Annotated in this window: 210 protein-coding genes (1 of these 210 only partly in view); 117 read left to right on the plus strand and 93 right to left on the minus strand. The window is 41.0% G+C overall.

From position 1 onward, the window contains the following. The first annotated feature begins 95 nt into the window (after window positions 1-95). The 5 genes from NU887_RS04900 (at window position 96) to NU887_RS04920 (ending at window position 6,689) form a co-directional block, all read left to right on the plus strand. Window positions 96-1,346 (plus strand): aspartyl protease family protein, encoded by a 1,251-nt coding sequence (locus NU887_RS04900; protein ID WP_258422242.1) that lies wholly within the window; start codon window positions 96-98, stop codon window positions 1,344-1,346. Between the two features lie 130 nt (window positions 1,347-1,476). After that, a complete protein-coding gene (locus NU887_RS04905; RefSeq protein ID WP_258422243.1) occupies window positions 1,477-4,776 on the plus strand; it encodes a PAS domain S-box protein in 3,300 nt (1,099 codons plus the stop codon). 74 nt (window positions 4,777-4,850) lie between these two features. After that, on the plus strand, window positions 4,851-5,441 hold the full coding sequence (locus NU887_RS04910; protein ID WP_258422244.1) for a LemA family protein: 591 nt from the start codon (window positions 4,851-4,853) through the stop codon (window positions 5,439-5,441). Window positions 5,442-5,446: 5 nt separating this feature from the next. Beyond that, window positions 5,447-5,881, plus strand: a complete 435-nt coding sequence (locus NU887_RS04915) for a TPM domain-containing protein (protein WP_258422245.1) — start codon at window positions 5,447-5,449, stop codon at window positions 5,879-5,881. Window positions 5,882-5,888: 7 nt separating this feature from the next. Further along, window positions 5,889-6,689: a TPM domain-containing protein gene (locus NU887_RS04920; protein ID WP_258422246.1), complete on the plus strand. Its 801-nt coding sequence runs from the start codon at window positions 5,889-5,891 to the stop codon at window positions 6,687-6,689. Between the two features lie 181 nt (window positions 6,690-6,870). Here the strand turns inward: NU887_RS04920 and NU887_RS04925 are convergent, their stop codons facing one another. Next, window positions 6,871-7,368 (minus strand): ComF family protein, encoded by a 498-nt coding sequence (locus NU887_RS04925; protein WP_338080969.1) that lies wholly within the window; start codon window positions 7,366-7,368, stop codon window positions 6,871-6,873. A gap of 280 nt (window positions 7,369-7,648) precedes the next feature. Between NU887_RS04925 and NU887_RS04930 the strand changes: the two genes are divergently transcribed. The 28 genes from NU887_RS04930 to NU887_RS05065 all read left to right on the plus strand — a co-directional run bounded on the left by NU887_RS04930 (window position 7,649) and on the right by NU887_RS05065 (window position 36,203). Beyond that, window positions 7,649-8,005: a carboxymuconolactone decarboxylase family protein gene (locus NU887_RS04930; RefSeq protein WP_258422248.1), complete on the plus strand. Its 357-nt coding sequence runs from the start codon at window positions 7,649-7,651 to the stop codon at window positions 8,003-8,005. After that, entirely contained in the window at window positions 7,998-8,360 is a 363-nt protein-coding gene (locus tag NU887_RS04935; RefSeq protein ID WP_258422249.1) for a hypothetical protein, read from the plus strand. Before NU887_RS04930 ends, NU887_RS04935 begins: the two co-directional genes overlap by 8 nt. 33 nt (window positions 8,361-8,393) lie before the next feature. Continuing rightward, entirely contained in the window at window positions 8,394-9,152 is a 759-nt protein-coding gene (locus tag NU887_RS04940; protein WP_258422488.1) for an exodeoxyribonuclease III, read from the plus strand. 37 nt (window positions 9,153-9,189) lie between these two features. Beyond that, window positions 9,190-9,588 (plus strand): ATP-binding protein, encoded by a 399-nt coding sequence (locus NU887_RS04945; protein ID WP_258422250.1) that lies wholly within the window; start codon window positions 9,190-9,192, stop codon window positions 9,586-9,588. 1 nt (window position 9,589) lies between these two features. Beyond that, window positions 9,590-10,012 carry an rRNA maturation RNase YbeY gene (ybeY, locus tag NU887_RS04950; RefSeq protein ID WP_258422251.1) on the plus strand — a complete coding sequence of 141 codons (423 nt, stop codon included), beginning with the start codon at window positions 9,590-9,592 and terminating at the stop codon, window positions 10,010-10,012. A 75-nt stretch (window positions 10,013-10,087) separates the two neighbouring features. Then, on the plus strand, window positions 10,088-11,953 hold the full coding sequence (gene mnmG, locus NU887_RS04955; protein ID WP_258422252.1) for a tRNA uridine-5-carboxymethylaminomethyl(34) synthesis enzyme MnmG: 1,866 nt from the start codon (window positions 10,088-10,090) through the stop codon (window positions 11,951-11,953). After that, complete coding sequence (locus tag NU887_RS04960; RefSeq protein ID WP_258422253.1) at window positions 11,953-12,852, plus strand: class I SAM-dependent methyltransferase; 900 nt, start codon at window positions 11,953-11,955, stop codon at window positions 12,850-12,852. The genes mnmG and NU887_RS04960 overlap by 1 nt, the downstream gene beginning before the upstream one ends. After that, on the plus strand, window positions 12,849-14,534 hold the full coding sequence (locus NU887_RS04965) for an Ig-like domain-containing domain (RefSeq protein WP_258422254.1): 1,686 nt from the start codon (window positions 12,849-12,851) through the stop codon (window positions 14,532-14,534). The genes NU887_RS04960 and NU887_RS04965 overlap by 4 nt, the downstream gene beginning before the upstream one ends. Window positions 14,535-15,005: 471 nt before the next feature. Further along, a complete protein-coding gene (locus NU887_RS04970; RefSeq protein WP_258422255.1) occupies window positions 15,006-16,763 on the plus strand; it encodes an AMP-dependent synthetase/ligase in 1,758 nt (585 codons plus the stop codon). 211 nt (window positions 16,764-16,974) lie between these two features. Beyond that, the gene (locus NU887_RS04975) at window positions 16,975-17,451 is read left to right on the plus strand and encodes a MarR family winged helix-turn-helix transcriptional regulator (RefSeq protein ID WP_258422256.1); all 477 of its coding nucleotides are present in this window, start codon (window positions 16,975-16,977) and stop codon (window positions 17,449-17,451) included. Between the two features lie 14 nt (window positions 17,452-17,465). Then, window positions 17,466-19,871: a 3-hydroxyacyl-CoA dehydrogenase/enoyl-CoA hydratase family protein gene (locus tag NU887_RS04980; protein WP_258422257.1), complete on the plus strand. Its 2,406-nt coding sequence runs from the start codon at window positions 17,466-17,468 to the stop codon at window positions 19,869-19,871. A gap of 57 nt (window positions 19,872-19,928) precedes the next feature. Continuing rightward, a complete protein-coding gene (locus tag NU887_RS04985) occupies window positions 19,929-20,291 on the plus strand; it encodes a four helix bundle protein (protein ID WP_258422258.1) in 363 nt (120 codons plus the stop codon). A gap of 57 nt (window positions 20,292-20,348) precedes the next feature. Next, window positions 20,349-21,524 (plus strand): thiolase family protein, encoded by a 1,176-nt coding sequence (locus NU887_RS04990; RefSeq protein WP_258422259.1) that lies wholly within the window; start codon window positions 20,349-20,351, stop codon window positions 21,522-21,524. A gap of 78 nt (window positions 21,525-21,602) precedes the next feature. Beyond that, window positions 21,603-21,956 (plus strand): four helix bundle protein, encoded by a 354-nt coding sequence (locus tag NU887_RS04995; protein ID WP_258422260.1) that lies wholly within the window; start codon window positions 21,603-21,605, stop codon window positions 21,954-21,956. Window positions 21,957-22,023: 67 nt separating this feature from the next. Continuing rightward, window positions 22,024-23,823: an acyl-CoA dehydrogenase family protein gene (locus NU887_RS05000; protein ID WP_258422261.1), complete on the plus strand. Its 1,800-nt coding sequence runs from the start codon at window positions 22,024-22,026 to the stop codon at window positions 23,821-23,823. A 292-nt stretch (window positions 23,824-24,115) separates the two neighbouring features. Then, window positions 24,116-24,997: a bestrophin family protein gene (locus tag NU887_RS05005; RefSeq protein ID WP_258422262.1), complete on the plus strand. Its 882-nt coding sequence runs from the start codon at window positions 24,116-24,118 to the stop codon at window positions 24,995-24,997. 363 nt (window positions 24,998-25,360) lie between these two features. Then, on the plus strand, window positions 25,361-26,047 hold the full coding sequence (locus tag NU887_RS05010) for a M48 family metalloprotease (protein ID WP_258422263.1): 687 nt from the start codon (window positions 25,361-25,363) through the stop codon (window positions 26,045-26,047). A gap of 345 nt (window positions 26,048-26,392) precedes the next feature. Beyond that, complete coding sequence (locus NU887_RS05015; RefSeq protein WP_258422264.1) at window positions 26,393-27,184, plus strand: helix-turn-helix domain-containing protein; 792 nt, start codon at window positions 26,393-26,395, stop codon at window positions 27,182-27,184. A 127-nt stretch (window positions 27,185-27,311) separates the two neighbouring features. Next, window positions 27,312-28,190, plus strand: a complete 879-nt coding sequence (locus NU887_RS05020; RefSeq protein WP_258422265.1) for an SDR family oxidoreductase — start codon at window positions 27,312-27,314, stop codon at window positions 28,188-28,190. A gap of 23 nt (window positions 28,191-28,213) precedes the next feature. Then, on the plus strand, window positions 28,214-29,125 hold the full coding sequence (locus NU887_RS05025; protein ID WP_258422266.1) for an SDR family NAD(P)-dependent oxidoreductase: 912 nt from the start codon (window positions 28,214-28,216) through the stop codon (window positions 29,123-29,125). A gap of 10 nt (window positions 29,126-29,135) precedes the next feature. Further along, on the plus strand, window positions 29,136-29,945 hold the full coding sequence (locus tag NU887_RS05030) for an SDR family oxidoreductase (RefSeq protein WP_258422267.1): 810 nt from the start codon (window positions 29,136-29,138) through the stop codon (window positions 29,943-29,945). Between the two features lie 300 nt (window positions 29,946-30,245). Next, window positions 30,246-31,148, plus strand: a complete 903-nt coding sequence (locus NU887_RS05035) for an NAD-dependent epimerase/dehydratase family protein (RefSeq protein ID WP_258422268.1) — start codon at window positions 30,246-30,248, stop codon at window positions 31,146-31,148. A gap of 187 nt (window positions 31,149-31,335) precedes the next feature. Further along, a complete protein-coding gene (locus tag NU887_RS05040; protein WP_258422269.1) occupies window positions 31,336-32,802 on the plus strand; it encodes a hypothetical protein in 1,467 nt (488 codons plus the stop codon). 127 nt (window positions 32,803-32,929) lie between these two features. After that, entirely contained in the window at window positions 32,930-33,337 is a 408-nt protein-coding gene (locus NU887_RS05045) for a VOC family protein (RefSeq protein WP_258422270.1), read from the plus strand. Beyond that, on the plus strand, window positions 33,334-33,726 hold the full coding sequence (gloA2, locus tag NU887_RS05050) for an SMU1112c/YaeR family gloxylase I-like metalloprotein (protein WP_258422271.1): 393 nt from the start codon (window positions 33,334-33,336) through the stop codon (window positions 33,724-33,726). Before NU887_RS05045 ends, gloA2 begins: the two co-directional genes overlap by 4 nt. 121 nt (window positions 33,727-33,847) lie before the next feature. Next, complete coding sequence (locus NU887_RS05055) at window positions 33,848-34,270, plus strand: hypothetical protein (protein ID WP_258422272.1); 423 nt, start codon at window positions 33,848-33,850, stop codon at window positions 34,268-34,270. A gap of 122 nt (window positions 34,271-34,392) precedes the next feature. Further along, the gene (locus NU887_RS05060; protein ID WP_258422273.1) at window positions 34,393-35,220 is read left to right on the plus strand and encodes a DUF4349 domain-containing protein; all 828 of its coding nucleotides are present in this window, start codon (window positions 34,393-34,395) and stop codon (window positions 35,218-35,220) included. Next, a complete protein-coding gene (locus NU887_RS05065; RefSeq protein ID WP_258422274.1) occupies window positions 35,217-36,203 on the plus strand; it encodes an AAA family ATPase in 987 nt (328 codons plus the stop codon). Before NU887_RS05060 ends, NU887_RS05065 begins: the two co-directional genes overlap by 4 nt. 18 nt (window positions 36,204-36,221) lie before the next feature. On the opposite strand, the gene NU887_RS05070 is transcribed toward NU887_RS05065, so the two are convergent. Continuing rightward, window positions 36,222-37,523, minus strand: coding sequence for an aminotransferase class V-fold PLP-dependent enzyme (locus NU887_RS05070; RefSeq protein ID WP_258422275.1), 1,302 nt, complete (start codon window positions 37,521-37,523; stop codon window positions 36,222-36,224). Between the two features lie 318 nt (window positions 37,524-37,841). On the opposite strand from NU887_RS05070, the gene NU887_RS05075 reads away from it, so the two are divergent. After that, window positions 37,842-38,630: a hypothetical protein gene (locus NU887_RS05075; RefSeq protein WP_258422276.1), complete on the plus strand. Its 789-nt coding sequence runs from the start codon at window positions 37,842-37,844 to the stop codon at window positions 38,628-38,630. A 49-nt stretch (window positions 38,631-38,679) separates the two neighbouring features. Here the strand turns inward: NU887_RS05075 and alr are convergent, their stop codons facing one another. From alr to NU887_RS05105, 6 genes are all read right to left on the minus strand, one after another. Further along, the gene (alr, locus tag NU887_RS05080) at window positions 38,680-39,834 is read right to left on the minus strand and encodes an alanine racemase (RefSeq protein WP_258422277.1); all 1,155 of its coding nucleotides are present in this window, start codon (window positions 39,832-39,834) and stop codon (window positions 38,680-38,682) included. 122 nt (window positions 39,835-39,956) lie between these two features. After that, window positions 39,957-40,697 carry a tetratricopeptide repeat protein gene (locus tag NU887_RS05085; RefSeq protein ID WP_258422278.1) on the minus strand — a complete coding sequence of 247 codons (741 nt, stop codon included), beginning with the start codon at window positions 40,695-40,697 and terminating at the stop codon, window positions 39,957-39,959. A 4-nt stretch (window positions 40,698-40,701) separates the two neighbouring features. Then, a complete protein-coding gene (locus NU887_RS05090) occupies window positions 40,702-41,262 on the minus strand; it encodes an RNA polymerase sigma factor (protein WP_258422279.1) in 561 nt (186 codons plus the stop codon). A 183-nt stretch (window positions 41,263-41,445) separates the two neighbouring features. Continuing rightward, window positions 41,446-42,657, minus strand: coding sequence for a serine hydrolase domain-containing protein (locus NU887_RS05095; protein ID WP_258422280.1), 1,212 nt, complete (start codon window positions 42,655-42,657; stop codon window positions 41,446-41,448). 77 nt (window positions 42,658-42,734) lie between these two features. Then, window positions 42,735-45,962, minus strand: coding sequence for a CHAT domain-containing protein (locus tag NU887_RS05100; RefSeq protein WP_258422281.1), 3,228 nt, complete (start codon window positions 45,960-45,962; stop codon window positions 42,735-42,737). A gap of 140 nt (window positions 45,963-46,102) precedes the next feature. Then, window positions 46,103-48,610, minus strand: coding sequence for a hypothetical protein (locus tag NU887_RS05105; protein ID WP_258422282.1), 2,508 nt, complete (start codon window positions 48,608-48,610; stop codon window positions 46,103-46,105). Window positions 48,611-48,778: 168 nt separating this feature from the next. Here NU887_RS05105 and NU887_RS05110 point away from each other — a divergent pair, with 168 nt between their 5' ends. The 4 genes from NU887_RS05110 to NU887_RS05125 all read left to right on the plus strand — a co-directional run bounded on the left by NU887_RS05110 (window position 48,779) and on the right by NU887_RS05125 (window position 54,355). Then, window positions 48,779-50,830 (plus strand): alpha-L-fucosidase, encoded by a 2,052-nt coding sequence (locus tag NU887_RS05110; protein ID WP_258422283.1) that lies wholly within the window; start codon window positions 48,779-48,781, stop codon window positions 50,828-50,830. Window positions 50,831-51,535: 705 nt separating this feature from the next. Beyond that, entirely contained in the window at window positions 51,536-51,907 is a 372-nt protein-coding gene (locus tag NU887_RS05115; protein ID WP_258422284.1) for a GxxExxY protein, read from the plus strand. 173 nt (window positions 51,908-52,080) lie between these two features. Continuing rightward, a complete protein-coding gene (locus NU887_RS05120) occupies window positions 52,081-52,656 on the plus strand; it encodes a gluconate 2-dehydrogenase subunit 3 family protein (RefSeq protein ID WP_258422285.1) in 576 nt (191 codons plus the stop codon). Further along, window positions 52,649-54,355, plus strand: coding sequence for a GMC oxidoreductase (locus tag NU887_RS05125; protein WP_258422286.1), 1,707 nt, complete (start codon window positions 52,649-52,651; stop codon window positions 54,353-54,355). Before NU887_RS05120 ends, NU887_RS05125 begins: the two co-directional genes overlap by 8 nt. Window positions 54,356-54,439: 84 nt before the next feature. Here the strand turns inward: NU887_RS05125 and NU887_RS05130 are convergent, their stop codons facing one another. From NU887_RS05130 to NU887_RS05140, 3 genes are all read right to left on the minus strand, one after another. Next, on the minus strand, window positions 54,440-55,558 hold the full coding sequence (locus tag NU887_RS05130) for a fatty acid desaturase family protein (protein ID WP_258422287.1): 1,119 nt from the start codon (window positions 55,556-55,558) through the stop codon (window positions 54,440-54,442). A 199-nt stretch (window positions 55,559-55,757) separates the two neighbouring features. Beyond that, window positions 55,758-56,222: a nucleoside triphosphate pyrophosphohydrolase family protein gene (locus tag NU887_RS05135; protein WP_258422288.1), complete on the minus strand. Its 465-nt coding sequence runs from the start codon at window positions 56,220-56,222 to the stop codon at window positions 55,758-55,760. Window positions 56,223-56,310: 88 nt separating this feature from the next. Beyond that, entirely contained in the window at window positions 56,311-57,093 is a 783-nt protein-coding gene (locus NU887_RS05140) for a superoxide dismutase (RefSeq protein ID WP_258422289.1), read from the minus strand. 191 nt (window positions 57,094-57,284) lie between these two features. Here NU887_RS05140 and dapF point away from each other — a divergent pair, with 191 nt between their 5' ends. From dapF to NU887_RS05170, 6 genes are all read left to right on the plus strand, one after another. After that, window positions 57,285-58,058, plus strand: coding sequence for a diaminopimelate epimerase (gene dapF / locus NU887_RS05145; protein WP_258422290.1), 774 nt, complete (start codon window positions 57,285-57,287; stop codon window positions 58,056-58,058). A 147-nt stretch (window positions 58,059-58,205) separates the two neighbouring features. Beyond that, window positions 58,206-61,586 (plus strand): preprotein translocase subunit SecA, encoded by a 3,381-nt coding sequence (gene secA, locus NU887_RS05150; protein ID WP_258422291.1) that lies wholly within the window; start codon window positions 58,206-58,208, stop codon window positions 61,584-61,586. A gap of 10 nt (window positions 61,587-61,596) precedes the next feature. Next, window positions 61,597-62,145, plus strand: a complete 549-nt coding sequence (locus NU887_RS05155) for a hypothetical protein (RefSeq protein WP_258422292.1) — start codon at window positions 61,597-61,599, stop codon at window positions 62,143-62,145. After that, window positions 62,126-63,316, plus strand: coding sequence for a M20 metallopeptidase family protein (locus NU887_RS05160; RefSeq protein WP_258422293.1), 1,191 nt, complete (start codon window positions 62,126-62,128; stop codon window positions 63,314-63,316). The genes NU887_RS05155 and NU887_RS05160 overlap by 20 nt, the downstream gene beginning before the upstream one ends. Before the next feature lie 114 nt (window positions 63,317-63,430). After that, a complete protein-coding gene (locus NU887_RS05165; RefSeq protein ID WP_258422294.1) occupies window positions 63,431-64,207 on the plus strand; it encodes a S1/P1 nuclease in 777 nt (258 codons plus the stop codon). A gap of 280 nt (window positions 64,208-64,487) precedes the next feature. After that, complete coding sequence (locus NU887_RS05170) at window positions 64,488-64,913, plus strand: DUF4348 domain-containing protein (RefSeq protein WP_258422295.1); 426 nt, start codon at window positions 64,488-64,490, stop codon at window positions 64,911-64,913. A 50-nt stretch (window positions 64,914-64,963) separates the two neighbouring features. Here NU887_RS05170 and NU887_RS05175 read toward each other — a convergent pair whose 3' ends face one another. After that, on the minus strand, window positions 64,964-66,772 hold the full coding sequence (locus tag NU887_RS05175; RefSeq protein WP_258422296.1) for a serine hydrolase: 1,809 nt from the start codon (window positions 66,770-66,772) through the stop codon (window positions 64,964-64,966). Between the two features lie 164 nt (window positions 66,773-66,936). Between NU887_RS05175 and recG the strand changes: the two genes are divergently transcribed. Beyond that, window positions 66,937-69,030 carry an ATP-dependent DNA helicase RecG gene (recG, locus tag NU887_RS05180; RefSeq protein WP_258422297.1) on the plus strand — a complete coding sequence of 698 codons (2,094 nt, stop codon included), beginning with the start codon at window positions 66,937-66,939 and terminating at the stop codon, window positions 69,028-69,030. A gap of 4 nt (window positions 69,031-69,034) precedes the next feature. On the opposite strand, the gene NU887_RS05185 is transcribed toward recG, so the two are convergent. Together NU887_RS05185 and NU887_RS05190 are read right to left on the minus strand one after the other, a co-directional pair. Then, window positions 69,035-70,222 carry a hypothetical protein gene (locus NU887_RS05185; protein ID WP_258422298.1) on the minus strand — a complete coding sequence of 396 codons (1,188 nt, stop codon included), beginning with the start codon at window positions 70,220-70,222 and terminating at the stop codon, window positions 69,035-69,037. A gap of 239 nt (window positions 70,223-70,461) precedes the next feature. After that, window positions 70,462-71,565 (minus strand): Gfo/Idh/MocA family protein, encoded by a 1,104-nt coding sequence (locus NU887_RS05190; RefSeq protein WP_258422299.1) that lies wholly within the window; start codon window positions 71,563-71,565, stop codon window positions 70,462-70,464. Window positions 71,566-71,702: 137 nt separating this feature from the next. Between NU887_RS05190 and NU887_RS05195 the strand changes: the two genes are divergently transcribed. Then, complete coding sequence (locus tag NU887_RS05195) at window positions 71,703-72,152, plus strand: GlcG/HbpS family heme-binding protein (RefSeq protein ID WP_338080972.1); 450 nt, start codon at window positions 71,703-71,705, stop codon at window positions 72,150-72,152. Between the two features lie 136 nt (window positions 72,153-72,288). Here NU887_RS05195 and NU887_RS05200 read toward each other — a convergent pair whose 3' ends face one another. Continuing rightward, complete coding sequence (locus tag NU887_RS05200) at window positions 72,289-73,923, minus strand: carboxylesterase/lipase family protein (protein ID WP_258422301.1); 1,635 nt, start codon at window positions 73,921-73,923, stop codon at window positions 72,289-72,291. Between the two features lie 102 nt (window positions 73,924-74,025). Here NU887_RS05200 and NU887_RS05205 point away from each other — a divergent pair, with 102 nt between their 5' ends. From NU887_RS05205 to NU887_RS05230, 6 genes are all read left to right on the plus strand, one after another. Next, window positions 74,026-74,730 (plus strand): NUDIX hydrolase, encoded by a 705-nt coding sequence (locus NU887_RS05205; RefSeq protein WP_258422302.1) that lies wholly within the window; start codon window positions 74,026-74,028, stop codon window positions 74,728-74,730. Window positions 74,731-74,816: 86 nt separating this feature from the next. Continuing rightward, entirely contained in the window at window positions 74,817-77,963 is a 3,147-nt protein-coding gene (locus NU887_RS05210; protein ID WP_258422303.1) for a VPS10 domain-containing protein, read from the plus strand. A 117-nt stretch (window positions 77,964-78,080) separates the two neighbouring features. Beyond that, on the plus strand, window positions 78,081-78,665 hold the full coding sequence (locus NU887_RS05215) for a YceI family protein (protein ID WP_258422304.1): 585 nt from the start codon (window positions 78,081-78,083) through the stop codon (window positions 78,663-78,665). Between the two features lie 138 nt (window positions 78,666-78,803). Then, window positions 78,804-80,528, plus strand: a complete 1,725-nt coding sequence (recJ, locus tag NU887_RS05220) for a single-stranded-DNA-specific exonuclease RecJ (RefSeq protein WP_258422305.1) — start codon at window positions 78,804-78,806, stop codon at window positions 80,526-80,528. A gap of 2 nt (window positions 80,529-80,530) precedes the next feature. Beyond that, window positions 80,531-81,268 (plus strand): LPS export ABC transporter ATP-binding protein, encoded by a 738-nt coding sequence (gene lptB, locus NU887_RS05225; protein WP_258422489.1) that lies wholly within the window; start codon window positions 80,531-80,533, stop codon window positions 81,266-81,268. Beyond that, entirely contained in the window at window positions 81,268-82,785 is a 1,518-nt protein-coding gene (locus NU887_RS05230; protein ID WP_258422306.1) for a GH3 auxin-responsive promoter family protein, read from the plus strand. The genes lptB and NU887_RS05230 overlap by 1 nt, the downstream gene beginning before the upstream one ends. 6 nt (window positions 82,786-82,791) lie before the next feature. On the opposite strand, the gene mtgA is transcribed toward NU887_RS05230, so the two are convergent. From mtgA to NU887_RS05250, 4 genes are all read right to left on the minus strand, one after another. Then, complete coding sequence (mtgA, locus tag NU887_RS05235; RefSeq protein ID WP_258422307.1) at window positions 82,792-83,487, minus strand: monofunctional biosynthetic peptidoglycan transglycosylase; 696 nt, start codon at window positions 83,485-83,487, stop codon at window positions 82,792-82,794. A gap of 5 nt (window positions 83,488-83,492) precedes the next feature. Continuing rightward, entirely contained in the window at window positions 83,493-84,311 is an 819-nt protein-coding gene (locus NU887_RS05240) for a class I SAM-dependent methyltransferase (RefSeq protein WP_258422308.1), read from the minus strand. Window positions 84,312-84,374: 63 nt separating this feature from the next. Continuing rightward, a complete protein-coding gene (locus NU887_RS05245) occupies window positions 84,375-86,309 on the minus strand; it encodes a DUF3857 domain-containing protein (RefSeq protein ID WP_258422309.1) in 1,935 nt (644 codons plus the stop codon). 1 nt (window position 86,310) lies between these two features. Then, window positions 86,311-88,149: a transglutaminase-like domain-containing protein gene (locus NU887_RS05250; RefSeq protein WP_258422310.1), complete on the minus strand. Its 1,839-nt coding sequence runs from the start codon at window positions 88,147-88,149 to the stop codon at window positions 86,311-86,313. 192 nt (window positions 88,150-88,341) lie between these two features. On the opposite strand from NU887_RS05250, the gene NU887_RS05255 reads away from it, so the two are divergent. Beyond that, on the plus strand, window positions 88,342-88,809 hold the full coding sequence (locus NU887_RS05255; RefSeq protein WP_258422311.1) for a MaoC family dehydratase: 468 nt from the start codon (window positions 88,342-88,344) through the stop codon (window positions 88,807-88,809). Window positions 88,810-88,828: 19 nt separating this feature from the next. Here the strand turns inward: NU887_RS05255 and NU887_RS05260 are convergent, their stop codons facing one another. Genes NU887_RS05260 through NU887_RS05270 form a run of 3 tightly spaced genes read right to left on the minus strand, consistent with a single transcriptional unit; the run spans window position 88,829 to window position 91,354 of the window. After that, a complete protein-coding gene (locus NU887_RS05260) occupies window positions 88,829-89,554 on the minus strand; it encodes a tRNA threonylcarbamoyladenosine dehydratase (RefSeq protein ID WP_258422312.1) in 726 nt (241 codons plus the stop codon). Then, window positions 89,551-90,225 carry a TatD family hydrolase gene (locus tag NU887_RS05265; protein WP_258422313.1) on the minus strand — a complete coding sequence of 225 codons (675 nt, stop codon included), beginning with the start codon at window positions 90,223-90,225 and terminating at the stop codon, window positions 89,551-89,553. Before NU887_RS05265 ends, NU887_RS05260 begins: the two co-directional genes overlap by 4 nt. Continuing rightward, complete coding sequence (locus NU887_RS05270) at window positions 90,218-91,354, minus strand: amidohydrolase (protein ID WP_258422314.1); 1,137 nt, start codon at window positions 91,352-91,354, stop codon at window positions 90,218-90,220. The genes NU887_RS05265 and NU887_RS05270 overlap by 8 nt, the downstream gene beginning before the upstream one ends. 171 nt (window positions 91,355-91,525) lie before the next feature. On the opposite strand from NU887_RS05270, the gene NU887_RS05275 reads away from it, so the two are divergent. Beyond that, window positions 91,526-91,702, plus strand: coding sequence for a hypothetical protein (locus NU887_RS05275; RefSeq protein WP_198669865.1), 177 nt, complete (start codon window positions 91,526-91,528; stop codon window positions 91,700-91,702). Window positions 91,703-91,885: 183 nt separating this feature from the next. On the opposite strand, the gene NU887_RS05280 is transcribed toward NU887_RS05275, so the two are convergent. The 5 genes from NU887_RS05280 to NU887_RS05300 all read right to left on the minus strand — a co-directional run bounded on the left by NU887_RS05280 (window position 91,886) and on the right by NU887_RS05300 (window position 95,153). Beyond that, on the minus strand, window positions 91,886-92,950 hold the full coding sequence (locus NU887_RS05280; RefSeq protein WP_258422315.1) for a hypothetical protein: 1,065 nt from the start codon (window positions 92,948-92,950) through the stop codon (window positions 91,886-91,888). Window positions 92,951-93,002: 52 nt separating this feature from the next. Then, complete coding sequence (locus tag NU887_RS05285; protein ID WP_258422316.1) at window positions 93,003-93,920, minus strand: helix-turn-helix domain-containing protein; 918 nt, start codon at window positions 93,918-93,920, stop codon at window positions 93,003-93,005. Further along, window positions 93,921-94,409 (minus strand): hypothetical protein, encoded by a 489-nt coding sequence (locus NU887_RS05290; protein ID WP_258422317.1) that lies wholly within the window; start codon window positions 94,407-94,409, stop codon window positions 93,921-93,923. It abuts the gene before it with no gap. Window positions 94,410-94,464: 55 nt separating this feature from the next. After that, the gene (locus tag NU887_RS05295; protein WP_258422318.1) at window positions 94,465-94,611 is read right to left on the minus strand and encodes a hypothetical protein; all 147 of its coding nucleotides are present in this window, start codon (window positions 94,609-94,611) and stop codon (window positions 94,465-94,467) included. A 239-nt stretch (window positions 94,612-94,850) separates the two neighbouring features. Then, window positions 94,851-95,153 carry a hypothetical protein gene (locus tag NU887_RS05300; RefSeq protein ID WP_258422319.1) on the minus strand — a complete coding sequence of 101 codons (303 nt, stop codon included), beginning with the start codon at window positions 95,151-95,153 and terminating at the stop codon, window positions 94,851-94,853. Window positions 95,154-95,197: 44 nt separating this feature from the next. Here NU887_RS05300 and NU887_RS05305 point away from each other — a divergent pair, with 44 nt between their 5' ends. The 5 genes from NU887_RS05305 to NU887_RS05325 all read left to right on the plus strand — a co-directional run bounded on the left by NU887_RS05305 (window position 95,198) and on the right by NU887_RS05325 (window position 102,664). Further along, a complete protein-coding gene (locus tag NU887_RS05305; RefSeq protein ID WP_258422320.1) occupies window positions 95,198-95,860 on the plus strand; it encodes a pseudouridine synthase in 663 nt (220 codons plus the stop codon). 257 nt (window positions 95,861-96,117) lie between these two features. Then, window positions 96,118-97,089, plus strand: a complete 972-nt coding sequence (locus tag NU887_RS05310) for an AAA family ATPase (RefSeq protein ID WP_258422321.1) — start codon at window positions 96,118-96,120, stop codon at window positions 97,087-97,089. Between the two features lie 186 nt (window positions 97,090-97,275). Continuing rightward, window positions 97,276-98,811 (plus strand): hypothetical protein, encoded by a 1,536-nt coding sequence (locus NU887_RS05315; protein WP_258422322.1) that lies wholly within the window; start codon window positions 97,276-97,278, stop codon window positions 98,809-98,811. 109 nt (window positions 98,812-98,920) lie between these two features. Then, window positions 98,921-101,800 (plus strand): TonB-dependent receptor, encoded by a 2,880-nt coding sequence (locus tag NU887_RS05320; RefSeq protein ID WP_258422323.1) that lies wholly within the window; start codon window positions 98,921-98,923, stop codon window positions 101,798-101,800. Window positions 101,801-101,908: 108 nt separating this feature from the next. Further along, on the plus strand, window positions 101,909-102,664 hold the full coding sequence (locus NU887_RS05325; protein ID WP_258422324.1) for a hypothetical protein: 756 nt from the start codon (window positions 101,909-101,911) through the stop codon (window positions 102,662-102,664). A gap of 139 nt (window positions 102,665-102,803) precedes the next feature. Here NU887_RS05325 and NU887_RS05330 read toward each other — a convergent pair whose 3' ends face one another. The 11 genes from NU887_RS05330 to NU887_RS05380 all read right to left on the minus strand — a co-directional run bounded on the left by NU887_RS05330 (window position 102,804) and on the right by NU887_RS05380 (window position 111,304). After that, complete coding sequence (locus NU887_RS05330) at window positions 102,804-105,047, minus strand: TonB-dependent receptor (RefSeq protein ID WP_258422325.1); 2,244 nt, start codon at window positions 105,045-105,047, stop codon at window positions 102,804-102,806. A 194-nt stretch (window positions 105,048-105,241) separates the two neighbouring features. Beyond that, a complete protein-coding gene (gene bla / locus NU887_RS05335; protein WP_258422326.1) occupies window positions 105,242-106,033 on the minus strand; it encodes a subclass B1 metallo-beta-lactamase in 792 nt (263 codons plus the stop codon). Between the two features lie 68 nt (window positions 106,034-106,101). Further along, complete coding sequence (locus NU887_RS05340) at window positions 106,102-106,290, minus strand: hypothetical protein (protein WP_258422327.1); 189 nt, start codon at window positions 106,288-106,290, stop codon at window positions 106,102-106,104. Between the two features lie 126 nt (window positions 106,291-106,416). Beyond that, entirely contained in the window at window positions 106,417-106,896 is a 480-nt protein-coding gene (locus NU887_RS05345; protein WP_258422328.1) for a GNAT family N-acetyltransferase, read from the minus strand. A gap of 131 nt (window positions 106,897-107,027) precedes the next feature. Then, window positions 107,028-107,426 carry a type II toxin-antitoxin system VapC family toxin gene (locus tag NU887_RS05350; protein WP_258422329.1) on the minus strand — a complete coding sequence of 133 codons (399 nt, stop codon included), beginning with the start codon at window positions 107,424-107,426 and terminating at the stop codon, window positions 107,028-107,030. After that, window positions 107,423-107,665, minus strand: coding sequence for a hypothetical protein (locus NU887_RS05355; protein WP_258422330.1), 243 nt, complete (start codon window positions 107,663-107,665; stop codon window positions 107,423-107,425). Before NU887_RS05355 ends, NU887_RS05350 begins: the two co-directional genes overlap by 4 nt. A 56-nt stretch (window positions 107,666-107,721) precedes the next feature. After that, entirely contained in the window at window positions 107,722-108,066 is a 345-nt protein-coding gene (locus NU887_RS05360; RefSeq protein ID WP_258422331.1) for a hypothetical protein, read from the minus strand. Between the two features lie 257 nt (window positions 108,067-108,323). Beyond that, window positions 108,324-109,001 (minus strand): hypothetical protein, encoded by a 678-nt coding sequence (locus NU887_RS05365; protein WP_258422332.1) that lies wholly within the window; start codon window positions 108,999-109,001, stop codon window positions 108,324-108,326. A 113-nt stretch (window positions 109,002-109,114) separates the two neighbouring features. Then, window positions 109,115-109,306, minus strand: coding sequence for a hypothetical protein (locus tag NU887_RS05370; RefSeq protein ID WP_258422333.1), 192 nt, complete (start codon window positions 109,304-109,306; stop codon window positions 109,115-109,117). Continuing rightward, window positions 109,291-109,803, minus strand: coding sequence for a hypothetical protein (locus NU887_RS05375; protein WP_258422334.1), 513 nt, complete (start codon window positions 109,801-109,803; stop codon window positions 109,291-109,293). Before NU887_RS05375 ends, NU887_RS05370 begins: the two co-directional genes overlap by 16 nt. Window positions 109,804-110,005: 202 nt before the next feature. Further along, window positions 110,006-111,304: a UDP-N-acetylmuramoyl-tripeptide--D-alanyl-D-alanine ligase gene (locus NU887_RS05380; protein ID WP_258422335.1), complete on the minus strand. Its 1,299-nt coding sequence runs from the start codon at window positions 111,302-111,304 to the stop codon at window positions 110,006-110,008. Between the two features lie 275 nt (window positions 111,305-111,579). On the opposite strand from NU887_RS05380, the gene NU887_RS05385 reads away from it, so the two are divergent. Next, window positions 111,580-113,688 (plus strand): T9SS type A sorting domain-containing protein, encoded by a 2,109-nt coding sequence (locus tag NU887_RS05385; protein ID WP_258422336.1) that lies wholly within the window; start codon window positions 111,580-111,582, stop codon window positions 113,686-113,688. A 3-nt stretch (window positions 113,689-113,691) separates the two neighbouring features. Here NU887_RS05385 and NU887_RS05390 read toward each other — a convergent pair whose 3' ends face one another. The 10 genes from NU887_RS05390 to NU887_RS05435 form a co-directional block, all read right to left on the minus strand. Then, a complete protein-coding gene (locus NU887_RS05390) occupies window positions 113,692-114,315 on the minus strand; it encodes a response regulator (RefSeq protein WP_258422337.1) in 624 nt (207 codons plus the stop codon). A gap of 2 nt (window positions 114,316-114,317) precedes the next feature. Continuing rightward, entirely contained in the window at window positions 114,318-116,216 is a 1,899-nt protein-coding gene (locus NU887_RS05395) for a tetratricopeptide repeat-containing sensor histidine kinase (RefSeq protein ID WP_258422338.1), read from the minus strand. 166 nt (window positions 116,217-116,382) lie between these two features. Beyond that, the gene (gene panB / locus NU887_RS05400; RefSeq protein ID WP_258422339.1) at window positions 116,383-117,204 is read right to left on the minus strand and encodes a 3-methyl-2-oxobutanoate hydroxymethyltransferase; all 822 of its coding nucleotides are present in this window, start codon (window positions 117,202-117,204) and stop codon (window positions 116,383-116,385) included. Between the two features lie 7 nt (window positions 117,205-117,211). Further along, entirely contained in the window at window positions 117,212-117,715 is a 504-nt protein-coding gene (locus NU887_RS05405) for a phosphoribosyltransferase family protein (protein WP_258422340.1), read from the minus strand. A 78-nt stretch (window positions 117,716-117,793) separates the two neighbouring features. After that, window positions 117,794-118,717: a ribosome small subunit-dependent GTPase A gene (gene rsgA / locus NU887_RS05410; RefSeq protein ID WP_258422341.1), complete on the minus strand. Its 924-nt coding sequence runs from the start codon at window positions 118,715-118,717 to the stop codon at window positions 117,794-117,796. A gap of 13 nt (window positions 118,718-118,730) precedes the next feature. After that, entirely contained in the window at window positions 118,731-119,729 is a 999-nt protein-coding gene (locus NU887_RS05415) for a stealth family protein (RefSeq protein WP_258422342.1), read from the minus strand. A gap of 9 nt (window positions 119,730-119,738) precedes the next feature. Continuing rightward, window positions 119,739-120,599 carry a glycosyltransferase family 2 protein gene (locus NU887_RS05420; RefSeq protein WP_258422343.1) on the minus strand — a complete coding sequence of 287 codons (861 nt, stop codon included), beginning with the start codon at window positions 120,597-120,599 and terminating at the stop codon, window positions 119,739-119,741. A 361-nt stretch (window positions 120,600-120,960) separates the two neighbouring features. Continuing rightward, window positions 120,961-122,316, minus strand: a complete 1,356-nt coding sequence (gene creD, locus NU887_RS05425; protein WP_258422344.1) for a cell envelope integrity protein CreD — start codon at window positions 122,314-122,316, stop codon at window positions 120,961-120,963. Between the two features lie 49 nt (window positions 122,317-122,365). After that, complete coding sequence (locus NU887_RS05430; protein WP_258422345.1) at window positions 122,366-122,656, minus strand: winged helix-turn-helix domain-containing protein; 291 nt, start codon at window positions 122,654-122,656, stop codon at window positions 122,366-122,368. Continuing rightward, window positions 122,653-123,270: a hypothetical protein gene (locus NU887_RS05435; RefSeq protein ID WP_258422346.1), complete on the minus strand. Its 618-nt coding sequence runs from the start codon at window positions 123,268-123,270 to the stop codon at window positions 122,653-122,655. Before NU887_RS05435 ends, NU887_RS05430 begins: the two co-directional genes overlap by 4 nt. 444 nt (window positions 123,271-123,714) lie before the next feature. Here NU887_RS05435 and NU887_RS05440 point away from each other — a divergent pair, with 444 nt between their 5' ends. Both NU887_RS05440 and NU887_RS05445 read left to right on the plus strand, forming a co-directional pair. Next, a complete protein-coding gene (locus NU887_RS05440) occupies window positions 123,715-124,200 on the plus strand; it encodes a low molecular weight protein-tyrosine-phosphatase (RefSeq protein WP_258422347.1) in 486 nt (161 codons plus the stop codon). Beyond that, window positions 124,193-125,068, plus strand: coding sequence for a fructosamine kinase family protein (locus tag NU887_RS05445; protein ID WP_258422348.1), 876 nt, complete (start codon window positions 124,193-124,195; stop codon window positions 125,066-125,068). Before NU887_RS05440 ends, NU887_RS05445 begins: the two co-directional genes overlap by 8 nt. Here NU887_RS05445 and NU887_RS05450 read toward each other — a convergent pair. Beyond that, window positions 125,057-126,331, minus strand: a complete 1,275-nt coding sequence (locus tag NU887_RS05450) for an aspartate kinase (RefSeq protein ID WP_258422349.1) — start codon at window positions 126,329-126,331, stop codon at window positions 125,057-125,059. The two genes, NU887_RS05445 and NU887_RS05450, sit on opposite strands and share 12 nt — an antisense overlap. Before the next feature lie 57 nt (window positions 126,332-126,388). Here NU887_RS05450 and fbp point away from each other — a divergent pair, with 57 nt between their 5' ends. After that, on the plus strand, window positions 126,389-127,429 hold the full coding sequence (fbp, locus tag NU887_RS05455) for a class 1 fructose-bisphosphatase (protein ID WP_258422350.1): 1,041 nt from the start codon (window positions 126,389-126,391) through the stop codon (window positions 127,427-127,429). A gap of 6 nt (window positions 127,430-127,435) precedes the next feature. Here fbp and NU887_RS05460 read toward each other — a convergent pair whose 3' ends face one another. The 3 genes from NU887_RS05460 to yihA form a co-directional block, all read right to left on the minus strand. Further along, the gene (locus NU887_RS05460; RefSeq protein WP_258422351.1) at window positions 127,436-127,741 is read right to left on the minus strand and encodes a hypothetical protein; all 306 of its coding nucleotides are present in this window, start codon (window positions 127,739-127,741) and stop codon (window positions 127,436-127,438) included. A gap of 88 nt (window positions 127,742-127,829) precedes the next feature. Continuing rightward, on the minus strand, window positions 127,830-128,273 hold the full coding sequence (locus NU887_RS05465; RefSeq protein WP_258422352.1) for a DUF5606 family protein: 444 nt from the start codon (window positions 128,271-128,273) through the stop codon (window positions 127,830-127,832). A 196-nt stretch (window positions 128,274-128,469) separates the two neighbouring features. Then, window positions 128,470-129,078 (minus strand): ribosome biogenesis GTP-binding protein YihA/YsxC, encoded by a 609-nt coding sequence (yihA, locus tag NU887_RS05470; RefSeq protein WP_258422353.1) that lies wholly within the window; start codon window positions 129,076-129,078, stop codon window positions 128,470-128,472. A 512-nt stretch (window positions 129,079-129,590) separates the two neighbouring features. On the opposite strand from yihA, the gene ubiE reads away from it, so the two are divergent. From ubiE to NU887_RS05515, 9 genes are all read left to right on the plus strand, one after another. Continuing rightward, window positions 129,591-130,313, plus strand: coding sequence for a bifunctional demethylmenaquinone methyltransferase/2-methoxy-6-polyprenyl-1,4-benzoquinol methylase UbiE (ubiE, locus tag NU887_RS05475; RefSeq protein WP_258422354.1), 723 nt, complete (start codon window positions 129,591-129,593; stop codon window positions 130,311-130,313). Continuing rightward, window positions 130,262-131,047, plus strand: coding sequence for a type IX secretion/gliding motility protein PorT/SprT (gene porT / locus NU887_RS05480; RefSeq protein ID WP_258422355.1), 786 nt, complete (start codon window positions 130,262-130,264; stop codon window positions 131,045-131,047). Before ubiE ends, porT begins: the two co-directional genes overlap by 52 nt. Before the next feature lie 236 nt (window positions 131,048-131,283). Continuing rightward, window positions 131,284-132,042 (plus strand): SDR family NAD(P)-dependent oxidoreductase, encoded by a 759-nt coding sequence (locus NU887_RS05485; protein WP_258422356.1) that lies wholly within the window; start codon window positions 131,284-131,286, stop codon window positions 132,040-132,042. A gap of 93 nt (window positions 132,043-132,135) precedes the next feature. Further along, on the plus strand, window positions 132,136-132,807 hold the full coding sequence (locus NU887_RS05490) for a M15 family metallopeptidase (protein ID WP_420839725.1): 672 nt from the start codon (window positions 132,136-132,138) through the stop codon (window positions 132,805-132,807). Window positions 132,808-132,935: 128 nt separating this feature from the next. Next, window positions 132,936-133,691: a ThuA domain-containing protein gene (locus NU887_RS05495; protein ID WP_258422358.1), complete on the plus strand. Its 756-nt coding sequence runs from the start codon at window positions 132,936-132,938 to the stop codon at window positions 133,689-133,691. A 213-nt stretch (window positions 133,692-133,904) separates the two neighbouring features. Then, entirely contained in the window at window positions 133,905-134,396 is a 492-nt protein-coding gene (locus NU887_RS05500) for an RNA polymerase sigma factor (protein WP_258422359.1), read from the plus strand. Beyond that, the gene (locus NU887_RS05505; RefSeq protein ID WP_258422360.1) at window positions 134,380-134,706 is read left to right on the plus strand and encodes a hypothetical protein; all 327 of its coding nucleotides are present in this window, start codon (window positions 134,380-134,382) and stop codon (window positions 134,704-134,706) included. The genes NU887_RS05500 and NU887_RS05505 overlap by 17 nt, the downstream gene beginning before the upstream one ends. A gap of 10 nt (window positions 134,707-134,716) precedes the next feature. Further along, entirely contained in the window at window positions 134,717-135,391 is a 675-nt protein-coding gene (locus NU887_RS05510) for a Spy/CpxP family protein refolding chaperone (RefSeq protein ID WP_258422361.1), read from the plus strand. Window positions 135,392-135,465: 74 nt separating this feature from the next. Continuing rightward, window positions 135,466-136,620 carry a DUF4221 family protein gene (locus NU887_RS05515; RefSeq protein ID WP_258422362.1) on the plus strand — a complete coding sequence of 385 codons (1,155 nt, stop codon included), beginning with the start codon at window positions 135,466-135,468 and terminating at the stop codon, window positions 136,618-136,620. 168 nt (window positions 136,621-136,788) lie between these two features. Here the strand turns inward: NU887_RS05515 and NU887_RS05520 are convergent, their stop codons facing one another. Beyond that, a complete protein-coding gene (locus NU887_RS05520) occupies window positions 136,789-138,477 on the minus strand; it encodes a DUF885 domain-containing protein (protein ID WP_258422363.1) in 1,689 nt (562 codons plus the stop codon). Beyond that, window positions 138,474-139,355 (minus strand): AraC family transcriptional regulator, encoded by an 882-nt coding sequence (locus tag NU887_RS05525; protein ID WP_258422364.1) that lies wholly within the window; start codon window positions 139,353-139,355, stop codon window positions 138,474-138,476. The genes NU887_RS05520 and NU887_RS05525 overlap by 4 nt, the downstream gene beginning before the upstream one ends. Window positions 139,356-139,662: 307 nt before the next feature. On the opposite strand from NU887_RS05525, the gene NU887_RS05530 reads away from it, so the two are divergent. The 4 genes from NU887_RS05530 (at window position 139,663) to NU887_RS05545 (ending at window position 144,797) form a co-directional block, all read left to right on the plus strand. Continuing rightward, complete coding sequence (locus NU887_RS05530) at window positions 139,663-140,553, plus strand: dihydrodipicolinate synthase family protein (protein WP_113923364.1); 891 nt, start codon at window positions 139,663-139,665, stop codon at window positions 140,551-140,553. 143 nt (window positions 140,554-140,696) lie between these two features. Beyond that, window positions 140,697-142,190, plus strand: coding sequence for an aldehyde dehydrogenase (NADP(+)) (locus NU887_RS05535; protein ID WP_258422490.1), 1,494 nt, complete (start codon window positions 140,697-140,699; stop codon window positions 142,188-142,190). Between the two features lie 152 nt (window positions 142,191-142,342). After that, complete coding sequence (locus NU887_RS05540) at window positions 142,343-143,347, plus strand: 4-hydroxyproline epimerase (protein WP_258422365.1); 1,005 nt, start codon at window positions 142,343-142,345, stop codon at window positions 143,345-143,347. 205 nt (window positions 143,348-143,552) lie between these two features. Next, window positions 143,553-144,797 (plus strand): NAD(P)/FAD-dependent oxidoreductase, encoded by a 1,245-nt coding sequence (locus NU887_RS05545; RefSeq protein WP_258422366.1) that lies wholly within the window; start codon window positions 143,553-143,555, stop codon window positions 144,795-144,797. Between the two features lie 1,088 nt (window positions 144,798-145,885). On the opposite strand, the gene NU887_RS05550 is transcribed toward NU887_RS05545, so the two are convergent. Next, window positions 145,886-146,623 (minus strand): CBS domain-containing protein, encoded by a 738-nt coding sequence (locus NU887_RS05550; protein WP_258422367.1) that lies wholly within the window; start codon window positions 146,621-146,623, stop codon window positions 145,886-145,888. Between the two features lie 81 nt (window positions 146,624-146,704). Between NU887_RS05550 and NU887_RS05555 the strand changes: the two genes are divergently transcribed. The 4 genes from NU887_RS05555 (at window position 146,705) to NU887_RS05565 (ending at window position 148,564) form a co-directional block, all read left to right on the plus strand. Beyond that, on the plus strand, window positions 146,705-147,253 hold the full coding sequence (locus NU887_RS05555; protein ID WP_241125980.1) for a hypothetical protein: 549 nt from the start codon (window positions 146,705-146,707) through the stop codon (window positions 147,251-147,253). A gap of 233 nt (window positions 147,254-147,486) precedes the next feature. Further along, complete coding sequence (locus tag NU887_RS05560; RefSeq protein ID WP_258422368.1) at window positions 147,487-147,669, plus strand: hypothetical protein; 183 nt, start codon at window positions 147,487-147,489, stop codon at window positions 147,667-147,669. Next, on the plus strand, window positions 147,657-147,971 hold the full coding sequence (locus NU887_RS21240) for a type II toxin-antitoxin system RelE/ParE family toxin (RefSeq protein WP_420839721.1): 315 nt from the start codon (window positions 147,657-147,659) through the stop codon (window positions 147,969-147,971). Before NU887_RS05560 ends, NU887_RS21240 begins: the two co-directional genes overlap by 13 nt. An 11-nt stretch (window positions 147,972-147,982) precedes the next feature. Beyond that, window positions 147,983-148,564: a DUF4256 domain-containing protein gene (locus NU887_RS05565; RefSeq protein WP_258422369.1), complete on the plus strand. Its 582-nt coding sequence runs from the start codon at window positions 147,983-147,985 to the stop codon at window positions 148,562-148,564. 243 nt (window positions 148,565-148,807) lie between these two features. Here the strand turns inward: NU887_RS05565 and NU887_RS05570 are convergent, their stop codons facing one another. Together NU887_RS05570 and NU887_RS05575 are read right to left on the minus strand one after the other, a co-directional pair. Then, complete coding sequence (locus tag NU887_RS05570) at window positions 148,808-150,547, minus strand: M14 family metallopeptidase (protein WP_258422370.1); 1,740 nt, start codon at window positions 150,545-150,547, stop codon at window positions 148,808-148,810. A 12-nt stretch (window positions 150,548-150,559) separates the two neighbouring features. After that, entirely contained in the window at window positions 150,560-152,176 is a 1,617-nt protein-coding gene (locus NU887_RS05575; RefSeq protein WP_258422371.1) for a M14 family metallopeptidase, read from the minus strand. A gap of 241 nt (window positions 152,177-152,417) precedes the next feature. On the opposite strand from NU887_RS05575, the gene NU887_RS05580 reads away from it, so the two are divergent. Together NU887_RS05580 and NU887_RS05585 are read left to right on the plus strand one after the other, a co-directional pair. Further along, entirely contained in the window at window positions 152,418-153,248 is an 831-nt protein-coding gene (locus NU887_RS05580; RefSeq protein WP_258422372.1) for a universal stress protein, read from the plus strand. A 9-nt stretch (window positions 153,249-153,257) separates the two neighbouring features. Continuing rightward, window positions 153,258-154,484, plus strand: a complete 1,227-nt coding sequence (locus tag NU887_RS05585) for a cation:proton antiporter (protein ID WP_258422373.1) — start codon at window positions 153,258-153,260, stop codon at window positions 154,482-154,484. Window positions 154,485-154,769: 285 nt separating this feature from the next. Here the strand turns inward: NU887_RS05585 and NU887_RS05590 are convergent, their stop codons facing one another. From NU887_RS05590 to prfA, 5 genes are all read right to left on the minus strand, one after another. Next, window positions 154,770-156,035, minus strand: a complete 1,266-nt coding sequence (locus tag NU887_RS05590; RefSeq protein ID WP_258422374.1) for a carboxypeptidase-like regulatory domain-containing protein — start codon at window positions 156,033-156,035, stop codon at window positions 154,770-154,772. Window positions 156,036-156,043: 8 nt separating this feature from the next. Continuing rightward, window positions 156,044-158,374 carry a TonB-dependent receptor gene (locus NU887_RS05595; RefSeq protein WP_258422375.1) on the minus strand — a complete coding sequence of 777 codons (2,331 nt, stop codon included), beginning with the start codon at window positions 158,372-158,374 and terminating at the stop codon, window positions 156,044-156,046. Window positions 158,375-158,616: 242 nt separating this feature from the next. Continuing rightward, window positions 158,617-159,756 carry an outer membrane protein assembly factor gene (locus NU887_RS05600; protein ID WP_258422376.1) on the minus strand — a complete coding sequence of 380 codons (1,140 nt, stop codon included), beginning with the start codon at window positions 159,754-159,756 and terminating at the stop codon, window positions 158,617-158,619. A gap of 33 nt (window positions 159,757-159,789) precedes the next feature. Further along, on the minus strand, window positions 159,790-160,332 hold the full coding sequence (locus NU887_RS05605) for a GNAT family N-acetyltransferase (protein WP_258422377.1): 543 nt from the start codon (window positions 160,330-160,332) through the stop codon (window positions 159,790-159,792). A gap of 246 nt (window positions 160,333-160,578) precedes the next feature. Beyond that, window positions 160,579-161,655 carry a peptide chain release factor 1 gene (gene prfA / locus NU887_RS05610; RefSeq protein WP_258422378.1) on the minus strand — a complete coding sequence of 359 codons (1,077 nt, stop codon included), beginning with the start codon at window positions 161,653-161,655 and terminating at the stop codon, window positions 160,579-160,581. Between the two features lie 118 nt (window positions 161,656-161,773). On the opposite strand from prfA, the gene NU887_RS05615 reads away from it, so the two are divergent. The 4 genes from NU887_RS05615 to guaB all read left to right on the plus strand — a co-directional run bounded on the left by NU887_RS05615 (window position 161,774) and on the right by guaB (window position 166,246). Further along, window positions 161,774-162,961 (plus strand): RsmB/NOP family class I SAM-dependent RNA methyltransferase, encoded by a 1,188-nt coding sequence (locus NU887_RS05615; RefSeq protein ID WP_258422379.1) that lies wholly within the window; start codon window positions 161,774-161,776, stop codon window positions 162,959-162,961. Window positions 162,962-163,138: 177 nt separating this feature from the next. Further along, a complete protein-coding gene (locus NU887_RS05620) occupies window positions 163,139-163,579 on the plus strand; it encodes an ABA4-like family protein (protein ID WP_258422380.1) in 441 nt (146 codons plus the stop codon). Then, on the plus strand, window positions 163,576-164,337 hold the full coding sequence (locus tag NU887_RS05625) for a hypothetical protein (RefSeq protein ID WP_258422381.1): 762 nt from the start codon (window positions 163,576-163,578) through the stop codon (window positions 164,335-164,337). Before NU887_RS05620 ends, NU887_RS05625 begins: the two co-directional genes overlap by 4 nt. 430 nt (window positions 164,338-164,767) lie before the next feature. Further along, a complete protein-coding gene (guaB, locus tag NU887_RS05630) occupies window positions 164,768-166,246 on the plus strand; it encodes an IMP dehydrogenase (protein ID WP_258422382.1) in 1,479 nt (492 codons plus the stop codon). Between the two features lie 193 nt (window positions 166,247-166,439). On the opposite strand, the gene NU887_RS05635 is transcribed toward guaB, so the two are convergent. Both NU887_RS05635 and NU887_RS05640 read right to left on the minus strand, forming a co-directional pair. Beyond that, a complete protein-coding gene (locus tag NU887_RS05635) occupies window positions 166,440-166,757 on the minus strand; it encodes a phosphoribosylpyrophosphate synthetase (RefSeq protein WP_258422383.1) in 318 nt (105 codons plus the stop codon). Window positions 166,758-166,967: 210 nt separating this feature from the next. Next, window positions 166,968-167,861, minus strand: a complete 894-nt coding sequence (locus tag NU887_RS05640) for a polysaccharide deacetylase family protein (RefSeq protein ID WP_258422384.1) — start codon at window positions 167,859-167,861, stop codon at window positions 166,968-166,970. Window positions 167,862-168,150: 289 nt separating this feature from the next. On the opposite strand from NU887_RS05640, the gene NU887_RS05645 reads away from it, so the two are divergent. Beyond that, window positions 168,151-169,497 (plus strand): transglutaminase-like domain-containing protein, encoded by a 1,347-nt coding sequence (locus tag NU887_RS05645; protein WP_258422385.1) that lies wholly within the window; start codon window positions 168,151-168,153, stop codon window positions 169,495-169,497. A gap of 167 nt (window positions 169,498-169,664) precedes the next feature. Here NU887_RS05645 and NU887_RS05650 read toward each other — a convergent pair whose 3' ends face one another. The 10 genes from NU887_RS05650 to rfbC all read right to left on the minus strand — a co-directional run bounded on the left by NU887_RS05650 (window position 169,665) and on the right by rfbC (window position 178,834). Beyond that, window positions 169,665-169,895 (minus strand): hypothetical protein, encoded by a 231-nt coding sequence (locus NU887_RS05650; protein ID WP_258422386.1) that lies wholly within the window; start codon window positions 169,893-169,895, stop codon window positions 169,665-169,667. A gap of 205 nt (window positions 169,896-170,100) precedes the next feature. Continuing rightward, window positions 170,101-170,910, minus strand: a complete 810-nt coding sequence (locus NU887_RS05655) for a mechanosensitive ion channel family protein (RefSeq protein ID WP_258422387.1) — start codon at window positions 170,908-170,910, stop codon at window positions 170,101-170,103. 283 nt (window positions 170,911-171,193) lie between these two features. After that, window positions 171,194-172,450, minus strand: a complete 1,257-nt coding sequence (locus NU887_RS05660) for a pyridoxal-dependent decarboxylase (RefSeq protein ID WP_258422388.1) — start codon at window positions 172,448-172,450, stop codon at window positions 171,194-171,196. 28 nt (window positions 172,451-172,478) lie between these two features. Beyond that, window positions 172,479-173,219 (minus strand): shikimate dehydrogenase family protein, encoded by a 741-nt coding sequence (locus NU887_RS05665; RefSeq protein WP_258422389.1) that lies wholly within the window; start codon window positions 173,217-173,219, stop codon window positions 172,479-172,481. Beyond that, window positions 173,216-174,151, minus strand: a complete 936-nt coding sequence (locus NU887_RS05670; protein WP_258422390.1) for a polyprenyl-phosphate transporter — start codon at window positions 174,149-174,151, stop codon at window positions 173,216-173,218. Before NU887_RS05670 ends, NU887_RS05665 begins: the two co-directional genes overlap by 4 nt. Before the next feature lie 51 nt (window positions 174,152-174,202). Next, the gene (locus tag NU887_RS05675) at window positions 174,203-174,973 is read right to left on the minus strand and encodes a phosphosulfolactate synthase (RefSeq protein WP_258422391.1); all 771 of its coding nucleotides are present in this window, start codon (window positions 174,971-174,973) and stop codon (window positions 174,203-174,205) included. A gap of 20 nt (window positions 174,974-174,993) precedes the next feature. Beyond that, the gene (locus tag NU887_RS05680) at window positions 174,994-176,421 is read right to left on the minus strand and encodes a tetratricopeptide repeat protein (RefSeq protein WP_258422392.1); all 1,428 of its coding nucleotides are present in this window, start codon (window positions 176,419-176,421) and stop codon (window positions 174,994-174,996) included. A 147-nt stretch (window positions 176,422-176,568) separates the two neighbouring features. Then, entirely contained in the window at window positions 176,569-177,534 is a 966-nt protein-coding gene (locus tag NU887_RS05685) for an NAD-dependent epimerase/dehydratase family protein (RefSeq protein WP_258422393.1), read from the minus strand. Then, on the minus strand, window positions 177,531-178,283 hold the full coding sequence (locus tag NU887_RS05690) for a tyrosine-protein phosphatase (protein ID WP_258422394.1): 753 nt from the start codon (window positions 178,281-178,283) through the stop codon (window positions 177,531-177,533). The genes NU887_RS05685 and NU887_RS05690 overlap by 4 nt, the downstream gene beginning before the upstream one ends. Next, window positions 178,283-178,834 carry a dTDP-4-dehydrorhamnose 3,5-epimerase gene (gene rfbC, locus NU887_RS05695; RefSeq protein WP_258422395.1) on the minus strand — a complete coding sequence of 184 codons (552 nt, stop codon included), beginning with the start codon at window positions 178,832-178,834 and terminating at the stop codon, window positions 178,283-178,285. The genes NU887_RS05690 and rfbC overlap by 1 nt, the downstream gene beginning before the upstream one ends. Before the next feature lie 230 nt (window positions 178,835-179,064). Here rfbC and hflX point away from each other — a divergent pair, with 230 nt between their 5' ends. After that, window positions 179,065-180,327 carry a GTPase HflX gene (gene hflX / locus NU887_RS05700; RefSeq protein ID WP_258422396.1) on the plus strand — a complete coding sequence of 421 codons (1,263 nt, stop codon included), beginning with the start codon at window positions 179,065-179,067 and terminating at the stop codon, window positions 180,325-180,327. 131 nt (window positions 180,328-180,458) lie between these two features. Here hflX and NU887_RS05705 read toward each other — a convergent pair whose 3' ends face one another. The 4 genes from NU887_RS05705 to mazG form a co-directional block, all read right to left on the minus strand. Continuing rightward, the gene (locus NU887_RS05705; RefSeq protein WP_258422397.1) at window positions 180,459-181,841 is read right to left on the minus strand and encodes a methyltransferase RsmF C-terminal domain-like protein; all 1,383 of its coding nucleotides are present in this window, start codon (window positions 181,839-181,841) and stop codon (window positions 180,459-180,461) included. A 47-nt stretch (window positions 181,842-181,888) separates the two neighbouring features. Next, window positions 181,889-182,680 carry a CHAD domain-containing protein gene (locus NU887_RS05710; protein ID WP_258422398.1) on the minus strand — a complete coding sequence of 264 codons (792 nt, stop codon included), beginning with the start codon at window positions 182,678-182,680 and terminating at the stop codon, window positions 181,889-181,891. 63 nt (window positions 182,681-182,743) lie between these two features. Next, window positions 182,744-183,655, minus strand: a complete 912-nt coding sequence (locus NU887_RS05715; RefSeq protein WP_258422399.1) for a hypothetical protein — start codon at window positions 183,653-183,655, stop codon at window positions 182,744-182,746. Between the two features lie 273 nt (window positions 183,656-183,928). Beyond that, window positions 183,929-184,729, minus strand: a complete 801-nt coding sequence (gene mazG, locus NU887_RS05720; RefSeq protein WP_258422400.1) for a nucleoside triphosphate pyrophosphohydrolase — start codon at window positions 184,727-184,729, stop codon at window positions 183,929-183,931. 70 nt (window positions 184,730-184,799) lie between these two features. Here mazG and NU887_RS05725 point away from each other — a divergent pair, with 70 nt between their 5' ends. The 5 genes from NU887_RS05725 (at window position 184,800) to NU887_RS05745 (ending at window position 190,270) form a co-directional block, all read left to right on the plus strand. Then, window positions 184,800-185,030, plus strand: a complete 231-nt coding sequence (locus NU887_RS05725; protein WP_258422401.1) for a hypothetical protein — start codon at window positions 184,800-184,802, stop codon at window positions 185,028-185,030. Window positions 185,031-185,089: 59 nt separating this feature from the next. Next, window positions 185,090-186,481, plus strand: a complete 1,392-nt coding sequence (glmM, locus tag NU887_RS05730) for a phosphoglucosamine mutase (protein WP_258422402.1) — start codon at window positions 185,090-185,092, stop codon at window positions 186,479-186,481. A gap of 72 nt (window positions 186,482-186,553) precedes the next feature. Then, window positions 186,554-187,696 carry a cysteine desulfurase family protein gene (locus NU887_RS05735; protein WP_258422403.1) on the plus strand — a complete coding sequence of 381 codons (1,143 nt, stop codon included), beginning with the start codon at window positions 186,554-186,556 and terminating at the stop codon, window positions 187,694-187,696. Between the two features lie 164 nt (window positions 187,697-187,860). Continuing rightward, a complete protein-coding gene (locus NU887_RS05740) occupies window positions 187,861-188,994 on the plus strand; it encodes a DUF4221 family protein (protein WP_258422404.1) in 1,134 nt (377 codons plus the stop codon). Between the two features lie 76 nt (window positions 188,995-189,070). Beyond that, entirely contained in the window at window positions 189,071-190,270 is a 1,200-nt protein-coding gene (locus tag NU887_RS05745) for a redoxin domain-containing protein (protein WP_258422405.1), read from the plus strand. Between the two features lie 16 nt (window positions 190,271-190,286). On the opposite strand, the gene NU887_RS05750 is transcribed toward NU887_RS05745, so the two are convergent. Continuing rightward, window positions 190,287-192,077 (minus strand): ABC transporter ATP-binding protein, encoded by a 1,791-nt coding sequence (locus tag NU887_RS05750; RefSeq protein ID WP_258422406.1) that lies wholly within the window; start codon window positions 192,075-192,077, stop codon window positions 190,287-190,289. Window positions 192,078-192,253: 176 nt separating this feature from the next. Here NU887_RS05750 and NU887_RS05755 point away from each other — a divergent pair, with 176 nt between their 5' ends. The 4 genes from NU887_RS05755 to NU887_RS05770 all read left to right on the plus strand — a co-directional run bounded on the left by NU887_RS05755 (window position 192,254) and on the right by NU887_RS05770 (window position 195,662). After that, window positions 192,254-193,111 (plus strand): phytanoyl-CoA dioxygenase family protein, encoded by an 858-nt coding sequence (locus NU887_RS05755; RefSeq protein WP_258422407.1) that lies wholly within the window; start codon window positions 192,254-192,256, stop codon window positions 193,109-193,111. A gap of 16 nt (window positions 193,112-193,127) precedes the next feature. Beyond that, window positions 193,128-193,940 (plus strand): sugar phosphate isomerase/epimerase family protein, encoded by an 813-nt coding sequence (locus tag NU887_RS05760; protein WP_258422408.1) that lies wholly within the window; start codon window positions 193,128-193,130, stop codon window positions 193,938-193,940. Continuing rightward, a complete protein-coding gene (locus NU887_RS05765; RefSeq protein ID WP_258422409.1) occupies window positions 193,904-194,650 on the plus strand; it encodes an alpha/beta hydrolase in 747 nt (248 codons plus the stop codon). The genes NU887_RS05760 and NU887_RS05765 overlap by 37 nt, the downstream gene beginning before the upstream one ends. Before the next feature lie 154 nt (window positions 194,651-194,804). Next, entirely contained in the window at window positions 194,805-195,662 is an 858-nt protein-coding gene (locus NU887_RS05770) for a sugar phosphate isomerase/epimerase family protein (protein WP_258422410.1), read from the plus strand. A gap of 183 nt (window positions 195,663-195,845) precedes the next feature. Here NU887_RS05770 and NU887_RS05775 read toward each other — a convergent pair whose 3' ends face one another. The 6 genes from NU887_RS05775 to pdhA form a co-directional block, all read right to left on the minus strand. After that, window positions 195,846-196,163, minus strand: coding sequence for a DUF6787 family protein (locus NU887_RS05775; protein ID WP_258422411.1), 318 nt, complete (start codon window positions 196,161-196,163; stop codon window positions 195,846-195,848). Between the two features lie 76 nt (window positions 196,164-196,239). Then, window positions 196,240-197,973 carry a M14 family metallopeptidase gene (locus NU887_RS05780; RefSeq protein WP_258422412.1) on the minus strand — a complete coding sequence of 578 codons (1,734 nt, stop codon included), beginning with the start codon at window positions 197,971-197,973 and terminating at the stop codon, window positions 196,240-196,242. A 196-nt stretch (window positions 197,974-198,169) separates the two neighbouring features. Further along, window positions 198,170-199,489 (minus strand): aspartate kinase, encoded by a 1,320-nt coding sequence (locus NU887_RS05785; protein WP_258422413.1) that lies wholly within the window; start codon window positions 199,487-199,489, stop codon window positions 198,170-198,172. A gap of 40 nt (window positions 199,490-199,529) precedes the next feature. Further along, on the minus strand, window positions 199,530-200,006 hold the full coding sequence (ribH, locus tag NU887_RS05790; RefSeq protein WP_258422414.1) for a 6,7-dimethyl-8-ribityllumazine synthase: 477 nt from the start codon (window positions 200,004-200,006) through the stop codon (window positions 199,530-199,532). Window positions 200,007-200,089: 83 nt separating this feature from the next. Then, complete coding sequence (locus NU887_RS05795) at window positions 200,090-200,803, minus strand: tetratricopeptide repeat protein (RefSeq protein ID WP_258422415.1); 714 nt, start codon at window positions 200,801-200,803, stop codon at window positions 200,090-200,092. 118 nt (window positions 200,804-200,921) lie between these two features. Next, window positions 200,922-201,941 (minus strand): pyruvate dehydrogenase (acetyl-transferring) E1 component subunit alpha, encoded by a 1,020-nt coding sequence (gene pdhA / locus NU887_RS05800; protein ID WP_258422416.1) that lies wholly within the window; start codon window positions 201,939-201,941, stop codon window positions 200,922-200,924. Between the two features lie 104 nt (window positions 201,942-202,045). On the opposite strand from pdhA, the gene recF reads away from it, so the two are divergent. After that, window positions 202,046-203,155: a DNA replication/repair protein RecF gene (gene recF / locus NU887_RS05805; RefSeq protein ID WP_258422417.1), complete on the plus strand. Its 1,110-nt coding sequence runs from the start codon at window positions 202,046-202,048 to the stop codon at window positions 203,153-203,155. A 146-nt stretch (window positions 203,156-203,301) separates the two neighbouring features. Here the strand turns inward: recF and NU887_RS05810 are convergent, their stop codons facing one another. Further along, window positions 203,302-203,706: a DoxX family protein gene (locus NU887_RS05810; protein WP_258422418.1), complete on the minus strand. Its 405-nt coding sequence runs from the start codon at window positions 203,704-203,706 to the stop codon at window positions 203,302-203,304. A gap of 118 nt (window positions 203,707-203,824) precedes the next feature. Here NU887_RS05810 and NU887_RS05815 point away from each other — a divergent pair, with 118 nt between their 5' ends. From NU887_RS05815 to NU887_RS05825, 3 genes are all read left to right on the plus strand, one after another. Continuing rightward, complete coding sequence (locus tag NU887_RS05815; protein ID WP_258422419.1) at window positions 203,825-204,964, plus strand: TlpA family protein disulfide reductase; 1,140 nt, start codon at window positions 203,825-203,827, stop codon at window positions 204,962-204,964. A gap of 238 nt (window positions 204,965-205,202) precedes the next feature. Further along, a complete protein-coding gene (locus NU887_RS05820; protein ID WP_258422420.1) occupies window positions 205,203-205,403 on the plus strand; it encodes a hypothetical protein in 201 nt (66 codons plus the stop codon). Between the two features lie 58 nt (window positions 205,404-205,461). Continuing rightward, window positions 205,462-206,631, plus strand: a complete 1,170-nt coding sequence (locus NU887_RS05825; protein WP_258422421.1) for a 6-bladed beta-propeller — start codon at window positions 205,462-205,464, stop codon at window positions 206,629-206,631. A gap of 61 nt (window positions 206,632-206,692) precedes the next feature. Here NU887_RS05825 and NU887_RS05830 read toward each other — a convergent pair whose 3' ends face one another. Next, window positions 206,693-207,598 carry a nucleotidyltransferase family protein gene (locus NU887_RS05830; protein WP_258422422.1) on the minus strand — a complete coding sequence of 302 codons (906 nt, stop codon included), beginning with the start codon at window positions 207,596-207,598 and terminating at the stop codon, window positions 206,693-206,695. Between the two features lie 317 nt (window positions 207,599-207,915). On the opposite strand from NU887_RS05830, the gene NU887_RS05835 reads away from it, so the two are divergent. Beyond that, window positions 207,916-208,254: a P-II family nitrogen regulator gene (locus NU887_RS05835; RefSeq protein WP_258422423.1), complete on the plus strand. Its 339-nt coding sequence runs from the start codon at window positions 207,916-207,918 to the stop codon at window positions 208,252-208,254. A 52-nt stretch (window positions 208,255-208,306) separates the two neighbouring features. Next, entirely contained in the window at window positions 208,307-209,539 is a 1,233-nt protein-coding gene (locus NU887_RS05840; protein ID WP_258422424.1) for an ammonium transporter, read from the plus strand. A gap of 161 nt (window positions 209,540-209,700) precedes the next feature. Here the strand turns inward: NU887_RS05840 and nadC are convergent, their stop codons facing one another. Together nadC and NU887_RS05850 are read right to left on the minus strand one after the other, a co-directional pair. Beyond that, on the minus strand, window positions 209,701-210,561 hold the full coding sequence (gene nadC / locus NU887_RS05845) for a carboxylating nicotinate-nucleotide diphosphorylase (protein WP_258422425.1): 861 nt from the start codon (window positions 210,559-210,561) through the stop codon (window positions 209,701-209,703). A gap of 32 nt (window positions 210,562-210,593) precedes the next feature. Then, entirely contained in the window at window positions 210,594-211,004 is a 411-nt protein-coding gene (locus NU887_RS05850; RefSeq protein ID WP_258422426.1) for a DUF4783 domain-containing protein, read from the minus strand. Window positions 211,005-211,226: 222 nt separating this feature from the next. On the opposite strand from NU887_RS05850, the gene gpmI reads away from it, so the two are divergent. Both gpmI and NU887_RS05860 read left to right on the plus strand, forming a co-directional pair. Beyond that, entirely contained in the window at window positions 211,227-212,753 is a 1,527-nt protein-coding gene (gene gpmI, locus NU887_RS05855; protein WP_258422427.1) for a 2,3-bisphosphoglycerate-independent phosphoglycerate mutase, read from the plus strand. Window positions 212,754-212,842: 89 nt separating this feature from the next. After that, a complete protein-coding gene (locus tag NU887_RS05860) occupies window positions 212,843-213,397 on the plus strand; it encodes a hypothetical protein (RefSeq protein ID WP_258422428.1) in 555 nt (184 codons plus the stop codon). A 46-nt stretch (window positions 213,398-213,443) separates the two neighbouring features. On the opposite strand, the gene NU887_RS05865 is transcribed toward NU887_RS05860, so the two are convergent. From NU887_RS05865 to NU887_RS05875, 3 genes are all read right to left on the minus strand, one after another. After that, entirely contained in the window at window positions 213,444-214,826 is a 1,383-nt protein-coding gene (locus tag NU887_RS05865; RefSeq protein WP_420839726.1) for a sodium:proton antiporter, read from the minus strand. A gap of 328 nt (window positions 214,827-215,154) precedes the next feature. Beyond that, on the minus strand, window positions 215,155-216,381 hold the full coding sequence (locus NU887_RS05870; protein WP_258422430.1) for a Glu/Leu/Phe/Val dehydrogenase dimerization domain-containing protein: 1,227 nt from the start codon (window positions 216,379-216,381) through the stop codon (window positions 215,155-215,157). 66 nt (window positions 216,382-216,447) lie between these two features. Further along, complete coding sequence (locus NU887_RS05875; protein WP_258422431.1) at window positions 216,448-217,527, minus strand: anhydro-N-acetylmuramic acid kinase; 1,080 nt, start codon at window positions 217,525-217,527, stop codon at window positions 216,448-216,450. A 113-nt stretch (window positions 217,528-217,640) separates the two neighbouring features. Between NU887_RS05875 and NU887_RS05880 the strand changes: the two genes are divergently transcribed. The 12 genes from NU887_RS05880 (at window position 217,641) to NU887_RS05935 (ending at window position 230,596) form a co-directional block, all read left to right on the plus strand. Next, window positions 217,641-218,366 carry a type III pantothenate kinase gene (locus NU887_RS05880; RefSeq protein WP_258422432.1) on the plus strand — a complete coding sequence of 242 codons (726 nt, stop codon included), beginning with the start codon at window positions 217,641-217,643 and terminating at the stop codon, window positions 218,364-218,366. Next, the gene (bamG, locus tag NU887_RS05885; protein WP_258422433.1) at window positions 218,350-219,633 is read left to right on the plus strand and encodes a BamG family beta-barrel-assembly machinery protein; all 1,284 of its coding nucleotides are present in this window, start codon (window positions 218,350-218,352) and stop codon (window positions 219,631-219,633) included. Before NU887_RS05880 ends, bamG begins: the two co-directional genes overlap by 17 nt. Window positions 219,634-219,644: 11 nt before the next feature. Continuing rightward, window positions 219,645-220,946 (plus strand): tetratricopeptide repeat protein, encoded by a 1,302-nt coding sequence (locus tag NU887_RS05890; protein WP_258422434.1) that lies wholly within the window; start codon window positions 219,645-219,647, stop codon window positions 220,944-220,946. A gap of 91 nt (window positions 220,947-221,037) precedes the next feature. Continuing rightward, window positions 221,038-221,586, plus strand: a complete 549-nt coding sequence (lptC, locus tag NU887_RS05895) for an LPS export ABC transporter periplasmic protein LptC (RefSeq protein WP_258422435.1) — start codon at window positions 221,038-221,040, stop codon at window positions 221,584-221,586. Window positions 221,587-221,588: 2 nt separating this feature from the next. Further along, complete coding sequence (locus NU887_RS05900; protein WP_258422436.1) at window positions 221,589-221,810, plus strand: hypothetical protein; 222 nt, start codon at window positions 221,589-221,591, stop codon at window positions 221,808-221,810. After that, window positions 221,807-223,108: a hemolysin family protein gene (locus NU887_RS05905; RefSeq protein WP_258422437.1), complete on the plus strand. Its 1,302-nt coding sequence runs from the start codon at window positions 221,807-221,809 to the stop codon at window positions 223,106-223,108. Before NU887_RS05900 ends, NU887_RS05905 begins: the two co-directional genes overlap by 4 nt. A 73-nt stretch (window positions 223,109-223,181) precedes the next feature. Then, window positions 223,182-225,293, plus strand: coding sequence for a peptidylprolyl isomerase (locus NU887_RS05910; protein WP_258422438.1), 2,112 nt, complete (start codon window positions 223,182-223,184; stop codon window positions 225,291-225,293). Between the two features lie 106 nt (window positions 225,294-225,399). Next, complete coding sequence (locus tag NU887_RS05915) at window positions 225,400-225,666, plus strand: DUF493 domain-containing protein (protein WP_258422439.1); 267 nt, start codon at window positions 225,400-225,402, stop codon at window positions 225,664-225,666. A gap of 12 nt (window positions 225,667-225,678) precedes the next feature. Beyond that, window positions 225,679-225,906: a 4a-hydroxytetrahydrobiopterin dehydratase gene (locus NU887_RS05920; protein ID WP_258422440.1), complete on the plus strand. Its 228-nt coding sequence runs from the start codon at window positions 225,679-225,681 to the stop codon at window positions 225,904-225,906. A gap of 2 nt (window positions 225,907-225,908) precedes the next feature. Beyond that, window positions 225,909-226,622, plus strand: coding sequence for a 16S rRNA (cytidine(1402)-2'-O)-methyltransferase (rsmI, locus tag NU887_RS05925; RefSeq protein ID WP_258422441.1), 714 nt, complete (start codon window positions 225,909-225,911; stop codon window positions 226,620-226,622). 116 nt (window positions 226,623-226,738) lie between these two features. Next, window positions 226,739-227,536: an inositol monophosphatase family protein gene (locus tag NU887_RS05930; protein ID WP_258422442.1), complete on the plus strand. Its 798-nt coding sequence runs from the start codon at window positions 226,739-226,741 to the stop codon at window positions 227,534-227,536. Window positions 227,537-227,611: 75 nt separating this feature from the next. After that, complete coding sequence (locus NU887_RS05935) at window positions 227,612-230,596, plus strand: AsmA-like C-terminal region-containing protein (protein WP_258422443.1); 2,985 nt, start codon at window positions 227,612-227,614, stop codon at window positions 230,594-230,596. A gap of 29 nt (window positions 230,597-230,625) precedes the next feature. Here the strand turns inward: NU887_RS05935 and NU887_RS05940 are convergent, their stop codons facing one another. Continuing rightward, window positions 230,626-230,686, minus strand: partial view of an AEC family transporter gene (locus tag NU887_RS05940; RefSeq protein ID WP_258422444.1) — the end only. 845 nt of this gene lie beyond the right edge of the window; 61 of the gene's 906 nt are visible here — the last part of the coding sequence; its start codon lies off the right edge, out of view; it ends in the stop codon at window positions 230,626-230,628.

Below are 230,686 nucleotides of genomic sequence, written 5' to 3' on the forward strand. Positions count from 1 at the left end.
GCCACCAAAAATTTAGAAATAAACAAAAGACGAATGAAATGTATTTATGCTTATATTAAACGACATATAGACCCGAAAAAACGATCAAATTTACTGTGCGCCGGTTATTTCTTCTTATTCTGATTTTTTCCTGCAACATTTTTGCAAATGTTGCTCAGGTACCTGGATTCTATATGAGGGAAAAAAGCAAAAAAGTAGAACTGCCGATAATAGTATCCAATAATCTGGTGGTGATTCCACTCTCTATCAACAATGGTCCTCCCGTGAATTTTCTTTTGGATACAGGGGTCAAAACCAATATTCTGTTCAGCAAAACTTTTGGAAATTATATCGGGCTGAATTACACAAGAAAATTAGATTTGGTAGGAGCAGATGGACAGACCATCCTGACTGCCTCTGTATCTCCAAATAATTATATAGACATGGGTCCATTGGAAGGAATCTACCAAACCTTGTTGGTCTTGGATGAGGATTTCATGGAACTTGAGCAAGTCATCGGGATTCCGGTATTTGGGGTTATCGGCTACGAATTTTTCAAATACAACCCTGTCAAGATTGACTATGACAAACAAAAAATCACTTTCTATGCTGGTGAAATGATGAAAAGAAAGCCATTTGGCTATAAGAAAGTTGACATCAAGCTAGATAACAGTAAACCCTATATTAAGGGTGAAGTAAAACAGGTGGCAGGTTCAGAAATAGAAACCAAACTTTTGATCGATATCGGAGCCAATCACGGTCTGCTGTTAAACAGGGAAACAAGTGACAAGATTTTCCTGCCAAAAAACCATATAGCGAGTGATTTGGGGAGGTCTCTTGGTGGGGATCTGTTCGGATACGTGGGCCGGACGTTTCTATTGAATATCAACGGGATCAAATTCAAAGATGTGATCACTTCTTTTCCTGAAGAGACAGAATTCAGCTATGTAATCCGAGAGAGCGGAAGGCAGGGAAGCATTGGCTCTGAGATTTTGGGAAGGTTGACCGTGATAATGGATTACAACAGGGAGAAAATGTACATCAAAAGGGGAGACACATTTGCTGTACCCTTTGAGTTTGATATGAGCGGGATTACTCCTAGGCTTATGCCTTCGGACGAAAAAGTGATTTTTGTAACCCAGATTAGGGAGGGATCTCCGGCATATGAAGCGGGAATCCGGATGAGGGATGAGTTCCAGGACATCAATAACATACCGATTGATTTTTGGGAGCTTCCGGATTTGATCAAATTGTTTCGCTCCGAAGAAGGCAGAGAGATCAAAATCACGATGAAGCGATATTTGGGTGATGACTCATCGGATTTTGAGATCAAAGAGTTTAAATTCAAGCTTAGAAGACAGATTTAATATTTGTTATCGATATTTCAAATTTTTCATTTTTAAAGTTGTTAGCCGAAGAATCGTATATTTGGATGAATGTTTTTAAAGTTGGGATGTCAAAATAGGAGACAAACTCAATGAATTCTTTGATTATTTTATGTCAGAAGGCGCTAAAGTTTCTTTTCAAAATATTCTGCTTACTTTAAAAAAGTATGACAACGGCAGGTTTGAGCTGCTTTATATATCCTCTGAAATTAGGAATATTCTGACTGAAGGCGAAAAGTTTTACCAAGAGGATTATTTTGAAAAATCCTTTCCTACATTACCTAAACCTTTTTTTGAATACCTGTTTCAGATCTTGGGAAACGGTGACAAAATCACCTGTCCATTGACTTGGAAGGAAAAGTATTTCAGGTTTGTCCAAGTGGAAGGTTATGTGATTTCTCAAGAAGACAATTCCTATCTTGTAAACGTCCTTATTTCCCAATTGCCATTTGACTCAAATGTCAAATTCTCCTGGTTAATGGACAAATCAGAAGATCGTATTTTTACAGGAATCCAATCAGGTCATGATCTCGACCGTGTCTCAGCATGGAAGGCCTCCTTCTTTTCAAAATTTGATTTCATTCCGGAAGCGGATTTCAATGGCTTCCTGGAAAATAAAAACACCAAAATCCTCCCCATTTTTCCCGGCCATATATTCCTAACCAAAAAAATATTGACTGAAAATCATTTGCTTTTGCAGCTTGTTTACGGTCCTAGTCCTTTGGTAGACAAAAATGCATCAAGCACGGAGGCTTTACAAATCGGTCCAAAGCAGGCTCCTGTTTATTATGAGTATGACTTTAAAAACGACCTGATCAATTTTTCAGGAAACTTGGACGGTATTTTGGGCTATTCAGCAGAATTTTTTGAAAACTTTACCTCCAAAGATTGGATCAATCTTGTCCATCCCCTTGACCGTCATTACTTTAATATGGGTTTTGACCATGGCTCGAAAATGATATACAGGGTCAGTCATGCAGATGGCAGCTATGTCTATGTGCAAGATGAGGTAAATAAACTATTGGATGACCCCAATAATTCGGGGATTTCTTTAGGGATAATTACTGATATCACCGCACTCAAAGAGATTGAAAAGGACATTTTGGAGCATAAAACCATCCTTGACCAACTTACAGGAGTCGTTCCGGGGATGGTATACATGCTCAAGGCTTTTCCTGATGGTTCGAGAAAATTCATTTTTGTCAGTGAAGGAAGCAAAAACCTGTGGGAACTTGACCCATCCATGATTATGGAAGATGAGGCAAGTATCCGTCGACTTGTTCATCCTGAGGACATCGATCATGTAATTGAGGCAGATAAAACAGCCTTTCAAAAGGACCTCAAGTTTGAAAGTACTTTTAGGATTTTTACCCCTTCGGGAAAAGCCAAATGGGTATTTGGTGCATCCAACAGACTAAAGCAATTTCCTAGAGAATCTATTTGGGCAGGATTTTTTATTGACATTACCTATACCAAACAAAAAGAAACAGAGTCCTTTTTACTTCTCAATAGGTATAAAGTCCTGTTTGATGAAAACCCTCTTCCCATATTCCAATATAACAGTCAAGGTATCATCCTTGATGTAAACAAACAGTTTATGGACAAGGTCAATGTGTCTGATTCCACCGAAATGATCGGAAAAAACATGTTTGAACTGACCAAAGGGCATCCTATTGAAAAAGCATATAGAGACAGCATTGAAAAAGGAAGAGGCTTTTATGAAGGGCCCTACACGAGCCACTTCAACAAAAAGATGTTTCATGTGCGGGTTAATGCCAAGTCGGTAGAAGATGGAAAGGTATTTCAGGCTATTTTGGAGGACATCAGCGAACAACAATATGTTTCGAACATTTTATCAGAACTAACAGAGCGAACATCACGGTACTCGGGTCAGGAGTTTTTTGACGTGTTGACTTCCTTCCTGTCAGAGAAGTTGTTTATGAGCACTTGCTTTATCGCAGAAGTGGATGAAAAAAATCAATTTGCTTACTCTCTATCATATTTCAAAAACGGACAAAAAGAAAAGAATTTCAAATATTCCCTAAAAGACGCACCGTGTTATGATTGTTTAAATTCCAATAGTCCATTTATCATCCCTTCCGGTGCAGCTTCCAAATATCCAAAGGACAAAGGATTAGTTAAAATGGGAATTTCCACATACATGGGTGTTCCGATTATTGATATCGAAAAAAACCGTCTCGGTATTTTGGTTTTGATGGATCAAAAAGACCATCCTTATAGTTTTGGTCTATCGGGATTACTCTCCGTATTGTCGGATAGGGTGGGAGCAGAACTGAACCGCCTCCATTTTGAAAAAAAGTTGATTTCCTCAGAGTTGCTTTTTAGGAGTATTGCAGAAAACTTTCCAAATGGGACGATTGAGATTTTGGACAAAGATTTCAATTATGTATTTACTGATGGAAAAGGATACCAATCCTTGCAGATTGATCAAAAAAAACTGATTGGAACTCCCCATCTTTCTATATATGATGATGCGACTTCTGAAAAAGTAAAAGAGTTTTTGGAAAAAGTCCTTGCGGGTGAAGCCGTAATTTTTGAAGTCATGGTCAATAACCAATACTATCTCAAAAACGGCGTTCCACTAACCAACAGTTCTAATAAAGTGGACAGGATACTTTTAGTAACGCAAAATATTACAGAATCCAAAATAGCAGAATCAGAACGAGAAAGGCTTATAAAAGATCTAAAATCCCAAAATGAAGAGCTTCAGAGATTCGCCTATATCATTTCCCATAATCTCCGCGCGCCTATTGTTAATATTACCTCACTTCTAGACCTGTACAACAGCCACAATCCTGCTGACCTAGAAAATGTGGAAATCATAGAAAATCTGAAAATATCCACCCAAATTTTGAACGGTACACTAGAAGACCTGATAGAAGTAGTATCTATCAAAAAGAACAAACTACCGAAAATTGAACGGGTAAGTTTCAGAAAACTTCTAAAAAACATAGAAAGGAGTCTGTCCAAGCAGTTTAAGGAATCGGGAGCTGTTATTGTAAGTGATTATAGCACAGCACCTTATATCAATTATATTTATTCACACTTAGAAAATTTTATCATCAACCTGACTACGAATTCCATTAAATACAAACATCAGGACAGGAACCCTGTCATTCAGATTAAATCCTATCTCGCGGAAGGTTACACGGTGATTGAATTCAGAGACAATGGAATTGGAATTGACCTTGATAGGTATAAGGATCGTCTATTTGGACTCTACCAAAGATTTCATTCCCATGTGGATGGCAAAGGATTGGGTTTATACCTGATCCGTGAACAAATCCGGGCACATGATGGCAACCTTAGGGTTGAAAGTACTGTTGGTGTAGGAACTACCTTTTACATCTATCTCAGAAATATGAAAGCCAATTATCCGGAAGAAAAATAATTGCGTATAAAAATCAAACACAAAGGATATTCCCTTCAATATTTTAATTTTGAGCATCTAAAACAAATCAAAAAATGAAAAAAGCACTCATTCCTATTTTGATCATTGCCGTAGTGGGCATATTTATGTACACCAAAGCAGTGGGAGTTTACAATATGTTTGTCCAAAATGAGGAAACAATCAATGGCCAATGGGCGGAGGTCCAAACACAATACCAAAGAAGGGCGGATCTTATTCCCAATCTTGTCAATACCGTTAAGGGATATGCTGATTTTGAACAGGAAACCTTGACCGGTGTCATTGAAGCCCGTGCAAAAGCCACTTCGATCAATATTGATGCAAATGACCTCAGTCCTGATAAAATAGCCCAATTTCAGCAGGCACAAGATCAGTTAAGCGGGGCTTTGAGCAGACTTTTGGTAACGGTCGAAAAATATCCAGATCTAAAAGCCAATCAGAATTTTCTTGACTTACAAGCCCAGCTTGAAGGGACAGAAAACAGGATTGCAGTTGCGAGAAGGAACTTCAATCAATCTGTGCAGGCCTATAATTCGGATCTGAGAAAATTCCCTAACAACCTATTTGCAGGTTGGTATGGATTTGAAACCAAGGGATATTTTGAAGCAGCTGCAGGTGCAGAAAATGCACCGACAGTTCAATTTTAAGGATTATGGCAGAAAATCTATTTTCTCAAGAAGACAAAAACAGGATTGTTTCAGCCATTGCAGCAGCTGAAATAGCTACTTCAGGAGAAATACAGGTACATATCGAAAATCACTGCGCCTCGGACGTTTTGGACCGGGCCGCAGAGGTTTTTGAAACCCTCAAAATGCATAAAACAAAAGAAAGAAACGCTGTACTTTTCTATTTGGCTGTAGCAGACCACAAATTTGCCATCTTAGGAGATTCGGGTATCAATAAGGTCGTTCCGGAAAATTTCTGGGAAAAAATCAAAGAGGAGATGGCAAAATCTTTTAAACAACACGCTTTTACAGAAGGCCTGTCAAATGCGATTGAAGCATGCGGTCAGCAGCTCAAAACACATTTCCCTTATGATCAAAAAGGTGATGTCAACGAATTACCTGATGAAATCTCCTTTGGATAAAAAAATCATGAATTATAGATATTTCCTTTCAATAATCATTTTCCTATTGTTTGTCGGTGGTCTGTCAGCTCAGGGGGATTTTCCTGAAGTTCCAAATCCGCCGAAGCTCGTCAATGATTTCACAAATACCCTTTCTTCAAGTGAGGTTAGAAGTTTGGAAACCAAGCTTGTGGCCTACAATGACAGTACCTCTACCCAGGTGACTATTGTCATGATTCGCTCTGTAGGCCAATATGATATCAGCGACTATGCGTTTCAATTGGGTGAAAAGTGGGGAATAGGCCAATCAAAGCTTGACAATGGCGTGTTGATTTTGGCAGCGATGGATGACAGGAAAGTATTCATTGCTACAGGATATGGGATGGAGGGTGTATTGCCTGATGTGTTGGCAAAAAGGATTGTCGACCAATTAATTGTTCCAAATTTTAAAATGCAGGCCTATTATGATGGTCTGGATAAGGCAACTGAAATGATTTTCAAGTTGGCTTCAGGGGAATATGAAGCTGAAAAAGTTACTTCAACAGGAGAACATGGCGGAGCCATAATATTCTTTTTGATCTTCATCTTTATTTTTGTTATCCTTCCAATGATCAAAAACAGGAAAGACAATGACAACCACATGGGAGGCAAAGGTGGGGGAATTGACTTGTTTACCACAATTATGCTCGCCAACATGCTCAAAGGAAGTGGGAAAGGCAAGTTTGGAGACTTTTCATCCGGCCGTGGTGGATTTGGTGGCGGAGGCGGCGGCTTCGGTGGTTTTGGAGGTGGTTCATTTGGTGGCGGCGGTGCAGGAGGAAGCTGGTAAATTTGAGTTTTCGAATCTTTGAAGGCATTTTCCATTGGTACTTGGTCAAAATCTCACCTTGATTTGAGTCTTTAAATATTTCATGCTTTCTTATTTTGTTATAAGCCTTTGTTCAAAAAACTGCGTTGATTCAATCAGGAGGCACTTAATTTCTGTTGTGAAAAATTTAATTAATCGCAATCTATTGATTCTTTCCTGCTGCGATGACGGCTAAGTCTACCAATTGACAACCTTTTTCTAAAAGGACATTGGCGCAAGTGATCAATGTTGCTCCTGTGGTCATAACGTCATCCACGAGCAGTAGCCTTTTTCCATTTACATCTTTCATCAAATCAACATCAAAGACCTCGGCCACATTTTCTATCCGTTGCAATCTTGATTTTTTGGTTTGCGTTTCCGTGAACTGTTTCCTGATCAGAGACAAGACAACTGGAACATCCAAAGCCTCTGAGAGTCCTATTGCAAATTGCTCACTTTGGTTATAGCCCCTTATTTTCTGTTTTATTGGATGTAAAGGAACTGGCGTTATTTGATCCCAATTATTTGAAAAACCATTTTGGTAAAGAATATTCCCATATAATCTTCCTAATTCGACTCCGATTTCTGGCTTGTTTTTGTATTTGAGTTGGTGGAGAAGAATTTGGCTTCCTCCTTTTTTGGAAAACCTCAAAAAAGACATTGCTAAATTGGGTTTTGTAAGCCCCATTATTTTGGTGACCAATTCATTGTTTTGAGGTCTAAGGTGGTAATTGGTGACTGGAAGCTCCGCTATGCATATTTTGCACAACTGATCTTCAAAGTCAAAAAGACTTCTTTTACATAAACAGCAGGTTTTTGGAAAAACCAAAGCCAAAAAATCTTCAAAAATCTTAGAATACATTTTCAAAATGAGGAGATCGAACTGAATGACTGTAAATACCTGTTATATTTGCAATTGACTAAAACCATCTTAAAATTTAATGAATTTATTAGAAGAATTCAATGCCTATAGGAGCGAAATGAATGAAAAAATCATGGCTTCAGACAATAAGGTCATCAAACGTTTTTTCAACCTTGATACCAATACCTATGCGGAAGGGGCATTGGATGTGAAAACGAAGGAAATGATCGGATTGGCATGTTCTATGGTCCTGAGATGTGATGATTGTATCAAATACCATTTGGGCAAATCATTTGAGGCAGGTCTGAATAAAGAGCAGGTCTTTGAGGTTTTTTCAATCGCAACCATTATTGGTGGGTCAATTGTAATACCCCATTTGAGAAGAGCAGTTGAATATTGGGAATTATTGGAAAAAGAAGGAAAAGCAGATGTTTAAGAAAGACCTTGATCTGGAAAAAAGATGGAGTAAACTGCTGAAGGGCATGGAAGAGCTTATCGGGAAAAAGCCCAATGACTTAAATGGGGTTTTATTTTTGATAGGAGTACAGGAACTTGGACAGGGAAACAAAAATTTTTCGAAAGAACAAAAGCAGGACTTGATGCATATTGGGATTTGCAGGGTGTTGAGCCAAGTTGGGTTTTATGAATTGGATTATATAGACCAAGATGGTTGGCCCCATTGGAAACTTGTAAACAAACTTCCTCATTTTGACGTGTTAGAGCAGGAGAAATTGTTGAAAATACAGGTTTTGGAATATTTCGAAACAGAATTTCAAATAGAAATCAAATAATAAACGAATTCAAAATTGAGTGATCATAGTAACATAAAAGTCGTATCCTATAATGTAAACGGAATCCGTGCGGCACTTACCAAGGGCTTTGCTGACTGGTTAAAAGCAACAGATCCAGATATTATTGGGTTACAGGAAATCAAAGCTGAAGAGAACCAAATTGACCGGTCTATCTTTGAAGATATGGGATACCACATTTATTGGTATCCAGCTGCAAAGAAGGGATATAGTGGTGTTGCCATTTTGAGTAAAATAAAACCTAACCAAGTTGAATATGGAATGAGTTTCCCTCTTTATGATGATGAGGGAAGAATTATAAGGGCAGATTTTGATGGCTTTTCATTCATTTCTGCGTATTTTCCCTCAGGGACAACTGGTGATATAAGGCAAGATTTCAAATATCGCTTCTTAGATGACATCTTCGGGTATACCCAAGACTTGGTTAAAGGATACCCTAATTTAATTCTCAGTGGCGATTACAATATATGTCACAAAGCAATCGATATCCACAATCCAGTGTCAAACAAGAATTCATCAGGTTTTCTTCCTGAGGAAAGGGCTTGGATGGACAAGTTTACAGAATCAGGTTTTGTAGATACATTCCGGTTGTATAATCAAGATCCACATCATTACACTTGGTGGAGTTATAGGGCAGGCTCAAGGTCTAAAAATCTCGGTTGGAGAATTGATTACCACATGGCCACATCACATATGAAAGAAAAAGTGAAGCGTTCTATTATCCTACCAGAGGCACATCATTCGGACCACTGCCCAATAATGATAGAATTATAAAAATATTATATTTAACGTTTATATCAACATTATTTTCATGAATTCCATTAAAATTTCTATTCCATCTCTAATTGAGAATATAAAGATCGTTGAAAGCTTTATAGATAATGCTAGGGAGAAATATCCTATTAATGAAGATATCTATGGGAATATCATGATTTCTGTTACAGAATGTGTGACTAATGCCATCATTCATGGAAACCAAATGGATGGAAATAAAAAAGTAAACCTTGAATTGCATCTTGATGAAAATCAAGTTGAATTTGTGATATTGGATGAGGGAAAGGGTTTTGATTTCGAGCATTTGGTAGATCCGACAGCACCTGAAAATTTAGAGAAAACAGGAGGGCGTGGAATATTCATTATGAAGCATTTGGCAGATGGAATTAAATTTGAGGAGAACGGTAGAAAAACCATACTAACTTTCTACATGTGATATGGCAATTCTTTTTTTTGAAGAAGACATAAAATTTTCCCTTCCGGAAAAGAACAAAAAGAAAAAATGGTTAAAAGAAATAGCCAATCTCGAAGGATTTAAAATTGGAGAACTTAATTACATTTTTTGTTCCGATGAATACCTTTATCAAATCAATGTTGACTTCTTGAACCATAAAACCTACACAGACATTATTACCTTTGACAATTCAGAAAAAGAAAATCTAATAGAAGGAGACATTTTTGTCAGTGTAGACCGAATTAAAGATAATGCCATTAAAGAAAGTGTGTCCTTTGAAAAAGAACTCTCAAGGGTTATGAGCCATGGGATTTTGCATTTAATGGGATATAAGGACAAAAGAGAAGAAGATATAATCAGTATGAGAAATATGGAAAATAAAGCCATTTCTTTACTGGACAAATGAAACGTTCCACGTGAAACACTATTCAGATCCAATTGATAAAAAAGTTCCACGTGGAACAAACCAAAAAAGAAAATTATGTTTCCAATATATGATGTGATCGTTGTAGGAGCAGGGCATGCAGGCTGTGAAGCTGCGCATGCAGCAGCAAAGATGGGTTCCAAAGTCCTTCTTTGTACAATGAATATGAATACCATTGCACAAATGTCATGTAACCCGGCAATGGGTGGCGTAGCAAAAGGTCAAATTGTGAGGGAGATTGACGCCTTAGGAGGAATGTCAGGGATAATTTCTGACAAATCCATGATCCAATTCAGGATGTTGAATAGGTCCAAAGGTCCTGCTATGTGGTCTCCAAGATCGCAAAATGATAGAATGTTATTTGCAGAAGAATGGAGATTGGCTCTTGAACAAACACCCAATGTTGATTTTTGGCAAGAAATGATAAGTGGGTTATTAATTAAAGACAATAAAGCTGTTGGAGTAAGGACAGGAATTGGGATAGAAATCCAATCCAAATCAGTGGTTCTTACCAATGGAACATTTTTAAATGGCATAATTCATATCGGAGAAAAACAATTTGGGGGAGGAAGAACAGGAGAAGCAGCGGCAAAAGGAATAACCGAACAACTCGTCCAATTGGGTTTTGAAGCGGGAAGAATGAAAACTGGAACACCTCCAAGGGTTGATGGACGTTCATTGGATTACAGCAAAATGGAAGTACAGTACGGGGATGAAAACCCTGAGAAGTTTTCCTTCTCTGACGCTACATCAACTTTAAAAAATCAAAGAACATGTTGGATTACCTATACCAACAAAGAGGTACACAATACACTAGAAACAGGTTTTGACAGATCCCCTATGTTCAATGGCAGAATCCAAGGTCTTGGACCAAGGTATTGCCCATCTATAGAGGATAAAATCAACAGATTTGCCGAAAGAGAAAGACATCAGATATTTGTAGAACCTGAAGGATGGAACACTGTTGAAATGTACATCAACGGTTTCTCCACTTCATTGCCTGAGGATGTACAATACCAAGCTTTAAGGAAAATACCAGGTTTTGAAAATGCTAAAATGTTTAGACCAGGTTATGCCATAGAATATGATTTCTTTCCCCCAACACAATTAAAACTAAGCTTAGAGACACATTTAATAGAAAACCTATTCTTTGCCGGACAAATCAACGGAACGACAGGCTATGAAGAAGCCGCCTCCCAAGGATTGATGGCGGGAATAAATGCTTCTAGGAAAGTACATGAAAGGGATCCATTTGTTTTAAAAAGATCCGACGCATATATAGGTGTATTGATAGATGATCTGATCAATAAAGGGACTGAGGAACCATACAGGATGTTTACATCTAGAGCCGAATTCAGATTATTGCTACGTCAGGACAATGCAGACTTGAGATTAACCCAAATGGGTCATAAAATTGGTTTGGCAGATGATACGAGACTAGAAAAAATGCAGGACAAAAAATCTGATACAGCTAAACTGATCAATGATTTAAAACAAAAAAAATTGTCTCCTGATATAATTAATGAAGGCTTAGAAGGATTTGAAACAGCGACCATTAAAGAAAAGGTCACGGTTGAAAAGCTTTTGAAAAGGCCTCAAATTGGATTAACAGAAATTATGGACTTAGACCAGGACATAAAAAATTATCTTTCCAAATATAAAAAAGAGGTTCTAGAACAGGCAGAAATTCAAATCAAATATGACAGCTATATAGAAAAAGAACAGCAAATGGTAGAAAAATTGAATAATATGGAAGACTATAGAATCCCGATACAATTTGATTATCTAACAATAACTGCACTTTCGGCTGAAGGAAAACAGAAATTAAATAAAATAAAACCCGAAACACTCGGTCAAGCATCAAGAATTAGTGGTGTGACCCCTGCAGACCTTTCTATTCTCACCGTTTATTTAGGAAGATAATGTCACAGGAAAGATTAAACAAATGCCCACTATGTAAAAGTGGGCTTTTTCTTAATCATTTGGAAGTTAAAGATTTTTCAATAAGCAAGGAAAATTTCTTGTTGTGTAAATGTTCATCTTGCCAATTGATATTTACAAACCCCCGACCGGATAAAGAAAGCATAACACCATATTATCAATCGGAAGACTACGTTTCTCACCAAAACAAAACCACAAATTTCACAAACCTACTTTATAAATGGGTAAGGAATATCACTATCAGAAAGAAGGTAAAATTGCTAAATAAATATACTGAAGGAAATAAAACACTCCTTGATTACGGATGCGGAACAGGATATTTCTTAGCAGAAGCAAAAAAATCAGGATGGAAAACTCAAGGAATAGAACCGAATAAAACAGCGAGAAAAATATCCAAAAGCAAAAAACTTAAAATTAAGGGCAAACTTGAGGAGATCGAAAAAGATACTAAATTCAATGCAATCAGTCTTTATCACGTTCTTGAACACATACATAACCTGAGAAAAACAGGGAAAAAAATTGTGGACTTATTGGAGGAAAACGGTACAATCTTTATTGCAGTTCCAAATAACAATTCCAATGATGCCAAACAGTATGGCACTTTCTGGGCAGCATTGGATGTACCAAGACACCTGTATCATTTCAATCAAGATACAATTAAGGTTTTTGCAGAAAAAATGGGGCTCAAAATTGTAGCTATTGAGCCAATGAAATTTGATAGCTATTATGTTTCAATCTTATCTGAAAACTACCTAAACCCTAACAAAGGAACAATAAGCAAATTGATAAACGCTTTTATAAATGGTTATAAATCAAATACTTGGGCCAAAAAAAACAATTATAATTACTCAAGCTTATTGTTTATTTTAAAGAAAAAATGAAACATTCAAATTACCTATTAGGCATAATATTACTTTTTACTGTCGTTTCATGTGCGAAACAAGGAACGCCAATGGGAGGACCCAAAGATGAAGATCCACCAAAACTTTTATCCATAAATCCATCAAATGAAAGCACAAATGTCAAACCCTCAATTATAGAACTTGAATTTGACGAATATGTAAAAGCGGAAACACCAAACAAACAAATTATCATAACTCCAAGAATCAATAAAGATGAAATGGAGGTAACGACAAATAAGAATAGAGTAATTATTAACCTAAACCAAGAACTTGAAGACAGTACAACTTATGTATTTAACTTCCAAAAATCCATAAAAGACATCACCGAAAACAACATTCCGGACAACCTCAAACTTGTTTTTTCGACGGGACCCAACATCGACAGCCTTAGTTTTTCAGGAAACGTTTCATACATTCTCCCCCAAAAACAGAAGAATATTACCGATGTTTTGGTAGGGCTATATGCCGAAAATGACACAACCAATGTTCTTACCGCCACACCCTATTATATTGGACAAACCGATTCAATAGGAAATTTCAATCTCAGCAATATAAAAGCAGGGAATTATAGAGCATATGCTTGGCATGACCAAAACAACTCTTTAAAAGCAGAAGAAAAACAAGAGGAATACGGATTTATATCTGATACAATCAGCATTTCAGAAAACGTAACAGATGCGAAACTCTACCTTTCAAAGGCGGACTTATCTGCATTCAAAATTAACAGAGCAAGTGCATCAGGGCAGAATTTCGACATCTATCTCAGCAAATACCCAACAGACATCATCATTGATCATCAGGATATAAACAAAAGCTTGTTTTACAGGCAAAATGAAAAAACAATTAGATTATACCATACAAGTATAATCAATGACAGCACAGCTGTAAAATTGATGTTAAGAGACTCTGTTGGATTCAAACTTGATACAATCGTTTATGCAAAATTTGAGGAAAGTGACAGAAAAAATGAAAAGTTGGAAACCACTGTAAAAGCCAAAAGAAACTTTTTGAAAGAAATTGAAGCAGAAATTAAATTCAACAAACCAATAAACAATGTAAATTATGATTCACTATATATAAAATACGACAGTGCTTCTTACATTCCGATAAAACCTGAAATGCTTTCATTTAAAGACAGCTTGGACAGAACATTGATTTCCATCGCAGTAAATGTCCCAGACTCCTTAAAACAAGAAGAATACACCTTATATGCGATGGACTCAACATTCCAAGATATAGAAGGGGAATTCAATACAACAAAAATTGAAAACCTATTCAGAAAACTTGACCCAGAAACTTTGGCTGAAGAAATAAAGATTACAGTAAACACCGAAAACTTACCAATCATAGTCCAGATTATTGACAAAAAAGATGAAGTAGTAGCAGAACAATACTTAACTGAAACAAACGTAGCAATATTCAAAAATTTAGAAGCAGCTACATATTATATCAGAGCAATCTTGGATTTAAATAAAAACAGACGATGGGATACTTCCAATATGAATGAAAATCGACAAGCAGAACCAATATATTACCTAGAAAATAAAGAAAGCGATAATCCAAAAGACACAATAATTAGAGGGGGATGGTCACTTGATGTCACGATAGACCCTCAAAAAATACCTGGAATACCAAAAATTAAAGAAAATATTATGAAATAATTGTAGATAACCTAAACAAAACATGTGCATAAGTTCCCACAACTTGGGTATAAAAGGAGACTTATCAATAACAACCAAAATTTGAACCATCAAAAAATTGGACAAAGGGAATAACCCATCATTCATCCACAGTCATTCACAATTACAGACACAGCAAAGAACACACATTTATATATTTTCATTTTCCCACAACAATAAATCCTTTTTTTCAATACGATTGAAATTCAACAAATTAAAGTAAAAACGACTGTGGATTAAAAGTGGAGAAAGTGATGAAAACTAAACACAAATATGTGGATTACTTCAACCAGATTTTTTATCCACAAATCCACACCTTAATAACAACAGTAGTTTTATTTAAATAAATAATATATTAAATATATAAAGGTGTGGAAAATTCTTGAATTCCCGTTTTTTGGTTTACTGCAAGCTTTTATCTAATTTCAAGAACCTTATTAACCCAAGATAATCATGCAAATCCACAGACTCTTCGACCTGATCAATTTCCAAATTGCAACATATGACAAGCCAGTTGCCTTAGCCCAAAAAATCAATGGTTCTTGGAAAACGTATTCAAGCAGGGATTTAAAAAAAATAATTGATAATATCAGTTTGGCATTTTTAAAAAATGGCATCAAAAAAAATGAAAAAGTTGCCATTATATCAAACAACAGACCTGAATGGAATTTTATTGACCTTGCATTGCAACAGATCGGTGCGATTTCAGTACCCATGTATCCAACCATTTCAGCCGAAGATTACAATTACATTTTCCATCACGCTGAAGTAAAAAAAATATTTGTGGGTGATGAAGAAATCTTCCAAAAAGCCAAGGAAGGATCTGCTGACATGGAAGCGCAGATAATTTCGTTTGACAAAATACAGGGTTGTGACTATTGGGAGGATTTTATGGCAATGGGTGAGGATGGAGACCTTGCAGAGCTTGAAGACATCAAAGACAAAATAAAATATGAAGACATTTTTACAATCATCTATACTTCAGGAACTACCGGTAGACCAAAGGGTGTGATGCTTAGCCACTCCAATGTCATCAGTAATCTTTATGCTATTGAAGATAGGATGATTATCCCTAGAGGAGAAGCCAAAGCGCTAAGCTTTCTTCCGTTATGTCACATCTATGAACGAACGGGATCATTTTGCTTTATGTTTATGGGAGTATCCATTTACTATGCAGAAAGCATGGAAGCAATTGGAGAAAACCTCAAAGAAGTACAGCCGCATATTTTCAATACTGTTCCAAGGCTTTTGGAAAAAGTCTATGACAAGATTGTTTCCAAAGGATATGAACTTACAGGTGTAAAAAAATCTCTTTTCTTTTGGGCGTTAAATCTTGGTTTGAAATATGAACCAAACAAAAACCAAGGCTCTTTTTATAATTTTCAGTTGAAACTTGCCAATAAAATAATTTTCAGCAAATGGCGTGAGGCATTGGGAGGCAATGTGATGCAGATCAATTCCGGTGCTTCTGCATTGCAGCCAAGATTGGCAAGGGTGTTTTGGAGTGCAGGTATTCCTGTCAACGAAGGTTATGGACTTACTGAAACTTCCCCTGTTGTTTCTGCCTCTATCTGTAACCATCAGGATATCCGGATTGGCATGGTAGGGAAAATCGTCAAAGACGTCGAAGTCAAAATAGCCGCTGATGGAGAAATTTTGGTCAAAGGTCCCAATATCATGCAAGGATATTACAAGCAGCCTGAATTGACTGCTGAAGTATTAGAGCAAGATGGATGGTTTCATACGGGAGATATAGGTGAACTTCATGAAGGTAATTACCTCAAGATTACTGATAGGAAAAAGGAAATGTTTAAAACATCCGGAGGTAAATACATCGCCCCTCAGCCAATGGAAAACAAGTTCAAGGAATCATCTTTGATTGAACAGGTTTTGGTAGTAGGGGAAAATAAAAATTACCCGGCGGCTTTGATTGTTCCAAGTATTTTGGGTCTTCAGGATTGGTGCAGACACAAGGATATTCCTTATACCACTGATGTTGAAATGCTTCAAAAACCCGAAATTCTTGATAAATTTCAAAAGGAAGTAGATCATCTCAATAAATACTTTGGCAAATGGGAGCAAATCAAAAAGTTCAAAGTTCTGACACAACAATGGACTATCGAATCAGGTGAACTTACTCCAACCATGAAGTTAAAAAGGAAAGTAATCCACCAAAAATTTGCTAAAGAAATCGATTCCTTATACGCTTAACAATTATTTCAATTAAGAATCTTCTTTTGGGATAATCTCCAATTATCTATTCTAACCAATATTTAAAACTATATTCTGTAAATATTCAGAATATAGTTTTTTTTATTTACCCAAACCCTAAACTTAATTTCTTATGCATGCATAACTTTTTTTCAATTTAGTATGCATGCATACAATATTTTTATTACATTAGGCGTACTAAAATACACCTATGAAGCGCGAAGAGACAGTTGACTATCATATCAAGAGTGCCTGGCATGCGATTTCCAGGATGTACAATCAAAAAGCAGCACAGGAAGATTTTACCACAGCTATTGGATTTGTATTGATCAATATCAACTCAAAAGAAGGTACCCCGGCTACAAAAATTGCCCCGCTGATGGGCTTGGAAGCAAGAAGCCTTACCCGCATGCTGAAGAGCATGGAAGAGAAAGGGCTGATTTACAAGAAACCTGATCCCATTGACAAGAGATCGGTGAGGATTTTTCTGACTCCGGAAGGAAAGAGGAAAAAGGAAATCTCTGTGCAGACGATCATGGAATTCAATGAGCAGGTAAGAGAAGTGGTCAGTAGCGAAGAATTGGAGACCTTTTTTACTGTTTTCCAAAAGATCAATCATGTCATAGATAATTTACAAACAGAAACTATAAACCCCAATGAATACAACAGTCAGTTGTATGAAATTTAAAACCAACACATTTTATGAAAAGAACCATTAAGAAAGTAGCCATTTTAGGTTCAGGAGTGATGGGGTCAAGGATTGCCTGCCATTTTGCCAATATCGGCGTGCAGGTTTTGCTTCTTGATATTGTCCCCAACGAGCCTAATGAGGATGAAAAGAAAAAGGGCCTGACCGTCAGTGATAAATCCGTCAGGAACCGGATTGTGAATACTGCGCTTGACAATACCTTAAAGGCAAAGCCTGCGTCATTGTATGATGCTTCTTCGATCGCGAGGATTACCACAGGAAATTTTGATGATGATTTGTCAAAAATCAAAGACTACGATTGGGTAATGGAAGTAGTCGTCGAAAGGTTGGACATCAAGCAATCACTTTTTGAAAAAGTAGAAAAATACCGCAGACCAGGAACTTTGATCACTTCCAATACTTCGGGCATACCGATTCACATGATGAGTGAAGGAAGATCAGAAGACTTCCAAGCCAACTTTGCAGGAACCCACTTTTTCAATCCGCCAAGATACCTCAGGTTATTGGAAATCATCCCCGGACCAAAAACAAATCCCGGAGTCATCGACTTCCTCATGGATTTTGGGGATAGGTTTTTAGGCAAAGAAACTGTTTTATGTAAAGATACTCCTGCATTCATCGCCAACAGGATTGGGGTGTATGCCATCATTTCAGGGATGCATGCCATTGAGAAAATGGGGCTGAGTGTCTCAGAGGTAGACAAACTTACCGGACCTATTATCGGTCGCGCAAAGTCGGCTACTTTCAGGACCATGGATGTTGTCGGTCTCGATACAACAGTCAATGTCTCCAACAACCTTTACAAGACCTTGACCCACGATGAATCAAGAGATAAATTTCTTCTTCCAAACATTGTCAAAGTATTGTATGACAACAAATGGTTAGGGGACAAAACAGGTCAGGGATATTTCAAAATGATCCGCCATAAAGACGGGACCAAAGAACTGAAAGAACTTGATCTGAAGACTTTTGAATACAAAGACACTGAAAAACCAAAATTTAAAGCCCTTGAGGCATCCAAAGAAATTGAGGACCTAAAAAAGAGAATCAAATTCCTTGTGAACTTCGATGACCGTGCGGGTGAATTTTACAGAGCATCTTTTTATGACCTCTTCAAATATTGCTCCCACCGGATCCCCGAAATCTCCGATGAATTATACAGAATTGACCAAGCCGTTTCAGCAGGTTTTGGTTGGGAATTAGGTCCCTTTGAAACATGGGACATCCTTGGCGTCAAAGATACGGTGGAGAAGATGGAAGCTGCAGGAGAAAAAGCCGCTGCTTGGGTACATGAAATGCTTGCTGCAGGACATGCATCTTTCTATAAAGTGGAAGGCGGACAGCGTAGATACTACGACATTCCTTCTAAATCCTATTTGCCAATACCCGGCGTGGAAGATTTTATCATCCTTGACACACTCAAGGCAGCCAACAAAAAACTTTGGGGCAATGCCGGAACTACCGTTTATGATTTGGGGGATGATGTCATCGGTTTGGAATTTCATACAAAGATGAACTCTATCGGTCAGGAAGTAATCGAAGGCATCAATACTGCGATCAACATGGCCGAAAAATCATATAAAGGCCTTGTCATCGGAAATGAAGGAGGAAACTTCTCCGCAGGAGCTAACCTTGCCATGTTGTTCATGTTTGCCGGAGATCAGGAGTTTGACGAAATCAACTTGATGATTGCCGGATTTCAAAACACCATGATGCGTGCACGGTATTCTTCCGTTCCGGTTGTGGTAGCACCCCATAATATGGCCCTTGGAGGAGGTTGTGAACTTTCGCTTCATGCAGATGCCGTACAGGCCCATGCAGAATTGTATATGGGTTTGGTGGAATTTGGCGTGGGATTGATTCCTGCCGGCGGTGGTACCAAAGAGATGACGCTTCGTTTTTCGAATGAATCCAAAGCAGGTGATGTGGAGCTCAACAGGCTTCAGGAATATTTCATGAACATCGCCACAGCCAAGGTATCCACTTCGGCTGCTGAGGCAAGAGGATTGGGATACCTGCAGGTGAAGGATGCGATCACCATCAACCGTAAGCGTCAGCTCGCTGACGCCAAGGCTAAAGTTTTGGCTTTGTACGATGCGGGATACATCCAACCTGTGCAGCAGACCAATATCAAAGTCTTGGGAAAAACCTCCCTGGCACTTTTCGAAGCAGGTATCACCGGTATGGTCTACGGCAATTACATTTCCCAACATGATGCCAAAATCGCAAGGAAATTGGGTTGGGTCATGTCAGGAGGCGATCTGTCATCCGCGACCGAAGTCAGCGAACAGTACTTACTAGATCTTGAGCGCGAAGCATTCTTGAGCTTGACAGGGGAGAAAAAGACACTTGAAAGGATACATAGTATTCTATTTAAGGGAAAACCGCTGAGAAACTAAAATGAGTATCAAGTATCAAGATTATAGTATCAAGTACTAACCCTAAAATATTCAACCATGCATAATTTCAAAGATTTAAAAGTTTGGCAAAAATCAGTTGATCTAGCAGTAAAAATATACAAATCTACTGCTCTGTTTCCCAATGAAGAGAAGTTTGGAATGACTTCCCAAATGAGAAGAGCAGGTGTTTCTATTCCTTCCAATATTGCTGAAGGTTCTGCTAAAACATCAAAAAACTCTTTTGCCAATTCATTGGAAATTAGTCTTGGTGAGAGTTTTGAATTAGAAACCCAAATTGAAATTAGTAGGAGGGTTGGCTTAATGTCTGAAAACCTTTCTTCTGAAATAAATGAAGACATCGTTGAAATTCAAAAAATGATTATGGGACTTAAAACCTCACTTGATCGCCAAGGTACTTGATACTAGTGTCTTGATACTTGATACTGTTAAATAACACCAAACTCAAAAAAACACACCATGGAAGCATATATAGTAAACGGATACAGATCAGCGGTAGGAAAGGCCAAAAAAGGAGGCTTCAGATTCTACCGGCCTGACGATTTGGCCTCAGATGTCATTAAGCATCTTGTGGCCAACACGCCCGGATTGGAAAACAAAATGGTCGATGACCTGATTGTGGGCAATGCCATCCCGGAAGCCGAACAGGGCATGCAGATGGGAAGGATGATTTCCCTTTTGGCACTCGGTATCGACAACCCGGGTTTTATCATCAACAGATACTGCGGTTCGGGATTGGAAGCGATAGCGCTTGCAGTAGGAAAAATCAAAGCTGGAATGGCTGACTGCATCATTGCAGGTGGCACAGAGTCCATGTCCATGCTCCCGATGATGGGATATAAGACTGTCCTCAACTGGAAAATCGCCTCCCAGACTCCGGAATATTACCTGAGTATGGGTTTGACAGCTGAAGAACTCGCCAAGGACTATGAAATCACCCGAGAGCAGGCAGATGAATTTTCTGCAAATTCACATACCAAAGCTTTGGCAGCCATCGCCGCCGGCAAATTCAAAGAGCAGATTGTCCCGGTAGAAGTAGAAGAAACTTACCTAGACGAAAAGGGAAAAAGGAAAACCAGAAAATACATCGTTGATACGGACGAAGGGCCAAGGGCAGGAACGACTCCTGAAGTCCTTGCGAACCTCAAGCCGGCCTTCAAAATGAATGGACAGGTCACAGCAGGAAATTCCTCCCAAACCTCTGACGGGGCAGCGTTCGTGGTCGTCATGTCAGAGCGGATGGTCAAAGAACTCAATCTTGAGCCTATCGCAAGGATGATGTCTTATTCCGTAGCTGGCGTAGATCCTAGAATCATGGGCATCGGTCCAAAAGAAGCCGTACCTAAAGCGTTGAAGCAAGCCGGATTGACATTGGATAAAATTGACCTCATCGAATTGAATGAGGCTTTTGCTGCCCAGGGTTTGGCAGTGATCAAATCCCTCGATATGGACATCAGCAAAGTCAATGTCAATGGAGGTGCAGTTGCACTTGGCCACCCACTCGGCTGTACCGGAGCAAAGCTTTCCGTACAACTCTTCCATGAACTCCGCAGACAAAACAAAAAATACGGACTTGTCACTGCCTGCGTCGGCGGAGGTCAGGGTGTGGCTGGGGTGTTTGAGTTATTGCGGTAATGTTTGAAGTCAAGTGTAAGAGAGACAAAAGACATAAGACTCAAGACACAAGATTTTAAAAACTTAAATCTTAACGATATGCATAATTATAAAGAATTGAATGTCTGGAAAAGATCAATCAAGCTAGCTGTCAAAGTCTATAAATTATCTCAAAAATTTCCTTCTGATGAAAGGTTTGGATTGACATCACAGATCAGAAGATGCGCTGTATCAGTTCCATCCAATATTGCTGAAGGAGCAGGAAGAAGAACAAACGGTGAGTTTGTCAATTTTCTCGGAATATCCCATGGTTCTATTTGCGAATTGGAAACCCAACTCTACATAGGTTTCGAATTGGAATATATTGGCGCAGACCAATTAGAAGAAATCTCTTTAGAAGTGACAGAAATTCAAAAAATGCTTTATTCACTCATCATAAAATTTGAAAAATAAATAACCAAACATAAGCGGTAGTCTAGTTTATCTTATGTCTAGCGTCTTGTGTCTTATGTCTACAATTATGAGCACAATAAGAAAAACCTCAATCAACGGCGGCGAATTCCTTGTCAAGGAAACCGAAGCGAAGGACATCTTCATTTTTGAAGAATTTACTGAAGAACAAAAAATGATGGCTCAGGCCTGTCAGGATTTTATCGATACCGAAATCCATCCACGCAGTGAGGAAATCGACAGCATGAAACATCCTGAACTCGTTCCCTCCATATTCAAAAAAGCCGGAGATCTCGGTCTCCTGGGAATCGCCGTTCCTGAGGAATTCGGCGGCATGGGGATGAGTTTCAACTCTTCTATGCTCATCGCTGACATCATCGGCGGAGCGGGATCTTTTTCCACCACTTACGGCGCACATACAGGCATCGGTACACTTCCGATTTTGTATTATGGTACTGAGGATCAAAAATCCAAATACCTACCCAAGTTGGCTACTGGTGAATGGGCAGCTTGCTATTGTCTCACAGAGCCGGATGCCGGTTCGGATGCCAACAGCGGCAAGACCAAGGCTACTCTGACCGAAGATGGCAAACACTACCTCATCAACGGACAAAAAATGTGGATCTCCAATGCGGGATTTGCGGACCTGTTCATCGTCTTTGCCAAAATCGAAAACGATAAAAACCTTACCGCATTTATTGTGGAAAAAGGATTTGGTGGCATTACCATGAATGAAGAAGAGAAGAAGATGGGTATCAAAGGTTCTTCCACCCGTCAGGTATTCTTCAACGACTGCAAAGTTCCTGTGGAAAACATGCTTTCCGACAGACAAAACGGTTTCAAAATCGCGGTGAACATCCTCAATATCGGAAGGATCAAACTCGGTGCAGGCGTTTTGGGTGGCTGTAGATCGGTGGCTTCGATGTCGGTGAAATATGCCGGAGAGCGCAAGCAGTTTGGAGTTTCCATCAATTCCTTTGGTGCAATCAAGCAAAAATTGGCAGAAATGGCTGTCAGAACTTATGCCTGCGAATCACTTTGCTACCGTGCCGGTCAGGACATTGAAGACAGGATGGAATCCCTCACTGCAGAAGGTATGCCTGATGCCCAAGCCAAATTGAAAGCCTTGGAGGAATTTGCCATTGAAGCGGCAATAGCGAAAGTTCATGGGTCGGAAGTACTCGACTATGTTGTCGATCAGGGTGTGCAGGTCTATGGTGGCATGGGATATTCAGCGGATGCACCGATGGAGCGTGCTTATAGGGATGCCCGTATCTCCAGGATTTACGAAGGAACCAATGAAATCAACCGCATGCTGATGGTGGGCATGTTGCTCAAGCGGGCAATGAAGGGTGAAATCAACTTGTTCGAACCTGCTATGGCTGTTTCGGCGGAATTGACTTCTGTGCCGAGCTTCGAGACAGTGGATACTTCAGAGCTTTTTGCAGCAGAAAAAGAAACCATCAAGAAACTCAAAAAAGTATTTCTGATGGTGGGCGGAAAAGCAGCCATGGCCTTGGCAGACAAAATCGAGTCCGAGCAGGAAGTAATGATGAACCTTGCTGACCTGATGATTGAAATCTATGCTGCTGAGTCTGTCATCCTGAGAACAGAAAAACTCGTGGGCCTGAGAGGTGAAGAGGCCTGTCAGCCGCAGATTGCGATGACGCAGGTGTACCTTTTTGAGGCTGTGGAAAAAATCCAGACAGCAGCCAAAGAAGCCATTGCCGCATTTACCAAAGGTGACGAGCAGAAAGTGATGTTGATGGGATTGAAGCGATATACCAAAGCCGATCTCGTCAATACCAAAGAGTTGAGAAGGCAGGTGGCGGATTATATGATTGAGAAAGGGAAGTATCCTTTTTCTTAAAATTTAGAGGCCCACAAAGGCACCAAGTCACCGAGATAAAATCTCACGCAAAGACGCAATGACGCAAAAAAAGCCTCCAGAAATGGGGGCTTTTTTGTTGCTATTCTGCTTCTCCAGAAGCAAGAGAACTGCTATTTATTTCTCGCAAAGCCGCTAAATCGCAAAGGGGAAAAAAAGAGACTCTACTCCCAGTTCCCAACTTCCTCACCTCTCACCTCAGCCTTCATCCCTCATCCTTCATCCTTTCCACCCTTTTCCATTATATTCGCAGGATTCCTTTTTTCTCCGAAACATGTTTTACTACAACTCCAAAGACTGGCTCCTAGCCATTTTCAGAATTCCAAAGGCAGATACCCTCCGCCCCTTAATACCAACATTGATTTTTATAGCGCTATACTCTTGGGGGATCGTGTATTTAGAGGTCAATTACTTGAAGTTGTCTGAAAACAGCGATGCTCGAAACATCACCATCATGCATACACTATTGGGTTTTGCGATCTCGATGTTACTGGTTTTCAGGACCAATACGGCTTACGACAGGTGGTGGGAAGGAAGGAAGCACTGGGGAAGCCTTGTGAACAACAGCCGGAATCTCGCCATCAAACTCCAGGTTTTTTTGCCGGTAGAAGACCACGGCTCCAGGACATTTTTTAAGCAGGTGATTCCGCTGTATGCTTTGGCTCTTCGAAGGCACCTACAAAAAGACAGTACCATGCTCCAACTTGATGAAAATCCCCATCCCGAGCTGCCTGACTTTGGTCACAAAGTACATGTACCCAATAAAGTCGCTGAAAGCATGATTTTCAAAGTCCACAACTTATACAAAAATAAAGTCATCAGCGGTGACCAACTCATCGTCCTCAATGGAGAGATCAGTTCCTTTACCGACATCTGCGGTGCCTGTGAGCGGATCAAGAATACACCGATTCCATTTAGCTACAGCGCTTTTATCAAGAAATTTATTTTTATCTATGTGGCGACGCTGCCTTTTGGCTTGGCGCTGTCGATGGGATACTTTACCATTCCGGTGACGACTTTTATATTCTATGTATTGGCGAGTTTGGAACTGATCGCCGAGGAAATCGAAGATCCCTTTGGTACCGACAGCAACGACCTGCCGATGGCCAAGATCGCCGAAAACATCAAAGGGAATGTTGGGGAGATTTTGGGGTAGATTGTAAAGAAAAGAGGTGAGAACAAAGAAATCCTTTCCCATCCAATTTTGGATAGTGGAACAGATCTTCGTTATGTTCAGTAGATTGTTGGACAACAAAACGGCTGGAAATGTGAAATCCATACTCATGTCAGGTGCAACTGTATTAAAAAAATCAAATCGCCATTTGTGATCTATAAATAAAAGTAAGAAAGGTATACATACTCCGCTGAAATGGAAGGGTATGTATACCCTTGGTATATATAAGTAAGTTAAAGGGCATTTTAAAAGACGACCATGTTCAACTTTTTTAAATCAAATAAGAAATACGAGCCACTCGACAAAGAGCTGAGAAAGTACTTCGAGAACAATTTTCTTTGGCTGATGCAGGAGTTTCCTGAACCAAAAATAGAAGAGCGTAGAATCCTGACGCCAACAATATCAGACTTTCCAATAAAATGGAATAAAAGCAGAGACAATGCATTTGAAGCCCTTAAAATTATTTGTAGCAATATGGAGCTTGACCCAAATGACATTAAGGTTGACTTCTATGACAATGGACTAAAAGACATTAACATGGGGACATCTGTGATATTTATTGAATCAGACCCCGAAAATCCAGAAGCCGCAGGATTATATCATCATGAAAAAATTGATGGCAAGTACAGTATTTCACTTGACGACGCATTATTAGAAAGCCCCGACAGGTTAATTGCAACAATTGCTCATGAACTTTCTCATGTAAAATTGCTTGGTGAAAAAAAGCTTGAGCAAAACGATGAAATGCTCACTGACTTTACAACAGTCTTTTTCGGACTTGGTATTTTCAATGCGAATTGTTCTTTTCAGTTTTATAATCAAACAGACCGTTGGAGTTACAGTAATTTAGGATATTTAAAAATTGACGAATGGGCGTATGCGTTGGCTTTGTTCGCATTTATTAGACATGAAGATGAACCTCATTGGAAACAGTTTCTAAGCAAGACTGTTAAAAGTGACTTTGAAAAGTGCCTAAAATATATGATTGACAATGAAGAAGATATCTTCAAATTTGACGATGAAAACCAATGAAAAAAAACGCCATATAACAGCACCTACCCAAAAGTGGCGGTTCAGTGGTTAAATCATGCTTTGTGCTTCTATCAAAGTTTGTGCTTGGTTGACAGTGAAGTGCTTCGAAATCGCCACCTTATGGTAGCTGCAAACCGTTAGCTAAATTAAAACCAAAACATGTTAAGCATTCAGCGATTTGTGTTAAGGAATTTCATAAAGCCATGGTAGTTTTGGAAAAAATATAGGATGAGAGAGCATATTATTCATTCAAAATCAATAACTGAAATCAGGGCTGTATTTGGCTTGGATAAGCCAACACACCCGTTGATTACCATTCTTGACACCCAAAAACTAGCTTATGGAATGGAAACGGTTGGCAAAAGATTTACTTCCGATTTGTACTGCATTGCTCTAAAGGATTCGAGTTGCGGGATTGATTACGGGCGAAATTCTTATGATTTTGATGATGGTGTTTTGATTTTTACCGCACCGAAGCAGGTCATTACTGTTAAAAGACCGCAAGCACTAAACGAAGTACAAGGTTGGATGCTTTACTTTCATCCTGACCTTATCAGAAACACTGCCCTTGGCTCAAAAATTGACGCTTACAACTTCTTTAACTACGAAGTTCACGAAGCATTGCACCTTTCTGAAAATGAACAAAATACGCTCAATCAAATTGTTCTGCTGATTCAAGATGAAATCAAAGAGCGAATTGACAATCACAGTCAGCAAGTATTAGTTTCGAATATTGAATTGTTACTTAATTACAGCAAGCGATTTTACGAAAGACAATTCAATACCCGTGCAGCAAGCCATATTGATATTGTCTCTAAAGTTGAGTTGTTGTTGAAAGATTACTTTTCCGAAAATCAACTTATTGAAAAAGGACAACCTACTATCCAATATTTGGCAGACCATTGCCATTTATCGGCCAGTTATTTGAGTGACCTTTTGACAAAAGAAACAGGACGTTCTGCAAAAGACCACATTAACGATTTCCTTATAGACAAGGCCAAACATTTGCTACTCGGTTCTACCGATTCTATAAGTGGAATAGCCTTTACTTTAGGCTTCAATTACCCCCATTATTTCGGGAGACTATTCAAACAAAAAACAGGCAAAACGCCACAAGAATACCGTCAATTAAACTAGCATAAAGGGAGCAAAACAGCTTCCTATTTTTTTCCGCGATTTGTGTTTAACCTTCCCCTATTCGTGTTAAGCCAACATTCTTATCTGTAGGATATTTGTTTCATCCAATCTAAAAAAATTGAAAAAGATGAAACATAAAATTTTAATTACCGGGGCTAGTGGCGCTTTCGGAAGTCTGACCTGTATTCTATTGGCAGAAAACGGACATCAGGTGGTGGGAACAATGCGATCGATGCAGGGAAAAAATGAAGCCATCGCCAATGAGCTTAAAGCAAAAGGTGTAGGGGTGGTTGAAATGGATCTGAGCAATGAAGAAAGTGTAAATGCAGGGGTAAAGTCAGCAATTGAACTGATGGAGGGCTTGGATACAGTTTTCAATAATGCAGGCATAGGTGCAAACGGAATTCTAGAGTGCTTCACAGCCGGAGACATCCAAAAATTGTTTGACGTAAATGTGTTTGGCGTTCAAAGGCTAATGAGAGCTGTTTTGCCACATTTGAGACAACAAGGAAAAGGAACAATTATTCATACATCAAGTTGTATCGGTAGAGTAACCACTCCTTTTTTGGCTTCCTATTCTGCCTCAAAATATGCTTTAGAGTCTTTGGCAGAAGGTTATCGAGCAGAACTTTCAGGATTTGGGATTGAATCTTGCATTGTAGAGCCGGGCGGATTTCCTACGGGTTTTATGAGTGGAATGATCAGCCCAAGCGATACCGATAGAATGAAGCAGTATGGCGAAATGGCAAGTCTTCCCGAAACCGCTATTAATGGATATGTAGCTTATGTAGAATCCATTCCCGAACAAAGACCTGAACGGGTAGCAGAGGCCGTATTGCAATTGTTAAATACGCCTTTTGGCGAAAAGCCTTTCAGAACCGTTGTTGATTTTTCAGGCTTAAAACAATCCATTGAAAACTATAACAAAGTGCTGAGCGAAACCACAAAAGCCATTTATAAAGCCAACGGTGTAGAGGATTTATTAATCTTAAACAAGGAAGTTTAACCTCACTCCATAAATAAAAAGTCATGAAAAATCTTAAGAATTACGTATTTATCCTATGCCTGATTCTTGTATCAGGCTTGCATCAAAATGTTGCGCAGGCACAAGATGATTCCAGCGCTGAGCGTAAAAAAGGCCCTCAAGTAATCATCATCACAGGCACTGCCTCGGGTTTTGGCAAAGCCACTGCAGAGAAATTAGTGGCCAAGGGTCATATCGTTTACGGAGGCGACATCAATGTTGAAGGCAATGCTTATCTCAATAAAATTGGAGGCCATTCTCTTGAAATGGACGTGACCAATGATTCCCAGGTTCGTGCCGGAATTGAACGCATCATTTCAGAACAAGGCCGCATCGATGTATTGATCAACAATGCGGGTTATGGTGAATATGCTACTATCGAGAACATAAAAATTGATGACCTCAAGCATCAGTTTGACGTCAACGTGTTTGGTTATGCCCGTTTGCAACAAGCTGTTCTTCCCTATATGCGTAAGCAACGGTCAGGACGTATCATCATTGTTTCTTCAGTAATCGGTAAATTCTCACTACCCATGCTCGGTTGGTACGCATCGACCAAACATGCCGTTGAAGGTATGGCAGATGCACTGCGACAAGAAGTGGCACCGTTAGGCATTGAAGTAGTAAAAATACAGCCGGGAGCTGCTAATACAGGGTTTGGCGCAACAGCCTTTGCCCGACTTGAGCAGTCCTACATTCCGGATGATTACCGTGCAATAATAGATGCCAGCGTTAAATCTTTAGAGAACAATTTCGCATCTGCACCATATGCCGAGGATACCGCAGAAACGATCGTTGATGCTACTGAATTAGTGAGACCAAAAATCGCTTATATCACGGCAAATGCACATGAAATTGTACGTTTGAGGAAAGAAATGACAGAAGAGGATTTTTACAAGATGTTTTTAAATAGGTAATTTTAAATAAATGAAAAAAACCATATTGATCACAGGGGCAAGCAGTGGAATTGGAAAAGCAACTGCCCGGCATTTTCAAAAACAAGGATGGAATGTAATTGCCACCATGCGTTCACCTGAAAGGGAAACAGAACTAAACAATTTGGAAAACGTCCACTTTGAGCGATTGGATGTACTCGATTTAGTATCCATTGAAACAGCAATCAGCAATGGAATTTCAAAATTCGGAAAAATAGATGCTCTTCTCAACAATGCAGGTTATGGAGCTTACGGACCTTTGGAAACATTCCCACGAGAAAACATTGTTCGGCAATTTAATACGAATGTGATTGGCTTAATGGATGTTACGAAAGCGATTATTCCACATTTCAGAAAAAACCGGAGTGGTGTAATTGTGAATATTTCATCAATCGGTGGTCAAATGACATTTGCCTTGGGCTCGCTCTATCACGGGACCAAGTTTGCGGTTGAAGGTATTTCAGAGTCATTGCACTATGAAATGGCCGCCATTGGAGTAAAAGTTAAGATTATAGAACCTGGATTCATTGCGACTGATTTTGGCGGACGGTCTTTCGACTTTCAAGCGGGAAGTGTTGAAGACTATCAACCCATCATAAAGGCCTTAATGAAACAATGGCAGGATCCCAATAACACTGTTTCCCCACCAAGTTTGGTTGCAGAAGTAATTTACAATTCAGTAACTGATGGAACAAATCAGTTGAGATACAGGGCAGGACAAGATGCTGATTTCTTACTTGACAACCGAAAGAAAATGACAGATGCGGAGTTTTTTGGAATGATGAACAGTCAATTGGAATAATAAAAACGGTAGCCAACAGGATGGATAAGTCATAGCGCTTTAGGTGCAAACTTGAACCGCTTTTGCATTTTAATAAGTATCTTACTTTCCTAAAAGTTAGAGGAGATAAATTAGCTGCTGCTCATACAGCAGACGGTAAGTTTTTCTTTTACCTTAACCGAAATTTAAAAAGTGAAATTGGCAACCTTATTTCAAGTATGGACTGTGCATGAATTGGGTGAAGGCAAAGACCTGAATCAGCCCTAGTCTATAAAATCACTGAAGTAAAAACAATCATTGACCATCAAACCTAAAAAACCCATGAAAAAAAAGCGAATATTCTTTACAGGTGGATCTGGAAAGGCAGGAAAGCATGTCATCCCTTACTTGCTTGACCAAGGACATCGGGTCATGAATGTGGACTTGACTCCTTTGAAATATCCCGGGGTGGATAACCTGACGGCGGATATCACTGACTCTGGACAGATGTTTAATGCCATGAGTTCCTATGCCGCATTGGATGAGTTGGAACCGGGGAATGGCATCCCAAAGTTTGATGCTGTCGTGCATTTTGCTGCGGTGCCCAGGATTTTGATCAAGCCTGACAATGAGACTTTCAGGGTCAATACCATTGGGACTTACAATGTGATCGAAGCGGCTGTCAAGTTGGGTATCAAGAAAATCATCATTGCTTCCTCGGAGACGACCTATGGAATCTGTTTTTCAGATGGGCCGACCGATCCCAAATCACTGCCCTTAGAGGAAGACTATGATGTCGATCCCATGGACAGCTATGGCTTGTCGAAGGTAGTGAATGAACATACGGCACGCAGTTTTCAGCGTAGGTCGGGGTTTGACATATATGCCCTTCGCATCGGAAATGTCATTGAGCCCCACGAATACGCAGAACTTTTTCCTCACTATTTCAAAAACCCCGAAGTTCGACGCAGAAATGCCTTCTGCTATATTGATGCGCGTGATTTGGGACAGATTGTGGACCTGTGTCTGCAAAAAGATGACTTGGGATTTCAGGTTTTCAATGCCGGCAATGACCACAACGGAGCGATTATCCCAAGCAAAGAATTGGCTGAAAAGTTCTTTCCCGGTGTGCCCCTCACCCGTGAATTGGGCGAACATGAAGCCTTGTTTTCAAATCGCAAAATCCGTGAAGTCCTTGGATTCCTAGAGGAACACAACTGGCGGAAGTATGTGAAAGGGGAATAGGGTATTAACTAGCATTTTTTAGTAGTCCATTCAGAATCAGCTCTTTCATTTTCAGGAAATGATTAACTTTAAAGGAGAGGATCTTACCCAATCTCGGGTAGCTTCCTTCTTCCGGTAGGAGGATTTTTATTTATGCCGGAGAAAGAGATTTTAGTGATTTCAAATTTCCATTTCAGGTATCGGTCATATGAAAAGAAGAAAATTCCTTAAAACTTCCATTACTGCAGCCGCATCACTTTCGGCATTTAGCACACGGGCATGGGGTAAGCAGACAAACCAAAATAGTGGCTTTTTTATCGGCACTCCCGTTTTACCCGAGTATCTGTTTGACAAGGGAATAGCAAATAGCCTCGATGCCATGCAGGAAATGGCCGGGATTAATACCGTCATGACATTTAGCCATGACCACGTATTTAATCAGTATCAAAAAAATTTCCGACCAAAAACCGATGAAAACGGTAAAGAATACACCAACATATGGGGGAAATCTGATCCGGCTTTGTATCCAAACCCAGAAATGGGCAAGCAAGATCCGACAGCCAAATATGCAGGCCGTGATGTTTTGGATGAATTATGGGCTGAGGCTGAGCCGAGGAAAATGAAAGTGTATGCCCGCATTCTTGAACCTTATGTCATTACAGGAGCCATACCGGGTTTTGAGGAATTTGCGGAAGTGGATGTCCATGGCGAAAAAGGGAAAAATGTGTGTTTCAACCATCCAGGTTATATCCGCTATTGGGAAGCCGTAATTGAGGATCTGGTAAAAGCCCATCCTTACCTTCATGGATTTAAGTTTGGGCAGGAAAGGGCCGGTCCTTTCCTGGCTGCATTGGGAAAAAATACAGCGGGAACCTGCTTTTGTGAGCATTGCCTCAAATTGGCTGCTGAAAGAAACATTGGTATAGAAGGCGCAAGGAAGGGACTCATTGAACTCCAAAATTATGGCAACAGCATTAATGCAGGAAAAAAGCCAATTGACGGTAATTTTACTGCTTTTATGCGCCTCCTATTTCAATATCCAGATATGCTTAAATGGGAGCAATTTTGGATGGATTCCCGGGAAAACCAGCGCAAGCGTATATACACACAGATCAAAAATATCAATCCCAACATTCAGGTAGGTTGGCATATTGATCATGGCATGACTTGGGACTTGATGATGCGCGCCTCTTGGGATTATGGAAAAATGGGACCCTATTCTGATTGGTTGAGCGTGGCTGTTTACTTTGATAGCATGGGGCGCCGATCTCTTGGACATTACCAGCGCAATTATGAGAAAATTCTGTTTGGTGATGCGGATCAGCGGTATTCCTATCCCATGTACCTGAGCATGTTGGGCTATGACCCGGAGTTGGAACCAACACTTCATCAGCATCTGGAAAAGGATACTGCATTCAGTTCCGATTATGTTTTCCAAGAATGCAGCAGGGCTGTCAAAAGGGTAAATGGTGAGGCTTTGGTTTATGCCCGACCAGGATTTGATATGCCTGGATATGATTGTAATGTCTCTCCAAGCCAGGTATATGAAGTAGTGACCAAGGCATTGGAAGCTGGAGTGAATGGACTTTGGTGTGGCCGTGAATGGGATGAACTCAAGCCTGAAAATGCTGTAGCCTTTGGAAATGCAATAAGGGATTGGGAAAAGAAAAAGTAAGAAACAATTAGGATTTTATATTCCTATTTGACCTCGTTCAAAAGGGTTTATATTGGAATAATAATAATCAAAATGATTCTTGACAAATCTGTATCCGGTTTTAGATTGATTTTTCCGATCATTAAAAATGAAACAAATATTTATTAACCTTCCAGTTCAAAACCTAGAAGAATCACAGGTTTTTTACACGCAATTGGGATTTTCTATCGACCCTCTTTTCTCTGACAACCAACAAAAATGTATGGTTTGGAGCGAACAGATCTATGTGATGCTACAGACGATGGAGGTATTCAGATTGTACAACAGAAAAACAATATCTGACCCTAAAACCTATATTAATGCTTCTTTTACACTGCCCGTAGAAGGCCTCGACCAAGTCAACGAAATTTTGAACAAAGGATTGGAAGCAGGAGGAAAAGAACCAATCCCAATGATTGATGAAGGATATATGCAGATCAGAAGAATTGAAGATTTGGATGGGCATACCTGGGATATTATTTATCTTGATCGGGTTAAATTTAGCCAAAACAGATGAACTACTTGCTCAAAAATGTCCACCATATTGCCATCATCTGTTCGGATTATGCCAAATCAAAGCAATTCTACACCGAAATTTTAGGCTTGGAAATCATCCGGGAAGTTTACCGACAGAAGCGTGGTTCCTATAAGTTGGATTTGGCCTTGAATGGGCAGTATATCATCGAACTTTTTTCTTTTCCCGATCCGCCAAAAAGACTTTCGAGGCCCGAAGCGACCGGCTTGAGGCATTTGGCTTTTTCTGTGGATAACCTTGAGGCTGTATTGGCAGTGATGGAAAAACACAAAGTATCCTATGAACCGATCCGAACAGATGAGTTTACAGGAAAAAGATTCACTTTTATTTCTGATCCGGATGGATTGCCGATTGAGTTTTATGAGAGGTAACAAAAGTCAAAAAATGGGTGAATCCCAGCTTTCCTGTTTGATACATTTCCAAAATATTTAGGTAATTTTCAGCCACCTTAATAGCTACCCAATGATCCCCTCTAATCCCAAAGCCAAGGAAATGGCTTCCAAAAGAAAAAAAATCATCCTGTTTTTTGGATTGATAATCATTTTGACCGGTGCATTTGCAATTAAAAAACTCTTCTTTACTGACTCTATTTTTGACAGGCAGCTGTATTCACTTTCTCAGGAAATCAACCAGTCTACCCCCATCATGATAGATGAAAACATCCGCCTTGAACGTACCTCTGTCAAAAGGGGTGAGATTTTTGTCTACCATTATACTTTGGTAAACATGGAAAAGGGGAAATTTGAGGAAAATGAGTTGAAGGAATTTTTCAGGGAACAGATATTGGATAACATCAAAAACAATCCGGATCTCAAGTATTTTAAAGAAAACCAGGCTTCTATGGTATATGATTACAAGGATAAAAACATGGAGTCACTTTTTGAATTGAGATTTACCCCCAAAGACTATAACTGACAAGAAGCCCTTTCTTTCCTTTTCCCTTTCAATCCAAAACAAGTTTTCCTTCACGGTAGATCAAACACGATTTTTTTAAGTTCTTTTTACTTAAATTTTGGTTGAATTTTAACCTGTATTCTATGAAGCTGTTTTTTGCTTTGGCGTTTATTGTTGCCGCCTGTTCCAATAGTCCATCTGAAAATGTAGATTTTGTCTCTTCAGATTTTGAAGTAGTCCAAGAGATACCTATCAGCAGACAAGAAGCACCTCCTTCAGATTCAAAACTTCTTTCCCCCGAAATCAGCCAGAAACTTGTCCGCTCAGGAGGGATCAATTTCCAATCAGAAGATTTGGAAAAAGACTTTCAGCAGATCAAAGGTATGCTTGGTAGATACGAGGCCTATTTGGAGAATGAAACCCAAAACAACGACCAATTCAGAAAAAGCTATAACCTCAGTATCCGTGTTCCTTCCGACAGGTACGACAGCCTGCTGAATGCGATTTCGGGAATAGCCTTCAGGGTCGAAAACAAATACTCCAATGTAGATGATGTGACCGAGCGCTACTATGACCTGCAAAGCCGGATCCAAAATAAACTTGAACTTGAAAAGAGGTATAGAGAAATATTATACAAGGCAAATGAAGTCAAAGACATCTTGGAAATCGAGCGGAACCTCAACGAAGTCAGAACAGACATTGAGATGATGGAAGGGCAGTTCAACTACCTCAGCAAGCAGATTAAATTCAGTTTGATTCAGGTGCAGTTTTATGAAGAACTGCCCTATGAATTGAACTCAGATAAGAAGAAGGGTTTTTGGGTACGCATTATCAATGCTTTGGATAATGGCTGGCAGGTATTTTTGACTGTTTTTGTAGGATTGGTGACCTTATGGCCTTTTTACATTGCTGGTGCTATGGTTTTTATCTTAGTCATGTATCTCAGAAGAAAAAACAAATCACACTCATGAGACCGGGTCTTTTTGGTTTATACCTCAGTTTGGTTTTTTTGTTCGCTTCTTGTGCGAGTGTTCAGGATTCGAATATCAACCTACGTCTTGACAAGAGCAATTGCTTTCAGGAATTTTTCTATGATTATCAAGAGGACCAGATCCCTGCACCCCTGCATAGCCTGTCATTGCCCGAAAGCCTTCAAAAAAACTTTTCCAAGAATAGCCTCAACGTCGCAAATGCGATGGGGATTTTGGAATTGTTGGAAAGGTACATCATCAGCTTGGAAGCTTTTTACGCCAATCCAACATTAGAAAACAGGATTAGCCACTTGGAATTGTATCAGAAACTTTCCCAAAGAATCGGATTTGCGGAGCTTGAAATTTCCTCGGAGTCGGCCGAACTTGGATGTGAAGAGGAGCGCATTGACCAAATCGCCAATTACCTCAAAGCAAAAGAAGGAGATACAGATACCAAATTGACGGTCTCCTCCATTATCATCGGCGCAGCCGGGGCGATCCTGACTACTGTATATCTTGATCAGGGAAATACCGGTGAATACATTGCCCTTGCCACAGGTATTGCCGGAGCGACTTTGGGTGTGATGATTTTGGTCAACAAGAAAAAGGTCACTTTTAACCATGAACGCAACCACCTTCAGGAAATTTGGGAGGGACCGACAGCCTCTAAGTATTTTCCTGCTTCGGTTTGGTACTATCTCAATTATATATACCCGGAAAAGGAAGTACAAATTTCAAAAAGAGAAGAAATCATCGAAAAATGGATGGGTTTGGGAATTTTTGATAGCCTTAATCCCAAAGAGAAAAAGGAATTGGTCGGAAAGTTTTTTGGATCCGGAGGTATTTACCTCAGCGATGAACTTGTGGAAAGGGCAAGTATGTACGATCAGCTTGGTTCACAGATCAACCTTATGATGCAGGACCTGAAGAGCCTTTCGCGAGAACTGGAGGTCCTGCAGGCGGGCAAGATTTCAAAACCATAAGTTATTGAAATCGGATTTCTATCCCTTTGAAATTTTTGACAGGCATTCCACCAATTTATCCAAATCCGAAATCTTGGTATACACATGGGGTGAGATTCTGACCACATTCAGTTTACCCAATGCAATGGGTGAAGTTTGGATTTTGCCCAATTTGATCAGTTGAGAGTAGATTTCAGATGGGCTTAGCCCATCTATTGAGATGCAGGCCAAGGCACAGCTGTACTCCTTTTTTAAAGAAGTATGAAGCTTAAGTTTTGGGATTTCTAATGCTTTGGTAGCCCAATAATCTTTCAGGTACCTGACTCTTTCCTCTTTTCTTTTCGTGCCAATGGCATTGTGAAAGTTAATGGCTTCCCCGATTCCCTGCTCGATGGGAAAGCTTCTTGTCCCGAGATTTTCAAATTTTCGTATATCTCCTGATTTTGGATCCCCTGCACAGATCAAAGGCCAAACCTTGGAGATCTTTTCTTTTTTGACCCAAAGCATACCGCTGCCAATCGGTGCGGAAAGGTACTTGTGGAGGCTGGTACCAAAGTAGTCACCTTCCAAATCAGGAATATTGAATTCCAATAAGCCATAAGAATGTGCTCCGTCTACTATGACTTCTATGCCTTTTTGATGGGCCATTCTTGCGATCTTTTGGACGGGCATGATCTGACCGGTCCAATTGACCACGTGGGTTACATGGATGATTTTGGTTTTTGGGCTGATGGCATTTTGGTAGGCCCTTACGATCTGTTCATCATCTTCTATAGGAAATTCGAAATCAAGCTGTTTGTACACTATGCCCTCCCTCATTTCCCGCTGTTTCCAAGCCTGCATCATGTTAGGATAATCTTGATGGCTCCCGATCACTTCATCTCCTCTTTGGAGATCCAAGCCATAGATGACCGTCACCAAGGCTTCTGTGGCATTGCGGTTGATCGCTATTTCTTCCGGTGAGCAGCCACCTAACTTGGCGAGGCTTTCACGGAGATTTTCTCTCCCTTGGTCCAAAATCTGCCACATGAAGTATGAAGGACCCAGATTGGTCATCTGATTAAACCGCTCCACAGCTTGTTGTACTACTATCGGACTTGGGGATACGCCCCCGTTATTGAGCATGACGATGGGGGCAGTGCTTGCTGAATACCCCTGCTGAATTACTGCCCAATAATCCTCATTGGATGCCATTTCCACGGCATCGCGGCCATGGTAAGTTTTCTCCAAGTTATCCCACTCTGCTGCATGAAGCTCGTTAAAAATACTGTTTGCCGAAAAAGCCCCGAGCATGGCAGTAGTCTTTTTGAGAAATGAGCGACGGTTATTGGATTGATTCATTATTTGATTTAAAGATTAAGCCTACTGGGACAGGGGTATAATTTATTTCATTTTAAATCGTAATTCAAGGCGTTTCATTTGGAATTAAATCTGATCTTTTGGGAATAAAAACTTTGTCTTTGGACAGCCAACTCCTAGACTTATAAAGCGGAGTATGGAATCCGAAATACCTGAATATGAACTAGATAAGATATTTAAATCAAAATCCGAAAAAAAGTCAGAGCACAGATTTTCGTTTTTAAAAACTACGCAAAAAATTAAGTAAATTCAATCTGCAAAATGATAAATGGTGCTTTTTGATCAATATTCTATCATGAAATGAAAAGAATCCACCTGTTTGAATTTGAGGACATGCCTTGGTTTCCGGATTGGATCAGGGTATTGATGACGCGGTATATCATGACCTTTCATAAAATCCTTGGGACAGCAGGTCTATTGGAAAAACTGGTGGAAAAAGGTTTGCAAAAATCGGAAGCTCTTTTGATTTTGGATCTCTGTTCAGGAAGTGGTGGTCCGATGCTGGATGTGGCAGAAAACCTCAGGACTTCTGGAAGATTTCCTGATCTCAAGTTGATGCTGAGTGACTTGTATCCCAACCATGAAGCTGCAAAATCCATCAATCAAAAAAATGATGCGTCGGTAGCTTATCTTACTGACCCACTAGACGCTACACAGGTTCGCAAGGGTTTGGTTGGCCTGAGGACTATGGTCAGCAGCATGCATCACATGAAACCGGAGCTGGCCAGAAAAATATTGAAAAATGCCAAAGAGGCCAATCAGCCTATCCTGATTTTTGAAATTTCTGACAACTCCGTTCCCATTTTTCTTTGGTGGCTGGCAATGCCTTTTGCTTTTATCATGACCTTTATTTTTACTCCTTTGGTGCGTCCCATGTCCTGGCAACAATTGGTTTTTACTTACCTGATTCCGATACTTCCCCTATTCATCGCTTGGGACGGGGCTGTTTCCAATGCCCGAACCTACACTTTAGAAGATATGGAAGATTTGATTCAAGGATTATCGGACAAAAGCTACAGCTGGGAAATGGGCGAATTGAAAGGAAAAGGAGGCAACAAATTGTATCTTTTGGGAAGTCCTCTGCATTGAACCCCACCGCCCAAGGATTCAAAGTCTTTTGATTTTTCGTTCCTGAGGCTTAGTCCACAATCCTTCTTGGGATATCCAATGGCAATCTTGTAAGCAATTCATAATTCACCTGTTGGCTTGACTCTCCAAATGAAGCGACGGTGATTTCATGGTCGCCCTGAACACCGATGATGACGACCTCATCCCCTTTTTGAACTTGTTCCAAGTCTGTGATGTCCACAGCAATACTGTTCATGGTCACTGTTCCGGTAACAGGCACAATCTTACCCGAAATCAGGACTTTGCCCTGATTACTCAGCCATCTGCTGTATCCATGTCCGTACCCGATCGGGACCAACGCGATCTCCATATTTCGAGGAGCCATATAGCTGGAACCATATCCGATGAATTCCCCCATCTTGACAGACTTTGTATTCATGATGCTGCTTTTCCAGCTGATGAGTCTCCTGAGCGGGTTTTTATTGTTTTCTGCCAATGATTGAAACCTGTACATATAAGTTTCTTGTGTTGGCCAAAAACCATAAGAAGCTATTCCAATCCTGACAAGGTCCATTTTTGTTTCAGGATACAACAAAGTAGCCGCTGAACAGGCGGTATGGTATTTTTCAAAAAAGATATTTTGTGCATCAAACCACTGTTTGAATTTTTTGTACTGTTTGATCTGTTTTCGGACCCTGACATAGTTACTGATACTTTCCGCCCCGGCATAATGTGTGCACAATCCTTTGAGTGAAAGTTGTTCGGCATTTTCTTTCAGAATCTCCAACAATGCTTCTTTTTCTTCCCATTCAAATCCCGTCCTGTGAAATCCCGTTTCTACCTCAACATGGATTTTGGCTTTGATTTGTATCTTTTTGGCGACATTTATTGCCTCCTTCAATCTGTCAAATTCAAAGACATAAAAGCTGATTCCTTTCCTGATAATTTCTTCCAAATCCTCATTTTCCAACATCCCCATGACCATCACCTCACTGTTTGATTTGCTTGCTTCATGTACCCGCAAGGCTTCATCTGCGCTAAAAGTGCTGAAGTGCTTGATTTCGTTTTCTTCTGCCAAAGCTACAATATTTTCAATACCGTGACCGTAGGCATTTCCTTTGACGACTACGGATATTTCGGTTTTTGGACCTATATCTGATTTCAAAAAATCCATGTTTTTCCCGTAAGCCTGTCTGCTGATTTCTATGTAAGAAGTATGTCGCATGGGGGCAAATTATAAAATTTGAAGGGATTGATGCCTAAAAATTCCAAATTGCTATCTTCTTTGAAAAAATTTTACTGGAAAAACATTGCCGAAATTGCTTTGTGAAGAAGTCACAAAATGGCTTATTTCAGTTTTTCAATAATTTCAGCAGCTTCTTCCCTTCCTGAATTTTGGAGGTATTTTAATGCTTCGGCATTATTTCCTGATTTTAGATAGGCGAGCCCAAGATACCAAGATGCCTCTTTTAGGAAAATTCCGCTTTCGGTTTCAAGAGTTTTTTGAAGGAATGGTAGGGCAAGTTTATCATCACCTACAGCGAGGAGCGCAGAGCCAAGGAAGTAATTGAGGGTATCGTTATGTGGTTTTTGTGCCAATAGTTTTTCCCACCTTGTGATGGCTGCCTGATAATCCCCGGTTTTGTAATCCACCATACCGCGGTCAAATTCATAATTAGAATTGGTACCCATCGCTGTCACCATACCGGGATCTGGTTGGTAATAGGCCGTGAATAATTTTTCATTCTCAGTAGTATTGCCCAAAAAGACCCAAAGCGTAATCGCCAATAGAAAAAGCAGGGAAGCAGCTACAGCAAGTGGCTTCCAGGTAAATGGTTTTTTGGAATTGATCGGGACTACCGGAGTGGAAGATTTCAATTCGGCATGGAACACTTCCATGCTGTCCTTCAGAGAAGCCAATTCTACCTCCTGTAACAGGACCTTGATGTCTTCGTATCTGGTCTTGAGGTTTTGGTCAATCTTCAGTTCTGATTCAAAGGAAAGCTTTTCTTCTTCGGTCATCAGACCCAGGATGTAGCTTTCAATTCTTTCAAATTCCTGTTGCGAGTATAAATTGTTAGAGTCCAATTTTCTAATTATTTAGGGTATTCATTTTTTCTTTGAGGCGCTGAATGCACCTGTATTTGTTATTTCGGGCAGTTGCCTCCGTCCACTGGAAAGCCTTGGCGATGGTCTCCATGGTTTGCTTTTGGAAGTAAAACCTTTTCAGGATTTCCCGGCAGTTTTCTCCCAATTTTTTGAATTCGGCTTCCATGTGGTTTTGCAAGGATTCCGAATTTCCTTCCTCCTCTTCAGACCTGTCATGTTTGGTATCGAGGTTGGTGGTTTTTTGATATTTGGATGACCTTAGGTAATCCAACCATTTGTTTTTTGCGATTTGATACAAATATCCTGTGACTGCAGTACCGTTTTCGGGTATGAATTTATCTGACCTGACATTGTTCCAAACTGTTATGAAAGCTTCCTGAAATATATCCTTGGCCTGATCTTCATCACCGTTATTGGCTGCCACATATTTTTCAATTTTTGGGTATTGGGATTGGTAAAGCCATTTGAGCACTTTTGGCTCATTTGACTTGATTCCAAGGATCAATTCATCTTGGGTAAAAGGATTAAAAGTAGGTTCCTGCATGATTCAAAACATTACAGAAATATACTATTTAACGGCTTTTTTACAAACTGAATTTCTTAATAGTCTTATATACTTACATCGAAACAAACCTTAAATGTCATCAATTATTCAAAAAAAAATCGGCCAAGAGAACTTGGCCGATTAAGGGTTGGTCGTCCCAGTGATAAAAAAATTAATTTCATCTTAAAACTGATCAATGTCCAAGTAAACATTGAGGTCCTTGGTAATCAGGTCCACCAAAAGTGCCTGATGGGCCTGTGCAAATGGGTTATAAACAGAGTTGTTGGTATAATCAGCGTTTCCATTGAATATCAATGCCACAGCCATGCCGTTGTTTTCTGTCATATAAGAAGACCGGGTACCTGGAAGTGCGCCATAAAATAGATACCTGGTATTCCATTTTAGGATTCCGTTGCCGAAGTTGGGATTCAATGGTGCCGGTCCTGAACCTTCAATGAATTTTTGAAAAGTGGAGGCATCCAAAATATCCGGACGACTTGGATTCCCATCAATGGCCAAGACAAATTTCAATAGGTCAGAGGCGTTGATTACCAATCCTCCATCTCCATCCCTTCTTTCTATGTTGAGGTTATATTCATATCCTTTTGTTCCTCCCTGCCCGTAATATTTGGTCTCATCGGGATGAAGGTTTGTCATGGCCGATTTTCCATATACTGCTGATTTGATCCCTAACGGGGTGAGAAAATCATCCAACATAAATTGGTAAAATGACTTCCCCGAAACCTTTTCGACGATTCTAGCGGCGATGAAGTAGTTGGTATTGATGTACCAATATTGGGAACCAGGATTGTATTTTAAAACCGCATTGTCCATCATCCAATTGAAAAAAGCGGTATTGTTCATCGCAGGATTCGAATCGATGGCATCCCGGTCATTGGGTAAAACCCAGCCTCCTGTTGTCATTTGAAGGAGGTTTTTGACAGTCACGCTTTTTACCCGGTCATTATAGGCTTTTTTTCCATAGGTGGTACCCAAAATTCCGTCAGCTCCAAATACTTTGTCCTCAAGGCTTAGTTTTCCAGCCTGCACCAGCCGCATGATAGCCACTCCGGTAAAAGTCTTGGACACACTCGCCACCCGCATGCGGTGGTTGGTAGTCATGTCCACATTGCCTTCCACATCGGCTTTTCCATACCCTTTTTTGTAGACTAGTTTTCCGTTTTTAGAAATGGCAAGAGATGCCCCGGGGATTTTGTAGGAGGCTAGAAAAGCTTCTATCTTCCCATCAATCACGGGAATGTCTACTTGGGTTACAGGCTTGGCTGGAGTGGGGTCAGCGTCTTCTTTTGGACTGCATGACCAAAAGTAAATCGATAAAATGCCAAAAAAGACGATGGAGCGAAACAAGGTTTTGGTTAAGGATTGAGATTTCATGGTGAAAAGGTTTTGGTGAGCAATGGATTTTTAATGACATCGGGATTACTCCAAAATGTCATCAATAAATCCCGAATTTATTTTCCTTTTGCAAACCGATACCTTCTCCATCCGATTAGCAGGATGGCTAATACTGCCATCACCATCAGATAAACCCACCATTTGACCGACTTGTCAAAAACCATGGGACTCGGATCTCCCATCAAAATCAACCCTGCCCAAAAATCAGGAGACAATTCTCTTCCTTTGGAAATAGAGAGGTAATTTAGCTTGGCTTTTTGGAGTGCTTCAGCTTTGTCCAATCCTTCTGATAGGTTTTTGTAAAATTCCTCCACGATGATGCTGCTTGCCTTTTCGTCTATCTGCCAAAGCCCAATCAGCAAACTTTCGCTCCCTGCGTAATTGAATGCATGTGCAAGAGAAAGCATGCCTTCTCCAGGATCTAGGGTATTTTTTCCGGTTTCGCAGGCTGTGAGTACTGCCAACTTGGCTTTGAGGTCGATGTTATATATATCAAATGCATATAAGGAGTTATCCTCTAGCGAAATTTCTCCGGCTGTTTCTTTTGAGAATATGAGTCGGGAATATGCCGGACTGAGGTTGTTGGATTCTGCGTGTGTTCCGATGTGGATGATCCTGTTCAATCCGGCCGACTCCCGGAATTTGGATACTGTGGATTCATCCTCTACAAATAGAGAACCACCAAATATTCCCTTGATCCTTTTGACAAGTTCCTGGGTAAAAGGTTGTGGAATCAATGTCAGATAAGCTTTGTCGAGATAAAGGGAATCTGAAACATTGGAAACATACTCAGATTTCATCCTGTCAAAAAACCCAGGTGCAAAAGCAACAAAGTTTGAGTTATAAGTCTGGGTTTGCGCGGGCTTTTCAAGCAATAAAGAACTGTAATGGTAACTGATGGTGTATTTTGAAATGAGGCTTTTTTCTGCCAAATCAGCATAAGATTGAATTTTTTGAGGTGTCAATATTTCAAAACTTAAATTGAATAATTGACCATCAGGTATGATGATGACCTTATCGTGCGAAAGTTGATTTTCAATCGGTCTCCAAAGATAACGGTATAGTTCCTCCAGTTTGGTGATGGTAGCTACCTGGTCGTTCCAATGTTGCTGCAGAGATTGGATGTGATTTTGGATTGGGTTGTAATCAAGGGGAATCAGTATTTTTTTATGCTGATCTATGATGATGGCAGACAGGCTTTGACCGACAAAAATATACCTGACCACGGAGGTGTTTTCCGGTATGTTTTTTTGGATGTTGTCCAAAGAGCTTGAAATATTGGCGTATCTAAACTGGAAATATGTGGGAAAATCAGTCTTGAGGTAATCCAGAAAACTTTGCCATTCTTGACTGGCCATCAAGAAAGGCTGGATATCAGAGGATTCCTGATTGAGGGATTGGATGAGGTTGGCTTTGATAGCTGCTTCTTTCTCCTGAACTGATTGGGGCAGATCCGCAAATTTCACGTTGTCCACTTTCTGCAACCGTGCCCTTACCTTGTTGTAAATCGAGGATTCATGTCGGCTGAGAAAATCATTCAGGTATTTTTCATCTCCGGTGAGATTGTGGAGTTCGAGGTCAATCTTTTTGGAGAAATCGAACAGCTCACGATTTTCTGAAAGGAGTATATTCAGGTCTTCATCAGAGGTGAGCGCTGTTTTTCTTTTTTCGAGGATGAGGATGGCTTCGTCTATACTTTCCTTTAATACTATTAAAAACTCCACATCTTTTGTTGGCTGGAGTTCATAGGAAGATTTTGCCCTGATGAGCATTGCTCTCGGTTTATTGACCTCGGTATTTACCGAATCCAGCCAAGTCATTTCAGCATCATACTGCCCGTCCATGATCTGAAGAGCCTCTCCACTCAGGCGAAGGGACTGGGTATATTCTTTCAGGATATAATGGATATCTGCCAGGTTTAGCATTTGGTGGAAGGCTAGCAGGCTGTTTATCCCCTGGTTTTGGATGACATAATCCAAACCTTTTTTGCCTGTGTTTTTTGCTTGAGCGGATAATCCTGATTCTGCATAAAAAGTGGATGCGCTTGTCAAAAAATCCAGGTAGATGTTATCAAATTGACCTTCCAAAAATTGTTGGTAAATCGAATCCGCCAATTGATAATAATGAAGGGCAGACTGGCTTTCGGCTTGCTCCTCCTTGATTTTTGCCAAAGTATGAAAAGCATCAGCTTGCCAAAACAGGTAGTCACTGCCAAGTTTTTCGATCAGCGCAAGTCCATCGAGCAGGAAATTTTCAGCAAGTTCATTTTCATGGATGGCATGATACATCTGTCCGAGCAAGATCTGGGACTTGAATACCTCAGGACTCTCCGGCCCAAAATTTAATTTTTTTTGTTCGTAAGCATATTCCAGCAAATCCTTTGCCCTGGAATAATTGCCAACTCCTTTATGCATGCCCGCGAGGTTGTCAATGGCCTGGTATTGAAATTCTTTGCCTTTTGCGATTTCCTGTACATCATCCATGGCTTTGATATAAGAACTAAGATGTTTGATGGTTTGTTCCATAGACTTGATTCCGGCGGAGGTTTTCCCGAAAACAGATTGCACTGCCGCAAGGTTATTAAGCACCATAGCCGGTCTGTAATACTTGTTTCTCGGAATATCGGACATGGACTCAAATTGTTTCAAGGCCTCCAAATAATAATACTCCGCGGAATCCATCCTGGAACCATACCAATGCATATTTCCGAGACCGTTATAACTCAGGTAAAGGGATTCTGGATCTAATTCGGATTCTTTTCTGTATAGGGCAATGGCCTGGTGCAAATGTTCCTGGGCTTTGGGGCGGTCTCCCAGGTAAAGGGAAAGCGTCCCCATGTTGTTTTGGATTTTGCCAAGCTCTTTGATTGAATACTCCGGATCTTTTTGTCCCCATTCAAATGCTGATTGGTTGGCTTGGTAAGCAAGATTCAATTCCCCGATATATTCATAGAAGCCTGCGGCTTCTCTGTATAGCTGTGTGTTGAGTTTAAGGGCCTGTTTTTTTAAAATGAAATCAGTGATAAACTCCTTTACTTTTGCAATAGCCCTACTTTTGCCCGATTTTTCATTTTCAATCCTCCCAACATAAAAAAGATATAAAGGAAGGGAATCAAGTAATCCCTCTGATTTAATGGCTATTAACTGTGCATTCAAAGCAGAATCGGCGGGGATCAATTTGTCTTCTTCCAATGCGGTGTCTATCCATTCCAATCCTTTTTTGCCGACCTGTGCATGTCCATGTGGTATGCTTGGGAGAAAGCAGACAAAAAAAAGCAGGGTCATTATTTGCTTCATCTCAGAAAATTAAATGGCCTAAATTTTGGCCAAACCTTGAAGGATACCGGAGAAAATTCGGGTTCCTAAAGATTTGGCCAAGTTTGTATCAGTGTAATTTATGGAAAATATTGTGATTTTGTCAGACCCTAATCTTCAATCTCAATCACAATATTTGCCCTGCCACCGTATTCCGCATAGGCTGCCTCATACCGTGGAATGGATGAGCCACAGGAAGAATTCATAGGCCCAGAGCCCCATGACCTTCCGATAGTAAAATAATAGTTTCCGCCAACAATCTGATTTTCGCCAGCTCCGGGGAAGCCGTAGGTGACGGGAGGCGTTTGACCTGGACGCCAGGAGCTGGTTCTGTTTTCCCAGCTTGATGCTTTTTTGAAACCATAAAATGTGACGGTGTATTTTTTGGCTTTTGGGTGTACAGGAACAACTGCCATCATGTTTGTTCCGACGTTACAACTCTTATCTGTGCTGATGTCCCAAGATCTTGTCTCCAATGCAATATCCATAATTATCTTATTGGGATCGTTATCGATTTTGATGGTCCCTTTTACCGTTTCTCTCAATGACCACTGGGTATCATCTTTTGCTTTGAAATAGACCCTGGCTGTAATCGATTCTTTGGCATCTCTCACATCATCGTCAAGCACTTCATAATTCAAAGCATTACCCATGGTAGTGGCACTTCTTAGTCTTCCGTTAAATTTCCCATAAGCACCGGCAGTTTCCCATTCCACTTTGTAATCTAGGGCCACATTTGGAACGATGTCATTTACCCCATCTGTCCGCTCCAGATATAATCTGACGTTTTGCCCACCTTGAAGTGTGATATTGTCCGGCTTCATGACGAGCTTAAGCTTCTTGACATTGATATTGGCTTCGGCATCACCGATCCTTGTCAGCGTTGTTCCTTTTTTGGTAAATACCTCTACTTTGATAAGGTCGGGATTGTTGTCATCAGAAAGGTCTGCCGCTTTAGTGTCACTTCTGTAAGTCATGGTTGGAGTACTTGTTTCTACCTCAGTACTTTTTTTGCTTTGGTGCCATAGGTAAATAAATTTACCTGGTGTTGACCATTTATAGACAAAAGATTCTCCATCTGCCAAGGTTGTCTTGGTTTCTACCTTTACTGAATAATATTTGGAAGTAGTGATAGTTTCCTCCCTAGGTGTCATCACCAGGTCGTCAGCCTTTACTTTTGCAGTAAATTCCGCATTGTAATCCGACATGGCTATATGGTTCATCAATCTGTTGTAGTCCACGACCTTGATGATGATGTCGGCGTATTTCATCGCATTGAGGAGGCTTTTTGCTTTTTTTCCAATGTCTTCAGCTGATTCTGTCACCCATTCCGCCTTGTTTGCTCTGATCATTTCAAGACCTCCAAGCGCCACAGCTTTTACCATATCATCAAAAGCAGCATTGGCGAATTCATTTGTGCCTAACAGCATTGCTTCCTGAAGCGCCTTTCCATAATTCCCGTCTTCAAGTAATTTTTCGATAATCGGGGTAGACTTTACAAAATTGTCTATGGCAGTGATCAAGGTTGTAAAATTGGATTGAGGGATCGAAAGGACATCCTTCATACCTATCACATCGAAAATTAAAGGAAGGAAAAAATCCATTGCAAAGGTTTCTAAAACCAGTCTGTTGAGTTTGTCCCTTTCTGCACTGGTCAGACTCAAACCTCCGAGATTGCCCGTTCCGGGTCCAATAATCCTGATTTTATATGTGGCTTCGGATTCAGAATCTTGGATGGGGAGGTTTACAGGGCCGTTTTCTGTCATTGCAAAATCCGCTCCTTTTCCTGCAGCCCAATCTCTGAGGGTTCCCGTAAAAGAGGTGATTGCACCTGTTGAGCTTACTGGCAAATCCTTAATTGATGCTTCTGTTCCTCCTATTCGGTCTTTGATGAGGGTTTCAAGGCCATCTTTATCTTTATATGCTGTTTTATAAGCAAAAGCATGTGCCCTTCTTCTGTATTGATTTCTGATCTGGATATTTTGGTGATCCAATTCATAAACCTGAATACCGCTTTTAAATCCATTGGGATCAACTTGGATTTGTTTTGCACGAATGTCGATGGTATCTGCAGGTTCAAAAGTGCTTACATATTGGTCAAGTGCTGTAGAAAATCCTCCTGACTGTAGAAATTCAGGATTGGTTGCCATTTCTGATGAAAGGGCGTCGGTAAATTCTGCCATCCCATTCATGGATTGAAAGCCATCCAGATACTTCTTTTTGATTTCATTTGGCTGGAGGGAAATTCCCAATCCAAAATATACCAAGACTGAAGCTGTCGTTTCGATGGATATTTCTTTCTTGGTATCAGAAATGAAACCTGACATCAGTGTATTGCCTTCTTCATCTACCAAAAAAGCCAGCTTGGTTGTTCCTGAAGCAAACCGGATTTTGGATTTCCCAGAATTGTCAACGGAAGATTCCGAAAATCCTGACAGGATTTTTGTCTTGGAAAGGTCAATGGATGTACCTTCGGGCAATACAACATTTACATCTGTGTTTGGAAACTCTGTTACTATTGGTCCCGGGCCCGGCATCGGATCAATGGTGTCTTCCTGGCATGAGGATACGGCAAATAAAAGCAGGATTGAAAAGAGGATTGATTTGATATTTTTCATAAAAAGAGAGGTTTGATACTTCCTCATCGTTTTTGAACTTCATTGTCATCACATTTCCCCAAAATATTTTTTAAAAAGTGCTAAGTACAAAATCGGATTCTGGTTTTCAACATTTTTGTATTTCAGTTCATGGGTATTTTTGTTAATATTCCTGTTCAATTGGATATGATGAAAAAATACCTCCTCCCACTTTTGATTTTTTTGGCCTGTGAAGGCAAAGAAGTTAGCCCTCCGGCTCCCGTGGAGCCAATTCCCTCCCCGAGACAACTTACTTGGCATGAGTTGGAATATTATGCTTTTGTGCATTTCAACATGAATACTTTTTCGGATATGGAATGGGGAATGGGAGATGAACTTCCTTCTGAATTCAACCCGACCGCTTTGGATCCAAGGCAATGGGCAAAAGTCGCCAAAGAAGCAGGGATGAAAGGGATCATCATTACAGCAAAGCACCATGATGGTTTTTGTCTTTGGCCTTCCGCCTACACGGAGCACTCGGTAAAAAATTCCCCCTGGAAGGATGGCAAGGGTGATCTCATCCGTGAACTGTCGGAGGCCTGTAAGGAATACGGGCTGAAATTCGGGATTTATTATTCCCCTTGGGACCGCAACCATGCCGATTATGGCAAACCGGAATACATCACCTACATGCGAAATCAGTTGACCGAATTGCTGACCAATTATGGGGATATTTTTGAAGTTTGGTTTGACGGGGCAAATGGCGGTGACGGCTATTATGGTGGGGCCAATGAAGTTCGGACAGTGGATAAGCTGACATATTACGATTGGGAAAACACGTATAACCTTGTCCGTGAATTACAGCCCGGAGCAGTGATGTTCAGCGATGGTGGACCCGACGTACGTTGGGTTGGCAATGAACATGGGTTTGCATACGAGACTACATGGGGAAATCTGATGCGGGATTCTGTTTACGCCGGGATGCCTGACTATCCGGAGAGATTTGCTTCAGGCCAAGAAAATGGGACGCATTGGGTTCCGGCTGAGTCAGATGTCTCAATTAGGCCGGGTTGGTATTACCACGAATATGAAGACCATAAAGTCCGGACTTTGCCACAGTTGTTGGAGATTTATTACAAGAGCATCGGTCAAAACAGTTCTTTGCTCATCAACTTTCCTGTGGATAGACGGGGTTTGATCCACGAAAAAGACGTGGAGCAGATTATGAAACTGGCGGATAAAATCAGGGAAGATTTTGCTGTCGACCTTGCAAAAACCGGCAAAGTATCAGCAACCAATGAGCGGGGAAAAGGATTTGAAGCAATTAACATCACTGATGAGGACAAGGAAAGCTATTGGGCTACGGAAGATGGGGTAATTGAGAGCAGTATTGTTTTGACCTTGTCTGAACCGACTTTGATCAACAGGTTTGTGGCACAGGAATATATTCCTTTGGGACAGCGCATCAAGTCTTTTACTTTGGAAGTGGAAACAGAAAAAGGTTGGGAGCAAATCTATCAGGGAACCACGGTGGGGATCAAGAGGATTTTGAGGTTTGATGACATCCTGGCGAAGCAAGTTCGGTTTACAATCACCGATGCAAAAGCCAGTCCGACAATTTCCAATATCGGCATATTCTATGCGCCAAAACTCGTCACGGAACCGGAGTTGATCAGGTCCAAAACCGGAGAAGTTACACTCCAAGTTCCTGAAAAAGGAGTGGGAATTTACTATACCATGGATGGTTCAGAACCCAATGAAAACAGTAACAAATATGAAAATCCGATAGCCGTTTCTGAACCAACCACCCTTAAAGCTATGGCCTTTGACAGTCAAAGTGGAAAGAAAAGTGAGGTTTTGGTCCGTCACCTTGATATCCCCAAAGCCAAGTGGAAAGTGATCAACCAAGACGAAAAGGCTACAAAAGTGATTGACGAAGATTCACAGACCTTTTGGGCAAGTGAGCAAAACGAAGTAGTCATTGACTTGGGAGAATCCATTACCATCAATGGTTTTACCTATTGGCCTCCACAGAATAGGTTTATGAGTGGGGTCATTTCGAAATATGTTTTTGAGGGAAGTATGGATGGAAAATCTTGGAAGACTTTGATCTCAGGGGAGTTTTCAAATATCAAGAACAATCCCATCGAGCAGGTGGTCAGCTTTGCGTCGTACTCAGTCCGCTTTATCAAACTCAAATCCCTTTCCACAACAGATAACCAGCCTGCTTCTTTTGCCGAAGTCGGTGTGTTAACGAAGTGAAAGAATTATTTTCAACCACAGATTTTCACAGATGAGCACAGATAAAAAATAACCTCATTAATTTTTTCTTTATCCTGTAGAGGATTGTAAGCGGAAAGTGACTGAATCGATGAAGTGTAGATTATGTAAGGCATCTGTGTTCATCTGTGTCCATCTGTGGTAAAAACTTATGCTTCACCACAGATGAGCACAGATAAAAAATAACCTCATTAATTTTTTCTTTATCCTTTAGAGGATTGTAAGCGGAAAGTGACTGAATCGATGAATTGTAGATTATGTAAGGCATCTGTGTTCATCTGTGTCCATCTGTGGTAAAAACTTATGCTTCACCACAGATGAGCACAGATAAAAAATAACCTCATTATTTTTTTCTTTATCCTTTAGAGGATTGTAAGCGGAAAGTGACTGCATCGATGAATTGTAGATTATGTAAGGCATCTGTGTTCATCTGTGTCCATCTGTGGTAAAAACTTATGCTTCACCACAGATTTCACAGATGAACACAGATTAAAAAAATCAACCGTAACATTCATTTTCCTTTCTTGACTTGTATGATATAACTTTTTGGATTGCAGAAGGATAAATTTGGTCAAGCATCTGTGTCCATCTGTGGTTTAATTTTTTTCCTAAACGACATTAGTCGACTAATTTCATAATCAATTTGATTTTGTTTGATATTTTTAATCTCACAAAAATTTTGGTAAAATGGACGATATCAATTTAATCACGAAGGAGATAATCGGAAAATCCTTCAAAGTTTCAAACACCTTGGGAAATGGTTTCTTGGAAAAAGTTTATCAAAATGCCCTATCCTATGAATTGACAAAAAGTGGGTTGAATGTCAAGCAACAATATCCCTTGGAGGTCTTTTATGAGGATAAGGTAGTGGGAGAATATTTTGCAGATTTATTAGTTGAAAATAAAATTATTTTGGAATTAAAAGCTACCAAAGCATTGGAGGACATCCACCTGGCCCAAATACTAAATTATCTCAAAGCCTGTAACATGGATTTCGGTTTATTGATAAATTTTGGTACTCCAAGAGTTGAAATTAAAAGAGTACTTAATAATTTTTAAACTCATATTTTTAAAGTTTATCTATCAAACAGGCTAAGTTTTTCCACCAAATATCATTCACTAAATTATGCTCCCAACTAGCCCACATTTCCTTTATACAAATAGGCTATGAAATTTCCCTAAATCGTTTTACCTTTTTACCTTGATAATAATTCAACCCTAATGACCTTACCATGAAAAGAAGAGACGCCCTCCGGAGCCTTGCCTTGATTACCGGTGGTTTGGTGTTGGTGCCATCCTGTGATTTCTCCAAGGAAGACATCCTCACTGCTTACCAAAACCTCCAAATTACCCCTTCGCTTCAACAGTTGTTGAAAGATATTGCCGGAACTATCATTCCTGTCGGAAACATCAAAAGTGCTGCCGACATAGAAGTGCAGGACTTTATCCTTGTCATGGTCAACGATTGCATTGATGCAGATGGTCAGAAATCCTTTATGCAGGGACTGCAGGGATTTGAAGATTTCAGCAAAAAAAGCGGGGGATCTGCATTTGCAAAATTAGATCAGTCAGGCAAGGAAGCTGTGGTGAAAGCTGCTTTGGCAATAGAATTGCCCGAAAATACCAAACCTGAAGATCCTCAGAAAGCTACCAAAGAGTTTATCGGAATGGCCAAGCGCTTCACCGTACAGGGATTCATGATGTCTGAATATATCCAAACCCAAGTGAAACCCTATTCCCTGATTCCCGGGGATTATCAGGGAGCAGTATTAATCTCAGACCTCAAACCCGAAAGAATCAATGGCTAATCTCAATATAGACGCAGTAAAAGAAAGAACTTTCCAAGCCATTGTCATTGGCTCTGGCTTATCAGGGAGTTGGGCGGCAAAGGAGCTTACCGAACATGGTGTAAAAACTTTGGTCATCGAAAGAGGCCGCGATGTGAAGCATATCAAGGATTATCCGACCACTAGCATGCTTCCCTACGAGTTTGAACACCGTGGACAACTCACCCAAGAAATCCAAAAAGAAAACCCGATCGTCAGCCGCTGTTATGCTTTCAGGGAAGATGCGGCCCACTTTTTTGTCAAAGACAAGGAGCATCCGTATGTGCAGGAAAAACCCTTTGACTGGATCCGTGGATATCAGGTCGGAGGCAAGTCTTTGCTTTGGGCAAGACAGGTACAAAGATGGTCGGACTTTGATTTTGAAGGTCCTGCAAGAGATGGATTCGCTGTGGATTGGCCGATCAGGTACAAGGACATCGCCCCTTGGTACAGCCATGTTGAAAAATTTGCGGGTGTTTCAGGCAACAAAGACGGATTGGCAAGTTTACCTGATGGTGAATTTTTGCCGGGATTTCCGTTGAACGTTGTAGAGGAATATTTTCAAGGCAAGCTCAAGGAGCATTATGGAGATGAGCGCCACATGATTTTGGCACGCTGTGCCCACATCACCGGTAATTTTGATTATTACGCCCAACAAGGAAGGGCCAAATGCCAAAGTCGAAATCTTTGTCAGAGGGGATGTCCTTTTGGCGGTTATTTCTCGGCCAATTCATCCACTATCCCTTGGGCTGAAAAGACCGGAAACATGACTTTGCGGACTGATGCGGTAGTACATTCCATCATTTATGATGAAGAAAAAGGCAAGGCAACTGGTGTCATGGTCATTGATGCCCATACCAAAGAAATGGAGGAATATTTTGCCGATGTCATTTTTGTCAATGCAGCGGCATTGAATACCAACCTGATCCTGTTGAATTCTACATCGACCCGTTTTCCAAACGGACTTGGCAACGACAGTGGTCTGTTGGGTAAATATGTCGCTTTCCATAATTATCGCGCAGGAATCTCCGCCCAATATGAAGGTCACTTGGAATATACAACCCAAGGCGGAAGACCAACTTCAGGGTATTTTCCACGATTCAGAAATTTGAAAAAGCAGGAAACTGATTTCCTCCGAGGATATGCAGCAGGATTCGGGGCCAACAGGGGATCTTATGCTGACCAAAATGCTATCGGCATGGAACTGAAAGAAAACTTGCTCAATCCGGATCAATATGGCCCTTGGAATGTCGGGTCACATATGATGGGGGAAACCATTCCCAAGGAAAGCAATTATGTTGCTTTGGACGCCAATGCAAAAGATCCATTTGGCATGCCTCAGTTGAAAATCAACGTCGATTATGATGACAACGATGAGAAAATGATCAAGGATTATTTGGAGCAGATGACAGAGATGTTTGAAAAAGCAGGCTTCACCAATATCAAAACCCGTGACGACAAGCGTGCCCCAGGATTGGATATCCACGAGATGGGCGGCGTAAGGATGGGAAAAGATCCAAAGACTTCTTTGCTCAATGGCAACCATCAACTCCATGCCGTTCCCAATGTCTATGTGACCGACGGCGCTTCGATGACCTCCACGTCTACACAAAATCCATCATTGACTTACATGGCATTTGCGGCGCGGGCGGCGCATCATGCAATGAAGAACTTTGGTTGACCAGCCTTTATTCAGTAAAACAAAAATCCCGGTCAGGAATACCTGACCGGGATTTTTTTATGGGATTAAATTAGAACTTTAATTTTAAGCCATTACCTCAATTTCTTCCGAAACAACTTCTTTTTCCGAAGCCCTTCCTGCTGCTTTCAAGAAATCATAGTGAGATTTGAGCGCAGAGCCAAAGGTGGCATTTTCATTATATGGTAAGCCAAATTCCTCTGCGGTTTCTTTGACGATTTCTGATATTTCCACATAATGGATATGGCAGATTTTTGGGAAAAGGTGGTGTTCCACCTGCAGGTTCAACCCACCGCAAAGAAAATTGACTACTGAATTTTTTCTCGCAAAATTGGCAGTTGTCCTCATTTGGTGGGCTGCCCAGGTCTCCTCGATGTTTTCATCGCCTTGGGGATTTGGCATTTCGGTGTCTTCCACCAAGTGCGCCAATTGGAATACCAAGCCCAATACAAGTCCTTCAGCAAAATTCATGACCAAGAACCCGATCATAAACTGCCACCAAGTGATGTCCATCACTACCAGAGGAATTATGATAAATAAGGTGTAATAGACTATTTTGTAAAAGAACAGGTTGAAATATTCGATTTTAGGATGCTTGTTGACGTGTGAGCCAATATTCTTCTGAAAGAACTTCACATAGTCCTTTCTGAAAAACCAAGACAAAGAAGCCAAAGAGTACAAAGCAAAGGCATAAATGTGCTGGTATTTGTGGATCGGTTTGAGAGGTTCTTCAGGAGAAACCCTGACCAAACCTGGTGCGACATCCAAGTCCCCGTCATGACCGATGATGTTGGTATAGGTATGGTGGACTTTGTTATGGGTAATGTTCCAGACATACACATTGGCACCGATGATATTGAATATGAAGCCAAGGGATTTATTGACAAAGGCATTTTTGGAATAGGATCCGTGAAGGGCATCATGGCAGACGTTAAATCCGATAAAAGCCATGTTCATACCGAGCGCAATCGCCAAAAACAGCGAAACAACTATGGGGAACACCTCAAACAAGATCAAGAAGTATAACCCAATAAATGAGGTAAGATAAACAATGGTTTTGAGAACCATTGCCGTATTGGCGTATTTGGAAATGTTGTTTGCTTTGAAATATTCATCTACGCGTTTTTTGATTGTAACAAAAAACAGGGAGTTTCCTGAATCAAGAAACTTTAAGGATGTATTCATACTTATTTAGTAATTCAATTGTGATTTTTTTCTTGAGCAATTCAACTGGCTGGGGGTGACGAAAATTAGATTCAACAGCAGAATGCAGAATAAATAAAATTTTAATCTGTTCCAAGTACGCCAAACTTGGCCGTATTTCCGAATATTTAACAGATTGTTTTAGGAAATTAAGGAGAATTAACTTTTTATGACCAAAAACCTAGCCAATAATTCCTTTTAAGTCAGCTGGGGAATAATTTATCGATTTCAAGGTTTTTCGGTCTTCCTTCCTGTATACTAGGAAAAGTTCCCCTTCTTTTTCATAATGACAATCCACGCCCTGGTTTTGGTAGAGGCTTACGGTTTGCTCAGCCTCGGCTATTGTTTTGCATGCTTTGCTCATGTTGGAGCGTTGCACTTCGTCAAACAAGGCTTTGAATTTTTCCGCCAATCCAAATTCCAAAATTGCTCCGGACAACACATATTGGATGTCACAAAGCGCATCTGCTATTTCTACGATATCCTGATTTTTGATGCCTTCTTCAAGTTCTTTCAATTCTTCGGCAATAAGAGAAACCCGCAACTTACAGCGCTTGGCATCGGGAATTTGTGGCTCAGGCAAAATCGGGTGTTTGAATGTCTGATGGAAAGCTGCGACAGAAGTGAGGCTTTTGGGATCTTGCATGGTGATTTTCTTGTTTGTTTTGAATGCCGCAAAATAAAAAAACGGAGCTGTAAAACCCCGTTTCTTTCTTAAAATATGGAATGAATTCTTAAGCTCCTTTCACGATCGTGTTGTAACGATCACCGACAGCTTTCCAGTCAATCACATTCCAAAATGCCGTCAAATAGTCAGGCCTTCTATTTTGGTAATTGAGGTAATAAGCATGCTCCCACACATCCACTCCTACCAATGGAATTCCCTGAAACTCCGAGATGTCCATCAGTGGATTGTCTTGGTTTGGGGTACTTCCAATCTGAAGCAGGTTGTTTTTGTCCAAGACAAGCCATGCCCAACCTGAACCGAACCTGCCTTTTCCTGCATCTTCAAATTTGGTTTTGAAATCTGCAAAACTTCCGAAAGCACCGTTGATGGCTTCAGACAAATCTCCTCCCGGCTCACCGCCTCCTGTCGGAGACATGATTTTCCAAAACAATTCGTGGTTATAATGGCCACCGCCATTGTTTCTCATTTTTGTTGAATATTTGGAAATATTCATCATCACTTCTTCAAGGGGCTTACTGACATCCACATTTTCCTCGGAAGCAGCTTCACCCAGATTTTTGGCATAGGCAGCGGCATGTTTGGAATAGTGGATTTCCATGGTCATGGCATCGATATGGGGCTCAAGAGCAGTGTATTCATAGGCCAATGGCGTTTGCTCAAAGCCGGTGCTGAGGAGAATTTTTCCCTCTTCGGTTTCTTCTCCTTCACCGCCGCATGCGGTCAAAAATGCTGAACCGACTAGCGAACTGCCTATTCCCAAGGCGATAGTGGCTTTGGAACTGTGGCTTATGAAGGTTCTTCTTGAAACGTTGTAAGTCGTCTTTTTCATAGAGAGTTATTTCCTTTTTATGGATTTTCGAAATTGAATCGACCAACAAGTTAACCAATTCAACCACATAATGAAACCTAAAAGCAGACAATAAGTCTGATTTTGTGACAAGATGGTTATGTTTGTAAAACCAAAATATGTTGGTTTGGTTTTTGAATCCAATCAATTTCTTTCAATGAAAGCCAATGGCTATGGAAATTTCATTTTATAAATATCAGGGAACGGGTAACGATTTTGTGATGATCGATGACCGGGCAGATATTTTTCCTGACAAGGATCTTTCCTTGATCCAAAGGCTCTGTGACCGCAAATTCGGAATTGGTGCTGATGGATTGATTCTGATCAGAGACGATGAGGAGCATGATTTTGAGATGGTGTATTTCAATGCTGATGGGTCGCAGAGTATGTGTGGAAACGGCGCAAGGTGTGCAGTTGCATTTGCAAAGTATTTGGGAATCCTTGAACGAAATACCAATTTTCTCGCCATCGATGGGGAACACCAGGCGGTAGTCGCCGGGGATTGGATTGAATTGGAAATGCGTCCCGTCCTTAGCCTTGCCAATTCCGGTCAGGATTATTTTGTCAACACAGGCTCTCCCCACCATGTGAGGTTTGTGGAGAATGTTTCCGACTATCCTGTCTTTGAAGTAGGAAAAGAAATACGCTATAGCAATGCATATGCACCAAAGGGGACCAATGTGAATTTTGTCACTCCTTTGGGAAAAGATGAAATCCATGTCCGAACTTATGAGAGGGGCGTAGAAAATGAAACGCTTTCATGTGGGACAGGAGTGACGGCATGTGCTTTGGTGTATGGCTATCAGCATGAGCTACATGAAGTAAATATCAAAACACCGGGAGGAAAACTCAAAGTCAGATTTACTGAAAATGCAGATGGAAGCTTTCAGGATATTTGGCTAATTGGCCCTGCTGAACAGGTGTTTGCAGGAAAGATTGAAATTTAAGCCATGTGAAGTACCGGGTAATTTGAGATTGGCAGATACATATTTGCAAAAGTCTATCTCCCATTCTCCGCGCTCATATCTTCCTGTTGATTACTATTATTAAGAAAAACGAAGTAATTTTACCCCCCATTAGATACAAAATACCATATGTTAGATTTTATAGCCAAAGGACTGGCAAAAGTTTTCGGTACCAAGTCAGATAGAGATGTCAAGGAATTGAGTCCTAAAGTTCCCCTCATCAATGAAGCTTTCAAGAAATTACAAGGCCTCAGCGATGAAGGTTTAAGGGCAAAGACAGGTGAAATCAAAGCCATCATCAATGCTGATTTGAAACCCTTTGATGATAAAATAGCTGCTTTCAGGGAAAAAATCCTATCCTTGGCCCCGGATAAGGTCCATGAAAAAGATGCCCTGTTTACCGAAATAGAGAAGACTGAAAAATCAAGAGACGAAGCATTGGAAGTCGTTTTGGAAAAGGTCTTGGTAGATGCTTTTGCAGTAGTCAAAGAGACAGCAAGAAGATTCAAAGAAAACGGAAAGTTGGTCGTGAAGGCTACATTGAGAGATCAGGAACTTGCAGCCAAAAAATCCAACATTGAAATCCAAGGAGATAATGCCATTTGGCACAACAAATGGATGGCCGCAGGAACTGAAGTCGTTTGGGACATGGTCCATTATGACGTACAGCTTATCGGCGGGATGGTGCTTCACAAAGGTAAAATAGCAGAAATGGCTACAGGTGAAGGAAAGACTTTGGTGTCAACACTTCCTGCTTACCTCAATGCACTTTCAGGCAGGGGCGTTCACATTGTTACTGTCAATGATTATTTGGCCAAAAGGGACTCCGAATGGAATGCCCCGCTTTTTGAATTTCATGGACTTACAGTAGATTGTATAGATAAGTATCAGCCTAACTCAGAAGCCAGAAAGAAAGCTTATGCCTGTGACATTGTCTATGGGACAAACAACGAGTTCGGCTTTGATTACCTGAGAGACAACATGGCACGGGAAGCCGGTGATCTTGTTCAGGGCAAACACCATTATGCCATGATTGACGAAGTGGATTCGGTTTTGATCGATGATGCAAGGACTCCTTTGATCATCTCAGGACCTGTTCCCCGCGGAGACGAGCATGAGTTTATGGAAATGAAGCCAAGGGTCGCCACGCTTGTAGACGAGCAACGCAAACTTGTGCAGGGATTCCTCAATCAGGCCAAAAAATTGATCCAAGAAGGAAATGAAAAAGAGGCAGGCTTACCGCTTTTCAGAGCGTATAGAGGTATGCCAAAATACAAGCCTTTGATCAAGTTCCTGTCTGAGCCGGGTATCAGGGTAATCCTTCAAAAAACCGAGAATTATTACCTCCAAGACAACAAGAGAATGATGCCGGAGGCCGATCAACCTCTGTTGTTTACCATCGAAGAAAAGACCAATGGCATCGAGCTTACTGATAACGGCATCGAGGTCATTACCCAAAAGAATGAAAATCCAACCTTCTTTATCCTTCCTGATATCGGTATGGAAATCGCCGAAATGGAGAAAAATCCTGACATCGACGACAAAGAAAAACTCATCAGGAAAGAAGAGTTGATCAAAGATTACGGCGTAAAAGCACAAAGAATCCATACTGTCAATCAATTGCTCAAGGCATATTGTATGTTTGAAAAAGACACCGAATATATCTTGGTAGATGGCAAAGTGAAAATCGTCGATGAGCAGACAGGCCGTGTGATGGAAGGCAGGAGATATTCCGACGGACTCCATCAGGCGATCGAAGCCAAAGAAAATGTGAAAGTCGAAGACGCCACACAGACGTATGCGACCATTACACTCCAAAATTACTTCAGAATGTACCACAAGCTTGCAGGTATGACGGGTACTGCGGAGACTGAAGCAGGTGAATTCTGGACGATTTATAAACTCGATGTGGTGGTGATCCCTACCAACAGAAACATTATCAGGGAAGACCGGGAAGATAAAGTATACAAAACTGTCAGGGAGAAATTCAATGCAGTGGCGGACGAAATTGTGGAACTGACCAAAGCAGGAAGACCAGTATTGGTGGGTACGACTTCAGTGGAGATTTCGGAAGTCTTGAGTAGGATGCTTACTATCCGCAAAATCCAGCACCAGGTATTGAATGCCAAGCAACATGCCAGAGAAGCAGACATTGTCGCAGAAGCAGGAAAACCCGGAACCGTGACCATCGCTACCAACATGGCCGGTCGTGGTACAGATATCAAATTGACTCCGGAATCAAGGAAAGCCGGTGGACTTGCTATCGTCGGTACAGAGAGACACGAGTCGAGACGTGTTGACCGCCAGCTTCGTGGACGTTCAGGACGTCAGGGGGATGTGGGTTCTTCCCAGTTCTTTGTCTCATTGGAAGATAACCTGATGAGGATGTTCGGTTCGGACAGGATCGCAAAACTCATGGACCGCATGGGCTTGGAAGAAGGTGAAGTCATCCAGCATTCGATGATTACCAAATCCATCGAAAGAGCACAGAGGAAGGTGGAGGAAAATAACTTTGGCGTAAGAAAGAGACTTTTGGAATATGACGATGTCATGAATTCCCAAAGAGAGGTAGTCTACAAGAGAAGAAGAAATGCTCTCAAAGGAGAGCGTCTGGAATTGGATATTCTCAATGTGATGTATGATGTCTGCTTTGATATCATACAGATGGGCAAGTCCACCGAAGATGCGGATAATTTGAGGATGAACATCTACAGTTCATTGGGCATAGACCATCCATTTAGTGCAGATGACCTGAAATCCAAAGACACAGGAGTTCTTACCCAACAGTTGTTCGATGCAGCATATCAGCATTATGTAGGGAAAAATGAGACTATTGTCAACAAAGCACTCCCCGTTTTGAAAGATGTTTATACCAACCGAGGGGCCACTGTAAAAGAAATCATGGTTCCAATTTCAGATGGATTCAAACAAATTGGGGTTGTTGTCAATCTTGAATCAGCAGTGAAAAACGAAGGAAGGGATTTGATCAGAAATATCGAGAAAAATGTCACTTTGGCAATCATTGACCAAAATTGGAAAGAGCATCTCCGTGACATGGATGATTTGAAGCAATCTGTTCAGAATGCGGTTTATGAACAAAAAGATCCTCTTTTGATTTATAAGTTTGAAGCATTTGAAATGTTCAAGCGCTTTGTAGGCAAACTCAATGAAGATACCATTTCATTCATTGCGAAAGCCGATCTTCCTGCCCAAGACCCAAATCAAGTAAGGGCAGCCCAAGCTCCAAGAAGGGAAGAAGCTCATGTAAAAGCATCCAAAGAGGAAGTTGGCAGCAGCTTAAATCCTGGTGGAGGCAGACAAGCTGCGGCGGCTGTTGCTAATCGAACGGCTCCACCACAGATCGTTGCGCCAAGAAAATCTGAAAAGGTATATGGCAGAAATGACAAGGTGTCTGTACAGTATCCTGATGGCAAAGTACTGAAGGATGTCAAGTTTAAAAGCGTGGAACAGGATGTTGCTGAAGGCAAATGTGTGGTCATAGAACATTAACAAAAGCATCATGAAAAGGTCACTCCTGATTTTGATATTTCCGGTAATTTTGATGAGCTCCTGCGGACTCATAAAAAAGACTGCTTCACCCTCAAGTGAATATGAAAATTACAATGAGGATTTAGATGACTCAAGGGTAATTTATCCTGACCTGGAGGAACAGGTCGTAAAAGCAGAAACTACTACTGAGTATGAAGGCGAAGTTGGAACAGCAGATGCAGACCTGGAAATCGCACTAAATAACCTCAAGGAGGCCAATAAAGCAGAAATGTATTGGAGTGGATATACAGTTTTGGTTTACAGCGGTATTGACAGGGACTTGGCATTCAAAACAAGAAATGACTTGTTCACCTTTTTTCCTGATTTTAAAACAGACATGCAATACCAACAGCCACGGTACCTTGTCAAGGTGGGAAAGTTTGTCAACAGAATCGAAGCCCTTACTTATTACCACCAATTGAAAGAAAATTTTCCTTCTTCGAGAATCATTCAAGACAGGTTTTTGAGAGAAGGATACGTCATTCCTGAACCGGTTACGGATGGTCAACAACAGAATTAAGGAATTAGCGGCAGCTTATAAATCAGAATTTATAGCCAACAGGAGGCATTTGCATGCCAATCCGGAACTTTCTTTTCAGGAATTCCAGACGGCTGCTTTCGTAGAGAAACAGCTTAGAGGTTTTGGTATCAATCAAATTGAACACAAAGCAGGAACCGGAATTCTTGCCATCATAGAAGGAAATAGCCCATCCAAAAAAGTAATTGCGCTAAGAGGAGATATGGATGCTTTGCCGATTGTGGAACAGAATGATGTTTCCTACAAATCTACCATTCCCGGTGTGATGCATGCCTGTGGACATGATGTTCATACGGCGTCACTTCTTGGTGCTGCCAAAATCCTAAATGAAATCAAGGACCAATTTGAGGGAACTGTTAAACTTATTTTTCAGCCCGGTGAAGAACTTATTCCCGGAGGAGCTTCCCTGATGATCAAAGACCAAGCCTTAGAAAATCCAAGACCTTCAGGGATCATCGGACAGCATGTGATGCCATTTATCCCTGTGGGAAAAGTAGGTTTCAGAAAAGGGATGTATATGGCAAGTGCGGATGAATTATATATCACTGTCAAAGGAAAAGGAGGACACGGCGCCATGCCGGAAACTTTGGTCGATCCTGTTTTGATAGCTTCACACATGATTGTTGCTTTGCAACAAGTGGTTAGTAGAAATGCTTCCCCAAAAATCCCATCTGTACTTTCATTTGGTAGAGTGGAGGCTTTGGGTGCAACCAATATTATTCCCAATGAAGTGAAAATACAAGGCACCTTCCGGACACTAAATGAAGAATGGCGTGCCAAAGCCCATGGTCATATGGTGAACATAGCCAAAGGTATTGTAGAAGGTATGGGAGGAGAACTTGATTTTGAGGTACGAAGAGGCTATCCCTTTCTTAAAAATGCCGAGGCACTTACTGCGAGAGCCCAAGAAGCTGCAATCCAATATCTTGGACAAGAAAATGTAGTAGACCTTGATATCTGGATGGCAGCTGAAGATTTCTCTTATTATACTCAGGAGATTGATGGATGCTTCTATCGGTTGGGAACAAGAAACGAATCCAAAGGAATTGTTTCAGGAGTCCATACCCCCACTTTTGACATAGATGAAGATGCTATGGAAATCGGAGCAGGTCTAATGGCTTGGATTGCCATCAATGAGCTAGGATCTTTGTGATTTAATAAGAAGCAGAATTGAAACAAGCTGAAATATATCAATCTTATTTCTATTGTATTTCAACCTTATATCTCAAGTATTTAAATTGTATTTCCACTTAATTTCAAAATAGAAATGAAAAGTACCAAATCAATAATCCTGACTTTGCTGATTTCTCTGACATTGACTACCCAGTCATTCGCTTGGGGGCCAATCGGTCACTATGTGATCGGAAAACTTGCAGAATGGCAGATGAAACCAAAGACTGTAAAAAAGGTGGAGGAGATACTTCAGCATCAGTCTATCTCAGGTGTCGGAGTCTGGATGGACAATATCCGCTCTGACAAAAAATACGATTATACCAACACCTGGCATTGGGTGACAACTGCCGATGGGAATTATGATCCTGCCATTCAGGAAAAAAACGGGGATGCCTACGAAGCATTTTTGAGAATCAAGGAAAACCTTAAAAAAGGCGGACTTTCTCCGGATGAGGAAAGAGACCAATTACGGATGTTGATTCACATCACAGGGGATTTACATCAGCCCTTTCATGTGGGAAAGCCAGGCGACCGAGGAGGAAATGATGTCAAGGTCAGTTTTTTCAACAAAGAGACCAACATACATGCTATTTGGGATTCCGACCTGATCGAAGGAAAAAAAATGAGCTACACAGAAATAGCCACTGAATTGCAGAAGAGGATCAACCCGGTTTTGATCCAAAAATACACCAATACAGTTCCTGCAGACTGGTTAAAAGAAGCCGCCGCAATGAGGCCTGATATGTATGATATTCCTGAAAATGGCCGCATAGGCTATGAATACATCTACAAACATTACCACCATGTAGAGGAAAGACTGACCGCTGCGGGAATCCGTTTGGCACAGGCGTTAGAAGAAATTTATGGATAAAAGCCAATCAACCATTTTCTTGGAACCGACGCTGTGAAGGGTCGGTTTTTTTATTTTAAAAAATAGGATGAATCAATATCCAAGGCATAAAAATAGGGGAGGATTAAAAAACAGAGTAATTTTGAATTCTAAACCTAATTCAAAAGGATATTTGGCATAAGCACTTGACAATCTCAAATTTGTTATAGAATTTGTACAATTAATAGGAAAAACAAGTTTGGTTGGATAAGATTTTCGTTTGAGTCCATTTCACCCTGTCCCTTTTTGAAACTTATTTCAAATGAAAAATCACTATAGGCAAGTCTTGGCTTTCTTGGTATTTTTCAATGTAATTTTTACTTTTTCAGACGGCTTAGCCCAAGGCAAACCCAAAGGCATGGTCAAAATCCAAGGAACTCCCCCTGAAGAATTTCCTGTTTTTTATGAACGTTTTCACTCCGATTCGGCCTTTCAAATGTCAAGAATCATATTTCCCCTTCAAGGATTAAGGGCCGAGGGAATTACTTGGACTGCTGACAATTGGGAACTGATGCGGACAAGGATTTATCAGGTCGACACGACGCAGTTTAAGACCAAAATAAAGAAAAAGAAAAAATATTTTGAGCAGACCCTTTGGATCGAAGGTACCAAATTTTCCTCCAAGAGGAGGTTTGAACTTCGTGGCAACAGGTGGTTTTTGGTATATGCTTTTGAGGGGAGCCTTTAGATTAAAAAAATGATGGTGGGATAATCACCCCACCATCATTCATTTTTGCTTCACTTTCTTTTTGCCTTAAATGTCCCATTGGGCTGGACAAACAATACCTCGGCAATATTGCCTGACTCTCCTTCTACAAATTCCAGTTTGAAACCATCCAGGATTTTTAGGGCAAATTTGTGCTTTTCCAGGGGGAGAAGTTCGTATTCAGGTTGACCCGGGACTAGCAAGTAGAGGGTATTTTCACCCTTGATATAGATTTTGGCAACGATTCCAGGCAGTTCGTAATCGCCCACATATTTTTCCAATTCAGCTTTGTCCATGATGACCCCTTTTGGCGTCCTTTTGAATTCGAGAGGGTCTATCGCAGGCTCAAGCTTGGAAACAAAAGAAGAAATCTCCCCGCTGTCATTAGTCCTGAAGTTGAACTGAAGCCCAAATCCACCGACCGTATCTACCTTGCCTTCCACCACTGGATAAGGAGAAAAAATGTTATAATGGTAATGCTTCAGCCACATGTTGTTTTTTCCGGCCTTGGCAAAAAGAGAATCGTTTTTAAAGTAAATGTCCAAGGTACCATATCCGGGATTTGAGTAATCTCCGGTATATTCTACCAAAAGATGTGAAGGTTTGGTTCCTGTTTTTTGAGAAGAGGTTTTGGTCGCCAATGCTTCTTTCTCGGCTGCTTTGGCTTTGTCAGAGCGTTCCTTGTAGGTTTTATTCCAATCGGTTCTCGTTTCTTTCAGCACCCTGTCACTGATGATATTGCGTGCCAGACTCGGGATGACCGAGCCGTTTTGATTGGCTAGTACTATGATGCCGATGCTGTCTGATGGGAAGAAACTCACATTGGCAGAAAACCCATCGATATTGCCACCATGTTCGACCCGGTAGTGGCCTTTGTAAGAAGACATCATCCAACCATAGCCATAGCTACTCATGTGCAAATCCGGAAACTCTTTGTCAGGGACTCCACCGCTCATGACCATTTGAGAACTCATGGCTTCTTTGACATAAGATTCTGGAAGGATTTGTTTGTCTTTGAACTTGCCACCGTTGATCCATGTCATGACCCAATTTGACATTTCTGTCACGTTACTGTTGATGCTTCCTGCCGGACCCATGGCCGCTATGTCGTAATAATCCATTTTTTTGATGGCAGAATCATTTTTGACTTGGTAGCCAAAAGAGGCTTCTTTTCCGTTTTTGAGCCCATCGATATCTGTGCTCGAGGTTTTCATTTCCAAAGGTTGGAAGAAATGCAAGTCAATATTTTCTTCCCAACTTTTTCCTGTGATGTGCTCGGCGATTACACCTTGGGCTAGAAACATGAAGTTGTTATAATACCATCTTTCTCTGACTTTGGCGAATGGTTCTTGGTAGGCTATCCTTTGCATGAGACTATCCCGGGAATTAGTGGAAAAAAGATACCAGCTGATATCATGTCTCGGAAGACCCGTACGGTGTGTCATGATGTCCCGGATGGTGATAAGTTCATTCATTTCGGCATTTTTGAATCTCAATTCAGGAATGTGCTTGATGGGGCTGTCTTCAAATGTGAGTTTGCCTTCTTCCTTTAAAATGCCAAGAAGACCGGATGTAAATGCCTTGCTGCTTGATCCGATGGCAAAATTTGTATTGGGAGTGACGGGAGTTTTGTTTTCATAATCCCGATAGCCAAAGCCTTTGGAGTAGACGATTTTGTCTTTTTCGACCACAGCGACCGCAAAACCGGCAGCATGCCAATCCTTGAGTAAGGCATTGAGTTCAGCGTCTAGACCTGAAAACCTGTCTGAGGAGGATTTTTTTTGACCAAATGCAACCGTGGCGGAAAAAGTAAGAAGGATAAAAAGGAATATGTTTTTCATAATGTGCTTTGGTTAGGAGGGATTAATTTAAAGAATTTGTCTGAGAAACAGTACATCACACATTTTAACTTAGTCTATTTTGACTTTGTATTTAGGATAAAATAAAATTTATAGCAATTCCACTCCTTCCTCTTTAATTTGGCATTTGAACCAAGTTATGCAAATTGTCCTCCTTTTTTGATACCAAAATAGATTACCTCCGCGGTGTAGGTCCCCAAAAAGCAGTTCTCTTCAATAAAGAGCTGTCCATATTTACCTATGGGGAATTGATCCAACATTACCCCTTTCGCTATGAGGACAGGACGCAGTTTTTTAAGATCAAAGACATCAACGAGGACCTGGAACATGTGCAGGTTGTAGCCAAAATCCGGTCGATTGAGACGATCGGGGAAGGAAACAGAAAAAGACTTGTTGCCCATATTTTTGATGAGACAGGGGAAATGGAACTCACCTGGTTTAAAGGAATCCAATGGGTCACAAAAAAACTCATCATAGGTGTTCCTTTTGTCTTCTTTGGCAAGCCCAATAAATACGGAAGGAAATTCAGCATCGCCCATCCAGAGATGGAACCGGTGACAGCCGTACAGGAAGAAAAGAGTTTTTTCCAACCGGTCTACCCGACTACTGAAAAACTCAGGGCCAAATTCTTAGATTCCAAAGGGATTTCCAAAATCATGGAGGGACTCGTACAAGTCGCATATCCCCAAATCCAAGAAACCATGCCAGAGGATATCCTGCAGCGGTTCAGCCTCATTTCCAAAAAAGAAGCTGTCAAACAAATCCACTTTCCAGACAATCCGGAAATCCTCAAAAGGGCAAGATTCAGGCTGAAGTTTGAAGAGTTTTTCTTTGTGCAGCTCAGGTTGCTGAAGTTGAAACTTACCAGAACCGAAAAGTCAAAAGGTCAGATTTTGAACCAGACTGAGCTGCTGACCAAATTCTACAAAGAGCACCTTCCTTTTCAATTGACAGAGGCGCAAAAGCGTGTCGTCAGGGAAGCCTTTGCTGATATGAAATCCGGAAAGCAGATGAACCGCTTGATCCAAGGAGATGTAGGAAGCGGCAAAACCATGGTGGCTTTTATCTGCATTCTGATTGCCATCAGTTCCGGGGCGCAGGCTTGCCTGATGGCGCCAACAGAAATTTTGGCAAACCAACACCATGAAGGCTTGAAAGAATATGCAGGCCTGATGGGATTGAACATCGCTTTGCTTACCGGATCTACCAAGAAATCCGCCCGTAAAGTAATCCATGAAACATTGCTCTCAGGCGAGCTGCATATCATCATAGGAACACATGCACTGTTGGAGGATGTAGTCCAATTTAAGAATCTTGGCTTGGCGATTGTCGACGAGCAGCATCGGTTTGGAGTCGCCCAGCGGGCTAAACTTTGGGCCAAAAACGAGCAATTTATTCCCCATGTCCTGGTTATGACCGCTACACCGATCCCGCGAACCTTGGCCATGACACTGTATGGTGATCTGGACATTTCGGTGATTGATGAAATGCCTGCCGGAAGAAAACCCATTCAGACTGTGCACCGCTATGACAAGGACAGGTTGAAGGTTTTTGGATTTATGCGGAAGCAGATCCAAATGGGAAGGCAGATTTATGTGGTGTACCCCCTGATCGAAGAGTCGGCTACATTGGATCTCAAAAACCTGATGGATGGTTTTGAAAGCATCAGCCGGGCATTTCCAGAATATCCTGTCAGCATTGTCAACGGAAACATGAAACCTGCCGACAAAGACTTCGAAATGCAGCGCTTTGTCAAAGGAGAAACCAAAATCATGGTGGCCACCACAGTCATCGAAGTCGGGGTCAATGTGCCCAATGCATCCGTCATGGTGGTCGAGAATGCCGAGCGCTTTGGTTTATCTCAGCTGCATCAGTTAAGAGGCCGGGTTGGTCGGGGTGCGGACCAATCCTACTGCATTTTGATGACCAAATATGAATTGTCAAAAGACAGCAGGGTCAGGTTGGAGACGATGGTCAGGACCAACAATGGATTTGAAATTGCAGATGTGGACTTGAAGCTCCGTGGACCGGGAGACTTGATGGGAACACAGCAGAGCGGCTTGGCGGATTTGTTGATCGCTGATTTGAGCAAAGATGCCCCGATTCTGACGATGGCAAGGGATGCGGCCCAATTACTTTTGCAGGATGATCCCGACCTGAGTTTACCCAATCACGCCATGGTACTCCGTCAGATCAAAAACCAAAAGAAGCACGCGATTAATTGGAGCAGGATATCTTGATCCCTTAAAATAGCCTGAATCCAACCATGAGATAATTGTTGTTTATCATTGCTTTCCAATTTGGATAAAAGTAATCCAAGTTTCGGGGAACATCCCTTCTATATTCTATTTGGAATCTATTGGCACTAAATCCGAGTCCAAAATTTAAAAACCTGTGATTTTTTGTGAGTTCAATATTAAAGTTATCCACCTGTATGGATGAATCAAGATTTCTTGTAATTACAAAAGCGGAATTGGCGTAAAGTCTGCCCCATGTTCGGTTTAGGAAATAATACCTTACACCTAATGGGAATTCCATTGCTTTAAAATCCAGATTTTGGGTTTCTGGATTTTTGATCCCGTTTGATGTGGTTTTTTGGTAATTTACTTCAAAAAGCAAAGCCCAGGATTTATGTCTATATGGTAAAACATACTCCAGCTGAACTCCGGCATGAAATCCCAAAGGGTTTTCAAATGGATAAAGTACTTGATTTGGAGATACTTTTTCTACTGAAAAACTTGAAAAAATTGTGCCTGCGCGAGCATATAAGTGAAAAGGTTTTTGATTTTTATTCGGCTCAAATACAAGTTGCTCAGAAGAATTTGCATTATTAAAGGTCTTAAAATAATCCCTAAGGTATTTAGTTTGGTAACGGATTTTTTCTAAATCCGCTTCATTGAAATCACTGATATTCAATTTTGTATTTAGCTCATTTATGTAGAGTTTGTTCTCTGCAATTCCTTGAGGAGTTTGATACCTTTTATAGACCAGTGGTTTGATGTCAGATCCATCCAATGTATAAAAGAACCTGATTAAATTTTTTGCCTCGTATTGAAACAACGTCGCTTTTCCTTCTACCAATACCTTCAGAAATAAGGTTTCTGTTTCAAATTCCGGATTTCGGCTTGCAGACAAAAAGGAATCTAAATTTGATGATTGATCTAATTGAACTGTAGCCCTGACAAACTTGAATGTACTTCCAATGCCAAATTCCGCAACTTGACTGATTTCTTTTTTTTCCGATCCGGAGGCAGGATTTGCTTTAAATGAAAATTCTTTAGGGTTGTTTTTCCAGTCGAGGTTTTGGATCAGTACATCAGATTTTTTTCCTTCGTTGTCAATAAAATATCCTGGCTCATATACTTCTTGAGCGAAGAGATTTGCGATGAAAATTAAATTCAAAGCAATCAGAAAGAATAATTGTTTTTTCATACTTGGGTGAATCCTATTGGTGGGTGAAATAAGCATGGCAAAGATATTTTTTTTGATTGAAAAAAAGTCGTTTTAGTCAAAAAACTAATAATCAAATTTTAAACAAAAAAGTAACATGTTGAAAATGAGTTTTTTATTGAAAATTAATTAAAAAAATTTGGTCTTGGAGTTTCATTTTTTGAATCTCCAAGACCAAAGGATATACGGCTATAAGTATTTATTATTTTACTTTTCAGGGATTATATCATTACCTTTTTCACCGTTTTGGCGGATTCGAGGATGGCATTGACGATGCGGATATCTCTCAATCCTTCTTCGCCCGGAACAGGTATTGGCTTGCCTCCCATGATGGCCAAGGAATCCATGTCCATTTGGTTGGCTTGTTGCCAAGGCACCTGGTAAGGGAAGTTGATCTCTCCTAATGGGCTTTTTCCTTTATTGCCTGAATAGGCCGAAAACGGTGCCATTTCGATCAAGCCTTTTTCGCATTTGATGTTGAGGAAGTTGGTGTTTTCAGCAAAGGAAGTTTTGATATTGCCGATCACACCACCGGGAAATTCCAATTGGGCTTCGACTATCTCACCCAACCCATCCTTGTAGATTTCTGGTCTTTCGGTCCACACCTTGGCCGCATTGATGGCAATAGGTTCCATGCCGCTGCCCAATCGTGCGCCCTGAATGGCATAGACACCCATGTCATAGATCACGCCTCCGCCCATTTCTTTTTTTTGTTTCCAATGGTCAGTCCTTCCTTCTCTATATCCTGCAGCACAGTCCACTTGAAGTACTTTACCGAGTTGACGTTCCTTTACTATTTTTTGGTAGGCAAGTGTGTTTGGTTCGTGTTGACAACGGTAGCCGATCGAAAGGCTCACTTTATTTTTTTTGCAGGCATCGATCATGGTCTGACATTCCTGTACAGTCATGGCCATGGGTTTTTCACACCATACATGTTTGCCGGTAGCCGCCGCCTTGACCACATATTCCATGTGCATCGAAGGTGGAAGGACAATATAGATCACATCGATATCAGGATTATTGGCAATACCCGACATGTTTTCATAATTGTATATGTTCTTTTCCGGGATGTTGTATTTGGCTTTCCAGGTTTCTGCTTTTGCAGGAGTTCCTGTTACAATTCCGGCAAGGTGGCAGTGCTTGGTAATCTGAAGTCCCGGTGCAAGTAAATCAGTACTGTAATATCCCAAGCCAACCAAAGCAACGCCAAGTTTATCTTTCTTTTGAAAATTGCTCGAGGCAATTAAGCTAAATGGAGAAAAAAGACTTGCTCCTGTTACAAGAGTGAGGGTTTTGAGGGTATCCCTCCTGTTGAAGTTTTTCATATTTAATAGGTTTAAGGTTTATTGTTGTCGTCAAAAATCTTAACATCCTGAATTTAGCCATTTTTGGACTATCGTTCAAAAAAATCCTTAAATTAGAAGGGAATCCGATTTTTCACATAATCCAAAACACTATGAAAATGCTCTTATTAACCGTTTTATTCCTCCTTCCTGTTTTTGCTTTTGCCCAAGGAACCCATAAACCAGTACTTACCCTAGAAGAAGCAATGCGGATGGCTGACGCAGCCGAAGCCAAAGCAAAGCAGGAAAACTGGAATGTGGTGATTGCGATTTTGGATGATGGCGGACACCTGATAACGCTGAGACGAATGGATGGGGTTCAGCTGGGGAGCATTGACTTGGCACAGACCAAAGCCAAGACCGCTGTTTTTTACAAAAGAGTATCCAAGGTTTTTGAAGATCAGGTCACACAGGGAAATAACCGTCCTTTATCCATGCCGAATGTTTTTGCTTCAGAGGGAGGAGTTCCCATCATAAAGGATGGGGTAGTAATCGGGGCAATCGGGGTTTCAGGAGTGACCTCTGTTCAAGATGGCATCGTGGCAGCCGCGGGGTTGGGAGTGCTTTGATTTTTTTTAACCAGATTAAATTCCTTCAAAAATCATTCCTTGAAGGTTTTATATAATCATTCAAAAAATCATAGTGGGCGCAAAAAATCCCCTTCTGAAATTATCAGAAGGGGCTATGGTTTAATAGGGAGCGAAGTTATTTGTTGTTCTTAAAGAACCTGTCATGGAACCGGTACCTTGCATCATTGGTGGCCTTGACAGTTTTGGATTCAGTATTGATCACCATCACAGGAGGATTGTCATCTTTAGGCAATGCCTTGGGCCATTCAGGTAGGCCTTCTCCATTGGGATTACCTGTTTTGACAAAGTTGGTGAAGAATTCCAGCATGGTTTCTGAAGTTTTATAATCATCTTCTGTCCAGGCAAATTCTTTGATTCGGTCAAGATTTCCCATGGCATACTCGATTTCGGCGGCATGTGGTGCGCCGAGGTCTTTTGGTCTTGGAGGCGCATTGTTTGCTCTTTTGGAAGTCCCTCCTGCTAGGCCTGTTTCCAAAGTCTGATCCACCAACGGCGGTCTCAGTTTGGCATACAGGTATCGGTAGACAGGTTGATCTGAGTTGCTGCGGTGAAGGTCAAACCACTTCCAAGTGCTGTAAGAAATGAACCTGTCACCTGCCAAATCCATGGCCGAGTAAGCCACCTGCTCTTCTGTCTCATGCGGATACAGTTTCAACACTTCCTCAAAATCATTCGGATAAGCCTGCTTTACTTTGGTGATGAAATTTTCTTTGGTATTAGGTAAACCCTGCATAAATGCTGCGGCAGGATTTTCCTGGGTATTCCAGCCCAAAAGCAAAGGAACCTGGGCCTGCTCTCTTGCATTGAATATTTCCACCAAACTTTTTGGAAGTACATGTCCATCAAGGACAACAGGGAATCCAAACCTGCCTGATTCATTGTACATCTCATAAATATCGCGGGCAGGCATTTTTCTCATTTCGGCAATGCTTTTGACCCCGAATTTCTGCAGGAATTCTACTCCGATTTTTTCAGCTTCTGCCAAAGTGGTCGGGGCCAAAGCCGAAACACCTGATCCACTTTCTCCTATGGCACCCGCAATCAGATTTCGGGACAATGGAGAGGCCATTTGGTAACTCACTGCAATTGAGCCTGCAGATTCACCTGCAATGGTCACTTTCTTTGGGTCTCCGCCAAAAGCGGCAATATTTTCATTGACCCATTTCAGGGCCATTGCTTGGTCCATCAAGGCGTAGTTTCCCGAAGCTTTGTAAGGGGCTTCAGCACTCAGTTCAGGATGGGCAAGGAAGCCAAAGATGTTGAGTCGGTAGTTGACTGTCACGACGACGACGCCTTTTTTGGCCATGCTTTCACCGTCATACCGCGGCTCGGCACCGTCGCCTGCTACGAATCCCCCGCCAAAAAAGTAGACCAAAACCGGCAGGTCTTTGCTCGTCCTGGTTGTCGGAGTCCAGATATTCAGGTAAAGACAATCTTCACTCACGCCGTTAGAGCGGGAATTCATATCGCCCCAAATGAGTTTTTGCATAGGTCGGGGTCCAAATTCTTTGGTGACCTTCACTCCGCTCCAGTTATCCAATGGTTGTGGCGCTTTCCATCTCAATTCTCCTACCGGAGGTTTGGCAAATGGAACTCCAAAGTAGGTTTGGATTCCGGTCTTGGTGTTGTAATCTCCTTCAATGATCCCGTTTTTGATAGTGGCCTGTACCGGAAAAGCGTCTTTTCCCTGAGCAAACATGGCAGATGAAGTCATAAGAAGGAAAACTAAAGTGAATAGGCTATGTTTCATTTTGGGTTGGGATTTGGTTCTATTGTAACATATTGAGACAATAATAATTGTTTGTTAACATTTTTCCTATTTACTTGATGCTTGATTCATTCGCCCCAAAGCATGACAGTCCTTGAAACGCAGGGTTTTTTACCCCATATCGCATTTGATTCGGTTATTTTTGGTTTCTCAAAAGGAAAGTTGAAAATCCTGCTCATGGAATACCATGATACAGGCTGGCTGGCTTTGCCCGGAGGTTTTGTCAGGAAAGAGGAGGACTTGGATGAGGCGGCAAAACGCGGACTGAAAGAAAGAACGGGTCTGGACAATATCTACCTGGAGCAGTTTTATACTTTTGGAAACATGGCAAGGTTCAAACCTGAGGTGATGCAGACAATCTTGGAAGCGAACGGTTTTTTTTTAGATCCGGACCATTGGATGCTGGACAGGTTTATTTCAGTCTCTTATTTTGCCTTGATAAATTTTGAAAAGGTGATCCTCACCCCTGATGAATTGTCCGATTCGATTGCTTGGTACGAAATCGACAGCCTACCCAAACTGATTTTGGACCACAATGCGATCGTGGCCAAAGCATTGCAGACCTTGAGGGAAAATCTGGAAAGGAAGCTTATAGGTGGAAACCTGCTACCTGAACGCTTTACTATGAATGAACTCCAACAGGTTTATGAAGCGATTTTTGGCGAAAAAATCCGGAGAACGACTTTTCAAAGAAAGATGCTCGGGCTCGATATCCTCGAAAGACATGAAAAGCTCTACACAGGCAAAAGCCATAAAGCCCCGTACCTGTATAGTTTTAAGAAGGTCTAGCATCTCAAATATTCTTGGTTTCAATCTCTTCATTATATTTTTTAAATTTTTTTCACCAAATTCAAAAAAACCAATCAACCTTTAGCATGAAAAAACTGATTTTATTCGGCATGATACTTTTCATGTCTTTTCCTACTTTTTCCCAAAGAGGAAAATCCAATCCTGCATCTGTTCCTCAGTTTGATGCTGAATTGTACCAAGGACTCAAATGGAGAAACATTGGACCATTCAGAGGAGGCAGGTCCAATGCCGTCTCCGGAGTGCCAAACAATGATCAGGTGTTTTTTGTAGGCTACACAGGTGGTGGTCTTTGGAAAACAGACAATGCCGGTATTTCATGGCACAATGTGTCAGACGGTTTTTTCAAAACAGGTTCTGTGGGCGAAATCGCAGTAAGTGAATCGGACCCCAATGTGATCTATGTTGGAATGGGTGAACATGCCATCCGGGGAGTGATGACTTCTTTTGGAGATGGTGTATATAAATCTACCGATGGGGGTAAAACCTGGAAAAACATGGGATTGGAGAAGACCCGTCACATTTCAGACATCAGCATCCATCCCGACAATCCTGATATTGTATTTGTAGCGGCACAGGGTGCGGCACACGGGCCAAGTGAGGAAAGGGGAATTTATAAAAGTACAGACGGAGGTACTACTTGGACCAAAGTACTGTATGTTGACCAAAACACCGGAGCTTCTTCCCTAAGCATGGATTTCAATAACCCGAGGATTTTGTATGCTGCAATGTGGGAATACCGCAGGTTGCCTTGGCAGGTACAAAGTGGCGGTGCAGGTTGTGGTATCTGGAAATCTGTAGATGGTGGAGATACATGGGCAAAAATCAACAATGGTCTTCCTGCAGAAATGGGGAAAATCGGGGTAAGTGTCTCAAGAGCCAATTCAGAAAGGGTTTTCGCCATTGTGGAAGCTGAGAAATCAGTTGCCGGTGTCTATCGTTCGGATAATGGCGGCGAAACTTGGGCACATATGACAAACAATCAATTGCTGACCTCAAGGTCTTGGTATTATATGGAAGTGGAGGCTGACCCGGTCAATGCCGATGTGGTTTATGTACTGAATTCACCCTTGACCAAATCAATCGATGGTGGCAAAAATTTCACTGTTGTGGCGGTCAGGCATATCGATACGCATGACCTTTGGATCAATCCAAACAACCCATCCAATATGATTTTGGGTGATGATGGTGGCGCGGAGATTACTTATGATGCTGGCAAAAGTTGGTCTACCCAGGACAATCAGCCTTCTGCACAGTTTTATAGGGTCAATGTGGATGCAGGTTTCCCTTATAAACTTTATGCAGGACAGCAGGACAACACGTCTTTGGTCATCGCCAGCAGAAACAACTACATCGGACTGACAGATAAGGATTGGTTTATCGGCCCGGGTTGTGAATCTGCTTTCATTGCTTTTGACCCAAATAACCCTGTTTTGCTATATGGAGGTTGTTACCAGGGATTGATTGACGTGATGGATACCCAACACGGACATACCAAAGACATCAGACAATATCCCTCCAATATTTTGGCCTATGATGCCAAGGATATGCGGTTCCGTTTCAATTGGAATGCGCCGGTCATTGCTTCTCCACATGATTACAATACCATTTACCATGGAGGAAATGTTCTTTTCAAAACCACTGACGGAGGCATGTCATGGGAAGAAATCAGCCCTGACCTCACCCGAAATGAGGAATCCAAACAAGGACCTGGTGGGGCACCGATTACCAATGAAGGTGCGGGTGGAGAAAATTACAATACCTTAAGCTATGTCATAGAATCTATCCATGAAAAGGGAGTGATTTATACAGGAAGTGATTGTGGTCTGGTCCATATCACCAAGGACGGCGGAAAAACATGGGAAAATATCACCCCTTCCGGTTTGCCCGAAAGTCTGATCCAATCCATTGAAGTTTCCCCACATGACAAAGGAACCGCCTATGTGGCCGCAACACGGTACAAGTTCAATGATTTTTCGAATATGTCTTTCAAGACTATTGACTATGGAAAAACCTGGACAAAAATAGATGCAGGTATAGATAAAGACGATTTTATCAAAGTGATCAGAGAAGACAAGAAAGCCAAAGGTCTTTTGTATGGAGGTGCTGAAAGGGGTTTTTACATTTCTTTCAATGGCGGCTCAAATTGGCAAAAACTCCAATTGAACCTTCCTTTGGTTCCAATCACCGATATGACTTTTGCTGATAATGATTTGGTCATCTCCACAGCAGGAAGGGCTTTTTGGATTTTGGATGACCTCAGTGCCCTTCAGCAGTCTAAAGGGAATTTCTCAGGACTGAAAATTTATTCCCCAAAGCCGACATACAAGTACGAAGGATACATTCCTTCTTGGATGGACCTTCCTCCGGGAATCGGACAAAACCCTGCAACGGGCGTGATTTTGGATTATTATTTGCCCGAAAAAATAGACTCATTGGAAGTTACACTTGAAATCCTCGACGGGTCAGGCATAGTCATCCGGTCTTATTCTTCGATGAAGGATGAAAGTTTCAAACCCTTTTCCGGCGGACCTTCTCCTGAACAGGTGATTCCTGCCAAAAAAGGATTGAACAGGTTTGCATGGAATTTTAGAGGAGAAACGCTATTGGATATTCCCAATGCTTTTGTCTATGGGGATTACAGCGGACACCGTGTAGCTCCGGGAAAATACAAGGCGAGGCTTAGCTATAATGGAGCTGTTTCCGAAACCGAAATCGAAGTAGTACAGGATCCAAATCTCAAAAACATCAGCTCACAGGATTGGAAAGAACAGCAGGCGTTGCTCGAAATGGCAGCATTATCCATCACAGATATCCACCAATCAGTGAATGACATGAGGAAAGTTAAAAGTCAGATAGAGCACCATAATTCATTGTTGGAAGATAAAGAAGATGCAAAAGCACTCTATCAGGCCGGTAAGGATTTGATCCAAAAGTTGGTGGATTGGGAAGCCAAGCTCGTCGAAACCCGTCAGGCTAATTTCCAGGATGTCATCAATTTTCCGAGTCAGTTAAATGCCCAATACTTTGACCTCAGGGCAACAGTAGATGTGCATGATCCAAGGCTTACAGCGGGTTCAAAACAGCGTTTGGTGGATTTGGATAAGGAATGGGAAGGATATAAATCGGATTTGAAAAACTTGATAGAAAATGACATCAAGCAGTACAATGAAAAATTCAAGGCACAGAATCTTCCTGCCGTAATCATCAATTAAAATTATGTAGATTAAATTAATCCAAAAGAATTAAACTTTTTTCTTTCATATGAGTCTAAAAGAGAGGTTTTCAAAACCTCTCTTTTAATTTACTCCAAACCAAAACAATTACACATTATGAAAATCATTGCCTCATTCATTATCCTATTAGCTTCAGTAATCACTTTTGTTGATAGCCCTGTTCCGGCTACAGTAAGTATTTCAGAAAGTACCCTCACTTGGAAAGCGAAGAAAGTAACCGGAGAACATTACGGTAAAGTGCCTTTGGCTGATGCCAAGCTTGATTATGCAAACGGAAAAATCACCGGTGGTTCCTTTGAAATGGACATGACATCCCTGACTGTGGAGGACATCACCGATGCAGGTTCCAACAAAAGATTGACAGACCATTTGAAGTCTGATGACTTCTTCTCAGTTGCAAAGTTTAATAAATCAACCTTTGTCATCAAGCAGGCAAAATCCTCCAACGGAAAAGATTATGAAATCACAGGTGACCTTACCATCAAAGGCATCACAGCCCCTGTCACCTTCCCAGCCAAAGTCGAGGTAGCAGGCAATAAAATCACTGCAACCGGTACCATCACTTTTGACAGGACAAAATATGATATCAAATACAGATCAGGAAGTTATTTTGAAGATTTGGCTGACAAACTGATCTACGATGATGTCACTTTGGATGTCAAATTGGTAGCCATGAATTAATGATAAATTTTATTTTCGAAGCCCAATTCCGAATTCGGAATTGGGCTTTTTGTTTTTAAGGGCTATCAAGTGTTAATTTTCCTAAATAATTGAATGAGGCGAAGGTAATAAAGGCAAACACTTTAGTAATTTAGCCAAATGGAGTATAAATGGATAATCAGGGAAAAAGCAGATCCTAAAGCCGTGGAATCTCTGGGGAAAGAAATCAATCTCAACCAGACCTTGGCCAATATGCTTGTCAACAGAGGGGTGGATACTTTTCAGAAAGCCAAAGATTTTTTTAGACCGGATCCGGATAAGTTACATGATCCTTATTTGATGAAGGACATGGACAAGGCTGTGGAGAGATTGGCATTGGCTATCCAAAAAGAGGAAAAAATACTGGTATACGGAGATTACGACGTAGATGGTACCACCTCCGTGGCCATGTTTTATGGGTTTTTGAAGCAATTTTATTCCCATGTCAGTTTTTATATTCCTGACAGGTACAAAGAGGGATATGGCATTTCTGAAAAAGGTGTTCGCTTTGCAGCAGAAAACAATTTCAGTTTGGTAGTTTCTCTCGATTGCGGGATCAAAGCCATCGAAAAGGTAGCTTTGGCCAAAGAGCTCGGAGTCGATTTTATCATTTGCGACCACCACACTCCCGGAGATATTTTGCCACCTGCGGTAGCGATTTTGGATCCAAAGAGAAGTGACTGCGAATACCCTTATAAAGAATTGAGCGGTTGTGGTGTCGGATTTAAATTGGTTCAGGCATTTTCTGATTACAGAAAAGAAGATCCGGCCAAAGTAATGGCCTATCTGGATTTACTCGCCGTAAGCATCGCCGCAGATATTGTCCCGATTACAGGAGAAAACAGAATTCTGACTTTTTATGGCATTGAGAAGATCAACAACAACCCAAGACCTGGGCTGAAAGCATTGATCCTGAGGAGCAAAATAGAAAAGGAAATAGAAATTTCAGATATTGTATTCAAAATCGGACCAAGAATCAATGCTTCCGGGAGGTTGGAACATGCCAAAGCATCTGTCGAACTTTTGATCTCTGATGATCTAGAGGATGCCCTTGCGAGAGCTGAAATAGTGGATACAGTAAATGCTGCCCGCAAAAACTTTGATGAAAACATTACCAAGGAGGCGCTGACGATGATCCATGGAATGGAGGAAATCAGGCACAGAAAAACCACAGTATTGTTCAAAGAAGATTGGCACAAAGGAGTCATCGGAATTGTTGCGTCAAGGTGTATAGAAAAGTATTACCGTCCTACCATCATCCTCACCGAGTCCAATAGCAAGGCAACAGGAAGTGCCCGTTCGGTTTTTGACTTTGATATCTACGAAGCCATCAGCGAATGCAGCGACCTGTTAGAGCAATTTGGAGGCCATAAGTACGCTGCAGGATTGACACTTTCGGTAGCCAATGTACCGGCTTTTCAGGAGCGCTTTGAGGAAGTAGTCAGTGCCCGCATCAATGAAATTCACATGAAACCTGTCCTTGAGGTGGATGATGAGATCCTCTTAGACCAGATCAATTACAGGTTTTTCAATATTTTGAAACAGATGGCACCATTTGGACCGGGCAATCCTGAACCGATCTTTTGCGTCAATCAGGTGTATGCAGAAGATGTGAGGATTCTCAAGGACAAACACCTCAGGTTCAATGTGGTGCAGGATGGTCAGGAAACCAAACCAGTTTGTATTGCTTTCGGAATGGCTGACAAAAATATGTATCCAGATGAGATCATGTATAAGATGCTGAACCGAAAAATGCGTTTTGATTTAGCATTTGAGATCCGGGAAAATACATTTAGAAATAACAGTAGCTTGCAACTGTACGTGAAAGACATAAAATTTGATTGATGATGAAGCTGAGGGCAGACAACCTAGTGAAAATATATAAAGGCCGAAGGGTGGTCAACCACATTTCTGTGGAAGTACAACAGGGAGAAATCGTGGGATTGCTTGGGCCAAACGGTGCAGGAAAAACAACGTCTTTTTACATGATCGTTGGTTTGATCCAACCCAATGAAGGGGAAATTTTTTTGGAAGACCAAAATATCACCAAGCTGCCGATGTACAAAAGAGCCAAATTGGGTATTGGTTACCTTGCTCAGGAAGCATCTGTTTTCAGAAAATTATCTGTGGAAGAAAACATCATGGCCGTATTGGAGATGACCAACAAATCCAAGGTGGAGCGCAAGGAAAAAGTGGAATCACTCTTGGAGGAATTCAGCCTGACCCATGTCAGAAAAAATCTCGGTATGGTGCTTTCGGGAGGAGAAAGAAGAAGAACGGAGATTGCAAGGGCTCTTGCAGTGGATCCAAAGTTTGTGTTGTTGGATGAGCCGTTTGCGGGCGTGGATCCTATAGCTGTGGAGGAAATCCAAGGCATCGTCGCCAAGCTGAAGACCAAAAATATCGGAATTTTGATCACGGACCACAATGTCAACGAGACGCTTTCCATCACAGACAGGGCTTACCTGATGTTTGAAGGAAAATTGCTCAAGGCCGGAACTGCCGAAGAATTGGCAGCTGATGAGCAGGTCAGAAGGGTTTATTTAGGACAGCAATTTGTACTCAAACGCAAAGTTTTTAACTGATGGAAGTCGTCAATACTTTTATGACCTGGATTTTTAAGAACAGGATAGGTCAAATCGAAAATTTTAAAACCAACCCCATTGAAGTACAGGAAAAGCTCCTTTTTGAATTGATCGAAAAGGCAGAGGACACCGAATTTGGGAAAAAGTACTTGTTTTCAAAAATCCGTACTTACAGGGATTTTGCAAATCAGGTTCCGGTCCACAGTTACGAGCAGATGACTCCCTACATCGAAAAGACGATGAAAGGAAAGCAAAACGTACTTTGGCCTTCAGAAATCATCTGGTTTTCAAAATCCTCCGGGACTACCTCGAGCAGAAGCAAATACATACCTGTTTCTGAAGAATCTCTGGAAGATTGCCATTTCAAAGGAGGAAAAGACATGCTTTCCCTGTATGTGGGCAATTATCCTGACAGTAAATTATTTACAGGCAAAAGCCTGAGTATAGGAGGAAGCCTTTCCAAAAATCCATTCAACGGCGAAAGTGAAAGTCAGGTCGGAGACATTTCGGCCGTCATCATGCACAACCTTCCGCTGTGGGTACAGTTTGCACGGACGCCAAGTCTTGATGTCGCTTTGATGGGAGAATGGGAAGCCAAAATCGAACGCATGGCACAGGAGGTGATGGATGAAAATGTGGTCAGTATCGCCGGGGTTCCGACTTGGACCATCGTCCTGATTCAGCGGATCCTCGAACTCAAAAATGCAAGAAACATCCTAGAAGTATGGCCAAACCTTGAAGTGTTTTTTCATGGGGCAGTGGCTTTTGGGCCATACCGAAATCTGTTCAAGGAATTGATTCCGTCATCCAAAATGCGGTATCTGGAGATTTACAATGCCTCAGAGGGCTTTTTTGGAATTCAGGACCAAAAGGAGTCCGAAGAACTTTTGTTGATGTTGGATTATGGGATTTTTTATGAGTTTATCCCTATGGAAGATATCACCAATGAATCCCCAAAAGCAATTCCTCTATCTGAGGTTGAGGTTGGTAAAAATTATGCGATGCTGATCACTACCAATGCGGGTTTGTGGCGGTATGCCATCGGTGATACGGTTAAGTTTACCAATACCTCGCCCTATCGAATCAAAATCTCCGGCAGGACCAAGCACTTTATCAATGCATTTGGTGAAGAAGTGATCGTCGAAAATGCCGATAAGGCCATTCAAGCAGCGGCAGAAGCAACCAATGCTACCATTACCAATTACACCGCAGCACCAATTTATTTTGGAGATTCCAAAAGCAAAGCGGCCCATGAATGGATCATAGAATTCAGGCAGTTACCCTCAGATGAGAAAAAATTTCTTGAAACCTTGGATGCCACCCTACGGGAAGTCAATTCTGATTATGATGCCAAGCGGTACAAGGACTTGGCCTTGATTGCGCCAAAAATCCATTTTGTCCCTGAGGGCGTTTTCGAAAAATGGCTCAAATCCAAAGGAAAATTGGGAGGCCAAAACAAAGTCCCAAGGCTTTCTAATAGCCGTGAATATATCGAAGAGGTGTTGAAGTTGATGTGATTTATTTCAACTCCCAAACCCTATCGGGGCAAGGTTATTCATCTGTCGCAAGATCCAGGATTGCCTGCCACGGATATAGCCGGTTGGTTTTGCCGGTGACCACCGGATGGGATTGGGCAATACAGCTGCAATCATGGCCGCCTGCTGACGGGTGAGTTTGGAAGCCGGACGGTTATAGAAAGTCTGTGAGGCCGCTTCGATGCCATAGATGCCAGGGCCCATTTCGATGACATTGAGATATACTTCCATGATGCGTTCTTTGGACCAAATCAATTCTATTAAAAATGTAAAATAAGCTTCCAGTCCTTTTCTGACGAGGTTTCTTGACGGCCAAAGGAAGACGTTTTTGGCAGTCTGTTGACTGATGGTGCTCGCGCCTTTGATGCGTTTGCCTTTTTTGTTTTTCTCCCAAGCTTCTTCCATTGCCTTCCAATCAAAGCCATTGTGTTCCAAGAATTTTTGGTCTTCGGCCGCATATACTGCCTGTGGCATGTGCTTGGAAATATTATTTATAGAAACCCAATCTTTGTATAACCTGACATCTTTCTTTTCGTCCCAAGCCTGTTCCCAAAGTCGGATCACCATCAATGGTGTCACCGGAACAGGGATAAACCTATAAATAAGGGTTAGACCAATGGATATGATGAAAAACCAAAGGGCAATTTTAAAAATGAATCGGAAGATTTTCTTGATGAATTTCATGTGGTTTATACAAAAGCGGTGGCTTGGATAAATCTATAATAAAAAACTGAATTTGGCATCTCCCTTAATTGGTCCATCGCCCCGATCATGTCTTTGATCTGCATTTCGCTGACTAATCCTTCGGATAGCAATGCCGGTGCGCCACTGTTCATCAGGGTTTTCCAGTAATTGAAAACGGTGGTTTTTTCTTCGGGATGACAGCTGTCAAGGTGAAATCCTCCACTCCTCAGGCTGATGTCACGGTATCCTGATTCGGACAATAAATCACCGAGTTTTGCCCCTAACTGTGGATCGCCTCCGATTTGGACTTGGTACTCATTGTATATTTTCCAATAATCCATAATGGCGGGGATGACGGGAAAAGTATAGAAAGTGCTGTTGAAAACTTCTGTGATGGAGACTTTTGCTCCGGGCCTCAGAAATGGTTTCATGCTGATGAGCACTTCGATTGGATCGGGAATGTGTTCCAAAACCCAACAGATAAAAGCCCCATCGTACTGTCTGTCTAGCTTTAGGTTTTTGGCGTCCTGATGAATAAATCTTATTTGATCTTCCCCAAAACCTGCATTGGACATGTTTATCTTGGCTTTGGCAATCTGACGGGATTCGTATTCTACTCCCGTGATAGAAAGATGGGGAAATCTCCTTAGCAAAACTTCTGTCTGAGCCCCGACGCCGCTGCCGATTTCGAGTAGTTCCTTTACCTCCGAAAAATCAATGAAATCATAAATCGGCCTTTCGATCACCCAAGCCTGTTCCCTGAGCCTTTCCTGCTCTTCTTCCTGATAGCCGTGGATATATTTAGGAGTAGATGCGCTGCTCATTGAGGTTGGATTGTTTCGCAAAGTAAGGAGAATAATTGTTCATTTTAAAACACCATGAGGCCGTCAGGGATTTGCTGTTTTTTTGAGGACCACAGGTTCTTTGAGTTTGGTGGTGACTAATTCCATGAAATACTTGAGTTCGGAATATACTGTTGGTGAAACTAGCGGATATTTAAGATTTAGAGAGGTGGTAATTTTAATCTGACCTTCCCATTGGGAAACTTGATAGGTAAAAATCGCAGTGCCTCCAGGAATGGTAATATTCGCATCTTCAGGATAATCATCGACTTCATAGCCTTTTGGAACCTCAATGATCGAAGTATAATTGTCTGAAAAAGTATAAAGGAAGTCTACCGGAAAAGTCCTGAATTCAGATTGGAATGGGTTTTCCGACCAACGGGTATAAGAAAAAGGCGAAATAAAGGCGGTCTCTGCATCAAAATCAGTGAATGCATATTTGAATTTTGCCTCAAGCTGTTTTCGGGGATCTGTCTTTTCCGTTACTCCGAACTCCAACAGGTTTTCAGGAGAAGGCCCAAGGATGTACTTTTTCAAGGTATCTACCTCATCGACAGTGCTTCCGTTCATTTTGGTCAAAGCATCATAATCCGAAAATCTGACGGTAGATTCTGAAATCAATTGGTTGTTTTCATCCAGTTTGGTATTGACCATCTGAACGATTCCTGATCTGTGGGGAAGTGATATGGGAATCAGACCGCTATCCTTCTCTTTCATGATATACCCATATGCCACATGTTGGTTCAACGGCAGGTATCCAAAAGGTCTTTCCGGATTAGTGGCATCCAAAAAGTATTCCTTGTCATCTACTTTGGTGTAGACTATCAGTTGGTTAAACTGATCAATGAACGGAGTATCCACCAATTGGGAACTTCCGTTTCCTTTGCTGCTTATCAGCATCGGATAGGCCATCAATCCGTTTGACTTTAGGAAGGCAAGCAAAGTCAGGTTTATGTCTGCCCTTTGTCCTTTTCGGGATTCGAGCATTGCTCTCAGATTTTTGGAAGGAAATGGGCCAAACTCTCCGTTATAGCTGTATTTTTCTTTGACATGGTTATATATGTCCTTGGCCTTTTGTGTTTCGGTATCTCCCTTTGGGACAAAGGTTAAAATCTGGCTTTTTTCTCCTGCGTTTGGTTTGAGGTAGTGAACAAAAAGCTCAAACTCACTGATGCTTTCTGTCAATTCCTGCCAAGAAGTATAAGTCTGCTTGAATCCCGATGTACCGCCATAGGTCTGTAAGTTTGAAAAAGCGTAGCCGGCAAGCTGAAATCCGATTTTCTCCAGGTAATCCTGGTAATTTGCCATCATTGGCTCGGATTTGATAGCACTCAGGTTGGTCACAGTCCAACGGTAAGTTCCATCATAGCTCGTCCGGTAATCGCATTTTTGTGTTTTCTCACCCTGTGCCAAAAATCTGTAGTTTAAAAAAGAAGGAACCTCTATGGTATAGCTTGATTTCAAAGTTGGCATGGGATTATGGAATACCCAGTTGTCCAGGAAAGTGATCCCTTTGTCCGTCTTCAGGTAGGAATATTCAATGATCGAGCCCACTTTGACATCCTTAAAAGTAAACCTGACTTCTTTGTAATTGTCGTCCAGTTCCACTTCAAAAAAATCATCTTTACTCAGTTTTGTAACTTTTTCGATGCCGTTTTCGAAACTCACTGTTTGGGCATTTAGCTTGCTGATGTTTTGGATACCATCACCTGCATAAAATGAAATCCTGACATTGGCTGCATCCAAGCCACTTTCCTTTAAGATTTTTATTCTTCGGTGTATGGTGGAATGTTGGATAGCGCCCAAAAATTGATTGAAGGAATTTTCTTCCAAAACCACCGATCCTGCATCTGGTTCAAAATCAACTTTGGTCAGTTCCAATTCTGTTTGGGAGTATTTACCATATTTCATGTCCTGGGCTTCGGCTTTGGAACATATTGAAAAAGTCAGGAAAAAAAGGAAGGGTATCAATTTTCTCATGTTATTCAGATTTTTTGAGGATGATGTTTTTTTGAATTTGGGTATTGATCTGTGCAATGATTTTGGCCTTATCATCTTTACTGATTTCTTTGGGAATGTTGATTTCCAGTCTGTTGCTGATGGTGATGATTCCATCTTCACTTATTTGGCTGTCTACAAAGTAGGAAAAGTGTTCTTCCTTGATTTCAATATTGGAAACTCCGGATTCGATTTCTGTTTTTCGGTCTGACTTGATGGTAATTTCTTCCTGAAAATTCAGGAGTCCATTGTCCAACATGTCGGCTTCGATTTTTTTCAGATGGGTCGGAAAAATAATCCGCTTTGTAGTCTGCTGCCCAAATCTTTGGATGTTGCCGTCAAAAGTCACAGTGGCTATCGGGACCTCCCTCTGATTGCCGGTTTGGATTTGGTAATCTTTGATAATAATGCCGCTTCCGCCGATATTTCTGTTGAGGTAGTTTTTCCGTTGATTGTCATCCAAAAATTTATTCAAAGCAAAAAAATCCATTGCTGGAAATCCCTGAAATGAACTGCTTCCTTTAAAAGTCCCGTCCCCATTTTCCAGGAGTTGTATATCATAAGAGTTTTTTAGGGTGTTGAATTTGAATTCCCTATAATCAGGAGTTCTTTCTAAAAATCCCCCATTTTCAGTGATTACCAAAGCATCCCTGTCTTTGGTAAAATTCCCTGAAAATCCGGCCGGAAGGTAATTGTTGGTACATTCAAGCCAAAGGACTTCGTCTTTCAAAGGAACCCTCAAAAAGGCGTGGTTGAAATTTTTGATTGGAAAATCGGGATCCAAAGGCCTGATTACATCACCGGCAAAGACCAAGGAATATTGCGATTCGATGCCGACGGTTTTGAGCATGCCTTTCATCAAAGTGGTCAGTGCTTTGCATTCCCCATACTTGGTATTGATCACATCTGAGGCATACCTCGGTTCCCAACCGCCTATTCCGAGGAATATGGCCACATATCTGTAGTTTTTTTGCAGGTATTGGTAAAGGATCGAAATTTTTTCATAGTCATCTTCAGCGTTTTGGACCATCTCAAAGATTTCCTTTTTGAAATCTTCGGGTATTTCGTCCTTTTGATCAATCAATTGGCTATAGAATTTTCCCAGACCATCCCAACTTTCCATAGTGGAAGTGACACCTTCCAAAGAGAATTTATTGGGTGCCAATTGTACATTTGGCCAATCGGTTTCTTTTGAGGCATCCAATACGGGCAGGTTTTCGGTTTGCCATTTGAGGATGGTTATATTGCCGTTATTCACTTGGGTAGGAATCGAATCCAGCGCCTCCACCCTGTACCTCATGCCGAGTTCATTTGGATAAGAAATTTCAACACTAGCTTTGTTGACTTTTTGGTTGGGATATTCGATCGGGTACCATACTCCCATAAACATATTGGAAGTACTAAGGGCCTCCTCCACTATCTCGACTTTGACCGGAAGTGGAACGCCATCCAACCGAAATACTTTTTTCTTGTCTTCTTGGTAAAGGGCAACATCGTCTATCACCGAAACCTCTTCCATATCCTTTAGCTTCACTTTTTTCAGCACTTTGTTGTTAGCAAGACTGGTGACGGTGGCCTCAAAACTGATGGCTTTATTGAGCTTATCGACATATAGAACCCTATTGGCATGCGAAAGACCTTTTGAATCCCAAATCTGAATGGTCAAAATCGATTTTTGATAGACGGTGTAATCCGGATTAAGGGTAATGAAGTCTTCTTTTTCCAAAACAGAATAATGAGGAACTACTTCCTGGGAAAAACAAATCCCAGAAATAAAAATAAGTGCGGAAACAGCGATAGCACGAAGACTTAGGATACTCATAAAATGGGATTCAAGCTTTACAAATTTATAGGGATAGTTGAATTAAGAAAGGGTTGAGAAGAATTTAATTTTATGGGATGGGATGCCCGTTTGAAATTGGCTGTTTTTTCTAAATTGACTGTTTTCTATTATCGGTTTCCTTCCCATTGGGAATTTTTTTTACCTTTAAATTTTTAAAAACAACAATCTATTATGGCCAAAATCACAATTGGGAGTTTTGAGGATTTCGAAAAGTATATCGGTCAGGATCTTGGAGTCTCTGACTATCATCAAATTACCCAAGAACAGATCAATCAGTTTGCTGTCGCCACCATAGACCATCAGTGGATCCATACCGATCCTGAAAGGGCAAAAAAGGAAGGGGCATTTGGAGATACAATAGCCCATGGATACCTGACGCTTTCCTTGGTTCCTTACCTTTGGGATCAGGTCATCCATGTCAACAACCTCAAGATGATGGTCAATTATGGGATTGAAAGCCTGAGATTTGCGCAGGCTGTATTGGTCAATAATGAAGTAAGACTCAATGCCAACTTGAAAAATGTGGTCAATCTCCGTGGAACTGTTAAAGCAGAAGTCAATGTGAAATTGGAAATCAAAGACCAAAAGAAACCTGCTTTCACCGGCGTATTGGTGTTTTTATACCATTTTGAATCCTGATTCGGTAAAGAACAATAGGCTAGCTTTTCAACAAATCGTTGATTACCACCGATGCCGTGACGCATCCAAAAGTTGCCGGCAAAAAAGACATGGTTCCATAAGCAGATTTTTTGAAATTGCTGCCGTCTGTCATCATCAGGCTTTCTTTGATATAGAGTTCAGTGGAAAAAACAGCTTTAAAACCTTTGTGGATTTGCTTGGCTTTTAACCGTTTCCTTACCATTTGGGCAAGTTTGCAGCTGTGGGTCTCGGAGATATCCGCGATCTTTACTTGGGTGGGATCTATTTTGCCCCCTGCACCCATCGAACTGACCAAAGGAAATCCCCTTTTCATCGCACCTTCTATCAGGTGAAGTTTTGGCAGCAGGCTGTCGATACAATCCACCACAAAGTCAAATTCATTTTCTTCCAACAATTGAGTCATTTTTGCAGGCTTCAAAAATTCCTTGATGACATGGATTTTCAGATAGGGGTTGATGCTAAGCAGCCTTTCTTCCATCCATTCTGCTTTGGATTGTCCAAGATTTTTTTGGGTAGCAGGAAGCTGTCTGTTGCAATTGCTGATGTCCACCACGTCCCCGTCGATAATGGTCATCTCGCCGATTCCGCCTCGGCAAATCAGTTCTGCAGCAAAGGAACCGACTCCACCAAGCCCTACGATCAAAACATGTTTCTTCGAAAGTTTTTCCAGCCCTTCTCTTCCTGTTATCAGTTCCGTCCGCGACAGCCAAGCAAATTCACTCATGTTATTTTTCTTTTTGAAATCCTGTTCCAATTCTCCTCGACCTGACCGGCAAGCTGCCCGGCGGAGAGGCCCAAAAGTAAAGAAGCTTGCTGATAAATCACTGATATGGGAATGTCCGAATTGTCGGTTTCAAAAAAAATCCGATCTAAAGGACATTTCAAGAGATATTGTTGTGCGTTGGAATCTTGTTTCAAAATGGCTTTGCCAAAAGAAAAGTAGATCGGAAAAGACAATAATTTTTCAGCGATTTGAGGATTTTGGTTGAAACCATGCCAAATGATTGTTGGTGGTTCGGAATGGTTTTTTAAGTATTCCTGAAGCAAATGTGTTCCTTTGACACAGTGTAGGATGATGGGTAATCCGAGTTTTTTTGCCAAATCAGCCTGAGCTGAAAATGCTTCCATCTGAAGTTTTGGACCAGGTCCTTTGATCAAATCAAAACCGCATTCACCAATGGCTACCAAGTTTGGGTTTGCTTTTGCTGACTCGATTTTCTCAAACTCCTTTTCCCAATTTTCATTCAAATACCAAGGATGGATTCCCCATGAAAAACACTGATCCGGAATGCCGTCGTCAGGAAGGACATTGAAAATGCTGAAGACATTACCTTTTTGATGGCTATGGAAATCGGGAAAGTGAACCAAATCGGATTGGATATTTTGGTTAATCATGGAGCGTTTTGGCAATTTCTGCAAACATGCCGACACCAGTCTTTATCAACTCATCGGGAAAATCAAAATTGGGTTCATGGAGCTGCGGATGGTCCAATCCTGACCCTAGGCCAAACAACAAAGTTTTGGTATGGGAAGAAAAAAGGCCAAAATCTTCTGACCACCTGAACGGTTTTTCGACATGGCGGATATCCAAATTCAATTTTTTGGCAGCATCCAAACCAATTTGCCATGCTTCGGGATTATTGTGTGTCGCCGCGAAACTTTCTACATAATCAAAAGAAACTCCCAATCCATATTCGTCGGCAATTTGTGTAGCCAATTGTTCGGCATAGGAAACCAAGAGCTCCCGGGTTTCATTTTCAAATGCCCGTAAGGTCGCCCTGACCACGGCGGTACCGGGAGTGGTCCCAAAGGCAATACTTCCCAACTCCGCATGGATGACGGTGACAAGGGAAAACTTTTCGATTCCTTGAGGAAGTTTTTCCAATGCCACAATGGTTTTCGCCATGGCCTCGGCCGGGCTATTTCCCGCTTCGGGATGCGCAGAATGCGAGTTTCTACCTTTGAGATGAATACTCATCCCCACAGATGCCGCGGCAAAAGGGCCTTGCTTGATCAAAATCTGATGAAGAGGATAACCGGGAAGATTATGAAGGGCAAAAGCAAAATCCGGCTGGATTTCAGCGAATTTGGGGTCTTTGATAACTGCTTCTGCTCCTTCGCCTGTTTCTTCAGCAGGCTGGAAAAGTAAGACAATCCGTCCTCTTTGGGGTTTATTGGCAGAAAAGTAAGTACCCAAGCCACTGACAATAGCCATGTGTCCGTCATGCCCACAGACATGGGAGGTGTTTGGGATTGTACTGAGATGGGAAATACTGTTTTCCTCTTTGATGGGTAACCCATCCAATTCACAGCGGAATAAAGTGGTCGGCCCTGAATCTTTTCCCTGGAAAACAAAAGCCAAACCTGTTCCTCCAAGTCCTGTGATGGTTTTGTCAGGATTCAATCCGGAGAAAAAGTCTTGGACTCTTTTTGCTGTTTCGGTTTCTTCACCGGAAAGTTCGGGGAATCGGTGGAGGGTTTTTCTGAATTCAGTGAGTTTTTGGATCGTGGGATTGTCGAGCATTTTGTGGGATATTTTCAGAAATTTAAAGTTTTGAAAACCCAATGGCAACAAATTTTACTTGGGATTCAATTTTGTGCAGGAAGAAAAATTTTTGCAAAGGCTTCCATGCACTTACAAAAAATAAAGAACTTTTTTATATTGGATGCTGTAACCACTTAAATCCATTTGAAAATGACAACTGAACAAAAATCTGCCATCGAACAGGAAATCGACAACCTGAAGGGCACCTTGACCGGCAACATGTTCCAAGACATGGAAGCCCGTGACCAAATCCACAACCTCGAAATGCAACTCAAAGGCGTGAAGCCTATGGACAGCCATTTTGACTGCATCGGTTGCGGAAGCTGATATTATTCCAGATTTAGATTGATAGGGTTTTTCTGTTAATAGAAAGTAGACAGAAAAACCCTTTTTAATTTTATCAAAAACTATCCCTAAATATTGATTTCGAAGATTCATATTTCCGAATTCAGTTACTCGCTTAATAGAACATAACACTTGTAGCGCCACCTTCGGATGAGTCGTTCGCATTTAGAAGCCTAAGTCTTTAAAAAATTGAATACGATTTGGTATTCCATCCTGTATTCTTTGAACTGTGGTGGATGAATTTCGATTCGAATTTTTAACAATTAAATAGGCCCCGTAAGACTCGGCTAGATCTTCTGTTTCAGCGAAATCTCTCGCATATTCCGAAATAAATGCGATATCGGACTTCTGAGCTTGATTCCACTCCCTCGATCCTAGGTACAATGGGTCAATAGACGCATGGACCGCTTCATGGGCCATGACTTCTTCAAGTGTGCCTATAGGAGTATAATCCTTTTCAGCCCTGCCCGTATGGGCAACAATCATACCTACCGGGCCGGTAAAATTGGCATCACCTGGATGAATAAAAACCGATTCAATTCCTCCAATCAAAACGGGGTTAAGTTTTCCCAAAATATCTGCATAAAGCTTTGCTTGACGCTCAGCTTCAGAAAGAGGGGAGATTTGCGTGTTGACAACCATTTCGATCTGTGTCCCATTCGTATAAATAGCCTGGAAGATGTGCACATTAGCTTGTGCGTTGTTCGGGAAGCGGTTGTCCGGGACTGTTCTTGACTCTGTCGTTATGAAATTTACAGTTTGAAGGATGCTGGGATCTGCGGGGGTGATTGTATTCGGGCCAAGAAAAACAGAACCATCTCTAAATAAGAAAGGGCCTTCAGGATCATGGCGTGACACCTCAATAATCACTAGTTGCGTGTCTGAAGCTAAAGAAGGGTCTTTGACGGTTACATCGATGAAATAAAAATTATCTCCGTCTACACTAGCCGGAGCATCGACATCAGGCGCAACCCGAAACGTTAGTTCACCGGTAGATGCATCTAGGGCGAAAGAGGCAGCATCTGGTCCTGAAATAGAGTACAAAAGTTTATCTCCGTCTGGATCAGATCCGATGATCGTATAAACGATCCCCGTCCTTGTTTGAGGAAACACCGCTTCACTAGCAGAAATGAGTATTGGTGCACCGTTTGGTTCATTCATTTCACTACCACATCCTAAAGAGGCCATTAAGGCTACATACCCGATCAAAAAGAGAACTTTATTTTTCATTGGTTTTTAGGTTTGATTTAAGATTATTAAAAATTGTCCATGGTTATTTCACTTAATTCAAATTTCTGAATACACTTGGACTGACTCCCATTTTCTTCTTAAACAGATTACTAAAGTAATTCGGGTATTCAAATCCTAAGGAATGGGCAATTTCTTTCACGGAGTCATTACTTCCTAAGAGGCGATCTTTGGCGATTTCCAATAGGTGGTAGTGAATGTGTTCTTGCGTGGACTTTCCTGTTTCTTTACGAAGTAAATCACTCAAATAGTTGGGAGAGAGGTTCACATGTTCAGCGCATTGCAAAGCTGTTGGAAGTCCTTTTTCTATAAGTGAAGAGGAAGCAAAATAGTTAGATAAAAATTTATCAATGGCTCGAAGTATCGTGCAATTCTCATTTTCACGGGTAACGAATTGTCTATCGTAATACCGGCTGCAATGATTTAGTAATAAATCGATAGCAGACACAAATACATTTTTTGTGTGCTTGTCTATTGGCCGATTGAGTTCTGTTCGAATAGAATTTATAATGATGGAAAGGCCCTCCTTTTCATCCTCAGATAAGTGTAATGCTTCATTCACTTCGTATCTAAAAAAGGTGTATGTAGCTATTTTGGATGCTAGCGGAGTGCCAAGAATCAAATCCGAATGAAAGATTAAGCCCCAGCTATAACGGGAATCTTCAAAAACTGCATTTTTCAATGTGACTACTTGATCTGGATAGGTAAAGAACAAGCTACCTTCCTGAAAGTCAACTTGTTTTCTTCCATAGATCAAAGTACCTTCTTTCAGGTGCTTTAGTGTAATGGAGTAAAATGAAGAAGATATTTTGGTTCCGTCACTTTGAGGGGGTTGTTTTTGGTCGTTTAATATGGATAAATCAACAACGCTTATCAAAGGATGTTTTGGTGGTGGAATCTGCAAGAGACTGTGAAATTGACTTATGCTTTCAATTTTAAAAACATCGTTCATCTAATTAATTGTTGAGAGTTGTTCAAAATAAGCACTAATTGATTGCTTTGATATGCTTTCTATGATCATATTTCCAACCAGAAAAACGACTAAAGCAAAAAGTATCCCGTTCAAAAACGGCTTATCAAACAGGAGGTTTGTAACTAAAGCTGCAATGATTAAGACTGCAAAAACAAACTGAATTACAGGAAAGTTTTTTACTACTTTTTGCATGCGCTCTTTTTCAACTTGATTAAACTTATTGGCATTGGCTTGATAAATTGACGTTTGGCTTTTTAACAGTTTATCTTCTGTCAACTTGTAACTGTAACCCCCGATTAACGAAAAAAAGCCAAACACCAAGAGACCAATTTTTAATCCATAAAAAAGTGAGTCTGTAGTGGAAAAATGCATGAGTATGGCTACCAAAACCATAATCAAACCAAGCGCCAACATGTAGTTGCCGATGGTTTTTTGTGCGCTGATGTAAATTTCAAGTTGTTCTAGCATAGATTTTCTTTATGATTTTGGAATCCTTCTTTCGACTTCCTTTCTCTAGGATTGATTAAACATAGGAATAGACACCCGATTGGGTCTTGGCAGCCATTCCTCCTCCTGCATTTTCCCTCACAACTATTATTTTGATTATAACGAAACCTAATTTTTCGGCATTTTGTTCTGTCCAAACTAAACCGGCAAACCAGACTTTCATGCCTTCCGGATGTTTGTACTCAGGGGCCAGTATGTACCATCCTTATACTACGGTACATTTTAAACTTTCTTAAAATAAAATTCTGTTTGGATTGGAATAAAACACCTACTCAAATCTCGGATAAACATGCATTTTTCTCGGATTTTATATAGAAAAATGTGAGTTGATATGGGTTTCAATTACAGCTAACTCAATGATTCTAAGCAAAAAATAAGTCCTTTAATGAAAATCACAACTTCTCAAAGCCCAAAAAATATATATAATACTAAATTTCTCCAAAAGTCAATTTTGCTTTGTTTGTCCAGATAATCACATAATCCATATTTTTCCCGGATCTGATCCATTACCAAATTCTGCGATGAGGTTTTCCCTTCCAAAATTTCTTTTTCAGCAATATCCAGCATTTGGTTGATATAAGTCAATTCACCCTCATCAGCGTTTTTTTCGATGTCATAATCCTTGCTTTCAAAAAAGTAAGTAAGAATTTTATCCTGTTCATTGCTTTTGATTTTTACCAAATGGATTTCATAATTGTATGTCAAACAGGAATGGATTTCATTAATACTCGTAATTTGCCAATAATTTTATGCCTAACAACAGATACTTCGTCCTGTACAAACCCTTTGGAATCCTAAGTCAATTCAGCGGTGAGGAGGATACGCTTAAGTTTGTATCAGACTTTCCTCCCAAAGTTTACCCTGTCGGTCGCTTGGACAAAGACAGTGAAGGATTGCTTTTGATCACGGATGACAAATCTCTAAACCACCACCTGCTTGACCCAAAATTTGGACACCTCCGGTCATACCTTGCCCAGGTGGAAGGATTACCGACCGAGGAAGCCATCTCCCAACTTCAATCCGGAACAGAAATCAATGTGGATGGGAAGTTGTATCGGACCAAAAAAGCCTTTGCAAAAATCCTATCTGAAGCACCTGATCTTCCTGAAAGAAATCCACCGATCAGATACCGTAAGTCCATTCCCGATACTTGGATTCAATTGACATTGACTGAAGGGAAAAACAGACAAGTCCGCAAGATGACCGCCGCCGTTGGATATCCGACGCTAAGGCTTGTCAGGTGGTCAATGGAAAAACTGACCATTTCAGGTTTTGCTGTCGGAGAGGTCAGGGAATATGAAAAAGAAGAAATCTACAGACTTCTGAATATACAGCTCAAGACCTTTGAAAAGGACCAAAATAAAAGCTCTGGCAAAACTTTTTCCCAAGCATCCGTAAAAAGGAGGAAGTAACAAAAGACCCATTTTACCATTTATCAATAAGTAAAAAGCATAAATTGGGATAAAGGGTATTTTGTTATAATTTAGCCCGATTATTAGACACAAGACATGAGACAAAAGACGCAAGACTGATTCTCCTTAGTTTTGGGATTTGCCTGAAAATTAAGGCTATAGGAGATGAATATTTCAATTTATTTCTACTTTAATTCAAAAGGTTTCTAATTACCAACTAACTATTAACCAAATACCATTAACATAATTACCAAAAAATGCATCAGCAGAAGATACAGCAAGTTATAGATGAAGTAAGAAAAGTGGTGGTGGGGCAGGACCGAATGGTCAACAGGCTTTTGATCGGGCTTTTTACCAATGGACATATTCTCTTGGAAGGTGTGCCGGGATTGGCCAAAACCCTTACCGTAAATACCTTGGCCAAGGTGCTTCACCTTGATTTCAAAAGGATTCAGTTTACCCCCGATTTGTTGCCTTCGGACTTGGTCGGAACGATGATTTATAACCAGCAGGAGGCAAGTTTTCAGGTAAAAAAAGGGCCGATTTTCTCCAATATCATTTTGGCGGATGAGGTCAACCGATCTCCTGCCAAAGTTCAATCCGCACTTTTGGAAGCCATGCAGGAAAAGCAGGTGACCATCGGTGAGACGACTTATCAGTTGGACAGACCTTTTTTGGTACTTGCCACCCAAAACCCTGTGGACCAGGAAGGCACTTATCCGCTACCTGAAGCACAGGTGGACAGGTTTATGATGAAAGTCCACATCGATTATCCTTCCAAAGCGGATGAAATGGAAGTCATGCGACGCATGGCCAACATGCACTTCGTTTCGGAAGTGAATGCAATACTTTCCAAAGAAGATATTTTTGCCATTCGTGCCCAGATCAACGAAGTAAAAATCGCTGAACCTTTAGAGAACTATATTATTGAATTGGTATTTGCGACAAGATTCCCTGAAAAATACGGTTTGAAAGATGAAGCCAAGTATATTCAGTTCGGTGTTTCGCCAAGGGCAAGTATCAATCTCAACCTAGCAGCAAGGGCGATGGCATTTATGGAAGGGAGGGATTATGTCCTTCCGGAAGACATCAAAGCAATCGCCGAGGATGTACTCAATCACAGGATTATCCTCAATTATGAGGCAGAAGCTGACAATGTCAGCACCCGTGACTTGGTGAAGATTTTCTTGGAAAAGATTCCAATTAACAAATCCGTAACATTGAAATAGCTTCTATTGTCAATAGAACCAAATCCCCGGAAGACTGGGGATTTTTTTTGTTTTCAAGGTTAATGGAATATTAAATTCTGTTTTATTTTTTAAAAAAAGGGTAACTGCAAAAATTGCCCCGGCTACTTTTTTTGAGTCAGTTTTGCATCATCAAAAACTGAAAACCTAAACTAAATTATAATTCACATGAAAAAAATCACTTCACTCTTCTTGATGATGTTGACTGCAGCGGTAGTCTTCACCAGCTGTAAAGAGGACGAGAAACCAAACAATCCGGTAACTATTTCCGGAATTCCGGCTACGGCTTCGATTGAAGCAGGTGGTACGGTTGGACCTGTAACTGCAACTGTTTCTGCACCTGATGGTCTTGCTTCTTTTAGTATTAAGAAAGACGGTGCTACAATCGCAACTGTTCCTTTTGCAGGAGAGACTAGCGCAACTCAGGAATTTTCTTACACTGCCACTGCAGCGGATGCAGGCAAAAATTTAGTATTTGAATTTACTGCAACTGATAAAGATGGTTCTTCAGCTACTGTTACACATGTATTGACAGTAGGCGCGGAAGCCACTACCATTAGAGTAACAGGAAATATAACAGGAACTGTAAACTGGACTGCAGACAAGACCTACATTTTAGGTGGAAGAATTACTGTCGTCAGTGGTGGTATCCTAAACATTGCTGCCGGAACTGTTATTAAAGGTGAAGCAGGTTCAGGTGCTAACGCTACCGCTCTTGTAGTTGCAAGAGGCGGAAAAATCAACGCAAACGGAACAGCTGCAAGTCCTATTATTTTCACGTCTGTTGCAGATGAAATTATGTCAGGTGAAATTGCTAGCCCTAACTTGGATCCAAATATTAACGGTCTTTGGGGTGGTGTTCTTATTTTAGGCAGAGCTCCAGGTTCTTTTGCAGGCAATGTGACCGAAGTACAGATTGAAGGTATTCCACCATCAGATACCAATGGACTTTATGGAGGAAATCTTCCTGCTGATGATTCAGGTGTATTCAAATATGTCTCTATCAGACATGGTGGTGCCAATATCGGAGAAGGAAACGAAATCAACGGTTTGACACTTGGTGCAGTTGGTTCGGCTACGGTAATTGAAAATGTTGAAGTAGTAGGTAACCAAGATGATGGTATCGAGTGGTTTGGTGGTACTGTTAATGTGAAAAATGCAGTAGTTTGGAATGCAGGTGATGATGCCATCGACACAGATCAAGCTTGGGCTGGAGAATTAGATAATTTTATTGTGGTATGTGGTTCTGAAACAGACCATGCACTTGAAATAGATGGTCCTGAAGGTTCATTGAATGCAGCACATACTGTAAAGAATGGAACTGTGGTTGGAAGTTCTGTAGCAGAGCTTGGTGATTTCAGAGCAGGTGCTAGAGGTACTTTTGAAAACATTTATTTCTTCAACTTCCCTAACCCGGCTACTAGTGGCGGAAGAGGTGATCTATCCTTAAGTGGTGAAGTGGATGCAAACGGAAATCCAATCGGAAATAAATCTTTAGACAATTTCACGAATGGAATCTTAGTCTTCAATATGCTAGAAGTGACTTCTCCTGCAGGCGTCGCTTTGACATCAATATTCAGAAACGGTACCCATGTTCATGCTACTGATGTTGCACTTCATGCCAATACAATCGGCGCTACAAAATCAGCATTTGCTGGCTGGTCTTGGGCTGCTGCATCAGGAAACCTTGATGCCTTGAAATAATTGAAAAATATTACCACAGAAAGAGGCTGTAATGCAACAGCCTCTTTCTTGTTTTTTTGACTCAAAAGAGTAATTGAAATTTAGAACGCTGTACAAAAAAAATAATATTATGAAAAAATTGATCTTGTTGCTATTGACGACGATCATCACTTTATCCCCTTTGTTTTCCCATGCACAAAAAGGAACCATCAGAGGGACAATATTTGACGAAGGAACCGGAGAGCCTTTATTTGGTGTCTCTGTTTTGGTCGAAGGACTTCAAATAGGTGCTGTTACCGATTTTGATGGAGATTTTGAAATACTTGTTGACCCGGGGACTTACAGTCTCAAATTATCTTTCATTTCATACAATACAATTCAAATTGGTGGAGTAGTGGTGACTGAGGGAGAAACAACGGTATTGGAAAACATTAAAATGGCAGAATTTACTTCTGACCTTGAGACTGTCACCATTTCAGCAGAAGCGATCCGTACTACCGAAGCCGCTTTGATGTCAGTGAAGAGAAATGCTGCCAACCTGATGGATGGAATTTCAAGAGCATCCTTTAGACAAATAGGCGACGGCGATGCAGCAGCTGCCATAAAAAGGGTTACGGGAGTTTCTATTGAAGGCGGAAAGTATGTTTATATCCGTGGTTTGGGAGATCGCTATACCAAAACTGTTTTGAACGGGGTACAGGTACCTGGTTTGGATCCTGACAGGAATACCATTCAGATGGATATTTTCCCTACCAATGTGATTGACAATATTATTGTCTCCAAATCATTTACAGCCGAATTGCCTGCAGATTTTACAGGTGGTGTTGTAGATATTGAGACAGTTGACTTTCCTGAAGAAAAAACCATGGTCTTGAGCGTAACCGGTGGTTACAATCCTTCCATGCACTTTAATAAAAATTACCTTGCCATCGAAGGTGGAAAAACAGATTGGTTGGGTTTTGATGACGGAACAAGAACCATTCCTACTCAAGGCATTGATGACATTCCACAGTTTGCTGAAGTTGTGGGTAATCCAAGTTCGCCAAGAGGTCAGCAGTTTCAGCAGATATTGAGAAACTTCAATCCGGTATTGGGCGGAACACGCCAAAACAGTCCGATGGATTTTGGAATGGGTTATTCGATCGGCGATCAGTTTAAAATTAAGAATAAGAGATTTGGGTATAATATGGCTTTCACTTACAGAAATGAAACCCAATATTTTACCGATGCGCAATACAACTTATTTGGAAAACCAAGTGATGCCAATAACTTCGAAATGGAGGCCTTGGAACGCTCAAATGGTGACTTTGGAGTCAACAGCGTTTTGCTTGGAGGCGTAGCAGGACTTGCTTACAAGTCTGATAATTCAAAAATCAAATTGAACTTATTGAGACTTCAGAGCGGTGAATCCAAAGTAGGTCAATTCTATTTTGTGAATACCAACCTTGGTGCATTGTTTGAAGCCAATCAATACAATATTGAATACAGCGAAAGGGCTATGACCAACATTCTACTCAATGGAGAGCATTTTTTGAATAGAGGAAAATGGAATCTTGAGTGGAAATTGTCTCCGACAAGATCTTCTATTGAAGATCCGGATGTGAGGATCCTACGATTTAGGATCCCGAACAATAATATCGGAACTGAGGTGGGGCTACCAACACGTATTTGGAGATCTTTGGATGAGGAGTCATTATTCGGCAGCTTGGATTTGAGCAACAATTATAAGTTTAAAGATGCCGTTGCCAAACTTAGGTTTGGGGGGGCTTATGTATACAAGGACCGTGACTTCCTGATTGAAAGTTTCCAATTTCCTACAGGGAGTACCACTTTTACCGGAGATCCAAACAGGGTGATGGATGAGGAAAACCTTTTCTCTTCTACCAACAGAAATGGTCTGAGGTATGATCCAACATTTATCCCAATCAACCCTAATGCATACAACTCAAACCTGAACAGTTATCAGGCTTATATTTCTAATGAATTTACACCTTTCAATAACCTGAAGGCAATCATTGGAGTCAGAATGGAAACATTCAGTCAGTTCTATACCGGTACCAACCAGACGGGAACTATTGTATTTGACAATGAAAAAGTATTGGATGATATCGATTTCTTCCCTACTGTCAATCTGATCAAGTCATTCAAATCTAATCAGAATTTCAGGGCTGCTTTTTCAAGGACTATTGCAAGACCTTCCTTTAAAGAATTGTCTTTTGCTGAAATTCTTGACCCAATTACAGGCAGAACATTCATTGGAGGTCTTTTCCCTGAGACGACAAATGGTGGTACAGAAATCCTTTGGGATGGAAACCTTCAGTCTACCAGGATCAATAACTTTGACCTAAGATGGGAAAAGTTTATGGAAAGAAGCGAATTGCTTTCTGCCAGTGTCTTTTACAAGTCATTTGACAATCCTATCGAAATGGTTCAGTTCTTATCTGACCCTGGTGCATTCCAGCCAAGAAACGTAGGTGACGGACAGGTAATCGGTGTGGAATTGGAGTTGAGAAAATCTTTGGGCTTTGTCTCTAATAAAATCGAAAAGTTCTTTTTCAATACCAACCTGACTTATGTCAAATCCCAGATCGAAATGTCTGAGTCAGAATTCAGATCAAGACAGTTATCTGCAAGAGAAGGAGAGAATGTTTCCAGAACAAGGGATATGGCAGGTCAGGCACCTTATATCATTAACGCAGGTTTTTCTTACAATGACCCGATCATCGGATTGGAAGCAGGTGTGTTTTACAATGTACAGGGACCAACTTTGACTTTTGTCGGTTTCGGTAACAGAACAGATACCTACACAGTCCCTTTCAATTCCCTTAACATCAATATCAACAAAACTTGGGGAAGAGATGAAAGATTACAGACGACTTTCAATGTAGATAACCTTTTGGGTGACAAAAGAGAGGAAGTCTTCAGAATGTACAATGCTGAAGATCAGATATTTTCCAGCATCAACCCAGGCAGAAGGATAGCCTTGAGGTTCAGATACACTATTTGGTAAAAATTTTCATTTCATATCTAAAGCCTCCACTAAAAAAAGTGGAGGCTTTTTTTTGCATTAATGTTATTCAAATGTTAACTTGGCTTAACAATTTGGTAACATTAGAAAATGAAACGATTTCTACTCTTGATTTTGGCCCTTTCAACCTCCTATACGGGGATTGCTTTGTCCAATAATGAAAAGAAAGAATCCTTGATTTCTTCGAATGACTTCATCGCTTTTTGGGATTCCACAAGCACCAAATTTGAAAAACTGAACATCAAACTTCAGAAAGACTTTGACCGCTATGGTGAAAGCGAAAAGTTTTTAAAAATGCTTTTTTTCAGAAGTCAGCAATATCTTTTGGATGATTACAACCAATATGCGAGTGTGGAAGAGTTGATTGAAACGGGAGCGTTTGATTGTGTCAGCGGATCTTTTTTGATGGCGGTGTTTTTGGACCGGTATGGTTTTGATTATGATATCATGGAAACTTCCTTTCACGTATTCCTGACAGTCAATGTAGAAGGCAAAAAAGTCGTGTTGGAATCGACAGATGGCTTTACCGGTTTTATCAATGACAAAAATGAGGTCAAGGCATATTTGACTGATTTTGAAAAGGAATCAAAAAAGAATCCACTTTACCTGAATCCTGAGCAACAACTTGTGCAGAACCTTTTGCAGCCTGCAATCTTTCGGGCTATCAACCTTCAGCAATTAAAAGGATTGGAATTGTTTAACCGTGCTATTTTTTACAATAACCAAAAGGAATACGATATTGCCTTCAAAAAAATCAAAGAAGCAGAGACTTTGTATCCTTCAGAAAGGATATCTGCTTTGAGTAGATTGTTACAAAGTCAGCTTGTAGTCGCCTCAAACCTGTAAAAAATACCCTGTTTACGGTATTTTTTCTTACTATCCCCCTGTGTAAATTTGTTTTAAAGAGAATAGCATTTTTCCACGGTTTTTTTGATATGAATTGAGGGGATAATAAAAATTCATTTTTTATCCCCTTCTTTTTATTTTAATACCTCAAACCAATTTTCATTCCCCCATAAAAATTTATACCAGGAGCGGGTTGGAAATACCTGTTGGCAAATGCGTTCAGGTCATTTCCTAGACTGTATTGTTCATCCAATAAGTTGTCTACCCCACCGTAGGCTTCGACATCCCAACGGCTGCCAAGTGTGGTCCTCCAACCTGCTCTTCCGCCGATGAGGTTATACGATTCCTGAAAAACCGTATTGGCATCATTCAGCGGAATGGCATCCACATATTGGTGGGTGAAATTAAGATAGAACCCCGGCTTGGTGCGGACATCAAGGATATTGACCAGGGTATTTGGTGCGACTCCTGTAAGTTGATTTCCTGAAAAATCATTGCCTCCGCTTTCATATTCCCCAAAACTGAAATAGTGCCCGGTGAAGGCATGGTTCAACTTGATTTCCTGAAAGAAAGCATTTTGGTTTCGGACCAAAACATAATCTAGGCTTGTCTCAATTCCTTTCTGATCGGTTTGCCCAGCGTTTCTGAAAAGCACAACACCCTGTTCATTGGTGTAAGAGGTGATGGTCTGATCAAGCTGGAAATAGAATGCCGTCACATCTACATTGAATATTCCGAATTTTCCCCTGTAGCCGGCTTCGTAATTGACTCCTCTCTCCGCCTCCAAGTCTAAATTGATACTTCCCTCATTGGTGCGTACTTCGGCAATGGTAGGGGGAGAAAAGCCCGAACTGATACTACCGTGGATTCCGGACCATTGATTGACTTTGTAGACCAAGGCGATTCTCGGGATGACTATAGGATCAAAATTTTTGGTATTGTTGCTTGGATCATTTGGTCCTGCGTCGATGGACCTGTTGATGTCATACCTGCCAAAGTTTTCGCTCAAACCCAAAGTCATGAGTACTTTGGAAGTCCATTCAATTTCAAATTGCTGGAAAATAAAAGCCTGCGTGCTGATCAGGTCATCAGAAAACCTGATCGTATCAGCCTTTCCCTGTCTGTTGCCAAAGTTCTGGGCCAGGGTTTTTCCATATTGGTATTCAGCACCTGCAATGATTTTTACCGGGAAGGATCCCCATTTATCATCAAAGGTGAATTTCGTCCGACCTCCGTAGCTGAATGCCGTTTCCCTTTTGTAATCAAGAATAAATGGATTCTCAAAATCCGTATTGTTCATATACAGTGCGGTGGAATTGTCCCATTTCTTCCCCAATTCGATCTGATGGGAAAGTGTCCCATAGATGGTTTTTTGGGCGATGGAGCTGTTTTGGGCAACAGAACCCGGTCTGGCTTGGGTTCTGTCAACCTCCACCTGTGCCTGATTCAAGGCTCCGGGAATCTGGTAATTCAGATCTGAATAAAGTATCTGTGCAGAAAGCGTCTGCGTATCAGAAGGCTTGGTATGCATGGCCAATTGGAAAACCTGCCTGTCAGTAGCACTGTGTTGACGGTAGCCATCGGATTTTTGGGAAACATAGGAAGCGCTGATACCACCATTTCCTACTTTCTGATCGATGCCGACTCTATAACGGAGCAAACCAAAATCCCCAATGCCAAAATCTGCGGAAAGGTAATTCTCAGTTACAGTTTTGCGGCTGGACATGCTGATCACACCGCCGTTTCCTGCACCATAGATGCTTCCTGCGGGACCTTTGATGATTTCGGCATTCTGAATATTGGACAGGTCGAGGAGGTTCAGTGCAGTCGTTCCATCCGGAGAGGTAAAAGGAATGTCATTCCAATATACCTTGACATTGCGGACGCCAAACGGCGAACGGAGAGAACTTCCCCTGATAGATATCCTGTAACTTGCCGGCGCCCTTTGCTCCACCCTAATGCCGGGTTTGGTATTGAAGGCACTCAAGATCGAGTTCTCATTGAAACGGTAAAGCTCATTTTCCAAAACCTTGCTGATCGCTCCAGCCTGATGGACGAGTGGTCTTTCCGATTCAAATCCCGTCACAATCACCTCCGAAAGTGACGTAATAACCGGTATCAATTCTAGCGTTAAGGATTCATTTGGTGCAGCTGAGATAGACAGCGTTTCATAGCTGATGTGCAAAAAAGTCAGGATTCCGGGATTATTCAGGTCAATTTCCACCTGACCGTTTTCATCGGTGACCTGATTGGCTTGTCCCTGGATTTTCACCAAAACACCGGATATGGGCGCTTTGCTGTTTTTATCCAAGGTGGTGATTTTGGTTTGGGCAGAGAGAAAAAGCGGGCAAAGCCAAAGGAGAACAGAAATCCAGAGTTTCATTTGATCGGAAAGTTATTGCCGAATTTAATCACAAATGATAAGGAATTGTTTACAGGATTTGATAAGTGGGGAATTTGGAGGGATTTGGAAAAATTTCAAAACCCCAAAAGGTCTTGAAGTTTAACACATATGCCACAATTGTCTAATGAAATCAGTCTTTGTGATTTTCCTTAATTACCAACCTTCTTAACCCATCAATTGAGTCCGCTTATTTTTTTATCACCAAAATGTCTCGTCTGGAATAATCTGATGGTATAGTCAAGCAAGCTGCTGCCGCCGTGTTTTCCGTGTCCAGGGACGACAATTTCAACATCAGGGAATCTATTTTTAATTTCCTCCACAGTAGCGGACCAAATCTCCACATTTGCATCCCCTAGAAATCCTTTGCTTGCATTCATTTCTTTTATCAAACAACCTCCAAAAAGTACGTCTTCACTAGGAAAATATCCCACGATATTGTCTCTAGTATGTCCTTCTCCAAAATACCGGGCCATGATAATTCCATTCCCCACACTTAGGGTAAGGGAATCGCTGAAGCCATTTTGGGGGATGACAAAATCATTTTCTTTGGCAAGTGCAATGGTTTTGACATGTGCGTAAGACGGGATGTTGTGGTCATTAAATGCCTGAAGCCCGGCAAGACAATCATTATGGAAATGGGTTGGAATGATGGCGTTTATCTTACAATTCAGCTCTTGATTGACCCAACTGATCAATTCTTCGGAGCTTTCATTATTAGTGGGTGTGTCAAAAATGATGGTTTCATCGCTGTTTCTGACAATCAGCCCGTTGCAGGGAACGTTTCCAAAATCATTTGTCTGCAAAAATGAGGTATGCACAAAAGAATTCGGGGCAACTTGGGTAATAATCAAATCATTGGATTTGTATACTTCTTTAGGACTGAAGGCATCTTGTCCTTGCGCAAAACAATTAACAGCTGTCAGAGAAATTACAATTACAAAAAGGCTTTTGATGATGGCTTTCATTGGATCAGTAGTGGTTTTTTTCAGTTTCTAAAGATATATCATTTACCTTTTTGAATTCCGAAAGAAATCTAAGCGGTTTTAAGAATTTTCTTAAAAGCCACACTTATTAATCCTGTTATCAAGATGAATCCAATACCCACTAAAAACTTATAATCCTTAAAAATATTGTCGGGATATATGTCAGTCAGGGCTATGATCAAAAATGCTAAACTCAAGGTCCATACAATTACTAAAACCACTTTTGTAAGTTTTTTCATATTCATAAAGTTTATAGGCTTCTTTCTTTATCAATTTAAAAAGTTGTTTCAATATAGCATGTTTTCCCTCGTATAAAATCCACCCTTCCGTCCCTCCTCCTGCGCAAGCTTCCTTTGGTGATGGAATTACTTCAAGGTTAATTTATAAATCTTAGAATTTTTGTCAGGAAAAACATAGCCATTGGGTAAGTTTTGTTTGTCTGATTGGATAAACCCGTTTCTCTCGTAAAATTGATGGGAGGCAGTTGCCACTGCAGGCGTATCAAGCCAAATGGTTTGAAAGCCTTTCATTTTTGCCTCTTCAAATAATGTGTCGAAAAGTTTTTGGGCAATACTTAATTCTCTCCCCCTCAACTCTTTCTTGACAAACATTTTTCTCAGCACTGCATTGTGGACATCTATTTTTTGAAGTCCTATAGTGCCTACAATTTCGTTTTGGCTTTTAGCTGTCCAAAAACCACCGTCACGATAGAAATGTGCAATATCAATAAGGTCCGGCTGATCCATTTCTGAAAAACCTAAAAGGAATTCGTTATTCTGAATGTTCAGAACAAAATCTTTAACCTCATTTTGGTCATTCAATTGAAAGCTCTCTATGGTGATCATTTGGCTATTTTTCAGTTATTTTTTCAACCCTCATATAAAATCCACCAATCCTTCCAGCTTTATGCCGTGACTTCCCCAGAGTCCCCCGGTTCCGCTCGCTGTATCCAAGTTAATGTTAGCGAAAATTTATTTTATCTCTTTACCCAATTTTCGATTTCAATACCTGAAATTCTTTCAAATTCTTTTTGATTTTCTGTCACCATAATCAGGTCTTTATCCACTGCGGTACATCCGATTAATAGATCAAAATCGCTTATCATCAAGCCTTTTGACCTTAATCGGGCTTTCTCTTTTCCATATAGGTAGATGGCATTAAAAATCGGGAGGATTAATACTTGATTTGAAAAAATCTCAATTAATTCAAGATTCTTTTTAGGATTAGTGCTGTTTTCAGCTCCAAACACTAGTTCAGCAAATGTAATTTCAGAAATAGCAAAGTTTTCAGTTCCTAATTCCTGAAACTTTTCTATCATTCCAAATTTTCCTCTTAAAAAATGGATGCAGATATTTGTGTCTAAAAGATATTTCATTCGAAACCAGGATCTTCTGCTTTTTCAACTCTTGATTCTCTAATTTCTTTGATGATTTCATCAGAATCTTTGTTGTCTTCCCATGCTCCAAAAAGGGTTTTCATGTCAACTTTCTCTTCTTTTTTTTCAAGAGATTCGGTTAATTTTATGATAAGCTTTTTCTTGGAAAGATCATCTAGACCTCGCAACATACCAAAATACTTTTCCAAAGTCTTATTATTTAAAGTAAGGTTTGCCATGCTTTTTTTTCTTCAATTTACGGAATTAATGGATTGAGGGTAAATGATTTGGAAAATTAAATTCCCAACTCTCTTTTCTTTTTCTTTATTAAGTCGCCCATTTCACTTGTATCCCGAGTAAATCCACCGGCGTTTATAAATTGATTTTCAGTATTGAACCAATAGACTATATTATCCCCTTTAACTTTCAATTTATACAAAGGAGGGTAAACAAACTGTATGAGAGAAAGGGATTCCACTTCCATCCAATTTATTTTTCTTTCGTTCTCGCTATTTTTTATAGTTACATTTTGGCCTCCTAATTTTACTATCACAAATTTATCCTTAATAGCAATAAATATTAGGAAGCAAACTATTCCTATCAATCCAAAAACTAACGTGGTAACGATGCTTTGTTCCATTTTCTCACCATTTATCCAAAATAATTCAGGAAAGAACCAAGATAAGGTACACGTAATTAACATTAACATTCCCAATCCCAGAAACAGATATTTCAGAAAGTGGTGATATAGATTATTGCTTTCCATTGTTTTTTCAATTTTCGCTAACTTACTTATATATACAGAAGTATCCACACCCCGCCGAAATGTAAGGGTTAAAATACCTTTGGTGATTCAATTAAAGATCTTCCAATCAGGACTCAACTTACTTCCTAAATTTAATTACCCGTGTATCTTCTCCTGTACTCATTGCTGAAAAAAATTGGTATCACCATTCCCTCGACAATTGGTTGTCCACGTGAATAAAAAACCTGGATTGTCGGAAAAGTCTTTAGTATTGATTCAATTTCCTCTTCAAATTCCTTTTCAATCTCTCCATTTAATTCAGTTTCACTAATCTTGCCTTCTCCGTCAAATTTCATTGTCAAGAATAGTTTCTTGTCTTTAGAGAGTTTGGGCAATCTGTTCCAATTAATCCTTTTATAAATTTCTTCTTGTATGTTTTTTGGGTCCCGTGAAAACCTGTTGTCATTTGGTTCAACTCCGTTTTTGAATTCTTTCTCGGTTTCAATGATTCCCCCGTTGACAGTTGCGACAATCTCCATTTCATAATACCGGTCATATCCGGAATGGTTGTATTTAATAACCCTTCCCTTTTGAATATATAATTCTCCAGTAAACCAATCAGCAAATATCTCAGAATCTTGTCCTTTAAATATTTGGTCTTTGATGCTCCGTTTTTTGTCACCACAACCATAGACATCAACAAGGAAAAGTTGGTTATTTTCAATTCTCCAAAGTCCAACATAGCCCCTCCAAAGAGCTGTCGAGCAACCGTTTTGTAATGTTGGATAGAATTTTTGTCGTGGTTCATTCTTTTGAAAGAAAATTTCCAATGGTTCACACAACATTGTCAAGGTATCACCTTTGTAAATTATTCGTTCACCTTCTTGTCCAGTTGCATAACATATGGTTGTCCAAAAAAAGAATATAATTGTCGATATGTATTTCATTGCTTGGTCGTCCAAAGGTATGTGCTCCAACGTGATTCAGTTTGGAGACGGCGGGCATTCGGAGCCGTACCCTTCATACTTTCTCCTAACTTATTAAAGATACTGATTTCATATTTACTCGGTACCGCCCGCTGTATCCAAGGTGATGTTGGCGTGTCGTGGTTTTCTCTTCCTAGTAATGTGCCCAAATCAGTCTTATTTCAATTTTTAAAATATCTCCCAGGTTGCGTATTAGTTCATTCTTTTGATTATCATCATAATCAGGATCAATGATATTAAGTTGGTACTTTGAAAATCCCGCTGGCATTTCATAATTCAAGTCGTTTAGATTTGATAATTTATGACAACAAGGAGTTTGAATAGTTAAGTCAGAAAATGAATGTTGATAGGAATTATCCATAGCTTCTTGCCAAAATTCAACTTCTATCGTTTGTCCGCAATGATTGCAAAATACCGAATCAAAATTTTCTCCTTGGTCTATGAATTCAACTTGGCTGGTTAAAATTGATCTTATCTCACTGTTCTTGTACTTAGCAACCAAATAATTTATCGAAGCCTTCTGTTGCTCCTTTGTCGGTTCAAAATATGGATCAACAGGAATAATTTTTAATTGCTGTCCAGAGTGGGTTGCAGCTTCAGGTTGATAAATAATTTCAAATTTGTCTCCAGTCTGAATTTCTTTCATTTCGGTCAAATTATTTCTTTGTCCGCAACATACGAGAAGCGCAATAATTGTCAATATATATAATGTCCTTGTCATTCTTTCCATGCACGCCAACTTACTTATATATATACCAAAAGCTTATATACCCCACCAAAATGTAAGGGTTGATATACCTCTTGCTGTTCAATTAAAGATCTTCCAATCGGGACTTAACTAGGTTTCCTCAAATAAAATCCACCAATCCTTCCAGCTTCATCCCCCTGCTTCCTTTGATCAGGATCAGGTAATCTTCGAGCTTGGAGTCCTGAAGCCAGTTTCTGAAGGAAAATGGATCGGGGAAGTACAGGGCAGAAATCGGGGCCTTGGAAAGTGCCGCCTGCACATGCTTGCCGGTAAAGCAGATCTTGTCAAACTTGTATTGGCTGACCCATTCCCCAAGTTTCTGGTGTTCCGGTTCGGTATGTTCACCCAATTCGTACATATCGCCAAGGATGATCATCTTGTGTTTCTTTCCGCTCATTTCGCCAAAAGTCTTGATCGCCACTTCCATGCTGGATGGATTGGCATTATAGGCATCGAGGATGATGAGGTTGCTTCTTTTTTCGATCAGTTGCGAGCGCATGTTGGATGGCTGATAGGAAACAATGCCTGCCACCGCTTGGTCCATCGGCACGCCAAAGTACTTTCCAAGTGTCAGGGCAGTGGCGATATTTCCAAAATTATACGCACCGATCAGTGCGGAGAGGTGGATTTTATCCTCTCCTCCCACCCGGAATCTCACAAAAGGATCGGCCCCTTCGAAAGTCACTTCACAAAAATCTCCTTTTGCCGGATAAAGAATCGGATTTTCAAACCGCTTGGCCATGTTGGAAAGGATCGGGTCTTGGCTGTTGATAAAAACGGTTCCTTTGTTTTGTCTCAGGTGTTGAAAAAGCTCGGTTTTGGTTTTGAGCACACCTTCCGGACCGCCCATTCCCTCGAGATGCGCTTTGCCGATGTTGGTGATAAACCCATGGGTCGGTTCGGCGATATCGCAAAGTTCCTTGATGTCGCCTTGCTTGTTAGCACCCATTTCTACGATCGCGATTTCGGTATCTTTTGAGATGGCAAGCAAAGTCAGGGGCACGCCGATATGGTTATTGAGGTTGCCGACAGTGGCAGAAGTTTTGAATTTTTGCTTCAGGACGGCATGCAGAAGTTCTTTGGAAGTGGTCTTTCCATTGCTTCCTGTCAGTCCGATGATCGGAATAGGAAGTTGATGCCGGTGGTGGTTGGCCAGTTTTTGCAAAGCCAATAAAGCATCTTCTACCAAAAAGTACCTCGGATCACCTTCGGGAATTACTCTTTGCTCATCGACTACCACCAAGCTTGCCCCTGCGTCCAAAGCTTTTGGAGCAAAGTCGTTGGCATTGAAGTTTGGACCTTTCAGTGCAAAAAAGATATTGCCTAGGCCGATCTTTCTTGTGTCTGTGCTTACACCTGTGGATTGTAGAAAATGGGAATAAAGGGATTCGGTGCTCATAAATATTTTTGTATGGCTAAAATTATATGATTATCGGGAATGTTGCCAGAAAATAATTGACCACAGACCACGGTCGACAGTCCATAGCCACTGCTCTTGAACTTTAATCCAGGTTTTAATAAGCTGACATTTACAGAGTCAAAATACCAATAATGCTCAAATTCTAGAAAGATGTCCGTAAATCTTAAATCAAAAATCGTAAATCAAAAAGGACCTCCAAACATCTTATATCAAATTCATTCGTTTAATTTTAGGGCTTATACGTTTCCGTTTTGATGAGATATTTGATCCTGATTTTGTTTTTTTCGACCTGCACCTTGGTAGTGGCGCAACAGACTTTTTCTTTTGACCAAAGCAAAAAAATCATCCATGATGGAAATGAAATCCCGCTTCCATTTGCAGTAGGGATCAATGCTTCCCAATATCAGAGAATGGATGTCAACGCAGACGGAGAGGAAGAATGGGTCGTTTGGGATATCAATGCAAGAAGAGTTTTGGTTTTTGAAGAAATCGGCGAGAAGTTCAAATACCTTCCCGAAATGAGCTATTTTTTCCCCAATGACATCAACGGGTTTTTGATTTTGGCAGATTTTAATCTGGATGGCAAAAAGGATTTGTTTACAAGTTCGCCATTTGGCATCAAGGCTTATAAAAATGTCAGTAACTCGGGAGATCCATTTCCAAAGTGGGAAGTCGCCCAAAATTTTCTCCGACTGGAAAACGGCTCCAACCTCACCGCCAATAACCTAGACATTCCCATGGTCCTGGACATTGACGGAGACGGGGATCTGGATATTGCCTCATTTAATTTGGGAGACTATGTGGACTTTTATCTCAACACAAGTGTGGAAAGAAAAGGAACTGCAGACATCGATGCTTTTGCTTTTCCCGAACCTTGGTGGGGCAGATTCGAATTCTGTGGATGCGGGAATTTCAGTTTTGGGATTACCTGTGAAGGACTTCCTATGGGAAGGTTGGCAGATGCCGGACCTGAAAACCGGATCCTGCATACCGGCGGACATTCTGTTTTGTATGCAGACTTTGATAATGATGGGGTAAGGGATTTGCTTTTGGGAAGGGATGAATGCAATACGCTTTATTTTTTGCCTAACAAAGGAACAGACCGGCAGCCATTGTTTGATGCTTTTTCGCAGGATGTTCCTGGTTTTGGGACTTTGCCGGAATTCCCCATCTACCATGCTGCTTACCTTTGGCAAAATAGCCTTATTGTGAGTAGCAATTCCTCGGCTTCGTCGGGAGTTTTCAAATCCAACTTTTCCGAAAATGTGTTTCAAATTTCCAAGGGAAGTTCTGGCTTGCCAAGCAAAAGCCCGTTTTTGCAGTCGGAGATATTGGATTTGGGAGAAAACAGCAGGCCATTTTTCAAAGGGCTGTCCACTTCTGGAGAAATGATTGTCACTGCCAATTCGTTTGTAGGTGGAAGAAACATTGGTATGGCATATCAGTATGTGGTAAACAATGAGAGTTGGGAATTGGTGGAAAGTGATTACTTGAATCTTTCTGCACTGGACTTTACCGACCTCCATTATTTTGAATACCTCAATGCTGCCAATGAAGAGACATACTGGATCACGGGCCTTGATACTGTGAATAATTCATTACGCCGTCTGGTTTTTTATGGTACTAATCCTGATTTTGGTCAAATGAGACAAATATTCATACCAAACCGATCTCCTGTTGGTCAGGATCATATCGAAATGTTTTCTTTTGAAGGAAAAGATTATCTCATGCTTGCGAGACAAACAGGAGAATTACTCCTTTATTCTTTTGATTTTTCGAATTCTGAAAATATCAATTTGATTCAAAGCGATTTTTTGGGGTATACTGACAATCCCGGATCCCGCAACCTAAATGTCCATGTTGTCCCGGGAAAAAACCCCTCTCTTTATGCCGTTGACCAAAGAGGAGTTTTGGTCTATATCCCTGACTTTATGAATCAGGTGGAGCGAGAGACCATTTTGGTAACAATATCTCCTACTGCCACTTCTCAGAGCAGGTTGGGAAGAAATACCTGGATCACTTCTTTGCCAAAGCCATTTACTGACGAAAGGGATTTGGTCTTGGGAAATACAGCGGGAGGGTTGGAATACCTGAAATTTCAGGCAGAAGGTCCCTTGCCGGGTGAAGAAGATTTGTTGGTCAAAGTTTATCCCAATCCCAACAGAGGTTCATTCAAACTTATAGCTTCCCAAACATCTTCTGTGACTTTGATCAGCAGTTTGGGTCAGGAAATAGTGGGCAGTTTTGAGTTGACTGCAAATTCAGAATTGGAAATTACGCTTCCTTTGGCGCCAGGATTGTATATCGCACGGTTTACCAACGCAGAAGGGAAAAGTAAAAGCCAAAAAATAGTGGTGTGGTAATTCTCAGATCAAGCCGTTTTTGTATGCAAACAATACCAATCCTGCCAAAGTGTTGTTTTTGGTTTTTTTGAAAATATTCTTTCGGTGGGTTTCCACCGTCCGTTCAGAGATATAGAGTTTTTCACCGATGCTTTTGTTTGGGATTTCCTGCACAAGAAGTTTGAGGATTTCCTTTTCCCGTTCAGACAGCAATTGGGTTTCTTCTTGAAGCCTTTGGCTGCTTTCCAATACCGCATTGATCCCTGAGCTAAAATAAGTCTCGCCTTGGTTTATAGATTCTATGGCTTTGAGCAATTCCTCATGTGATTCACTTTTCAAAACATATCCATTGATTTCTTCTTTGATGATTTCTCTTACCAAATGAATCTCATCGTGCATACTCAGCATGAGGATTTTTAAATCAGGCTGTATTTTTTTAACCATCCTGATCAATGAAAGGCCATTCATTTCCGGTAGATTAAAATCTGTAACCATCAAATCCACCGGGTTGGTTTTGATAAAATCCAAAGCTTTGTATGCTGTATTGACTTCACCGATCACTGTCAATGAAATTTCCTTGGCCAGGATACTTTTGATCCCGTCAAGTAAAATTTCATGATCGTCGACCAACAATATTTTTAATGACATATCTATTTTTCCTGCTTTATCGCAATTAATTTTTCTTTTGAAGGTATAGGAAGGAAAATAAGCATAGTACTTCCCCTACGGTCCGGTTGGGAATCCAACTCCCAAGTTGCAGAGATTCTTTGCAGTCTGGATTGGATATTTCGCCAACCGTTTCCTTTCCCTTTTTCCAATATTGCAGGGTCAAACCCTCTCCCGTCATCTTCAATCATGATGCTCACCTCATCCTCATGACGGACCAATTGGATTGTTATTGAGGAAGCTTCAGCATATTTGAGGATATTATTCACCCATTCTTGGATCACCCTGTATAAAGAGATTTCCTGCATTTCGCTCAGCCTTTCCTCCAGCCCATGAGTATAGGTTTCGACTTTGACGGCTCCCGAAGTGTGAATCCGATGAGCGAATTCACTGATTGCTTCCTTGAGGCCTGATCGAATCAAAGTTGCCGGCATCAGGTTGAATGCGATATTGCGAATTTCGCTGTGCATTTCCTTTAAAATCAACTCACTTCTCTCCACGGTGATTAATTTTTCTTCCAGGTTGGTCTTGTTTCTGATTTGAAGAATATTGAGTTGTAAGGCAGAAATGAGTTGTCCGAATCCGTCATGCAGGTCTTGTGCAAAACGCTTTCTTTCTGTTTCCTGTGATTCCAAAGCGGCATGCAGGTAAGCTTCCTTGATGCTTAATTCTTTTTCTTTTTGGAGGATCTGCTGCTTCTTTTTGAACCTGTTTTTATTCAAAAAATGGACAGTAATCAAGAGACTGACGATAACCATGAGCAAAAAAGTAAGGATCAAAACCCGCTGAAGACTTTGCTCTTTTTCGAGGATTTCTGCCTCTCTATCTTTGATCTCTTGGTCTTTAAGAGCAGTTTGGAATTTTATTTCCAGGTCTTTTGCGACCTTTGCCCTTTCTGATACAAACAAGGAATCTTTGATACCCAACAAATTTTCCATACTGCTGATTGCCTTGGGATAATTACCTGTGGCTTTATAGATCTTGGATTGTTCGTCATAAATCCAGGTGTAGAGTTCGGCATATTGGGATTTTTCGGTGTAGACAATGCCCGAATCCAACAAAGCCAAAGCTAAAGGGTATTCTTTCGCTGCGTTTTCAATCATTCCAAGATTGATATAGATCACAGCTTTGGCGTAATCATTGTCTGATTTTTCATATAGCCTCAATCCAGCATTGGTAAAATCCCTTGCTTTTTCGATATCGCCTTTCAGCAAATATGCATATCCGGCATTCACGATGGTGGGCGCCACTGTCATGGAATCCAAGGCAGGGATGAATTCCAATACTTTATTGTAATAATGGACCGTACTGTCAGGAACCTTCATTTCACTAAAAGCCGCCCCGATGATATTTAAGGCCCTTGATTTATAAGTCAGGAATTTTTCCCCTTCAAATTCAACTGCTTCAAAGGATTTTTTACCATAAAAGACCGCTTTGTCATAATCCTTAAACAAGCGGTGGACTTGGGACAATGACCTGTATAAATCACTGATAAGTTCAGCCCTATTGGTAGGCAAGATCTCCTCTACCGCCATTAAGTAATGTTGGATGGCTTGGTCGTACAATCCGGCACTTTCATAATAGTAGGCAATACGCTCGAATACATTTGATTTTCTGATCCTATCCGAAAAAGAATCCAACAGGGGAATCAGCTCTTTTTCTACCAAAAGCATGGAGTCTCTTTCATTGCGAATACTGTGGTAGCGGTGAAGCGCAAAAAGGTAATCCGCTTTGTCCTTATTATTTTTGATCAGTTTTTTAGCCTCCGAAAAAAAGTATTGTTGTTTTTCACCTGACTGCAATGCACTGTCCAAAATCACCCCAAGATCTTGGGCATTACCGGAAAAGGAAATGAGGAGAAAGGCCAGAAACAGGTATTTCATGGGTGGGCTTAAGAAGCATTTTTCAATTGGAAAGTAAAAGAAATTATTCTATAAGAATAGATAATTCCAATAAAAAATATCAAAAAAAAATTTTATTCAAATACAATTACCAAATAAGGCAAAACTGTCAAAATGCCAAAATGACTCAAAAACCTGATTCAAACCCTCAATAACTCTCCTCTTTGGTTGGGAAGTTCTTTGATTTGACATCCTTGATATAATCTTGAACCGCTTTGGTCATGATGCCCTGAAGGTTAGCATACTGACGCAGAAACCTTGGTTTGAATTCCTGATTGATACCTAGCATGTCATGCACCACCAATACCTGTCCATCTACATCCGGACCCGCACCGATGCCAATGACCGGAATGCTGACTGTTTCGGCAACCTGCTTGGCCAAAGAAGCCGGAATTTTTTCCAATACAATGGCAAAGCAGCCGCAAGCTTCCAGCAATTTGGCATCTTCGATCAGTTTGTTTGCCTCTTCCTCTTCTTTGGCACGGACGGTGTACGTTCCAAATTTATAGATAGACTGTGGAGTCAAACCCAAATGACCCATGACCGGAACACCTGCACTCAGAATCCTTACGACTGATTCTTTGATCTCAGCTCCTCCTTCCACTTTGATGCCATGGGCACCGGATTCTTTCATGATTCTGATAGCAGACCTAAGTGCCTCCGAACTGTTGCCCTGATAGGAACCAAAAGGAATGTCGACCACCACAAATGCCCTTGAAACTGCCCTGACCACTGAAGTGGCATGGTAAATCATCTGATCCAAGGTAATCGGAAGGGTAGTCTCATGTCCGGCCATGACATTGGAGGCGGAGTCGCCGACAAGGATGATATCAATTCCTGCAGCATCAATAATCCCCGCCATGGAAAAATCGTAAGCGGTCAACATCGAAATTTTTTCACCACGGGTTTTCATTTCCTGCATGGTGTGGGTGGTGATTCTTTTGATATTGGAGGAATTGTGGACAGACATGGGAGGCTTAATGAAGGTGTACGGTGTGGTTTTGAGAAGAAAGGTCTACGGATATATGCTCGCTGAGCGTTGTTGCCAATTCCAATCCTGTGTAATCCGGACTTACAGGAAAAAGCTTATGGCTTCGGTTGACCAAAACAGCAACCTCGATTTTTTTGACAGAAGATTCAAGAAATGGCAATAAAGCATAGACCAAAGTTTTGCCGGTATTGAGGACATCATCTACGACTACAATACATTTATTGGTCAAATCAGCATGTGAAGAAAGGGAGACTTCACCTCTTGTGACGTCTGATTTGTCAAGGATAATTTCGAGCACAGTGATTTCTAAAGGTGAAATTTCCTTCAGAGCGCCTGCCAATGATTCTGCGAGCTGATGACCCATTCCTGTAATCCCTGCAAAGACAATGCTTGATTCGGAGGCATTGCGCTCATAGATTTCATAGGCCATGCGGGTGATTTTTTGGCTGATCTGATGGTGGTTCAGTACCAAAGTCTTTGTCTTGCTCATGGGCTTGTTTTTGAAAAACGAAAATTAAATCAATTGGCGGTGGTTTCAAAGCTTCTGAATCAAACTTCTGACTTCCCTCTACCGAAAGTCATCCTCTTCAGTCAGGATTTTGACATAGCTGTCATAGCGGTAAGGATGGATCAATCCTTCCTCAAGTTTTTGCCTCACCACACATCCCGGTTCATTGAGGTGCTGACAGTTGTTGTAGCGGCACTGACCGAGGTATTTTCTAAACTCCGGAAAATAGTGGGACAGCTCAAATTCATCGATATCCAAAATCCCAAATTCTTTGATCCCGGGAGTATCGATCAGGTAGCCTCCGTCTTCGATTTCAAACATCTCGGCAAAGGTGGTCGTGTGTACTCCTTTGGCGCTGAATTTGGAAATTTCCTTGGTGGCCTGCACCGCTTCGGGGACGATTTTATTGAGTAAGGTGGATTTGCCAACACCGGAGTGGCCAGAAAGCAAAGTGGTTTTTCCTTTGAGCAGCGGCAGGAATTGTTCCTGCAATACGGTACTGTTCAGGGCAGAAATTTCATAGACCGGATATCCCAAAGGAACATAGATATCCTTGATGTCTTCTAGGTATTCCATGTCTTTGTCTTTGTAATCCATGTCCATTTTATTGACCAAAATGGAAGTTGGAATCCTGAAGCTCTCCGTGCTGACCAAAAACCGGTCAATGAATCCAAGCGATGTTCTCGGATTTTTTAATGTGATGATCAAAAAAGCCTGGTCGATATTGGAAGCGATGATGTGTGAAAAATGGTTTTTTCTTGTGGATTTACGGATGATGTAATTTTCCCTCGGAAGGATATCCGTGATGACAGATGAGGGTTGGTCCGCTTCCTGCTCGAGCTCGACATAATCTCCAACTGATATTGGATTTGTCAATTTCAGATCATCCTGCTTGAATTTTCCCCTCAAGCGGGCATTGACAAGGCCTTTTTCTGTTTTGACCGTGTACCAGCTTCCTGTGGATTTGAGTACCCTTCCTTTCATATTTTGGAAGCCTTTAGGCTTTTAAATTCCCTTCCATCCATCTGATTATTTTCTCCTGATCGCTTTTATTGCACAATTCCAGACTTTGGACATTCATGAATTTGATCTCTGGATTTTCAACACATTTTTTGATTTTCCTGTCGACATACCCTTCCTTCCGTCCATAGGGATGCAAAAATGAAAATATAGGTTTCGCAAAATTGGTGTTACCGGATCGGATTTCCAGATGGTACGTCAATGATGCAAAATTGAACTGATCGTTGTGGCGGAATTTAAATGAAATCTGATTTTCCAGAATTTCCGGGTTCTCATTAAAATATGTTTCTAATGTCTTCTTGCTTACGGCATGAGGCGTGTGGCTTGAAAAAAAATACCTCCATTTAAACCCTAAGAGGGCAGCCGCATTCCATTGCCCAAAATGAAAAGACGGCTTGGGCTGAAAATCATGATTGTTCAAAATATTTTTATTCACACCCTTCCTTAAGGAATTCCATGCTTTTCGAAGCACAGGCGTCAACAGCCATGTCCCTCTCATGACCGGTCGATTTTGGACAAACAAGTCCTCGGGCTTGATTTCTTTGACCAAAAACATGTCATCACTAAAAAAAACAAAATTATCAGACATGCCTTCGATTCTCCAAATCACAGATTCTATGGACCTGCTGTTGAATGTGGGCAGGTATTTTTCATATCCCCTGAAAATTTCCTGATGATCTACAATCCTGATGTCATTGACCCTTTCTGGGAAGTCTTTTTCGATAAAGGGAATTACATTGGGGTCTTGCTCATCTGTGACAATAAAAATCTTTCTGATAAATGGAGCAAAAGTGAGGATGGACAGCAAGCAGTATTTCAGTTCATTGGCATTTCCAAATCGCGTGTTGTCTGCACCGGGGATTTTTTTTCTTGATTTACCCCCCAATGCTTTTTCTAATTTCAGTTGGTGTTTTGGATCATTGCCGTCAACCCAAGTGATCACTGCGTCTATCTGTCCTTGTTTTTCAGAATCCATAACTGTATTTTAAACAATGCCTTTAAACCGCTCAGGAATCTTGACTACCAATTTCCACTTTGCCATTGAAGGTTTATTGAGTGCATAGATCGGCCTGAATAAAGTCTGAAAAGTACGCGCTCTTGCCAACCATTTTTCGTCTTCTTTGGCTTTCGAGTTGGTGATGATATCTATGGTTTTTGCTCTTTTTTTGATGTGGCCCTCTCTCCCTGTTGCCATCCTGTCCTTGTCCAAAAAGCGGTCCTGAATCATTTTGTAATCCACAGACCCAAAATGGAACAGGTATAAATTAGGATCAATCCTAAAATTGTGGCCTTTTACGCGATGAAAACCTGAACCCCAATTAACTGGTTTTGCGATCACAGAAGGTTTGGTATACCGGGACGAAATCAGTGCATATTCCCTTTGGTCTAGAAAAAGTAAATCCATATCCAGGTCTTTTTCTTTTCCCAAAACCTGCCCTACATCTATTCCAAGTCCGGAAACCGATGGATTGATTTCGATTTCGCTGAGATATTCGACCAATGTTTTGCCGTAATTGGGATCAACAAGCAGGAATTCATCTGCATCCACACCGATGACGATGTCGTATCTTTTGAACAAAGATTTGGCAACGTCAGATAAAAAGCCCAATCGGCGTTTTTCTGCTGAAACCACATGTTCAACAACCCTTTTTTCATGAAATACATTGACACCATCGGCGTTTTTTGGGATTGGCTGATCTTCTCCGTCCAAATAAATATAGAGGTTTTCTTTACCCAATTCCCGGCCGTAATAATTGATCCACCTTGTCAAGAAAAAATCATCATTTCTTGCCATGGTAATCACTGCAACCTTCTTGATATTTTTAGCTGTAGGAGTTTGAGGCATATATTTTGAATAGCTTCTAAGCTCTGTAAAGGTACTCGTATTGTTACTAAAATGAAATGAATGGGAATTTTAAACCAGTTGAATTTAAGTGAATCAATTAAAAAAGGATTTAAATGGGAATTGGTAACTGTCAGTTAATAATATCAGGGCTGGTTGTTTTTCATGCCAATTGACAGGTCATTGTAGAATTAGAATTCAATCAGCCCTGAATGGTATGATGAGACAAAATCACGTAAAGAATAGCTGCGTAAAAAATCAGAAAGCCTTGAAAAAATTTCAAGGCTTTCCGGTTTTAATGATGGAAGGATAAATAGACTGGGATTTTTTGTTGGAGCAATTTTTAGCTAAACCTTTGATAAAATCAGGAACTTTGATCGGGACTTTCCTCTGATTTTCCAAGGCTCATTCTGTTCCAATCAATGTTTCTAGTGATATACATCGTTGTCGCCAATATTATAAATAAACCTATACTTCCCATCAAAAGCGCATAGTCTTCCATCTGCAAAGTCACAAACAGGAATCCAAATGAACCAAGAAGCACTGTCGCCAAGATGAAGGTATATTTTTTTACCTTGAACAATGAAAGTGAATAAAGACAGATCGTACCTACCACAGCTATGGTAGAAATCAGATAGGCAATATTGAAACTGACCTGTTCTGAAATGGAGACTAACAGGATATAGAAAAGGCAGATGGCAAATCCCACCATGGCATATTGGAAGGGATGGATGTTCTTTTTTCCTAAGACTTCCACAAGGAAAAACATCAAAAATGTCAATCCTATGGTCATCAGTGCATATTTTGCTGACCTGGTGGATTTTTGATAATCCTCCATCGGCGAAAGTAAATCCACTCCAAATGATGCTGATTTCAGGTTTTCAGCATAGGCGTTGTTGACCCAGGATTGAGGGAAATTCCTGTTTAGTTCGAGGACTTTCCAGTCTGCGGTAAATCCTTCTTCGCTCAGGTTCCTGTTGTTGGGCAGGAATTTTCCATCAAATTTTGGGGCTGTCCACGGAGATTGGATGTGTACATCGGTGGTCTTTCCTGTCGGGATAAAGGAAAGATTTTTGCTTCCCTTCAGCTTAAGCCGGATGGTAAATGGGATACTGTCCCCCACGACAAGTTCGCTTCCTCCCATGGAAATGCTGAATCCTGATGCAATCATCTTGAAGTTTCCGGTACCGGGATTGACCTGTTTTTTTTCACCATTTATGGTAAAATCGACCTCATCCTCAATTCCCCGGAGATCGGTGACTCCGAATGAAACTTTGGCCTCTGGGGTTTTGAAACCCACAAAATCCTTTTTGTCAAAATCATCCAAGACGACAAAGCTTCCCTTTATCACGAGGTCAGACCGGTAGACAACTCCTTTGTATATCCCACGCTTCAGGATTTCGGGAAGTACTTTTCCTTCGATTTTAAGTTGGTGGGGGAGGATCTGGTAATCTTCATTTGTGATGGTTTTTTTTCCGTCTTTTTCAGTTTCGTAGACAAGAGGAATAGATAGGATCGGCCCAACGATTTCTTGTGATTCGGCCCATTTGGAGCCGATTTCTTTGATGGCCTCCTCGTTGAGAAAAGACCTTTCTTCGATGATAGATACGATAAATGCATTGGGTATTAATAATACCAAGGCCAGAAATCCAATAATCAGTAATTTGAGCGTGACTGAATACTTGAGGGAGATAAGGGGTTTGAGCTGAGAGTTTTCCATAGTTGTTTTTGAAAGTACTTTGAATTTCAAAGTGAGTGAAGAAATTTTTTTATTTCAGTAAGTTTTCAATTGCTTTAAGGTGTCTGAGAAAAGCATCTTTGCCGGTCTCGGTAGCCATGTATTTGGTATTTGGTTTTCGGTCCAAAAATTCTTTTGTAAAGGTGATATAACCTTCTTTCTCCAATGTTTTGAGATGGCTTGCCAGATTTCCGTCTGTGGCATCGAGGATTTCTTTCAAGGCATTGAAATCCAGGAAATCATTGACCAGCAGTGCTGACATGATTCCAAGCCTGAGCTTATTTTCAAAAGCTTTGTCCAAATCCTTCAGTATGTCTTTCACGATCCGTAGCGGTAGTGCATGATAATGCCGTACACAATATGCAATAAGCCAAAACCGATTGCCCAAAATAAAAGTCCAAATCCGATGAAATAAGCGGACATAAGTCCCAAAATGATCTCAATGATCCCGAGACTCCGGATTTCTTGATGGGTATATTTGGATGCATTGACCAATGCGAGTCCATAAAAAATAAGTGTCAGTGGGGCAATGATTCCGATAAATCCCCTTGATAGAAATATAAGGCTGAGTAATCCTCCTGTGACCAAAGGAATGGAAAGGTTGACCAACAGTCTTTTGGCTTGGGAATTCCAGATTTTTTGATTGGACTTTTTAGCTTTTTTTGCTGTAAAAAACAATCCTACTCCTATGGCCAAGGTTAAGATCACCGCTCCCAATCCGATCAATGACCTGACGTCTCCGGAGCTGAGCAGGATTATATTGTAGCTGAAGTAGTCACTTTCGGTGTAGATGTAATTATAGGCATACCAAGCTCCGGCCAAAGCAATAACACCGGCTGCGATTCCGGATAAGCCACTGAGCGAAATAAACTTGGAAGACCTGTCCATGATCTCTTTGATCTGTCGGAGGTCTTGGATATATTTTTCTTTTTCCATCTAAAAGTACTTTGTGATTCAAAGTAAAAAAATAAAACAATAGAAACCAAGAAGACAAAAAATAAAATCTTGATGAGCGGAATGGCAAAGGAAAAATTTCTAAAATCTTATCATTGGAATGTAAACAAAATGATGAAATTTTGAACTTTAGGAAACCGTTCTTCGCTTTCGATTTTTATGATTTGAAAAAAAATTGAAAAACGAGTAAAAAAATTATCAGAATTTTGTTTGGAATAAATTGCTGTTATCCAGAAAAACCACATTAAAAATATGGAAAAGTTTAATTTTTTCGCATGCTATTCCTGCAAAAATGAAATAATACAAAATATTATTTTGAAATTTCCTCCTATTCTTTGCCGGAAATAATTTCTGATATCAAGACATCAACAAAAATTTTATAACTTGTACATCTCTTTCACCTCGAAAACCTATAAGCCCTGGAGTATGGTAAAAGTCTTGTTCATTTGTTTGGGAAATATCTGTAGATCTCCTTTAGCGGAAGGTATTTTTAACCATAAAGTCAAACAACTTGGACTTGAAGGAAAATTCACGAGTGACAGCTGTGGAACTTCGGATTATCATATCGGAGAATTGCCGGACGAAAGGACTTTGGCTTGTGCCAAAAACCACCAAATTCCCATTTCTCACAGAGCGCGACAGTTAAATAGAGTTGATATCCGTGAATTTGATTACCTCGTCGCTATGGATATGTCCAATAAGCGGAACATCCAAAATGTAATGACAAGGTATAATATCAGTCATGACCAATTGTTTTTGTTAAGGGAATTCCATCCCGACCCGGACCATTTGGAAGTTCCGGACCCCTATTATGGTGGTGAAGAAGGTTTTGAACAGGTATACAAGATTATCGATGAATCTCTTGACCATTTTTTGGAGAAGCTGAAAGTGGAGCATAATCTTTATGTTTGAGCACAATGCCATATTCGAACGCATTTTATTTCTAAGTTTTGGTCCCACTATCCGCCTGAAGCAAGCAAGGCTTATTGCAGCAGGAAATGTAAACCAAGGTGTATTTTTAGAAACCTCAGAAGGCAGTTTTTTTTTGAAAACCAATTTTGAAGAAGATAATGACATTTTCGAAAAAGAAGCTGACGGCCTGAATGAAATGCGGGCCAACAGTCCTTTAAAGATTCCTAAAGTTTATCAATTTGGAAAAGAAGGGGACTATAGATTTATCCTGATGGAATGGATTCAGACTGATAAACCAAACCCTGTTTATTGGCAGGAACTTGGAATGGGATTGGCCCAGATGCATATGACTACCCAACAGGATTTTGGGTACAAGACCCCAAACTACATCGCTTCAATCCCACAGAAAAATACAGTAATACATGCTTGGTCTGAATTTTTTATCCAAAACAGACTTGAGCCACTTATCGGAAGGGCTTATTATGAAAATCTTATTGACCTGGATTTTTTCAAAAAATTTCAGCAGATCTATCCGGTTTTGGAAGATTTTTTCCCAAAAGAAAAACCCGCCCTGCTTCATGGAGACCTTTGGTCAGGCAATATCATGCGGGGAAAAAACGGCATGCCTGTATTGATTGATCCAGCTGTTTATTATGGTCACCGTGAAATGGATCTGGCATTTTCAAGACTTTTTGGCGGATTTGAAGCCCCTTTTTATGAATCCTACGAGACGGTCTTCCCCTTGGAACCGGGTTTTGAAGATCGGATTCCTGTCTATAACCTCTATCCGCTATTGGTTCATTTGCTCCTTTTTGGCAAAAGCTACCTGCCGGGAATTGAAAAAACTGTCAACAGGTTATTGGGCTAAAGGCTTCACAACAATCTGAAAAGTCGTCCTGGTAACTTGTTCCAAAAGGACCTCCTTTTCTGACATTAACTCTTCTGTAATCTTTCTGTTGTGGTTTTTGACTGTGATGAGTTGCAGGGATTCATTGTATCTGATATCAAAATCCTTTGCCAAAACAGCGATCAGTTTTTCCATTTTAAATAGTTGTTTGTCTATCACAATCGAAATACTGATAGCTGAGGTCTGCAAAAGATTCACCCTCAGTTTGAGTTTTTCGATTTCGGTATACACTTGATGGATGTGTGATTCATTGATAAAAGTGAAGTCCGTCACCCTGAAACTGACCAAAACCTGTTCATCCTTCACTACGATGCAGGGAACAGTATTCGGCTTGTCAACATGGTGGATTTGCGTTCCGCTTCCATCAGGATTCAAAAATGACTTGACAAAAAGCGGAATGGAAAGATTGGCCAAGGGCTTGATGGTCTTGGGATGGATGACCGACGCCCCATAATATGTCAACTCAGCGGCTTCCTTGTAATCCAACTCCTCAAATTTCACTGTGTTGGGAAACCGCTTCGGGTCGGCATTGAGTACGCCTTCCACATCTTTCCAAATGGTGACGGATTGGCTATGTAGGCTGTGGGCAATGATGGCAGCTGTAAAATCCGAACCTTCTCTTCCTAAAGTAGTGGTTTTCCCTTTTTCATCCGAACCGATAAATCCTTGGGTGATGACAGGAAACCGCTCCAACTTTGCCATGAGGTGTTTTTGACATTGGGAGGCGGTTTTATCCCATTTTACTTTGGCAAACCGATAATCACTGTCCGTAGAGATAATCTCCCGCGCATCTTGCCAAAGGCAAAAAATCCCTTCTGCACAAAGGTATTCCTGGACAATCCTTGAGGAAATCAGTTCCCCGAATGAAACTACCTGATCGTAATATTCATCATAGTTTTCTTTGCTCAGGGGTTTTTCCAAGATCCTGTCCAGTTGGGAGAAAAAGTTTTCAATAGCAGGAAAGATCAGGTTTTCTGGTAGGAAAAGTTCCCTGCAGATCTCAAGGTGATAATGTTTTAATTTTGTACTTTTCTCATAAATAGGCTTGTCTTCCAGTTTGAGATTCAATAATTCTTCCAAGGCGTTTGTAGTTTTTCCCATGGCGGAAACAACGATTACCGTATGATTCCGCAATCGATTGAATAAAATTTCACGTAAGTTTTTGAAAGATTTGGCATCTTTCACGGAAGCCCCACCAAATTTAAATACAAATGTTTTTGCCATAAAAATTAATTTGTAATTTTAAATATATAAACCCAATAATTGTATTTTTCCTATTTTATGAAAATTAAACATTACACCCATTCTGATTCCTCTTTGGCGTATTCTGTCGGCACCACTTTAGACCGTTTTATCAAAATGAAACAAGAGGAATTTCCCTTTGCCTCCGGGGAATTGTCCCAACTGCTGAGAGATATTGCCCTTGCTGCCAAGATTGTAAACCGCGAAACCAACCGTGCCGGTCTGGCAAATATCGGTGGTGCATTTGGACAAACCAATGTGCAGGGCGAAGAACAGCAAAAACTCGATGTCATCGCCAATATCCGTTTCACCCGGGCCTTGACAAAAGGCGGAGAAGTCTGCGCTGTCGTCTCTGAAGAAGACGATGAAGTCATCGACTTGCAAAACGGCTCCGGCAAATATGTAGTCGCAATTGACCCTTTGGATGGTTCATCCAATATCGATGTGAATATCTCGATCGGGACGATTTTTTCAATCTACAGGAGAGTGACGCCCATCGGCAGTCCGATCCAACCTGAGGATATCATGCAGCCCGGCAACCAACAGGTGGCGGCTGGGTATGTGCTCTATGGTTCTTCGACGATGTTGGTTTATACGACGGGACATGGCGTCAATGGCTTTACCTATGAACCTTCGTTGGGGGAATTTTTCCTTTCGCACCCCAATATGTGTGCTCCGGAAGACGGCAAAATATACAGTGTGAATGAAGGAAGTTACAACCTTTTTGAACCGGGATTAAAAGCCTATATAGAAAAATGTAAATCCCAAGAATACAGCGCCAGGTATATCGGAAGCTTGGTGGCGGACTTTCACCGCAACCTGCTCAAAGGCGGCATCTACATGTATCCTGCAACAGCAAAATCCCCAAAAGGAAAACTCAGACTGCTCTATGAAGCCAATGCCTTGTCCTTTATCGCTGAACAGGCGGGAGGTATGGCGACAGATGGACATGGCCGGATTTTGGATATCCAACCTACCTCCTTGCATCAGCGGACGCCTTTGCATATCGGTTCCAAAAAAATGGTGGAGGAAGTAGGGGAGTTTTTGAATGTTGGAAAAGAAAGTACTGTAAAGATTTAAAAATATTTAGCTTTCTGAATACTTCCTTCTGATTTCTGCTTTCAGGATTTGTCTTGCGACCAAGGCACGGGCAAGGTCGGAAGCCAATGTTTCTGTATCTGATTTGTGGAGGATGGTTTTCAGCTTTTCTTCCCCTAAATCTACCCGATAGCAGATCTGAAGAAGTTTTTCGAAATCCCGGTCGAGCATGGTTTTGATCAAAGGAGTCAGCAGGGAAACCAACTCCTCCTCTGAAAATGCTTCCGCTATTGCCGGGAGTGCAAAATCCTTTTGGAGGGAATGTGCTGCTTCTGTGATCAAAGGAAGATTCATGGTAATTCAGAGTTTGGTATAAACAAAGAAAGTGGGGAAAGCCCCCCACTTTTATTCTAAGATTTAATCCTCAATACATTGATTGAAATCAAGCTTCCGGTTCTGTTTCTTTGGTTTCTTCGGTGTTCTCAACTTGATCTTCCAAAACTTCGGGAGCATGTTCGCGGATGATTTTGTACCAAGCGACGAGTTTCTTGATGTCGGATGGATATACTTTTTCCTCGTCAAAATCAGGGAGTACATGCTTAAGAAATGCTTTTAGTTCGTCAGTGTCCGCATCTGCCTCAAGACCGATATCGCCCTTGAATTCTTTTTCGATGCTCTTGAGGATATTTTCTAAAGGCGTCGCACCTTCTTCAGTCATGGTGTACATGGAGATTTCGGCAAGAACAGACACCCTGTGGTTGGCACCGGCGATGAGTTTTCCTTTTTTTCCATCCATAGTTTCCAAGATGACTCCACCACGGGAAGGTTTCAGTATTTTATAAAGACCCGGCTTGCCGGAGATGGTAGCGATTTCGTTGAATTTCATTTTCTGCTTTGATTTAAAGGCTGCAAATATAGGAAGATATGATTATCCGCAAATATGTATGAAGGTTAATTATGAGTCAATTTGGGTGCGGATAATTGTCCATAGTCTATAGTCCACAGCAGATAGTTTTTTCCTTCAGGGATTAATTTTCTAGCCACAACAATTAACATTTAACACTTTAACCAAATAACCATTTTCACTTTTTCGATTCCAAATATTCCCTGACTTCCCCTTCAATGAACGCACTCAGTTCCTCCCGGCCTTCTTTCTTTTCGGCGGAAGTGATAAAGTATTGGGGTTCTTCGCCAAAGATTTCAATGGCTCTGTCCAGAAAAACACGGGCGTTGGCAGTGGACTTTTCGATTCCTTTTTTATCTGCTTTGGTAAAAACAAGTACAAACGGGATTCCGTTTTCGCCACACCAAATGATAAACTCAAGGTCTATTTTCTGGGGCTCAAGTCTGCTGTCGATGAGCACAAAAATGGCCGCAAGGTTTTCCCTTTTAGTCAGGTAATTTCGTATCATTTTCTCCCAAGTTGCTTTCATGGCCTTGCTTGCTACCGCAAATCCATACCCGGGAAGATCGACCATGTACCATTTGTCATCTATGTGAAAGTGGTTGATCAATTGGGTTTTTCCGGGTTTTTGAGAGGTTTTCGCCAAGCCTTTGTGGTTGGTGAGCATGTTGATCAAAGAGCTCTTGCCTACATTGGATCGACCGATAAAGGCAAACTCGGGTTTATCCGGAGGTGGACATTTGGTGTAGTCAGAGTTGCTGGTAAGAAAGACCGCTTTTTTGATCATGGGAAAGAATGTTTGGCACAAAGGTAAGTCATTTGGCTTAAAAATAGTCAAATACCCGCAAGGGCCAATTTTCACACACTTTTGGGGAGATTACCTCTTGATGGATTAGGTAAGTTCATTTAAATTTTTTAGTGTACCCAGATTAACGGAACTTCCAAAATGAACTTTAAAGAGATTCTCAAGGCTTTATGAAATCGATCATTTATTTTTATAGCTACTTTTTTTCTTGACAAAAAAAGTAGCCAAAAAAGTCAAGACGGCGGAATCCTATCCGCGCACAAGGCTTGTGCCGTCCCGGTCCGCCGTCATTCCTCCCCACCTCGATCAAATGGAGTTCAGTTTTCAGGTTGAAAATTTCGAAATCCGTCAAGTACGTGTAATAATTCGGATACATATTTAAATATTTATCTAGGATTAAAACCCCTTGAAGAAATTGAAAAGGCATTAATTCTCAACAATTTTAGATTGCTCGGGTTTCCTTAGTAATATTGCACCACAGTTTCAAAAATGACATGTCAGTAGTTCCGTACAAAGAAAAGCAGGAAGGCAAAAAAGAGCAGGTTGCCGAGATGTTCAACAACATCAGCAAGAAATATGATTTTTTGAATCACCTTCTTAGCCTGGGTATAGATATTACCTGGAGAAAAAAAGCAATCAAACTATTGCAGAAGGACAAGCCAAAGTTGATTTTGGACATTGCGACCGGGACGGGTGATTTTGCCATTGAGGCATTGGCACTCCATCCTGATAAGGTGATCGGAGTGGATATTTCTGCCGGAATGCTTGAGGAAGGCAAGAAGAAAATGAAGAAAAGGAAACTCGATCACATCATCGATTTGCAGATGGGTGATTCGGAGAAGTTGCTTTTCGAAGATAATAAGTTTGATGCTGTCATCGTTTCATTTGGTGTCAGGAATTTTGAGAATCTGGAAAAAGGACTTTCGGATATGTACAGGGTTTTGAAACCGGGAGGCAAGACGGTAATCGTCGAATTTTCCAAACCCAAAAAATTTCCGATGAAGCAAGGATATAACTTTTATTTCAAATATATTTTGCCTCAGATCGGAAAATTGGTGTCAAAAGATAATGCAGCATATACCTATTTGCCTGAATCAGTCCAAGCATTCCCTGATGGAGAGAATTTTCTTTCAGTATTGAAAAAAGTCGGATTTAAACAAACCCAATGCAAACCACTCACTTTCGGAATCAGCTCAATTTATATCGGAGAAAAATAGCCTTCTCCATTTTTGGCGTACTCATTCTGATCGGCGAGGCAAGTGGTCAATCCCGATTCAATGAAATCAGTAAATCCGGGCAGGATGAAAAATTTATTTCTTATGGATTTTTCTTGGCTGGTCATTCCAATACCTGGAGGATGAAATATTCCGAGGCCTTCCTAGATCCCAATAATGCGGACCTTAGAAGAATCCAAAGTATTGTACCTGTCTATTCAGCAGGTTTTTCATTGGGATTTTTGGCGACTATCAGGTTACATGATCAACTCAATTTGCTATTCACACCCAAAGTCGGTTTTTACGAGTTCAGGACAGATGTCAATTATTTTGAACCAAACACCGGCAACAATAACCCAAACAACGAAATTACATTTAAAAGAGAGACCTACATCAACGAAGCCACTATGGTGGAATTTCCATTGATCTTCAAATACAAAGCCCAACGTTTCAACAATACAAGGATGTTTTTTACAGGAGGTGGGTCGGCGATGTTTCGTACCAAAGACCAGGAAGAAGCAAACATTGAGGATCTGGTCACCACAGGAAGGGACTTTACTGTAGACTTTGGAATGGGTTTCGACCTCTATTTCAAATTTTTCAAATTTTCTCCGGAAGTCCGGTTTTCCCACGGTTTGTTGGATCTCTATGTACCGGAAGAGTCAAATCCTGCATTCAGAGATGCCATTTCCCAAATCAGAAGGAAATCGATCACACTCTATCTGAATTTCCAATAATGGGATAAAGTCAGATAGTCCATGGTCGATAGTCAATACTTGTCCGCCGTGTCGGAGCCATAAGATTGCATTCTGACTACAGAGAAACTGAATACTCCCTACTGACACCACCTCTCACTTTTCACCTCTTACCATTTACTTCCAATACCGCTGTCTCAGAAAACTGCCCAAGCCTTTTTTCCTCCTTTCATAGATTCCTTATTTCATTCCATGGCAATAATTTTTAGATTCAGGCTATGGAAAGGAAAATTGCCTGCATCACAGGTGCTACTTCAGGAATAGGAAAAGCCACAGCCATTGCTTTGGCAGGACTTGGCTATGCCATCATTGCAACAGGAAGGCGCAAAGAACGCTTGGAAGATCTTTCAAAAGAACTTCCGGCAGGAACTGATTTATTGACGCTTTGCTTTGATGTCAGACAAAAAGAAGCAGTCCAAAAGATTTTGGGCAACCTTCCCAAAGGATGGCAGGATGTTGATATCCTCGTGAACAATGCAGGAAATGCCCACGGCCTAGATCCGATCCAAAGTGGCAGTCTCGAAGATTGGGATGCCATGATGGACATCAATGTGAAAGGATTGTTGTACGTTTCGAAAGAAATCATGCCGGGCATGATTGCCAGAAAATCCGGCATAATCGTCAATATTGGATCCATTGCAGGCAAGGAAGTCTATCCAAACGGCAATGTCTACTGTGCTTCCAAGCATGCTGTAGATGCTATTACCCAAGGAATGCGGATGGATCTCAATCCATTTGGGATCAAAGTGATCGGCATACATCCCGGCTTGGTGGAGACAGAGTTTTCCATGGTCAGGTTCAAAGGAGATGCCGAACGCTCCAAAAAAGTTTATCAGGGTTTTCAGCCCTTGACTCCGGAAGATATCGCAGAGACCATTGCATTTGCAGTAACCAGACCGGCACATGTGGTTTTGGCAGATATAGTAATGTTACCCACAGCACAGGCCTCAGCCACTGTCATCAACAAAAAACTTTAAAATAAATCTCCCTTGAAATACCTATCCTATTTATTCTTCCTTCTAATCTTATTCGGCTGCGAGTCTAAGATCAATGAACAGACTTCCAACGGAGTGGAAATCGACGACTTGGTGGCTATAGGCGATGAGCAGTTTAAGATCAAATATGAGGTCAGCGAATTGGAGCAGAAAATCATTGAAGCGGGGTTGGTGGATGTGGAGGTAGTGATTCCCGGGATTTTTGTGGATTTGAAATATTCAACCACCGATAATTTCTTTGGCAAAGATGTGTATGGAGACCTGACGAGATGCTATGTGCAGCCCGAAGTCGCCGAGATGCTCAAAAAAGCCCATGAAAAACTGAAAGAAGAACACCCTGATTTGACTTTTTTGGTTTTTGACGGTGTCAGACCACAGAGTATACAACAGATCCTTTGGGATGAATTGGACAAACCTGACAGCGTCAAGCCGCTGTATGTTGCCGACCCTAAAGTAGGGGGACTTCATAATTTCGGTGTTGCAGTAGACCTTACATTGGCTTATCAGGAAAACGGCAAAGAATTGGATATGGGAACGCCTTTCGATTTCTTCGGCTATCCTGCCTATCCCGAGCGTGAAGCCCAGATGCTGTTGGAAGGGAACATCACCAAAGAACATATTATGAACCGTGAAATCCTGAGAATGGCCATGAAACATGGAGGATTTACGGGCATCGGCTCTGAATGGTGGCATTTTAATGCATTTTCCAGAAAGGAAGCAGGGGAAAAATATGAGATGGTAAAGTAGAAGTTAGATAGTTAAAAAATTGAAAGGTTGGAAAGTTGCCATGCCTCGAAAATCTTGTTTCTCGCTTCTCGGCTCTAATCTCTCGCTTCTAAATACTTGATACTAAAATCTTGATACTAAAAATTAACATGAACCTAAAAACCTACTTATCATCCCTACTGCTCGTCTGCATCATGATGCTGGGCTTGAGCTTGGAAACATTTGCGCAAAGCAATCCCCAATTCCGTGTCCTGGTTTTCAGCCGGACAAAAGGATTCCGCCACCAATCGATTCCTGATGGTGTTGTTGCATTGAAAAAACTAGCAAGAGACCAGATATTTGATATTTTCACCACCGAGGATGAAGCCTTCATCACAGACAAAAACCTGGAGCGTTTTGATGTAATCGTCATGATGAGCACTACCGGGACGATTTTCAACGACGAGCAAAAAGCCGTTATTCAACGTTTTGTCCAGGCAGGAAAAGGAATAGTGGGTATCCACAGCGCCACTGATACCGAATACCAATGGCCATGGTACACCAAACTCATCGGAGCGCAGTTTATGAACCATCCGCATCAGCAGACTTTGAAGCTGAATGTTGTCAACCGTGAGCACCCGGCAACCTATCACTTGCCTGAAAAATGGGTTTGGTCCGACGAGATTTATGCTTTCAAAAATTTCAATCCTGATGTAAAAGTCTTGATCACAGCAGATGAAAGAACCTACGATCCCAAAAACGGTATGGGAGAATTCCATCCTATGTCCTGGACCAATGAATATGACGGAGGAAGGATGTTCTATACTGCCATGGGCCATACAGATTGGGCATTTTTGGACGCAGACTTCCTCAAACATATCTATGGAGGAATCTGGTGGGCAGCCAAAGGATTCCCGATAGATTAAAACTTTGAATTTCATCTCTTTAATTCAAGGCAGGTTTCCCAAACCTGCCTTTTTTAATTCATTTTTTGGGGAAATACTTTCTAAAAATACCATTTGCAATCGATCAATTATTTCAATTTATATCTACCATATTTCCTTTTAAAATCACTCTTCCCAAAAATTCTTGAAGTACTTTGTCATATAATCTTAACTTTTTGAAACAAAGGAGTACAAATGAAAAAACACTGGCTCGAAACCATACTCAAAGAACTTCATTCCGAAGCTTACCATTGGTCGCGGCAGTGTTGTTCATTTGATGAAGATCGGGCCAAAGATGTCCTGCAGCTTGTGTATCTGAAAATACTGGAGGGCAAAGCTGTCTACAAGGAAAAGTCCCAAGTCAAAACCTGGCTGTTTTCAGTCATCAGGTTTACAGCCTACGAAGAAATCAAAAAGGAAGGAAAAAACGCTTCTTTGGACAAGCTTCCGGAAATGGCTTATGAAAATGATCCTCCTGAAAATGAATCGCACGAGGCTTTGCTCCAAGCGCTTCCTGACCGGCAAAAGGAAGTGTTGCTGATGGTATTCTACCACAACATGACCTTGGAGCAATGTGCCGAGGTGATGCAGCTACATATTGGCACGGTGCGGACCCATTATGACAGGGGAAAGAAAAAAATGAAAGAGCTTATAGTAAAAAAGACCTTACATGAAAACAACAGATAATATAGAAGACCGAGAACTGCTTAATTTCTTTTCAGAAATGAAAGCCAAAGACAGTTCTTATGAATTGCCTGAATTTCCCCAACCCAGGCAAACAAAATTATGGCAATTAATTCCGATAGGAATTGCAGCTTCGTTGGCTTTAATCGCCTGGTTTTACATGGCGAATGAACCCAATCAAAATCTCGATCAGGACGTGATCATCATTACCCTGGAAGAAGGAAAAAATAATGAGCTCCAATTCAGAATTGAAACTACAACCGAATTGGAATCATGGGAATCTTCGACTTCTTCACTATTGACAGAATTTTAATCAAAAATGTATGAAAAAGCTACTTATAATTGTAATGGTTTTATGTTCAGGTATAACCTATGCTCAGGAAATTTTTCAGGAAGTACTTTTTCCCGCCAATCTGGTTTTCCAACACAGGTTCACCATTTCTCTTACGGACCAACAGGCAGATAAAATCAACAAAATAAATATCCAAAATGCCAGTGAATTCAGGAAGATCAAATGGGATTTGGATGAGGCTAATGTAAAATTGAGAAAAATGCTCTTAGAGGCAAAGGTAAATTCTGAGGCTGTTTCCAAGCAAATGGATATCATCCTGGGATTGGAAAATTCAATGAAAAAGAAGCAATTATTAAACTTGGTTGCCATCAAAAATGAGCTTAATGAGACCCAGCAAAAAGAGCTTCAGGAACTCAAAGATATAAGTGACATATCAATACCATTTTCCCATGGCCGAAGTAAAACTGCGACTGAAGCCAACACCGATCCAAACGTTAAACTCAAGCTTTCAACAAATTCCGAGAATAGCCCATTAATGTTATTATCAACAAAGGATGGTATAGTCAAGATAGAGGATATTAATAAAATCAATCCTGATGATATTCAAAGTCTTGAAGTCATAAAGGACAAGTTTTTGCTCGAGAAATATGGTGAAAAGGCCAAAAACGGTGTTGTTATCATTACTCTCAAAAAAGATAGGCAGTAAGCGATACCCTCTAAAAGTTCGGACTCTAAGATTAGAATTACATTTTTCCTCAAACCAATTCAAACCTCTTTAACATGAAATTCATACTCCTTGCATTTTCAATTTTAATTCTCTTTTCATGCGCAACTTCAGTAAAAGAAAATGTTGAAGATTACTCGAAAATCACCCTGACAATGGACACGGTGGTGGTGGATTCAGGTGATGATATTATTAATCTAAAATATGGAATCTGGACCAATACCCTAAGTGAAGACAATAAATTTCTTTATCTGTGGAACACTGGAGAAAGAACCATGGACAAAATCAACCTTGAAGCATTGCGGTTGGAGAAAAAAATCCCATTTGAAAGGGAAGGGCCTAATGGTGTAGGGGATTACGTGTCTTGGATGAGTTTTTTACATGAAAATGAGGTATTGTTGGCGGGTTTCGGGACGCTGTTGAATTTTGACATGGAGGGGAAAAAAATCCGTGATCTTGATTTAGGTAAAGTAACGTTCGGGAAAGTCAATTTAGAGGCAGGCGATGGCTTTGACAGAAATCCAATCCCGATAGAAAAAGGAGATGTTATTTACGGATACCTTGGCAATGGAATTAATGGTACGTGGACTTTTGTCAAGGCTAATTTTAAAGAAAATAGACTGACAAAAATTGAGTTACCCGGGATCAATGAGCTTCCCGACTATAAAATTTTATTAGAAGGAGATAACATTAATTCCTCCGCTTCACCCGAAAGGGTTTTGAAAAAAGCCGGCGATAGAATCATCATTTCCAGTTCGGCCTATAGTACCCTGTATGTGTTAAATTTAAACAATGATTCTGTTTATCAGGCCAATTATACCCCCAAGCTTTCTCCTAAACAAAAAAAAGGAGGATATCCTGAGAAAGTGGAATCGGTGGAACGATTTAGAGAAGTAATGGCGGAAATTGATGCCGAAATTAATTTTCAGGCACCGGTTTGGGATGAACAAAACCGTAAGTTCTACCGCTTTTCGTTCGAAACCCTACCTACCGATATCTATAAAGGTCCCTTGTTTATAAGCGCGCATCAACGACCCATTTCGAAGGTTTACCTTAGTATTTTAGATGAAAACTTGAACCTGTTAGGGGAGACTCTTTTGGATATTAAACAAGTTCCGAATACTGTTTTCGTCCGTGACGGCCAAATATGGTCCTATGTCAATGTGAAGGATGAATTGGGTTTTGTAAGGATGAGCATCAAATACGAGTAACCCTCCAAGGTCTTCTGGTTAAATTTTTAATGACTGATTTGAAGAATTTGAAAATCTTCGAGGTCTTGAAGACCACAAAGATTATATCATACGGCCTTTGAGTTTTATATCAAACCTCAAAGGTTTTTTTTTATTATAGACCCCAAAACCCTCGAGGTCGAAAAGACCTCAAGGGTTTAGAAACCTCCAATTACTTTTGAAATTCCGGGGAAGATTTTCTTCTTTCATCCTTGCACGGAGCAGTTCGATCGGCATATAGTTTTGGCTGATAAAGAAATCATGGAATTGCTTTTCGGTCATTTTTCCCGAGGCCAACATCTCGTTTTTCAAAGCATAGACCTGCAATCCCCCGATCATATACGCCAACTGGTACAGTGGCCCATAGCTTCCTTCAAATGACCTTCTGACTTCCGCTTCGGCATTTGCCCGCTCATGACCGACCTTGTCCACAAGGAAGTCGATGCATTGCTGCGGTGTCCATTTGCCAAGGTGGTAATTGAGCGAAAAGACGATCCTTGCCGCCCGATGCATTCTCCAAAACAACATGCCCACTTTGTCTTCGGCATTTCTTGGGAAATTTTTGTCCCAAAGGTTAAACTCCCAATACAATGTCCATCCTTCCACCCAAAACGGCGTATTGAACATCCTTCTGTGTGGAAAATGCCGCTGATTCATGAATTGCTGCATGTGGTGTCCGGGGATGAGTTCATGCTGCACTGTCGCCCTAGAGAAGTGGGGATTGTTTCCCCGCATGCTCATCATTTTGTCGGCATGCGACATTTCGGAGGTGGGATAGGAGATGATAATCGTTTCCCCACCCAAAAAGAAGGGACTGACTTTTTGCCTTTCTGCCGACATCATGGAAGTCCGCCAGGTTTCTTTGGCCATCTCCGGAATGGTCATCAGGTCTCTTTCTTCCAAAAAGGTGATCGCTTCCTCTGCCATTTCGGTGACCATCTGCGGCCATTCTCCGGCAGGAACGTAGGTATTTTTGACTTTCTCCAAAGCGGCTTTCCAGTCATTTCCAAATCCCAATTCCTGCGAGGCTTTTAACATTTCGCGCTCGCACCAGGCATACTGCTTTTCCCCTTCTGCCAAAAGTTCTTCTGCTGTATAGGGAATCATGTTGTAAGCCAGTTCCTTTTCAATGGCTGTTTTGCCTACCACTTTGCCGATGATTCCCGAACCGTCATCCTTCACAACGGTATTTTCAAAATGGTTTTTCAAAAATTCGCCATAGGCTTTTAAGCTTTTGTCCATGCTAGACATGGGTTCTTTCATCCACCAAGTGAATTCCGGGTCATAATCAAAGTAAAACTTGTAAGCTTCTTCTGTACTCTTTCTCATCGCTTCTACCACTTGGGAGGCAAGTTCCGCTTTTTGCCAATTGTCGTAAGGCTTGCTTTTTTTGCTTTGCTCTAATTTGCTTTTCAATGCCATTTCGACTTGGGTAAAAGTAGCCGCCAATTCCTGAGCATTGGGTTTGATGGCCATCCTTCTTGCCTGATAGAATTTTTCTAGCGGAGCTGCAAAGTCCACCACATTTTTTACGTCTTTATATTCTTCAAAGGCTGCAGAATGAAAGTAGCTTTCCTTTTCAAGGTAATTTTTGAAAATCTGATAGTCCAGTTTGCCATCTGCCGAATAAGAATCATAAGGCATATTCTCGAGGGCTTTCAGCCAATCAAGATATAGGCGGCCGATCCTTTCAAAATATTCATCCGAGAGGAAATTGTTATATTTTCTGTTGAGGGCAGTACGGTCAGCCTGATAGCTCATGATGGCAGGATAGAGTTCGGAGGCGGATACCTGCCAAGCCATCAGGAATATGATTGAAATAAGGAGCAGTTTTTTCATAGGTTTTGAAAATGGATTTGTTTGCGGAATAATTTCGGGGTGGTCAGTATATATTTTTTAAAGGCCCTATTAAAGTAAGAAAGATTTTGGAAACCTGTCTGATACGCTATTTGGGAAATGGAAAGGTCGGTTTCTTGGAGCAGGTGACAGGATTTGTGGATGCGGAGTTCGTTGAGGAATTCGGTATATGTCTTGCCGGTACGCTCCTTGAAAAACCGGCAAAATGCTTCCTTGCTCATGTTTGCGGTTTCTGCTACTTCTTTGAGGCTGATGTTGCGGTGGTTCTCGGCGAGGATAAAAGCCATGACATTGCCCATACGCTTGCCTTCAAGTTCTGAATAATCCCTGATAGGAAGCAGTCGGTTAAGTGGCAGCATTGCATGGGGTTGCTGCAAGTACCGGATCATTTCCAAGGCTGAAAGGACTTTTTCCATTCCTGTTTTTTGGGCAAATGTCCGGATGATGTTTTTAAGGAATTCCTGATTTTCGCACTTGACCACATAGCATCCTTTGATATTATTGACCCATTGTCTCAGCTCAAGGAATTCTTCTACTTCCCAGATTCCTTTACCGAGAGCTTCAAAATCAAAGAAGATCGTGTTGCTGACGGATTTGATGGAATTGGTTTTTTGGAAGTATTCCTCATCAGAACGGAAGACATGCGGCACATTTGAACCAAGCAGGTAGATATCCCCAGGTTCAAACCTTCCTAAATAATCCCCAACCATCAGTTGGCCTTTTCCCTCCAAGATGAGGGTCAACTGCCACTCAGGATGCTGGTGGAGTTTATCATAGAAGTGGCTCCCTTCATCCACTTGGAAGCGGACAAATTCCTTTTGTGATTTGGGGATTTTGAAGGGGATAATTTTTAGACTCATAATTGAGAAGCGAGAAGCGAGAGCCGAGACAACTAGAGACTATCTAGTTTGATTACTTATGAAGAACATTGAATATAATTTGTATCTGCTTTCATCCACGTAGCCAAATCAAAACCATGGTTGGAAAACGATTAGCAGCTCTGTCGACTGTCGACCATGGACTATAGACTAATTTAATTCCAATATGATATTAATACAATTGATCCAAAAAATCTAATTCAAAATCAATATGGTATTACTATTGACTAATCAAGTGTAAGTATCAAGCCATTAATCATTTTACCTTTGAATAAAAAAATCTACGACTATGAATTGGCAAGGTGTATTTCCGGCAGTGACGACCAAATTCCATCAGGATGGAAGCTTGGACATGGACATGTTTTTCAAAAACCTCGATGCGCAGCTCGAAGCCGGCGTACATGGTATCATTCTCGGAGGCACTTTGGGTGAATCCTCGGTGCTTAGCTTGGAGGAAAAAATCCAATTGACAACCGAAACGGTAAAGTATGTCAATGGAAAAGTTCCCGTCATCCTGAACATTGCCGAAGGAGCAACGAGAGATGCTATATTTTGGGCACACAAGGCAAAGGAAATGGGCGCTTCAGGTTTGATGCTTTTGCCTCCGATGCGGTATGGTTCTGATGCGAGGGAGACCGTCGCTTATTTTAAGGCTGTGGCCAACAGTACTGATTTGCCGATCATGATTTATAATAATCCCGTGGATTACAAGACTTTGGTGACCTTGGCCATGTTTGAAGAATTGACCGATTGCCCAAATATCCAAGCCGTCAAAGAATCTACCAGAGACATCTCCAATGTGACGAGGATGAGAAACCTATTTGGTGACAGGTTCAAAATCCTATGCGGAGTTGATACATTGGCAATGGAAGAATTGCTGATGAGCGCTGACGGGTGGGTTGCCGGGTTGGTATGTGCTTTTCCAAAGGAGACTGTTGCCGTCTATAACCTCGTGAAGGCCGGAAAGACAGAAGAAGCTTTAAAAATCTACCGTTGGTTCTTACCTTTATTAGAACTCGATATCCATCCCAAGTTGGTGCAGTACATCAAGCTCGCTGAGCAGATGGCTGGAATCGGGACAGAATGGGTTAGGGCCCCAAGACTGACATTGATCGGTGAAGAAAGGGTAAAAATAGAAAACATCATCAAGAGGGGATTAGAGCATAGACCGAAGTTGTAATCTAAGTACGTAGTACGAAAAGAGGTACTAAGTACTAAGTAGCTGAACTTTATTTGGTTTCTTGGCCTTTTGATTGGAAGAATCTGGATGTCACAAAACTCGACAACTTGATAACCCGAGAACAATTAGAACCATTACAACAAATACAACCAAGCATCAATAACCAATTAACCATTAACCAAACTCCTCTCATGACCTACGACCAGATTTTTGCCAAAGCACAGGAAGCATTTTTGTTTTATAAAAACCTTCCAGGAAAAGAGAAAGCGGCTTTTCTCCGAAAAATCGCAGATGGATTGGAGGCTGAAAAAGCCACCATTATCCCTTTGGCATCCAAAGAATCAAACCTTCCCGAAGGAAGGATTACCGGTGAACTCGGTAGGACCACAGGTCAGATCCGCATGTTTGCAAAGTTGGTGGAGGAAGGAAGTTGGGTGGAAGCGACCATCGACCATGCAGATCCAAACCGGACTCCGGCACCAAAACCGGATATCCGAAGGTTTTTGACACCACTCGGTCCGGTCGTCGTATTTGGAGCGAGTAATTTTCCCTTGGCATTTTCTACAGCCGGAGGTGATACGGTCTCTGCTTTAGCAGCTGGTTGTCCGGTGATTTATAAGGCGCATCCTGCCCATCCTGAGACTTCCAAACTTGTTGCCCAGGTCATTCATAGAGCGGTCACAGATTCAGCTTTGCCGGATGGAATATTTCAGCATGTGGAAGGTGGAGCAAAAGAGGGACAGGCCTTGGCAGTCCATCCGATTGCAAAAGCCATCGCATTTACCGGTTCACATTATGGTGGTATGGCACTGTTCAAGACAGCAAGCCAAAGGAATGAACCGATACCTGTTTATGCCGAAATGGGTTCTGTGAATCCGATTTTTACCTTCGAGCAAAAACTTTCCAAAGACATTGCAGGAAGTGCCAAAGCATTTATATCTTCTTTGACCCTTGGGGTGGGGCAGTTCTGTACCAATCCGGGTTTGATCTTTGTCCCAAAAAGTCTGCAAAAGGAATTTGCGGCAGCAATAAAATCCGAAATCGAGGACATAGCCGCCGCACCGATGCTGCATGAAGGCATTGCGGATGCTTATTACAATGCACTGCAATACCTTCAGGGCAGAGAAGAATTGGAATGGGTCAAAGTAGCTGCAGCCAAAGACTTGATCAAAGGCCATCCTGCCTTGGCAAAAATCAAAGCCAAGGATTGGTTGAGTGATGACAAATTCCAACAGGAAGTTTTCGGGGCATTTGCGCTGATGGTGGTGTATGAAGGGGAAGATGATTTGCTTGCCATAGCCGAAAAACTCCATGGGCAGCTGACCATTACCATTTGGGCGGAAGAAGAAGAACTCAGCGACAAACTTTTTCTGATCAATCTTCTTGAGGAGAAATGCGGCAGAATGCTGTACAAAGGCGTTCCGACCGGAGTGGAAGTCGGCTATGCCATGCAACATGGAGGTCCTTATCCATCCACCTCTGACAGCAGAAGTACTTCCGTCGGTGTCTATGCAATCAAGAGATTTGCAAGACCGATAGCATTCCAAGACATGCCGGATATTTTATTGCCTGATGCACTGAGAGAAAGCAATCCATTGGGGATATGGAGAACAATAGACGGAGAATTCATAAAGTAGGCAGAAAAAAATTGTTTTTGTCAACAGTCAACAGTCCATAGTCCACAGATCGGCTTAAATTGGAAGTTAGGTGATATATAACATTCCAACTTTCAAAACCTTACAACATTGCAACATTAAATTTTCGGATTTTCCCAATCTTCCAATTTCTTATGTCCACTAGAAGTACCTTCTCCTGTATAGACGCCCACACCTGTGGCAACCCTGTACGTGTTGTCTCAGGTGGTGTGCCTTTTTTGAAAGGTAACAACATGCTCGAAAAGCGTCAATATTTTTTGGATAAACTGGATTGGATAAGGAGAGGTCTGATGTTTGAACCACGGGGTCACGATATGATGTCAGGCTCCATGCTATTCCCACCCCATGACCCTGAAAATGACTTTGCGGTGCTTTTTATCGAGACCTCAGGTTGTCTTCCTATGTGTGGGCACGGGACCATCGGTACCATCACCATCGCCATTGAGGAAGGATTGATCCATCCAAAGACTCCGGGATTTTTGAGGATGGAGGCCCCGGCAGGATTGGTTTTGGTATCCTACAAACAGGAAGGCAAGAAAGTTAAATCCGTCAAACTCACCAATGTCAAAAGTTATCTTGCTGCCGAAAGTCTGGAGATCGAGACCGAAGAACTCGGAAAACTCATCGTGGATGTGGCTTATGGCGGCAACTTCTATTGCATAGTCGATCCGCAAAAAAATTTTCCTGGATTGGAGCATTTCAGGGCAGAGCAGTTGATCTCTATGGCTAGGAATCTCAGACAAAAAATGAATGAAACCTATGAATTTGTTCATCCTGAACATTCCCAAATCCGCGGTTTATCACATGTGATGTGGACCGGAAAAACCCTTGATCCAACAAGTTCCGCAAGAAATGCGGTTTTCTACGGAGACAAAGCCATCGACCGCTCACCCTGCGGGACGGGCACTTCGGCCAGGATGGCTCAGTGGTTTGCCAAAGGACTTTTGAAGCCCGGAGATGATTTTATTCATGAGAGTTTTATCGGGTCCAAATTTACAGGACGGATAGAAGAAGTGACTGAGATCGGAGACAAACCCGCCATTGTTCCAAGTATCGAAGGATGGGCCAAGGTATATGGCTACAATACAATCATCTTGGATGATGATGATCCTTATGTGCATGGATTTCAGGTAATCTGAAAGAAGCGAGAAGCTAGAGGCGAGAACCTAGAACCGAGAGGCGAGAAGCGAAAAAGAAAGAAATTAGAACCCTTTACTATCCGCCAACGCGTAGCAGATAACTATGACAACGCGAAGCGGACAACAATTACACCAACAACAACATTTAAATCCAAACATTACCAGAATTCAGTCTCATGTCTCACGTCTTTCATCTTACGTCTAAATGAAACCAACCATCATCATCGGCGGCGGGATCGTCGGACTGTTTACTGCGTATTTCCTTCAAAAATCAGGAACGGAAGTCATCATCATCGACAAAGGTGACATGCAGGTCAATTGCTCCACCGGCAATGCAGGTATGATCGTGCCGAGTCACATCATTCCGCTAGCCGCGCCTGGCATGATCAGCAAGGGGATTTCATGGATGTTTTCCTCCAAAAGCCCCTTCTATATCCACCCTAGATTTGACCGAAAACTGTTGCAGTGGTCATGGTTGTTTTACCAATCAGCCAACAAATCCCACGTCGAAAAGAGCATTCCTTATCTGAAAAACCTCAGCCTGATGAGCAAAGCGTTGTACCAACAGTTCAAGGCTGAGCACATCGAGTCAAACTTGGGGTTGGTAGAAAAAGGTTTGATGATGATCTACCAAACTGCCGAGGTTGAAAAGGAAGAGATTGAATTTGCACATTTGGCGCAGAAACATGGTTTGGCTGCAGAAATCCTAAGCCCCGCGGATATCCGGAATATTGAACCCAACCTTGAGGTAAAAGCACGTGGGGCAGTTTTATTTCCCGGTGATGCCCACCTTTCCCCCGCTGCTTTGTATGGCTTTTTGAAAAATCATTTGGAAGAAAATGGTGTGCAGTTCAAGAACAAAGTGACAGTCACCGGATTTGAAACAAAATCCGACAAAGTCATCGGCGTATTGACTTCGGAAGGAAAAATCGAAGGGGATAAGTTTGTGCTTTGCGGAGGCGCTTGGTCTGCCGAATTGGCTAAGATGTTGGATTTTTCACTTCCTATGATGGGCGGAAAAGGGTACAGTTTTATCCAGGATAACAAGCCTGAAATCAAGCAGGCGAGCATTTTGACGGAAATGAAAGTTGCCGTCAGTCCTTATGGCAATCAGATCCGTTTTGGAGGCACGATGGAAATCGCCGGCACGGACGAGTCCATCAACATCAACCGGGTCAAGGGAATCTTCGAATCCATCAACCGGTATTATCCGGATTTTCAATCCAAATTCCCCGAAACCGATCAGATCTGGAAAGGCCTGAGACCCTGTTCACCGGACGGTTTGCCGTATATCGGTTTTGCGCCAAATTGGAAGAATGTCCTTGTCGGCAGCGGCCATTCCATGATGGGAATCAGTTTGGCACCCGCGACAGGAAAGATCCTTGCAGAACTCTATGCCCAAAAATCCCCAAGTATGGAATTGGCAGGGTTTAAGGTGGATAGGTTTTGAGCATTCCCCTGTGTATGGATTGGATAATTAACTAAAAGAGTTTAAGTTTAGGTAATTGAAAATAACAGCAATACTGTTGATTCCAGCCCAGATTGGGTAGATTTAAATTGGTCTTGTTGATTTACAATTGTTGGCAGCAAGTTTTTTGGGAAAAAGGATGAACAAGAAATTACTTCCATTATGGATTTTTTTTGCAGGGATAAACTTATTCCTAACAATTTATTTTTACCGTGGGACAATTCAAGAACTCGGACACATCTTCGCGTTAATAGGACTCTTTGGAATAGTGATGATTTTTGAAATCATTAGAAAACACAAAGACTTTAAACTATCGGGAGACAAATTAATTATCCGACAAATATTAAGACCCGAGAGGAAATTGAACTTAGGACAGCTACAGAGTTGGACTGAAAACAACTTCTATTTCCACGGACAAGTGAACAGAAACTTGATTTTAAAAATTAAAGACAGTGACAAAATTGATTTATCAGAAAAAGACGACTTGACCGAGTTTGAGCGACTCTTTCATTATTTGAGAGTTAACCATTTGAAGATTCGAGAATAAAAACCAGCTGCCAATTTTTTGCTTATGCTAGCTGTGGGTGCCGTGAGATTAAGACTAAAAGGAGAAAGGGATGTTTACGAAGATTTGGGTGCCACGCCCTTGAAAAGGATAGGGATACATGTTCTTATGTCTTCTCGTTTGATGAATATCCCAATGGATTTCAAATCAAAATCATTTCAGATTGACAATGGGGCGTAGCCCTTCAATCTTTGTAATTACCAAGTCAATATCGGTACCAAGAGGGGCGTAGCCCTGAAATCATAATGCCTATGGCAAATACGCATGAATGATAGATCTCAGGGCTACGCCCCTTTCGTTCATTTACCATGTCAATTTGCTACGAAGATTTAAGGGCTACGCCCCACCTATTTATGTATGCTATGATGCCAGCAAAATGATAACTTGATATAATTCTTGGCCAAACACTGAGAAGCCCGATACTTCCGACTTCCGACTTTGGTCTTCCGTCCTGTTTGAAGTATAATTTAACCTTACTGGAAAAGAAGCCGATAACCACTTAATCCTATTCCTCAAAAACCTGATCTTCTGCATCGATAATAATCCTGATAAACCGGATGATATGGTCTATTTCCTCCCATGAAAAACCCAGATTTCCCTGAGAGTGGGCAAGTGCATCGCGCAACTGTCCGATGTCATTCATCATCTTGACAAAGCGGTCTCTGCTATACTCCGGATCAAATTTTTTGAAGCGTAGGTTTTTGGAAAAGATTGAACCCAAGTCACCAAACTGCAGGCATTGCACCAAATCTATTTCTTCCTTCCTTCCCTTTTTCCACTCATAAAGTGACCGGGCACTGTTGAGCCGGTTTTCGGAAATGCTTTCTTCCCAATGCGGCAGGTATTTGCGGATCAGTTCCTTCAGGTGGGTTTCCAATAGGCTGATCAATCCAAAAAACCCAATCCTGAGCGGAATCTTGTCGAGGTCAGTCCGGGTGACGATGTGTGCGATTTTCCCATCTTCTTCAATGAAATACCGTCTCTTTTCGATAAGTTTTCGGAAAGCAAATAATAGAGGCGTATCTGACGGCAAAATATCTTCCGAAGCGATAGGAACCGGCCTCTCGTCATCCAAGTCAAACTTCATCAAAACCCCATTCACGTCCACAACGGCCGATTGGAAATTCCGTTTTTCCATTTCTTCCCTGTAATTTTCAATTCCAAAAACAAGCAGATCTTCAGCGATGGGCATGACATTGATCTGTTCTTCAAATAGCAGGCGGAGCCGGTCAAGGGATTTCATACTTTGTTGTTTTGGTTTTGTGAATTTATAAAAATACCCTTTATATTGACCGGATAGTTAGGTAACAAAATCATATATTTTATGTCAGCAATGGAATTGGGAATCGGCAGTCAAGTCAGACATCCAAAATTTGGAAAAGGGGTAGTCGTGGAGGCAGACGCTTCCTATTACAAGATTTATTTCAACTTTATCGCAGAGGTCAAAACCATCGCAAGGGACTTTCAGCATTTTGAACTCATCGAAAAGAAAGAAGCAGAACCGATAGCATTCAGCCTTGCGGATATCGAAAGGGCAGTAGAAAACGCCATCAAAAAAATCCCACCTGCGGAAGCTTTGCCAAAGGTCAGCATGGCCCAAAAGTGGCTCAAAGGTACCATGATTCTCAATCCCTACAATCCCGAACTGAGCAACAAGGAAGTGCCGATCGCGACATTTTTTCACAAGATCGTCATGGTCAGGGAGCGACTCCGCGTGCTTGAGCAAAATATCAACAACCACGAGAAACTCGACGATCAGGACAGGATCGCACTGCAGCAATATATCACCCGAGCATACGGTTCACTGACCACTTTCAATGTGCTCTTTGCCGATAAGGAAGATTACTTTAAAGGGGCGGGGAAGGAGGATTGATTAAGTTTGAAGGTTTCAAGGTTAAAAAAGTTTTAAAGTTGGGAATTGGGTAAGAAGTTGAAGGTTTGAGGTGAAAAGTAGGAGGATCGAAGTTTTTGAGATATGGAAAGATGCGGATTGTCTTAATGACTTGTTAAAATTGATTTTGTGAAATGTGAAAAATAAAGAGTTCGATTCGAGGTATTCTGTTATTGAAAACACATTTTTTTTATATTTGATTAAATCGAAGAGGTATGTTGACAAAAACTATGGTTAAAAAGCAATTGGAAAAACTGCCTGAAGAGTTTTCTTTGGATGAATTGGTAGGACAATTGATTTTGATCCAAAAAGTAGAAAAAGGCTTGATGGACTCCAATGAGGGAAGATTTATTTCTGAAGAAGAACTCGAAAAGGAAATCGGCAAATGGTTCGAATAAATTGGACCGCACAATCGGTTATTGATTTGAAGGAAATTGCGGAATATATAAGCAAAGACTCAAAAAAGTATGCCTCGCTTCAAATCCAAAGAATTAAGAATAGAACGCAAATCCTTAAGACAAACTCATATTCTGGTCAGATTTTAGAATTCTTCGGCAAGAAAGAAATTAGACATCTTGTTGAAGGAAATTATTTAATAATATATAGAATTGTTGATGAATCAAGGATAGATATTCTGACAATTCACCATTCAGCTAGAGATCTAGGAAAAAGGATTGATATTTTTACTCCAATAGTTTAGTAGGAAGAGCCATGGATACTAAAAAGGAATTGTCAAGCGATCAGCGCGAAGTGCTTTTCAGAACGTTGAAATCCAGGTTTGAGAAAAACAAAAACCGTCACCAAGGCTTGGAATGGGCTTCGGTCCAATCCAAATTGGAATTCCATCTCAATGGCAAAGGAAGCCTAGAAAAGCTTTGGTCACTGCATCAAATGGAAATCACAGGCGGAGAACCTGATGTGGTCGGCTTCGATGACAACACTGGAGAATTTATTTTTTATGACTGTTCGGCAGAAAGCCCAAAAGGCCGTAGGAGCATTTGCTTTGACCGGGAAGGATTGGAATCGAGGAAAGATTTTCCCCCTGCAAACAACGCTGTAGACATTGCTGCTGAAATGGGCATTGACATCCTGACCGAATCCGAATACCGGGAATTTCAGCAGTTGGGTGAGTTCGATACCAAAACCTCAAGTTGGATCCAAACACCCGATGCCGTCAGGAAACTTGGGGGAGCACTTTTTTGCGACCGTCGCTATGACCATGTTTTTACCTATCATAATGGAGCCCAATCTTATTATGGAGTCCGGGCATTCCGCGGGAAGCTTCGGATCTGATTTCAATCTTCCAGAATGTATTTTCAGGTAATTGTTTTGGATCAATGATTTGCGATGAGTTATAAAAATCAGATTTATAACTCATAATTTGCCCAATTTTGAGTTATAAAATTTTACCCAAGATTCTATTTCAATCAAAATCAATATTTTCTAAAATGAAAATAGCTACCCGATATCTCAGGTAGCTATTTCTATTTGGTGACTATCCACCGTGGACCGTAGACCGTCAACTGTGGACAATTATTACTTCTTCCAGCTTGCTTTTCCGCCTTTGGCAGAATCTACATTGATGCTGTAGCTGCTGTTGCCGGAGACGATCCATCTTACTTTTACCGCACCCATTCCCGGGATATTGGCAACTGAGATTTTTTCAGGATTTGTCTTTTGCTCGGAAAGTCTGTTGAAATCCTCATTGTCCACCACAAAACCTGCCACTACTTTGGCGCCGGTGATGCTGACATAATCAGGTCTTTCGATTTTGTATTTCAGATCTTGGCTGGAGTGGGTTGGGATCAATCTTTCGTTGTAGATCGTCGCTGTAACTGCTTTTAATCCTCCTCCAAGGTCTTCTTCTTTGACATCCATCACGCTGAGTTTTGGAGTATGGTAGCCGTGGAGGATGGTGAAGGCGGCATTTCTATGGGCATCTTGCTCCAAAAGGAATCCCGGGTGCAGACGGCCAAAGTTTTTCTTGAATCCGCCGACTTCGATTTTGCCATATTGAGGGTGGTCATATTCTGCCCAGTTGACAAATGCATCGCCAAAAGTCAGGTAAGTGTCCACCATCATTTGCTCATCCTGATTGCCTCTTCCTGCATTTTTGTGCACATAGAGATAAGAAGTCATCAATTCATTGGAATAGGTGAAAATTCCCCTTCCGCCATAGAACCAATCCAATTGACCGCCAAATACGGAGTAAAGGTCTTTGTACACCACCAGGTATTTATAACCCGGCATGAATTCTTCGCCTTTCTTGGCAATAGCATCATAGATTCGGATGTCAGTTTGGTTATACGTTCCCAAGTCCTCTTCAGCCCCCGGACCTCTGAGGATCATGCCGCCATAGTTGTGGTAGCTTTGCGCTGCGGCAATGTTGGGATGCTTCATCACATATTCCATTACGGCCTTGTTTTCAGGCACGCTGAAAGGATACTTCCAAGCACCGCGCTGTACATAATCCGGCTGCCAGTTCCATCCCCAATCACGGTTAGGGTCATAATACCCGATGGCATCGTCGTTGATTTCACCGTCACCGTCATTGTCTATTCCTTCAAAACCCAACATTTCATATTCTCCTTTTTGATCAGGAGCGACCATGATGAGCTTTCTAGGATCCATTTGGTCCTTGATATAACGGCCTGTAGGTGATTTTCTGATCATCATCGTGATATGACCGTCTTTGTTGATGTCATCAAAAGGATCCTCGCCGATCATCCCGTCGCCGTCATCATCCATATTCATCATGCCTGATCGTGGAGAATTCAGCGTGTTTGGTTCCTTGATAAAGTTATCGTGCGCATCCGGATTGATGGTAGGTGCGATATAGAAGGTTTTGTCTTTGAGCAATTGGGTGATGAATTCCAGTTCGCCATACATTTCAGAAAGGTACCAAGCGGTGTAAAGGGTGAATTCAGTTCCCTGAATCTCGTTGGAGTGGATGTTGCCATCGATCCACATACCCGGTTTGTCCTCAGCTTTGCCCGCTTTGAAGTCCGTGACGATCAATACCCAAATGTCGTTTCCTTGGAAAGATTTACCGATACTTTCGAGCTTCACCAGATCGGGATGCTTTTTGGCCATATCCTTCATGATTTCCTCCAAAGCAAGGTTGGTATGGTACCTGTTCCAGGAAACAGGAACTTTGGGATTGTGCGGAGTACCGATGGCGCGGAAATATTTTTCCTGTGCGTTGGTCTCCTGAATGCCTGCAAAACCGATTGCCAGTCCTAAGGCAGTTGTATATATCCAGTTTTTGAATTTCATTTTTTTGTCGGTTTAGAGTTTCACATTGAGTGTGGCGATACCGGTATGTGCTGCACCGGCTTTGATATCCACTGAGCCGCTTCCTTTGACGACCCATGACAGCGTAATTTTGCCATAAGCATCAAGCTTATTGATCAGCTTGATTTTTTCACCGGAAACTAAGTCCGCAGCATCTTTGCTGATGTCTACCCTGATATTCCTCAACCAACGGGATTTTTCACCCATTTCAGAATGTGTCGGCAAAGAAGAATTGTTGAAAAGGTCTGCGGTGATTCTAGTCAGACCGTTGCCAAGTTTCTCTGATTTCACATTGTGAAACTCCAGCTTTGGACTCATCTCGGCTAGCTTCAAGATAAATGCCGTATGCTCAATAGCAATTGAATCCACTTTGGCAAAAGGAGGATTGTACATCACAAAAGGCTTGATGCCGCCTACTTCTACTTTTTGTCCCGGGAAATCGGGGTGCGTCACCGCTGTCCAAGGTGCGAATACATTGGAAAGGTTTTCTTTGGCTGCCCAAGCGAGGAAGTTGATTTCTGCATTGTTGTTTGACTTTCCGTCTTCTCCTTTGACCTCAGGAACCCACCATCCCGGGGTGCTGAAGCTGAGTCTTCCAAAGTGGAAATATGCCCATTGGAAGAAGTCTCCATCTGTACCCTGATTGTTTTGGTTAAAGGCCTTTTGGCTGATGGTTTCATTGTAAATTCCTGAAACCATACTGTTGAGCGCTACATCTTTTTCCAACATAGAGGTGATGATTCTCTTTCTTGCATCACCGGCATTGTATTTAAGTGGGGCCGAAAGGTTGTTAGCCGGACTGAAAGTCACGAAAGCGAAGATGTTCCACTGATTGAAAAGGTAATCTAATAAGGCGCGGCTTTCCACTTGCGATACCGCAAAATCACCTGCCAATGGTTGGAAAATCGGGAATTTGTAAGTCTGATTTTTGTTGAAGGCGATACCTTCAGACAAGTCTTCACCAAAGCTGCCATCTTTGTCTTTGTCCATGCTTTCGGGCATCATTATGTAATTCCCTTTTTGGCCTTTGGACCTGTCAGCTTTGACCAATACCCTGTCATCTTTGTCACTGACCATGTACTCACCCATCGGGCTTTCGACACGCATCATCGTGATGAGTCCGTCTTTATTAAGGTCTTCATATCCGTCCTCTGAGACTTGTCCGTCACGGTCGTGATCGACTTTGGCAGCATTGCCTCTTCTTTCATATTTTAGGGCAGCATGGTACTGCTCATAGGCATCAGGTGACATGTTTGGAAAAACGTAAAAAGTATTTTTGTCCAATGCTGCTGCATGGTCTTTGACCAGTCTTTCGGCAAATTGGACTGCCAATTCCACGCTGAGGACATGGAAACCTTCTGCTCCGCCGACTACTGCGATGGCGGGCTTGTTATCCAGATCTCCTTTTCCGATTTTGACTACCCAGATGTCTTTCCCGCCCTCGGTCTTGGTTAGGGAACTGAGTTTGGCTGCACTACCGCTTCCGGAAATTGCCTGAAGCCTTTGGGTAACCTGGCCCAATGTGGGATAATCCCCTTGCGCCAGCGTGAAAGCGTTTACGGAAAAGAGCAATCCCGCACCCGCTACCAACGATAAATACATTTTCTTCATAAAGTATATCAGGTTTAGTTCTTTAATGAAAAAAGACACGGTCGGTGTCTTTTGCCGTGCTATGTTACAAAATTTAAACCGTTAAATAAAAGCGGTTTCGTCCTATTGATTTGCACGTTTTTAAAAGGTTTTCAGCATGGATAAGTGGGATCTGATTTTGGGCCGTTTAAAAAACAAAGCTGAAAAAGTTATTTCCAAGCCAAAAAAAATGGTATTTTTCCACAAATACTGGTTCCTAGTTATGTTTCGTAAAATTGCCCTTGCTATCGCTTTCTCTCCAAGAATGGAGGCTTTGATTGCCGAATCCAAAAGACTAAAAGATCTCTTTCAAGCCGAATTGTTGCTCATCCATGTCGGAGAAAAAACCGTGGCCTTGGAAGAAAAACTCAATGAACTGCTTCAAAAACATGGTCTTTTGGGAAGCGAAGTGAAGACGATCTGGACCGAAGGCAAGCCTGCCAAAAGAATACTTCAGACCTGTGAAGCCGAAAATGTGGATCTTCTCGTGGCTGGGGCGCTCAAAAGTGAAAGCCTTTTGAATTACTACATTGGATCTATAGCAAGAAAAATCATAAGGAATTCAAAATGTTCTGCATTGGTATTGATAGAGCCCTTGGAAAAGCCTACTCCGTTTGACAAAGTTGTTATCAATGGAACAGAACAGGATCAGACTCCTCTGGTCATTCAAAAGGGACTTGAATGGTGCAAAAAAGACGGAGCCAAACAGATCTATATAGTAAACGAAATCAAAATGTATGGCTTTCAAATGGCAACTGCCGGAGAAGGAGGAGAAGAAGAAATTGCATCGACCCGTAGGAAACTTGTTGCAGATGAAGTTGCGTATGTCAATAATATCCTAAAAGACCTTGACAAAGGTGACCTCAAAGTCAATGTTAAAGTCACTTGCGGCAAATGGGCAATTGAGCTCGCGAAATTTGCTGAAGATGTCAAAGCAGACTTACTCATTGTAGGCGATGAGGGAAAACTTGGGTTTTTGGATAGACTTTTTCCCCATGACTTGGAAGAAATCCTTAACAACCTACCCTGCAATTTATTGATACTTAAAAAATAACAAGGCTACATGGAGAGTTTATCACATCAAGATGTAGTCAATCTTTTTCTGCAATTGGCAGCAATGCTGTTGCTGGCAAGGATTTTTGCGGAGGTTGCGCAAAAGTTCAAGCAGCCTGCTGTTGTTGGGGAATTACTCGCAGGAATACTTTTGGGACCGACGATCCTTGGTACCTTTGTTCCAGAATTTCATGAATACCTCTTCATGAGCAATCCCAATGCAAATCTTGCTTTGGATGGTTTTGTGCAGATTGCTGTTGTGCTTTTATTGTTCATCGCAGGTCTTGAGGTAGAACTGCACCTTGTATGGTCCCAAGGAAAAGCCGCATTGAGCATTAGTTTACTTGGGTTGTTTGTCCCGTTTATTCTTGGATTTGTATTTCCCTATTTCTTTTCATCATTTTTTGGTTTGGCAGATGGAGACAGGCTTTTGTTTTCCCTTTTTATGGGGACAGCTATGTCCATTACAGCCTTACCGGTGGTGGTCAGGATCTTGATGGATCTCAACCTTTTCAAGACCAAAATGGGGATGTTGATCGTGGCATCAGCGATGGTGAATGACATTATAGGATGGCTGATTTTCTCGGTGATTCTTTCCTTTATGGGAAAAAGCGGAAACCTTTCCCTCATTCAGACGGTGGGGATCACACTTTTATTTACCTTTTTTATGTTGACCTTGGGTAAGTTTATTATCAACAGGGTGCTGCCTTGGGTCAATAAAAAACTGGCCTGGCCAGGAGGAGTGCTTTCGCTTTCAATGGCTTTTTGCTTCCTGGCTGCGGCATTTACTGAATGGTTGGGTATTCATGCTATTTTCGGTGCTTTCCTTCTCGGGGTTGCTTTAGGAGATTCGGAACATATGTCCGAAAGAGCCAAAGAGATCGTCCACCAATTCATCAACAATATCTTTGCGCCGCTGTTTTTTGTTTCCATTGGATTGAAAATCAACTTCTTTACAAATTTTGAAATCCTCCTTACTCTGGCAATTCTGGTGATTTCTTTTGCCGGAAAGATAATCGGCAGCGGATATGGCGCTTCAAGAGGGGGATTCAATTTCAAGGAATCATTGGCAGTTGGGTTTGGGATGAATGCCCGAGGTGCAATGGAAATAATCTTGGGTTTAATTGCTCTGGAAAATGGATTGATAGATGAAAAAGTTTTTGTCGCTTTGGTAGTAATGGCCATTGTCACAAGCATGTCAAGCGGTCCGTTGATGAAGTGGGCTTTGAAAAAGTAAATATTTACCTTGAGTGATAATTCCCCTATAAGCAAAATCCCTGTCCATTCTGAACAGGGATTTTGGTTTTTTCTGAACTTGGTATGAATAAGTTGCTGAAAAAGACCTGCCATCCATCGTCATACTTTCCAATTGGATATTCACTTTTACCTATTTGTTAGGATTTTATCTGTGGGTAATTATGGCCAAGAGATGTTCAATATTTCCCCTATCTCTGGAAGTAAACTTTTGTGTTGGATAAAAAATTTTCGGTTTATTTTATTATCCCTGGTAATATGATTTGTCTCATTTATTATCCGTTTCATACTCCAAAGGCAATTGGTCACCGATTTTTTCCCAAGCCATATAACCTTGCAGAAAAAGGTCAAATGGATGGTAGTAGCTCCCGTTTTCAAATACCTGTACAGCTTTGGCCCTCAGCAACAGGATACTAAGTTGACCGGGTCTCTTTTCTTCAGATTCGCCGGACTCTGATCCCAAATTCCGAATGGTAAAATTTAGGTTCCTCAAACTATAAGGGAAAAATGAGCTTTCCTCGATTTCCCGTGAAAAATTGATGTAAACCGGCTTATTGTATGTGATAAATACCTTTCCGTCTGCTGTTTTTTGGATTAATTTCGCCGGATCAATAGGTTCGTTGAAAGGGACATCTAAGGAATCCATAGCTTTGAACCCTACAGGCCTTTCTTGTTTAGCAGGTCTGTCTTCATCCTTTGAATCATCATCCGGATTAATTATTTCCGAAGAGGCCTGTTTTTGGGAATTGGGATTGGGTACCCTCTGAGTAGCAAAAACCTTGAAACCTGAAGATTCTATTTCATCCTTGTACAGACTTCGCATAAAATGCATCACACTTCCCTGGTAGGCTTTTTCCCTGTTTTCATAAACTTTTTTCTGTCTCCTTTTCGGGAGATTTTCTTCCTGGAAATAAGGATATCCGGCATAGGTAATCTGCCCTTGCTCTTTGTCATATTCAAAGCCTGTCAGTACATATTTGATGTTATAGCCGAGGTTAGGGTTTTCGATTTCGAGGATATCTTTTGCGCGGGCGGTAAGGCGGCCGGGTACTGTCTCCCCATCCAATATCAATACTTCGGGGTTTTTGATTTCGCAATTGGAAGCGTTGACACTAGTTCCTAAAAACAAGGTCTTGAATACCGCAAGGTTATCATACCAAGATTTGTCTCTTTTTTCTTTTACTTCACTTTCTTCGAGCTCTACGGTTTCCTGCAATATTCTAAATTCATAAAAGGGTCTCAACACTTTGGTCGATATGGCATAGCTGAAAGTTTGGAAACCGATATAGCTGATTACGAGTTCATGGTTTCCTTCGGGAATGGTAAGTTCAAATTCCCCGCTCTTGTTGGTAGAGGTTCCTATGCTTGAATTACTGATAAATACAGTAGCAAAAAGTAAGGGCTCCAATGTTTCCGCATCCACCACCCTACCTTTGAGACTGTATTGGGCAAGAATTTCAGTGGTTACACCCAACCAGATTATCCCAAAGGCAACCAAAAATTTTAAGTTGTACTCGAAAGTGTAACTTTTCATCAAACAGTTTATTTTACCTGAAATCGATATGTAGCACGGATAGGTTCTCCGGATTTTGAGATTCCCTGTAGGTCGACATTAACCTCCGGTTTGCTTTCCGTCAACCTAAATTGAAATCGGGCTTTGCCTTCACTGTCGGTGATGACTTGTGGATTCCAATAGATGGTGGACCTGAAGTCTATCGCAATCGGGGCATTGATGTCATATACACCTGAAGGGGTATAAAATTCCCGAATAGGATCATAGCCTTTGGCTTTGATGGCGGCATTTCCGATGACGGGTTCGTCTTTCCAATCATAGTTTGGATTTCCGGCTTTGGTCAGTACATTGATGACTCCTCCTGCCCCGTCAGCACCGTAAACCGCTCCTTTGCTTAGACCTGTAAGGATGTCGATCCTTTCTATTTCCGAAACAGGCAGCAATGCTACCATTCCAGGCATGGCTCTCATGCCATCAATTAAAAATGTCGCACCACCGGCATTTACAATGGACGCACCTCCACCACGGATTATTACACTTGGGGGTGGGTTGATGCTAAACACATCTCCTACCACATTCACACCGGGAAATCTTCCCCTCAGCAATTGGAATATATTCTGAAAATAGTAATATTCTTCAGTCACAGGCAGCGCCCGATCCGGGCTGTTGTTATATTGTATAGCACGCTTGTCCGGGATAGGTTCACTTCTCCTTCCTCTGACTGTAACTTCCCCCAATTCTATCTCTTGACTGAGTCTAAACTGCTCAAGCATGTCCTTGGCTTCTTTGACCGACACAAGGTATTCATCGAAATCCTGAAATTTATCTCCTGAAGGAAGCAATGCTTTGTTTCTGATTTGAAAGTCGGGTGTTGTTGGCACAGACATCACTACCTCATTTCTTTTAAGTTCAGTGGTATCTCCGTTGTTTTTTTCTTTTTCGGTAAATGCCTGCAGGTAGATCCCGACTGAATCCTGATAATCCATTCCTACAAAAGAAAAACTGCCGGATTGGTCCGTTTTGCCTTCATATAAAATGGGCAATCCATATTCATGGGTTACCAACATACGCAGTTCGTGTGGAGCTTCAATCGGTTTGTCATTTACCTTGTATACTTTTCCGCTCAAAGAAAGCCCCTCTTCAAATCCAAAAGCCGGAGGGTTGGCTAATTTTGCCAGGTTTTCCCAAGAGAACCTTCTCCAGCCTTGGGTCAAAAGGAGGTTATCCAAGTATTTTTCAGCATTTGGGTTTTCAGGATTGAAGTAATAATCGGGTTGCTCGATTTCTCCTTTGACTTCCGAACTCAGCTGAAAGTAAGAATAGATGTTTTCCCCGTTTTCAGGGTGCAAAACCTGGAACGCGTCCGTTATTGATACCGAGAAATTTCCTTCCACAGGACTGCCAAATTCATCCACGATGGCGATCTCCATCTGCACAAGTTCTTTGGGTTTATATTCTGGTTTTTCAGATTTGAAATTTGCCATTGCCTGAGAAAATGGATAAACATAAACCAACCTTTCTGCCAAAAGGGTGGTTTCCTCATCCATCAGGGTAAACGTGATGATTCCCGGGAAAAAATCCTCTTTGGAGATCAATACAGAATGATCGGCCTTTTCTCCATCAAATTCCTTTTCATATACTTTTTGGCCTTTGGACAAACCTATCAAGTATAATTTCTTGCGCTCATTCCCCTTCCCTAGGTTGTGATGGATAGTCACTTTGATCTCACTTTCTGAATAAAGTGGATCGAAATCAAGCACATATCCTTGTTTTAAAATCCGGCTTAGGGCAAACTTCATCCAATTCTGTTCGGCAGATTTGGCATAGACCTCATAAGCTTCATTCTCTTTTGGGGTAAATTCAAAGCTCCCTATCCCCAAATGTTCTGATTCAAACCTAATCAGTGTATCAGATTTGCTGTTGAGTATGTATCCAATGACATCCGTACTCCGTCCATAAGCATCGGTGGCTTTGAATCCGATTTTGCTTTGAATCCCCTCCACGAGGTCACCGCTTTCGGGAAAAAACCCCAGATTCAGCTTAGAGTCTCCTCCAACATATTCCCAATTTTCACCCAGTTCTCCCACCCAAATATCTTTATGAAAAAATGCAGGATCCCCAAAGTTTCTCATCCATTGGGTATAGGCCCTCAGGGAATAGGATCCGGGTTCAAGGTCTTTTGGTAGCACAATATCCCCCTGACCTTTGCCTTCTTCAAGTTTGATGATGATCCTGTCGATATATCTTTCAAATTTGGCATCGTAAAGGTCCACATATAGTGGTACCGATTTGGTTGCTTCAGGGGATTCTCCGCCATTTTCAATCATCCCATAGGCTTTTATCCAAATGGTATCGTTCAAGAAATAATGGGGTTTATCGGTATGGAGGAAGACTTTTTCCCAGGGGTAAGTTTTATTGTACTCCTCGAAGGATTCGCTTAGTTTATCTTTAGCAGTCTGCGCAAAAAGGCTAAAATTTAAAAAGGTAAATATCCCAAGGCTGAGAAATAAAGACAGACATTTTTTCATAAGCTTGAACAGGTTTTTTAAACTTAATAAAATAACGTCTGAATAAAAAAATAGTTTTTGCTTTTTTTGGGATTCTAAATCACCTCATTTAAACCAAAATAAAAGGCGCGCTGATCTCCAAAGGCTATGTCCAAACGGATATTTAATCCTTCATCATTGAGTTTGTACCGAAAACCAAATCCTGCGCCATACCTAAACCTTTTCCATCCAAAATCTCCGACTTTTGGAGCCACTTGTCCTGCATGACCAAAAAGTACCATTCCGAGATTTCGGTAAACAGGTAAACGGTACTCTGCTTGATGGACCATGGCATGATTGTCCCTAAATCTTCCTTCAAAAAATCCACGCATTCTGTCGCTACCACCGATTAGGGAAATATGCTGAAATGGCGGATTTCCCGTAGTAAAACTCCACCAAGACTGCAGAGCAAGGACGTGGGTATCTGAGGTTTTGAAGTATTTTCTAAAATCTGTCGTGTATTGGTTGAAGCTGAAGTTACTTCCCAAAAAAGAAGTAAATCCCATCCAACTGAACCTGTTGTTCCATCCTTTGGTGGGTTGGAAGATATTGTCTCTTGTGTCATGGTTGAGGTTTAATCCCAAACCGGAAAGCCGCTGCCCGTCGTATCCCGGGACTTGTGTGGTTTCCAATATTCCTCCGGGAACCCGCCTGTAAATGTCATCTACCCGAAATTCATATCTCGGCCCGAAGAATATTCCCGGTATGATTTGGCGAAGGTAATTCAGGTGAAAATAGGCGAAGCGGGTGGTGTAGGATTCGCCTTCATCTGTGATGGGGTCATTGCCAATGCCATAAAATTTGAAAGGAAAATTGGAAAGTTCGAGGCGTGCATTCAGGTATTCCTTGTTTTCATTTGCCCACAGGTCAAGTTCTGTGGTGAAGATCGTCTGATTGTTGAGGGTGTACAAAACCGTGATAGGAATCGAGGAAGGACGGAGGTTGGGATCGGTCTCTCCCTTGTGTTTGAAAACCCTGATTGCACGGACCCCAAGCCCTAATCTTGTCTCAGGGGAATAAGTGACCGCCGGAATAAAGGCCCATTTTTCCCCCGAAATCAAATCGATGACTCGATCTCCTACATCAAAAAATTTATCAATTGCTCCGGATGTCGGAATGGTATCATTTACTTCTTGAGCATTTGTCAAAGAAATCGTGATTGAAAAAAAGAGAAACAAAAAAAGGGCTGTTTTCATCAGCCCCAAAAGTAAGGAATGTTTTCAAATACCTTAATCCATAAATTTTTCAACTTCTTCTCTGATGATGACATATTGGAAGAGGTCGCCGACTTTACCGTTTTTGATGTAGGCATGTTTCAAAATAGCCTCAGGTTCATAACCTGCATTTTCTAGGATTTTCATTGATGGCACATTGAAATCAAAAACCTGGGCATAAATCCTTTTTATGGACGGAAATTTTTCTAGCACATATTCAGTAAACAACTGCACAGCTTGTGTGGCGATTCCCTTTCCCCAAAACTGTTCAGCCACCCAAAATCCGATTTCCATATTTGTCCGGAGCTCTTCCTTGCCTATTTCACATCCCACAGATCCCACCAATTTGCCTTCATATTCGATTGCGAAATTTTGGGGTGGGTTGAATTTTTGATTATGCTCGATCCAGTGTCTCGCATCGTGAATGGTGTAAGGAGAGGGAAAACTGTCTCTCAGGTTTTTGGCAATATTTGGGTTGTTGGCGATAGGATATAGGCTGTGGTAATGGCCCTCATGCCATGTTACCAAACTTACATTTCCTTTTCCTTGAATCTTCATTTTATGGCTGGTTATTGCTCTTTAAGATAACGGAGTTTTTTGAGTTTCCTTAAAAAGAATTCGTGTTTTTTTGATTTGAGGCAATCATCATTCCCTTTTTAAATACCCTTGAGATAAAATTCCAATTTTAATTTAAATTTTGATGAATCTTCTTCCACGCTATTCTGGCCAATGATTTTGAGAATATGTTTTGAGGTTCAATTTCTCCAACTGTCGACTGCTGCCTGTAAACTGTAGACTTTTTCCTCAATCCTCCAAACCTGAAGCATTCATCCTTTCAAGATTTTCCGAAAGTCTCAATGCAGAAATGAAATCTTCAATATTTCCCTCCATCACATCAGGAAGATTATAGACAGTTTTGTTGATGCGGTGGTCAGTGACACGGCTTTGGGGATAATTGTAGGTTCGGATTTTGTCAGAGCGGTCCCCGCTACCTACCATTGTCCTTCTTTGGGCGCCTACTGCTTCATTGTGTTTATCCAATTCGATTTCGTACAAGCGGGACCGAAGTACTTTCAATGCTTTTTCAAAGTTTTTGATCTGGGATTTTTCATCCTGACAAGTTACGACTAGGCCTGATGGAATGTGTGTTAACCTGACTGCTGAATAAGTCGTGTTGACCGATTGTCCACCCGGACCGGAGGAGCAATAGGTATCCTTTCGGATTTCATTCATGTTGATGTTAACCTCGACTTCATCCATTTCGGGAAGTACTGCGACGGTGGCAGCGGAGGTATGGACACGGCCTTGAGTTTCAGTGGCAGGTACCCGCTGCACTCGGTGGACACCTGATTCATATTTCATCATTCCATACACATCCTCGCCGGTGATGGTGCTGATGATTTCCTTATATCCTCCCGAGGAGCCAAAAGTAAGGTCGAGTACAGTCAGTTTCCAACCCTTTTTTTCGCAAAAACGCTGGTACATCCTAAACAAATCCCCGGCGAAAATCGCCGCTTCATCTCCTCCGGTACCGCCCCTGATCTCGAGGATACAATCCTTGGAATCATTCGGGTCTTTTGGGATCAGTTGCTGTCTGAGTGACTCCTCCAATTCTTCTTCCCTTTGCTTCAGTTCGTCAAGTTCAGCTTTGGCCATTTCGCGAAAGTCCGGATCTTTTTCTTTTTCCAGAATTTCCTTGGTACTGGTAATATTTTCTTTGACCAACTTATATTCATCATACAGGTTTACCACTTTTTCGAGGTCCCTGTATTCCTTGTTTAGTTTGGTGTACTTGGACATGTCGGACATGGAGTCCGGCTGAATGATCAGTTGGCCTACTTCTATAAATCGGTCTTTAAGCGCTTGTAATTTGTCAAGCATAATTCAAATATTGATTGGCGGGTGCAAAATTAACAAAAATATCGGTTTTGGGATTTTAAACCTTTGTCTATCGGGCATCGGAATCCTGTTATCTTTGTGCCTCATATAAATATTTGCCATGAAACTCTTTACCAACACAGTCAGCGCTGTCATTGAATCCCTGGATGAAATTTTTAACCAAAACAGGTATGCTGATAAAGTGATTGAAAGAAAATTGAAATCCAATCCAAAATGGGGAGCAAGGGACAGAGGATTTATTGCCGAGTCTATCTATGAAATGGTAAGATGGTGGAGGCTACTCAATCAACTTAGCCCATCGGATGACTTCTACCATCTTTTTGGTACCTATTGGGTGCTTCAGGGAAATGAACTTCCGGATTGGAGGGAATTCAAAGGCTTGGATCCAAAATTCATCAAAGCAAATTATGACAGGATCCAAGAAAGGGCAATCCTTCAATCTATTCCCGATTGGCTTGATGACATGGGTGCTGAACTTTTGGGAGAAAATTGGGAGAAAGAAATCGAAACTCTCAACCAAGAAGCAGATGTCGTCCTTAGGGTCAACACACTCAAAGTCACCCGCGAGCAACTCATGAAAAGGCTTGCTGACGATGGCATCGAATCCTATGCTCCCAAAGGCTACAAAGACGCATTGGTACTTGCCAAAAGGCAGAATATTTTCAAAAATCCGGCCTTTAAAGAAGGGCTTTTTGAGATTCAGGATGCCTCGTCCCAACTCGTGGCAGCAGCTTTGGAAGTGGAACCTGGCATGCGGGTGATTGATGCCTGTGCGGGTTCTGGAGGAAAATCACTTCACCTAGCCGCCTTGATGCAAAATAAAGGTAGGATCCTATCCATGGACGTGGAGGCATGGAAACTGCAAAACACCAAACTGAGGGCGAGAAGGAACGGGATTAGCATCATTGAACCCAAAGTAATCGAAGGAAATAAGACAATTAAAAGATTAAAGGAATCTGCTGACCGGGTGCTGTTGGATGTGCCCTGCTCGGGATTGGGAGTATTGAAACGCAATCCGGATACCAAGTGGAAACTGACTCCTGAATCCATAGAAAAGGTTCAGACTATCCAACAGGAAATTCTTCAAAACTATGCCGGGATGGTCAAGCCGGGCGGATTATTGGTCTATGCGACCTGTAGTATCCTACCGACTGAAAACCAGATGCAGGTGGAAAAATTCCTTGCTTCCGAAAACGGCAAAAACTTTGAGTTGGTAGAAGACCAAAAAGTCTTGGCACAGGATAGCGGGTATGATGGTTTTTATATAGCAAAGATCAAGAGGAAATAAAATTAGGGTTAGAAAATGATGGTATTCATTTAAACTGAACTGTTTTTTTTGAATCAGAGATTCTTGTATTCTAGCCTATTCTAGAATAATAATTACGTTTCCAAATTTTTCTTCGTGCCTTTGCGCCTTTGCGGGATAATTTTCCCTAAATTTAAAATAACCAAACATCCGATCCGCATGACACTAGAAGCTGTTTTTGGCATGGCCAGCACGTTGGCCTTTTTTTCATGGATTGCACTGTTTATTTTTTATCCAAGGAAATGGATTTACCAAACGTTGTTTTCAGGAGTTTTTATTTTGATGGCAATTACTTATGGGTTTTATATCATTCCGGCTTTGTTTAATGGAGGGGAAGGGGGATTCAGTACATTGTCTGAAGTGAGGTTGCTTTTCGGTTCAGATGAAGCCCTTTTGGCAGGATGGATTCACTACCTTGCCTTTGACCTGTTTGTCGGGATGTGGATCGCTCAGGATGCCTGGGGAAAAGATATCAGCCGGTGGTTGGTTCTGCCCTGTCTGATTTTGACCTTTATGATGGGTCCGGTTGGCTTGTTGTTGTACTTTTTAGTCAGGGCATCCAAAATCAAAAGACTCAATCAGAGTCCTTATCACCCATGATATTTATCAGAAAGATTTTCAAAAGAAGCAAGTCCCTTGGGCAGTTCGGCCTGCTCAATTTTCTTGCATTTTTGGTTATGTTGGTCATTTCGTTTTTTGATGACAGGACTTTAAATGGGGTCAATGTCTGGATGAAACCGATGAAATTTGCTGTTTCCATTGGAATCTTTTCTTGGACAATGGCTTGGTATTTATTTTATCTCCCCCAAATCCGAAAAGTCCAGAAGATCAAACTAACCATTATCACCGCTATGATAATCGAGATGGTAATCATCATCTATCAGGCTTCTAGGGGAGAGCTCTCCCATTTCAATGTCAGTTCTGTAGGCAATGCGGTTTTGTTCCAAATCATGGGCATTGCCATTCTCATAAATACCATCATGGTTTTTTGGGCCTATCGATTATTTTCAGTTGTGGAATCCCTTTTTGCAGGATATAAGAGAGGTATCCAACTTGGCATGTTAATATTCGTGGTGGCAAGTATGGAGGGATACTTGATGGCTGCCAACCTGAGTCATACCGTTGGAGCGCCCGATGGCCAGGAGGGAATTTTCTTCCTGAATTGGGCAAAGGCCTATGGTGACCTTCGGATTTTTCATTTTTTCGGAATTCATGCCTTGCAGGCAGTACCGCTTTTTGCCTGGTATTTTGCAAGAAAGGATGTCAAGAAGGTAAATATTTTTGCTGTCATTTATTTCATTTTCTCCTTGGGCACTTTCTGGAATGCAATGGCAAGTAGGGGGATATTTTGGGGATGAAATGGTTGTAGTGGTTATAGTTGTTGTAATTGTTGTCAGCTTCGCGTTGTCATAGTTGTCAAGTTATCAGGTTGTCAGGTTGTCTAGCGTCACCCTGAGGCACGAAGGGTCTCACCTAAGGCAAATGAGATCCTTCACTTCCCGAAGAAAACGGGACAGGCTGTTCCTCTTTCAGGATGACGAGGAAACCAATGTAAGTTTCTGAAGAAAACGGAACAGTCTGAACCTCTTTCGAAATGACAAGGGAATACGTTTTTGGTAAGATGATCCAAGTCTTGAATCTTGTGTGTTGCGTTTACAATCTTAAGTCTTCCATCTCATGTCTCACGTCTCACATCTCCGAATTAATTTATTTTCAAACCGATTTGATTGACAACTGAAAATGTTCTTATCTTTGACGGGCAAATAGGGTTACCTAACCGAATTTGCTATGAACCTCAATTCCAATAAATTTCTTTTTGAAGCACTCACCTACGACGATGTGCTTTTAGTGCCGGGATATTCTGAAGTCCTTCCAAGAAATACAGACACATCCTCCCAACTCACCAAAAAAATCCGACTCAACATTCCTCTTGTTTCCGCCGCGATGGATACTGTGACGGAATCCGAATTGGCTATTGCCATTGCGCTAGAAGGTGGACTTGGTTTTATACACAAAAACATGTCCATCGAGAAGCAGGCCGCCCAAGTCAGAAAGGTGAAACGTTCTCAGGCCGGGATGATTTTGGATCCGATTACCTTGGATATTGAATCCAAAGTAAGGGATGCGGATGCTATCATGCGCGAATACCATATTGGAGGGATTCCTGTTGTGGACGAAAACAGGGTTTTGAAAGGAATCATCACCAATAGGGATTTGAGGTTCATCAAAGATCCAAATGTTAAAATCAAAGATATTATGACAAGTGAAAACCTGATTACTGCCAAGGCAGGAATTTCACTTGAACAGGCTGAAGAGATTCTTCAAGAATACAAAATCGAGAAACTTCCGATTGTAGATGAGGATGAAAAACTTACAGGTCTGATCACCTATAAGGATATTTTAAAAAGAAGGGACAAACCGCATGCCTGCAAAGATGAATTTGGAAGGCTTCGTGTAGGTGCTGCTGTCGGTGTCACCGCTGATATTGTCGAAAGGGTCGAAGCCCTTAAGATAGCAGGTGTAGATGTTGTTTCCATAGACACAGCACATGGACACTCCAAAGGCGTCATGGATGCATGCAGAAGAATCAAAGATGCATTTCCGGATTTGGAAGTTATAGTAGGCAATATTGCGACTCCGGAAGCTGCAATTGCACTTGCTGATGCAGGTGCAGATGCAGTGAAAGTGGGAGTAGGTCCGGGAAGTATTTGTACCACAAGGGTGATTGCAGGTGTGGGTGTTCCACAGCTTTCGGCTGTATTTGAATGCGCAGAAGCTCTGAAAGGTAGAAATGTTCCTGTCATCGCTGATGGTGGAATCCGCTATTCGGGTGATTTGGTGAAAGCCATTGCTGCAGGCGCAGGATCTATCATGATTGGGTCTTTGTTGGCAGGAACAGAAGAAGCTCCAGGAGAAATGCTGATTTTTGAAGGAAGGAAATTCAAAACATATAGAGGTATGGGTTCGCTGGAAGCCATGGAATCCGGTTCCAAAGACCGTTATTTCCAGGATGCAGAAGACAATATCAAGAAGCTTGTACCGGAAGGAATCGTTGGTAGAGTAGCATACAAAGGTTTGGTTTCAGAAGTCCTTTACCAATTAGTGGGTGGACTTCAGGCTGGTATGGGTTACTGTGGTACCCCAACTGTGGAAGATCTGCAAAAGAATGGCAAGTTTGTGAAAATCACTGCTGCAGGTGTCAAGGAATCACATCCGCATGATGTAAGCATCACAAGAGAAGCCCCAAACTACTCAGCTAAAATGTAAGCAAAGTTTAAAATGAAAGTGATAACTACTAGAAAAAGCGGCGGGTCCTACCCGTCGCTTTTTCGATTTCAGAGGGAATAAGACCCGGAGAAGATGGGTAATTTGCTAAAAGGGAAATTCCTAAGTTCCACAATGAAGTCAACACAGGAAATTTGTGGCAACGAAAAAAGAGTACACAAATTCAATTTTGAATTCAATTTCTTAAATCAGGATCATAACTCAATTTTTTAAGCATATCATCTGTCAGCGGATCGGAGTATATACCATAGCCATTGACCAAGACCCCTTTCAAATTGAATTTGTCGGAAGATACGGCATAGAGGACCGATTGGTCATCAGGATCAGAATTTCCCTCAAATCTAAAAACCTTATCTATTTGAAATTCATCGTGTAAAATGCGGAATTCACCCCCACGGCATTCAATGCAAAATTCTTTGAGGTTGAAATCCTCAGTATATCCTTGACTTTTCAGTCCGTTTATTGCTTGTGATAGTGTTTCGTAATTTTCCATAACTATCTAGGTTTATTTGATTACAGAATATTGAATAAGGATAAGACCAGGGTCTGAATTTGATAAGAGTTTTTCTCCTGTTTCGGATTGAATCTTTATTCAGAAAACGAAATTTTTGAAAATCGGTTTTTATAAATATTGGTTGTTATATGCTTTTAATATTATTTTCTGACCGGTTTCGTCGATTCGTATAAGTAGACTTGTCAAGTCTTAAAGTCCGAGGCTGTCCATTTTTGCCTTAAGGTAATCACCATTTTCAGCAGGATAGCGGAGATCTTTGTCATACTTTCCACTTTGCTTGGCAAGGGTCCAAATTAGACTTTCTCCGGCAGGAATTACCATTGGGACTTCTTCAAATATGGGATCCTTAAAGGCCTCATCCGCATCCATGATTTCCCATCCTTTTTCTTTGAAATGTACGATCAGGTCATCCAAGAACAATGCCGACGCAAGGTTATGGTGAAGCAGGATCGTATGGTTGATTTTCCTACCGGTCAATTGGTCAGCCAATCCATCATAAAATAAAGCTCGGTCATACATGTGTTCGATGTAAAAATCCCTAAACCCGCTGATGTCGGCCTGCGGATTTTCTTTGAGCCTATCTACCAATCTGCTGGCGATATACCAATCAGAGGCATCTATGGTAACATGGCCGTTTTTGTAACCTTTTTCTATCATAAAAGCCCTGAATCCTTCCACTTTCTCTTTTGTTTCACCCTCCTTGAGGTAAGGGAATCTGAAGTATTGGTAGAAGTTGGGATAGGCACGGATCACAGCATCATTTCTAATGAGCTCTGTCTTGAACATCTCCAAAGTCGTCTTCGGATCGCTGAATCTCGGATGGGTAAAAGTGTGGTTTGCAATCCGGTGGCCTTCTTTGTCCCAAGAAGAAAGTACATACCTGCCTTTGTCATTGTCCAAGGGTCCGACAGTAGCAAATAGAACCGCTTTGGCATCATGTTTTTTCAAGCTTGTAAGTATCATTTGGTTCCACTCCTCCAATTTTAGATTAGGCATATCACGTGTGGACCCATCATCAAAAGTAAAAGCAACCTTGGGTCGGATGGATGATTGTTCCTTTTCCTGTGATTTGATTACTGTCATATCGCCTAGATTTAGAACGATGGACAGAATTAGGAAGTAGATAGTATTGGCCATTTTGGAAGACTAGGTTTGGTATATATTTACAATCTAATCAACATTCAATTCGATAGTAAGGAAGATTATGCAAATGGATAAAAATCCGGCTTAAAGTAAAACAGGCTTACATACTCCTTGGGAGACTTCTTTTGAAATCTCCTTCTTTGGATTTATTGTATATTTGGGAAATATGGACTTTTGTTTGCCAACATTCCATAATCCGATCAACAAATCAACATTAACAAGCCCAAAGATGAGAAACCGGTTTTTTATTTTATTTGGATGGCTATTGATAATTGCATCCTGCCAATCTCCAAATGAAACTCAGGGAGAAAAAGAGGAACAGACAAAACCACAAAAAGTCTCTATTGCCGAAATAGAAATAGGGATCAAAGCCTATATTGAAAAGGAAACAGAGACAGGTGACGGCTATTTTCAAGTCAATGACGAAAGAGGAAATTTCAATTTGAAGCTCGTTCGTGTCCATACTGAGTACCTTTCGAACCTTGGTCCGAAAAAATATTTCGCCTGTGTGGATTTGGCGGATGAAAAAGGAGATGTCTATGATGTGGATTTTTTTATGGAGGGTGAACCGGGAAACATGAGGGTAACAGAAACTTCCCTTCACAAACTGAACGGCAAGCCATTTTACACTTGGAAGCAGGTGGTGGACAAAACCTGGCGGAGAGTCCCGGTTGAAACTGCATCCACGGATTTGTTAGGAGTTGTCGAAGGTCAGGATGAATTTGATTTTCATTACTATTCCAAACTTCCCAAGATTGACGGATCTGCCAAAATGTGGATTCCTATCGCCAAAAGTGACAGTTTCCAAAATGTTGAGGTGGTCAAAATGAACCTTCCTGGAAAACATCAAATGTTGAAAGAACAGGATTTTGACAATACGATTCTTTACCTAGAACTCGGGCCAGAGGATAGCGGAAAGGAAATTGACATTACCTATCAGGTGGCAAGGAAAGAAAAAGGTCCTTATGATGCTTTTGATCCCGTCGACAAGAAATACTTACAGCCAAATCTTTTGATGCCAATCGGCGGTAGGTTTGAAGAAATAGCCAAAGAAGCCATCAAAGGCAAGGAAAATGACAATAAACTCGTCCAAGCTCGGGCTTTGTATGATTATATTATTGACAACATGCGGTATATGAAATTTGGTAAATTCGGCCGCGGGGATTCCAATTATGCCTGCGATTCCAAGACGGGAAACTGCACTGAGTTTCATTCTTTTTTCATTTCCTTGGCGAGATCAATTGATATTCCGGCGAGGTTTTCCATAGGCGCCTCAATTCCCTCAGATAGGGACGAGGGAGGTATTGATGGGTATCATTGTTGGGCCGAATTCTACGCAGATGGCAAGTGGTGGCCGGTGGATATCAGTGAGGGTAACAAGTACACAGCCCTTGCTACATATTATTTTGGAAGGCATCCTGCCAATAGGATTGAATTCAGTCAGGGCCGCGACCTCAAAGTAAGCCCTGGTCCATCTGGAGGACCGATCAATTTTATGGCTTATCCCATCATGGAAATAAACGGAGAACCTGCTTTTCCACAAACTGTATTTTCATTCAACAGAAAATCAGAGTAAACTTGACCATTTTTCTGAAAAACGTGGGAATTCCTTTCATGGGATTTTGATAATGCCTTCTGATTTTTTTGATTTGGTAAGATTGGATATGGAGGAAAAAAGAAGTGTCTGAAAAAACCATATCCTGAGAGCCGGTTTCCAGACACTTTTAAAACGCCTTTTTGAAATTAATTGGTAGCAGTTGTGTCTGCAGGATGTTCTGAAGTAGAATCAGTGGGGTGTTCTGCACCATCGGATGGATGTTCAGCACCTTCAGCAGGATGCTCGGCACTTTCTACTTGTTCGGTTGATTCTTCTCCTTCTTTTTTACCTCCACAAGAACTAACGGTTGCTACGAAAAGGAAGCCAAAGGCCAATACCAATAGGGTACTTGATTTCAGTTTTTTTAACAGGGTCATAGTCTTTCTGTTTTGTTGTTGGTGATTTGTTTTTAGGCTAATCTAATTTAAGCCAAAACAAATTTACGATTTTTTGCCAGTTTCAAGAATTTATTTGCCATTTCAAAAGTCTTTGCCATTTTTTTTCTTTGGTTTTGAATTGGTTTTCAGATCACCGGATACTATTTTTTTGCCTTGTTTCAACCTTTTGTTTTGACTTTGAATTTTATTTACTAATGATCACCCTAGTCGGGGTTGGTCCGGAGATACTGTTTTTGTCAAAAGCTGATCTGATTTCTTCTTGAACAGAGAAGAACGCATCCCAATAATGTGCAGGAGATGAATAAGGCCTGATGGCAAGAGTGACCATTCCATCACCTACTTTCAATACATTGACAGAAGGAGCCGGTTCTTCCAATACAAACTCATTTGCTTTTAATACTTCTAAGGCAACATTTTTTGCTTTGACCACATCACTGTCTGGGGCGACAGCCATGGTGATATCTACACGGAGATTGCCATGACGGGAATAATTGACGATCGTACCGTTAGAGACAGCGCCGTTTGCAAGAATGACGGTTTTGTTTTCTGCCGTCAGCAGGATTGTATTGAAAATTTGGATTTCGTTGACCACGCCGGTCTGACCGTTTGATTCTATCAGGTCTCCGATTTTAAAAGGCTTAAAAACCAGGATCAATACCCCGCCGGCAAAATTGGCAAGCGAACCCTGTAAAGCCAAACCCACAGCTAAACCCAAAGCACCGACGACTGCCACAAATGAAGTAGTCTGAATTCCAAGCATGCCCGCGACAGAAATCAGCAATAGCACCTTTAAACCCCCACTCACGAGACTACCCAAAAATGATTGCAGGGAAACTTCTATTCCTCTTTTGTTAAGTGCCTTTGAAACAAGCTTCGAAATGAAATTGACCACGTAAAGGCCAATGATAAATACTGCAAATGCACCTAGTAATTTTGGACCGAAAACGTATACCCAGTCCATAAACTTTGTTGTGTAAGTGGTTACTTCTTCCATAGATTGTATTTTAAATGAAGATTGTATAAAATTAAAATTCTATAAAAATATAAAAATGATGTGAAATATTTTACCGTTAAGTAGGCCTAGTTTATTGATTTATTATGAAAAAAGAGGATAAAAATCAAAGATATCTAACCTTGGCAATAAATTATTAATTAGCAATTTAATAGGGACATTGGTCTTAATCTTTGGCAGGATCTTCAATATAATAAGTAAGTTCAGGAGCATTAAAAGCAAAAAACCCAATGATATTTATCATTGGGTTTTTTTAAGAAAGAACTTATTTCCTAAGGTTGGATTGGATTTCACCTTCCAGTTCCATCAGGAAGCTGTCAATCGTTCCCGGCTTGACGTGGGGCATGACGACGATTTTGTACCATTCCGGTTCAAATTCATAGGAATTGGCAACGAGGTAGTATTTGTATGCCAATTCTTTGGATAGGTATTTGGCTTTTATCGCGATGATATTCAGGTAAGGATTTCTGAAATATTCCACTCCCATTCTTTCTAATCTCTTGCAAATTCGCTCTGTTTGGTCGCAAAGGGTTTCCATTTTGTATTTCCATCCTTCCGATCCATGGATCTGCAATATCATCCACATAGAGATGGCATTGGCTCCGGACCGGCTTCCGCTGACGGTATAATCTTTTCCGGGGATATATTGCGCTTCTTCCGTTTTGACATAGTCAAAAAACCCTTTTCGGATCAAGAAAAGCCCTGTTCCGTAGGGTGTCTGAAGCATTTTGTGTCCATCTGCTGTAATGGAATTCATGTAAGGATTTTGGAATGTAAACCTGCTCATTGGGTTTGTAAAAGGGTAAATAAACCCTCCATAAGCGGCATCTACATGGATTTTGAATGGTACATTGAGATTAGTGAAAAAATCGCCTAGTATATCGATGCCATCTACAGACCCAAACATGGTAGTGGAAAGATTTGCGATGACGATGAAATACTTAATGCCTTCTTGCATGGCGGTATTTACTTTGGACTCTAAGGATTCCTTGGTGATCTGCCTGCTTTCCGGTTCCACTTCCAGGATGATGCTGGTAAGGTTAAGCAGATTGGCACCTTTAGGCATGGAATAATGAGAGTCTTGGGAATAAACCAGTCCGATTTCACCAAGTCTGGCATCATATTCTTTTTTGAAAAAATTCCTGTAAATCCACATGGCCTGAATATTGGCTTCTGTTCCGCCGGTTGCCACATATCCGTCTTGTTGGTTTGGATCTCCATTAAGGATTTCCTCTGCTACCAAGCGGATCAGGTCCTTTTCGATTTTCTGGGTACCTTCAAATATCTCCAGGACCGATTTGTCGCTGAGGGTATGCACCCCGATGTGATTGGGATTGCGGACCATTGCGGACATATAGGGAGCATCCTTCAAAAATGGGGCATCAGGATAAAATTCTGCCGTATCCAGGTATGTTCCGGGAATTCCAAGTATGGGGTGATCGCCTCTATAATCCAGATTTTGGGAAAGGGCATTGAATATAGTTTCTTTGATTTGTTCGTGTGATTGTTTTTTCCAATACATGGTAATGATATTAAAATGTGAAAAGAAATCAATTCCAGATCTTCCAGGCAGCTTCTGCCTGAAGTTGGAGCATTTCCAATCCATTCTTTACCAATGCACCGCGCGCCTCAAGGGAGCGCATCAAAAAAGTTTTTTCAGGATTGTACACCAAGTCATAGACCTTGTGCATTCCTGTAATGTAATTTGGGTTGATTTCCGGCATTTCTTCGGTTTTTGGAAATGTCCCTACTGGAGTGGTATTGATGATAAGCTGATGGGACTCAAGTATGGTGGGATTTGACTCCAAATCTCGGTAATTGATCCAACCAGGTTTTTCAGAAGAATTTCTAGAAACCATCAATAAAGAAATTCCCATATCTGAAAGCGCCTGCACCACTGCTTTGGATGCTCCTCCGGTTCCCAGAACCAATGCTTTTGGCTTGCTCGATCCAAGAAAACCCTCAAGTGATTGTCTAAATCCTATATAGTCGGTATTGTAACCTTTGAGTTTTCCTCCTTTGATTTGGATGCAATTGACTGCACCGATTTCTTTGCAGGCAGGATCCATTTCATCTAGAAATGGAATAACCTTTTCCTTGTAAGGAATGGTGACATTAATGCCTTCCAGTTCAGTATTTTCGGACAGGATTTTGGGAAAAAGTGAAATTTCGGGGATTTCATATAAATCGTATTGACAGTCAACGATTCCCTCCCTTTCGAATTTAGAAGTAAAATACTTCTTGGAAAAAGAATGGGTCAACGGAAAACCTATCAATCCGAATTTTCTCATGATCGCTTCAGGTAATTAGCTGTTCTTTCAATTCCCAGAACCAATAGGATTCCAAACAAAAATGACAACACTGCATAAAGTATCAGCGGTTCCTGTCCAGTCACTTCCAAATAATGTTGGGGCCAAATATTTTCGGTTAGGAAAGGTTTCTGTTCTCCAGAAGAAGACATCCTATAAGAGAGGATTTCTTTCCAAGGCCAGATTTTGTTAAGTGATCCTAGCATAAATCCGGACAGAACACCGATAGTCACTGCATGGTAATGTTTCAGCAACCAAGAAATCAACCTACTGAAAGAAAGCAATCCGACAACACAGCCAGATCCGAACAATGCGATGATCAGAAAGTCTCTTTCACTGACAGCATCAAGGATTCTTTCATATTGACCCATCACAAGGAGCAAAAAACTCCCCGAAATGCCGGGTAAAATCATCGCACAGATCGCAATTCCTCCAGCAACAAAAGTGAACCAAAGGGTATCAGGAGTGGTAGTGGGCGGTAAGCCGGTAATCCAATAGGCAGTTATTGTTCCTAAAAGTAGAGAAAGGATCACGCCAACATTCCATCTCTTGATGTCTCTTAGGATAATTACCGCAGAAATGATGATCAATCCGCAAAAAAACGACCACAGAGGAATCGGATGGTTGTCCATCAGGTAAGTGATTACCTTTGAAAGAGAAAAAATACTTGTCAGAATCCCAGCAAGCAAGGTGAATAGAAAACCCCCATTGATATGCTCCCAAAGGCTCTTAATTTCAAATTTGAATAGAAAACCTAGGGCAGTTTTATCAATGGACTTGATACTGTCGAGAAGTTTTTGGTAAATGCCTGCTATCAGGGCAATAGAACCTCCTGAAACTCCGGGAACGACATCAGCAGCTCCCATGGACATGCCTTTGAGGAAGGTTAAAATATAATCTTTGAGATAGTTCATTGTGGATCAAAAAAAGGACTGCCTTCTTAATCAGGCAGTCCAGAAATAGTATTACATAAGGTGTGCACCTAGAAAATGGTCAAAAGTGTCTCCTCTGAGACCTAATCGGATGGTTTCTAGGGGAATAAGTTCATTTGGGGCAATATTGCCCAGATTGACGTTGGCTCCAAGAAGTTTTACAAACCAAACTTGTTGCTCTTTTTGGGGAGCTTCCCAAATAATTCTGTCCTCAGGGATTTTGGTAAGAATTTCTTCCACCAGACCCTGTCTGACTTCTCCTGAATCTCTGAACAAACCCACGTTTCCGCCTTCTCTTGCTTCCCCGATTACTTTCCACGAACCCGCATCAAGTTCACTTTGCATCTGTTCGATCCATTTGTATGGAGGGATGATTTTAGCAGCATCTTTTGATCCAACTTCTGACAAAACGGTGACATCCTTAGATAAAATTTGGATGTATTCACATTTTTTGCCGTGGTTGAGGCTGATTGATCCGTCAGAGACCTCTGCAAAGGAAAGGTCAAATTTTTCCAGAACCCTTCTGTAATCCTCAAATTGACCTCTGATGACAAATGCCTCAAACAAAGTACCTCCCAAATAGACAGGGATCCCTGCATCTTTGTAAATCTGGATTTTCTGTGCAAGATTTTTAGTGAGATAGGAAGTAGCCCAGCCTAGCTTGACAATGTCCACAAAATCACTGTTGGCCTCAACGAAGTTTTCAACCTCCCTGATACCCATGCCTTTGTCCATAACCATGGTAAACCCCGTAGTACGTGGTTTTTCAGTTCGTACAGGCAGATTCTTCAGAACGTAATTCATTAAGTTCGAATTTCAGGTAATTAATTGTTTAGATCGGATGATGTATCGGCATCCTTATATTGGGAGATGATTTTGAAAATAGCCTTTTGGTGTTTGATCTCCGGCATCAAATCGTACAACAATGTGTGTCTCCCAAAGTCCAAAGTTAATGCATTTTCTAAATATGAAAAGGCTTCCTTGTATTTAGCTGATTTAATCAGATAGACCACGAGTCTGTAATATAATTCAGCTTCTTCGGGCAATTCTTCAATACCTTCCTTGATGACGTCTTCAGCTTCCTCAAACCTGTTTTGGTCAAAATAGATGATAGAAAGGTTGACATAGGTTTCTATAATCCCCGGTTCAAGGGTGATGGCTTCTTCATACGCTTCAGAACTGGCCTGAAGGTTGCCGAGGTTGTATTCCGCATCCGCAAGTCCTACCCAATAGGTGGCATTTTCTTTGGTAAGTTTGATTGCTTTTTTGAAATAATGAATGGCTTCAAAGAATTTTTCTTTTTTGAGCATGCACATTCCCAATCCAAACCAGGCATCGTCATATTCAGGATCAAGCTTGGCTGATTTCTTGAAATTTTTGAAAGCCAGGTCTATTTGATCCAATTTTTCATAGGCGGCACCGAGATAGCAGCAGTTTTCGGCATTTGCACCCTCACAGTTAATGGTGTTTTGGTATGCTTCAAGTGCAAGCTCAAATTGGTTGGTATTCATATAGGCATTGCCCAAATTGAAATAGGCAGAGGCGAAAGCATCATCAATAATCAGGGCATAATCATAGGCCTGTATGGCTTCCTCAAACCTTCCAAGTCTGTTGTAAACCACGCCTAGGTTATACCAAGCACCTGCGCTGTACGGGTCCTGATCTATAAATTCCCTATAAAAATCAAGGATTTCATCAAAAGAACCCTCTTCCTCAGTGATCATTGCCAATTGGAACAGTGCATCCTCATGGTTGATCCTGATTTTGACACATTCCTTATAATAATATGTGGCTTTTTCGTTGTTTTCGTTGGCTTTGTAAAGGTTGCCAAGTGTATAATACACTTCAGCTTTGTCCTCGGCCATAGGTAAAAAATTCTCCAGCAGTTCGATCGCTTCTTTGATATTGCTGTTGATCATCAAGGCCTGACTGAGTGCTAAAACGATATCCTCGTTGTTCGGAGACAGGTTGTTGAGATTCTCGAGAATTTCCAATCCCTCCTCCAGTTCATCATTGAATATTAGGCACTGCGCCTTCAACAGCTTGATTTCGACGCTGAAGGGAAATTTTTCCAAAGCATGTGCAGATGCTTTTAGTGCTTTTACAAATTTCTGTTGATCAAAATAAAACCGGACTATGTTTTCTAATTCCTCTTCCTCAAAATAAAGATCCATATTGGATTTAAGTGAATTTTCAAACCGTTCTACGAGTTCTTTGTCTTCTTCCCAATCGTTATCAAAATCTCCGGTCATCTGTTTCTTTTAATAGTTTACTTAAGATAAAAAATTATTTTTTGGTACAAAACCCCTCTTTGATTATTTTTTTATGGAAGTGGCCAATATGTGCCAAATCCCCCAAAAAGAGGATTTTGAAATTTTAAATGGATTAACGTCCAGAATTTAATTTTCGTTCGACTTCGCCCACCTGAAACTGTCTTCCAAAGAATGGTACCTGAATTTGATTGCTTCCGTCACTTTTCTATTGTCCATGGTAATCGAAAGCTGTGCAAGCATCGCTGTCTGCTTGTTTAGCGGATTTTTGCTTATTCCCAAGAGCCTTCCTATTCCAATAAAAAATATCGCTAGTTTGATCTGAAAAGGGCTGACTTTCTTGGCAGGAGCCTTTTTTTCAAAAACCTTTGCCATAGTTTCAAAAAAATCCTTGTACAATACAGCGCTGTTGTTTAGAATAAATTTTTCTCCCCAGAGGTTTTTTTTAAATAGTTGATGGGTGATTTCTACGGCATCCCTGATATCAATGAAATTGACAGTACCTGCAGGGTAGTATTTACTTTCTTCCAGGACATAATGGTAGATCTGTGTACTACTGCGGTCATCACTGACTTTGCCCAAAATGATCGAAGGCAGTATCACTATTGCCTCCAAACCTTCCTGTACGCCCCTCCAGACTTCCAGTTCGGCCTGGTATTTAGAGATAGCATAGGGAGTGTTAAGCGTAGATTCTACCCAAGGGGTATTTTCATCAGCAACTTTTGCCTCGGCGGTTCTTCCCAAAGCCGAAACTGAACTGACATGGATCAGTTTATTGACTCCTTTGGCTAGCATTGCGTTTACCACATTGGCAGTGCCATCTACATTGATTTTCATCAATTTACTTTCATCTCCGGGATTGAACGAAACCATTCCAGCTGCATGGATTACGAGATCTACTTTATCCATAGCCTCCTCCAAGGAAAGAGGATCCAAAATATCTCCCTCGACCCAAGTAATTCCCGAATCAGAATTTTCCAATAAACCCTTAGACCTGTGCTCTCTTTTCAAGGCCAGGATTTCCCCTTCTCCCATAAATTTTTTAGAAAGGTAACTTCCAAAAAGTCCGGTAGCTCCTGTGATCAGAATTTTCATAGATAGGTATTGAATATGGAAATTTCCTGGATTTTGTCGTAATATTTACTCTGGGTCAATGATTCCAAAGCATCTAGATATCGGTGATTATGAGTGTCGGTTCCTACGTATTTAATCCTGTTTTCTTTCACCAGCAATTCAGCAAAAGCCTGGACATGCCTGGAATAAAATCCGGTAAGGGACAAAAGATTGAGCTGAAAATAAATATCCCTATCAATCATTTCATGAAGCAATTTTTTGTCTTGGGCAAGGTATTGATAGCGCTCAGGATGTGCCAGTATCGGTTTATATCCGTTCATTTCCATTTCAAAAAATATCTCCACCAGCATCAGCGGTTTTGTTACAAACCCTGTCTCCACCAAAACGTGATTTTTGTATACAGTGAGGAGTGGTTCGCCACTTCTGACTTTTTCGAGGAAGAATTCATCTAGGTAATATTCTGCGGCTGCGTTTATTTCTATGTCAATGGATTCTTTTTGAAGGGCTTCCTTCACTTTTTTCAATCCACCAAGAATAATCTCAGGCGTATTTTTATAAAATTCGGACATGATATGGGGGGTAGTCACGATTTTCTTGACCCCAAAGTCCTTTAACCTTGAAATCATTTCCAAAGATTCTTCCAATGACTTAGAGCCATCGTCTATGCCCGGAATAAGGTGCGAATGCATATCAGTCTGCATCCAGCCCAGATCGAGTTTATTTGGGGTTAGTGCTTTGCTTTTGCTCTTCAAAAAATCAAATAATCCCATTATAGTCCTCCTTTGGTCATTTCTGTAAATTCTTCGAATGTTGGAAGAATTTGGTCTTTGGCAGAAATTATGGGTGTATCCACCTGCCAGTCAATATTTAAAATTGGGTCATTCCATATTACTCCGCCTTCGCTCGCTTTGTTGTAATAATTGGAACATTTATAAGAAAATACCGCATCTTCCAACACAGAAAACCCATGTCCAAATCCCTCAGGAACGAAGAGCATGTTATGGTTTTGGTCATCCAGAATTTTGCTGTACACTTTTCCATAGGTCTTTGAACCTTTTCTTAGGTCAACCACTACATCTAGAACTTTTCCGCTGATAACTTTGACAAGTTTGGCTTGAGCATGAGGTTCATTTTGATAGTGAAGACCACGAATGGTGCCAACTTTGGAGAATGATTGGTTTTCCTGAACCCATTCTTTGTCGATGCCCTGAGAGAGGAGAGCTTCTTTTCTGAATGACTCGAAAAAATAACCGCGTTCGTCCTTAAAAATCACAGGATATATTTCAAAAAGACCCTCAATGGGCGTTGCTGTTATTTTCATTGTTTGTTGTTACAGGTAAATATGATAGCTAGAATCCGATAATTAATTTTGGGTATAGACCAAAAAACGGAAACTATTTGTGAGAATTGAATTTAGGATATTACCAGGTCATGGGGTTTTAATGTCGCAAATATAAGGCTTATTGTCCTTAGGATGTTAAATTTGTAGGACATTCCTGTTTGGAACTATTTTCAGTCAGCTTCTCTTTTTCCAATATATCGCCAAAATGTATGAGTAAAATTTCAAGGAAATTCCAAAAATTATTTGAAACTGCCCCTATTCAGGAAACTGCCGTCATGGTAGCCCTGATCCGTCAGGGTCAGACCGAGCAACAGGTCCATGAATATCTTGAAGAGCTTGCATTTCTGACAGAGACTCTTGGTGCAAAAACAGTATATAAATTTACCCAAAGGCTGGAGAGACCTGACGTGCGGACATTTGTGGGTACCGGAAAGCTGGAGGAAATCAAAGCATATGTGACACATTTTGAGGTGGATATGGTGATTTTTGATGATGATCTTTCTCCCTCCCAAATGAGGAATCTTGAAAATGAGCTCAAAGTAAAAGTCTATGATAGGTCTTTGTTGATTTTGGATATTTTTCTCAATAGGGCGCAGACGGCACAAGCCAAAACCCAAGTTGAGTTGGCAAGGTTCCAATACCTCCTACCAAGACTTACGCGAATGTGGACTCACCTTGAAAGACAGAGAGGCGGTACGGGTACAAGAGGCGGAGCAGGTGAAAAAGAAATTGAAACAGATAAAAGGGATATCAGAAATAAGATCACCCTGCTCAAGGAAAAGCTGAAAGAAATAGAAAAACAGAGTGCTACACAGCGAAAAGGAAGAAAGGGAATCGTAAGGGTGGCTTTGGTTGGATATACCAATGTCGGCAAAAGTACATTGATGAACCTGACCACAAAATCGGATATATTGGCTGAAAACAAACTGTTTGCCACCGTCGATTCCACGGTCAGAAAGGTGGTATATGAAAATATTCCTTTCCTCCTTTCAGACACTGTCGGATTTATCAGAAAGCTGCCGACACACCTTATAGAATCTTTCAAATCAACTTTGGATGAAATCAGGGAAGCCGATCTTTTGGTGCATGTGGTTGATCTTTCCCATCCAAACTTCGAGGACCATATCAATGTCGTCAACAATACGCTCAATGAGATCGGCGCAGGAGACAAACCGGTTCTTTTGGTATTCAACAAAATTGACCTAGTTCCAAAAATGCCCACAGAGGAGCAGATGATGCACATGACAGAATTGGAAGTGGCGGAAAGTAAGTACTTGGATTTTGAAAAACTGTCAATTGCGTATCAAAAGAAATATGGGATAACCCCCGTATTTATGGCTGCCGGTGATGGGACCAATGTGGAGGCATTTAGGGAATCCCTCGTGAAAGAAGTAAAAAAACAACACCTCAAAATCTATCCGCATTACCTTGAAGACGAAGTGGTGGATATGTCAAAGTTTGAGGGGGAATGAAAATAGCCCACAGGTTACAGTCCACAGCAATGGATTTCAAACCTTTATTATTTGTTCAGATGCAAGTAATTGTATAAAAATTAAATTTTATTAAGTAAAATCAGGTTGTATAAAAAACAAGCTCTGAAAAACTATTTCATCCTGATCCGCCAATCTTTTGGGTAGTAATTGTTGGTCCGGTTGCCAAGGTTTTTAAGCCATCCCAAAGGCATGTTTTTAAATGTCACCAAAACCCAACCTTCCGGTAAATCCTTTAAAGGAATATCCTCTTTTCTCAAATAATCCAAGGCCTCCTTCAAGTCAAGGTCATAGGTCAAAAATCCTGATTTTGGTAAAATACTTACGGCGAATTCATGGTTGGGAATGAATTGCTGCTTGTTGATTTTGCCAAGTTCTACTCCAAAATACCGGATATTCAAAAACCTGCACAGGTATTCGAAATGCTGCTGAAAATCTTTGTTAACCCAAAAATAGCTGTCCTGAAGGCTATAAAAACCGCTATATTCAGGTAGTCCAATTTGAACCATCAGCTTTTCTGCTTCTTGTTTTCCAACTGGTTTGATATAAGGATGCTTGAAATCTTTGGTTCTTTTTGGCTCGTGAACTAAAGCGTTTTCCGGCCTTTTGAAAACTGTAATAAAAAATCCCTCTCCTTCCAAACGGTGAGGGAAAAATCGGTACCCAAAAAAACTGATTCCGTCTATGTCAACTTGCGATTCCACAATTCCCCAAGTGCCATCCAAAGTAATTTTGACAGGTTCATATTCGTATTCAGACACGATAAACCTGATCATTTCCTCATTTTCTTTTTGGTTGAAAGTACATGTGCTGTAAATCAGATAGCCTCCGCCTTTGACAAATGAGCCAGCCTGGTCCATGATTCTTTCCTGTCTTGCGGCACATAGGGCCACGTGATCTGGAGACCATTCCGACATGGCGTCCGGATCTTTGCGGAACATCCCTTCGCCAGAACAGGGAGCGTCCACCAATACCAAATCAAAAAAACCTGCCAAATCCCCAAAATGCTCAGGGTCATTCTGGGTGACAAGGGTGTTTCCGATCCCCCATTTGATGATATTTTCTTTGAGAATACCTGCTCGGGATTTTATGACCTCATTGGCCACCAAAAAACCGTTGTTCCCCAAATAGCTACTCAATAAAGTAGACTTGCCTCCGGGCGCAGCAGCGAGATCCAAATAAATGCCGTCTTGAGGAGCCTCGATACTCTTCAGTATTTGTTGGATAAACATCGAGGAAGCTTCCTGTACATAATAACATCCTGCGTGAAAAAGTGGATCTAGGGTAAATGAAGGCCTTTCCTCCAAAAAATAGCCATCTTCATTCCAAGGTACGTGTTTGCAGTTTTCAGGTTGGAAGTTTGTTTTATGCCTGTTGAGCCGAATGGACACCCTTGGCTCTTTTTCCAATGCCTCGACAAATTCCCTGAATTCATTTTCGCCCAAATAGGATTTCATTTGGGTTTCAAATGCTAAGGGAAGGTTGATTTCGGACATCTTGGTTTTTTAACAAAAATAGGGATAAACATGGAACAGGAAGGAATTCATTCCTGGATAATGGCCGTTTCATCTAAATTCATGGTCTTTATTTCAAAATCTTTTTTCAATTCCTTGATTTCGGCCAATTGCTCTTTGAGAGTTGTTTGGATAATTTTAAGACTGCTTTTATTGGCCTTGTTCTTTTTCATCCAAAGTTCCGTCCGGTGGAGGTCATGCCATTTTCCGATTTTATCCTGAAGAAGATCCAGGTAAGACCAGTTTAACTGCAGGTCTCCGATTTGGTCGAATGCAGGTATTTCATGGAGATGAATCAAAACCTTAAGGGATTTTCGGCTTTCATGTAAGTGGTTGAACAGAAGCTTTCTTTTAAGATTTTTAGCCGCGAGATTTAAATGGAATCTGTAAAAATCCAATCCTTTTTCTTCCTTTATTGGTTCTATTCTCTTGAGGGTTTTTTTTAGACTTTTATTTAGCTGATCCTCAAAATCCCCGATTTTAGAAAGAAAATCTTTTGTTTGTTTCTGGACAATATTTTGAAGACGAAGCTTCATTTTCTCATCTTGAATTTGAAATGATTCCAAGTTTTCCAGATTCAACTGAGCTTCTCTAATTAGGCCTGCCTTTTTAAAAATTTTCCTTATAGGACGAAAAAAATAAACGGTTTTGGTTTTGGGATTTTTAAACTCCAGAAGTTTCAATAGGGAATTTGCCTTTTTGACTTCAACCCTCACTTGGTGGAGGGCTTCATGGTTTTGGTCTTTGACAAAAAGGGATAAATGGTCTGATACTGATTTTATCCTTTCTTTGATGTAATCCTTTTGGGCAGCTTTTTTCAACCTCTGATTATTTTTAGAAGTTAAATATACCGGTATTTGATTTTTTCTGGAAAAAAGACTTTGCTATTTCCTTTTGAAAGAAAAACCAATGCCCATGTTGTATCGAATTTTTGAAAAATCAAATCCCACAAGACTTGTTCCCCCACGGAGATTGAAACCATTAAAATCCAAAATAAAGCCACTTTCTACCAATGCCTGATTGAGGTTGATTTCAGTGTTTCTTGCCCAAATTTCACCCAAGCTGTTGCCGTTTTCTTCAAAAATTGTTACCTCCCAAAACTCCCTGGAGTGGTTGAGTCCTGCACCAGCATACCACCATAAAGGTTGGTGTATTTTCCACGTCACCCCCATGACAAATTCAGCGGTTCCTTTCCTTATTTTACCTGTTGCCTCTGAATCTTTATTTTGGGTACCATAAATATTCCCATTGCTCCTTACAGTGATTTCGCCACTTTTTGTAAGAATTTCTGAATTTCCTCTGACTTGAAGATAAGTAGCGATCCCATGATGGTTGATACTGCCTACTGCTATGCCAAAAGGTAATTTAGAATCATATGAAAAAGAAAGGAACGACCTGTCGTAAAGCCTTATTCCTTTTTTTGGATCATAGTTCAAAAAGAAAGTTTCTTTGATTCCCTTGTTTTCACCCGAATTCAATCTGTCATGCAGTTCTTTTATTTTGGGGTCTAATTCTGTTTGATCCATTTTTCTCAAGTGGTTCATATAGGGCTTGGCCATCTTATTTTTTCCAAGGTTATAAAATGCAAGGGCTGAATAATAATATCCTTCTTCGCGTTCAACGTCAGATTTGATCTGTGATTTTGCAAGTTCAAGTACTCTCAGCCACTCCCCATTATTGATTGCAGACTGAACCTGAGCGTCCAAATCAAGGAATGTAAGGTCTTGTGCATTTACACTGATAGTAATGACAAATGGCAGAATAGCCAAAAATAGAATACGTCTTAGGCATTTCATGGGAAATGAAATTTTTGCTGAAAATTGAAGAGTTATAGTTTAAAATGGGGGGTGATCGCATTTTAAATTCAGATGAAATAACAAATAAAAATCAAATTTACCAAATTTTATTTTGAATATAGAGACTTGCCTTTCGCCTCCAAAAAAATGTGGTTATAACTTATATGAAATAGGCAGTTTAGTTTGTCTTGGAATTAAATTGTAAAAACATATTAGTTTCCTTCCATTGCTAAAGATTGCCGGAAAACTTTTTTTCTTCTTCAAAAAATCAAGTCATAGCTTTTTGGCTTCTTCCCAGTAAACATCCATCTCGGCTAGGCTCATGTCTTCTATTTTTCTGCCGGCTGATTTTGCGGCATTTTCGAGGTATTGGAAGCGTTTGATAAACTTGAGGTTGGTCCGTTCCAATGCTTCCTCAGGATTGATATCGATAAACCTTGCGTAATTGATCAAAGAAAAAAGTAAATCTCCAAACTCCCCGGTTGCCTTTGTTTTGTCAATTTCCTGTCCCTCCAAGGTGTTGAATTCTTCCTTGAATTCCTGCATTTCCTCTTCCACTTTTTCCCATACCTGATGCTTTTCTTCCCAGTCAAAACCCACGCCCCGTGCTTTTTCCTGGATCCTCATGGCTTTGATCAAGGCAGGCAAGGACTTCGGAACACCGCCGAGAACAGACGTATTTCCTTTTTCACTGAGTTTGATTTTCTCCCAGTTTTGTTTGACGGTTTCCTCATCTTTGGCCACGGTATCCCCATAGATGTGTGGGTGACGGCGGATGAGTTTTTCACATAGACTGTCAATTACTGAGCCGATATCGAAGGCTTCTTTTTCGGATCCTATTTTGGCATAGAAAACAATATGGAGGAGAATATCCCCCAATTCCTTTTTGATTTCTTCTAGGTTGTTTTCAAGGATTGCGTCTGACAATTCAAAAGTTTCTTCGATAGTAAGGTGCCTGAGGCTCTCAAGGGTCTGTTTTCTATCCCAAGGGCATTGCTCTCGGAGCTCATCCATAATGGTCAAAAGTCTGTCAAACGATTCCAGTTGGTCTTTTCTATGAGATATATCAGTCATGCGTGGGAAACTAATCGGAAAGTGAGGACGTTTTCAAAGTATTACGTAAATTTGCGCAAATTATATTGATATGGCAACCTTGTATTTGACTTTGGGATTCTTGGCATTGTTCTTCGTTTTGATGTCTGTAAGGCTTATTTTCCTCAAAAACGGTGAGTTTAAAGGTACTTGTGCTTCGCAAAATCCTTACCTGAACAAAGATGGAGGTACTTGTAGCTATTGCGGCAAAACAGTAGATGCAAACAGTTCCTGTGGCAATCCAGACAATGAAGTGGACAAAGTTTTGGCCAAATTCAAATAAAAACTTTTCATCTCCCGGATTTACCGGGATTTTTCAATTAGCACTTAAAACTCTTCAATGTGGCGTTAATCAAATCTATTTCCGGTATCAGAGGTACTATTGGAGGTAAACCCGGTGAGGGCTTGACTCCTTTGGATGTTGTCAAATTTACTTCAGCCTATGGCAGTTGGGTGATCAACCAAACAAAAAATCCAAAAGTGGTCATCGGCAGGGATGCAAGGATTTCAGGTGAAATGGTCTCCAAACTTGTTGCTGCGACCCTTCAGGGTTTGGGAATTGATGTGATCGACCTTGGTCTGAGCACTACCCCGACTGTCGAATTTGCCGTTCCTTTGGAAAAAGCCGGTGGAGGTATCATCCTTACCGCAAGCCATAATCCTATTCAATGGAATGCCTTGAAACTGCTCAATGACAAAGGAGAATTTATATCAGACCTGGAAGGAAAATCCATTTTGGATAGCGCTGAGAAAGAAAATTTCTCCTTTGCTGAAGTCAAAAAATTGGGGAAATATACCCAAATCGACGATTATATTGACCGACATGTGCAGCATGTTCTTGGTCTTAAGCTTGTAGACAAAGAGGCCATTGCTGCCAAAAAATTTAAAGTTGTCATTGATTGTGTGAATTCTACAGGAGGCATCGCCTTACCAAAATTACTTAGAGCCCTTGGAGTGGAAGATATTGAGGAAATGTATTGTACCCCAGATGGGCATTTTCCGCATAATCCCGAACCGCTTCCAGAAAATCTCCGCGACATTTCCGACAAGCTTCAAAAAGGAAAATATGACCTGGGTATTGTCGTGGATCCTGACGTTGACAGACTTTGCTTTATGAATGAGGACGGCAGTCCTTTTGGTGAGGAATATACCTTGGTAGCTGTGGCGGATTACGTGCTTTCGCAGACTCCCGGCAATACCGTTTCCAACCTGAGTTCTACACGGGCGTTGAGAGACGTTACCGAAAAAAGAGGTGGACACTACCACGCAGCGGCTGTTGGCGAAGTCAACGTTGTCAATAAAATGAAGGAGACAAATGCGATCATCGGTGGGGAAGGCAACGGCGGGGTCATTTATCCGGAATCCCATTATGGACGTGATGCATTGGTGGGAATCGGTTTGTTTTTGACGCATTTGGCCAAGTTTGGTAAGACAATCTCCAGACTGAGAGCGAGCTATCCGAATTACCATATTTCTAAAAACAAAATCGAACTGACTCCAGAAATCAACGTGGACAAGATCCTAGAGGAAGTCAAAAAGAAATATAAAAAGCAGCCGATCAATGACATTGACGGTGTCAAAATAGAGTTTGACAAGGAATGGGTGCATTTAAGAAAATCAAATACAGAACCCATCATCAGGATTTATTCTGAGTCCGAAAGTCAGGCCACTGCTGACCACTTGGCCAATAAAATCATTCTTGATATCAAAGAAGTGGTGACGAGCTCAAAGTGATTTCAACTATTGTTTGTGAAGACACAAACAATGGCTGATAAAAACAAAATACCCGGACCCAAATAGAAGAAAATGAGAGTTTATTTAGACAATGCCGCCACCACTGCCATGGACGACCGCGTGATCGAGGCCATGCTTCCTTTTATGAGACAGCATTACGGCAATCCTTCATCCGTGCACAGTCATGGAAGGGAAGTCCGGTCTGCTATCGAAAAGGCAAGAAAGAAAGTGGCGGAATTGCTCAATGCCTCTCCTGCTGAAATATTTTTTACTTCAGGCGGTACAGAAGCTGACAATACTGCACTTGTCTGCGGCATAGAAACTCACGGGATCAAGCATGCCATCACTTCCCCGATAGAGCACCATGCCGTTTTGCATACCTTGGAAGATTGTGCCAAAAAAGGAAAGGTGAAGCTCAGCCTTTTGGATGTCAATAATAAAGGAGAAATCAACCTTGACCAACTCAGGGAATTGCTTCAGGCAAATCCCAATTCGTTGGTTTCCCTGATGCATGCCAACAATGAAATCGGAAATATCAATGACTTGGCTGCCATCGGTGGTATGACAAAAGAATACGGGGCTTTCTTCCATTCGGACACCGTGCAGACCATGGGACATTTTGTCCACGATCTCAAAAATCTTCCCGTGGATGCCATCGTGGCCGGTGGGCACAAATTCCATGGACCAAAAGGTTCAGGTTTTTTATATGTGAGAAAGGATAAAAAAATCCATCCCTTCATCCACGGCGGTGCGCAAGAAAGAAATATGCGAGGAGGTACCGAAAATGTCATCGGCATCGTAGGCATCGCCAAAGCATTGGAACTTGCCTATGAAGACATGGCAGGACACCGTGCACACATTGAAGGATTGAAAAAACATTTTATTGAATCACTCCAATACCATATTCCTGAAGTCGGATTCAATGGGCTTTCAGCGGATTTTGGAAAAAGTCTTTATACAGTTTTGAACGTGAGTTTGCCTCCTTCTGAAGAAAACAGAGGCATGTTGCTTTTCAACCTTGACCTCCATGGGATATCGGCTTCCGGCGGTTCGGCATGCAGCAGCGGTGCCACTGTCGGTTCGCATGTACTCCGGGCAATCAACCACGATCCCGAAAGAGAATCCGTGAGGTTTTCCTTCAGCAGGTTCACTACCAAAGAAGAGATCGATTATACTGTGGAGAAGTTGAAAGAATTGTATGGGGTGACGGTTTGAAAGGGTTTTAAGGTTGTAAAGTTTTAAGGTTGAAAGGTTTGGGATACTGACTTCAACTTATTTTCCTTAATGATTAATTAAGCCATGATGAGACCATGGCTTTTTTTTAACTATATCTTCCATAATTTGAATTGGATCCTTATTTTTCCCGAAACTTCTTATAAATGAATAAGCTCTTTCTTTTGGTCGCAATACTGATTCTTATATCCTGTTCAAAAAATAATAATGAAAACTCCACAGGTGCAATTGGTGAAATTAATTTGGAGATAGACACTGTCCTAGTTGATTCTAAAGGAGAAGTGCTAATGGCAGGGACTTTTTTGGGAGTGTTTGATTTATCTGAAGATAAAAAGTACCTATATAATTTCGATGGCAGTTCCCATCAGATCGAAGTTATTGATTTGGATAAACTTGTGTTGGATAGAAAAATCCAGCTGGAAAAGGAGGGTCCAAACGGTATCGAAAATCCCAATGGCCTTCTTGATCTTGGTGAAGGCCGTTTTCTTTTCTCAAATTTTAACTCGTGGACTGTAGTTAACCAAGATGCCCAAAAAATTTCAATGTTCAATTATGAAAAAGAAAAACTCTCCGGAGATAGTCTTTTTGGAAAGGAGGACCTTAATCCTCATTACTTATTCGTGGAAGGTAAAAAAGAGTTTTACACCATTATTGATCAAATTGATCAAAACAGTACCACAATTGGATTGGTCAATCTGGATACTAAAACCCTAAAAAGAATTGAAATTCCCCAACTGGAAAAACTAAAGGATTTTAGAGTGTTGATGACCATGTCTGGTTCTATAGCGTCAAATAAACCAGTGGTAAGCATGTATTCATGGAATGATAAAATCTTAATTGGTAACAATGCCATAAATCAATTTATCATTTTTGATCCAAAATTGGAATCAGTTAATGTAAAAACCTTTGAAAGTAAACTTACCCCTAATCAAAAAACGCCGAATGAAAAGGTTGAAGTAGGTTCCATTGAAGAATTAATTGCGGCAGGCAAAAAATTGAATGAACAAATTGATTTCAAGAATTTAAATTGGGATTCCGATTCCCAAAGATTTTATAGGCTTTCTAGTATTTCTTTACCAAAGCCTGAGGGTGAAACAATTAATAAGGCTGATGTATTCCTAACGGTTTTTGATAAGGAACTCAATATGATTGGGGAGATGAAGTTGGATGGTTTTACCAAACCGCCGGTTACAAGTTTTTTCAAAGACGGAGCAATCTGGATACACCAAAACCTCAATGATGAATTGGGTTTTATAAGAATAAAAGTTTTAGAAAATTGAAGGCTTGTGAGGAAAGTCAAGATCTGCAAATTGCTTCTTTAATAACTCCACGTTAATGTTTAAAAAACCTCTAAATATGAACCCATACCCAAGTGTGAGATTTGTTTGTCTGATCCTTGCTTTTACGCTTGTTAGTCACTTTTCCATGTCCCAAAAGATAGGTTTGGGAGAAAAAATTCCTTCCTTCGAAGTAATTGATCTTAAAACTGATGAAGTGAAGAAAGTTGAAAGTGATTCTGAAAAGATTATCCTAATCGACTTTTGGGCAACATGGTGCGGACCTTGTATTGCGGGAATGCCGCATTTGGAAAGTCTCCAAAAGACTTTTTCTTCTGAACTTCTCGTGCTCGCCGTCAGTGATGAAAGTCCGGAAAGAATTAAAAAATTTATGGTGAACAGGCCCTTCGGTTTTTCCTTTGTATCAGATAAAGAGAAGAATCTGCAGAAATATTTCCCACACAGGATTATCCCTCACACAGTTTTGATTGATAAGTACGGCGAAGTGATAGCCATTACCTCACCGGATCAAATCACCGAAAAAACAATCCGGGACTTATTGGATGGAGAAAAACCTATTATGCCATTAAAACAGGAGCAGGTAGGTTTTGATCCCAGCCATGATTTTTTTGAAGTGGCCGAGGATATGGATCAATATTTTGTGATCCAAAAGGAATTCGAAGGTGTTCCCACTTTTTCTAAGGTTCCAAATCAAGGAACATTTGCTAATAGAAGAATAACAGCCCATAATTTCTCAATAGAAGGACTTTATAGGTTGGCATTTCAAAAAAGCTCCATGAGGTTAGAGTATTTAATTGATAAAGAATTGGTAGCCTATAAACCTGGAAACCTGTATAGCGTGGACGTGATTGTGTCGAAAGGAAGTGAATCTTACCTTTATGAGTATTTTGCAAAAGGGCTTACTGAATGGTTTGAGATAAAGGGAAAACTTGAAAAAAGGACTACCGAGGTAATTGTTTTGTATTCAAAAGGTCAGGCAAACCTGACAGAATCAAAAGATTATAGCTCCTACAGCGGGCGAAGCGGTACCTTTCAAAGTGAGGGAGCTTCTTTGAATGATTTGGTCGAATATCTTGAGGATTTTGATATTTTGGGCTTACCTGTAGTAAACGAAACCAATCTCAATGGCACTTATTTCTTTGACCTGAATTTTGAACCGGAAAATCCCCAAAGTCTAATCGATGCCTTAAATGGTTTAGGCTTGGCAATCAAAAAAGAATCAAGAGAAATTGATGTATTGGTGTTGTATAAGGATTAAGGTTTCAATTCCATTTCTACTCCGCAAACTGCAACCTCACCAGATTGGCATAAAACCCATCTTCCTGCAAAGCCAGTTGTTCGTGGGTTCCCTCCTCGACAATCTCCCCTTCCTTGAGCACATAAATCCTGTCCACCTTGCGAATCGTGGATAAGCGGTGCGCGATGATAATGGTCGTCCTGTTTTTCATCAGTTCATCCAAAGCCTCCTGTACCAATGCCTCAGATTCAGCATCCAATGAGGATGTCGCTTCATCCAAAATCAAAATCGCAGGATCCTTCAGTATGGCCCGGGCAATAGCCACACGCTGACGCTGTCCACCGGAAAGTTTGATCCCCCGCTCACCGACTTTGGTTTCCATTCCTTCTGGAAATTTGCTGATAAACTGCCAGGCATTTGCTTTTTTGGCGGCTTCGATGATTTCTTCCTCTGAAGCATCGGGCTTGGCATAGGCAATATTTTCTTTGATGCTTCCACCAAATAATAAGACCTCTTGAGGGACGATTCCGATGTTTGATCGGAGTTGCTTCAGGTTCCAGGTGTCGATTGATTTGCCATCAATCAAAATCTGACCTTTGTCTATCGGGTAAAACTTCAACAAAAGCTGGATAATGGTAGACTTGCCAGCTCCGCTTTGACCTGCTAAAGCGACTTTTTCGCCGGCAGGAATTTCAAAGTCTATGCTTTTGAGCACTTCCATTTCGGGACGGGTAGGATAAGAAAACCGCACACCCCGGAAGCTTACTTTTCCTTCCATCGGGACTTTTTGGAAATCTGCTGTGGAGACTTCCGGTGCCTCGCCCAAGATTTCCAAAACCCGCTCAGACGATCCTATGGCTTTTTGGAGTTGGCCATAAATGTCTCCCAAGCCCGCAATCGACCCGCCGATAAAGGTGGTATACAGTACAAATGAAACCAAATCTCCCACGCTCATGTCTCCCGAAGCCACCAAAGTCGCCCCGTACCACATCACCGCTACAATGCCGCCAAACAAAGCAAAAATGATAAATGAGATAAAAGCGCCTCGGAATCCCGCAGCTTTCAAAGCCACAACCACGACTTTATTCAATCCTTTTCTATACCTGTTGGATTCGTATTCCTCACCAGCAAAGGATTTGACAGTCATGATGGACTGCAATGTCTCTTCCACTATCACATTGGCAGCAGCAAGTTCATCTTGGGTTTCTTTGGAGAGTTTACGGATAAATTTCCCAAAGACCATCGCAATGATCACCAAAACCGGGAATGTCGCCAACATAAAAAGCGTCAATTTGGGCGTGGTCATCATCAGGAAAATCACCCCAGCTACCAAAGTGATGATTTGTCTCAGGAGTTCAGCCAAGGTTGTCGAGAAAGTATCCTGCAACATGCTGACATCTGCCGTGATCCTGCTGATCAATTCTCCTGTTCTTCTTTTGTCAAAAAAGGTCATCGGCAACTGCACCAATTTACTGTACAATGAAATCCTGATGTCCCGCATACTTCGCTCGGATACTTTGGCAAAAAGCCAAACCCTGAAAAAAGAGAAAATACTCTGAACCAATAATATTCCCAGCAGGATAAAAGCGATTCCGTTGATGTCATCTACCAACCATGTTTTCCCTGAAGCTGTATCGATGAGTTTTCCCGCCACATAGGGAAAAGTCAAAAGTGTAAGACTTGAAAATATGAGGAAAAGCATCCCCAAGAAAAAATTCAATTTGTAAGGTAAGATAAACCTAAAAATCCCCCCAAGCTTACTCAGATTCTGTTTGGTCAGCTTGCGCTTTTCGTGCTCTTCAAGGGCATTGCCTCTCTTTTTTGCCATGGATACTTTTAATTCTGAATTCCTAACCTGCAAATCTAAACAATATGCCCGTAGACCGAAGATAAAAGATCAGATTTTCAGGGAGAGAACCTGACTGTTGGAATATTTATTTTGAAAATAGGCTGGCAGTCCAATTACAAGTTGTGTATTTTTATAAAAAACCAAATTCCAAACCCATGAGCCTCTCTACCTTGACTCCCGCCCAAGTAGCTGATTTTCACCGGGACGGTTACGTCCTGGTCAAAGGATTCTGTTCTAAAGAAGAGACAGAAAAAATGTACAGGACAGCCATTGAAGACGATGCCATGAGAAAAAACGCATTGGACCTCAATGACCTTTCAGGGAAGAAAACAAGACTTTCACTTTGGTTTAAGCCTGGCAATGATGTTTTTGGATACCTGACAAGGAGTGAAAAAATGGTGAAGTCAGTGGCTAAATTGTTGGACAGTGATGCACCTGTCTGTCACTTTCATTCCAAACTCATGCAAAAAGAACCACGTGTTGGCGGAGCTTGGGAATGGCATCAAGACTATGGGTATTGGTACAAGAACCAGTTTGTGTTTCCGGACCAACTCCTCAGCGTCATGGTGGCATTGACGGAAGCCAACAAGGAAAATGGCTGCCTTCAGGTAATAAAAGGTTCCCACAAATTGGGCAGGGTTAATCACGGGTTTTCCGGGGAACAGGTCGGTGCGGACATGGTCATGGTCGAAAATGCCCTCAAAACAATGGAATTGGTTTATTGTGAAATCGATCCGGGAGATGCCTTGTTTTTTCACAGCAATTTGCTGCACAGGTCAGAAGCCAATCTTTCTGACAAACCCCGTTGGTCGATCATTGCCTGTTACAATTCCCAATCCAACCTAGCCTACAATGAAACATCCACTTCTTGGAAAACTCCTGTAGACATGGTTCCGGATGAAGCCATTTTGGAATGGGAGGCAGACTCACTTTCCTCTGCCGATTTTCTCAAAAAGGAAAATGATCCCGCGCTCAAAGAAACAGGTTGGGAAAAAGATGTAAAGTCCTCTTGATTCCAATTTCATCAATATGAAAATAGCATACTTTTGCCCGCTTTGGGGCTCCGAAGCCATCCCTTTTGAAGATTTCTTAAACCGTGTTTTGGAGGTAGGGTATGACGGTGTGGAAATGAGTTTTCCTTTGGATGAAAAGGAAAGAGATCAAAGGGCAAATCTGATTAATTCCTATGGTTTAAAATTGATAGCCCAACATTGGGAAACTGTCGATGCTGATTTTGTGGTCCACAGCAAAAATTTTGAAAGAAGGCTGAGAAATTTGGCTGCGACCAATCCCCTTTTTATCAATTCCCAAACAGGAAAGGATTACTATACTTTTGAGCAAAACAATGCCCTTTTTATCTTGGCAGCAGAGATTTCAAAAGAAACAGGGATTCCGGTTTTTCATGAAACCCATCGTGGTAAATGGAGTTTTGCTGCCCATGTTACCAAAGGTTACCTTGATCTCCTTCCTGAACTGAAAATCGCCTTGGATATTTCGCATTGGTGTGTGACTGCGGAATCCTTTTTGGAAGACCAAGAAGAGGCTGTTCAAGCGGCCATAAGGTCGACAGCGCACCTTCATGCGAGAGTGGGATATACGGAAGGCCCACAAGTCCCTGATCCAAGAGTTCCTGAATGGAAACCCGCTTTGGAAAGGCACTTTATGTGGTGGGATCAAGTAATAGAAAAAGCTGCTAAAGAAGGTGAAAAAACCTTCACGGTGACACCGGAATTTGGGGCTCCTCCCTATATGGTCCTGCATCCTCAGACTGGTAAACCACTCGTCAATCAATGGGAAGTAAATGCATGGATGATGGAAGCTTTCAAAAAAAGGTATCTTTAATCAAAATTTATTTCCCGCAGATCACACATATCAAGCAATTTAAAACAACACAAAAGCAACTCATCAGCTTGGCAAAAGAACTTTATATATTCAGTGGACTTGGAGCAGATGAAAGAGTTTTCCAAAATCTAGACTTCTCTGACTTTTCGACAACTTTTATTAAATGGATTATTCCACATGAAGATGAGGCAATTGAGAATTATGCAACTCGGCTTCTTGACCAAATTTCGACTACAAAACCCACACTAATCGGACTGTCATTTGGTGGAATCATGGCAATTGAAGTGGCCAAACAAATTGACACTAAAAAGGTGATTGTGATTGCTTCAGCCAAGACAAAAAAAGAAATTCCATTTTACTATCGTTTTGCGGGGAAACTTGGATTATATAAACTTTTGCCGATAAGACTTTTAAAGAGCTCAAACTTTATTACAAATTGGTTTTTCGGAACAAGTTCAGAATTTGATAAACTGCTTTTAAAACAAATCCTCAAAGACACTGACCCTACTTTCCTAAAATGGGCTATTGGCAAAATTGTACAGTGGAAAAACCTTTTACCTCCAAAAAACATATTTCATATTCATGGTACGAGTGATAGAATTTTACCTTTAATTTTTGTAAAGAGTAACTTTAAAGTTAAAAATGGTGGACATTTAATGACTTTAAACCAAGAAAAAGAACTGAATCAAATATTGAGGTCACAGCTTTGACTGAAAAAAATGGCAAACAGTCAAAATGATTTGTGCCTATAAACCTTATTCTTGCCAAGTTTATGTGTAGTTTATTTCTGCGAAAATCTGCGACATCTGCGGGATTTTTCCTAATGATGAATCTTATTAAAATCATAACCAAAAAGATCAAAAAATGAACAAGTTCTTATTTACCACATTGATAATAAGCCTGCTTTTGGTAGGAAATAGTGAAGCCCAATCCAAAAAAGCACTGTTTCCTGACACACCCGGGATGGTTTCTTATACTTATCGCGACAGTTTCAAAAAGGATGTAGCGGCCACTTTGGATACTTTGCAGGACATGGGCATCAAGGACATGGAGTTTTCCAATCTCTTTGGAAAGACGGCAGCGGACTTAAGGGCAATGTTGGATGAGCGCGACATGTTTTGTTCGTCTTTTGGGGTGAGTTATGCCGATATGATGGAAAAAACCGATCAGGTGGCAGAAAATGCCAAAACGCTTGGTGCAAAATATGTCCGAATTGCTTCGATACCATATACTGCACCTTTTGACTTGGCAGAGGCTGAAAAAGCAATCGCTGATTTTAATGCAGTTGGGAAAGTGTTGAAAGAAAAGTATGACCTGACTTTTTGCTACCATAACCATGGTTTTGAGTTTCAACCCCATGGAGACGCAACCCTTTTTGACCTAATGATTCAGAAGAATGATCCCAAATATGTGAGTTATGAAATGGACATTTTGTGGACGTTTTTTCCCGGAGCAGATCCTGTGTTGTATCTCGAAAAATACGGAGAAAGGTTTGCTTTGATGCATTTGAAAGACTTGCGAAAAGGAGTGGAAGGAAACATGTCGGGAGGAACACCTGTAGAAAATGATGTCGCTCTTGGTACCGGACAATTGGATATTCCGGCGATATTGGTTGCTGCCAAAAAAGCCAAAGTAAAGCATTACTACATTGAGGATGAAAGTCCGGTTTATTACAAGCAGGTTCCCCAAAGTATGGAGTATTTGAAAAGCTTGAAAAAATAATTAGTCCACAGTCCACGGTCGATAGTCCATAGCCACAGCAATTGGACTTCACTCCGAGTGTTAGAATGGTTAATGGCAAGAATGAGTAGCTATGTAAAAAACTGTGGGCTTAGGATAATATCCATGAATATCAAATATCTATTAATATCCATTTAGAAAAATTCGGTTCATTCATTTAATGACCTATTTCCTTCCAATTATCCTCCTAAAAAACTGTTTCTCCTTTTCCCAAAAGAAGGAAAACTGACCAAATACAAATCCCCACATCAGGAGGATAATCTGGTAAAGCGGCAATACCAAGACCAGGTAGAGTACGGTTTTCCAAAACCCGCCCCTTTCCATACTGACTCCCAAAAAGTCAAAAATCGGTTTTTTGATAAATAAAATCGTAAAGCCAGTCAGTGCAAAGACGATGAGAATCAAGATAACCTGCATCAAGCTATTCAGTTTCCATTTGGTCTGAAGGCGGGTGAGAAAATTCGGTTTGGGTTCTTGAGACATTTTTGATTTTTTAATGTAAAGGGAATCTCGGGGATTTTCAGAAATTACTTTGGGTGAATTTTAAGGGAGAGTAGATTCAATTTTCGATCCTAAAGACAGGATAGCGGTTGTGTTCTTTCTCCTTCCAAGGGGAGCGCTCATGAACCCATCTCAATTGTGCACCAGCATTCTTGGCCAATTCCTCATCTTTTGCTTTTTCCTCTTCAAGCTGTTTCCTGAGTTCGGGATTTTGCTTCAGGTATTCAGCAGCCAAATCTTCAAAAACATAGGCTGAAAAACCCTCCTTGGCTTGGAGAATGGTGTCGAAGAAATTCCATGCAAAAAAGCTGTCCTCTCCTTGCGGTTCCAATACTTCCATGATATAGCGGTTGGTTTCCTGATTCATTTCAATTATGAAATCCCCTTTTCTGAAAGTCAATGCAGACTGAGATTTTTCAACCTGTATCCCAGTATGCAGGTAATGTCCTTCAAATGGACGCTGCCCAGTCTGGAAATCCTTGATATGATAAACTGTAACCTGGATTGTCGTATCCGATTTCAGCTGTTCGGTTCTGATTCCGTTTCTTTGGAGGTTTTCAATCACCGGATACCAAGCTTGGGGAATGATATAGGCTTTTGGTTTTTCGATAACCAAGCCATCTGAATAGGTGTCAAAGAATTTTACTTCTTTGGAAAAGGGCTTCCTCCGGTCATAATATAGCCTGGGAAGCCCTGAGATTTCTGAAGGTTTTTGACCTGATTCATAGCCGTTAAACTCAATCAGTGAATGTTGATTTTTGTCCAAGACGTGGTTTAAGGCAAATTCTTTTTGGGTTTTTCTTGCCATCCGGTCTGCCTTGGCCATTTCAACCATTTTTTCACCGTCTTTTTGGAAGACTTCAATAAAGGTTTCAAACAGCGCATAGGTGGATTTCACCCTTTGGTCATAGGGCTTCAGCATGTGAGTCTCCGGCATGAAACTCAGCGTACTGAAAAGCGCCGCATAGCCGCTGCTATACCTGCCGCTGTCCTTGAATTGGTTCCAACCGTCTTCGGGCTTTGAACCATAAGCATTGACATAGGGAACCATCGGGAATTCCCTTGCTTTCATCTTTTCATACAGCATTGGATTCATTTCTTGATCCAGATAGCTGCCCAATTTGCCACCAAGTCTGTTGTGTTGGGTGGAGATCAAAGTCATCACATGCTGGTAATCGGCACCGTTGCTGACGTGGGTATCGATGAATACCTGCGGCCTCAGCCAATTGAAAATCTGCTGGAATGACTTGGCATTTTTTGTATCTGCTTTTATAAAATCCCTGTTGAGGTCAAAGTTTCTTGCATTGCCTCGGAAACCGAATTCCTCTGGACCGTTTTGGTTGACGCGGCTAAATGAGCCTCTGTTCAGGTGGCCGCCGATATTATATACCGGGATGATGGCCATGGCGAGGTTTTCTGGAACCTCGATTTTTTTGAGCAAAACATCCCTCAAAAACATCATCGAGGCGTCTATGCCATCGGGTTCGCCGGGGTGGATGGCATTATTGATGAAGAGCACGAGCCGGTTGGTATCATGCCATTCTTTGGGATCAAATGCGCCTTTTCGGTCAAATAGGACCACATGCAGTGGAAGTCCGGCATCTGTCATGCCCATCTCCACAATTCTTACTTCCTTAAAATCATCAGCCAGAATTTGAAAGTATCCGATCACATCATGGTAAGTTGGCGTTTCCTTTCCGCCGCTGGATTCAAATTGGGTCTGATATTTCTTTTGGGCAATAGCTGAAAAGCCAAGGCAAAATGCCATCAATAGGAAGAAAGGTTTTTTCATTCCCGAATTTGGATAAAATGGTCAAATAATGCTAAAAGAGATTGCAATTATTGGGATTGAAAATCTGAAATCCATTTTACCCTTTGGGTAACGGAACTCTAAAAAATCAGATTTGTAAATGATAGGTTTCGAGAAATAAAAAAACCCACCCGATCAAGTGATTTTGGGTGGGTTTTTCAATTCTGAGGATTATTGCTTACCATTCAAACAAACCTTCATTCAGGCTTTTCAAGGCCTCATTTTTATACTTTGCTTCCAAAAGGAGAGACACATTGTGGCGGCTTCCTCCATAAGAAACCATCCTGATCGGATAATCCTTCAGGCAATTCATGATTTTGGCCATGGTTCCTTTGGATTCGGCTATCATATTTCCCACGATCGAAACGATTGTCTGATTGCTGTCCACCTCAACTGTTCCGTAAATTTCAAGTTCTTTGACGATTACTGCCAAATGTGAAAGGTCATCAATAGTCACCGAAACAGCCACCTCTGAAGTAGTGATCATGTCGATGGATGTTTTGTACTTCTCAAATACCTCAAACACTTTTCTCAAAAAGCCATAAGCCAAAAGCATTCTACTGGATTTGATTTTGATGGCAGTGATGCCATCTTTGGCTGCTAGGGCTTTCACTCCTGAGCCCTGTTCTTTGGCGGTGATGGTAGTTCCGGGTGCATCCGGTTCCATGGTATTCAGCAACTTGACCGGGATGTTATATTGTTGGGCAGGCCATATGGAGGCAGGGTGGAGGATTTTTGCTCCGAAATAAGCCAATTCAGCTGCTTCATCAAAAGACATCTGTGCAATAGGACGGGTTTTGTCCACGATCCTCGGGTCATTGTTGTGCATGCCATCGATGTCAGTCCAGATTTCAATCACTTCAGAATTGATGGCTGCCCCGATCAGTGATGCCGAATAATCAGAACCTCCTCTTTTGAGGTTGTCGACTTCATTTCTGTGGTTTTTGCAGATATAACCCTGTGTCACAAAAATCCTGTCTTGGGGATAGTTTGCGAGAATAGCTTTGAGTTTTTCAGAGATTTTCTTCAGCTCAGGCTCATGGTTTTCGTCGATACTCATGAAATCCAAGGCAGGCAAAAACACTGCATTAATCTCTAATTCCTGCAACAGGGTAAAGAAAAGCTTGGTAGAAAGGAGTTCTCCCTGAGCCAGAATATCCCTGTTGATGGCTTCATTAAAGGAGATTTTCAAAATAATATTCAGGAACTCAAAATGCTCTTTGATGATTTTTTCTGCCTTGTTTCGGGCGGCTTCTGTCTTCAGCAATTCTTTGTAAAAGGTAAGATAATGCTGGTGTAGGACATCGATTCTTTGTTTTGCCAAGTCTTTATTGGCATCTTCCAAAGCTTCTCCAATCCCCACAAGGGCATTTGTAGTCCCGGAAAGTGCTGAGAGGACAACGATTTTTTTGTCATTGTCTCGGGTTATCAGGTCTTTGACTTGGTGCATTCTCTCGGGTTTGCCTACTGAGGTTCCCCCGAACTTCATTATTTTCATAATGGATATGGTTTAAAAGGTTTGTTCTTTTTGGAGTGGGTCAAAAGCCCAACATTTTGATAGCGGTGATGGCTGCTTCATCTCCTTTGTTACCGTGTTTTCCACCGGACCTATCCAAAGCCTGCTGAAGGGTATTGGGAGTCAAAACACCAAAAATTATCGGTTTGTTGAACTTCAGAGCAACATTGGTAATTCCATGGGCTACGGCATCACAGATAAAATCAAAGTGCCTTGTTTCTCCCTGAATTACACATCCTAGGCAAATGACGGCATCGATTTCTTCCAATTCAGCAAGCCATTGAGCCCCAAGGGTCAGCTCAAAGGAACCCGGCACATTCTTTCGGAATATGTTTTCTTTCTTGGCACCGTGCATCAACAATGTTTCTACTGCACCGGAGAAAAGGGATTCCGTCACCTGCTCATTCCATTCAGAAACGACTATGCCAAATTTTTTACCGGAAATATCCTGGATGTTTTTGTCAGAATACTGACTTAGACTTTTCAATGAAGTTGCCATGGGAGTTTGGTTTTTGGTATAAATAAAAAAGAGTAAGACCACAGGGCCTTACTCTTCCAAAATGCTTTTGAAATATCAAAGCATTACTTAGAGGCAAGGCCTTCCAAGCGCGCTTTGTGTTTTCGTGCGTTAGTATATTCAAATGACTCAAAGTACTTGTCTTCGATTTCGCCATATGCTTTGATAGCATTGTCAAGGTCGCCTGCTTCTTCGTAAGCCACGGCTAATTTGCTCAGGTAACGAGGTGCGAAAAATTTATTTTCCTTATGGTCAATGGCTCTTTTATAAGCAGCGATCGCGTCTTTGGTATTGTCCAACTCCATGTAAGCATCTCCCAATAGGGCAAATGCTCTTGCCTGAACAAAAAAGTCATCTGCAGAGAATTGCTTTAGGTGATCGACAGCTTTTTGAAATTCGCCTTGAGACAAATAAATCGAACCTACATAGAAGTGGGCAAGGTTAGCTACATCTGTTCTTCCATAGTCATCAATGATTTTTAGAAAACCTGCGTTAGAACCGTCACCGTTCAGCGCAAATTCTATGCTGTCCTGCTCAAAGTAATACACAGCCTGAAACATTTCAGCCTGGGCTTTGGTGTTTTTATTTTGTGTATCTATCTGCAAGTACAAAATAGCTGCGATCAATAAGATTACACCAACGAGTATACCGCCAAATATTTTTGAATTCTTTCTGATAAAGGCTTCCCCTCTTTCCAATCTTCCTTTGATTTCTTCCGGATTTTCCAGAAGCTCATGTTGATGTTCAGATTGGGATTTCTTTGTTTGTTTCGTAGCCATTCTTTAAAATTTTCCGCCGCAAATATAAGGCTTTTACTTAATTCACAAATAACAATAAAAAAAACCAGTCATGAATAAATGAATCTATATCCAAGACCGGTTTTGTTTTAGGTTTTAATTATTCCATTACAAAAGGATAATCCTCCTGCATATATACATCTTCAAATGCCTTTTGTCCATCAGGCCAAGGAGATTCTTCCGCAAATTTGACAGAATCATCCACTTGCTGTTTTACTCTTTTATCGATTTCGGCTAATTTTTCCTCTGTCAATATTTTATTGTCCAAGATGGTTTTTTTAACCTGCTCGATAGGATCTCTTTGCTTATATTCCTCTACTTCCTCCCTTGTTCTATATTTTTGTGGATCTGACATGGAGTGACCCTTGTATCGGTAAGTTCTGAATTCCAACAATGTCGGTCCATCGCCTCTTCTTGCCCTGTCTGCAGCTTCAGCTACAGCTTCGTGGATCGCTTCTACATTCATCCCGTCTACCGGGAATGAAGGCATGTCGTATGCTTCGCCTATAGTGTATAATTCAGTGACATTGGAAGTTCTTTCTACAGAAGTTCCCATAGCGTAGCCGTTGTTTTCGATGACGAAGATGACAGGAGTTTTGTACAGCATGGCAAGGTTCAACGCTTCATGCACTGCACCTTGTCTTACAGCACCATCACCCATGTGGCAGATACAAAGGTTTTTGGTCCCTCTGTATTTCTCAGCAAAACCGATTCCAAGGCCCATAGGAACCTGTGCACCCACGATTCCGTGGCCTCCCATGAATCCTCTTTCCTTGTCAAAAATGTGCATAGATCCACCCTTACCTTTTGTGGTGCCGGTAGCTTTTCCATACAATTCAGCCATCACAGCTCCTGGATCAGTACCCAATCCAAGTGGATGGGCATGGTCACGGTAAGCTGTAATCCATTTATCATCTTTTTCAAGTGCAGTGATCGCGCCAGCTGCGCAGGCTTCCTGTCCGATATATAAATGACAAAATCCTCTGATTTTTTGTTGTCCGTATAATTGACCTGCTTTTTCCTCAAACTTCCTCATCAACAGCATGCTTTCATACCAGAATGCATAAGTTTCTTCGGAATATTTCACTTTCGCTTTGGGAGCTGTACTCTTCTTTGCCATATCGTATAATGTAAAATATGCTAAATTAGGCCTCAAATATAATCAAACAGGCTGAATTTTAACGCCGAGTGCGAAATTAGTCAAAAACCCCACAGATTCTAAGCATGCACCTCAAAAATATCCGCCTTAAGCAGTTTAAGAATTACCAAAAGGCAGAAGTGCAGTTTTCCACTGATATCAATTGTTTTGTCGGAATCAATGGCAGCGGTAAGACCAACCTTTTGGATGCGATACATTACCTCTGTCTGACCAAAGGGGCTATCAACGGCGTAGACCAACTCAATGTGCTTCATGACCAAGAATTTTTTACAGTTTTTGGAGACTTTGACCTTGAGGGAAAAGAAATCGAGGTCAGGTGTATTTTTGAGAGTGGAAAGAAAAAGCAGTTGCTGCAAAACGGTAAAGCAATTGAGAAAATGAGCGAACACGTTGGGCTTTTGCCGATAGTCATGATTGCACCTGATGACACGATGCTAATCAAGGATGGAAGCGAAGAGAGAAGGAGGTTTTTTGACAACATGCTTTGCCAAATGGACAAGCAGTACCTTGAAAAACTGGTCAGGTACCAGCATTTTCTCAAACAAAGAAATGCCCTGATCAAGCAATTTGCCGATAGAGGAAGGTGGGAAAAGTCCCATGTTGAGCCATATGACAGGGAGATCATTGTGCTTTCGCAGTTCTTGGCAGCGGCAAGGAATGCCTTTTTGGAGGAATACCTTCCTCTGCTCCAAGAATATTATGCCATCATATCAGATAACCACGAGGCGGTGAGCATCACTTACGAAACCACGTGTCTGGATGGGAACTTCCCAAATGAATTTCTTCAGAATGCCCAAAGGGATTTCATCTTGAAGCGAACCAATATGGGAATCCATAAAGATGATTTTGTCTTTGAAATCGGAGGTTATCCTATCAAAAAATTCGGATCTCAGGGACAGCAGAAATCATTTGTAATCGCCCTCAAGCTGGCGCAGTTTCAGATTTTCCTGACCCACAAGAAAACCAAGCCTGTTTTGCTGTTGGATGATATTTTTGACAAGCTTGATGACAACAGAATCGAAAAGCTGATGAAGTTGGTGGCTGACCACCGCTTTGGTCAGCTTTTTATCACCGATGCAAGGCCAGAGAGGTCAAAAGCGATCCTAAGTGAAATTGGTGCCGAAAGCAGGTTTTTCCTAATCGAAGATGGGGGAGTTTCGCTCTGGAATACTTAATCTTATTCATGACCAAAGCCGAGTTACCTTAAGTTATAAAAATCAAGGGTTGGGGTTTAAAAGCAATTGCTGTTGACCGTGGTCTGTGGTCAATTATCTGCACACCAGCTTTCAAACTAGTTTATTGATCCAGTTGCGGATAATTTTCACTTTTTGATCTGACCATCAACAGAATATTTTCCCGGTCCTGCAAAAAACAGGAAGATGAAAATCAGGAGAAAAAGCAAGGGTTTTTCTTTTGAACCAAAGGGATCATCCGCATGGGCAATAAAGGCAGCGACAGACATCGTAATCATCAATGGGATCAGTGAAAGTCTGGTAAGAAAACCAAAAGCCAACAAAATCGCGCAGAAAAACTCTGCAAAAATAGCGAGCTGAAGAGAAATAGCCGGGCCCAAGCCTATCGGATCGCTGAATTTGACAAGGTAGGTGCTGAAATTTGCAATTTTCGGCCAACCATGTGTCAACATCAGCAAAGCTGCGCCGATCCGTAAAATTGCCAATGAGATGTCCTGAAAATAGGATGAGGTCGAGAAGATAAGTTTTTTCATTTTTTTGGAAATCAAATGGATAAGAATATGGTTTAATCAATCAAAGGTAACAAGAAATCTAAATCAGATTTCTAAATTGTACCCCTAATACCTCGAATTAATCATCCAAACAATTGATATGAAATCATCTCGCAGTTTCATTTTACAGGCTTTGTTCCTGTTTTTCACCTTTTCGGCCCACTTGACGGCATCAGCCCAAACCCCAACCCAAGCTTATTTGGACTATATGTCAGGCTTGGAAAATTATGTCCAAAACGACCTCTATGGAAAAGTTTCAATCATCCTGTATGATGCTGAAGCCGCACCATCAGCGGATGATTACATCCAATTTTGCAAAGGAGTGAAAGCCGAAATCGGTCAATTTTACGAGCAAAATTCCAAAGGGCTTTTGGAACAGGAGAAAATCGGGGCCCAGACCTTTTCCCATACCATGTTGCTTCAACTTGGCGAACTCTATCTGGATAGGGTGCAGGACCTAGAACCCGGACAAAAACTGGGTTTCTTGGATCAATATTTTGAAGGTATCGGCCTGAATTCAGACATTGATCGCCTTTCAGAGGACCTGTCTAGGTCGATGATGATGACCTTACATGCTGCCATGGGGATCCCTTTTGGGATGCCAAACACCGAAGTCGAAGCTTATATCAATGGAATGGCTGAACCAAAAAAAGAGCTATTTCAGGCAGCCTTTATCTTGAATGACATGCTTATGCTGACAGGAGGCTATGAATCGAGCAAAAATCAAGTGGCAGGTTTCAGGAATTCTTATCCCAATTCCATCTATTTGGCAGATGTCAATAAAAGTCTCTCTGCCATCGAAAAACTCAAAGAAGGAGCAGTTATAGAAAATTTTTCTTTCGTCGATTTGGAAGGAAAGTCCGTTAGTCTGATGGATTACAAAGACAAGATTATATATCTAGACCTTTGGGCATCTTGGTGCGGACCGTGCATCAATACTTTCCGGACCAAGACACCATTTTTCGAAAAGAAGCTGAAAGGAAATCCAGACATTGTCCTGATGTATATATCTATCGATGAGCAACCCGAACCGTGGAAAAACTACCTCAGCAAAAACAAAATGGGCGGCGTACACCTCTTTGCAGGCAAGGGATTCGAAGCAGAGATCATGAAATACTTTAAAGTATGGGGAATACCCCGCTACCTGATTATCGGCAAAGACAACAAGATCATTGATGTCAATGCACCAAGACCTGGAGATGAGGCCTTTGAGGTTTTGAAGGATATTTCGGGGATGTGATAACCTTGTCTGTTTAGGTAATAGAATATTGTTAAGATTTCATTGGGATATAATTTTTGATTGCTTCATCACCCTTCATTTTTATAAACTATTTATATAGAAATCATAATGAATAATTATTATAAATTTTGATATCAAAATTTTGCAATAAAAAAAAAATAGTTTTAAGTTTAAGCAACTTCTAGTTTGAAGCGACTTTTGGCCGAAAGTTAATCTCACATTTTAAACTTAAAAAACAATGAAAAAGATTTTATTCGGAAGCCTTATGGTTTCATTCCTACTTAGTCCAATGGTATTGTTTGGGCAAGCATCTATACCTCCTGATACGGGTTTTGCTGCGGCAGAACATCTTTGCCCGGGTTCTGACAGGTGGATAACAAGATGCATGTTTGTTTCTTGGCCTGCAGAATGTGATCCAAGTATCCAAGAATTCTGTTAGCTTAATTTTGTATGGCGAGGGAATTCCTTGCCATACTTTTTAAACTTAAAAATAGACCATGAAAAAATCTTTATTTTCAGTTTTAGTAATATTCTTCATTTCATGTTCAGAAAAATCTAATAAAGACTTATCTGAAATAGAAGTTGACTTAGATCGTTCTGAAGAAGGTAAATTATCAGATTTTGCTGAATCAATCGAATATATTCTGCTGGATTATCCGGAAGAATTTCCAATGGTTTGGCCGCATAATGTGAAGTTTGATAAATACAATAATATCTATATCAGAGACTTGGAAACCAATCAGTTGTTCGTCTTTGACAGTGAAGGAAAATTCAAAAATATATTTTTACCAAAAGGTAAAGGTCCTGGTGAATTTTTTCAAATCAGTGACTTTCAAATAACGGATGGCAATGCTATTATTTTTGATACTTCGATCAATAAAATCATTGAATTTGATTCCTTAGGGAATTTTATAGAGGAACTTAGAATAGTGAATAAAAATTTAAACTTTTTTCAAGGGGAGTCCTATATCCTCAATTTTACAAGCTATAATCCTGAATACAAGGGTTTTAATTTTATAAAAATTGAAGATGGAAAAGATGGATTTTCAGGTTTTTTACCGATTTCACTTGGGAAAGAATCGATAGGTAATTTTGATTCCCAAGTAGGCTTTATGGAGGATTTCCATAGGGATAAGGTTTATTTTAATGTTCCAATGTCTTATGAAATTGTTTCGTTTGATAAAAAGGCCGGAAATTTGACAAGAACTCAGATTTTGAATTTTAATAAGTATAACATGCCAATTGAATATCTAAAACTTCCAAGGCCGGAAATTTATTCCTTAATAGAAGAGAAAAATTTGGTACGGGATATTTCTTCATTTTTCCCGTTTAATGGGTTTTATTTTTATACCATCAGGCAAGGAATGGGTAAGAAAAGCCATGTCCTGATTCTGGATGAGAGTGATGAAATCATTTATCATAAATACAATCATTTAAATGACATTGATGGTATGGGAATTTTAGGTTTCCCATGGTCTTTTACCAAAAATGAAGTGGTTCACTTGGTTTCATCCGGGGATTTTTATTTTGAGTATCTTAAATCTTTTAATGGTAAAAAAGTAAAAGGTTCGGCAAATAACATTCATGGCTTTTTCAAGGCAAATGAATCAAAACTTAAAGATGATTACAGAATCCTTGTGAAATATAAACTCAAGGATTTCTCATAAATTTTACACAAAAAAGGCTGCCTAGAGTGATCTAGGCAGCCTTTTTAAGTTTTATAAATCCTTACTTCCAAAGTTTCTCCGGATATTCTACCGACTCGTGCATTTTTTTAAGAGAATCGATCACGACAGGTTTGTCTTCGGTGTAGGTAACGCCAAACCATGTTTTGCCACCTTCCAGGATTTCGAAAGCAGCTTCGCCTGATTGGATCAGGTTATTGGCCACAGTCGGGATATAAAATTCCGACTTGAGATTCTCTTTGTTGGCTGGCAGGAAATCAAGCCACATCTTTTCAATATCCGAAAACACATCTTGATGAAAACCCCAAAAATTCATTGACACCGGCGTTCCTTCTTTTATTTCTAGGACTTCACCATCTCCTTTGGCAAGTATTTTGTCTCCTTCCCTGGCGATGGAAGTCCTTTCTACCATGCCGATGAGTTGGTTGGATTCGTTCATCGCACATACTCCTCGGCTTACGGTACCATGCTCAGAAAGTACATTCTCTATCGCATAGCCTACCATGGCATGCAGGTCAGGTCTCACATTTTCGATAAGAAATTTGCCCAACACTTCAAAAGCCTCTTTGCCATAAAAGTCATCCGCATTGATCACGGCAAATGGTTCTGCTATGGCGTCTTTGGCACAAAGCACCGCATGGGCTGTTCCGTAAGGTTTTACCCTTTCTGGATTTTGGAATTCAGCAGGAACAAAACTTTTGATCGACTGAAGTACAAAATCCACTTCAATTTTACCCTCCAGTTTTGGCAAAAGTAGGTCTTTGGCAGTTTGAAGTATTTCTTCTCTGACGATCAGGACTACCTTTCCAAATCCTGCACGGATGGCATCGTAGATGGAATATTCCAAAATCGTTTCGCCACTAGGGCCAAATCCGTCTATCTGTTTGTTGCCACCGTACCTGCTTCCCATACCGGCTGCAAGGACTAAAAGTGTTGGTTTTTGAATCATAAAATTTCAATGTCTTTTTTACCGCCCCAAAGTTAGTTTTTTTGCTATTCTCACAAAGATTTAGAAGATTTTAATTTATGAAAGCGGATTTTTTGCCAATTTCTGATTATTTCTTACATATTGGTTTAAAAAAAGACCATAAAAGTATTATTGAATATAAAAAATTGAAATAGTGGATTTGTAAATATGAATAAAGCTTATAAAATGTGCTTTTTTTGCATAAATAGCTTGAATTTAAAAGCAAAAATGTTTTTAAATCAATTTTTAGCTTACATTAGCGGTGTTTTTCCAACAAATCACCGTTAAAATTGAATAAAATGAAAAAAATAGAAGCAATCATTAGAACATCCAAATTCGATGAGATCCATAAATGTATCGCAGGACTTGGAGTGAAGTTCCTGACATTTTATGAGGTAAAGGGAATGGGGATGGAACATGCCAAGGCACAGACTTACAGGGGTATTTCTTATGAGCCAACCTATATTCCAAGAACCAAGCTTGAAATCGTGACAGTAGATGAGCTTGTTCCTGCGGTGGTTGATTGTATTCTCAAAATGGGAAAAACCGGAGAGGTGGGTGATGGGAAAATCTTCATTTATGAGGCGCTTGAGGCCTACAGAATCCGAAACAGTGACAAAGGAGAGGAAGCTTTGTAAAAATAAAAGAATGAAAAATCAAGATTAAAGAACTTAAAAACCTATCAAACCTATGACTCAAGAATTATTTACCATCAATAACCTATGGATGATGGTGGCGACCATTTTGGTTTTTATCATGCACCTTGGCTTTGCAAGTCTGGAGGCAGGCCTGACGAGGGCAAAAAATACCGTCAATATTTTATTTAAAAATACGCTTATTCCCGCCATTGGCTTACTTTCCTATGCTTTTGTAGGATTCAATCTCATGTATCCAGGCGGAGATTTTGCGGGTGGATTCATGGGATTCGCCGGTTTTGGATTAGCATTACCAGAAGGATGGGATTCCAGTAATTACAATGCAGGATATACATTCTATACAGATTTTATTTTTCAAGCGATGTTTGCGGCTACAGCTGCAACTATCGTCTCTGGCGCTGTAGCAGAGAGAATGAAACTCGGACCATTTATTTTCTTTTCAATCCTTTATGTTGGCCTTTGTTATCCAATTGTCGGAATGTGGAAGTGGGGCGGAGGATTTTTGCAAACAATGGCAACACCTTTTTATGATTTTGCAGGTTCTACCATTGTCCACTCGGTAGGCGGATGGGCGGCTTTGGCTGGAGCATTTTTGTTGGGCCCGAGATTGGGAAAATATACACCTACAGGTATGAAGGCCATCCCAGGTCATAATATTCCCATGGCGACAATCGGAGTGTTTTTGCTTTGGTTTGGCTGGTTTGGGTTTAACGGAGGTTCAGTTTTGACAGCAGATCCGGGCACTGTTTCACTGGTATTTGTAACCACAGCAATTGCCGGAGCCGCGGGTGCTTTTGGGGCTTTGATCGCTTCTTATATGAAATTCAAGACTTATGACATCACCATGGTACTCAACGGCATCCTCGCAGGATTGGTAGGTATTACAGCCGGAGCGGACCAGATGGGAGTGGGTGAATCTGCCATTATAGGTTTCATCGGGGGAACATTGGTGGTATTTGCAGTGGTGTTTTTTGATAGGATCAAAATTGATGATCCCGTAGGAGCCATTTCAGTACATTTGATCGGTGGTATTTGGGGTACCTTGGCTGTTGGTTTGTTTGGAAATCTTGCTGGATTCCAACAAATTATCTCTCAATTGATTGGAATAGGTATTGTTGGGGCCTTTTGTTTTGGGTCTAGCTGGTTGATATTCTTTGCTTTAAAGAAAACTGTGGGTATAAGAGTTGATGAAAGAGAGGAGTTGGAAGGCTTGGATATCAATGAGCATAGCATGCAGGCATACCCTGATTTTGCCTCCAAAGATTAAACTTAGTCTATCATATAAAATCAAAATGCCCAAGAATTGATTTCTTGGGCATTTTGGTTTTTGAAAATTTAATTATCTAAAAACTTCAATTTTTTTTAACCTATTTAGGCATTCTACCGGATTCAATATCCATGTATATCATATATCAATTAATATCGAAATTAATAGGCCTTAAGACTGATATCCATGCTTCTCACATGATGAGTCAATGCACCGACTGAGATAAAATCAACGCCACATTCGGCCACATCTTTTAATGTTTCTTCGGTAATACCTCCTGATGCTTCAAGAGGGTATTTGCCGTTTACGATTTTGACTGCTTTTCGCATGGTGTCGTAGTCCATATTGTCGAGCATGATATAATCTATGCCTCCGACAGCAAGAACTTCCTCGACTTCGGTTAGGTTTCTTGTTTCGACCTCAATTTTGAGTTGGAGTCCCTCTTTTTCCAAATATCGCCTTACGTTCCTGATTGCATTGGATATTCCTCCCGCAAAATCAATATGGTTGTCCTTCAACATAACCATGTCATATAAAGCAAACCGGTGATTGAGGCCTCCGCCAAGTACCACAGCCCATTTTTCGATCATTCGAAAGTTTGGAGTAGTTTTGCGGGTGTCCATCAAGCGTGCCTTGGTATGGGATATCATTTTCGAAAGCTGATATGTTTTCGTGGCGATTCCACTCATCCGCTGAAGACAGTTCAGGACAAGTCTTTCGGTAGTCAGGATAGATGCCGCTGAACCCTTTACCTTCAAGCCAATATCTCCCGGAATTACAGGATCACCATCTTTTAATAGAATTTCCACAACTAGACTCGAATCGAATTGATGGAAAATCATTTCGGCTAGGTCAAGACCTGCGATGATTCCGGCCTCTTTGATGATAAGTTGGGCCTGCCCATATTGGTCTTTTGGGATGGACCCCAAAGTTGAATGATCTCCGGAACCGACATCCTCTAAGAGTGCCTGCTGTATAAATTCATGAATTTTTTCCGCTGATAGATAAGGTAGATTTTCCACACCCAAAATTAAAAAATATTGTTGGTGTACCCTTAAATTTTGGTTTTAATAATGTCGATACTGAAAATTCTCAGCACCTCTGATTTGGAATTTCCCTTTATCAGGACCCTGAATTGTTCACCTTTGCTTTGATAGGAACCCACATAAAAAATAGTCGGTCCGGGTGAACCGGCTTGATGCAAAACATTGAAATCCAAAGGAGGATATTTGAGAAAAAAATCCCTTAAAATATACTCAGCCTGAGATTTCGAATAGTCCCCGTTCTTTCCATTGATATTCAACAAAACCGTCTGGTCAAAATACCTGGCAATCTCTTTGCTCGAACCGCTTCTAAAATAAGTAAATACATCGTTGATAGTCAATGTATTATTCCTTACTTCATTGGCTTCAGAAAACCAAATGATGGCAAATAAAAACACAAAAAGAAAAGGTAAATTTTTCATGGCAAAAAATAGTTCAAATATTAAGCCAATTCTTTTTGGAATTTTAGTTTTTTAAGAAAAAACAAAAAGGAAATTCTGAATTCAGGGATTTAATAACCGAATCATTGCGCTCGTACCTGAAGATTATAAAAATTAACACGATGAATTTTGTGCGCTTGATAAAGAATAGGCAACTTTACAAGTTGATTGAATTCAATTTTCAATATTCCAATTTCTTTTTCCATGAATAATAAGAAAGTAGTATTAATGATTTTGGATGGATGGGGCATTGCCACCAATCCGGAGGTGTCTGCAATAGATAAAGCCAAAACTCCATTTATAGATGGACTATACAGCAAATACCCTCATTCCAAACTTCAAGCTTCAGGTTTGGCTGTCGGATTGCCGGAAGGCCAAATGGGAAATTCGGAAGTCGGTCACATGAATATTGGTGCCGGCAGGGTTGTTTATCAGGATTTGGTTAGGATCAATCAAGCTGCCCAAGAGGGGGAATTTGATACACATCCCATTTTGGTCGAGGCATTTGAATATGCCAAAAAATCCAAAAAGAATGTTCACTTTATCGGTCTATTATCTGATGGAGGCGTACATGCCCATATCAATCATCTCAAGGCCCTTTGCGACGCAGCCAAAGCAAATGACTTTCATGAAGTTTTTATCCACGCATTTACTGATGGCAGGGACACAGATCCAAAGGGAGGTATCCACTATATTAACGAACTCAAAGAGCACTTACAGCATTCTGTCGGGAAGATAGCTTCAGTAATTGGAAGGTATTATGCCATGGACAGGGATAAAAGATGGGAAAGAGTAAAACTCGCTTATGATGCCATGGTACATGGAGAGGGAGAAAAATCCAAAGATATCATCGCTTCGGTTACCAAATCCTATTCCAACGGCGTTACAGATGAGTTTATCCGACCTATTATTCAGGTCAACGAGGCAGGAAAGCCTTTGGCTATCATCAAAGAAGGAGATATAGTGATCTGCTTTAACTTCCGTACAGACCGGGGCAGAGAAATCACCCAAGTCCTAACCCAACAGGATTTTGAGGATTTCAATATGAAAAAACTCAAGTTGAATTATATCACCTTTACCAATTATGATGATACTTTCAAAAATGTCAAAGTCCTATATGACAAAGACAATTTGAACAATACACTAGGAGAAGTACTTTCCAAGCATGGCAAAAAACAGATCCGTATCGCAGAGACTGAAAAGTATCCCCATGTGACATTCTTCTTTTCAGGGGGAAGAGAGAGTGAGTTTGAAGGTGAAAGCAGGATTCTTTGTCCTTCTCCGAAAGTAGCTACTTATGACCTCAAACCTGAAATGAGTGCATTTGAAATTGCAACCAAAATCAAAACTGAACTCAAAAAGAAGGAAGTGGATTTCGTTTGTCTCAATTTTGCGAATCCTGATATGGTCGGCCATACTGGGGTTTTTGAAGCTGCGGTAAAAGCCTGCGAGACTGTTGATGAGTGTGCCAAACAGGTGATATCCACAGGACTCGATAATGGCTATACTTTCATCGTCATTGCTGACCATGGAAACAGCGACATGATGATCAATGAAGACGGTACCCCAAATACTGCCCATACGACTAATTTGGTGCCATGTATCATGGTAGACGGCAAGGATCAGATAATGGTAAATGATGGAAAATTGGGAGATCTAGCACCTACCATCCTTACTTTGATGGGTGTCCCCGTACCTTCCGAAATGACCGGAAATATCCTGCTGAAATAAATCAAGCCATTTGTGGACAAAGAGTTCATTCATAAATATTTGGATGGATTCTTTGTCATTTTATACCGATTTGAAAATATCAAGAGAATATGAAAAATAGTTTGATCGCAGTTTTGGTTTCTGTCACCCTGTTAGGATGTGTTGCTGAAAATAATAATGGGAACGATTCTGAGACAGTATATTTTCCCGTGAAAGATTATATTGAAGTCACAGCTCTGAATTTGGAAGGGGCCGGGATTATCAAAGAATTGAATTTGAACGGGGAGAAGGAAACAATAAGAGATACTTTGACTGCTGAAAAATGGCTGGAGGAGCTTGACTTTTTTATTAAAGCGGATATCAGCAGGCCAAGTTTGGCAGGATCCTATGAAACCCAAAGGAGTCCTGAGTTCCTAATCCATAGCCTGAAGGAAGGCGAAAAGGGGGAAGTACAAAAGATTGTAGTAAAATATGAGGATGAAGTGATCAAAGAAGTTTCTTTTTCTATCAAAAATTCAAACTTATTTTACACTTCAGAGACTCGTGGTGTGATCTTCAATCAAAGCTTGACCGGCAAACTTGACCATTTTGTAGTAGAAACCATGCAAAAAGTGATTTTTTTGAAACCTAACAAGATGATCATCAATGCCTCTGTTGTTTGGTAACAATCCGACCAATTTTCAGCAATTGGTCGGATTGGAATTAATTTTTTTAGACAAAGGCAAAAAATACCAGCCAGACTATCAATAAGATCGGGAGCAGAATCGGGAGTGAGAACCTGATGATGTACCCAAAGAATGAGGGCATTTTAATACCACTTTGCTCAGCTATAGACTTAACCATAAAATTGGGACCGTTTCCAATATAAGTCATCGCCCCAAAAAACACAGAGGCAAGTGAAATAGCCATAAGCTCAAATGATGAATCTACATAATTATTGAGGGCAAAATTTCTGACATCTTCAATGTTGCCGATTTCTGCACCTTGTGAAGCCATGGCTGCTGCAAGGAAGTTGAGGTAAGTTGGAGCGTTGTCCAATACTCCGGATAAAACCCCTGTACCCCAATAAAGCGTATTGTGGGTGATCAAAGCAGCCCCTTCAGGGGATTTGGCAAAATTTCCAACCAATTCCAAAGCAGGCATCATTGTTCCAAATATTCCGATGAAAATGAAGGCTACTTCAAGTATGGGTTCAAAGTTAAACTCATTTCCTTTTATGGCTTTTTGGTCAGCAAACCTGTAACTCATGTAGGCCACAGATAACATGATGATCTCCCTTACAAAAGAGAATTTTTGCCCATCATAATGGATGGCAGGTACCCAATCCAACACATTTGGATCCAAAAATACAGAACCAATGATCACCATCAACCAAATAAAATTCCTAGAGCCAATCAAGGCAAATTTATTGGTATAAGTCACTTCTTCAAGGTTTTCCTCTTCATTTGCTTTGCCAAGTTTTCTGTCAATAACATAAAATACGCCTGCCAACAAGAGCAATGCCAACATCCAAGCAGGCCAGTTATGTTCGATTGTCCAGAAAAAGGGCACGCCCTTAAGGAAGCCAAGGAATAATGGCGGATCACCGATGGGAGTCAGAGATCCTCCGATATTGCTGACCATAAAAATAAAAAAGATGATGTGGTATGGCTGGATATTGCCTTTGTTCAACCTGATGAAAGGACGTACCAGAAGCATAGATGCACCAGTGGTCCCAATAAGGTTGGACACCACAGCCCCAACCAAAAGAAGTGTCACATTGGCAAATGGTGTAGCTTTTTTATCAATTTCGATTAGAATTCCACCGGATGCAATATAAAGGGAAGAAAGAAGGGCAATGAACTGGATATATTCTGCCAAAGCATGGACGGGACCATGGACATTATGCAAAACAAACAGATAATAGAAGACTACTAAAATAGCCAATCCGACAGCAATTTTTGGATAATTATGGTGCCAGAAATTTTCATAGAATAAAGGCCCTGTTGCAATCATCAACAACAAAGCCACAAATGGAATAACCAGCCATACAGGAGCGGAACCATGAACATCATGTCCATCTTCGTGACCGCCTTCACCCGAATGTTGATCCATGGATTCCCCATCAATCAGTTCTGATTGGGTCTCTGTTTGGGCTTTTGCATCGGGAACAGTGGCTAAAAAAACCATTCCAAAAACAAATATGAAAACGGCAAATAGGTTCTTCATTAATTTTAAAATTAAGCAGTCTTTCTCAACAGTTTTTGGTTTCCGAAAACCCAATAATTTACATTAATCAATATACAAATTTGGACTTTACTTTCGCTAAACTACTTATTTTGATTGAAAAGGTCAGCATACTAAATAAGCTCCGAGAGGAATTAATTTAAAATTAACGCCTCTCGGCTGATGATTGGTAAAATGTTTATACCAACTGTTTCGTTTATACCAACTGTTTCAACGCTATCTCCAGTGAGGTTTCTCCAAGTTTGGTTTTTGAGCTGTTTTTATCAAATGTAAGGTTGAGAGCATCAGCAATCGTTTTGCTTACATCACCAAATATCGCCTCATCGGTCAATACCGCATTATCAGACATCAGGTAGGCAAATACCCGCGCCATTCCACAATTTGCGATAAAATCCGGGATCAGTGATATTTTTTCATCAAGCCAAACCCCAATAGGACCAAAGAAAATCTCGGGATCGGCAAAAGGTACATTAGCGCCACAGCTGATCACTTCCAATCCAGCCTTGACCATTCGTTCAGCTTGGTATTTGGTCACCAATCTGGAAGCAGCAGCCGGAATAAATATTTCACATTCCACATCCCAGATTTGCTCATTCAGGTCCGCAAAAGGGATCATGTTATCGGCAATCAGTTTATTACCTTCTCTTTTGATGAACAATTCTCTGATTTCATCCAATGTAAATCCTGCAGGATTGATCAAGCCTCCGTCCCGGTCAATGATTCCGACGATTTTTACCCCTTCGACTGCTAAAAAACAAGCGGCCGCTGCCCCGACATTTCCCCAGCCTTGAATGATGGCACGCTTATTTTTGATTTTTCCTCCCCAAATGGAGTAATAATGCCTGACCGCCTCCGCTACGCCAAAGCCTGTAATCATGTCAGCTACTTTGTATTTTTTTGGACCGTTGGGAGTGTAATGAGGATCTTCCAATACTTTGGATACCCCCTGCCTTAACTGTCCTATCTTTCTGATTTTTTCTGGCTCTGTGGCATGAAAATGTCCGTTTACAATTCCTTCTTGGGGATGCCAGAGACCATAATTTTCTGTAATGGGAATGACTTCATGAATCTCATCAATATTGAGGTCCCCGCCGGTCCCGTAATAACTCTTTAATAATGGCATGACCGCCTTGTACCAGCGTCTGAGCACCTCTTCTTTTCTAGGGTCATTTGGATCAAAATTAATACCTGATTTTGCGCCTCCGATATCAGGTCCAGAGATGGTAAATTTGACCTCCATGGTTTTGGCAAGGGACTCTACTTCTCTTCTGTCAAGCCCTTTTCGCATTCTGGTGCCCCCGCCGGCAGCACCACCTCTAAGGGAATTGATGACAACCCATCCTTCTGCCTCGGATTCGCTGTCACTCCATTCAAAAATAATTTCGGGTTGTTTGTTCTCAAACTTTTTGAGTAGTTCTTTCATGGTAATTATTTGGGTTTATAGCTGGCAAAAATAGAAATATTCTCCATGCTAAAAAGCCCTTCAGATTCATAATCCATGAAGAAGACCACCACTGTTGTCTCTCAAAGCTCCAGTCACCGTTGAGAGCGAATTGTTTTCACCCCTTAATCGTAACACTCCCAAAAATGCAAAAATAAGGGCCTCTTTGAAATTGATGAGCATGGGATCTGCTTGGGTGATTTCAATATCCTCTCCAATGAATTCACCTAATTTTTCCATAAAAAACGTGTTGAAAGCGCCACCTCCTGTCACCAAGACTTTTGTTTTTTTACCCGAGTGAGGAATCATTATTTTACTGATTTGTTCGACATAATGAATGACCAAGGTGTGGAGCACATTTTCAGGCTTATGCTTTCCACTTACTTCCAATATTTTAAGATAGTCGTCGAGGTCTTCTCTTCCGAGTGATTTGGCTCCTTCTATCTGATAATAGGGCAGGTTGTTGAGTTGCTTAAGTACTTTTTTCAAAAGCTTTCCTTTTTTCGCCAGTTTTCCATTTTTGTCATAAGGTTTTCCACAGATTTCCGCAAAATGGTTGAGAAGAAGATTGAAGGGACAAATATCAAACGCGATCCTCTTATCCTCTAAATCCATGCTGATATTGGCAATTCCGCCAAGATTGATACAATAATCATATTCTGAAAAAAGAAGCTTATCGCCGATCGGTACCAATGGTGCTCCCTGACCTCCGAGCTGTACATCCAGCATTCTAAAATCATTGATGACAGGAATTCCGCATGCAGTGTGCAATGCCCAGCCATTTCCAATCTGAAGACTCAGTTTTTTGGACGGCTGATGGAATACTGTATGTCCATGAGAGGCAACAGCTTCGACTTCAAGTCCATTGTTTTGGACAAAATTCCGGACTTGCTCCCCCATCCATTGCCCAAATTCCACATCAAGAAGCGATAAACGATAGCCATTCATGAGATGGGATTTCTTAAGTTTTTTTCCCAAGTTTTTTGGAAAAGGAACCGTTTCACTTCTTTGGATCTGAAAAGTCCAGTTTTCCTTTTTTTCAAATTCGCAATAAGCGATATCCAGTCCATCTCCTGATGTGCCGGACATCAGTCCGATTACTTTATAGGTATTGGTAAGCGTCTTCATGGGTTAATTTTTGTTAAATAAATCTCCCTAAAGTTAAATTTATTTTATTCAAAAAGTGGGATGTTGGATTTTGACTAATTTCGCCTAAGTCTATCGATTTTGAAAACTTGAATTTGAAACAGCTAGTAGTAGATATCGGAAATACTAGGATCAAAGCAGCCATATTTGGAAATGATATGCTGTTGAAAGAATTCATTTTTGAGGACTTCAATTCGTTTTTGGAAGAATCCAAAATTCAGGAATTCGACCATGCAATCATCAGTTCGGTGACATATACCGAGGACAGGCTTAAAGAATTGTTGGATTTTGAGTTTTTATTCCTGGATTCCAAAACATTATTGCCTTTCAAAAACTTATACGCCACGCCTGAGACATTGGGAGTGGACCGCAAAGCTGCAGTAGTAGGTGCCAGGACTATTTTCAAAGACTGTCCTATACTCGCCATAGATCTGGGAAGTTGCATAACCTATGATTTCATGGATGTAAATGACCGCTATTTAGGTGGCGCGATCACTCCCGGACTGCAGATGAGATTAAAGGCAATGAACCAATTGACTGCAAGACTTCCCTTGGTGGATTTGGAGCAGGGAATTATCCCAAAGTTTGTAGGAGACAGCACCGTCTCCTGTTTAAGGTCAGGAGTATATTATGGAATCCAATTTGAAATGAAAGGGTTTATCCAAGAATATCAGGAACAATACCATGGTTTGAAGGTCATTATTTGTGGAGGTGACTCAAAAATCTTTGAAAGCTTAACAAAAGACCACATATTTGTAATCCCTAATTTGGTCCTGCATGGATTGAATAGAATATTAAGCTACAATGTCAATTACCAATAGGATTAGATTTCTGGGTGTGTTATGCACCTTTTTCATTTTCTCACAGGCCTTCCCACAGTCAAGTTCCTCAACTTACAGTGCACTTGGGTTGGGTGAATTTAATTATGCCGGCCTTACCCAAAATCAAGGTATGGGCGGTTTGGGTATAAGTTTTGGTACCGGATGGGGGGTCAATTACATGAACCCTGCTTTGACCACGAGGAATACGATTTTTAATTTTCAGGCAGCTCTTAACTACAAAAGAATCAACGTCACGAGCTCCTCCGACAATCAGACTATTGATGGAGGAGGTATTTCATATGTGGCCTTGTCTTTTCCTGTCAAGTCCGGAAAAAGGACCCTAGGGATGGGATTGGGAGAAATTTCAAGTGTCAATTACAGCATTCTTGTCAGTGGGGAAGTGACCAATTCTGACTTCAATTCTATCAATAGAGTGGAAGGAGAAGGCGGAATTTCGGAGGCATATCTTTCATATGGTTTTGTTTTAGCCAAAAATTTAAGCCTTGGAATTCATGGTTCTTATTTGTTTGGATCTACCATAAGAACAAACCAACTGGCCTTGTTGAATCCGGAAGAAGAGGAGTTTGGATTCCAAACTGAATACTATGAAAGATTGACTGTAAGCGATGTTACTTTCAAAGGTGGGGTTCATTATTATTTCAAATCAGGCAGCAAAAGTAACATCCACCTTGGAGCCACCTATCATGCATTTGGAAATATTAATGGAAAAGAATTTGCTAAGATTGCCGATTTTGGTCAAGCTAGCAAACCCGATTCGGATGGTGACATCCTCAGGAACAATGAAAAAGGAACGGTATTTATCCCAAGTAACTTAGGTTATGGGATTTCTTATGAAAAAATAAATAAATTTGTAATTGGTCTAGAAGCTCAAATGCAAAATTTTAGCCAATATCGTTCCTTCTCAGGAGTTCAGGGTGAACTAGGTGATACTTACAGGGTTGCATTGGGAGGACAGTTGATTCCTAATTTCTCAACGGTCAATTCTATATTCAAAAGGTCGACAATTAGGTTCGGCGTTGAATACCAGCAAACTCCCTTCATCTTGAACCAGACTCAGATCAGTGATATTGGCATCAATTTTGGAGCTTCAGTACCTATCAACAGTTTATCATTGATGAACTTTGCAGTCAAATTTGGTTCGAGAGGTACCCTCAACAATGGATTGATCAAAGAAGAATACTTTGGCGTCACCTTAGGATTCTCATTGAATGACAATAGCTGGTTTTACAAACGCGTATTCGAATAACACTAACAGATATGAAACTTAAAAACGCACTCATCGGGTTATTTACCCTCAGCCTAGTAGGTATGGCTCAAGCACAGGACGGTTGGAATTGGCCGACTGATGCTGAAACTGAAGCAAAAGCACGTGAATACAATGCGGCTTATGTGGATTATATGAAGTCAGAGCAGTTTGTGGAAGCTACCAAGCCTCTCTATTGGCTTCTTGTCAACACCCCTAAGTTGAATGAATCCATCTATATCTATGGTGTGGATGTCTACAAAGGTGCAGTAGCTGCCACTACTGACCCTGCTCAGAAAAGAATCTATCAGGATTCTGTCATGAAGGTGTATGACCTTAGAAAAGAAAATTTTGACAATGAGCCAAAGTGGATTGAAAACAAGGCATATTATGGATACCAATATTTCAGAGATGACAAAACCAAACTGGCAGAAGCCATTGGAGTTTATGACAGGGCTTTTGAAGTAAACGGTACCATCAATCCGGCCTACACTGCAGCTTACTTTGATTTAGTAAGAAGGCACTATCTGTTAAACAAAGCTTATACTGCCATTGAGGTTTTGGAAATACATGATAAAATTACAAAACTGTTGGATGAAGCTGAAGCAAATGGTAAAGATGTTTCCACGCCAAAGTCAAATGTAGAATCCCTATTAGTTGCCATGGAATTGATCAATTGCGATTTCATAGAAAATACTTTGGGACCTAAATTGACTGCTGATCCTACAAACATGGTTTTGGCACAACAGATATTTAATTACTCAGTAAAATATAAGTGCTTTAGTTCTGCATCGTTTCTATCTGCATTAGAAATCATTGATAATCAAAACCCTACTTATGCAACATCTCAAGTCCGAGCAATGAGGTATATGCAGAACAGGGAATATGAAAAGGCACAGCCTGTGTTGGAAAAAGCATTAACACTTGCTGAAAATGATGTACAGAAAGCCGAAATTCATTACGATCTTGCCAAAGTTCATGCTCAGGCCGGCAGAAAAAGTTCTTCAAGATCTGAAGCTCTTGAAGCAGCTAAATTAGATCCTGAAAAAGCAAAAGAAGCATGGTTACTTATTGCACAGCTATATATGGGCTCTTCTGGAGATTGTAGAAAGGGAATAAGCAGAGTAGATGACCAGGCAATATATATTGCAGCATACAATGCTTATTCAAGGGCTGGTGACAGCAAAGGTATGGCTGAAGCGAGGGCAAGATTCCCTTCCAAAGAAGAATTGTTTACCGAAAGCAGACAAGTAGGCGAGACTGTTAATGTAGGTTGCTGGATCGGAGAAACAGTAACTTTGGCTACAAGAGATTAAGTTTACATAACATAAAATCAAAAGGCAGTCAAAATTGGCTGCCTTTTTTTATGGTCTCGATCATTTAGCAATCTTTCCTATCTTTGTGGGCATGAGTACCATTGGCAGAATTAGATTTCCTATTATAGTCATTTTACTTTCTCTGGCTTCCTGTGGAGAGGAGGTCGATAGCAGTATTTTGGAGACGTATAAAGGTCCTATCGGTCTGGCTATGGACATTGAACTCTTCCATAGCGATTCTACCATCATCCGTACTCAGGTCAAAGCCAAGAAGCAGATGAAGTTTGGGACTGGTGATCTGGAATTTCCAGAAGGAATAGAAATCTTTTTTTTTGACAAAGACGGTAACACTAGTTCCACAATGCGGGCGGATAAAGGCTACTATGACAAGACAAAAAATATCTATAGAGGTGAAGGTGATGTGCAGGTCCATAATCTCGAAAAAGACCAAAAGCTATCCTCAGAAGAATTGTTTTGGGACCCAAATGCAAAGAAAATTTATACCGAAAAATTTGTGACCATTCAGGAAAAAGAGACGATTTTCAATGGGACAGGCATGGAGGCAGATGATAGATTTGTTGAATATAAGCTATTTAAAGTAACAAACAGCAGGACCATTCTCCCCGGAGAAGGATTATAAAAATGAAATTACCTGACTTCTTAATTTTATCTCTTTCCGCAGCCTTGGTAATCATCGGTACTCACCTTACCTTCACGTCAGGGTTGATCAGTTCATATCCCGTTTTCATGTTTGCGGTGGCACTGCTCTTTTGGTACAGGTACCGCAAAAATGAAGCAACACTCAAATCAGAGGCTGAAAAGTCCAACCCCATCAAAAAAGTAAAAAGCCGTAAATCAAAATGATAGTATCGCCATACCTTATTTACGTCGCCATCACCTTGCTTTTTTCTGCGTTTTTTTCGGGAATGGAGATGGCTTTTGTATCTGCCAACAGGCTTCAGATAGAACTTCAAAACAAACAAGGTTCAGTTTCGGGAAAGATCCTTTCAAACTTTATCAAAAAACCCGGACAGTTTATCGGGACGACACTGATAGGAAATACCATCGCTTTGGTGCTTTATGGTATTTTCATGGCTTATTTGCTTGAACCTTTGATTGAAGGTTGGCTTGAAAGAATTCTTAATGGTAATTTCAACAACCAAGCCTATGTGGTGATCATTCAGACAGTATTGTCAACGATTATCGTTTTGATTACAGGGGAGTTCCTACCCAAAAGTATTTTCATGCTGAATCCAAACAGCCTGTTGTCTTTATTTTCCCTGCCATTTCAAATTATTTATTTTTTGATGTATCCTTTAGTATGGATGATTGTAGGGCTGTCAAGGTTGTTTATTACCAAGGTCCTTAGATTGGAATACAATGAAGATAAGCCGGTATTTAAGGTCACGGATTTAAACAGCTTTATTAAAAACAGCCTACACCACAGTGGTCAGGATGTGAAGGTTGACCTTGATGCTAAGATTTTTGACAACGCCATAGAATTCAAAACCATCCGAGTTAGGGAATGTATGGTTCCTCGGACAGATATTGTGGCGGTTGACATAGAAGATTCGATGGAAGAGCTCAAACAAGTATTTGCGGAAAGCGGCCATTCAAAAATAATCGTATACAAAGAATCCATTGATGATGTGATTGGATATTGCCACCAATTGGAAATGTTCAAAAAACCAAAAAAAGTATCGGATATCCTTACTCCGATTATCATTGTACCGGAGTCTGCCTTGGCTAATGAGCTTTTGATCCAATTCATCAAAGAGAGAAAAAGTCTTGCATTGGTCGTGGACGAATTTGGAGGGACCAGCGGGATAGTAAGTATGGAAGATATCATAGAAGAAATCTTTGGAGAGATCCAAGATGAGTATGACCAGGATGATCTCATTGAGCAAAAACTTTCAGACCATGAATATTTATTGAGCGCAAGGCATGAAATAGATTATTTAAATGAAAAATATGATTGGGATCTACCCTATGGAGATTTTGAAACTTTAGCGGGATTTATACTCTCCCTTACAGAGGATATTCCCCAAAAAGGTGAGTCAATTACCTTTGAATCATATTCTTTTAGCATAGTTTCAAAACTAGACCATAGGATAGAAACAGTAAAAGTGAAGATCCATTCGGGGTCAGAATCCAATAAGTAATTTATTGACAGTGATATTATTTTGAATTTACAGGTAGATTGAATTATTTTGCGGCACTTCAAAAAACAGGAGAATGGCTTTAATTAAAAAAATCAGACAAAGAACAGGTCTTGCAATCGGTGTTATAGCAGTTGGATTAATATTTTTCCTCGTCGGAGGGGATCTATTGGGCCCTAATTCTACCCTTTTGGGTAGTAGCGCAAACAATGTGGGAGAGATTGCAGGTGAAGACGTTTCCTATGAGGAATACATCCGAAAGATCGAAGAGATCAAAATTTCTTTCCAACAAAATACAGGAAGAACTCCTTCCGAAAATGAAATGAGCACTTTGCGCGAGCAAGCTTGGCAGGCATTGATTGTCGACAAAGTTTTTGCAGAGCAATATGAAGCCTTAGGTCTGACCATCTCCGATGCTGAATTGGTAGATATGGTTCAGGGAAAAAACATCATCGCCGAATTGAGGCAGCAACTGACCAATCCCGCAACGGGAGAATTTGACAGGTCTCAGCTGATTTCTTTCTTGCAATCCCTCGAAACCGCAGGTCCTGAGCAAGTAGCATTCTGGGAACAGCAGGAAAAAATGTTTGCAAAAGGAAGATTAAGAATCAAGTACGACAACCTGCTTTCAACTTCTGAGTATGCAAACTCCAAAGAAGGAAAACTTGAGCACAGGATGGCAAACAGCATTGCAGATGTGGATCATTTATTTATTCCTTTTTATGCAATTTCAGATTCCTCAATAGAGGTTTCTGACAGTGAATTGAAGGCTTACATATCCAAATATCCAGAAAAATTCAAAGTCAAAAATGCTGCTGACTTGGAATATATCAGTTTTGAGTTGATTCCAAGTTCTGAAGATTCTGCCGCTGTTATTTCAGAAATTAAAAAGTTGACAGAGGAATTAAGAGCTTCCGACGCTGATTCTGCTTTTGTATTACGTAATTCGGAAGGACAAAATCCTTTTGCAGTAGTTGCTCCCGGAGAAGAATTGCCAAATACATTGACTTCTAATGTAGATGATATCCAAGTAGGTGAAACTTATGGCCCATTCCTTACAAACAGGTCCTCATATGTTACCCACAAGGTGACTTCAAAATTTGAAGGAACTCCTAGAATGAGAGCGGCACATATTTTATTTGGCACGCAAGAATTATCGGATGACGCAAAAGCCGAAGTAAAACAAAATGCAGAAAGAGTCCTCAAAGAAATTCAGAACGGACTTGATTTTGCTACTGCAGCTGCGCAAAATGGACAAGACGGAACAGCACAAAGAGGTGGAGACCTTGGTTGGTTTGCCAAAGCGGATTTCGTAGAAGCCTTTGCTGATGTTTCATTTGCAGCCAAATCAACAGGTCTAATCAACAGATTGGTAGAAACTGAGTATGGTTATCATATTATTTCTGTTACTGAATTGCCAAAGACTACCTCTTACAAGATCGCAACGATCGAGTTGGAGTTGGGTCCAAGTGATGTGACAAGAAACGAAGTTTTCAGAAGAGCTGACTCCTTTGCTTCCACTTCAGGCAATACTGCTGAATTTTCAGCCAATGCTGAAAAAGATGGCTACAGAATCATCCAAGCTAACAATGTAGATGCATTTGCCAGGACTTTGAATAACCTACAAAATGCAAGGGAGGTTGTCAGATGGGCATTCAATGAGGCTTCCGAAGGATCTGTTTCCCCGGTGTTTGAATTGGACAATGCTTACATTGTGGCCAACCTTAAAAAGAAATATGAAGAAGGTACCGCTACTTTGGATCAAGTGAGACAGCAGGTATTGGTACAGGTAAGAAACGATAAGAAGGCAGAAATCATCAAAGAAAAACTCGCAGGAAAAGCAACGCTTGAAGAAATGCAGGCCGTATTTCCAAACGAGGCTTCCCTTGACAAATCGCCTGACCTCAGAATGAACGCATCTGTTTTGCCAGGCGTAGGTTATGCTCCTAAAGCAATCGGAGCTGCTTTTGGATTGAAAAATTCAGGTGATATCAGCAAGCCTATCCATGAAGATGTAGGTATCATAGTAATCAAATTGAATTCATTGACTCCTGCTGCAGACATTGCAAGCTATAACTCTTACCAAAGCCAATTGACTTTGAATGCTTCCCAAAGGACAGCTTACATGATCATGATGGCATTAGAAGACCTTGCAGATGTGAAGGATTATAGATATAAATTCTTCTGATATTTTTATCAGAAATAAATAAAACCCGTGGGATTACTCACGGGTTTTTTTGTGCAAATGGATTTTATTTTTACACAATGGTGTTTATCCATTAAATTCGTAAAAGATGGAAGATACATTTAACAGGCAGGCTTTTAAAGACAAATTGGAAGCTCAGACTACTTTCCCTACATTGTATATGTTCAAATTTATCGTTCCCAATGGCAGGGAATCACAAGTGGCCGCATTATTGCCTAATAATAAAATGACCTTAAAACATTCCTCCCAAGGAAAGTATGTCTCCGCTACAATCAAGGCCCTGATGCCAAACAGCGATTCAATTATGGACATATATGAAAAGGCTTCGAATATCGAAGGCGTAATATCACTTTAAACCAATCAAACCATGTGGACTGAAAAAAATAACAAACTAAGCAAAACCTTTAAATTCAAGGATTTTCAGGAGGCTTTTGCCTTTATGACTAGAGTGGCTTTTTTAGCAGAATCACAGGGTCATCATCCCAATTGGAGCAACGTCTATAATACCGTAGTGATCGAACTCAATACCCATGATGCCGGTAATATCGTTACAGAGAAAGACCACAAACTTGCCAAAGCCATTGATCAGATTTAAATATGTCGGAAGAGAAGTCGATCAATCTGTTTCTGGTTCCTACGCCCATCGGAAATTTAAAAGATATCACGCTTAGGGCGATAGAAGTACTGAATTCCGTTGATGTGATCTTGGCAGAAGATACGCGTACCACGGGAAAATTATTGAAACACCTAGAAATCAAAAGGCCGCTTCAGAGTTACCATATTTTCAACGAGCATAAAGCCGTCGAAAAATTAGTAGAAAGGATGCGGCGTGGGGAAGTGTTGGCCCTTGTCAGTGACGCCGGTACGCCGGGTATCTCAGACCCGGGATTTCTTCTTGTAAGGGCCGCTAAGGACGCGGGTCTTGAAGTCAACTGTCTTCCCGGCGCTACGGCTTTTGTGCCCGCATTGGTCAACTCAGGGCTTCCAAATGACAGGTTTACTTTTGAAGGATTTCTTCCCCATAAAAAAGGGAGAAAAACAAGGATCGAATCTTTGTTGGAAGAATCCCGCACCATGATATTCTACGAATCACCGCATAGGTTGATGAAGACCTTGGAGCAGTTTGCCGAGGCATTTGGTCCAGATAGAATGGCAAGTGTATCCAGAGAACTGACAAAAATCTATGAGGAAAATGTCAGAGGAACATTACAGGAACTTGTCGCCTATTACCAAGAGCATCCTATCAAGGGTGAGATCGTATTGGTAGTACAGGGAAGGCAAAAAAATGATTCCTATTCAAATGAAAACTAATCCGGCTTCTTTCTCTTATATGAACAAGTCCTGAAAATTGTTGAATGCAGATAGATTCACAGCATATCTTTGCATCGGTATATTTTTCACTTCAATAAAATTAACCTTCTCGCAATATGATTGACCTTTTACCAATCCTCCAACAAACAGAAATAGTCGCCAAGGAAGCCGGCGCATTTATCCGCAAAGAAAGACAATCCTTTGACCTCAATAAAGTCGAGCAGAAAGGGCTGAACGACCTCGTATCTTACGTGGATAAAGAGGCTGAAAAAATTATTGTTGACCGACTTAGCCGGATTTTGCCTGAGGCGGATTTTATCACTGAGGAAGGAACAGGATCAACCAATGGCAAAGAATATACCTGGATCATCGATCCTTTGGACGGTACCACAAATTTTATTCACGGACTTCCGATTTTCTCGGTAAGCATAGGATTGAAGTTTCATGATGAAGTTGTCCTAGGCGTAGTCTATGAGATCAATTTTGACGAGTGTTTCTATGCTGTCAAGGGTAAAGGCGCATTTTGCAACGGTAAGCCGATCCATGTGAGTCCCGCCAAAACATTGGGAGAAAGTCTGATTGGGACAGGTTTTCCTTACAGTGCCTTTGGTCAGATTGATAATTATTTGAGTGTTCTAAGGCTTCTGATGGAAAAATGCCATGGCTTGAGGCGAATGGGAAGTGCTGCAGTTGACCTTTGTTATGTGGCTTGTGGAAGGCAGGATGGTTTTTTTGAATATGACCTTAAGCCTTACGATGTGGCGGCCGGAATCATCATCATACAAGAGGCCGGAGGAAGGGTTTCTGACTTTGAAATGGGGGATGATTACCTTTTTGGTAAGAAAATTGTAGCTACCAATGGTCTAATCCACGACGAACTCGTAAGTGATATCCAAAAAATCTGGAAAAAATAGAAAAGTTGGGTTCTTCCAATCGGAATCCAAAAAACATCTTCCTCCGTTATTAAGATTGCCTTAATCCATTCAATCATGAAAAAAACGCTGCTCATCATATTCGGTATTTTTATTTTTTTACTTGTTTCTCTCTTTGCTTTGCCATTTATTTTCAAAGACAAAATCATAGCGCGCATAGATCAAGAAATCGCCTCTTCAGTCAATGCCCAAGTTTATTATGACATCAATAATGTCAACCTGAGTGTATTTAAAAGATTCCCTCATATTTCGGCTACGGTTGGAGATTTTGGAATTGTAGGAAACGAGCCTTTCCAATCTGATACCTTGGTCCATATGGATAAGTTACAAGTGGATTTTAACTTAAAGTCAATCTTGTTTGAAGATATCCCGACATTGACGGGAATCCACTTAGACGGCGGAAGTCTGTTTGTCAAGGTTTTGGAAGATGGGACCGCCAACTACGATATCACCTATCCTTCAGAAGCAGACACAGTTCCTGAAAGCAACTTTCAGATTGCAGTTGATCTGATCCAAGTCAATGACCTTAATTTGATCTATGATGACATGTCGCTCGGGTATTTTATGGTCTTGGGCAATGTCAACCTTGAAGGAAGTGGAGACTTTACCGCAGATGTATATGACCTTCCTTTAAAAATGGATGCCCTGATCGGGGATATATCCTATGATGGCATCAGCTACCTTTCAGGCAAGCAATTCAAAGGAGAAACGACCATGAACATCGACATGGCCAATATGAAGTTTGCCTTTGGAGAAGGGGAATTTGCCCTCAACGATTTTTTGTTTGATTTGACAGGATTCATAGCCATGCCTGCCGAAGACATTGAAATAGACCTTGCGTTTGGGGGAAAAGACAATACATTTAAAAGCATTCTTTCGTTGGTACCGGGAATCTATACTGAGAGTTTTTCCGATTTGAAAACTTCCGGTAACATGGATTTTGAAGGCTTTGTAAAAGGTATTTATAATGAAACCAGCATGCCCTCCTTTGATGTATCCTTGAATGTGACAGATGGGATGTTCCAATATCCGGATCTTCCACGGCCTGTTAGCAATGTAAACATTGAATTTCAGGCAAAAAATGAGACTAACAATCTGGACAATACCATCATTAATATTCCTACTTTCAACCTTGATTTTGGTAGCAATCCGATTTCTGGGCGTTTCTTTTTGGCAAATCTGACCAGTTATGAAATGGATGGAGCTTTGATCGGAAAACTGAATCTTGAGGAATTGACATCCATTTTCCCGATTGAAGGATTGACTTTGAAGGGACTTTTAGATGTAAATGCAAAGGCGAAAGGAAAATATGATTCTGTAGCACAAGTTATCCCAAACATCGATGCCAAATTATTGCTCAGCAACGGGTACATCAAAAGCGCGGATTATCCTGCACCGATTGACAAATTGAATGTTTCAGCCTCTGTTCAGAACAATACAGGAAAAATGAACGACTTTATTGTGGACCTGAATCAATTTGGTTTTGTCCTTGAAGAAGAATCAATCAACGGAAGGCTAAAAATCAATGATTTTACGCGACTTAACTGGGATGGTGCTGTTAACGGAACAGTGGATTTGGGTAAAATTTTAGCAATTTTTCCTATGGAAGGGATGGACATGACAGGAAAAATCCAAGCAGATATCCAGACCAAAGGTTCCTATAAAGACGTAGAAGATGGTCAATATGGAAAACTTGATACCCGTGGCAATGTCGGCATCAATCAATTTTCCTTCACTTCTGCTGATATTCCTCAAGGCATCAAGATCAATCAGGCAAAAGCTGATTTTTCTCCCGACCGTATTTCATTAAGCCAATTTGATTCGCAGGTGGGGCAAAGCCCAATTCAGGCTACAGGATTCCTTTCCAACTACCTGAATTATTTCCTTAAAGAAGACGAGACTTTGAAAGGACAGTTGAGTTTGACTTCAAGCAAGTTCAATGTAAATGAATGGATGACCGCATCTACCCCAGCAGATACTGCTGCACTGACAGTCATCGAATTGCCAAAGAATATAGATTTTTCCATGTCTGTGGCAGCTGAAGAAGTTTTGTATGATAACCTCTCTTTGAAAGAAGTCAAGGGGAATATGCTCCTTAGAAATGGTGTCCTCAGCTTTTCTGATGCATCTATGCGGACACTTGGTGGTCAGATGACTCTAAATGGCACTTACGATCCAAGCAATTTGGCAGAACCTAAATTTGATTTCAGCCTTAATCTTGCCAATCTCAGTATTCCACAGGCATTCCAATCTTTCAATACGGTCAAGGCTTTTGCCCCGATTGCCCAGCACCTCGCCGGAAACTTCAATTCCACATTGGCTTTCTCGGGTAAATTGGGACAGGATATGATGCCAATTCTTTCTTCATTGGATGGGAAAGGGTTATTGAAAGTGGCAGAAGCAGCGTTCAAAGACAGTCCGATCATCCAAGGTGTGACGAGTCTTACCAAGCTGAATGACACCAATACACTTCAGCTTAAAAACATCTCTATTCCAATAGAAATCAATAACGGTGTTCTTGATGTCAAGCCTTTTGATGTCAAGCTTTGGGACTATCAGGCAAATATCCAAGGAAGCACCGGTTTTGACGGGACCATCAATTACCTGGTCAACATGCAGGTTCCTGCAGGAAAATTCGGGGCGCAAGCAAATACACTTTTGGCGGCTATTTCCGGAAATGAAGTCAACGAATCAACAATCATACCGGTGGCAATCAGCCTTGGAGGAACTTATAATGCGCCTAAAGTTGGTTTGGCAGGTGGCAACAGTATTGAAACCCTACTTGCAAATTCTCTCAAATCAAGAGTGAACAATGAAAAAGAAATTATCCAACAGGAAGTAACCCAGCAGTTTAAAGCGGCGGAGGACAGTTTGAAAAAAGAACTGAAACTCAAGGCTGATATGGTTCAGGACAGTGTCAAGAAAGAAGCAGACAAGAAAATAGAGGAAACAAAAACCAAAGCAGTAGACGAAGCCAAGAAAGTACTAAAGGGATTGTTGAAGCCCAAGCCTGCCAAGCCTGATACGACGAAGGTTAATTAATTGGTTATTTGTTAATGGCGTTAAGCTAATTAGGCCACGATAAAGTACCAGATTCCCAAAGTTAAAAAAGAAAGCGGTATCCCAATTCCT

This window comes from Aquiflexum gelatinilyticum (genome assembly GCF_024741135.1).
Classification (GTDB): Bacteria; Bacteroidota; Bacteroidia; order Cytophagales; family Cyclobacteriaceae; genus Cognataquiflexum; species Cognataquiflexum gelatinilyticum.

Coding starts and splice junctions, on each gene's coding strand:
- NU887_RS04935 (WP_258422249.1), top strand. CDS start 7,998: ATGTTTAAGAAAGACCTTGATCTGGAAAAAAGATGGAGTAAACTGCTG.
- NU887_RS05055 (WP_258422272.1), top strand. CDS start 33,848: ATGGCTTCCAAAAGAAAAAAAATCATCCTGTTTTTTGGATTGATAATC.
- NU887_RS05260 (WP_258422312.1), bottom strand. CDS start 89,554: ATGAGTGAATTTGCTTGGCTGTCGCGGACGGAACTGATAACAGGAAGA.
- gloA2 (WP_258422271.1), top strand. CDS start 33,334: ATGAACTACTTGCTCAAAAATGTCCACCATATTGCCATCATCTGTTCG.
- gpmI (WP_258422427.1), top strand. CDS start 211,227: ATGAATAATAAGAAAGTAGTATTAATGATTTTGGATGGATGGGGCATT.
- NU887_RS04965 (WP_258422254.1), top strand. CDS start 12,849: ATGAAACATTCAAATTACCTATTAGGCATAATATTACTTTTTACTGTC.
- NU887_RS05140 (WP_258422289.1), bottom strand. CDS start 57,093: ATGAAAAAGACGACTTACAACGTTTCAAGAAGAACCTTCATAAGCCAC.
- mtgA (WP_258422307.1), bottom strand. CDS start 83,487: ATGAAATTCATCAAGAAAATCTTCCGATTCATTTTTAAAATTGCCCTT.
- yihA (WP_258422353.1), bottom strand. CDS start 129,078: ATGATCAAAAAAGCGGTCTTTCTTACCAGCAACTCTGACTACACCAAA.
- NU887_RS05850 (WP_258422426.1), bottom strand. CDS start 211,004: ATGAAAAATTTACCTTTTCTTTTTGTGTTTTTATTTGCCATCATTTGG.
- NU887_RS21240 (WP_420839721.1), top strand. CDS start 147,657: ATGGTTCGAATAAATTGGACCGCACAATCGGTTATTGATTTGAAGGAA.
- NU887_RS05280 (WP_258422315.1), bottom strand. CDS start 92,950: ATGAAAAATAAAGTTCTCTTTTTGATCGGGTATGTAGCCTTAATGGCC.
- NU887_RS05265 (WP_258422313.1), bottom strand. CDS start 90,225: ATGATTAACCAAAATATCCAATCCGATTTGGTTCACTTTCCCGATTTC.
- NU887_RS05120 (WP_258422285.1), top strand. CDS start 52,081: ATGAAAAGAAGAGACGCCCTCCGGAGCCTTGCCTTGATTACCGGTGGT.
- NU887_RS05605 (WP_258422377.1), bottom strand. CDS start 160,332: ATGAAGATTCAAGGAAAAGGAAATGTAAGTTTGGTAACATGGCATGAG.
- NU887_RS05770 (WP_258422410.1), top strand. CDS start 194,805: ATGAACAAGTTCTTATTTACCACATTGATAATAAGCCTGCTTTTGGTA.
- NU887_RS05125 (WP_258422286.1), top strand. CDS start 52,649: ATGGCTAATCTCAATATAGACGCAGTAAAAGAAAGAACTTTCCAAGCC.
- NU887_RS05070 (WP_258422275.1), bottom strand. CDS start 37,523: ATGAATCAATCCAATAACCGTCGCTCATTTCTCAAAAAGACTACTGCC.
- NU887_RS05155 (WP_258422292.1), top strand. CDS start 61,597: ATGAAAAGGTCACTCCTGATTTTGATATTTCCGGTAATTTTGATGAGC.
- NU887_RS05875 (WP_258422431.1), bottom strand. CDS start 217,527: ATGAAGACGCTTACCAATACCTATAAAGTAATCGGACTGATGTCCGGC.
- NU887_RS05685 (WP_258422393.1), bottom strand. CDS start 177,534: ATGAAAATTCTGATCACAGGAGCTACCGGACTTTTTGGAAGTTACCTT.
- NU887_RS05065 (WP_258422274.1), top strand. CDS start 35,217: ATGAGACCGGGTCTTTTTGGTTTATACCTCAGTTTGGTTTTTTTGTTC.
- hflX (WP_258422396.1), top strand. CDS start 179,065: ATGAGTAAAATTTCAAGGAAATTCCAAAAATTATTTGAAACTGCCCCT.
- NU887_RS05620 (WP_258422380.1), top strand. CDS start 163,139: ATGACACTAGAAGCTGTTTTTGGCATGGCCAGCACGTTGGCCTTTTTT.
- NU887_RS05765 (WP_258422409.1), top strand. CDS start 193,904: ATGGATGATGGAAGCTTTCAAAAAAAGGTATCTTTAATCAAAATTTAT.
- NU887_RS05405 (WP_258422340.1), bottom strand. CDS start 117,715: ATGAGCAAGACAAAGACTTTGGTACTGAACCACCATCAGATCAGCCAA.
- lptC (WP_258422435.1), top strand. CDS start 221,038: ATGAGTACCATTGGCAGAATTAGATTTCCTATTATAGTCATTTTACTT.
- NU887_RS05215 (WP_258422304.1), top strand. CDS start 78,081: ATGAAAATCATTGCCTCATTCATTATCCTATTAGCTTCAGTAATCACT.
- NU887_RS05505 (WP_258422360.1), top strand. CDS start 134,380: ATGAAAACAACAGATAATATAGAAGACCGAGAACTGCTTAATTTCTTT.
- NU887_RS05510 (WP_258422361.1), top strand. CDS start 134,717: ATGAAAAAGCTACTTATAATTGTAATGGTTTTATGTTCAGGTATAACC.
- NU887_RS05245 (WP_258422309.1), bottom strand. CDS start 86,309: ATGAGAAAATTGATACCCTTCCTTTTTTTCCTGACTTTTTCAATATGT.
- NU887_RS05665 (WP_258422389.1), bottom strand. CDS start 173,219: ATGAGAAAATTCGGATTGATAGGTTTTCCGTTGACCCATTCTTTTTCC.
- NU887_RS05935 (WP_258422443.1), top strand. CDS start 227,612: ATGAAAAAAACGCTGCTCATCATATTCGGTATTTTTATTTTTTTACTT.
- NU887_RS05540 (WP_258422365.1), top strand. CDS start 142,343: ATGTCCACTAGAAGTACCTTCTCCTGTATAGACGCCCACACCTGTGGC.
- NU887_RS05010 (WP_258422263.1), top strand. CDS start 25,361: ATGCAGGAGTTTCCTGAACCAAAAATAGAAGAGCGTAGAATCCTGACG.
- NU887_RS05465 (WP_258422352.1), bottom strand. CDS start 128,273: ATGAAATTCAACGAAATCGCTACCATCTCCGGCAAGCCGGGTCTTTAT.
- NU887_RS05130 (WP_258422287.1), bottom strand. CDS start 55,558: ATGAATACATCCTTAAAGTTTCTTGATTCAGGAAACTCCCTGTTTTTT.
- NU887_RS05715 (WP_258422399.1), bottom strand. CDS start 183,655: ATGAAATGCCTAAGACGTATTCTATTTTTGGCTATTCTGCCATTTGTC.
- NU887_RS04975 (WP_258422256.1), top strand. CDS start 16,975: ATGAAGCGCGAAGAGACAGTTGACTATCATATCAAGAGTGCCTGGCAT.
- dapF (WP_258422290.1), top strand. CDS start 57,285: ATGGAAATTTCATTTTATAAATATCAGGGAACGGGTAACGATTTTGTG.
- NU887_RS05815 (WP_258422419.1), top strand. CDS start 203,825: ATGAAATCATCTCGCAGTTTCATTTTACAGGCTTTGTTCCTGTTTTTC.
- pdhA (WP_258422416.1), bottom strand. CDS start 201,941: ATGGCAAAGAAGAGTACAGCTCCCAAAGCGAAAGTGAAATATTCCGAA.
- recF (WP_258422417.1), top strand. CDS start 202,046: ATGCACCTCAAAAATATCCGCCTTAAGCAGTTTAAGAATTACCAAAAG.
- NU887_RS05185 (WP_258422298.1), bottom strand. CDS start 70,222: ATGAAAAAACAATTATTCTTTCTGATTGCTTTGAATTTAATTTTCATC.
- lptB (WP_258422489.1), top strand. CDS start 80,531: ATGAAGCTGAGGGCAGACAACCTAGTGAAAATATATAAAGGCCGAAGG.
- NU887_RS05270 (WP_258422314.1), bottom strand. CDS start 91,354: ATGCTCGACAATCCCACGATCCAAAAACTCACTGAATTCAGAAAAACC.
- NU887_RS05240 (WP_258422308.1), bottom strand. CDS start 84,311: ATGAGCAGCGCATCTACTCCTAAATATATCCACGGCTATCAGGAAGAA.
- NU887_RS05550 (WP_258422367.1), bottom strand. CDS start 146,623: ATGAAATCCCTTGACCGGCTCCGCCTGCTATTTGAAGAACAGATCAAT.
- NU887_RS05230 (WP_258422306.1), top strand. CDS start 81,268: ATGGAAGTCGTCAATACTTTTATGACCTGGATTTTTAAGAACAGGATA.
- NU887_RS05375 (WP_258422334.1), bottom strand. CDS start 109,803: ATGAAAGAAATTCAGACTGGAGACAAATTTGAAATTATTTATCAACCT.
- NU887_RS05835 (WP_258422423.1), top strand. CDS start 207,916: ATGAAAAAAATAGAAGCAATCATTAGAACATCCAAATTCGATGAGATC.
- NU887_RS05870 (WP_258422430.1), bottom strand. CDS start 216,381: ATGAAAGAACTACTCAAAAAGTTTGAGAACAAACAACCCGAAATTATT.
- NU887_RS04990 (WP_258422259.1), top strand. CDS start 20,349: ATGGAAGCATATATAGTAAACGGATACAGATCAGCGGTAGGAAAGGCC.
- NU887_RS04915 (WP_258422245.1), top strand. CDS start 5,447: ATGGCAGAAAATCTATTTTCTCAAGAAGACAAAAACAGGATTGTTTCA.
- NU887_RS05395 (WP_258422338.1), bottom strand. CDS start 116,216: ATGAAATACCTGTTTCTGGCCTTTCTCCTCATTTCCTTTTCCGGTAAT.
- NU887_RS05380 (WP_258422335.1), bottom strand. CDS start 111,304: ATGAGCACCGAATCCCTTTATTCCCATTTTCTACAATCCACAGGTGTA.
- NU887_RS05450 (WP_258422349.1), bottom strand. CDS start 126,331: ATGGCAAAAACATTTGTATTTAAATTTGGTGGGGCTTCCGTGAAAGAT.
- NU887_RS05690 (WP_258422394.1), bottom strand. CDS start 178,283: ATGGGATTATTTGATTTTTTGAAGAGCAAAAGCAAAGCACTAACCCCA.
- NU887_RS05585 (WP_258422373.1), top strand. CDS start 153,258: ATGGAGAGTTTATCACATCAAGATGTAGTCAATCTTTTTCTGCAATTG.
- NU887_RS05195 (WP_338080972.1), top strand. CDS start 71,703: ATGCTCTTATTAACCGTTTTATTCCTCCTTCCTGTTTTTGCTTTTGCC.
- NU887_RS05440 (WP_258422347.1), top strand. CDS start 123,715: ATGGTAAAAGTCTTGTTCATTTGTTTGGGAAATATCTGTAGATCTCCT.
- NU887_RS05110 (WP_258422283.1), top strand. CDS start 48,779: ATGAAAAAATACCTCCTCCCACTTTTGATTTTTTTGGCCTGTGAAGGC.
- NU887_RS05640 (WP_258422384.1), bottom strand. CDS start 167,861: ATGACAGTAATCAAATCACAGGAAAAGGAACAATCATCCATCCGACCC.
- NU887_RS05645 (WP_258422385.1), top strand. CDS start 168,151: ATGAGAAACCGGTTTTTTATTTTATTTGGATGGCTATTGATAATTGCA.
- NU887_RS05020 (WP_258422265.1), top strand. CDS start 27,312: ATGAAACATAAAATTTTAATTACCGGGGCTAGTGGCGCTTTCGGAAGT.
- NU887_RS04910 (WP_258422244.1), top strand. CDS start 4,851: ATGAAAAAAGCACTCATTCCTATTTTGATCATTGCCGTAGTGGGCATA.
- NU887_RS05745 (WP_258422405.1), top strand. CDS start 189,071: ATGAACCCATACCCAAGTGTGAGATTTGTTTGTCTGATCCTTGCTTTT.
- NU887_RS05735 (WP_258422403.1), top strand. CDS start 186,554: ATGAGAGTTTATTTAGACAATGCCGCCACCACTGCCATGGACGACCGC.
- NU887_RS05135 (WP_258422288.1), bottom strand. CDS start 56,222: ATGCAAGATCCCAAAAGCCTCACTTCTGTCGCAGCTTTCCATCAGACA.
- NU887_RS05295 (WP_258422318.1), bottom strand. CDS start 94,611: ATGAAAGTCTGGTTTGCCGGTTTAGTTTGGACAGAACAAAATGCCGAA.
- NU887_RS05615 (WP_258422379.1), top strand. CDS start 161,774: ATGAAACTCTTTACCAACACAGTCAGCGCTGTCATTGAATCCCTGGAT.
- NU887_RS05005 (WP_258422262.1), top strand. CDS start 24,116: ATGTTTTACTACAACTCCAAAGACTGGCTCCTAGCCATTTTCAGAATT.
- NU887_RS04960 (WP_258422253.1), top strand. CDS start 11,953: ATGTCACAGGAAAGATTAAACAAATGCCCACTATGTAAAAGTGGGCTT.
- NU887_RS04905 (WP_258422243.1), top strand. CDS start 1,477: ATGTCAGAAGGCGCTAAAGTTTCTTTTCAAAATATTCTGCTTACTTTA.
- rsgA (WP_258422341.1), bottom strand. CDS start 118,717: ATGAAAGGAAGGGTACTCAAATCCACAGGAAGCTGGTACACGGTCAAA.
- NU887_RS05310 (WP_258422321.1), top strand. CDS start 96,118: ATGCATCAGCAGAAGATACAGCAAGTTATAGATGAAGTAAGAAAAGTG.
- NU887_RS05350 (WP_258422329.1), bottom strand. CDS start 107,426: ATGAAATATCTTTTAGACACAAATATCTGCATCCATTTTTTAAGAGGA.
- NU887_RS05635 (WP_258422383.1), bottom strand. CDS start 166,757: ATGGAAAATTACGAAACACTATCACAAGCAATAAACGGACTGAAAAGT.
- guaB (WP_258422382.1), top strand. CDS start 164,768: ATGAACCTCAATTCCAATAAATTTCTTTTTGAAGCACTCACCTACGAC.
- NU887_RS05660 (WP_258422388.1), bottom strand. CDS start 172,450: ATGTATTGGAAAAAACAATCACACGAACAAATCAAAGAAACTATATTC.
- NU887_RS05520 (WP_258422363.1), bottom strand. CDS start 138,477: ATGAAAAAACTGCTCCTTATTTCAATCATATTCCTGATGGCTTGGCAG.
- NU887_RS05675 (WP_258422391.1), bottom strand. CDS start 174,973: ATGAATTACGTTCTGAAGAATCTGCCTGTACGAACTGAAAAACCACGT.
- NU887_RS05705 (WP_258422397.1), bottom strand. CDS start 181,841: ATGTCCGAAATCAACCTTCCCTTAGCATTTGAAACCCAAATGAAATCC.
- NU887_RS05285 (WP_258422316.1), bottom strand. CDS start 93,920: ATGAACGATGTTTTTAAAATTGAAAGCATAAGTCAATTTCACAGTCTC.
- NU887_RS05555 (WP_241125980.1), top strand. CDS start 146,705: ATGTCAGCAATGGAATTGGGAATCGGCAGTCAAGTCAGACATCCAAAA.
- NU887_RS05825 (WP_258422421.1), top strand. CDS start 205,462: ATGAAAAAATCTTTATTTTCAGTTTTAGTAATATTCTTCATTTCATGT.
- NU887_RS05740 (WP_258422404.1), top strand. CDS start 187,861: ATGAATAAGCTCTTTCTTTTGGTCGCAATACTGATTCTTATATCCTGT.
- NU887_RS05515 (WP_258422362.1), top strand. CDS start 135,466: ATGAAATTCATACTCCTTGCATTTTCAATTTTAATTCTCTTTTCATGC.
- NU887_RS05390 (WP_258422337.1), bottom strand. CDS start 114,315: ATGTCATTAAAAATATTGTTGGTCGACGATCATGAAATTTTACTTGAC.
- recJ (WP_258422305.1), top strand. CDS start 78,804: ATGGAGTATAAATGGATAATCAGGGAAAAAGCAGATCCTAAAGCCGTG.
- NU887_RS05355 (WP_258422330.1), bottom strand. CDS start 107,665: ATGGCAAACCTTACTTTAAATAATAAGACTTTGGAAAAGTATTTTGGT.
- fbp (WP_258422350.1), top strand. CDS start 126,389: ATGAAAATTAAACATTACACCCATTCTGATTCCTCTTTGGCGTATTCT.
- NU887_RS05275 (WP_198669865.1), top strand. CDS start 91,526: ATGACAACTGAACAAAAATCTGCCATCGAACAGGAAATCGACAACCTG.
- NU887_RS05930 (WP_258422442.1), top strand. CDS start 226,739: ATGATTGACCTTTTACCAATCCTCCAACAAACAGAAATAGTCGCCAAG.
- NU887_RS05015 (WP_258422264.1), top strand. CDS start 26,393: ATGGAAACGGTTGGCAAAAGATTTACTTCCGATTTGTACTGCATTGCT.
- NU887_RS05655 (WP_258422387.1), bottom strand. CDS start 170,910: ATGGAAGAAGTAACCACTTACACAACAAAGTTTATGGACTGGGTATAC.
- NU887_RS05625 (WP_258422381.1), top strand. CDS start 163,576: ATGATATTTATCAGAAAGATTTTCAAAAGAAGCAAGTCCCTTGGGCAG.
- NU887_RS05750 (WP_258422406.1), bottom strand. CDS start 192,077: ATGGCAAAAAAGAGAGGCAATGCCCTTGAAGAGCACGAAAAGCGCAAG.
- NU887_RS05670 (WP_258422390.1), bottom strand. CDS start 174,151: ATGAACTATCTCAAAGATTATATTTTAACCTTCCTCAAAGGCATGTCC.
- NU887_RS05680 (WP_258422392.1), bottom strand. CDS start 176,421: ATGACCGGAGATTTTGATAACGATTGGGAAGAAGACAAAGAACTCGTA.
- NU887_RS05920 (WP_258422440.1), top strand. CDS start 225,679: ATGTGGACTGAAAAAAATAACAAACTAAGCAAAACCTTTAAATTCAAG.
- NU887_RS04920 (WP_258422246.1), top strand. CDS start 5,889: ATGAATTATAGATATTTCCTTTCAATAATCATTTTCCTATTGTTTGTC.
- mazG (WP_258422400.1), bottom strand. CDS start 184,729: ATGACTGATATATCTCATAGAAAAGACCAACTGGAATCGTTTGACAGA.
- NU887_RS05910 (WP_258422438.1), top strand. CDS start 223,182: ATGGCTTTAATTAAAAAAATCAGACAAAGAACAGGTCTTGCAATCGGT.
- NU887_RS05060 (WP_258422273.1), top strand. CDS start 34,393: ATGAAGCTGTTTTTTGCTTTGGCGTTTATTGTTGCCGCCTGTTCCAAT.
- alr (WP_258422277.1), bottom strand. CDS start 39,834: ATGCGACATACTTCTTACATAGAAATCAGCAGACAGGCTTACGGGAAA.
- NU887_RS05105 (WP_258422282.1), bottom strand. CDS start 48,610: ATGAAAAATATCAAATCAATCCTCTTTTCAATCCTGCTTTTATTTGCC.
- NU887_RS05445 (WP_258422348.1), top strand. CDS start 124,193: ATGTTTGAGCACAATGCCATATTCGAACGCATTTTATTTCTAAGTTTT.
- NU887_RS04925 (WP_338080969.1), bottom strand. CDS start 7,368: ATGTCTTTTTTGAGGTTTTCCAAAAAAGGAGGAAGCCAAATTCTTCTC.
- NU887_RS05210 (WP_258422303.1), top strand. CDS start 74,817: ATGAAAAAACTGATTTTATTCGGCATGATACTTTTCATGTCTTTTCCT.
- NU887_RS05810 (WP_258422418.1), bottom strand. CDS start 203,706: ATGAAAAAACTTATCTTCTCGACCTCATCCTATTTTCAGGACATCTCA.
- NU887_RS05530 (WP_113923364.1), top strand. CDS start 139,663: ATGAATTGGCAAGGTGTATTTCCGGCAGTGACGACCAAATTCCATCAG.
- NU887_RS05900 (WP_258422436.1), top strand. CDS start 221,589: ATGAAATTACCTGACTTCTTAATTTTATCTCTTTCCGCAGCCTTGGTA.
- panB (WP_258422339.1), bottom strand. CDS start 117,204: ATGTCTGTCCACAATTCCTCCAATATCAAAAGAATCACCACCCACACC.
- NU887_RS05030 (WP_258422267.1), top strand. CDS start 29,136: ATGAAAAAAACCATATTGATCACAGGGGCAAGCAGTGGAATTGGAAAA.
- NU887_RS05580 (WP_258422372.1), top strand. CDS start 152,418: ATGTTTCGTAAAATTGCCCTTGCTATCGCTTTCTCTCCAAGAATGGAG.
- NU887_RS05170 (WP_258422295.1), top strand. CDS start 64,488: ATGAAAAATCACTATAGGCAAGTCTTGGCTTTCTTGGTATTTTTCAAT.
- secA (WP_258422291.1), top strand. CDS start 58,206: ATGTTAGATTTTATAGCCAAAGGACTGGCAAAAGTTTTCGGTACCAAG.
- NU887_RS05095 (WP_258422280.1), bottom strand. CDS start 42,657: ATGAAATCTCAATCCTTAACCAAAACCTTGTTTCGCTCCATCGTCTTT.
- NU887_RS05785 (WP_258422413.1), bottom strand. CDS start 199,489: ATGAAAATAATGAAGTTCGGGGGAACCTCAGTAGGCAAACCCGAGAGA.
- NU887_RS05315 (WP_258422322.1), top strand. CDS start 97,276: ATGAAAAAAATCACTTCACTCTTCTTGATGATGTTGACTGCAGCGGTA.
- NU887_RS05100 (WP_258422281.1), bottom strand. CDS start 45,962: ATGACCCTGCTTTTTTTTGTCTGCTTTCTCCCAAGCATACCACATGGA.
- NU887_RS05865 (WP_420839726.1), bottom strand. CDS start 214,826: ATGGATCAACATTCGGGTGAAGGCGGTCACGAAGATGGACATGATGTT.
- NU887_RS05760 (WP_258422408.1), top strand. CDS start 193,128: ATGAAAATAGCATACTTTTGCCCGCTTTGGGGCTCCGAAGCCATCCCT.
- prfA (WP_258422378.1), bottom strand. CDS start 161,655: ATGCTTGACAAATTACAAGCGCTTAAAGACCGATTTATAGAAGTAGGC.
- NU887_RS04995 (WP_258422260.1), top strand. CDS start 21,603: ATGCATAATTATAAAGAATTGAATGTCTGGAAAAGATCAATCAAGCTA.
- NU887_RS05890 (WP_258422434.1), top strand. CDS start 219,645: ATGAAACTTAAAAACGCACTCATCGGGTTATTTACCCTCAGCCTAGTA.
- NU887_RS05305 (WP_258422320.1), top strand. CDS start 95,198: ATGCCTAACAACAGATACTTCGTCCTGTACAAACCCTTTGGAATCCTA.
- NU887_RS05190 (WP_258422299.1), bottom strand. CDS start 71,565: ATGAAAAACTTCAACAGGAGGGATACCCTCAAAACCCTCACTCTTGTA.
- NU887_RS05575 (WP_258422371.1), bottom strand. CDS start 152,176: ATGAAGAAAATGTATTTATCGTTGGTAGCGGGTGCGGGATTGCTCTTT.
- NU887_RS05560 (WP_258422368.1), top strand. CDS start 147,487: ATGTTGACAAAAACTATGGTTAAAAAGCAATTGGAAAAACTGCCTGAA.
- NU887_RS05000 (WP_258422261.1), top strand. CDS start 22,024: ATGAGCACAATAAGAAAAACCTCAATCAACGGCGGCGAATTCCTTGTC.
- NU887_RS05795 (WP_258422415.1), bottom strand. CDS start 200,803: ATGGCTACGAAACAAACAAAGAAATCCCAATCTGAACATCAACATGAG.
- porT (WP_258422355.1), top strand. CDS start 130,262: ATGCAAACCACTCACTTTCGGAATCAGCTCAATTTATATCGGAGAAAA.
- NU887_RS05840 (WP_258422424.1), top strand. CDS start 208,307: ATGACTCAAGAATTATTTACCATCAATAACCTATGGATGATGGTGGCG.
- creD (WP_258422344.1), bottom strand. CDS start 122,316: ATGGAAAACTCTCAGCTCAAACCCCTTATCTCCCTCAAGTATTCAGTC.
- NU887_RS05290 (WP_258422317.1), bottom strand. CDS start 94,409: ATGCTAGAACAACTTGAAATTTACATCAGCGCACAAAAAACCATCGGC.
- NU887_RS05415 (WP_258422342.1), bottom strand. CDS start 119,729: ATGGATTCTGAAAAACAAGGACAGATAGACGCAGTGATCACTTGGGTT.
- NU887_RS05650 (WP_258422386.1), bottom strand. CDS start 169,895: ATGACCCTGTTAAAAAAACTGAAATCAAGTACCCTATTGGTATTGGCC.
- NU887_RS05820 (WP_258422420.1), top strand. CDS start 205,203: ATGAAAAAGATTTTATTCGGAAGCCTTATGGTTTCATTCCTACTTAGT.
- ubiE (WP_258422354.1), top strand. CDS start 129,591: ATGTCAGTAGTTCCGTACAAAGAAAAGCAGGAAGGCAAAAAAGAGCAG.
- NU887_RS05025 (WP_258422266.1), top strand. CDS start 28,214: ATGAAAAATCTTAAGAATTACGTATTTATCCTATGCCTGATTCTTGTA.
- bamG (WP_258422433.1), top strand. CDS start 218,350: ATGTCAATTACCAATAGGATTAGATTTCTGGGTGTGTTATGCACCTTT.
- NU887_RS05570 (WP_258422370.1), bottom strand. CDS start 150,547: ATGAAATTCAAAAACTGGATATATACAACTGCCTTAGGACTGGCAATC.
- NU887_RS05160 (WP_258422293.1), top strand. CDS start 62,126: ATGGTCAACAACAGAATTAAGGAATTAGCGGCAGCTTATAAATCAGAA.
- NU887_RS05435 (WP_258422346.1), bottom strand. CDS start 123,270: ATGGAAAAAGAAAAATATATCCAAGACCTCCGACAGATCAAAGAGATC.
- NU887_RS05385 (WP_258422336.1), top strand. CDS start 111,580: ATGAGATATTTGATCCTGATTTTGTTTTTTTCGACCTGCACCTTGGTA.
- NU887_RS05460 (WP_258422351.1), bottom strand. CDS start 127,741: ATGAATCTTCCTTTGATCACAGAAGCAGCACATTCCCTCCAAAAGGAT.
- NU887_RS05905 (WP_258422437.1), top strand. CDS start 221,807: ATGATAGTATCGCCATACCTTATTTACGTCGCCATCACCTTGCTTTTT.
- NU887_RS05565 (WP_258422369.1), top strand. CDS start 147,983: ATGGATACTAAAAAGGAATTGTCAAGCGATCAGCGCGAAGTGCTTTTC.
- NU887_RS05205 (WP_258422302.1), top strand. CDS start 74,026: ATGACAGTCCTTGAAACGCAGGGTTTTTTACCCCATATCGCATTTGAT.
- NU887_RS04985 (WP_258422258.1), top strand. CDS start 19,929: ATGCATAATTTCAAAGATTTAAAAGTTTGGCAAAAATCAGTTGATCTA.
- NU887_RS05320 (WP_258422323.1), top strand. CDS start 98,921: ATGAAAAAATTGATCTTGTTGCTATTGACGACGATCATCACTTTATCC.
- NU887_RS05040 (WP_258422269.1), top strand. CDS start 31,336: ATGAAAAGAAGAAAATTCCTTAAAACTTCCATTACTGCAGCCGCATCA.
- NU887_RS05915 (WP_258422439.1), top strand. CDS start 225,400: ATGGAAGATACATTTAACAGGCAGGCTTTTAAAGACAAATTGGAAGCT.
- NU887_RS05775 (WP_258422411.1), bottom strand. CDS start 196,163: ATGTCTCAAGAACCCAAACCGAATTTTCTCACCCGCCTTCAGACCAAA.
- bla (WP_258422326.1), bottom strand. CDS start 106,033: ATGAAAGCCATCATCAAAAGCCTTTTTGTAATTGTAATTTCTCTGACA.
- NU887_RS05830 (WP_258422422.1), bottom strand. CDS start 207,598: ATGATTCAAAAACCAACACTTTTAGTCCTTGCAGCCGGTATGGGAAGC.
- NU887_RS05590 (WP_258422374.1), bottom strand. CDS start 156,035: ATGAAAAGTTACACTTTCGAGTACAACTTAAAATTTTTGGTTGCCTTT.
- NU887_RS04980 (WP_258422257.1), top strand. CDS start 17,466: ATGAAAAGAACCATTAAGAAAGTAGCCATTTTAGGTTCAGGAGTGATG.
- rsmI (WP_258422441.1), top strand. CDS start 225,909: ATGTCGGAAGAGAAGTCGATCAATCTGTTTCTGGTTCCTACGCCCATC.
- NU887_RS05090 (WP_258422279.1), bottom strand. CDS start 41,262: ATGCAGGAACCTACTTTTAATCCTTTTACCCAAGATGAATTGATCCTT.
- NU887_RS04930 (WP_258422248.1), top strand. CDS start 7,649: ATGAATTTATTAGAAGAATTCAATGCCTATAGGAGCGAAATGAATGAA.
- NU887_RS05200 (WP_258422301.1), bottom strand. CDS start 73,923: ATGAAACATAGCCTATTCACTTTAGTTTTCCTTCTTATGACTTCATCT.
- ribH (WP_258422414.1), bottom strand. CDS start 200,006: ATGGCAACTTCATTGAAAAGTCTAAGTCAGTATTCTGACAAAAACATC.
- NU887_RS05255 (WP_258422311.1), top strand. CDS start 88,342: ATGGCCAAAATCACAATTGGGAGTTTTGAGGATTTCGAAAAGTATATC.
- NU887_RS05525 (WP_258422364.1), bottom strand. CDS start 139,355: ATGAGTCTAAAAATTATCCCCTTCAAAATCCCCAAATCACAAAAGGAA.
- NU887_RS04945 (WP_258422250.1), top strand. CDS start 9,190: ATGAATTCCATTAAAATTTCTATTCCATCTCTAATTGAGAATATAAAG.
- NU887_RS05545 (WP_258422366.1), top strand. CDS start 143,553: ATGAAACCAACCATCATCATCGGCGGCGGGATCGTCGGACTGTTTACT.
- NU887_RS05035 (WP_258422268.1), top strand. CDS start 30,246: ATGAAAAAAAAGCGAATATTCTTTACAGGTGGATCTGGAAAGGCAGGA.
- NU887_RS05340 (WP_258422327.1), bottom strand. CDS start 106,290: ATGAAAAAACTTACAAAAGTGGTTTTAGTAATTGTATGGACCTTGAGT.
- NU887_RS05075 (WP_258422276.1), top strand. CDS start 37,842: ATGAAAAGAATCCACCTGTTTGAATTTGAGGACATGCCTTGGTTTCCG.
- NU887_RS05360 (WP_258422331.1), bottom strand. CDS start 108,066: ATGGAACAAAGCATCGTTACCACGTTAGTTTTTGGATTGATAGGAATA.
- NU887_RS05420 (WP_258422343.1), bottom strand. CDS start 120,599: ATGCCTCAAACTCCTACAGCTAAAAATATCAAGAAGGTTGCAGTGATT.
- NU887_RS05500 (WP_258422359.1), top strand. CDS start 133,905: ATGAAAAAACACTGGCTCGAAACCATACTCAAAGAACTTCATTCCGAA.
- NU887_RS05115 (WP_258422284.1), top strand. CDS start 51,536: ATGGACGATATCAATTTAATCACGAAGGAGATAATCGGAAAATCCTTC.
- NU887_RS05495 (WP_258422358.1), top strand. CDS start 132,936: ATGAACCTAAAAACCTACTTATCATCCCTACTGCTCGTCTGCATCATG.
- NU887_RS05780 (WP_258422412.1), bottom strand. CDS start 197,973: ATGAAAAAACCTTTCTTCCTATTGATGGCATTTTGCCTTGGCTTTTCA.
- NU887_RS05330 (WP_258422325.1), bottom strand. CDS start 105,047: ATGAAACTCTGGATTTCTGTTCTCCTTTGGCTTTGCCCGCTTTTTCTC.
- NU887_RS05345 (WP_258422328.1), bottom strand. CDS start 106,896: ATGATCACCATAGAGAGCTTTCAATTGAATGACCAAAATGAGGTTAAA.
- NU887_RS05165 (WP_258422294.1), top strand. CDS start 63,431: ATGAAAAGTACCAAATCAATAATCCTGACTTTGCTGATTTCTCTGACA.
- NU887_RS04970 (WP_258422255.1), top strand. CDS start 15,006: ATGCAAATCCACAGACTCTTCGACCTGATCAATTTCCAAATTGCAACA.
- NU887_RS05250 (WP_258422310.1), bottom strand. CDS start 88,149: ATGAGTATCCTAAGTCTTCGTGCTATCGCTGTTTCCGCACTTATTTTT.
- NU887_RS05485 (WP_258422356.1), top strand. CDS start 131,284: ATGGAAAGGAAAATTGCCTGCATCACAGGTGCTACTTCAGGAATAGGA.
- NU887_RS05045 (WP_258422270.1), top strand. CDS start 32,930: ATGAAACAAATATTTATTAACCTTCCAGTTCAAAACCTAGAAGAATCA.
- NU887_RS05325 (WP_258422324.1), top strand. CDS start 101,909: ATGAAACGATTTCTACTCTTGATTTTGGCCCTTTCAACCTCCTATACG.
- NU887_RS05725 (WP_258422401.1), top strand. CDS start 184,800: ATGGCAACCTTGTATTTGACTTTGGGATTCTTGGCATTGTTCTTCGTT.
- NU887_RS05860 (WP_258422428.1), top strand. CDS start 212,843: ATGAAAAATAGTTTGATCGCAGTTTTGGTTTCTGTCACCCTGTTAGGA.
- mnmG (WP_258422252.1), top strand. CDS start 10,088: ATGTTTCCAATATATGATGTGATCGTTGTAGGAGCAGGGCATGCAGGC.
- rfbC (WP_258422395.1), bottom strand. CDS start 178,834: ATGAAAATAACAGCAACGCCCATTGAGGGTCTTTTTGAAATATATCCT.
- NU887_RS05755 (WP_258422407.1), top strand. CDS start 192,254: ATGAGCCTCTCTACCTTGACTCCCGCCCAAGTAGCTGATTTTCACCGG.
- ybeY (WP_258422251.1), top strand. CDS start 9,590: ATGGCAATTCTTTTTTTTGAAGAAGACATAAAATTTTCCCTTCCGGAA.
- NU887_RS05175 (WP_258422296.1), bottom strand. CDS start 66,772: ATGAAAAACATATTCCTTTTTATCCTTCTTACTTTTTCCGCCACGGTT.
- NU887_RS05600 (WP_258422376.1), bottom strand. CDS start 159,756: ATGAAAACAGCCCTTTTTTTGTTTCTCTTTTTTTCAATCACGATTTCT.